Origin of the sequence: Marseilla massiliensis, from assembly GCF_016899955.1 — a bacterium.
GTDB lineage: Bacteria > Bacteroidota > Bacteroidia > Bacteroidales > Bacteroidaceae > Prevotella > Prevotella intestinigallinarum.
This window is the reverse complement of sequence record NZ_JACJJL010000002.1, coordinates 1-230,686: the sequence shown is the minus strand read 5'-3', so window position 1 is coordinate 230,686 and position 230,686 is coordinate 1. Positions and strand designations below refer to the sequence as shown.

Sequence of the window (230,686 nt, the reverse complement as noted above, 5' to 3'; positions counted from 1 at the left end):
CTGTTGCAATAGGTAAGTGGTTTACTCCGGGCATCGGATTGCGCACAAAGTTCAACGGCGTATGGGGCCGCACTGTTGCCAGCGACGATAAAGACCTGAACGCAAGCAAGTATTGGGTGCTCAACGAGCAGGTGCTCTTCAACCTGAGCAACATGATTTGCGGTTACAACGAGACCCGTGTGTGGAACTTCATCCCCTATCTGGGTGCAGGTTACGGCCGTAACATGAGCTACAACCGTTACGGAATGGACCTCAACCTCGGTATCCTCAACACCTTCCGCCTGAGCCGCAAGGTGGCCATCAACCTCGACTTGTCGTGGGCTTGGTTCGAGCCCGACTTCGACGGCATCACCGAAGACGGCCCGACAGCTACAGGATGGCCCAAGACACGCGACAACATGCTGAACGTGGAAGTGGGTATCACCTACAACCTGGGCAAGGCTAAGTGGGACAAGACTCCCGACGTGGAGGCTCTCAAGGCTCTCTCGCAGGGCCAGATCGACGCCCTCAACGCACAGCTGGCCGACGCTCAGTCTGAGAACGCCAAGCTGAAGGACATGCTGGCCAACCAGAAGCCCGCTGAGACAAAGGTGGTGAAGGAAGTGGTTGCAGCTCCCGTATCTGTGTTCTTCAACATCGGCAAGTCTAAGATTGCCTCTAAGAAGGATCTCCAGAACGTCAAGGACCTCGTTGAGGTTGCCAAGGCCAACAACTCTAAGATTGTGGTTACCGGATATGCTGACAGCAAGACCGGAAGCGCAAGCTGGAACAAGAAGCTGAGCCAGAAGCGTGCCGACACTGTTGCCGACGAGCTCGTCAACATGGGCGTAAGCCGCGACAACATCGAGGTTGTTGCTGCCGGTGGCGTCAACACGCTGTCTCCGGTTTCTTACAACCGTCGCGCCACTGTTGCAATAAAGTAATTACAAGGAATTTTTATTTACTGGGCCGGCTGGGCATCATGCCCCGCCGGCCCTCTTTTTTTGCTTTCGATGGCCCTGCTTTGCTCGAGGCGCCATTGTTTTTAGCTCGAATCGCCCCGCCGTTTTTGCTGTTGATGGCTTTTTGGCTGTGGCGTCATCGGTGTTTGACAGCCAGTTTCACGTTGCCCTTTGCGGGGGCTTTGGCGTTGTAGTGATGGCGGCGATGGGCCAGGATGATGAAAAAATGAAGGTAAGATTGAAAAAAAGCGCCTCAAAATTTGGCCATGACAAAAAATGTTTGTACCTTTGCAACCGCTTAAGACAAGCAACTCGGGCGCTTAGCTCAGCTGGTTTAGAGCATCTGCCTTACAAGCAGAGGGTCGGGGGTTCGAATCCCTCAGCGCCCACACGAGTGAGAGACATCAGCACGGCTGATGTCTCTTTTGCGTTTACGGGCTTTCGGGCGGCAGGTGGAAGCGTGGCGGCCGGTGGGTCTCGCTTGCATGAAAACTAACCCGGAGATTGCCGTATAATAGTTTCCGTTTGTATGATAAGTAGGCTCCGCTTGCCATGTCGGCGTGTGGCATGCCACGGCTCACCCGCAAATTGGGGTCAGTCCGAAAAGCCGGTTGCAATCCTTGCTCCTGTTTTCAGTACTATGCACACAATTTGGACAGTCTAAACAAGAAGAATGGAATGTCAGCTACTCCCCTGAACTGGCTTCTGAAAGCCTTTACTTGCCGCGGGCCATGGCTTAATGCAATGCGGCCGTGGCAACGCAAAGGTTGCCACGGCCGCGTTGTCAAAGCCCAGGCGGCGCTGTTCAGACCAGCGTTATGCCGTCGTCGGCAATCGTGATTAGCTTTCGGCGGTAGAGGTCGCCGACGGCCTTCTTAAACGTTTTCTTGCTCACCTTGAACGTGTCGGCTATCAGTTCGGCCGGGCTCTTGTCGCCGAGGTTGCAGTGGCCTCCGTTGTCGTGCAGGTAGTTGAGCAGCGTGTTGGCAAACTCCTCGGTCTGCTGGCGGCCGGTGGGCTGCAGCATCACGTCGATTTTCCCGTCGGGCCTCATGCAGCTGATGTAGCCCCTGAGTCGGTCTCCGGTGTGCAGCGGGCGGAACACCTGGTTCTCGTATACCAGTCCCGGGTAGCAGTTGTCTATTATCACCTTGAAGCCGAGGTCGGTTTTCTGCCACACAATCAGGTCGACGTCGTCGCCGGGCAGGTATGACGGCGGTTGCGGGGCGAAGTGTCGCTCCACCTTCGCGGTGGCCATGATGCGGTAGCTTTCCTCGTCGAGCTTTATGTACACAATGTAGTAGTTGTCTTTCACCATCCTCATCTTCTGCTCCTTGAACGGGCAGAATATGTCTTTCATGAGCCCCCAGTCGAGGAACGCGCCGTATTCGTTGACCCAGGCCACGCGCAGGTAGGCGAAGTCGCCCACCTTTGCCAGCGGGTGCTCGGTGGTTGCCACGGGGCGCTCCTCCTGGTCGAGGTAGATGAACACGGTGAGCTCGTCGCCCACCTTGCTTCCTTCCGGCACGTAGCGTGACGGCAACAGAATCTCTCCTTCGTCGCCTCCGTCCAGGTAAAGTCCGAAGTCTACTTTCTTCACAACCTTCAGTTGGTTGTAATCTCCCAGTCGTATTCCTTTCATTGTTCTGTGGTGTTAGTGTCGTCTGGGGTGCCTTGCTCCGCGCCGTTGTTGCCGTTGTCGCCGGCAAGCATCCCGTCGTTCATTTTTATTGTCCTGTCTGTAATGGAAGCCAGGTGCTCGTCGTGTGTGACGATGACGAAAGTCTGCCCGAACTTGTCGCGCAGGTCGAAGAAGAGCTGGTGCAGCTCGGCCTTGTTCTTGCTGTCGAGGCTTCCTGAAGGCTCGTCGGCCAGTATCACGTCGGGGTTGTTCATCAGAGCGCGTGCCACGGCCACCCTTTGCTTCTCGCCTCCCGAGAGTTCGGCCGGCTTGTGGCTTCCGCGGTCGGCCAGCCCCATGAAGTCGAGCAGCTCGGCTGCCCTGCGTTCGGCCTCCTTGGCTTGCGTGCCGGCGATGTATGCCGGTATCATGATGTTTTCCTTTGCCGTGAACTCAGGCAGCAGCTGGTGGAACTGGAAGACGAAGCCCACGTGGCGGTTGCGGAAGTCGGCCAGCTTGCTGCCGCCGAGCGTGGATGTGTCTATGCCGTCGATGGCCACAGAGCCGCTGTCGGGCCTGTCGAGCGTGCCTATTATCTGCAGCAGCGTGGTCTTGCCGGCTCCGCTGGGCCCTACTATGCTCACTATTTCGCCCTTGCCTATTTGCAAGTCGATGCCTTTGAGCACCTGCAGCGGGCCGAAACTCTTTGTTATGCCTTTTATGTCTATCATATATGGGGTTCTTGTTTTATGCGTTTTGTTTGTCCTTGCGCTTCATCTTGCGGTCAATCCATTCCCTCAGCGCGGCATAGGCGCTGCGGTCTTCGTGCTGTTGCGGCGCGGCGTAGGTCATCATGTTGGCAGCCTCGCCATACTGGTCGGGGAACACTATCATGAGGTTCTTGCCGTGGAAGTTGGCAGCCAGCTCGTCGGGCAGGTGTTCGAGTGCCGCCTTGTACGACACCGTCCCCTTCCTTGCCGTGACCACCACGAACAGGTGGTCGTCGTCTATCGACGAGGCCAGCTGCGGCAGCTCGTTCCAATGTCCCATCGGCGTGTATTGCGTCCTTATCCCCGGGTGCGTGTTCTGCAGGTATTCGCTGATGAGCGACATCGTTTGCTGGCGCCCGTGGAACTGCAGCCTGCACTCCAGGTTCGACGCAAGCCGGGCCAGCCGTTCGAGCCACCTGTAGAATCCCGGCTCAAATTCGGCCTTCGAGGGCACTGCCACCTCAATGCGCCTCAGCGTGTTGAGGGGCTGGAGGCACCTCACCAGTATTATTTGCCGGCTCAAGCCGCTATAGAGGCTCTGTGCCAGTTCGCCCAGGTACTTGTGCGGGCGGTTGCCGCCCGGATACATGCCCAGCACAATCTCCGAGGCGTTGAACTCCTTGAAGGCGTGCTTTATGCCGTTTGTAATGTTGGTTGCGATGCGCACCTGCGTCTGCACCCTCACGTCGGAGTAGGCCGCCACCTTGGTTATCCGTTCCATGAGCCGCCGTCCCTGCTCCTGGTTGGCCAGCCTGTTGGCGTCGTCGTAAACCACGTTGAGGGCCACGAGCCCCCTGTTTAGCTTGGTGTTGCGCATCATCACGGCCATCGAAACCAGGTTTTCGGCCGTGGCGGGGTCTCTCACCGGTATCATTATCTTCTCGTCGTCGCCCGTGTCTTCCTGCGGGGCGGTGGCGCGTGTCTCAAGCACCATGCGCTTGGCGGCGTTCTCGGTGGTGAACGAGCTGAACACGCATGTGACCAAAATCAGTATTATCGTGCCGTTGAGCACGTCGTCGTTGAGCACCCTCTGGCCGTCGGGCAGCAGCAAGTTGTAGCCCACCAGCACCGCGGCCAGTGTGGCCCCGGCCTGTGCGTTGCTAAGCCCGTAAATCATCTCGCGCTCTACGGCCCTCATGCCAAACAGCTTCTGCGTGGCCAGCGACGCCAGCCATTTGCTCGCCAGGGCCACCGCAATCATCACGGTGGCCACCTGTAGCGTGCCCAGCCCGCTTAATAGTATGTTGACGTTGACCATCATCCCCACGCCGATGAGGAAATACGGTATGAAGATGGCGTTGCCCACAAACTCGAGGTGGGTCATCAGCGGCGAGACGTTGGGCACATATTGGTTGAGCACCAGGCCCACGAGGAAGGCGCCGAGCAGCCCCTCCATGCCGATATACTCCATCATCCATGCGCCGAGGAACGTCATTGCGAGCACGAAGATGAACTGCGTTACGTTGTCTTCGTGGCGCCGGAAGAAGAAGCGGGCTATTCGGGGGAAGAAGAAGAATATCACGAAGAACACCACGGATATCTTTGCCAAGAGCAGAAACCAGAAGCCGCCGGTGATGTTGCCCTTGAACAGTCCGCCCACTACGGCCAGCACCAGCAGCGTCAGCGTGTCGGTGATGGCGGTGGCCCCCACGGCGATGGTCACGCTGCGCTGGTGCGACAGGCCGTAGCGCAGCACCGTGGGATAGGCTATCAGTGTGTGCGATGCATACATGCTGGCCAGCAGCACCGATGTGGCGAAGCCGTATTCCAGCAGCGTCACGTTTAGCCCGAACCCTATGGCCATGGGAATTATGAAGGCCATGATGCCGTGGGTGAACGTCCGTATGCGGTTTTTCCTGAAGTCGCCCATGTTCATTTCCAGGCCGGCCAGGAACATGATGTAGTACAGCCCGACATGCCCGAAGAGCTCCATCGAGCGGTCGTCGGCCAGTATGTTGAAGCCGTGGGGGCCTACGGCCACTCCAGCCAGCACCATGCCTACGATGTGCGGTATGCGCAACTTGCCCATCACGATGGGGGCGAACAGTATTATGCACAGCACAATGAAGAACGACATGGTCGGAGACGTTACCGGCAGATAACTGTTGATGTCGGGGATAGACATAGGTCGTGTTGGTATTCGTTAGCAATTAGGGCGCGGGCTTGCAGGCATCGTTGCGGGCCGGCTGTTTGCCCCGCGCCGCATATCTTCTGCAAAGGTGCAAAAAAAAAATCATAAATAAGTGGCATTTGGGCTAAAAGTTGTAATTTTGCAACCGAAATAGGTAATTTATCAAGGTGTAAAGACATGAAAGTAGCTATTGTAGGAGTAAGCGGAGCCGTAGGGCAGGAGTTCCTGCGCGTGCTCGCAGAGAGGGATTTCCCCGTTGACGACCTGCTGTTGTTCGGCTCGTCGCGCAGCGCGGGGAGCAAGTATACGTTCCGTGGCAAGGAGTATGAGGTGAGGCTTTTGCAGCACAACGACGACTTCAAGGGCGTCGACATAGCCTTCACCTCGGCCGGGGCAGGCACGTCAAAGGAGTTTGCCGCCGACATAACCAAATACGGGGCGGTGATGATAGACAACTCGAGCGCTTTCCGCATGGACGACGACGTGCCACTGGTGGTGCCCGAGTGCAACGCCGAAGACGCCCTCAACCGCCCCCGCGGCATCATTGCCAACCCCAACTGCACCACCATAATGATGGTTGTGGTGCTCCAGCCAATAGAGAGGCTGAGCCACATCCGCCGCATCCACATAGCCAGCTACCAGAGCGCAAGCGGGGCCGGGGCAGCCGCCATGGCCGAGCTGCAGCAGCAGTACCGCGAGATAATCGACGGCAAGCCCGTCACCGTGAGCAAGTTCCCCCACCAGCTGGCCTACAACGTCATTCCGCAGATAGACGTGTTCCAGCCCAACGGTTACACCAAGGAGGAGATGAAGATGTTCAACGAGACCCGCAAGATAATGCACAGCGACGTGCGTTGCTCGGCCATGTGCGTACGCGTGTCGTCGTTGCGCGCCCACTCCGAGTCGGTGTGGATAGAGACCGAGCGCCCCATCGAGGTCGACGAGGCACGCGCGGCCCTTGCCGCAGCCCCCGGCGTCACCGTCGAGGACGACCCCGCCAACCTCGTTTACCCCATGCCGCTCGACACGGCCGGCAAGGACGACGTCTACGTGGGCCGCATACGCAAGGACCTGGCCGACGACTGCGGCCTCACGCTATGGCTCTCGGGCGACCAGATACGCAAGGGCGCGGCACTCAACGCCGTGCAGATAGCCGAATACCTTGTCAAGGTGGGCAACGTGAAATAATAGGTCTTTTGATATATAAGAGCCGGCGGGAGTCAAGGGCTTAGCCACTGTCTTCCGCCGGTTTTTCTGTTTTATACAGCCGGGATGTCTTTTAGTTCATTGTATGTGTATACATACCGCCCGTATTTGAATAGGTGGAAGTTGCCTTGCAGGTCGCGCCAGTCGGCCCCGGTCAGTTCGCACCAGCAATACGGCCATTGAGGCATACAGGCTCAGCGTGCTGCCCATTGCCGACGGCTTGTGTTTGACGAGCAGCCCGGGGCTTTTTATCGGCACAAGGTATGTAAGCACGGTGGCCAGTGCAACCGACAGGGCACCAACCGCAGTGTACTTGTTGATTGTCATAGCCCCGGCGATACCGAGAACGGTAGGGAGCAGTATGAAGACAGAAGCATGTCTTTTGTTCATGATGGTGGATTTTGTGGTTGATAATGTTGTTTTCCCAGAAGGCAAACAGTCGTTACTGTACTGCCTTGCGCTCTGTGATGCCGACCGTAGGCATCGTTAGGGCAATCGATGATAATTTTAAACACTTCATAGGCATGTTGCTTTTGTTGTTGCAAATATAGCTAATGGCGGGCTTGTTGTCCTCAAAATATAGTTTGCAAAACAGCTTGCAATGCGTAAAGGGCGTTTTGCGGAGTTTGCAATACGGCTTGCAGACGCTCGCAACAATCTCACAATGAGTTTATTATGTCATCCCAATCAGAGGGCCGCCCTTTTTTGCCGAAAGCCCTCATGAATAGCTTTGAGCGCAGGGTGCTCACCCCCGATGTGCTCAGGTTGGCCATTGCGGCTATGTGCGACGGCTGTATTTTTATCTTGATGAGCAGGCAAATGCGATAGTCAAACTCGCTCATCTTGCACAGGCTGTACAGGTTTTCGTCGAAGCCGGGATAAATCCTGTTTACCGCTTGCGACAGTTCGGCCCACATCTCTTCGGTGATTTTCTTTTTTGCATTGGGGTTGTTTACCATCAGCATGATGCTTTTGTATATCTCTTCGCTGTGCATCAGGCTGTCTTTCATGCCGTTGCCTGCTTCATGCCCGGGTTCGGAAGCCTTGCCCGTTTTCCGGCGTCCGAGTTTCATACTTTGCAAATTGCGTTTCCGCCTGAGATATACCGAAAGGAAAGCCAACGCCAATGTTGCAACCGAACCAATGGTTGCGAGTATAGCCATTATGGCTCTTTGCTCCTTGTTCTTTTGTCGCAGCCTCCGAAACTCGCTTTCCCTGAAGCGGTATTCACGCAAGTTGCTTGTCTGTTTTATGGCTTCTGTCGTTGTTATTCCTTGTATCGAGTCAATCGCTTTTTTGTAATTGGTGAGGCATAGGGCGGCCTCTTTCTGGTTTTTTTGCGCCAGATAGTGTTCTGCCAATGCCTTGTAGGCATCCGCTTTGGTGTAAACCGTCCCGATGTCGGCCACCTCTTTGTAGAGCATGATGGCCGAGTCGGGCTTGCCGTTGGCCTCATACCACTTTGCGGCTAGGCCTGCTATGCTGCCCCGGTCCCAGCAGCTGTCTTCGCCGATAACCTTGTTCAGGCATTTGAAAGCCATTTCGTAATCTCCCTGTTGGCTGTAGAACCGCGCCAGTTGCCCCGTTACAGTGATTGCCATCGGCTTGTCGTGGCTTGCCTCGGCCAGCGCCAACGCCTTGTTGTAGCATGCCAGGGCACTGTCCGGCTTGCTCAAGTCGACATACATTCCGCCCATGTCCCTTAATGAAAATATCATGGATACCGTGTCGTTTGTCTTGCTGCTGCACCGATACGCCTTCTTGAACATCCCGAGGGCTTCGCTGTCCAGCCATTGACGGTCGAATATATATCCGAGCTGACTGTATGTCCTGCCGCGCAGGTTGAGGTCGGACTCGGCGGCGGCGTCGAGCGTCTTGAAAAAATATTCCATGGCCATGGGCGAGTCGTTGAGCGACATGTATGTCTTGCCTGCATAGTAGTAAGCCTCAGGAAGCCGGCTTCGCTCGCCCCTGGTCTCGTAGTATTCCACCAAGGCGCGGGCGGCGCTGTCGGATGTGAAGCGGCCGAATGAATATGCAATCTGCTTCTGCCGGATGAGCCGGTAGCGCATCCTCACGGCCTCGGGGGCCGAAGCTATGCCGTGCTCCAGCCCGTCGAGTATCACGGCGGCACTGTCCGGCTGTTTGCTCACTATGCTGTCGGCCCTGAGCAATGCCTCGGGGTAGACGGTGCCTTGCCTGTCTTGCATCAGCAGGAATGCCGCTATGGCCAGTGCGGCTATGGCGGGGGCGAGTATGTTTGTGCGTTGTATGTGCATGGTGGTTGTCGTTTTTCGTTGCCGTTGCCAACGGCGGGTGTGTTACAGCGGCCGTCGGGGCTATCTGCTCCTTATGCGGTCGAGCCATACAATGAGTGCAATCGTAGCGGCAATGATGGTGTAGAACACCTTGTCTGCCGTGTCACGGCTGTATTTCAGGCTGTATATGGCAATGCCCACGGCCACAAAGATGAGCGTCATGGGCAGGCTCGCCTCGTCGGCATAGGTGAGGTTGAGCCTCTTGTTGGCAAGGAGCGACATGCCAACTGCGAACAGAATTGCTGCGCACGCCATCGACGCAATGTTCGCAGCAGACATTTCCGTGCCGTTCCATACTATCACACTGCCAACGGCAGCAAACAGCATCAGGGCCTCCGAGGCCACAAACGGCTTGTCGACAGGGCTTGGCGTGCGTCGGCAGCGGGCCTCGTCCCTGAGGCAGAAAAACCGTACCACGTCGGCAGCGGGTATCAGGGCGGGCCACAGCAGCATCCGGGCGCCTTCCCATCCAGTGAGGCTCGGCGTGAGCACGATGCCCACGGCTATTAGCGCATCGGCCGCCAGCGTAAACTGGTAGTTGTCTTTCTCGGCCTGGCTCTTGCGCATCATGATGGCTGCCACGGCGCAAACGCACCACATTATAGATATGGCCGACGCCACTTCCTGCCAAAGGCCGGTGGCCAGAAACCTTGCGAACACAATGGCGTTGGCCACCGTTGCCGCGATAGGCAGATACCAAATCAATTGTCTTTTGTTCATGTCCGTTGGGTGTTGTTTGCGCATCGGCCCCGGCGGCATGGCGCGGCCTTGTGTCGGCATGGCCCGTTGCCGTGGGCGTTAGGCGGAATTGTTGATGTCCAAAAAATACGGTTTTATGCCCGTGCGTGCAAGAAAAACAGTTTGCAAAACAGCTTGCAGTTGCTTCCGGGCTTGTTTTATGGCCAGCCCGGACTGTTTTTTGCCGTTCCGGGCGTGGCCTGTGCCCATGTCTGAATGGCCCTGGGGGCGTTGGGGCAGGGGTGTAAATGCAATTGTTTCCGGTAAATTTATTGTCGTCAAGTGTGCTCAGTCGCGTTGATGTTTTTCAAATAGAGAAGAATGGAGTGGGGCGGGCCTCACTGCCGATGAGGCTTTGGTATGCTGCCCGAAAGGGCACACATGATGGTGGCAAAGATATAGAGGACACCTGACAGGTCAATTGTATCGGTTGGTTTCGAACAGCCGCTTAAGTTAATTATCCGTAAATAAGCACGGCTGCAAGCCTATATATTGATACATTTAGTATCTTTGTAGAAACAATGTGGCGGCATTCGGCCCCCTGTGCATGGCATGCCGGGGCGGAGGCAGGGCCACAGTGGGAGTGGACAGAAGTTTAACGTAAAAATTCAAGCAATCATGAACAGAGTGAAGGAAGCTGCGCTGCTGGCCATAGGACTGGTGGTGCTGGGGCTTTGCATAAAGTGGGGAATCGACGATTTTGCCAACAAAGACCGCACGGTGACGGTGAAGGGGCTGGCCGAGAAGGAGGTGGCGGCCGACAAGGTGACGTGGCCCATACAGACAAAGGAGCTGGGCGACGACCTGCCTTCGCTATACACAAAAATCAACGCCACCACCGACAAGGTGAAACGGTTTCTGAAGCAGAATGGAGTAAAGGACGAAGAGATAAGCGTCAACGCCCCCGAGGTGGTTGACCTGCAGGCAGAGCGGTATGGCAGCGACAACCACCGCTACCGCTACAACATCACGTCGACGGTCACGGTGACGTCGCACAACGTCAAGCTCGTGCGCGGCATCATAGCCCGCCAGGGCGAATTGCTCCGCCAGGGCGTGGCCGTGGTCGACGGCGGATACGGCAACGGTGTTACCTACGAGTATGTGTCGTTCCAGAAAATGAAGCCAGAGATGATGGAGGAGGCCATCAAGAACGCCGAGAAGACGGCTCAGCAGTTTGCCGACAACAGCAGCAGCGAGCTGGGCAAGATAATGTCGGCATCGCAAGGGCAGTTCTCCATCGACGACCGCGACGCCAACACCCCTTACATAAAGAATGTGCGCGGAGTGATTACAGTGACCTACTCGCTGAAGGACTGAGGCCCGCCCTTGGTTTTGCCAGGCAGGCGTTTCACGCCCAGCCGCCCGGAGTGGCTGTCGGGCCATGTCTGTCCATCCGCCAAGGGGCATAGCCCGCTATGCTCATCGGCAAACGTAAGCAACGGCCTCAAAAGCCATACCCCATCCGGCTGACCATGGGCAAAGGCCGTCTCAGGGCCTGTCAGCGCCTTGGGCGATGGGGCGCACGAAGCCCGAAGCCGGGGCGGCGCAGGCCTGCGCCGCCTGCCGCGGCTTGCGCCGGGGGCGCGGGGTGTGCGGCCGGGCGGCCCCAGACAAAGGGTAACAGCTAAGTAGGTGTTCATAATTAATTGCCATCAAATTGTGCGCTATTTCGGAGATGCATGCCAAAGTCCGAAGAGAGAACGTAGCGGGCTACGCGACCGAAGAGACTTTTGTATGCGGCCCGAAAGAGCACACAAGATGGTGGCAAAGATATAGAGGACACCTGCAAGGTCTATTGTATCGGTTAATTTTGAATAGCTACTTATAATATAATAATGTCATGAGAAAGATTCTTTCAATCCTTATGGTGGCCATGGTGCCATTGCTGTTTGCTGCCTGCGACGGCGGCGACGATTATTATGACCCGCCCGGGTGGCGCCCGGGTGGCGGGGGCAACGACGGGGCCCTCAACGAATATGAGAAAAACCTCGTGGGGAGCTACGTATCCGACGACGACCCCAGCAAGCCGTTCTACCTCGTGCTGCGCGACGACCGCACCGGCAGCTTCAAGTCGGTGAACAACGGGCAGACCACCGGCGACGATTTCACGTGGCGGGCCAACTCGAAGCGGCTCACCGTGGTCTACAAGTCGGACGGCAGCAAGGGCGAGATGGAATACTATTATGCCGACAACCACCTGTATGTAGACGGCATACCGCTCGTGGCCAACAACGGCCAGGCCCCCGACGACACCGACAACCCGCTCGTGGGGCAGTGGGAAGGCGCAATCAACGGGTACTACCAGGCCGTGCTTGGCCAGACCGGCGACAACTATGCCACCGTGTGCGAGTTTGCGTCAAACGGCGAAGGCACCCAGCTCGACTACAACATATACAGCCCGCGCGACAACTATGCTTACAGTCCGTTCACATGGACGCAGACCGGAGGGGTGATAGTGGTAAACTATGTGGCCGACGCCGACGGCAACTCGCTGCCCCGCGCCGTATTCAACAACTATGCGCTCACCGACACCCGTTTCACCGGGACGGTGCTTTACGGCACCCAGCAGTTTGGCTTTGCCTACACGGCCACGTCGGGATTCGACTGGACACCTTACATCAACGGCACCAGGGGCGCGCCCATGGCCGCCAAGACGCGCATGGCCGACTTGCGCAAAGCCCGGTCGGGCCCGGTGCGCAAGGGCTCGTTTGCCCGCTGACCGCCGTGGCGCGGCCGCGGCTTGCTTGAGCTGTCGCGCCCCCGCAAGCGCAATTGGGCAGGCTGTTGCCTTGCCGCCGGCATGCAGCGGGCGCGGTTGCCATCCATGCCGTGACAGGCATCGGCGGCTGGCTGCACATACACGTGGCTGCCAATGCATACGGCAAAGCTGTGAAACCCGATAAACACATGGGGCTATTTTAGGAGTACAGGAGTGCAGGAGTACAGGAGTACAGACAATAGTTTAGTGTATATTTAGTAGACGGTAGACAGGAGACAGGAGTGCAGGCAATAGTTTAGTGTATATTTAGGAGACGGTAGACAGGAGACAGGGGTGCAGGCAATAGTTTAGTGTATATTTAGTAGACGGTAGACAGGAGGCAGGAGTGCAAACAATATTTAGTGTATATTTAGGAGACGGTTGGCTGGAGACAGGAGTGCAGACAATAGTTTTGGAAACATTGGTGCCTTGGGAGCATGGCGAAAGTGTTGCAGGAAGATAGTCAAATGCTATTGTCTTAACTCCTTTACTTCCTAACTCCTTAACTACCAAAAAGCCTCCTGGATTAATTTAGTGAGCCAAAAGCGGCAACCATCCGTATTTCCGGGTGGTTGCCGCTTTCTTTGTGTGGTGTCGCCCTGGCCGTTCAGGCCATGGGGCGCGCCCCGGTCAGAGGCCAAAACCGTGCCGCTCGCCCGTTGCTGTGGGCGTGGCGGCAGTGGGCTTTATCCGTAAATTATCTTGCCGTTCTCGTCTTCGTAGGGTGCCAGGTCCTTGGCATACTGGTTCATGGCGCGCAGGCTCATGCCCATCGACGAGAAACCGCCGTCGTTATACAGGTTTTGCATGGTCACCTTGCGTGTGAAGTCAGAGAACATCATCACGCAATAGTTGGCGCAGTCTTCCGCCGTGGCATTGCCGAGCGGCGACATCTTGTTGGCAAAGTCCATCAGGTTGTCCATGTCCTTGATGCCCTTTCCGGCCGTGGTGGGCGTGGGCGACTGCGAGATGGTGTTTATGCGCACGTTCTTCTCGCGGCCGTAGATGTAGCCAAAGCTGCGGGCTATGCTCTCGAGCATGCTCTTGGCGTCGGCCATGTCGTTGTATCCGAAGAAAGTGCGCTGCGCAGCCACGTATGTCAGTGCCACCACCGAGCCGTATTCAGCTATGGCGTCCTGCTTCTTGGCCACCTGGAGCATCTTGTGGAATGATATTGCCGATATGTCGAGCGTCTTCTGCAGGTATCCGTAGTCCAGGTCGTCATACGTGCGGTGCTTGCGCACGTTGGGGCTCATGCCTATGGAGTGGAGCACGAAGTCAATCTTTCCGCCGAGCAGCTTCACCGACTCGCTGAACACCTTCTCCAGGTCTTCCACGCTGGTGGCGTCGGCAGCCACGATGGGGGCGTCCAGTTTCTCGCTCAGTTCGTTGAGCGTTCCCATGCGCAGGGCCATCGGGGTGTTGCTCAGAGTTATCCTTGCGCCTTCTTCCACGGCCCTTACAGCTACTTTCCATGCTATGGATTCTTCATTGAGCGCGCCGAAGATAATGCCGCGCTTGCCTTGCAATAAGTTGTGAGTCATTGTAGTTCCAAATTAAATGATGTTGTATTTGCGGCACAAAATTACAACAAATGTGCAACACTGGCAAATCTTTCGGGCAAAAGATGCATTGCGGGCGCGTGTGCGAGGCCATTTTGGGGCGGCTCTGGGGTATCGGGTGGTGTTGCCGTGGGCATCGCGTGGGCCGGTGGCCGGCGGGGCCGGAGGCGGGCTGGCGGCGGGTGGCTGTTGCGCCCTTCCGCCTGCCGCGCAACGCGTTGTGCCACAGCTGTTTTCCGCCCGCGTGTGGGGCGGACTTGCAAAACGGCCGCCGCTGGCGTGCCAGACGGGCCTTGCGGCAGCCTGAAACGGGGCCTGTTGCGTGGCCTTGCGGCGGGGTGGCCCCCTGGCGCCGCCGTGCGCCGCCAGGCCGGCGGCCATCCGGTGGGGCCGTGGCCACCGTGAGCAGGCGTTGCGGAGGCGCCGGAGCGTCGTTTTTGCAACTTTTTGCAGGCGGATGCAAATTTTTCCCGAAAAAGTTTTGGCGTTTCGGAAAAAGTGATTACCTTTGCACCCGCTTACAAGAAGCACGGGCGCTTAGCTCAGCTGGTTTAGAGCATCTGCCTTACAAGCAGAGGGTCGGGGGTTCGAATCCCTCAGCGCCCACAACGGAAGATTCTGCACCGCATCGCGGTTGGCAGAATCTTTTTTTGTGCCCCGGCAAATTTTATCGGTTGTTTTTCGGTTAAGTCGAATATAATGATTAACTTTGTGGCCTCAAAATATATACAAGGGTATAACACAATGGAATTAGACGCACTGACAGCTATATCGCCCATTGACGGCCGCTACCGCGGGAAGACGGAGCCGCTGGCCGCCTATTTCTCAGAATATGCGCTCATCCGCTACAGGGTGCGCGTCGAAATAGAATACTTCATCGCCCTGTGCGAGTTGCCGCTGCCCCAGCTGGCCACTTTCGACCACGGCCTTTTCGGCCGCCTGCGCGCCATCTATGCCGACTTCTCGGAGGCCGATGCGCGCCGCGTCAAGGAAATAGAGAAGGTGACAAACCACGATGTTAAGGCAGTGGAATACTTCATCAAGGAGCAGCTCGACAAGATTGGCGGGCTCGACGCCTACAAGGAGTTCATCCACTTCGGGCTCACCTCGCAAGACATCAACAACACCAGCGTGCCGCTGTCGGTAAAGGACGCCCTGGCCGACGTGTACTATCCGCTCGTCGAGGAGCTCATAGCCCAGTTGCGCCAATACGCCGATGAGTGGAAAGACGTGCCCATGCTGGCCAAGACCCACGGCCAGCCCGCCTCGCCCACAAGGCTTGGCAAGGAGATAATGGTGTTCGTCTACAGGCTCGAGCAGCAGCTGGCCTCGCTCAAGGCCGTGCCCCTGACGGCCAAGTTCGGCGGCGCCACTGGCAACTACAACGCCCACCACGTGGCCTATCCGCAGTACGACTGGAAGCAGTTTGGCGACAGCTTCGTGGCCGGTAAGCTCGGGCTGGCGCGCGAGCAGTACACCACCCAGATAAGCAACTACGACTGGCTCGGGGCCGTGTTCGATGCCATGAGGCGCATCAACACCATAGTCATCGACCTCGACCGCGACTTCTGGATGTACATCTCGATGGAGTATTTCAAGCAGAAGATAAAGGCCGGCGAGGTGGGGTCGAGCGCCATGCCGCACAAGGTCAACCCCATAGACTACGAGAACAGCGAGGGCAACCTCGGCGTGGCCAACGCCCTGTTGCAGTTCCTCGCCCGTAAGCTGCCCGTGAGCCGCCTGCAGCGCGACCTCACCGACTCCACTGTGCTGCGCAACGTCGGCGTGCCCATGGGGCATAGCGTCATCGCTTTCGAGAGCACACTGAAGGGATTGCGCAAGCTGATACTCAATGAGGCCAAGCTGAAAGAAGACCTCGACAACACGTGGGCTGTGGTGGCCGAGGCCATACAGACCGTGCTCAGGCGCGAGGCCTACCCCCATCCATACGAAGCCCTCAAGGCGCTGACACGCACCAATGCCGCCATCACCGAGGAGTCCATACACGACTTCATCGGCGGGCTGGACGTCAGCGACAGCGTCAAGGCCGAGCTCATGGCCATAACGCCATACAACTATACGGGCATCTGAACACACCGATCAGTGCGAAGGCCTCCGCACGGCGGCCGGCACAAGCATAGAGAGAATGAACAATGGCGGTTTACCCCGCCGCATGTAACCAACAACAAAGGCCGTGAGGCCGGGCTTAATAAACAATTTTATCATTATGGAATTAGAAAACGAGAAGAAACAGGAAGAGAAGTCTGCAGAGCAGAGTGCCGGAAGCCGTGAGGGCTATCAGGCGGCAGGGCAGTCGGGTGACTATCCCAAGTTCCGCGCGCCGGGGCGTTCCCCGCGTCCGCGCATCCATACGCAGCGCCCTTACAACCAGGAGCGCGGCGGCTACAGCAGCAAGAACAGCAATGACGAAGGCGGATTCCGCCCCGAGGGCTTCGGCGCCGGATTGCAGTCGAGCCCCGCAAGGCAGCAGTACCGTCCCCGTTATGGCAACAACGATAACAACAAAGGCTACCGCCCGCGCTACAACGCCGGCCAGGCCCAGGGCGAGGAAGGCTACCAGCAGCGCCCGTCATACGGCAACCGCGGAGGCTACCAGCAGGGTGGCGGCTACAACAACCGCCAGGGCGGTTACCAGCAGCGCGGCAACTACGGCGGAGGCAACCGCCAGGGTGGCTACCAGCAGCGCGGCAACTACGGAGGCAACCGCCCCGGAGGATACCAGCAGAACTACAACAACGAGGGCGAGGGCTACGGAAACTACCGCCAGGGCGGCTACCAGCAGCGCGGCGGATACAACGCCGGCGGCCGGCAGGGCTATGGCAACAACCGACAGGGGGGCTACCAGCAGCGTGGCGGCTACAACAACCGCCAGGGCGGCTTCCGCCAGCAAGGCGGGGGCTTCGCGCCGAACCCCAAAGCCGGTTTCAAGAAGCGCATCGACTATAAGGACGACAGCATCGACCCCAACGAGCCCATGCGACTCAACAAGTACCTGGCAAATGCAGGTGTGTGCAGCCGCCGCGAGGCCGACGAATTCATACAGGCAGGTGTAGTGACGGTAAATGGCGCCGTGGTGACCGAGCTGGGCACCAAGGTGCTGCGGTCGGACGAGGTGAAGTTCCACGACCAGCCGGTGTCGCTTGAGAAGAAGGTCTACGTGCTGCTCAACAAGCCCAAGGACTATGTTACCACAAGCGACGACCCGCAGCAGCGCAAGACCGTGATGGACCTTGTGAAGAACGCTTGCCCCGAGCGCATCTATCCCGTGGGCAGGCTCGACCGCAATACCACTGGCGTGCTGCTGCTCACCAACGACGGCGACATGGCCAGCAAGCTCACACACCCCAAGTTCCTCAAGAAGAAAATATATCATGTGCATCTTGACAAGAACGTCACGGCACACGACTTGCAGCAGATACGCGACGGAATCACGCTCGAAGACGGCGAGATAAAGGCCGACGACGTGCAGTATGCCGACCCCGTGGACAAGAAGCAGGTGGGCATCGAGATTCACAGCGGCAAGAACCGCATCGTGCGCCGCATATTCGAGAAGCTCGGCTACAGGGTTACCAAGCTCGACCGCGTGCAGTTTGCCGGGTTGACAAAGAAGGGCCTGCGCCGTGGCGACTGGCGTTACCTCACCGAGGAAGAGGTTGTGCGCCTGCGCATGGGATCTTATGAATAAACCAATTATCAGGAAGTTACAATGCAAAGCATAAAAAGAACAAAAGTCGTGGATGTGCTGTCGCGCACAGACTTCGGCTCTTTGGTTAACGTCAGAGGGTGGGTGCGCACCCACCGAAGCAGCAAGGCAGTAGACTTCATCGCCCTGAACGACGGTTCCACCATAAAGAACGTGCAGATTGTGGTAGACCCTGCAGCGTTCGACCAGGAGCTGTTGAAGCAGGTGACAACGGGCGCCTGCATCTCTGTCAACGGCGAGCTCGTAGAGAGCCAGGGCGCCGGCCAGGCTGTCGAGCTGCAGTGCCGCGAGATCGAGATCTACGGTCTCTGCGGCAGCGATTACCCCATGCAGAAGAAGGGGCAGAGCTTTGAGTACATGCGTCAGTATGCCCACTTGCGCCTGCGCACCAACACCTTCGGTGCCGTGATGCGCATACGCCACAACATGGCCATCGCCATACACAAGTATTTCCATGACCATGGCTTCTTCTATTTCCACACCCCGTTCATCACCGCGAGCGATTGCGAGGGGGCGGGCCAGATGTTCCAGGTCACGACGAAGAACCTGTACGACCTCAAGAAGGGCGAGGACGGCAAGATAACTTACGACGACGACTTCTTCGGCAAGCAGACTTCGCTCACGGTGAGCGGCCAGCTCGAGGGCGAGCTCGGCGCCACGGCGCTCGGGGCCATATATACCTTCGGCCCGACGTTCCGCGCCGAGAACTCCAACACGCCGCGCCACCTGGCCGAGTTCTGGATGATTGAGCCCGAGGTGGCCTTCATCGACCAGGACGACCTGATGGACCTCGAGGAGGATTTCATAAAGTATTGCGTGCGCTGGGCGCTCGACAACTGCAAGGACGACCTCGAGTTCCTCAACAAGATGATAGACAAGACGCTCATAGAGCGCCTCAACTCGGTGCTGGGCGACACGTTTGTGCGCCTGTCGTACACCGAGGGAATAAAGATTCTGGAAGAGGCTGTGGCCGCAGGCCATAAGTTTGAGTTCCCGGTGAGCTGGGGCATGGACCTGGCCAGCGAGCATGAGCGCTTCCTTGTGGAAGAACATTTCCGCAAGCCGGTGATAATGCACGGTTACCCGAAGGAGATAAAAGCCTTCTACATGAAGATAAACGAAGACGGGAAGACCGTGCAGGGCACCGACGTGCTGTTCCCGCAGATTGGCGAAATCATCGGCGGCAGTGTGCGCGAGGAGAACTACGACAAGCTGCTCGGCGAGATACAGAGCCGCAACATACCAATGAAGGACATGTGGTGGTATCTCGACACGCGCAAGTACGGGTCGTGCCCCCACGGCGGATTCGGCTTGGGCTTCGAGCGCCTCATTCTCTTCGTGACCGGCATGCAGAACATACGCGACGTCATACCGTTCCCGCGTACGCCGAAGTCGGCCGAGTTCTGACAGTTGGCCTGCGCCGCATCGTAGCCCCGCCGCCATGGCCACGGCCGACGGCATAGGGGCCATGCGGCTGCCGGCGGGTGCCTGTTGGAGGCTGGCGTCCGAGAGGCATGGAAAGCATGTCGTGGCAGGCGCCTTGGCGGCCGGCAGCCGGTTGCCGCACAGCCGCATTGGCGTGAAACGGCCTTTCCCGGGCAGCGGCATGCGCTGTGTCGGCTGCCAAGACGGGCCGTCCCGACGTGCAGGACGGTCCGTCTTTCAATCAGGCCCGCATTCAGCTGTTGTGCAATCCGGCCTGTAGCCCGGCCTTTATCGGCCGCCACGGGTCACCTTCCGGTGGCCTGCAAGTATTCGCGTTTCTTTATTTCATATTTCGCCCTGGCCTCCACATAGCTGTCGCAGCTTTGCCTGTAGATGGCCTGGGCGTCGAGCAGCTCGCTCATTGTGGCGGTGCCCGCCCTGTAGTAGTCTTGGTTTAGGCGCAGGTTCTCGTCTGCCTGCTCTATCGAGCTTCTTGCAATGCCTATCTGCCTGTAGGCCTCGTTGAGCTCGTCCCAGGCGCCCTGCATCCTTATCATCAGCAGCTGGCTCTGGTCGTTGAGCTGAATCTCAGAGTTGGCCACGGCCTTTTTCTGTTTCCTTATGTCGTGGCTGCCGGCCCACCAGTCAGACAGCGGCACGCTGACCGTGGCAAACCCCATCCAGAACGGCTTGTCGCGGTCGGTCAGGTTGTCGTACATATACCCACCGCCCACGGCCACCGTCGGCAGCCTCTTGCCTGTTGCCATCTTCCGCTCGAGCTTCGAGGCCGCCAGTTGTGCCTGCAGCAGTCCGTATTCGGGCGTGGCCGACAAGGCTGCTGCAGGGTCGGCGTAGAGAGCGTCGGGCGCCGCTGCCACCGTGTCGGTGGCGGCGTTGAAGGCCACGTCGATGCTGTCGGCCGGCGTCAGCCCGATGTATTGAGCCAGCAGTCGTTTCGACAGGGCCAGGTTGTTGGCCACGGTAAGCCTCGTGCTGGCCATCTCGTTGCGCCTGAGCCTCACCTGCAGCAAGTCGTTGCGGGTGCAAACACCGGCCCTTACCGATGCTTCGACGTCTTTGTCGAGGCGTTCCAGCTGCCTCTCTACGGTAGCGATGGTGCGCAGCTTCTCTTTCAGCACCGCCACTTGCCAGTAATAGCTCTCGGCCGTGAGCCTCACCTCGTTTTCGGCCTGGCGGTTCATGAGCCCGTATTTCTCGACGTTCACCTTGGCCAGCCTGTTGGCGTTGGCAATCTGTCCGCCGGCGAATACCGGCTGCGTGGCCGTCACCCCGCCCACGATGCCGTTTTTCATCATCGACATTCCCATGCCCGGTGCGATGTCGAGGCTTATCATTCCCTTGTCGGCCATGAAGCCCGCGCCCGATGCGTTTACCGTGGGGAAGTAGTGGGTGAGGGCCTCTTTGCGCCCCTCGCGCGCCATGTCCAGTTCGTTGGCGGCCCTTTTTGTGCGCGCATTGTTGCCCAGCGCCATTTCCACGCAACTCTCGGGCGTGAGCCTGTTTTGTGCCGCCATAGTGCCGGCCTGCCCCCACGCCGTTATCGTGGCGGCGGCCATGAGCAGTCTGTATGCAGTTTTCATTGTCATTACCATTAATGTTTATTGTTGTATAAAGATTGAGCCAATCCGCCGTGAGGCATCAGCCCCGGCGTCACATCGACTCCAGCTCAAGGGCTTTGGCGCGCCGTTTGGTAGAGCCGCGGAAGCAGATGTAGTATGCCACGGGCAGCACCGTGAGCAGCAACACCATGGTTATCAGTGTGCCGTAGCAAATCACGGTGCCCATTGGCATCCAAAGCCCGCTCTTGCCAAGTATCATCGGTATCACCCCCATCGACGCCGCGGCCGACGTCAGGAATATGGGTCGCATCCTGCGGCGTGCCGACTGGTAGATGGCATCGCGCACGTGCATGTGCTCTTTGGCCCTGAGCTCTTCGGCATAGTCGAACATTATGATGCCGTTGCGCACGATGATGCCCATCAGTGCCACGATGCCGAGGAAGCAAGTCACGCCGAAGTCGACGCCCTGGATGATCACACCGAGCGACGTTCCGAACAGGCACAGCAGCATAGAGGCAAACAGCAGCAGCGACGGGCCTACCTTCTTGAAGTGGGCTATGAGCACGAAGAGTATCACCACGGCCGCTATGCCCAGTCCGGCGAGTATGGGCGGAATCTTCTCGTTGGTGTCTTCCACGTCGCCTCCGGGTGCCACCGTGGTGCCGGCCGAGAGGTTCAGCGTGGGCAGCAGCTCGGTTATGCGCTGCATCTGCTCCATGCCGTTCTCGCCGCGGCGCAGGTCGGCCATCACCGTAATGGTGTACACGCCGTTGCGGCGCACCATCCGGCCCTCCTGCCACGCGGGCGTCACGGTGGCCACCTGCCTCAGCGGCACGTCGCCGAGCCCTCCGGCCACCGGTATGGGCTCGTTGCCCAGGTCGCGCGGCAGGGCGCTGTCGGCGTGTTCGCCCTTTATCACCACGTTCTGGTCGTAGTCGCCGTTCCACACCTTGGCCACCGGCAGTCCGTCGCCGTAGCGCAGTGCCAGCGTGGTCTCCACGGTGGTGTTGCTCACCCCGAGGCGTGCGGCCTCGTCTTCCTTCAGCTTCACCATTGCCGTGGGCAGCGGTTCGTCGTTGTCAGAGTGTGCCAGCGTCAGCTCGGGCATGGCGCGCATCATCGCCAGCAGCTTGCCGGCATCGGTGCGCAGCGAGTCCCAGTCGTTGCCGCTGAGCCTGAACTCCACCGGGTAGACGGCTTCGCTGTAGCTCAGCTGCTTGAACCTGACGAGCGCATCGGGGAAGGCCGCATGGCAGCGTGGCGTGTATTCGTCGAGCAGTTCGATGGTTTCGTCCACCCCCGTGGTGTTCACAATGAACTGGGCGTAGTTGGTTCCGCCTATCTGCGGGGCGTAGCTGTTTTGGAACCGTGGCGAAGAGCATCCCTTGAACGATGCCACCGACACCACGCGCGGGTCGCGTCGCAGTATGTGCTCCAGGCTGTCGGCCACCCTTGCCGTGCGTTCGATGGCCGCCCCCGACGGCAGGTATATCTCCACGGCAAACTGGTTGCGGTCGGCCGTGGGCATCATCTGCTGTGGCAATGTGTCTATGAGCATGATGCCGGCAACGGCGGTGGCCAGTCCGGCGGCCACCGTGGCCTTTGGCCAGCGGAAGCAGAAGCCTATGAGCCGGTTGTAGTGGCGCTGCAGCAGGTCGAGCACCGAGAACGACTTCTGCCCGTGCTGCATCGGCTTGCGTATGAACCAGAACTGCAAGAACGGTACGAGCAGCGTGGCAACCAGCAGCGACACGCCCAGCACGGCGGTGATGGCCCACGGGAAAGTGAGCAGGAAGTCGTGTATCATTCCCGTCGTTGTGAAGAGGAACGGGAAGAAAGTGATGCTTATGGCGAGCGTTGCCGAGAGTATGGACTTGAAGAAATGGGTGGTGCTCTCTATCGAGGCATGCCAGCGCGACATGCCCTCGCCAATCTTCTCGAGGTAGTTGTCGATGATGACGATAGAGTTGTCGACAATCATGCCGAGCGTCAGCACGAGCACGGCCAGCGTCACCGTGTTCAGCTCGAAGTTGAAACAGTAGAGCAGGCCCAGCGATATGAATATGGTGATGGGTATGGTCGAGGCGGCCACCAGCGCCACCCTTGGCGGCAGCAGCAGCATTACCACTATGACGACAGCCACGATGTCTATGGCCAGTTCGCGCAGGAAGGTGGCCACACTGTCGCTTACCACCCGGCTTTGGTCGGTGATGCGGTAGATGCCCACATCGGAAGGCAGCTCCGACCTGAACTCTTCGGTGGCCCTGTTGACGTCGTTGCCCATCTTGACAATGTCCTGCCCTTTCTTCATCTCTACCGACAGCAGCAGGCATTTCTTGCCGTTGTATGTTATGTAACTGTCGGCCTTGGGGTATTCCCTGGCCACCCTGGCCACGTCTTTCAGCCTTACTATGTTGCCCTTCGGGTCGGCGTAGACAACCATTTGCTCGACGTCGCGCACAGCGTTGAGCGACCGTGCCACGTAGACGGGCTGCACCTGCACGTCGGTCTGCAGCCGGCCGCCGCTCGTGGCAAAGCCCTTCTGCATCAGCTTGGCGGCGAGCATGCGGTCGGACAGGCCGTATTTCGTCAGCCTTGCGTTGTCTACATATACCGAAATCTGCTCTTTCTGCATGCCGCTGACCGTCATCCGCCCCACAGACGGGATTAGCCTGAGCCGGTCTTGCAGCCTATCCATGTATTCGTTGAGCTCGCGGTAGGTCTTGTCGTCGCTCTCCATGGCAATGAGCAGCGCCGAGGTGTCGCCGAAGTCGTCGAGCACCTGCAGGGCGAGCACGTTGTCGGGCAGCTGCGACTTGAACGTTGCCACTCCGTGCTTGAACTTGCTCCAGAAGGCGTCCTTGTCGTTTATGTCGTCGTTGAGCTGCACTTGGATGTACACTATGCCGTCGCGGCTCTGCGAGAAAGTCTTCTCTTTCTTCACCTCCTTGTAGCTGAAGATGTACTCTTCGAGGGGTTTGGCCACCTGCTCGGCCATCTCCCGGGCGCTGTTGCCGGGCGCCACGGCCACCACCATGCCCTGCCTTATGGTGAAGTCGGGGAATTCGTTCTTGCGCATCTGCGGCAGGCTGTAGATGCCGAAGGCCATGAGGCAGCACGTCAGCAATATTATGATCTGCCTGTAGTGCATGGCCCATTCAACGAAATTACGCTTTTTGTTTTCCATCATGTATTGCTTTTTGTCGTAGAGTGGTGCAGTTGTCAAATTGTCTTAACCTTTGTGCCGTTGCACACCTTCTGGCTTCCCTCGACGATGACGCGCTCGCCGGCTTTCAGCCCCGACGTCACCGTCACCCCGTCGCCCACGTATTCGCCGCAGTTGATGTCGCGCCGGGCAGCCTTGCCGTCGCTTACCACCCATACAAACGTTTTGTTGCGCTCGTCAATCTGCACTATTCCTGCCGGCACCACCGGGTAGCCCGTTGCGCCGCGGCTGCTTAGCGTAACGCTGACCACCATGCCCGGCAGCAGCCGGCTGTCGGCGTTGTCCACCTTGAGCCTCACGTCGTACGAGCGCGACAGGGCATTGGCGGTGACGCCTTTCTCGGTGACGGTGGCCCGGTAGCTCTTGCCTCCGAGGGCGGCCACGTCGATGCGGCCCTTGTCGCCGACATTTATCTGCCCTATTTCGGCCTCGGGCACCGACATGCGCACCTGCTGCCTGCCGGCCGACACGAGCCGGGCCACGGGCGTGCCGGGCATCACGTTCCGGCCCGCATCGGCCATCTTGGCGGCTATCACGCCGCCGAACGGGGCCGTGAGCCGGCAGTCGGCCAGCTGCTTGCGCGCTGCCTGTTCGGCAGCCCGGGCCTGCCTGAGGCTGCTCTGCGCCTCAACCCATTTCATTTCGGGCAGGCTGCCGCTGTCGTGCAGCTGCCTCATGCGCCCGAAGGCGTCGTCGGCCCGTGCCAGGGCGGCCAGGGCGGCCTCGTGGGTGCTGCGTGCCGTTGTGGCGTCGAGGGTGGCTATGAGCTGCCCCTTGGCCACCCTGTCGCCCATGTTCACCCTGATTGAGCTCACAGTGCCCATGGTGGCAAAGCTCAGGTCGGTGCCGTTGGCCTCTTCCACCGTGCCTTGGTATTCGTCGGGGGCATACCCCGTGGGGGCCGCCACGGCCATGGTCTTCACACATACCGGCCCGCCGGCTGCGCTCTCTCCTTGCCCGGCGTCGTTGCAGGCGCCCGCCAGCAGTGCTGCGGAGAGTAGCAATGGATAGCATTTCTTGTTCATATTTTTCATTGCGTTGGTTGGTTTGTTTGGGCTGCAAAAATGTGCCAATAGTGTGATATATGTCGCCGGGCTTGTTCCTCAATAGTGTTTAATTTTTCCATATCAGAGCAAATGAGGTAAAATTAGACACTAATATAGCATTGTAAAACACGGCTTTGTGGTAAAATATGACTTATTTTGCATCCGGATAGGAGAAGAAATAATGAACACAGACAAAGTTTCGGAAATGCTGAACAACAGGAAATTGAGCGAGAAGGCAGCCTATAGTGACGAGGGGGTGGCCCTGTTTGAGAGCACAGACAGGATGACCACCGTGAGGAACGTCAACATCGACGCCCTGCTGCTGAGCCTGTGCCAGAGTGGCCACGCCACACTGACCATCGATGGCGTTGAGCACGAAGTGTCGACATACGACTTGCTGGTGTGCCTGCCGGGCATGACCATATCGCGGAGCGAGACCAGCGGCGACATCTGCGGGTGCTGCATCTGCATGTCGAAGGACTATGTGCAGCAGCTGTCGCAGATGAACAGCGGCGACTTGTGGAACGCGATACTCTTTCTGAGCAAGAATCCGGTGCTGAGGCTCGAGCCGTCTGAGGCGCAGTCGTTCAAGATGTACTATGACATAATAAAGGCCAAGATAAACCGCCAAGACCGCCGTTACGGCAAGAAACTGGTTGAAACCCTGTTCCAGGCCTGCCTATACGATTTTTACGGGCTGCTCGAGCGTTTCCTCGACCCGCAGCAACGGCCGCGCCATTCGGCCGAGAAGGTGTTCCGCGACTTCATCGGCCTGCTGTCGTCTACATATCCTCGGCCGCGCAGTGTGGCCTTCTATGCCGACAAACTGTGCATCACGCCCAAGTATCTTTCGGCCGTATGCAAGCAGGTGAGCGGCATGACGGCCCTGAAACTGATAAGCAATTTCGTGTCGAACGACATACTTAGGCTGCTCAACGACACCGACAAGAGCATGAAGGAGATATGCAACGAGCTGGGCTTCCCCAACCCTTCGTTTTTCGGTACTTATGTGCGAAAGACGCTGGGCATGTCGCCCCGCCAGTACAGGGAGCGCCGCAAGTGACGTGGCGCCGGGCCCTCGGCATGCAATCTTGCCGTTCTTGATGGCCGGGCAGGGATGAAGGGGCGCCGGGCCACGCCGAACGGCCTGTACCGAGATGCCATACGGCCCGTCTTGCATTGCAAGACGGGCCGTATGGCGCAATGGTATCTGTGGTTGTCGCCCTCTGCTGCCTGCCGGCAGGTGGCAGCCGCCCCGGGGCCGCTTGGCTTGCCGGCCCGCATAGGGCGCAGTGGCCTGACTGCCGGCTGTGGCGCGAGGGCTGCGGCGTGCTGCGGCCCGGCCCTCCGGGTGTCGCCGGGTGTCAGTCGGCGCTGTCGCCCCCGCCGGTCACTATTTTCTTGATAAAGCGTGCCGGGTTGCCGCCAACCACAGTCATTGGCGGCACATCGTGCGTCACCACGCTGTTGGCCCCCACTATAGAGCCGTAGCCGATGGTCACCCCGGGCAGCACCGTTGCCCCGATGCCTATCCACACCTTGTCTTCAATGACGATGGGGCGGCCGTAGGTGGCGCTCCGGTTGGCCGGGTCGGAGTCGTGGTTGATGGTAATCAGGTTTACCTTTGGGGCTATGAACACGCCGTTGCCGAGCGTTATGCCACCGCGGTCGAAGAACGTGCAGCCCTGCTGAATCCAGCAGTTCTTGCCTATTCTGATGTTTTTGCCATAGTCGACATAGAATGGCGGGAGCAGCGTTACGCTTGGGTCTACCTCGCGCCCGGTGATGCGCGAGAGGTATGAGCGCACCTCGTCGGGCGTGTGGTAGCCCTCGTTCAGTTCGTATGCCGTCTTCATGGTGTCGAAAATGGCGCCGATTAGCCGGTCGTAGCCCGGTTCGAGGGGCGACACCATAGCCCCCGAGAGGTCTTTCTCGAAGATGTCTGTTGTTGTGTTTTCTTTCTCTGTTGCCATTGTCATGAGCCTTTTGTTTGTTTGCGCCGGCAAAATTAGCAATTTTGGCGCCTCCCGCCGGTAGACGCATTACTTGTGTTTGTATAGATATAACAGAATCGGTGGCGCCAGCCTGCGCCACCGTTCCCGTCCATGCCCGCCGTCGCCGCTGGCCGGGCCGGGCGTGGCGGCGTTGTTCAGTGTGTTGGGGTATTCATCTCGGTCAGTGTATTTTCAGTGTGCCTATATATCTTGTCACGCTCAGGTCGCTGTCGTCGTAAATGGGGCTCCGGCCCGTGTCGAGTAGCGATATGGCCTCCATCTCGACGTCGGAGAGCGTGAAGTCGAGTATGCTGATGTTCTCCTCCATGCGCTCCCGGCGCACGCTCTTGGGTATGACGGCTATTCCCCGCTGGTTGAGCCAGCGCAGCACTACCTGCGCCGTGGTCTTGCCGTGGTTGGTGGCAATGGCCTTCAGCTTCGGGTTGTTGAAGATGTCGCGCTGGCCTTCGGCGAATGGAGCCCACGCCTCGTGCTGTATTCCCTCGCCCTTGAGGAACTTGTTTGAAGCTTTCTGCTGGAAAAGCGGGTTTGTCTCAATCTGGTTGACGGCCGGTTTCACCTCGTTGTGCAAGAAGAGGTCTTGCAGCCTCTCGTCAGAGAAGCTCGTCACGCCGATGGCCCTTATGCGCCCCTCCTTGTATAGTCGCTCGGCTGCGCGCCACGCCGCATAGTAATTGCCGTATGGCTTGTGCAGCAGCCACAGGTCGAGATAGTCGGTCTGCAGACTGTCCATCGACGCGTCGAAGGCTCTCAGGGCGTCGTCATACTCGTAGTCTTGCACCCACAGCTTTGTGGTTACGAACAGCTGGCTGCGCGGCACGCCGCAACGGCGTATGGCGTTGCCCACTTCGCGCTCGTTGAAGTAAGAGGCTGCGGTGTCAATCATGCGGTAGCCCACCTCGATGGCGTCGGTTACGGCCTGTTCTGTTTGCTCACGTGGAATTTGGTAGACGCCGAAGCCTATGGCCGGCATAGTCACCCCGTTGTTCAGTCTTGTTTCTTTCATCGTCGGATGTATTTATGTTTTCATGGCAAAGTTACTGTGTTCAGGGCAAACGGGCGTTATGAAAAGCGGCTCGAAATTTTCACTTTTCGTGGTTTTGGCGTATCTTTGCAGCCTGCAGGCAGCGCTCGGCACCCGGGGGGCAAGCCCACATGGAGCCCGTTTGCGTTGCTTTTGCATAAAACATAAAGACAAAGTTGGAATGGGATTGGCAGAAGATGAGGAAATGGCCGGCATCGAGTTTGTAGACATTGCCGGCGGCTATGACCCCAGGCTGGGCCAAGGGCGGGTGCTGCACATGCTTTGCCTGGGCGGGGGCATGAGCTTTTCGTTTGGCGGGGTGGCCTATAACGTAGGTGCCGGCGACTATGTCATAATGCCCGACACGTCGTTTGCCTCGCCCATCAGCGCCTCGGCCGACTGCAATTGCATGGCCATGAGCCTGTCGGAGGCGTTTGTGGCCTCGATGGCCCTGCGCAGCAATTACGGCTTGGTGGGCCACCTGTCGCTGCTGCAGAATCCGGTCATGCGGCTTACCGAGGCGCAGTGCCGCACCTGTTGCGAGGTGATGGGTCTGCTGGCAGACAGGGTTGGGCGGCCCGGCCACCTGTTTCGCAAAGAGATGATGGGCCACCTGCTCATGGTGCACATACTCGACCTGTATGACATTCACGCCCGCAGCAACAGCCTTCAGCAGCCCATGGAGCGTGCGGCCTTGATTGTGCGCGACTTCATATCGATGCTTTACGATGGTGGCCCGACGGCCCGCAATGGCGTTGCCGCCTATGCCTCGCGCCTTTGCGTCACTCCCCACTACCTCACCGAGGTGTGCCGCAGTGTCAGTGGCAGGCCGGCCTCATACTGGATAGAGCGCTTTGCCATGCGCGAGGTGGTGATGCTGCTGGCCCGTCGCGACCTTACACTCACGTCGATAGCCGAGCGCCTGGGCTTCTTGTCGTTGTCTTATTTCAGCCGTTATGTGCGTTCACGCCTCGGCATCACCCCGTCGGAGTATCGCTCCGGGCGCTTTTAGCCTTGTGGCTCCCGGCGTGTGCCGCAATGCCACAGCCCCGGTTGGCGGCGGCATGCGGTTGGATGGCTTTGCCGCCCCGCCTGTGGCGCCCGCCCGGGCCGTTGCGGCCGTAGCGCCTTCCGTGCGCAATGGTGGCGTTTGGCGTGGCGGGCAGCAATCCTGTGTGTTCATCGGGTGGGCTTGGTTTGGGCGGCATCATAATACGCAATCAAGCCCCAAGTCATCGGAACCGAGACTTAGGGCTTGACAGGGTGCGCCTGATAGGACTCGAACCTACACGTCGCGAGACACCAGATCCTAAGTCTGGCGCGTCTACCAATTCCGCCACAAGCGCATTTTAGCGGTGCAAAGTTAAGAATAATTTGCTTAAATTGCAAATATATCCCGGCTTTTTTATTCTTTTAGCAGGTTGCGGGCGAATTCTATAATGGTGTCGATGCCTTTGTCGAAATCATCGTCAGTGATAGACACCTTATAGTCGGGGGCTATGCCAAACTCGGTTGTATGGCCCTCGGTGTCGTACATAGGGCAGGCCGAGAAGCGCACTGCCCACCCGTTGGGCAGCGAGTTGTTGAACGGCAGGCCGGCCCCGCCGCCGGTGCTGTCGCCCACTATTGTCACCGAAGGCATGCACGCCATGTATTTCACAAACTCGTTGGCGGCGCTGTAGACGCTCCTGTTGGTGAGCACACAAACCTTTTTCTGCCACCTCATGTTTGACGAAGGCTCAATCCATTGTTCCTCCTTCTCTGAAAAGTCGTTGTGGCCCGGCCCTGTCTTATGGCAGATATAGCCCACGTGCACAGCCTCGTTGGTGAAGCGCGCCGCCAGTTTCTCGGCGTTTGTCAGGTTGCCTCCGCCGTTGTTGCGTATGTCTATTATCAGGCCGTTGCACAGCATCAGCCTGTTGATTACTTCGTCAAGGTTGCCTTCGCCGATGGCGTCGCTGAAGCTTTCGTAGTATATGTAGCCGATGTTGTCGTCGAGAACGCGGTATGTTATGCCCGACGCTATCTGGTAGTCTGTGCCGAGGTAGCGCCGTTGCAGCGTGTCGCTGAAGTTCGAGGGATAGTCTTCTTTCCAGCTCCAATAGCGCGCGAAGTCTGCCGCCCGCGACAGGTTGACGTGGCCGTCGCGCAGTTCCGACAGCATGTCGGCCATGACCTCGAACAGTTGGTCGGACGTCATGTTGTCGCTGATGCGCACCCTGTACTTGGCGTATACATCGTCCCAGTCGAGCCCGTATTCCTGTTTCTTGTAGTCGAAGAAGCAATAGTGCTCGTCGATTATTTTCCACAGGGCCTCGAAGTTGCCCGTGGGCGAGTCGTCGAACTCCTCTTCGTCGACGCACGAAGTGACCGTTGCAGCCATGGCAACGGCAATGATGACGTATGATATGAAGCGCTTCATGGGCGGTAGCTTATTAGTTTGAACCGCTTGACGAAGCCAATCATGAAGCGGTGGGAATAGACATGCGACTTCAGGTTGTTGACATCGGCCTGCAGGTAGTCGCCCAGATATCCGAAGCGGAGCGTAGTCCGGCGCCCGATGTTGACGTCGGCCATGAGCTGCTGCCTCAGGCATGGGGCGCTGACGAGCGTTGTGGGCACCACGTTGTGGTCGTAGTTGCCGCGCGAGAACAGCTCGTAGTAAGACTGCCCGTAGTTGGGGCTGAACATGACGCCTATGAGTGGCAGCTGCGCTTCGTAGCGTATGGCCATGCGGCATTTGCCGATCGAAAACCTGTAGGCGGCCGCCGCCGACGGCATGACGTTGAGGTGGAGCCGCGCCTGGGCCGGGTTGTTGCCGTTGCCCGTATTGTATATGAAGCCTATGTTGGCGTCGACCATTCCCCCGGCCATCAGTGTGAGCCTGTCGGCTGCCAGTTGCCAGCAGTGGTATCGCCCCCAGTAGAAGTTGTAAGAGCCCTCCAGCTGGCGCGACTGTCGGCTTCGGTCGCGCGTTGTCGATATGTTGGCCTGGTGCTGCATGGCCGTCAGCCAGCGGCTGCCCGGGCGCTGCCGCTCCACCGTGGCCAGGAAAGTGAACCCCGGCCCGGCAAAATGCTCTTGCGACAGATAGGTGTCGAGCACCTTTGTCCGGCCCGCGCCAACCATGTATGCGGCCGTTGTTATCCGTGCTGATGCCGTCGAGTCTGCCTCCTGGGCGGCTGAGCACAGCGGCAGGGCGGCCATGGCGGCCATGGCCATTCTAAAGATCTTCATCGTTGAAGAGGCTAAGTTGTCCGTTTATCTCGTCGATTACCTGCTGTTGCGACTTGCCGGCGTCGGGGTCAAGGTTTTCCTGCTGTTCGTCGTCGGTGTCGTCGTCGTCTGGCTGTTCTTCTGGTTCGGGAAACCGGGTGGGTTCCAGTTCGGTTATGCTTTCCACGTTCCAGGTGGTGATGCGCTTGCCCTTGGCCTTGAATCCCTTGACGGCAATGAACTGTTCGGCGTCAATCTCCATAGGCGGGCGGGTGGCGTCGTTGCCTCCGAAGGTCACCTGCAGCCGCGGGAAGGCCACGTCTGTGAGCAGCACCTGGCGGCTGTTGGGGTTGTCGCCCAGGTAGTTCTGCTTCCGCTTGGTGGCTTCCATGTAGAAACGCTTGACGTATGGGTAGCCCTCGTTGTCGGCATCGTAGAGCACAGCCGTCCATACCTTGTGCGGGTCGAACTTCTCTATGCGTGCAATGTTGTCCTCATAGTGGTTGTTGGCGTCGAAGTTGGTGGCATAGAAGTCGCCCCCCTCGAGCACCACCAGTATCTGGTCGTCGTCGAGGAACTCGCCCAGCAGCCTTCCGTGGTCGTCATAGTTCAGCCGGTTTACGTCGGGGTCGTACCACACCTTGCGCCCTCCGAGCGTAGAGTGGCCGTGGCTCTTCAGCCCAATGCGGTGGATGGCTTTCTTCGTGAGCAGGTTGCCCTGTGCGGCGCGGCCCTTGATTGCAATCTTCGAGAAGTCGCGGTCGAAGAATATGTTGGTGCGCCGCTTCACCTCGGTTGGCTCGAGCGTTATCTTTATCACCTCGGCCTCGCCGTTGGGGTTGGCCGTGAAGTATACCACCTTTGAGCCCGGCGTGCCCTTGGTGAGGTCGTATTCGCGGTCGCGGGTCATGGCCGTCACGTTGAACCGCTTGATGTAGTAGGGGCCGTTGCGTCCGTCGCGGTATACCGTGTTGTATATGGTTCGCTTGTCGTTGCGCTTGAACACGCCCACGTGCAGTATGTTCTTGCCAACGAAAATCTTGTCGGCCACGCGCACAACCTTGTACTTGCCGTCTTTGTAGAACACGATTATGTCGTCGATGTCGGAGCAGTTGCACACAAACTCGTCTTTTTTCAGCCCCGTGCCGATGAAGCCTTCCTGCCGGTTGATGTACAGTTTCTCGTTTGCCTCGACCACCTTGGTGGCCTCGATGGTGTCGAAGTTGCGAATCTCCGTGAGCCTCGGGTGGTCTTTGCCATACTTTTCCTTGAGGAAGCGGAACCAGTTGGCCGTCACCTCGACCATGTTGGCCAGGTCGCGCTCTATCTGCTCTATCTCGGCCTTGAGGCGCGCCATGAGCTCGTCGGCCTTGTCTTTGTTGAACTTCAGTATGCGCTGCATCTTTATCTCGAGCAGGCGCAGTATGTCGTCGCGCGTCACCTCGCGCACCAGTTGCGGGTAGAAGGGCGTGAGCCGCTTGTCGATGTGCTCGCATACGGCGTCGACGTCGGGGGCCTCTTCAAACTTCTTGTCTTTGTAAATGCGCTCCTCGATGAATATCTTTTCGAGCGAACAGAAGTGCAGTTGCTCCAGCAGTTCGCCCCGTCGAATCTCCAGTTCGCGGCGCAGCAGGCCCATGGTGCGGTCTACCGAGCTGCGCAGCACGTCGCTCACGGTGAGGAACTGCGGCTTGTCGTCGGCAATGACACAGCAGTTGGGCGATATGCTCACCTCGCAGTCGGAGAAGGCATAGAGGGCGTCGAGCGTCTTGTCGGACGACACTCCCGGCGCGAGGTGAACCTGAATCTCTACCTCGGCGGCAGTGTTGTCGTCTACCTTGCGTGCCTTTATCTTTCCTTTCTCGATGGCCTTTAGTATAGAGTCGATGAGCGTGCTGGTGGTCTTGCCGTAGGGGATTTCGCGTATTACGAGCGTCTTGTTGTCGAGTTTCTCTATCTTTGCCCTCACCTTGAGCGTCCCGCCCCGCTGCCCGTCGTTGTATTTGCTCACGTCGATGCTGCCGCCCGTGGGGAAGTCGGGGTACAGGTTGAACTCCTCGCCGTGCAGGTAGCTCACGGCCGCGTCGCACAGCTCGTTGAAGTTGTGCGGCATTATCTTCGAGCTCAGGCCCACGGCAATGCCCTCTGCGCCCTGTGCCAGCAGCAGCGGAAACTTGACGGGCAGCGTTATCGGTTCGCGGTTGCGCCCGTCGTAGCTCAGCTGCCAGTCGGTGGTCTTGGGGTTGAACACCGTGTCGAGCGCGAATTTCGACAGCCTGGCCTCGATGTATCGTGGCGCGGCGGCCCGGTCGCCCGTCAGTATGTTGCCCCAGTTGCCCTGAGTGTCTACAAGCAAGTCTTTCTGTCCGAGCTGCACCAGGGCGTCGCCTATCGACGCGTCGCCGTGGGGGTGGAACTGCATGGTGTGGCCCACGATGTTGGCCACCTTGTTGTAGCGCCCGTCGTCCATTCGTTTCATCGAGTGCAGTATGCGCCGTTGCACGGGCTTCAGGCCGTCCTCGATGTGGGGGACGGCGCGCTCCAGTATAACGTACGAGGCATAGTCGAGAAACCAGTTCTGGTACATGCCGCTCAGGTGGTGCACCGCCGAGGCGTCAAACCTGTCTACGGGTTTGTAGTCGGAGTGCTTTGTGGGCTCTCCGTCGGTTTCGTTCTCGTCGTCGGTGTCGTCGGTGTGGTTGCAGGCCGCCGGCTTGGCGTCGGTCTCGTTGCTTGTGTTGTCAGTGCTGTTGGCGTTGGTTTCTTCGAGGGTGTCGTTGTCTTTTATTTCGTCGCTCATAAATTGTTGTTATCGCAAATTTGCCTCAAAGTTACTTATTTTTTCTGACTTCGGCAAGTTTTGCGCAGCAAAAGGTTTCGGCGGGCTTGTGCTCATGGCTTGCCGGCGGCTCTCGTGGTGGTTTTCGGGCCGCTGTTGCTGCCATTGCCTTATGCAAAGGCAAGGGTGGGCCGTTGCAGGCGGCCCGTGACCGGGAAGGTCATGAACCACGTCAGAGTCAATGCTCCCGAAGCCGCCAGCTGCATCCTTTTGTTTGGGTATGCGCCGCACCGGTTTGCAAGATGGCATGTATTGCGGGGTAAGGGGGGCCGTTCCATGTCTTGAGACGGCAGGTTTTGGAATGAAATGCGGCCCGTTGTGCAACCGGCTGAGTGCCAGGTTGTTGACCGGTGCCAACCTTGCGGCACGGCTCGGCATGAAAATGACTGCCGCTGCGGGTGGCTTTTGGGGAGGAAACAAAAATGGCCGCCCGGCAAGGGCGGCCATCCAAACATGAGTATCTGTTGAAAAATTAACCGATGCCAAGCCATTTTATTCGGACATCTTGTCTTTACCATCGCCTTGCGCGCTCTTCCGGGTTGTCTTCAAAGGCCTCGTCGGTAGCGTAGCAGGCTACGATACCTCTTCCGGCCTTACTAAGACATTCACCGAACTGCGCACAACCTGATGATAATTGATTATCAATAGCTACTTAACAAACAGAATTATTAAAATCATGAAGAGTCAATGGCGTTTCACGTATTTGCGGCCGTTGCTGATGTATATGCCGCCGGGCAGCTGGCCGCTGCTGCCACGCCGTTGGCCGCCGAGCGAATAGACGGGTCCGCCCGCGGCGGCGCCGGTTGTGATGGCGCTCATGGCTGCCGTGCCCTCGTCGGCGAAGTGGCCCTTCACGTACACCCGGTAGCCCTTGGCCTGCAGCTCAAACGTGTGGGTGGCGCCGAGGCTGACGGCCTTGCGGCCCGTGCCCCGGGCGATGGTCTCGCTGTCGAGCCACAGCCCGTATTCGCCGGCGGTGAGCCCGGATACGGTTGCGGCGGTGGCCGATGTGCCGAAGTTGAGCACCACCACGGCCTCGCTGTCGCCCTGCTTGCAGCTGTAGGCCAGCACCGATGTGTTGTTGTTCACCGTGAGCCAGCTGACGCTGTGGTTGTCGGCGGCGGCCTTGCCGTCGCGGAAGGCAGCCACCGAGTGTTTCAGGGCCGACAGCGTGCGTATGGTGTTGAGCATCTTGCTGTCGGTTTGCGCCCAGTCTATTTTTTCGTCGGTAAAGTAGTTTAGCGCCTGGTTGCCGCCCGTTTCCTGGCCGTTGTATACAAGGGGCATCCCCCAGACGGTGAAGTAGAGCACCGTGAGCGGGTAGCGGTTGTCGCCATACTTATGGGTGAGCGTCTTCTTCTTCTCGTTGTAGTTCTGGTCGTGGTTGGTAAGGTAGAGCATGCGCCCGAAGCCAATGCCGTCCTGGTGGGCCATCAGCGTGTTGGCAAAGGCCCTGGGGCGTGCGGCGGCGGTGCCGTTGCCGAAATTGGCCAGCTGGCTCTGGAACTGCCATGCGTAGTCGTAGTCGAAGCCGGCCGCCTTGAGGCGTGTGGCGTCGGCGGCAATGTCGGCCTCGCCAAGAAACGTGATGGCCTTGCCGGCCTTGCAGCCCTTTATCTCAGGTATGGCTTCCTGCCAATAGCTCACGGGAATCTCGCGGCTGCTGATGTAGTCGCACCGGTAGCCGTCGATGTCGGCCCGGTCTATCCAGAACTTCATGCATCCGGTCATGGCCTTGCGCAGTTCGCCGTTGCCGTAGTCCAGCTGATATACGTCGGCATAGTTGTTGGGATGCACAAAGCTGCCTCCCGACCTCTTGTAATACTCAGGGTGCTCGCCCACCCACCTCGCGTCGGTTGCCGTGTGGTTGGGCACCCAGTCGAGCCATACCTGCATGCCGAGGGCGTGGGCGGCCCCGACAAAGGCCTTCAGGTCGTCTATGGTGCCGTAGGCCGGGTTTACCTGTTGGAAATCGGTGGCGGCATAGGGGCTGTTGATGCCCCCGCCACGGGGGTAAATGGGCATTAGCCACACAATGTCGGCGCCTATGCGCTTCAACTCTTTGAGCCGGGCCTGTGCCGCGGCAAGGGTGCCTTCGGCGGTGAAGGCCCCCACGTTCATCTCATAGACCACATGCTGTCCGTCGGCGTGATGGCCGTTGTTGATGTCGTCCACATAGTCGGTTGCCATGGCGCGTGGCGCGGCCAGGCCCCAGCAGCACAGCAGCGCTGCAATCAGTCTTGACGTCTTTCCCATAGGTTCACTGTTTTTTAACGTATACCGCATATCCCTTGCCTTGCAGCCGTATGGCCGATTGGGGTGCCAGTTTGACGTCGGCCATGGCAGGCCCGCTGCCAATGGTGCGGCTGTCGAGCCACTGTTGGTAGATGCCCGCCTCGATGCCGCTTAGCTGCACGGCCGCCGGCTCCCTGCCAAGATTGAGCGCCACCACCACCGGGCCGCGCCTGTAGGCCAGCACCTGCGAGCCTGCAGTCTCGATGTATTCAACGGGCGCTGTTGCCGAAAGCGAGGCGAAGGTGTGGTGCAGTGCCACCAGCGTGCGCACGGTGTTGAGCATCTTGCGGTCTGCCAAGTGCCACTTCACCTTGGCGTCGGTAAAGTAGTTGAGTGTGTCGGGGTCGCCTATTTCCTGCCCCTGGTATATTAGCGGCATGCCATGGAAGGTGAACTCCAGCACGGTGAGCAGGTAGCGGTTGTCGCCGTAGAAGTCTTTTAGCGTGTTGCCTCCGTCGTTGTAGTTCTGGTCGTGGTTGGTAAGGTATACCATCCGCTTGTTCTTCACTTTGGCCGAGGCCGCCAAAAGCCTGTCGCAGATAGCCCGGAGCGAGTCGGCGTTGTCGCTGTCGTTGAACTTGCGGGCCAGTTCTCCCTGGAAATCCCATGCGTAGTCGTAGTCGAAGCCGCACGAGTCGATGCGTCTGTTCTCAGGGTTGGATATGTCGGTCTCGCCCAGAAACTCTATGGTCTTGCCGTGGCTGTTCAGCTCGGCAATGATGTCTTGCCAATACTTCACCGGTATGGTGGGGCTGCTGACGTAGTCGCATCTGAACCCGTCGACGTCGGCCACGCTTATCCATTGCCTCATGGCCGAGTTCATTGCCTCGACAAGGCCCTCGTCGTGGTAGTTCAGCTCGTAGACGTCGCCCCATCCGTGCGGGTGTATCATCCGCCCGTGGGCGTCTTTGGTGAAAAACTCAGGGTGTTCGGCCACCCATCGGTTCTCGACGGCCACATGGTTGGGCACCCAGTCGAGCCACACCTTCATGCCGCGCCTGTGGGCTTCGCCTACAAATCCCTTCAGGTCGTCTGCCGTGCCGTAGGCCGGATTAACCTTGGTAAAGTCCATCGAGGCGTAAGGGCTGTTCATCTTGTGGCCCCGCGGGTAGATGGGCATGAGCCAGAGTATGTCGGCCCCGAGCGTGTCGAGGCGGCCCAGCTGTCGCCCTGCCGCGGCGAAAGTGCCCTCGGGCGTGAATGCTCCGATGTTCATCTGGTAAATGACGCGGTTGTCTGGCGTCACCGGCTTGGTGTTGTCTATGTCAAATTGCTGTGCCCCCTGCCCGCATGCAGCAGCCAACAGCGCCGAGGCGAGCAGTGGAATGTAAAATGTCTTCATGCCGTTTTTATTTGTTGACGTATTTCTTGCCGTTGACAATGTATATGCCTTTGGCCCTGCCGCTGTCCCAAGGGCCGGCTTTGCGGCCGTTGAGGTAGTATGCGTGGCTGCCGTCGGCTGCCGGTTGGAGGCCTACGGCAGCGATGCCGGCCGGCGTAAGCTCTGTTACGCCCGAGGCGCTGACGCGCAGGTAGTAGTCGCGGTTGGCCGTTACGGTGAAATCGGCCACCTGCCTGCCATTGTTCCAATTGTTGAATATCAGGTTGTATGTGCCGCCGTCGGCATCAAGCAGGAACACCTTGTAAGCATCGCCGCCAATGGTCTTCTCGTCGACCCAGCCCTGGCCGGGCCATGCGCCAAACAGTTCGCCGTCACCCCAGGCATACAGCCCCAGGGCGTCGAAGCCCGTCTCGTCGATGACATAGATGTAATGCTTGGCCGTGGGTACGGCAGGCAGTTCGCCGCAGAGCCTGAAATTGTCGATGGCAAGGGCCATGGCGTTGTTGGCCGCGTCGCCGGAAGACACCGTGATGTTCCACGCTAGGAAGAAGTCGACGCCGGGCTGCATCCTTGCGTCCAGCTCGGCGCTTACCGGTATGGTCTCGCCAGGCACGTCGTCATATCCCCCGGTGGTGGCATCGGGGGCCAGCCTGGTGCAGAAGTCATTGCCGGCCGACGTCCAGTTGCGCCCATCTGTGGAGTGATACATCTGTACGGTGAAGCCTGCCGGGTTGCTTCCCATGCGGTATTTCTCAACATCATAGCTTATGTTAAGTTTCCCGATGTCCTTGCGTCCGCTGTTCATGAAGTGGGCGTAGATGTTTACGCAGCGTGTGCCGCCGGCGACGCCGGTCGAGATGCCGCCCACGGCGCGGTCGGCGCCATTGTCCGCCCCGAAGTTCCACGTGCCGTTCTTTGCGTTCGGTGGCAGGGCGGCGCCACCGGCATACATCGTGTTGTCGAGGGCTGCGGCATAGCTGCCCACGTTGCGCGGGGCCATTGTCTGCCTGTCAATGCGCCATGCCAGGGGGAGCCTGGCGCCGGCGTCGCTGCCCATGGCGTTGAAGTCTTCGGCCGCCGACAGGTGGTCGGCGTCCATCTCTATGGCAGGTAATACGGTGACCTCGGTCTCTGCGTGTGCCACTTTCACTGTGGCCACGGTGCTGAACAGGCTGTTTTGCGCGCTCACCTTGAATGTTCCTTCGGTCTTGTCGCTCCTGAACACATGGTCGTCGCCCAGTGTCCCGCCGCCGGTCAGGGTGTAGGCCAAATCGGCCGGAGCCTCCATCTCGTTGCCGTATTGGTCGCGTGCCACAGCCGTAAAGCGCACGGTGGCCGCTGTGTGGTCTACATAGTTGGTGAACTTCGCCAGGGCCTTGGCTGCATAGCTGCGCATCGAGGCCGCCTCGGCGTCGGTGACGGCGGCCGGGTGATAACTGATAGTGGCCGGGCTCTCGCCGAAGATGAGGCCATATTCCATGCATGCAGCCATATAGGTAGACTTGTCTGTGGGGTGCCGGTCGTCCTGGTACCACGATGCAATGCCTTCCGCTCCCTCGGCGTCGAACGCCTGTTGGTAGGCAAGGCCAACGGGGCAGATGGTGACACCCGTCTCGCGTGCCACGTCCTGGCAGTTGTCCAGGAGCGTGCTGTTGAAGTCGGTGAAGTTTGTCCAGTCGCCACTGTACGCCCAGTTCATGGGTACAATGACCACGGCATTGGGGTTGGGGCAATGCTCGCGTATGTATTCAACCCACTTCCTGACATTGTTGCGGAACGCCTCGGGGGCGGTTCTTGGCAGCGAGCTCTGCTCCTGGAGAATGATGTGCGACCATGCCTCGCTGCGTATTAGCATCTTGGCGCCGGGATTTCCGTCGGCGGCCAGCCCGTCGCCCTCGTCCCAATGTGTGCTCAGGGGCTTGCCAAGCAGTGTGTGCTTGGTCCAGTGGGCGTCCTTGCCCATGGCTCTGGCAATGTCGTTGAACATGAAGTCCTGGTCGTTGTAATGTATCAGGCTGTTGTTAAGCGACAGCACCTTGACCTTGGCGGGCAGTTGCGGCACGAGCGTTACGTCGGCAGGCAGCAATGCCACCGACTGCAATGCAGGCGGTTCGCCGGGTTTGCCTCCCTCCTTGCTTTCCAGCATGAGGGTCGCCCCGGTGTCGGCAATGGTCAGCAGTATGCGCTTGCAGTCGAAAATGTAGCCGCACGGTATGTTGTCGTCGGTGCCCGGCACCAGCGCATAGGGCCTGTCGGCCATGATGGCGCTGCCGTTGCTGCCGTAGTTGCAGAGCGAAGTCCATTTTGCATCGGCTATCTTGAAGTTGCCCGACAGTTCCTTGTCGTATATTGCATAAGTGCCATTGCCCTCGTCGCTGAACTCCCAAGCGCTGTCGGCCAGCCACCCGTTTACCTCGCCACGGAGGAAAATGCCCGACGCCACAAAGGGCGGGCGTGACGGGTCTTCGCCGTCGGGCTCGGGAAGGGGCTCGCCAAACGATGCTGTCAGGCTTACGTTGTCGAGTGCCAGGCCCATGGCCTTGTTGGGCGTGGTGCCCCTTGACACGGAGATATTCCATGCCAGGTAAATCGAACCGCCTGCAGCCACGGCCGTGTTCAGTTGCTTCCCGCCGACCGAAGCCGTGGCAATGGGCACGTCGGCAGCACCGAGCGTTTCGTCGTCCTTGGCAAAGTCGGTCTTGAAGTCGCTGCCGGCCTTCTTCCAGTTGCTGCCGTCGGCAGAGTAGTATAGCTGTACCGTAAAGCCGTTCTCATTGCCGCCTTTCCGGTATTTCTCTATGTCGTAGCTTATTGTCAGCTTGTTCAAGGGGATTGTACCGCCATTGACCAACCGGGTCATGACGTTGACGCAGCGGGTGCCGCCGTCTACTGTCGTTGACAGGCCGCCGACGGCACGGTCTGTTGGGGCGGCACTCGAGCCGAAGTTCCAAGTGCCGTTCTTTGCATTTCCCGGCAGGCCGGCGCTACCGGAGTACATCACTTCGGTGGCGGCAGCACTGTAGGGCCCCACCATTCGCGGCGCGCCCACCTGGCGCTCGATGCGCCAGCCGTCAGGCATGTTTAGGGTGGCGGCCGATGCCGTGGCATCCCACATGCCGTCAAAGTTCTCTGTCGCGGTGTTGTTGGCGGGTGTCAGGGTTATGCCGTCGCCTGCTTTTGCCTGGCATAGCAGGCAAAAGGCGGCGGCGAGCATAATGGATAGTTTCTTCATCGTTGTAAATCGGTTTGCAGGCTATGCACGGTCAAGGCTGGAATGTTGCCGGGTCTATTTCTGTGACGCCTGATGTGGTGATGTGCAGATAGATGTCGCGGTCGATGGTGAAGGCGAAGTCGGCAAGCTGGCTGTTTCCTGCGTTGCTGAATATCAGGTTCTCTGCCAGCCCCGCGTTGGCGGCACCCATGTCGAAATACTTGTAGGCAACTCCGTTGACGGTCTGCTTGCCGGTGGGCTCCATGCCGGGCCACCCGCTGTTCAGGTCGTTCACGTCGCCCCACATGTACAGCGTCAGGGCGTCCCAGCCTGTCTCGTCATACACAAACACGGCAAAGCCATCGTGCTTGACGCTTGGTTCCTGGCCAACTTCTTCAACGCCACTGGCTGTGATACGCAGATAGATGTCGCGGTCGATGGTGAAGGCGAAGTCGGGCAACTGTTGTCCGTTGCCGCCATTGTTGAATATCAGGTTCTCTGCCAGGCCCGTGTTTGCGGCGCCCATGTCGAAATACTTCCATTTGGTTCCGCCCTTCTCCAGTGTTCCTGTAGGCGTCATGCCGGGCCACCCGCCGTTCAAGTCGTTCACGTCGCCCCACATATACAGCGTCAGGGCGTTCCAACCAGTCTGGTCGTCCACGTAGACCACGTAGCCGTCGTGTTCGGGTTCGGGCTTTTCGCCATCGCTCCAATAGTAGCTCTCCCAGCGCTGTCCCCACACGTTGGTGAATGTCCCGACGCCCGGATTGTCTGTGTGCAGGGCCGCCTTGCCGCCGATGGTGTACTCCATTCCCTGTGAGGCGGAGTAGAAACGGAAGCCGTCGGCCAGCGTCTTTCCATCAGCAAAGCTCTTTGGGTCGAGGTAGATTCCCCACTTCACGTCACTCTGTGGTGCCTTGGTCAGCATATACTGTTCCTGGCCTATGGCTGCGCTGTCGCCGTTGAACGCCCCGATGATGTATATTTTGTCGTCGGCGGTGGTGCCGAAAGGCGCGATGAACTCCAGCAGTATGCGGTCGGCACGTGTTTCAAACTGCTGACGCTCATGTTCGAATACGATGTCCTCCTTGTCCGAACAGCTGCTCACAAGCCCCGTCAGGGCCAGCAGCGTCAGGGCCAGATGATATAGTCTTTTGTTCATAATGCTTAATTTTACAATGCTTCAATACTTATTTGTAGTTAGGATTCTGTATGAGGCCCGGGTTGACAGACAGGGCCGACTGCGGCAGCGGGTACCATTCGTACTTGCGGTCGCGCTTTGCCGGCAGGTTCACTCCGTCTTCGGTTGCGCGCCCCCAGAACCACCATGTGCCCTGGGTGAACTTGTCGAAGCGGCGCAGGTCGGTGCGTCGGCGGTTGCCTTCGCCCAAGTATTCCTTGCCCCACTCGGAGAGCATCCAGTCCATGTCGAAGCTGTCGAAGCCGGGTCCGGGGATGCTCAGTGCGGCAGCGCGGTCGCCGCTGCGGTAGTAACGCTGGCGAACAGCGTCAACGTATTTCTTTGCCTCGTCGCTGTTGCCTTTGCGCATCTCGCATTCGGCCACATTGTAGTAGGCCTCGGCCAGGCGGAACTGCACGTCGTCGATGCTCTTGAAGCCTCCCTTGTCGTCGTTGGGATATAGCGGATATTTCACCAGGCGCACGCCGGAGTTGGTCTCGCCCCAGCGTGGATTCATCACCACCTCGAGGTTGCGGCCTAAGTTCAAGAACGTACCAAGCTGGTCTACATATACCAGCGCCTGCCCGTCGCGGTCGGCGTCGGCAGTAAGTATGTTGCCTTTGCCGAAGTTGGCACGCATCTCTCCTTTGAGGAACATGCCCGGGCCGTGGGTCTTTGTGGCCGCATCGTACACATAGTTCTGCTTGCGTATGTCGCGGTCGTCGAACCGTTCGTAGGGTGCTCCCAGCTTGTCGTTGTAGGGAGCGTCGAGGAAGCAGCGTGCTCCTTTCGTTCCGCCCGTGGGCTGCACCGTGCCATAGTTGTCGTATGAAGGCACGAGGCATACGCAGTTCCAGGCGCCGATGCCGTCGTAGCTCTGCTCGAAGTAGTCGGCATATCCGTACCACATGCCTATCATGGTGCGGACGTTGCTAATGGCGTTGGCGGCACCTTGCCCGTCTTCTGCTGCCAGTGCGAATATCACCTCGGGGCTTTTTACATTGTCAATGCTGTAGAGGTTGCGGTAGTTGCTGTCGAGTCCGTAAGTGCCGTAAGTGCCGCTGATGATTTCTTTCGACAGGGCTTCGCACTCGTCGTAATGCTTTTCGCCGATGAACACCTCGGCGTTGAGCAGCAGGCGGGCCTTCAGCATGCGGTTCATGGCTTGGTTGGCACGGTTTACCGTGGTGTGGCTGCCGTCTTCCTTGGCCAGCGCGTCGACGGTCTCGTCGAGCTCACTGGCTATGAAGTTGTATATCTTCTTGCATGATGCGTCCCAGTCGGCGTCGGCCGTGCCCGGCACATCGCTGCCGGCAGAGACGTTCAGAGGCAGGGCACCTCCCCAAAGCTCGAACAGGCAATAGTAGTTCCAGGCGCGTATGGTACGAACCTCGGCCACATATTGGGCCAGTTTCTCGTTGCTCATGTTCAGGCTGGCCGCATTCAGGTTTTCCATGTCGCTGAGCAGCAGGTTAGCCAGGCCGACGGCAGTCCATGCCCCGGTCCAGGCATTGTTGATGATGGTCGACTCTGAAGTCCAGTTCTGCCAAGAGAGCACGGTCTTCATGGCTTCGTCCCAACCCCACAGGCCCCCATTCCATGAGCGCCAGGTAAGCTGGTCGGCCGGGTATTCGGACAGATGGAAGAAGTTTTCGCCTGCCAAGGTCGAAGATGTCTGGTAATAGATGGCAGCCACGGCCCCTTTCACACTGGCCTCATTTTGGTAGTATGCACCGGCATCGATGCGGTCGTACACTTTCTCGTCAAGGTCAGTGCAGGCATTTAGTCCTGCCATCAGGCAGGCAACACCGAATATATAATGTTTAAAGGTAATCATAATGATCTAATTCGTGGTTTTATATTTAATGATTAATGGAATCGCAGGGTCACGCCCAGGCTTACCTGTGTGGCCTGCGGGTAGGCCGAGTTGGTGTCAATGCCGGGAGTGATGCCTGTAGAGGTCACGATGGATGGGTCGTTGCCATCATAGCCAGTGATTGTGAACAGGTTTTTGGCAGTAAGGTAGACACGCAGGCTCTCTATTAGCTGTCGGTTCTTCGGCGTGAAGTTGTAGCCGAGAGTAACGTTGTCGAGCTTGAAGTAGCTGCCGTTCTCGAGGAAGTAGCTTGACACAACGCTGCCGCTCGACTTGATGTCGCTGTATTCGGTGTATGCCGTGCGTAGCACGTTGTCGGTGCCTGCACCCTGAAGGCCCATGCCATACTTGCGCATATTGAATATCTGGAAGCCGAGGGCAGAGCGGAACAGCATCGACAGGTCCCAGTTCTTGTACTTGAACGAGTTGCTCCATGAAAGGAAGTGCTTGGGCGCCCCGTTGCCAATGTTGCGCTTCCACGACGGGTCGGCCTGGGAGGCCGGCTGCGCCTTGCCTTCGTTGTCGTATACCATCAGCATGCCGTTCTTGTCGACGCCGGCGTGCTCGTAGCCATAAAACTGCCCAATCTTGCCACCTTCTTCTATTCGGAAGAAATATTCGCTCGAGCCGGGGCCGGGTTTCTGGTATAGGTCAAGGTAGGCCATCTGGTATACATCGCTCGACAGCTTGGTCAGCTTGGTTTCGCCCATGCTCCAGTTTACGCCCGTTGTCCACTTGAAGGCTGTCTTCGAGAGCACGTCGTATTCAAGGCTTGCCTCAATGCCGGTGTTCTTCGTTGTGCCCACGTTCACCAGTATGGTGTTGTAAATAAATGGTGGTTGCGGGGCGGTGTAGTTGTACAGGAGGTCTTGCGAACGGCGGTCGAAATACTCAACGCTACCGCGCAGCCTGCTGTCGAAGGCCACGAAGTCGACGCCAACGTTGAAGGCGGTCGATTTCTCCCACGCCAGGTCGGGGTTGGCGTTCAGAGATGGGGCGTAGCCTTTTATCCACTCATTGTCAATCAGGTAGACCCCGTATCCGCTGTAGGTCGACAGAGAGCGGTAGGCATCGAAGTCTGAGCGGCCTGTGACGCCATAGCTTATGCGTGGCTTGAGGCTCTGGAAGGTGGGCTTGATGCCCTCGGCAAACGGTGTGTTGGCGATTTCCCAGGCCAGCGATGCAGACGGGAAGCTGCCCCACTTCTTGTTCACGCCGAACTTGGTGCTGCCTTCGCGGCGCATAGATGCCGATGCATACAGCATGTCGTTGTAGTTGTAGTTAAGGCGCCCGAAGAAACCGATGAGCGTCGATTCCGACGAACCGCCCCAAAGGTTGGCCTTTCCCTCGCTCAGGTAGGTGCCGTTGCCTATGCCGTACCATCCCATGGAGTCATATACGAACCCCATGTTCTCGTTGCCGCTTTGCTCCCACTTTGACCGTTCCCACGAATAGCCGAGCACGGCCTTCAGCTGGTGCTTGTCTATCGTCAGCGTATAGTTCACCAACCACTCCAGTCGGTTGGTCCACCACTTCTGGTAGTTCACGTTTGCGCGGCCGGCATAGCCTTTCCAGAAGCTTTCGCTCGATGTCGACGGGGTGTAGAAGTTGCTCTTCAGGTCGTTGTACTGCAGTGCGTAACTCAGCGATGTGCTAAGGCTGTGTTGTGCCAGTTGCAGTATGTTCAGCTTCACGTCGCCATTGCCCAGCACATAGATGCGGTCGCCCTCTGAAACATTTTCGCGCAGGTCGTTCACCGGGTTGTGTATGTCCGTCGGTGAGTTCGGCTGGTAGTACGACCCGTCGGGGTTTTTCACGGGTATGGTCGGGTTCATCGTGAGGGCCGTGTCGAACAGCCCGTCGTTGCCCCAGTCCTCGTGCACCTTGCGCGCCGAGAGCGATGCGTTGAATTGCACACGGTTGTCAAGCACGCGCTGCTCGCCCACGAAGCGTGCGCCATATTCTTGCCTTCCGCTCACGATGTCGAGTCCGTTGGCTTTCTTGTAGTTCACGGAGAGGCCGAAATATCCGTTCTTCGTAGAGCTGTCGATAGACAGATACTGGTTGAGGCTGTAGCTTACCGGGCGCGTTATCTCGTCCCACCAGTCGGTGTCGGCGCCGTAATCCTGGCCTCGGCGCGAGCGGCGGAACTCCTCCGTCGTAAGTATGTCGGGCTTTGGCTTGGCAATGTTCAGGGCGATGTAGCTGTCGTAGGTCACGTTGGTCTCCCCCGGGGTGCCCGAGCCCTTCTTCGTTGTCACCAGAATAACGCCGTTGGCGCCGCGTGTTCCGTATATGGCGGCCGAGCCGGCATCCTTCAGCACGGTGATTGATTCAACGTCTTGGATGGAAATGTTGCGCAGGTCGCCGCCCGCAATGCCGTCGATTACAATCAGCGGGCCGTTGCCGGCAGTCAGCGATCCGGCGCCACGCACCTGTATGTTGGTCAGCGCGTTAGGGTTGGCGTCGGCCGTAGAGGCCACGTTCAGGCCCGTCACCTTGCCGGCTATGAGGGCCATGGGGTCGCTGGCGGCTCCCTGGTTGAACTGGTCTTTGGAAACCTGCACCACGGAGCTTGATATCTCTTTCTTGGCCAGCGAGCCGTAGCCCACCACTACTACCTCGTTCAGCTGGGCCACATCTTCCTTGAGCGTCACCTCCATCTTGTCGGCGGCCTTCACCTCCTGCGGGTTGTAGCCAACGTAAGAGATTACCAGCGTGGCACCGGCGTTGCACTTCAGTTGGAATTTTCCGGCCAGGTCGGTCACCGTGCCGTTCTGAGTTCCCTTGACCATGACACTGGCACCGATGATATCCTCACCGGCGTCGTCCTTCACATGCCCACTGATGGTGGACTGTGCCGAGACATCCAAGGCAATAAACACAGCTGCCAGAAGCATGGCAACCTTAAGGCGCAGGCCTCGTCTGGCTTGCGGACGCTTGGCCTTGCCTCTTGCAGAAATGCAAGAACATTCAAATGCTTTTTTCATTTTCTTGGGGTTTTAATGTTATTTTAGAGTTATTTAAACAATTGTTTCTCATTAAGCCAAGTTGATGCGCTGCCGCTTAAGGCCGTCATGCGGTGGTGTATGGCTATGCCGGCAGGCTGCCGTATTGGCAGGGGCCGTCTTGCATAGACGTGTCGTGGTATGCCAGATGTGCGTTGCCATCTGCCAAGGTTCGTCCGGCGGCACTGCCGTAAACCATGTCGGCCGTAGGGGCCGTGCGGCCTGCTTCATCTACGGTGTCACAGCCTATTGGCAACCGTTGGCCATGCCCGACAGCTTGAAGATGGCCGGCGTGAAGCATGGCGGTGACGGCGGGCTACTGCAGGCATCGCGACGGAGCGCCGCATGGATTGTCGGCAGCCACGCCGACGGATGCCGTCACGGACCCGCCGGGTGAACTAACCAAAGTGTCTTTTGCATGTACAGGTGCATAAAGACAACCACTAATAAATAATATAACTATTAACTTATGCATGATGAAACTTTTAGCTATTGATTTAAATTCGGCTGTAAAATTAGGTGAACTAATGCTACACGCCAAGCCGCTCAATGCAAAATCAAAGTCTCAAAATACGCAAATGATTGAAAATCAATGGGATTTGTCGCTTTCGACCGACTGAAAATCTAAACTCTTGCAAACCGTTTTTTGCCATTGTGCAGCCTTTTCTGCCATGCAACCAAGGGATGTTTGCCACAATACGGTGGTTTTTTGCCATACCAGTTCCGTGGCATTGGCAGGGTGTGCCGGTCATGGCTGTTGTGTCTTGCATGGAAGTTTGTCGGTTGAAGGGCCGTTGCCGGCCCGGTCTTGTTGCGGCGGGCGTTTTCGGCCATGCCGCTTTTTGTGGGTATGGCTGACCCGGCGCCACTGCGCGGCGGCAGTGGCGTCGGGCTGGGCAATGCTTGCATAGTGGCGGCCATGCTGTGGCTTGGCTCACTCGTTTGTTGTATTGGCCGGCAAAACGGCCGTTTTTGCATTGCCGTACGGCCCGTTTCGGGTTGCCAAACGGCAGGTGTTGCGGGCCGATGCCTCAGGCTTCTGCAAGTGGCTGGCTGCGAGGCTTTTGGCTGCGGTTGGGCCTATGCCCGGCGGCCGTGGATGCATCGGCCACGTTTGCTTGCAAAATTGGGGTGGCGGGCGGCTGTGGGCAGCAGGCATTGCATGGCGTTGCCGCCATCGAAAATATGTTGCGGTTTGCTTGCAGGTATGCAATAAAATTAGTATCTTTGCCATCATGACATACAATTGGGCGGCCTGACACAGGCCGGGGAAAATGATGAGTGAGGCAACCCGCAAGCGGTTGCAAGTGTATAACGCTAATATAAGATTAAAATTATGAACAGACTGTTTACTGCCATCATTGTGTTTGCTGCTGTGGCCGGGGCCGATGCAGCAGAGCGCACCATTGAACAGAAGCGCGCCGCCGCTGCGGCTGTGCTGGGTCTTGACGTGCAGCCAGCGCGCTCGGCTGCCGCCGGGTGTATAGAGCCGTTGTATGCGGCGCGCAACCTCACTGTGATGGGAGTGCGCGGCGGGGGCGGCTTTGCCGTAGTGGCCAACGACGACGGCTCGGCGGCCGTGCTCGGCTATTCGCGCGAGGGCTTTTCCGGCGCCATGCCCTGCGGGTTGCGGTGGTGGCTGGAGGCCACCGATGCGGCCTTGGAGCGTGGCGTGGTCGGCGACGTTGATGCCGATGGGCTGGTGCAGGGCGGGCGTGTGGCTCCCAAGGTGGGGCCCCTGCTCACGAGCAAGTGGGCCCAGGGAGAGCCGTTCAACGGCCTTTGCCCCGCGCTGGCGTCGGGCGGGCATTGCGTGGCGGGCTGCGTGCCGGTGGCCATGGCTCAGGTGATGCGTTACCACCGTTGGCCCGTCAGGGGCACCGGCACCCACGAGTACCTGTTGCGCACTATGCCCGATGGCTCGGAGAAATGGCTGTCGGCCGACTTCGGCAGCACCGTCTATGCATGGGACGATATGCTCGACAGCTATGCGCCGGGGGCCTTCTCGGAGGCACAGGCCGCGGCAGTGGCCGAGCTTGTATACCACTGCGGCGTTGGGGCCGAGGCCGGTTTCGGGGGCGAAGGCACGTCGGCCAACGTCACCGACGGGGGCTATGCCATGCTGACGTATCTGGGATACAACCCCGACATGGCCTACCTGGAACGCTCCGAACACGAGGAAGACTGGATGGAGATGCTGATCGGGGAGATTGATGCCGGCAGGCCGGTGATTTACGACGGGCGAAAGCTCAACGGCGGCGACTTCCTCACGGCCGACAGGCATGCCTTCGTGATCGACGGCTATGGCGACGACGGGCTCTTCCATGTCAACTGGGGCTGGGGCGGGATGGCCGACGGCATGTACCGCCTGGATTACCTCAAGCCCGACGAGGACGAGGGCTACAACTACGACCAATACATGTTGCTGGGCATTGCGCCGGCCGGCGTTGACGTGCCCCGGCGCTACCTGTTCAGCAACAGGCGCATCACCATAGGCATCAACGGCATATATGGTTTCCTGTATGGTGGCATCGCCCAAGTGGTTAACTGCTCGTGCCGCCCGCTTTACGGCCGGCTGAGCCTGGTGGCCGAAGGCAACGGGTGGTTTGGCGAGCTATTTTCTACCGACGTATCCGGCATCAGGCCTTTGGACTGGTTCCAACTTCGCAACGGCAAATTTGACCTGCCGGCCTCCATGCCCGACGGCGATTACCGCATATATGCCGCGTTCTACGACGAGCTGCACGGCGAGTGGGTGAGGGTGGACTATGCCCCGAACTCGACAGACGAGTATGTAGTGACCAAGGAAGGCACCACGTTCACCCGGTATGAGGGCATCTGCACGTCGGCGGGCAGCGCCGTTGCCGGCGGCATGGCGCCCGACGGCGAGGCGAGGGTCTACGACATGTCGGGGCGGCTGGTGATGAGCGCCCCGGCCGAGGGGCTCTCTGCCGACGACATACCAGGCCGCGGCACGTTCATAGTGAGCTGCGGCGGCACTGTGCGCAAGGTGGTAAAGCCGTGACTGCAGGCCCCGGCGCACAGCCCTCATGGCGGTGGCCGGGGCATGGGAGGCGGGCCGTAGGCACGCAGGCCGCGGGGCGTCGTGGGTTGGCAGTTGCCGCCTCTTAAGGCGGTGTTCAAAATCAAATGCCATCAAATTGTGCGCTATTTCGTAGATGCAAGCCAAAGTCAGAGGGGAGAGCGTGGCGGGCTACGCTACCGATGAGACTTTGGCATGCGGCCCGAAAGGGCACACCAGATGGTGGCAAAGATACAGTGGACACCTGCAAGGTCTATTGCAACGGTTAATATTGAACAGCTACTTATATATAATGTGTGTGAAAAAGTTTTGCGTTTCGCCCGAATTAGTTTATCTTTGCAGACTGAATGCGGTGCGAAGCGCACTTTTTGCGTGGCGCACAGGCGTGGCATGACAGAACTTAATTTAAGATTTAACTATACAAATGGCACAGGAAGACGTTTTCAAGAAAATCGTGTCGCACTGCAAGGAGTACGGTTTCGTGTTCCCCAGCAGCGACATCTACGACGGACTGGCTGCCGTATACGACTACGGCCAGAACGGCGTTGAGCTGAAGAACAACATCAAGGAATACTGGTGGAAGAGCATGGTGCTGCTACACGAGAACATCGTGGGCATCGACTCGGCCATATTCATGCACCCCACAATATGGAAGGCCAGCGGCCACGTGGACGCTTTCAACGACCCGCTCATCGACAACCGCGACTCGAAGAAGCGCTACCGCGCCGACAACCTCATCGAAGACCAGATTGCAAAGTATGACGAGAAGATAGACAAGGAGGTGGCCAAGGCACGCAAGCGTTTCGGCGACGCCTTCGACGAGAGCCAGTTCCGCCAGACCAACGCCCGCGTGATGGAGTACCAGCAGAAGCGCGACGCGCTGCACGAGCGCTACACGCGCGCCATGCAGGGCCCCGACCTGGCCGAGCTCAAGCAGATAATAATCGACGAGGAGATTGTAGACCCTATTTCGGGAACAAAGAACTGGACCGACGTGCGCCAGTTTAACCTCATGTTCTCGACCGAGATGGGTGCCTCGGCCGACGGTGCCATGAAGGTATACCTGCGCCCTGAGACGGCACAGGGCATCTTTGTCAACTATCTCAACGTGCAGAAGACGGGCCGCATGAAGGTGCCTTTCGGCATCGCGCAGATTGGCAAGGCCTTCCGCAACGAGATTGTTGCGCGCCAGTTCATATTCCGCATGCGTGAGTTTGAGCAGATGGAGATGCAGTTCTTCGTAAAGCCGGGCACCGAGCTCGACTGGTTTGCCAACTGGAAGCAGACGCGCATGAAGTGGCACCAGACACTGGGCTTCGGAGCAGAGAACTACCGTTTCCACGACCACGAGAAGCTGGCCCACTACGCCAACGCCGCCACCGACATCGAGTTCCGCATGCCGTTCGGGTTCAAGGAGGTAGAGGGAATACACAGCCGCACCAACTTCGACCTGTCGCAGCACGAGAAGTATTGCGGAAAGCAAATAAAATACTTCGACCCGCAGACCAACGAGAGCTACACCCCATACGTCATCGAGACGTCAATCGGCGTGGACCGCATGTTCCTCAGCGTGATGTGCCACTCTTACGAGGAAGAGAAGCTTGACAACGGCGAGACCCGCACCGTGCTCCACCTGCCCGCCGCGCTGGCCCCGGTGAAGCTGGCCGTGCTGCCGTTGGTGAAGAAAGACGGGCTGCCCGAGAAGGCCCGCGAGATAATCGACGCGCTGAAGTTCCACTTCAACTGCCAGTATGACGAGAAAGACACCATTGGCAAGCGTTACCGCAGGCAGGACGCAATAGGCACGCCATACTGTGTTACCGTCGACTACGACTCACTCAAGGACAACACCGTGACGCTGCGCCACCGCGACACCATGGCGCAGGAGAGAGTAAACATAGCAGACCTCAATGGCATCATCGAAGACAAGGTGAGCATTGCCAGCCTGCTCAAACAACTGCAGTGATGAAGAGACGAGGCTTTTACTTCCTTGCCGTGGCACTCTTCGCCGTGTTTGGCCTGGCCTCGTGCAGCGAAGAAGACGACACCGTGGAGGAGTTTCCCAACTGGCAGGCGCGCAACGACGCTTTCTTCAACAGCCTTACCGACTCGGTGATGAACCTGCTGGAGCTCAATCCGGCACGCACCGACTGGAAACGGATAAAGAGCTGGTCGAAGTCTGACAGCATAGAGGGTAGCAACTCAGACTATATCATCGTCAACGTGATTGAAGAGGGCGACGCCGCTTCGGCGACGCCGCTTTACACCGACACCGTGACGGTGCATTACCTTGGCCGCCTGCTGCCGTCGGTGTCCTATCCCTACGGCTATGTGTTCGACCAGTCGTACTATGGAAACTACTACGATGATGTGAGCAAGCCGTTGCAGATGGCCATCGGGAACTCCGGCGGAAACATGCTGGTGGATGGTTTTGCCACTGCCCTCCAGCACATGAGGCGGGGCGACCACTGGATGGTGTACATACCTTATCAGCTGGGTTACGGATCACAGTCGCAGACGGGGGTGCCGGCTTACAGCACCCTAATATTCGACTTGCGCCTGGTCGACTTCTGGTCGCCTGTGTTGCAGTAGGGTTGTAAGCCGCGTACAGCATTGCAAACAACAAGGGGAGGCTTGCCTGTGTGGCAAGCCTCCCCTTGTTGTTTCTGCCTTTTTGTGCCGCTGCCTGCGGCAGCCCGCAAACGGCCCCGGCCCCTGTCAGTGTCAGGCGCGGGCCAGCTGCTCGGCGCATTCCTGCACCATCTCGCTCAGGGTGGGGTGTATGTGGGTCATGGCGGCCAGCTCGGCGGCTGTCGTGTCGCGGCATATCAGGGCGCTCACCTCCTGCACCAGGTCGGCCGAATGTGCCCCATAGGCGTGGCATCCAATGATTTTGCCGCTCTCGTCGGCCAGCATCTTCACCATGCCTTCGGTCTCGCCCATGGCCAGGGCCTTGCCGTTGGAGCGGTAGTTGGCCTTTGCCGTGCGGCAGGCCGTGCCCAGCGCCTTGCAGGCGTCTTCGCTCAGGCCCACGCAGGCAGCCTCGGGATGGGTGAAAATGGCAGCCGGCATCACGTCGAGCCGTATCCCTTCGGTGCGGCCCAGTATGCTGTCGACCACCTTCAGGCCCTGCATGGTGGCGGCGTGGGCCAGCATCTGCCGGCCGTTGACGTCGCCTATGGCGTAAATGCCGGGCACGTTGGTGAGCAGGTTGTCGTCGGTGATTATGCCCTTCGGGCCGTATTCCACCCCGGCGGCCTCAAGGTTGAGCCCTGCTGTGGCCGGCGTGCGGCCCACGGCCATAAGCACGCAGTCGGTCTCGACGGTGGTTTGCTTGCCCTTGCGGTCGAATGTCACGGTGCCGTCGCCCACGGCCTGCACGGCCGACTGCATGAAGAAGGCCACGCCGCGCTTCTCTATGGCCTTGCGCAGTCGCTTGGCCACATCGCTGTCGAGGGCCGGCAGGCACTCTTTGAGAAACTCAACCACGGTGACCTCGCAACCGAAACTGTTGAGTATGCAGGCAAACTCCATGCCTATAACGCCGGCGCCCACTATGCAGACACGGCGCGGCAACTCGGTGGCGGCCAGCATACGGTCGGACGTCCATACCATCGAGGCGTCGTCGATGCCCTCTATCGGCAGCATCTTTGGCACCGAACCGGTGGCTATGATGATGTTGGGCGCTGTGTAGTCCTCGCCGCCTGCCGTCACGGTGTGGGCGTCCTTGAAGGCAGCCTCGCCCCTTACGAGCGTTATGCCCGGTGCCGACAGCAGCGTCTCAACGCCGCTGCGGAGCGTGCCTACCACGCCGTCCTTGCGCTCGGCGGCCTTTGCGAAGTCGAAACTGTAGTTGAGGCAGCCTAGCCCGAAGGCCTCGGCGTCGGCCATGATGTCCATTATCTCGGCGTTGCGGGCGTATGCCTTGGTGGGTATGCACCCCCTGTTGAGGCACGTGCCGCCCACTTCGGCCCGCTCGATGATTGCCACCTGCAGCCCGTTGCGTGCCGCGTGCTCTGCCGCCCGGTATCCTCCCGGGCCGCTTCCGATTATTATCAGGTCTGTGTTCATGTGTGTCCTGGGTTTTGATGGGGGTATCAGTCATCGTTGGCACCATAGGCATAGCCTGTTGCCTATGATGCCATTGATGTTTATTTGCTTTCTCCTTCGGCAGCCATCTGCCTGTAGGTTACCACCGGGTGCTTGGCCGCCAGAACGTCGTCAACACGCCCTATGGGTGTGTAGTGGGGCGCGCCCTTCACCGTCTCGGGCTCGGTGGCGGCCTCGCGGGCAATCCGCCGCATCACTTCGATGAACCCGTCGATGGTGTCTTTGCTCTCGTTCTCGGTGGGTTCTATCATTAGCGACTCGTGGAAAAGCAGCGGGAAGTATATCGTCGGGGCATGGTAGCCATAGTCGAGCAGCCGTTTTGCCACGTCCATGGTGGTCACTCCGGTCGACTTGTCCTTTAGTCCGTCGAACACAAACTCGTGCATGCATGTCGTGGCGATGGGCAGTTCGTAGACGTCTTTGAGCGACTCCTTGATGTAGTTGGCGTTGAGTGTGGCCAGCGGGCCCACCTCCTTGAGATGCTCCTTGCCCAGAGTCAGGATATAGGCGTATGCCCTCAGCAGCACGGCATAGTTGCCGTGGTATGGCCCTACGGATATTTCAGACTCGCCGGGTAGCAGCTCCTCCAGTCCGGCGCGCACCCCTACGGGGCCTGCACCGGGCCCGCCGCCTCCGTGGGGCGTCGAGAACGTCTTGTGCAGGTTGATGTGCATCACGTCGAAACCCATGTCGCCGGGGCGGCAAACGCCCAGCATCGGGTTGAGGTTGGCGCCGTCGTAATACATCAGGGCGCCGCAGCTGTGCACGAGCTCGGCTATCTCGGGTATCTCCTTCTCAAAGAGGCCGAGCGTGTTCGGGTTGGTCATCATCATGCCGGCCACCGTGTCGTCGAGCAGCGAGCGCAGGTCTTCAACGTCGACTATGCCCTCGGGCGTGCTCTTCACCTCAACCACATCGAGTCCGCAGACAGCCGCCGAGGCGGGGTTGGTGCCGTGTGCCGAGTCGGGCACAATCACCTTGGTGCGCTTGGTGTCGCCCCTGCGCTCGTGATAGCTTCGTATTATCATCAGCCCGGTGAGCTCTCCGTGTGCGCCGGCAAACGGGTTGAGCGTGAATTTGGCCAGTCCGGAAATCTCAGACAGTGCCCGTTGCAGTCCGTCGTACACCTCGAGGGCTCCCCGGCATGTCTCCGCCGGCTGCAGCGGGTGCAGGTTGGCGAAGCCGGGCATGGCCGCCACCTCTTCGTTGATGCACGGGTTGTATTTCATTGTGCAGCTGCCGAGCGGATAGAACCCGTTGTCCACTCCGAAGTTGTTTTCGCTATGGTTGGTATAATGGCGCACAACCGTGAGCTCGTCGCATTCGGGCAGCTCGGCGTCGTGGCTGCGGCGAATGTCGGCGGGCACCTCGTAGTTGCCAAACTTGTTGTGCGGCAGCGAATAGCCCCGTCGCCCTTCGTGTGAGAGCTCGAATATCAGGTTGCCATAAAGTTTGTTGTTCATAAGTCAGATGGTTTCGATGAGTTTGTCAATTTCTTCCTTAGTACGTTTCTCGGTGACGGCAAACATGATGGTGTCGGGTGCAACCTTCACTCCCCCAAGGATGCCATTGTCGATGAATCTCTTCTGTAGTTCGTCAACGTCGCCGGCATAGCGCACGCAGAACTCATTGAAGAACGGGCGGTCGAAGGCCGGTTTGAAGCGGCCTGTGGCCACGAGCCTGTCCATAAGGTAGTGGGCCCCGGCGTATGACAGCTCTGCGGCCTCTTTCAGCCCTTGCTTGCCCATTAGTGACATATAGATGGTGACGAAGAGTGCCATGAGGCTTTCGTTGGAGCAGATGTTCGACGTTGCCTTCTCGCGGCGTATGTGTTGCTCTCGCGCTTGCAGCGTGAGCACGAATGCGCGTTGGCCGCGCGAGTCTTTCGTCATGCCGACAATGCGTCCCGGCATCTTGCGCATGAGCTTCTCGCGGCAGCACATGTAGCCCACGTAAGGTCCTCCGAACGACATTGGCAGGCCCAGGCTCTGTCCGTCGCCCACGGCGATGTCGGCCCCCCATTCGCCCGGGGTGCGCAGCACGGCCAGGTCGGCGGCCACGCTGTTCATGATGAACAGTGCCTTGGCCGCGTGTGTTGCATCGGCGAATCCGGTGTAGTCTTCCACCACACCGAAGTAGTTGGGCTGCTGGACAAGTACGCCGGCCACTCCGCCGTCGGCCAGTTTGCTGTCGAGGTCGGCCTTGTCGGTGGCTCCGTCGGTGGCTTTCACCATCTCGATGTCTACGCCGTGGAAGTGGGCGTATGTGCGTATTACAGCCAGGATTTTGGGGTCTACGGTCTCAGACACGAGCACCTTGCGCGCTTTCTTTGCCGAGGCCACTGCCATGAGCACGGCTTCTGCCGTGGCGGTGCTGCCGTCGTACATCGACGCATTGGATATGTCCATGCCCGTGAGTTCGGCCATCATGGACTGGAACTCGAAGATATAGTGCAGCGTTCCCTGCGATATCTCTGCCTGGTATGGGGTGTATGACGTGAGGTATTCGGAGCGGCTGACAATCTGAGGTACTGCCGCGGGTGTGTAATGGTCGTATGCTCCTGCTCCGGCGAAGCACGTCAGCTGCTTGTTCTTGGCAGCCAGGCCGGCGAAGAACTGCCTTATCTCGAGTTCGCTCTTGGCTTCAGGCAGGTCGTAGTCTTTTTTCAGGCGCACCTGTTCGGGCACTTCGGCGTACAGTTCGTCGATAGACTTTATGCCGATGTGCTCAAGCATGCCCTTTATGTCGGCCTCTGTATGGGGGAAATACTTGTACATAGTTGAAGTTAAGGGTTGGGAATTAAGAATTAAGAAAAATACTCATGTTGTGGCAGCGGCTGCGTCTTACAGGTGAGGGCTTTGCTTTCCGTTGATGGTGTCATGCCGCCCCGGTTGTGGACGGGCCTTGTCTTCATTGGGGTTATTGCTCTTTTTGTTGCGTAAAGATATAGCAATTACGCAATAGCACCCTGCGTTCCCGTTGCCGAGACTATTTTTCTTAATTCTTAACTCTTGATTTTTAATTTATTTGTTGCACATTTCCTCGTATGCCTTGGCGTCCATGAGGCTTTCGAGTTCTGATGGGTCGGAGAGCTTAACCTTGATGATCCAGTTGGCAAAGGCGTCCTGGTTGATGAGCTCCGGGGTGTCTTCGAGAGCTGTGTTGACTTCGACCACTGTTCCGCTGACGGGGGCGTTGAGGTCGCTGGCTGCCTTCACGCTTTCTACGGCGCCGAACTCTTCGCCTGCGGTAATGTCGTCGTCTACTTCAGGCATGTCTACATATACTACATTGCCTAAGGCATTTTGTGCATAATCGGTTATGCCGATGTAGCCGTATTCGCCTTCAACCTTCACAAATTCGTGTGACTCTGAGTAGTAGAGTCCTTCAATAAATCTTGCCATATTAGTTGTTTTTTGTTATTTGTAGGATTGTTGTTGCTGGTTGTTATGGGAGCTCTGGGAGGTCTGGGAGTGCTGTGAGCACTGTGAGCTCTGGGAGGGTTAGGGCATGATGGGGTTACTTTTTGTAGTGCTTGTCGTAGAAGCGCTTCTTCACTACCGTCCCGGGGAAGGTCTTGCGGCGTATCTGTATCTCCACTTCGGTGCCCAGCTTGGCGTATCGTGAGTCGATGAGCGCCATGCAAACGCTCTTGTCGGTGGAGATGGTGTGGTAGCCGGTGGTTACCTCGCCAATCTTCTCGCCGTCTTTGAGCACTGCATATCCGTGGCGCGGTATGGCCTTGTCAGCCAGTTCTATGCCCACCACCTTGCGCTCAACGCCTTCAGCCTTTTGCCTTACAAGGGCTTCGCGGCCGATGAACTCGGGCTTGTCGAGCTTGCAGAACATGGACAGTCCGGCCATGACCGGCGAGATGTCGGCCGACAGCTCGTCGCCGTATAGCGGCAGGCCCACTTCGAAGCGCAGCGTGTCGCGGCATCCGAGTCCGCATGGTTTGCACCTGCCTCCGGTGGCCATGAGCTTGTCCCAGCAATCGCGTATGTAGTCGTGAGACCCGTATATCTCGAATCCGTCTTCGCCTGTGTAGCCTGTGCGGCTTATTATTACGTCGCCAAGCTGCTTGAAGGTGTAGAACGTGAGCTCGCTGCATGGCACCGACAGCACCTCCTCGACCACGCGCTCAGCCTCCGGGCCCTGCACGGCGAGCTGTGCGTAATGGTCAGACTTGTTCTGCAGGTCGATGTCGTAGCCATCGGCATTCTGCTGCATCCATGCCCAGTCTTTGTCGATGTTGGCTGCGTTGATTACGAGGAAGTATTCATCGTCGGCCATCTTGTATACGAGCAGGTCGTCTACGGTGCCCCCGTCTTCGTAGAGCATCATTCCGTATAGAATCTCGCCGGGCTTGATGGCGTTGACATCATTGGTGAAGATGTGGTTGACGTATCGGCTGGCATCCTTGCCTTTGACCGTCACTTCGCCCATGTGCGAGACGTCGAACACCCCGCATGCGTTTCGCACGGCTTGGTGCTCTTCTTCGATTGTGGTGTACTGGATGGGCATGTCGAAGCCTCCGAAGGGGCTGATGAGCGCCCCGAGGGCCTCATGCTTGTCGTAAAGACACGTACGTTTGTTTTCCATTGCCTTTATATGTTTTAGGTTTTGTTTGTCAGCAGTGATATCAGGGCTTCGGTCTGCATGCCTCTGATGGCAGCGGCCTCGCCCCCGGCGAGGGCCATTGTCAGTCGCGCGGGTGTGAGCTCGGCTCCGGCCAGGGCGTTCTCGAGCCTCTCGATGGGCACCTCGCCCGGCAGGAAGTCGCCCTTGAAGCACACGTTGCGTATGGTGTTGCCCCTGAGGTCGATGCGCGCCTCTACCGTGCCCACGCCTTCGATGCGCTGTTTGCGTGCCACTGTGTATGGCGGGTTCTTGCCGAATATGAACCCGGTGGACATGTATTCGGCCTCGATGGCCTCTATCGACCTGATGTCGGCCGGCGTGAGCGTCACGGAGCCGTCGCACAGTTGGCGCCTCAGGGCGTCTTTCAGTTGGCCCAGCGAGAGGTCGGTGTGGTCTTTGAGCAGCGTTATCCTGCTGCGCACGCTGCCCACTCCCTTGCTCTGCAGCTTGTCGGATGGCGGCGTGATGGCGCTTGTCATGTTGTCCATGTCGGTGTCATATAGCAGCGTTCCGTGCACTATGCTGTGCCCGTGCGTCTGGTAGAAAGCGCTGCCCGACACCTTGCCGCCGTCGACGAGTATGTCGTTGCGGCCGCTGGCGGTGGCATTTATGCCTATCCGTCTGAAAGCAAGGAGCAGGGTTGTGACATACTTGTTGTAGGTGAAGCCCACGGATTCGCCGCGTGTCACGTATGACATCATCACGTTGCCCATGTCGGCGTAGACGCATCCGCCACCGCTCTTGCGCCTGAACGTGCGTATGCCATGCCTGCGGCAGTAGTCGAGGTTGACCTCGGCTTCGGCCACCTGGTTGCGTCCGAATATCACGCTCGGTTCCACCTGCCACATGAAGAAGCAGTCGGCTGCATCAACGTGGTGTGCCACATATTCCTCCATGGATAGATAAAACGACACGTCTCTTTGTCCGTGGTCGGGCAGTTCAATGTATGTCATAGGCTTTTAGTGTTATGTTTGCCTTGTCCGCATACCCCTTGGCGGCTCAGCGTCGAGCGTGTTGCCTTGCGGCTTTGGGGGCGGCATCGTCATTGCAAATATATGAAATAAAACCGTTATGCCCAAAATTAAACCGAAGAAAATGGGCAATAAAAAATTAGTTTCGGCCAACTGTCATTGCTGTGCATGGTTTGCTGCCTTTCTGAAATAAATTAGTCGTGAAAAGTGTCAATTTGTTTTGCCGCCCGTTGCCGTACATGATGCGTTGAGTGGTGCGCCTTTAGGCCGTGGGCAGTGCGCCCCGGTGAGCCACCGGGCCACTGACGGCCGCAGGTCATCGTGCCTGCGGCGCCTGTCGCGGTGGCGGCAGTGTAGGGCCGCAGGGGTATGGAAGCCGTAAGTCCGCCCTGTCGCCGGATAATTCAGCGAGCCCCGCCCCGGTCATTGTTTTGTAATATTTTATGAAAAGGCGGCACCTCCCGTTCAACACCTTCAGGCCCAGCGGGTTGCGGCAGTGGCGCCAGTCTGTTGCCATACGGGCCGCATGGCAGAGCGAAACGGCCCGTCAGAGAAGGCCAAACGGCCCGTATGGCGATTCCATACGGGCCGTTTGGCAAGCAGGGTGGGGTGTTGTAAATAAACTTCATTGCCTTTTGGAGTCTGCTTCCATGTCGGCCCGGCTTTTCGACTTTGTCACGAGCCACACCCCTGAGAATACCAGCACCACCGCGGCGGCGTGGGCGGCGCGGAACACACCGAGCCCCGTGGCCACGCTGACCACCACGCTTACCACAGGTTGCAGGTAGTTGTAGATGCTCACCACGGTGGGGCGTAGCGTGCGTTGGCCCATCATCATTAGTATGTAGCACAGGAACGTGCCCACCACCACCACGTAGGCAGCCTCGGCCCAGGCCGACGGCGGTATGTGGCCGAGGCCAGTGCCGGCCACGCGCGGCAGCGTGAATGGCAGCACCACGGCCGTGGCGAAGGTAAACATCCACTTGTTGACGGTGAACACCGAGTAGCGTTGCACCAGCGGCCGGAACAGGGCCAGGTAGAGGGCGAACGAGAACTGGGCGAACAGGCAGAGCAGGTCGCCGCGTATGTCGCCCACCTTTGAGCTAGCCGCCGAGGCGCTGGTGAGAATCAGTATGAGCGCCCCGCTGAAGCCCATGAGCACCCCCAGGGCCTTCTTGCCGGTGACAGGCTCCTTGAGTATGAGCGCCGAGAGCACCATGGCGAATATCGGCGCCGAGGTGGTGACGATGCTGGCGTTGATGGGCGAGGTGATGCTGAGGCCTATGATGTAGCAGCACTGGTTGAACACCAGGCCCAGCATTCCCGCAAAGAACAGCCTGGCGAGGTCGCGGCCTGGCACGTGCTCGCGCTCCGTGAACATCGAGGCGAGCCAGAAAAGCACCGCCGCCCCGGCCACGCGGAACAGCACCAGCTCGATGCCGCTGATGCCGTGGGCCATGGCATCTTTGCCCACCGGGGCCATGAGCCCCCAGAAGACACAGGCCAGAAACATGCTCATGTGGGCCACCAAGGGTCGTTTGTTATCCATGATTTTGTTATTTAATTAAAAAATACGGGTGCAAAAGTACTCATTTTCACATAAAAAACCTTATATTTGCCGTTAAGATTTCAACGCAACAGCTTATGCAGAAGTATGCAGACTACATCGTCCAGATAGAGATTGAGTCGCTTTGGAGCGGCACAAGGCACATCGTATGGAACCTCGACCCGAAGGTAAACATACTCAGCGGCATCAACGGGGTGGGCAAGAGCACCATACTCAACAAGGTGGTGAAGGGCCTGGCCCAGGGCGGCGAGTTTCCGAGCCACATGCTGCGGGGCGTTCGCATCAAGGTGATGCCGGAAGACGCGCGCTGGATCAGATACGACGTGATACGCAGCTTCGACCGCCCGCTGATGAGCGGCGACCTGGTCAGCAAGATTGTCGACGCCTCGGTGACCACCGAGCTCGACTGGCAGCTCTACCAGCTCCAGCGCAAGTATCTCGACTATCAGGTGAACATAGGCAACCGCATCATCCAGACGCTGAGCAGCGGGGCGCCCGACGCCGCCCAGAAAGCACAGGAGATATCGAGGCCCAAGAACAAGTTCCAGGACATGATGGACAGCCTTTTCGCCGAGACGGGCAAGAGGCTGATACGCACAAAGAACGAGATAATGTTCTCGCAGATAGGCGAGGAGCTGACGCCATACCAGCTGTCGAGCGGCGAAAAGCAGATGCTGGCCATACTGCTCACGGTGCTCATAGAAGACAACCAGCACTACGTGCTCTTCATGGACGAGCCCGAGGTGAGCCTGCACGTAGACTGGCAGCAGCGCCTCATCGACCTCATCGTCGACCTGAACCCCAATGTGCAGATAGTGCTCACTACCCATTCGCCGGCCGTAATCATGAACGGCTGGATGGACAAGGTGACCGAGGTGAGCGACATCACCACCTGACAGCGCAAGGCAATGGCCCCGGCAGGCGGGGCATGGCGCTTGCCGCAGGCTCCGGGGCAGCCGTGGCGGCACGAGAACGACGGTTACACAAAAAGCAGAATCATGGGCAAGAGGCTAAGGGAAAACATCACTTCACGCTACGTCGAGGCAGCCAACAGCCTCACGTCGAAGAAGGCCAGGCGAAAGATTGTGGCCTATGTGGAGAGCTATGACGACATATTGTTTTGGCGGACGGTGCTCGACCGCTTTGAGGACGAGACGCGCTTCTTCGAGGTAATGCTGCCGTCGCGCGGCACGCTCAAGCGCGGCAAGAAGTCGGTGCTGATGAATTTCATCAGCGAGAACGTAGGGCGCGACATGATAGCCTGCGTCGACGCCGACTACGACTACCTGTTGCAGGGCATCACACCCACGTCGGCCAAGATACTGAACAGCCCGTACGTGTTCCACACATACGTTTATGCTATAGAGAACTACCAGTGTTACGCCGCCGGATTGCACAATGTGTGCGTCATGGTGACGCTCAACGACCATGCCATTTTCGACTTCGAGGAGTACATGAGGCAGTATTCGCTGGCATGCTACCCGCTGTTCGTGTGGTCGGTGTGGATGTACCGCACCGGCAACTACAACGACTTCTCGCTCACAGACTTCTGCAAGGTCATCGACCCGGGGGGCTTCAACGTGTTCCATCCGCAGTCGTCGATAGACCACCTGCGTGGCAAGGTGATGCGCAAAGTGCACTATCTGCAGAGCCGCTACCCCAAGGCCAAGGCCTCTTACCGCCGGCTGCAGCAAGAGATGGAGCAGCTTGGGGTGACCCCCGAGACCACATATCTATACATACAGGGGCATCACATCTTCGACACCGTGGTGGTGCCGATACTCAACAAGGTTTGCAACAAGCTGCGCATGGAGCGCGAGAACGAGATAAACCGCACATCGGTGCACCGCACACAGATGCGCAATGAGATATCGTGCTACGAAAACAGCATCGAGAACATAGGCTCGATGCTGAAGAAAAGCGTGGGCTATATGGCCAGCCCGCAGTTCAGGCGACTGCAGGCCGACGTAGAGCGGTATCTCGACTCGTGCGACCAAAGGCGGCAAAAGCCCGGCGAGGGGCCTGGGGCAGAAGGCTCTCAGGCAATGTAAGTCTCAAGGAACTTCACCTTGCCGCTGACGCCCACAATGCCCGTGGTGGCCGGCAGAAGCAGCGTATGGCCGGCGCTCAGCGTGGCCGACGTGCCGTCGTCGCAGGTAAGCGTGCCCTCGCCGCATACCCCTATCAGTATCACGAAGCTGTCAAGTTCGGAGTAGTCGAGCGTCATAGGCTCGTCAAGGTCGTAGAGCGCCGTGCGGAAGTAAGGGCAGTCTACCAGCTCGGCCGGTTCGTTCTTTACTCGGTCATATTCCGTGCGGTAGCTTTCCTGCACCTGGTAGTCAATGGCGTCGGCGGCTTCGGCGGTGTGCAGCTCGCGGAAATTGCCGTCCTTGTCCTTCCGCTTGAAGTCGTATATCCTGTAAGTCACGTCGCTCGTCTGCTGTATCTCGGTCAGGAAGCACCCTGCACCGATGCTGTGGATGCGCCCCGAGGGTATGTAGAAGCAGTCGCCTTCCTTCACATTGTACCTGCTTATGGCGTCGCATATTGTGCCGTTGGCCACAAGCGCCTTGTATTCGTCGGGCGTTATGCTTCTCTTCAGGCCCACCATCAAGGTGGCCGACGGCTCAGAGTCCATCACATACCACATCTCGGTCTTGCCCCTTTTGCGCCCGTGGCGCATGGCGGTGGCGTCGTCCGGGTGTACCTGTACCGACAGGTCGCCGGCAGCATCGATAAACTTGATGAGCAGCGGAAACTCGTCGCCGTAGCGCAAGTAGTTGTCACGGCCCAGCAGCCTGTCTCGCAGCGTTGCCACAAGCTCGTTGGTTGTCAGCCCGTCGTAGGGCCCGCCGTCTACCACGGTCTCTTGTCCCTTGACGCCGGAAATCTCCCAGCTCTCACCCACTTGGTCCATGTTGCATTCCAGCCTCTTGAAGGGGACAATCCGTTCTCCCCCCCAAATGGTTTGCTTTAGTAGCGGTTTGAATTTAAAAATGTTTGCCATGATTGTATGATATAGGTTGCATCAGTTCTCTTTCCAGAAACTGTGCGTGAACAAAACTAGTACTGTCATAATCTCAAGGCGGCCTATCAGCATCAGAAGCGAGCAAAGCCACTTCACGCCTTCGGGCAAAGAGCTCCACGACATGGTGGGCCCTATGGTGTTGCCAAGCGCCGGGCCCACGTTGCTCAGGCTGCTCAGTGCAATGGTAATGGCGTTGGTGTCGTCGACGCCGGCCAATATGATGACGGTGGCGGCAAGCAGGCATATCAGTATATACGTCACGAAGAACGCCAGGAGCGACGGCACGTGGTTCATCTGTATGTTCTGCCTGTTTATCTTTATGGGCAGCACGGCGTTCGGGTGGAGTATCTGCTTGAACTCGTTGCGTATTATTTTCAGTATCATCACGCCGCGTATGCACTTGAAGCCGCCGCTGGTCGAACCGGCGCACGAGCCTATGAACATGCAGAAACCGAGCACGACCCATGTGAAATGCGGCCATTGGCCGGCATCGTCGGTAAACATCCCGGTGGTGGTGATGAAGGTCACGACCTGGAACAGGGCATGCCTTACGGCGTCGCTCGCCCCGTATCCGCTGCGGCTGACGAGGAAGTAGGAAATGAGCGCGGTGGCTATGGCTATCACGACGCAGTATAGCTTGAACTCGGAGTTGGTCAGCAGCTTTGCGAACTGCCTCTTGAAGAGCACCACGTAAATCAGTGTGAAGTTCATGCCGGCCAGAAATTGGAATACGGTGGCTATGTACTCGATTGACGGCGAGTTGAAGTGGGCCAGGCTGTCGTTGTATGTTGCGAAGCCGCCAGTGCCGGCTATCGACATCGAGAAGCACACGCTGTCGAACAGCCCCATGCCCGCCACGTGGAAAAACAGCACGCAGCTGGCCGTGATGGCTAAGTATACGGTCCATATCCACTTTGCGTCGGTGCTCAGCCGCGGGTGCATCTTGGTCTTTATCGGGCCTGTCGACTCGGCGGCAAACACCTTGATGCTTCCTCCGACCACCGACGGCAGTATGGCGATGGTGAAGAACACTATGCCCAAGCCGCCTATCCAGTGGGTCAGCGACCGCCAGAACAGTATGGTGTGCGGCAGGCACTCAACATCGTCGATGATGGTTGCGCCTGTCGTGGTGAATCCCGACATGGTCTCGAAATAGGCGTCTGTGACACTGGGCACGTAGCCGCTGATGAGCAGCGGCAGCATCCCGAATGCGCAGAACACCACCCAGATGAGTGCCACCACGAGGTATGCCTCGCGCCTGTTGAGCTCGTTTCCGGCGTTGCGGCCGAGGTGTTTGAATATCAGTCCGCTGCATATTGTGAGCATCATCGATATCAAGAACGCCATAGCGTCGTCTTCGCGGTAGCACAAAGCCATGACGAGGCACGACAGCATCATGCCTCCTTCGAGGAAGAGCAGCTGCCCGATGATCTTTGATACGATGTCGAACCTTACCATATAGAGGCCGCTTTGAAGAATTTTTCCATCTTGTTCATCTTTTGCTCGTGGCAGAATATCATCACCGTGTCGCCGGCTTCGATTTGCGAGTTGCCGTTGACGAGCATGCCGACGTCATTGCGCACCAGTCCGCCTATGGCCACCCCGAACGGCAGCCCGAGGCTTTTCACTGGTTTCTTTGTCACGGGCGAGCCCTCCTCGGCGGTAAACTCAGCCACGTCTGCGTCTACCATCATGAGCGAGCGCAGGTTGCTCACCTTGGCGTCGAGCATCATCTGGTATATGTGGCTGGCTGCTATGGTCTTCTTGTTGATGATTGTTCCGATGTCAAGTTCTTCGGCCATGTCCACGTAGTCGAGGTTTTCCACCATGGCGATGGTCTTCCTCACCCCGAGCCTTTTGGCCGTGAGGCATGCCAGGATGTTGGTTTCGGCATTGCTTGTCAGGGCTACGAAGGCCTGTGTGTGCTTTATCCCTTCCTCCATGAGCAGGCTTATGTTGCGCCCGTCGCCGTGGATTACCATGGTGTCGGTGTCGCTGAGCAGCTCGTTGAGTTGCTCGCATCGGTGCTCGTCGGTCTCGATTATCTTTATGTCAAGGTATTTGGGGGCAGTCAGTGCCGCCCTGACGGAAGTCTTGCCTCCCCCCATTATTATTACGTTTTTGACGTCGGCATATTGCTCCTTGCCCACTATCTTCCTGATATACGGTATGTATTCCTTGGTAGTCATGAAGTAGGCGAGGTCGTTCAGCCTGAGCTCGTCGTTTCCTCCCGGTATTATTGTCTCGCCTTCGCGCTTCACCGCCACGATGTGGTAGGGGTCGTCGGGGCCGCACAGTTCCCTCAGCGGCCTGTTAAGTATCTCGCATGTGGCCCTGAGCTTTATGCCGAGCATGACCAGCGCCCCCCCATGCACGTCCCATCTCTGCCTTACCCAGCTCATCTTGAGGCCGTTGTTGATGTCGATGGCGGCCAGCACCTCGGGGTAGATGAGCGAGTCTATGCCGATGTTCCGGAAGAAAGAGCCCATCTTCGGCGACAGGTATTCATAGTTGTCTATGCGTGCCACCGTCTTCTTGGCGCCTATGGCGTGAGCCATGATGCACGACGTCATGTTGCGGCTCTCGTCGGGGGTGACGGCCACGAATATGTCTGCGTCTTCGGCCCCGGCCTCCTTCAGGGTCTTGATGCTTGTGGGCGACCCTTCCATAGTCATTATGTCGTACTCGCTGTCGAGGCCTTCCAGCCTCTCGGCGTCTTCGTCCACGAGCGTGCAGTCTTCGTGGTCGCGCGACATGAGCCGTGCCAAGTGAGTTCCCACGGCTCCGGCTCCGGCAATGATTATTTTCATTTTGTTTGTCTTAGTGGTGTTTCGTAATCGTCTGCTTGGCGGTCATTGCGCCTTGCTGTAGCCGCATATCCCGGTTATGGCCTTCTTTATGCCGTCTTTGTCGATGCCCGTTATGTGCATCAGCTGCGGCACGGTGCCGTGTTCCACGAACGAGTCGGGCAGCCCGAGCCTCACGATGCGGGGTGCAAGGCCGTTGTCGGCCATCCACTCGAGCACAGCCGTGCCCATGCCTCCGGCCCTTATTCCGTCTTCGACAGTGACTATGCGGCTGAACCGCCGGCCCACCTCGGCCAGCAGTTGCCCGTCGAGCGGCTTGAGGAAGCGCACGTCGTAGTGGGCCACGGTGAGCCCCGGGTGTTCCTGTTCGGCCTCGGCTATGGCCTTGGCAGCCTCGTTGCCTATGTGCCCTATGGTCAGCACGGCCACGTCGTCGCCGTCTTTCAGCTTCCGGCCCGTGCCCACCTCAATCTCCGTGAGCTGGCAGTGCCAGTCGGGCAGCACCCCCCGGCCGCGCGGGTAGCGTATCACGAACGGCCCCTTGCCGGGCAGTTGGGCCGTGTACATGAGCCTGCGCAGCTCATGCTCGTCCATCGGCGCGGCAATGGTAAGGTTGGGCACGGGGCGCAGCGCGGCCATGTCGAACGCCCCGTGGTGCGTCGGGCCGTCTTCGCCGACCAAGCCCGCCCTGTCGAGGCAGAGCACCACGGGCAGCCCCAGTATGGCTACGTCGTGTATGATGTTGTCGTATGCCCGTTGGGCAAAGGCACTGTAGATGTTGCAGAACGGCTGCAGCCCCTCTTTGGCCATGCCCGCCGAGAAGGTCACGGCGTGGCCCTCGGCTATGCCCACGTCGAACACGCGGCCCGGCATCGACTTCATCATGATGTTCATCGAGCAGCCTGTGGGCATGGCCGGCGTCACCCCGACTATGTTCGGGTTGGCCTCGGCCAGCTCGAGCAGCGTGTTTCCGAACACGTCCTGGTATTTGGCCGGCAGACCTTTCTCGTCGTCGCACAGGCGTTCGCCCGTGCCCACGTCGAACTTTCCGGGGGCGTGCCACACCGTGGCCGCCTTTTCTGCCGGTTTGTAGCCTTTGCCCTTGGTGGTGTGCAGGTGCAGCAGCTTGGGCCCTTTCATGTCTTTGAGCTGTCGCAGTATGCGCACCAGCTCCATCACGTTGTGCCCGTCGAAGGGGCCGAAGTACCTTATGTCGAGCCCCTCGAATATGTTTTGCTGGTGGCTGAAGGCCGACTTGAGCGCGTTGCCCAGCCTTATCAGCCCCTTGCGGCGGTCGTCTTCCAGGTAGCCTTTGGAGCGCAGCCATTTCGACAGCTTGAACCTCAGGGCGTTGTATGTCTCGTTTGTGTTCAGCCCTATCAGGTATTGCTTCATCCCCCCCACGCTCCTGTCGATGCTCATGTTGTTGTCGTTGAGTATTATCAGGATGTCGTTGGGGGTCGCCGATACGTTGTTGAGCCCTTCGAAGGCCAGCCCTCCGCTCATGGCCCCGTCGCCTATCACGGCCACCACCTTGCGTTCGGCAGCCTTGCCATTGCCGCCCGTGGCCCCTTGCTCGGCGGCGATTTTCTCCAGCCGCTTCTCGGCCACGGCCATGCCCAGCGCTGCCGATATGGAGTTGCTGGCGTGGCCGCAAACGAAGGTGTCGTAGGGGCTCTCCTTTGGCGAGGGGAACGGCATGATGCCGTGCAGCTTGCGGTTGGTGCAGAACGCCTCTTTGCGCCCTGTCAGTATCTTGTGGCCGTAGGCCTGGTGGCCCACGTCCCATACTATTCTGTCTTCGGGGGTGTTGTAAACATAGTGCAGTGCCACGGTAAGCTCTACTGCTCCGAGGCTCGAGGCGAGGTGGCCGGGATTTACGGACAGCTCGTCGAGTATGTCTTTCCGCAGTTCGTCACAGACCTCAGGCAGCCGGTCGGCCGGCAGCTTGCGCAGGTCTTCGGGGTACTGAATGTGGCTCAAAAGGCCTAAGTCATCGTGTCTCACTATTAGTAATGATATAGAATAAGCCATGCAAAGATACACTATTATTTCGATAAAATGACTTTTGTTAGCAATAAAATGCGTATCTTTGCGATGAATCAAATACAATTATACATATATGAGATATGCCATCATTGGTACAGGGGCCATAGGCGGGTTCTATGGCGGGAGGCTGGCAAGGGCCGGCTTCGACGTGCATTTCCTTCTGCACAGTGATTTTGAGTATGTTCGGGATAACGGTCTGAGGGTAGATTCTTACGACGGTTCGTTTGTCATAAGCCATCCGCAGGCTTATGCCTCGGTTGCCGGCATGCCCCCTTGCGACGTGGTCATCGTGGCCCTGAAGACCACGGCCAACGGCGGTTTGCCCGCCATGCTCGCGCCGCTGCTCACTGAGCGCACGCTCGTGTTGCTGATACAAAACGGCGTCGGCGTTGAGGCCGATGTCGAGGCGGCACTGCCCGGGGTGCAGCTGGCGGCCGGACTGGCTTATATATGCACCACTAAGGTGGGCCCGGGGCACATAGAGCACACGAGCAACGGCAAGCTGAGCGTGGCCAACTACTCGTGCCGTGACCAGGGCCTGATAGACGGGTTGCTGGCCGACCTTGGCGCGGCGGGCATACGGGCGGCGGCCGTCGACTATGCCAAGGCGCGGTGGATGAAAGCCATGTGGAACATGCCGTTCAACGGCCCGTGCTCGGTGCTCGGCCAGACCACCGACCGCATGTTGGCCTCGCCCTCCGGCGAGCGGCTCGTGAGGGCGTTGCTGGCCGAGGTAATAGGCGCAGCCCGCGCCTGCGGGGCTGTGGGAATAGACGAGAGCGTGGGCGAGCGCATGATTGAGATGACGCGCAACATGCCGCCTTACTCGCCCAGCATGAAGGTTGACTGCGACCTGGGCAGGCCCATGGAGATAGAGTATCTTTACACCAAGCCCATAGCCATGGCGCGTGAAGCCGGCTATGCCATGCCCCACATGGAGATGGTCGAGATGCAGCTGCGCGCCATCGAGGAGCTGCGCGCTGTCGGCCCGGCCGTGGGGCAGTAGCGCGCGTGGCGCCGCTGGCGGCGCTTTCGTGGCCATGGCCTTTGTAACATTATTTCAGCATCGTGCCCTTCCCTCGCACAGCCTGTTGGCGGGCGTGTTGCGGGGGCGGTGCGGCTGTAGCGCCAAACGGGCCGTTTCGCATTGCGATTCGGCCCGTTTTGCTGTCTGGTTTGGCCCGTCTCGGGGCGCAATGCGGGCCATGTGGCTCGGCAGGGCTGCGTTTGTAATAAAGTTTTATGGCCGTCTGCCCCTTTTTCGGGGCTTGGACAGCGTAGCCGGGGCGGCCGATGATGGTTTTTATGTGGAAATTTTTAATAATCAGGCTGCGTTTTTAACCGATACAGATTGCCGTTTTACATATTTTCATTACGATTTGCAATCGTTAAGAAAACGGCGGCCGGCTCGGTGTACCCACGGGCTGGGCGCGTGGCCGTTTCTTGCAGGCTGAAGGAAAGTGATATGTATTTTACAAATCAGAAAATGATAAATTTATGAAGAAAATCAAATTTTTTGCGATGGTGTTCATGGCTTTGTCGGTGCAATCGGCATTGGTGTCGTGTGGTGATGACAACCCTTCGGGTGACGGCGGGATAGAGCAGGGAGGCCAGACGGGTGGCGGCTCCGGCGACGAGGGAGGCCAGTCGGCCCCGGGACTGTCGACCGTGGAGCAGAAGCAGAGGCTGGAGCAGGCCGCCAACGAACTGATGGGCCTTGTCGATGCGGCCGACTTCTCGAGTGTGGCTGACCTCATTGACTATGTTGCCGAAAACTCGTCGGACGGCAGCGAGGTAGACAGCTGGTTTGACCACTGCGCAGGCTTGTGCGAGGTGTCGGCCACCGACGACCTTGTGAAGAATGTTTACAAGGCGTCAAACTTCTACGGTCAGTTTGAGCTGCGCAACGGCAGGTGGACGCAGACGGCCAGCAACGTGCAGTATCTGGAGTTCCGCTTCACCGACGGCAGCGGCGCTCCGTGCAGCCTGAGGCTCGACTGCTCGGGGGCGGAGACGCCTGTTCACCACGAATCGTTCGACGATGAAGAGTGGGACTACAATTACAGTTCCGACGGATATTATTCGGTCATGACGCGCATAGAGAACACATTTGTGGTGCCCGAGCGCATAGATGTGACCCTCACCCAGGGCGGGGCCACGCTCGCCACGGCATCGCTGGGCTCAGACATCAGCTTAAGCAGCGGCAGTGGCGACTTCGACTACAAGCGCGACCGTGTCGAGCTGTCGCTGGCCGTTGCCGTGGGGGCCTATGGCGTTGCCGTCGACAGGGTGGCATTCAACGCCGGGCGCACGGCAGCCTTCTCGCAGAAGCTCACCAAGGACGGCCGTGAGCTCGTGACACTGGCAATGGAAGCCGACGGCGACCTGACCGACGACGACAACCTGACGGGCCGGCTCACGTCGCTCGACTTCAACATACTCGACAAGGTATGGCTGAAAGGCAGCATCAGCAGCATCGACAGGTTTGCCCGATACCTTGAGTCTGCCGGCGCCAACAGCCGCGACGAGGCTGCCTACAAGGCCGACCTCGAGAGGGCCAACGGCCTGATGGAGCTCGGCCTTTACTTTGCCGGAGTGGACGGCCCGAGCGCAAGCATGCGGCTGTATCCGTTTTCCGACAGGGGTTATTATGGCGAAGAGTGGTACTTCGAGCCGGTGTTGGTGTTCCCCGACGGTTCTTCGTATTCAACCATGCAGTCGTATTTCGCCGACGGTTTCTTTGAGAGCGTGATTGAGAGCTTCAAGAAGCTGGGCGATGATTTCGTGAGAGTGTTTGACCAGGAGGCCGGCGCATGATGGTTGCATCTCGTCGCAGGCCTGTAGCTTCCGGCCGCCGTGGGCGCCGCCGGTGCCGCCGCCGCTGAATGGTGGGGCAGGTGGTTGCCATGGCCATGGCCTGCATGGCCGCCGCCGCAGGGCATGAGGCGGCGGCCGACAGTGTGGACACGCTATCCCGCGAGTTGCGCCAGGTTAGCGTGACGGGCCGCAGGGTGGCTTCGCAGCTGGCGTCGGACAGGGGCGTGAGCGTGGTGGGCATGGGCCTCATGCGCAGCATGCCGCGCATACTGGGCAACGCCGACCCGCTGCACTACGCCCAGATGCTGCCCGGCATACAGACTGGCGGCGAGTATGATGCCGGACTGCACATACAGGGCAGCGACAACTCGCACAACATGTTGGCCATCGACGGTGTGCCGATATACAACGCCGCCCATCTGCTGGGCTTCTTCTCGGTGTTCAACGCCACCCATTTCTCGTCGATGCGCATAGGCAAGTCGGCCACTGCGGCGGCCCCCAACCGTATGGGCGGCATGGTAGACATGCAGGCGGGGCGCGACAGGCCGCCCGGGCCCACGGGCGACGTGGCCGTGGGGCCCATGTCGTCGCAGGCAACGGTGAGCCTGCCTGCCGGGCGCTGCTCATGGCTCACGCTGTCGGCCAGGGCGGCATACTTCAACCTGCTTTACTCGCGGTGGCTCGAGGTAGACGGCGAGGAGCTTGGATATTTCTTCCACGATTACAACCTTACCTACACCTACGCCCCCGACAGCCGCAACAGGCTGTGGGCCGAGGTGTATTACGGTGGCGACGATGCCTCGTACGGCGACGGCGGCTACGGCATGGACACCTCGCTCGGCTGGGCCAACTTCATGGCTGCGCTCCACTGGGACCACTCGTCGGGCGCCACCGGCATAGGGCAGTGTGTTTACTACACACGCTACGGCAGCCGTTTGGGCCTGAGCCAGCCGTCGGTTGGCCTGAGTCTCGAGTCGCGCATAGCCACCGCCGGCTACAAGGCCGAGGCCCGCTTCGGGCAGGCTTCGGCCGGCATAGACGCCGCATGGCACGACGTGAGCCCCCAGGAGCCGCGCGCCGACGGGGCAACAGCCGGGAGGGTGGCGGGCCAGGGGCGCCAGCGGGCGGCAGAGGTGGCCCTGTGGGGCGGGTGGAACTGCAGGCTGGGCCGCTGTCTCGAACTGGATGCCGGGCTGCGTGCCACGCTCTATTCGGCCGGCGGCAAGGCCCGCTTTGCAGCCGACCCTACGGCCTCGCTGTCATGGCGCGTGTCGCCCGGGGCAAGGGTTTCGCTGAGCGGCAGCGTAAGGCATCAGTACCTGCTGCGCACGGGCTTTTCAGACGTGGGGCTGCCAACCGAGTTCTGGTTTGCCTCGGACTACGGGCAAAGTCCGCAGTATGGCATCGGCGCCTCGCTCGCCGCCGAGGTTTACCTGGGGCGGAGGGCATGGCGCATAGAGGCCGAGGCATATTGCAAGCGGCTATGCCACCAGGTTGAGTATGGCGGCAATGTGCTTGACTTTGTTTTCGACGATTATTCGCTCAACGATGTGCTCATTGCCGGCGACGGCCACAACGTGGGGCTCAACCTGCTTGTAGAGCGGCGTAAGGGGCGGCTGACGGGCTGGGTGGCCTACTCGTTCGGGCTGGCCCGGCGGCGCTTCGGCCGCGCAGGCGCGACAGGGTGGTGCCCCGCGGCCCACGAGCGACCCCACGAGCTCAACGCTGTGGCCACCTTCAAGGCGGGGCGGCGGTAGAGCTTCGGGGCGGCCATGGTGGTGGCCTCGGGCACGCCCTACACGCGCGTGGAGCGGTTTTATATGCTGGGCAACCACGTGCTGTCCGACTATGGGCCACACAATGGCGAGCGGTTGCCCCCGTATGTGCGCCTCGACCTGTCGGCAAGCTACGACTTCAGCGTGGGCCGGGGCCGGCGCAGCGGCATCAACCTGTCGCTCTACAACGTGACCGCCCACGACAATGTGTTGTTCTACAGGCTCAAGGTCAACGAGGTGGAGTATGCATACCGCCCCTTTGCCTTTGCCCTGAGGCTGATGCCATCGGTCAATTATTATTTCAGTTTCTGACATTATGATATCATCCAGGTTGTTGAGGGCAGTGCCGGCCCTTGCTGTTGCCCTTGCCTTTGCGGCGTGTGAGCGTGGGTTTGGCGACGCGGCAGAGCCGCAGCTTGTGGTAGAAGGGTGGATAGACAGCGGTGGGTTTCCGGTTGTGATGCTGTCGCGGACGGTGCCCATAACCGACGAATACCGCCCCACCTCCGAACTTGCCGACTACGTTGAGCGGTGGGCGAGGGTGGCCGTGGCCGACGGGCAGCGCGAGGTGGTGCTCGTGGGAAGGCACGACGCCGACTGCTTCTCGCCTTATGTCTACACCACCTCCGACTTGCGCGGCGAGCCGGGGCATACATACCGGCTTACCGTAGACTGCACTGACGGCACCCATGCCGAAGCCACGGCCACCATCCCCGAGCCTGCGCCCATCGACTCGTTTGCCGTAGAGCCCGTGGCCCACGCCGACTCGCTGCGCCAGGTGTACGCCTTTGTGGGCGGCAGGCGCGACAGTTGCTTCTACAAGCTGTTCACCCACGTCTTTGGCAAGCCCTATGGATATATGTCGTCTTACCTCGGCATTGCCGAGGGGCGCATGCTTCCCGCCGACGGCAAGATGCCCGTTAACCCCGGTCGGCTTAACATTGACTCTGATTTCACGCCATGTTTCGAGGCCGGCGACACGGTAATGGTAAAGCTGGCGAGCATCACCGAAGAGGCTTACCGATTCTGGCGCGACTTTGAAGACATGACCACGCTGTCGCGCAACCCGCTTTTCCCTGTTTCCAACAACTTGCACTCAAACATCGACGGCGGCCTTGGCTATTGGTTTGGCTACGGGGCCTGCTTTGCAACGCTGACGGTTGGGCCTTGACGTTGGCCTGGCCCGGCGGATGCCAGCATGGCCCTGGGCGGCCGTCGGTTGCCCATGGCCGCAATAGGCCATCAGGGGCCAAAGCGTTTTTGCGGCATTGCCGGCATCCTGTAGGCCGCCTTGTCTTGGCACGCCCGCCATGCCCAAGGCCGTGGCGCAGGCCATGCAGCCCGGCAATGTCGCAAAAACGTTTTGGCCTCTAATGGCATGTTTGGGTTGAAAATGGTTGTAAAAAGGTTGCAAGGTTGGTCATAATGTCATAAAAACAGCATCTTTCGTGGAAAAAATGTTTGGCCGCTCAATAACGGCAATGGCTTTTCGTGGATTTTATAGATACACCAATCTTAATGTGAATTATGGCATCTATAAAACTTAAATTCAGGCCGTCGGCCTGCAAGGGAAAGGAAGGCACTTTGTTCTTTCAGTTGATTCAAGGACGCACAGTGCGCCGCATGAGAAGCAAGTTTAGAATCTTTAATGAGGAGTGGGACTCGGCCGCCGGCCAGATTGTGCTGCCGCAGCATCCATCGCCGCAGGCAGACAGGCTTTCGCTCATCAGGTCTAATGTCGAGCTGGAGTTGAGGGTGCTTGAAGACATCGTGGCCGACCTCGACCTCGATGGCGATGCCTGGGACGCCGACGAGGCCGTGGAACGGTTTATGATGAGCAGGCGCATTGACGGGAGCGTGTTCCACTTCATGGAAAACCAGATTCAGCGTAAGCTGAAGCTGGGACGGCTGCGCTCTGCCGAGACGTATCAGACCACCCTGAACAGCTTCATGGGCTTTCGCAAGGGCGTCGACCTTACATTCAGCATGATAGACTCGGCTATGATGCAACTCTACGAGGCTGCCATGCGCTCGAGGGGCCTGTCGCGCAACACCACATCTTTTTATATGCGAATAATGCGCACTAACTACAGGATGGCGGTAGAAGAGGGCCTCACCGACGACAAGCGCCCTTTCAGGCATGTGTATTGCGGCATCGACAAGACGGTGAAGCGGAGCATCACTTTTGCCGACATCAAGCGGATAAAAGACCTTGACCTGTCGCAACGGCCGGTGATGGCCTTTGCACGCGACATGTTTATATTCAGCTTCTGCACGCGTGGCATGTCGTTTGTTGACATGGCTTACCTCAGGAAGGCCGACCTGAAAAACGGTTATCTCACCTACAGGCGAAAGAAGACCGGCCAGTTGCTTACCATAGAGTGGACGAGGCAGATGCAGGAGGTGATGGACAAGTGCTCTACATGCGCCACGCAGTATCTCTTGCCAATCATCGTGCGCGAAGACGGAAGCGAGCGCAGGCAGTACCAGAACATGATGCTCAAGGTGAACAGAAACCTTAAGAAGGTGGCTGCAATGGCCGGGCTGAGCGTGCCGCTCACACTGTATTACAGCCGGCACAGCTGGGCTACGATAGCCCGATACAACGCTGTGCCGCTGTCGGTAATAAGCGAGGGGCTGGGCCACGACTCTGAGGCAACCACACAGATATATCTTGACTCGATACAGTCGTGCGAGGTTGACAAGGCCAACAGAAAGATTCTGAGGAATCTTTAGCTGGCAACTGCCTGCTTGGGCATGCCGGTGGCCCTGCCGTTGCATCCATGTGGCCATGCAAGGCTATTGATAAGTAGGTGTTCAAAATTAGTTGCCATCAAATTGTGCGCTATGTAGGAGATGCATGCCACAGTCCGAAGAGAGAGCGTAGCGGGCTACGCGACCGATGAGACTTTGGTATGCGGCCCGAAAGAGCACACAAGATGGTGGCAAAGATATAGAGGACACCTGCAAGGTCTATTGTATCGGTTAATTTTGAACAGCTACTTATAGGTGGTGCATCATTGGCAAGTGGTGTGGCACTTGGATGGCTGTTGACTTTGGGGGCGGTTGCCACCGCTATTAGGCATTGGGCATTGGGGCGGTCGTGGTAGGCCGCTTCCGATGCCGCCTTGCGCTGCCCCATGCACACGGCACACAGCGTTTGCCCTGGCGGGCAACTTTGCTCAGCAGTGCTTACGGCGATGGTACACAATGATATGTCGGTTTTGAGTAATAAATACTAATATGATAATCTCCTGTTATGAGATGGTCAATTTAAATAAACTTGCTTTATTATAAGTATTTGTCGTTTAATTCTTAATTATTATCGGTCAACATCTGCGAGTTTCTCAGTGTTTCATGTTGTCAAAAAATCTTGTAATCATCGCAAATAAATCGTATTTTATGGCCATTAGAAGAACAAATTTTGTATCTTTGCAGCAGAAATAGACCATCTCATAACAGGAGATTATCTCATAACAGGAGAGTGTCGCCCGATACGATTAGATGAGTTATTTTTGCTCGGAAAATACGGCGGGCATTGTGGAAAATGACTAGTGAAAGATGAAAAGTTTCGCGAATAAAATCTATAACTGCTTGTTTTTCAGTGCATTAAGAAAACTTGCAGGATTGGAAACTTTGTATCATAGCGAGTAATACTAACAGAACTATATGTCTGGCATTGCAAACCAAGAGTACGACCTCTCGTGTGTTCCGTATAATGATGGGCCGAGGTGGTATGTGATGCGCGACCTTACACGAACCAACGCAAAGATGCCTGCCTATAAAATGCTGGAGGGCATGGTGTCGAAGGTGTTTACGCCTATGACGTGGAAAGTTGTTAAGGTTAAGGGCAAAGGTAAGCGTGTGCAGGTGCCTTTTATGCACGACCTGCTATTTGTCTACGACCGAAGGAAAAACATCGACCCAATAGTAGAACGCATCGGCACTTTCCAATATAGATATTTGCGGGGAACATACCGTGTGCCAATGACAGTGCGTGAGGCAGACATGAACAGGTTCATGCAAGCCGTGGAAATGTCAGACGACCCAAAATATTATTCGCCCAACGAAATAACGCCCGCAATGGTTGGACGTAGCGTCCGCATCATCGGCGGACCACTCGACGGATACGAAGGCCGGCTGCAGAAACTGCAAGGCTCACGCACAAAGCGCCTCCTGGTAGAATTGCCAGGCCTTATCACGGCCGCCGTGGAAGTGTGCCCCGAATATATAGAATTGGTGTGAATTACATGATTTAGAAGATGACATCTCGCTCTGAAAATACCAAGCGCATAGCTAAAAACACCTTGATGTTGTATGCTCGAATGCTGTTCAGCATGTTGGTATCATTATATACTTCACGGGTTATATTAAATGCATTAGGCGTAGAAGACTATGGTATATATAATGTCGTTGGTGGTTTCGTGGCCATGTTTTCACTGATTTCGAACTCTTTATCTTCTTCTGTCAGCCGTTTTCTTACTTTTGAATTAGGCCGTGGTGATAAATTGAGACTAAAAGAGACATTTTCAACTTCGATGCTTGTACACATAACTCTGGCATTAATAGTTTTCATATTGGCAGAGTCTTTAGGGGTGTGGTTCCTAAATTCTTATATGACAATTCCATCAAATCGGTTATATGCTGCTAATTGGGTTTTTCAGGCGTCAGTAATATCCTTTATGTTTGGATTGACTTGTGTGCCATATAATGCGTCAATTGCGTCGCATGAGCATATGAGTGCATTCGCATATATCGGTATGTTGGATGTGATTTTTAGATTGCTTATTGTGTTGTTTATAGCATATGTTCCATTTGAATTTGATAAATTAATTACTTACTCCCTATTGCTATTGGGGGTAAGTTTGTTGTTACAGTGCATTTATTTATGGTATTGCCGTAAGAATTTTGATGAGTGTAGATTTAGATTATATTTCAATAAAGAATGTTGGAAGGAAATGAGTGCTTTTGCAGGATGGAATTTCATTGGTTGCACAGCTGGATTACTAAAAGATCAAGGAGTCAACATTTTACTAAACATATTTTTGGGCCCGGTGGTGAATGCCGCTCGTGGTATCGCTTTATCAGTCAATACAGCAGTTAATGGTTTCGCTGGTAATTTTATGGCTGCTGTCAATCCACAGATAACAAAGTCTTATGCGGCGGGAGATCGGGATTACATGTTTTCGTTGGTGGAAAGAGGTTCACGTTTCTCATTTTATATAATGTTTATCTTGGCCTTGCCGATATTGTTTGAAACGGAGTTTATCTTGACTTTGTGGTTAAAACAATATCCAGAACACACAGTTAATTTTGTACGGTTGGTATTGATTTTGTCATTATGTGATATATTGTCAAATACATTGATAACACTTCAGAATTCGACTGGGAAAATACGCAATTATCAATTGGCTGTGGGAGGTATGCTAATGATGAACTTTCCATTATCATACGTATGTTTAAAGGCAGGTCTTCCTCCTGAGTCCGTTTGGATGATAAGTATTTTTGTATCAATATGTTGTTTATTGTTACGCTTGTTCTTTTTACGTAAAATGGTGAAATTGTCTATACATGAATTTTTTAAGAATGTGTGTCTGAATGTAATAAAAGTCGCTCTTTTGTCTGCAATCGTATCTTTCGTGATGATGACATTCCTTGTGTGTACGGGATGGAAACATTTTTTATTGACGAGTGCGGTATGTATAGTAAGTAGCATGATTTCTGTTTACATGATAGGTTGCTCCAAGAATGAGAGAGCATTTATTAAAGCAAGAATATTCAATTTTAGATAAAGCAAACCTCAATTGTATTGGAATGCATAGCAATATAGAGAAAAGAACAGCAACTATCACATGGATTACTTATCATAATTTCGGAACTTATCTTCAAGCTTATGCTCTGCAAAAGGTAATTCTTTATTTGGGATATGAAAACCATATTATATCAGACAGACGTATTGTCGATTCTCAATGTGAGGCAAATTCATTTAGGAACTTTATAGCAAAGGTTTATCATTTTTTTGGCGGCAATCGTCAGATGGTTAAAGGGCGAAAAAGAGAGAAAGCTAGTTATGACAAATTTGTTAGGCAATATTTGTATATAGATGATAGCTGGTTAAATTATTCAGATTTGGACAATAAATATGATATTTATATATGTGGTAGTGATCAAATATGGACGCCTAACTTTAGAAAAATAGAAGAGTTCTATTTTGGGGGATTTACGAGTAAGAAAAAAATCGCATATGCGCCAAGTATTGGACAAAAATATTGCTCCCAAGAATATGTGATGCAAGTTAAGCCTTTACTGGAACAATTTAAATATCTGTCTATTAGAGAAATAACTGGTCAAAAATTATTAACTGCTTTTCTTGATAAGCCAATAAGACTCGCTGTTGATCCTACCTTATTACTTCCTTCTTGTGAATGGCTTACTTTGGCAGAAGCATCAATGAAAGATATAAGGCCCTATGTGTTATGCTATTTTCTGACATATAATGAATTATACATGGATTTAGTGACTAAATTTGCACAGATGATTCAAATGCCAGTTAAAATTTTTATTACAGATAAGCGTTTTATTGAGCATGCTGATATATCTTTATTTTCTGGACCCATTGAATTTCTGCAAGAAGTAAAAAATGCAAGCTATTTTTTTACGGATTCTTACCATGGAAGTATATTTGCTGTTATTTTTGAAAAACGTTTTTGGACATTTAAGCGTTTTAAAGATGGCGAAAGGAATAATCAAAATTCTCGTATAGAAGATTTTTTTCGTATTTTAGGTTTGTCTGATTATTTTGTCGATAATATAGATTTAAGGGAAATAATAAATATTCCTCCTATAAATTATGATAAAGTTAAGCAGGTGATCCAAGTTGAACGAATGCGCTCAATGGACTATTTGAAATATTCATTGAAATATTGAAATAAAATAGGATGCAAACTGTTTGTCCAATAGAGTTGTGTACAGGATGTATGGCTTGTTTAAATTGTTGTACACATAATGCAATACATATCTTTTCAGATGTGTGTGGATTTAGATATCCGTATGTTGTAGCTGATTTGTGTGTAAATTGCAAATTGTGTGAACAGGTCTGCCCCGTTAATCACCAGCAAGAAAAAAGACCTCCAAAATTTTGTTATGCTGTTACAATTAGAGGAAAAGATATATTAACTTGTGCCTCTGGTGGAGCAGCGACAGCATTATCAACATTTGTTTTGGAGAAGGGAGGTATCGTATATGGATGCTCTGGAAGAAATATGTTACATATAAGCCATATACGGATTGCTGACATTCGTGATTTGCCTTTGTTGAAAGGCTCAAAATATGTTCAAAGTGAAATTGGCTTAATTTATAGGAAGGTAAAAGAAGATTTAAAGCAGAATATATTAGTATTGTTTATAGGTACTCCTTGTCAAATTGCAGGGTTAAAGGGCTTCTTAAAAAAAGATTATCATACTTTGATAACGGCTGATATTGTGTGCCATGGAGTGCCTTCACAAAGATTGCTGAATGATAATATTCAATATTATCAAAATAAACATAATAACAGAGTAGAGCTTAATAATATACGTTTTAGAATAATAAATGATAATACAGATACAAAATCTCTTAAAATTGACTATGGGTTCTATTTTAGTTTAAAGGATTCCTCTTTGTCAAAGAATGTTGATGATGAACATTCATATGATCCTTATGTTTGGGGGTTTCTTAAAGGATTGTTTCTAAGGAGAAGTTGTTATGTATGTTCTTATGCTTGTCCTTCGCGTGTAGGTGACTTTACTTTTGCCGATTTTTGGGGAATTGGTGATGATACCATTTTAGAGATTAATAATGGTGTGTCTTTGGTCTTGTTAAATACTGAAAAGGCACAATTATTTTTCAATGAAATTAAACCCAAAATTAACTTTGAAAGAAGGTTGGTAAAAGAGGCTATCATGGGTAATGGAAGATTACAAGCCCCTACGTATTGTCATAAAAGATATCATTTGTTTCGTATGCTATATCCGAAGTGTGGTTTAAGATTTTCTGTAAAAGTTTGTTTGATAAGAGATTTTGTGAAAGACAAGATTAAAAAATCATTGAAATAATAAAGGTATTATATTTTTCAATGTTTATTGTATGATAATATTTTTTTTATTATATGAAAGAATTAAAGGATGGGTTATCTGGACTTATGCGTATTAAAAATGAAGCATCATTTATAGAGGGATGTATAACTTCTTGTATTGATGCTTTAGATGAATTAATTATTGTATACAATGATTGTACCGATCATACTCCAGCGATTGTTGAACAAATGTGTAAACAATATCCTAATAAGATAAAAGCGTTTGCATATGACTATAATATTTTGTCACATAATCTTTCTAAAGAGGATTTTGACGTTGCTATCAATCTTCCAGAAGATTCTCCACGTTTACATTCTACCCAATGTAATTTTGCATTGTCTAAAGCAAATTATAAGTATGCAGTTAAAATAGATGTAGATCAATTATATTTTGTGGATGAATTAAAAGAATGGAGAAACGTTTGTAGTTCAGAAACTCAGATAGTATGGCATTTCTCATTTATATTGGGGTGGTTATTTATGATGTATTTTTCAGTATACAGGAGGCTTTCTGCATTATTAAAGAAACCATGTTTGTGGATGCTTCCTGATAAGCTTTTCTATCTTTTAACGCCCCATTATATAGATTATGCAAAATGGAGATTAAAAAAAGGAACTTCGGCTATCGCTTTATCTGGGTTTAATGTTTTTAAAGATGATAAGTGGTATATTCCATTTGATGGGGTTAATATTCATCCTCCTTATAATGGTGAAGGAGATACTCTTATTTTCAGAATTTCTGAGAAGACACGTTTCTTTAGGCAGGTGAACTTTTCTTCACAAACTGTTACTGAATATTTCTATAATCCTTATAAAGTCATGTTTGCTGGGCCTATTTGGTTTCATTTACATGCTAATAGAGAATGCTGTTGGAAAAAAGTGAAAAAAGTGAAAGATGAGTTTCCCGGTTTGTTTGTGCCAGTTGAAAACTTTCCATTGATGACATATCGAGAAGTACATCATAAAATAGACAAGAAATCTCATACATTATTTCAGAGGACACTGTTTGTTTTTGTGCATAAAATAGGAATAAATAAAATTATAAACCATTTGTATTTGTTACGATAAAAGTTTATATGGTTGATTTCATTTTGCGCGAAGATACGTACAAATTAATAGCTAGTGATTATTGGCGCTATACAGGGAGAAATGTATCGTTGTTTAGAATGTTTCGTGCTACATTATTTAATCATTGTTTTGCGTATACTTTTTGGTTGAGAATAGCAGCAAATGAAAAAGGTATCATTGCTAAAATAGCTAGAAATATATTGTATAAATTATCGCGACAATATGGACTACAGATACCAATAGAAACATCTATCGGTTATGGTTTGTATATAGGACATGGGATTGGGATAGTCGTGAATCCAACTGCAAAAATTGGCAATAATTGTAATTTAAGTCAATTTACGACGATAGGTGCAAATGAAGGAAAAGCGGCCGTTATTGGTGATAATGTTTATATTGGCCCATCTGTTTGTTTAGTTGAAAATGTAATAATTGGAGATAATGTAACAATTGGAGCTGGTGCTGTTGTTGTAAAAGATGTTCCTGATGACGCTACTGTAGCAGGAGTGCCGGCCAAAATAATATCTTATAAATCTCCTGGAAGATATATAAATAGGAGATGGCAAAAATAATAGAATGATTATGATTCCTAAAATTATTCATTATTGTTGGTTTGGTATGAAACCACTTCCTCATTCAGCCATAAAATGTATAGATTCATGGAAAAGATTTCTTCCTGATTATGAGATAAAGGAATGGAATGAGAGTAATTTTGATGTCAACATTATTCCTTATACAAGAGAGGCTTACAAGGCAAAAAGATACGCGTTTGTGAGTGACTATGCTCGGTTTTGGATTTTGTATCATTATGGAGGATTATATTTTGACACAGATGTAGAAATAATAAGGTCTCTGAATGATATAATTTCAAGAGGCCCTTTTATGGGATGTGAAACTATAGTGCGGGAAGATATACCTTTATATGTTAATCCTGGTTTTGGTTTGGGTTGTGAAATTGGAAATCCTATTTTGTCTGATTTATTATCTAAGTATGCAAGTTTAAATTTTATTCTGACAGATGGAAAGCATAATTTAAAAACTATAGTGCAATATACATCAGAATATCTTATTGCAAATGGATTGAAAAAGAAAGATGAAATTCAATATATAGAAAAGGGAAATATGTATATATATCCAAAGGATTATTTTAATCCGTATGATTGTGAATTGGATAAAATTATTATAACAGACAATACAAGGACAATTCATTATTTTGCCGCAAGTTGGAAAAACCCTAAAGAGCGTTTTATGGAATTTGTTGATAAACATTTTGGAGGTAGAACGGTTCTTTTTATTCATAATGTGAAACGATTATTCCTAGGTTAGAACACCTTTGGGTTATGCACCTCTATTCTCATTTGTGCAATATGCTGATAAGACTATTAAAAGATTTAAAACTTTACCTTTAAAGAACGATGATAAAGTATAAATGAATATTGAATAGTAATCGAAAAAGATGCATATTGTTGGTTATGATTATTCTTATTCGAATTAAAGGAAGGGTTTTGTTTAACTAAGAAAAAATTATGCTGCATTTTGGTGAGTATGAACGTTACAAGCAAATGTATAGTCTACGAGTGAACCGAATTATTTAATTGGGCAATTTATGTGACGTATTAAAAATATCATCAAGTAATTTATCATCTTATTTCTCCTTTATTATATGTATGACAATTATAAAGTTGTTGTAAATACAGCTGCCGGTCGTCGGCGTTACATGCAATATCTGATACCTTATATCGTGTCTTCAGAAATTGTTGACAGATATGACATTTGGATAAACACGCATGATGTGGCGGATATTGAGTTTTTCAATCAGGTGGCGGCTAAGTTTCCTGTGGTAAATCTCGTTTGGCAGCCTGACGGGGTTGTTAATGGCAATGCGAGTATTAATGCTTTTTACAAGAGTTGCGTAGAACCGGAAACAATCTATTTCAAACTTGACGATGATATTGTTTGGATGGAGCCAGGCTTGATAGAGAAGATGGTAAGTTTCAGGGTTGACAATCCACAGTATTTCGTAGTGTCGCCATTGGTGATAAATAATTCGCTGTCAACTTATTTGCTGCAGGTTGAGAATAAGATACGGCTTGACAAATATTACCAAGCTTCATCTTCACACCCGGTTCTGTGGAAAAGTGGTTATTTTGCAAAAGAACTTCACCAGTGGTTTATCGAAAGATATCTTAATACAGGCAAGTGGAACACGCTGCACATTGGGAAGAAAGAGATGGGCATGACCCGTTTCTCGATAAACGCAATATTGTGGTTTGGTGATGAGATGAGAAAATTCGACGGCGTGGTGCCCGGTGACGATGAAGAGTTTATGTCGTGCATATATCCAACGAAGCATGGTATGTCTAATGCTTGGAATGGAGATGCCATCGTGGCACACTTCGCGTTTTTCACACAGCGTGAGCAACTTGACAAGTGGCATATACTTGAACGTTATGGCGAGGTGTGTTGTAAGAATTTCTCAAACTCTGACAAAATGCGAGGATATTATGATGCTGTGCAGGATGCTATGACTTATGTAAGACGCAACGAGGCGGAGTTGACGCAGCGTAAGTCGCCTTATCGTTCTGTACCGGCAAAAATCACATGGCGCTGCCGGATAAAGGAATATCTGCCGGAGGCTGTGCGTGAGTTGCTGCTTATAAGATACGACTTGAAACGTCAAGGTGGTTTTATTGTAGAATAAGTTGGTAATATTATATGGACAAGATTCTAACGGTTGTCATACCTACCTACAATATGGAGCGGTACTTGAGGTATTGTCTTGACTCTCTGTGTGTCGGCCGTGGTAGTGATGTTTTGGAAGTGCTTGTCATAAATGATGGAAGTACAGATTCCTCTTCAGCCATTGCCCATGAATATGAGCAGAAGTCTCCAGGCATATTCCGAGTAATTGACAAGGAGAACGGCAACTACGGATCGTGCGTCAACCGTGGACTGACCGAAACCAAGGGCAAGTATATAAAGATTCTCGATGCCGATGACAGCATTGATACGGAAAATTTTGAGCACTTTATAGATTTCCTTTGCACTACAGATGCCGATTTGGTTCTCTCTGATTTTGCTGTGGTCGGCGTTGACCGTAATGTGAGGAAAGTTATAAAATACGGCCTTGGGGCTGGAACTATATTCGATATGTGCAAGGTGTGTGGTTCTCATTCTTTTGTGAATATGCAGATGCACGCTGTCACATATAAACGTGATAATCTGTTGCAACTGGGGTATAGGCAGACAGAAGGTATTTCATATACGGATCAGCAATGGATATTCATTCCTATGGTAGCGGTCAAAACCGTTGCGCATTTCGATGGGGTTATATATAAATATCTTGTTGGGAGGGCCGGACAGACGATGAATCCAGAAGTTAAGATGCGTAATGTTACTCACACTCTAAAATGTGCTTTGGATATGTCTGCAGAATACCAGCGCCACTATGATAATGTACGTGGAACGGCTTTACAGAAGTATCTTGATGCCAGGATTATACCATTCATTAAAGAGGGGTATGTTTCCTCGTTGGCAAATTACAATCATGACATCAAGAAGATGCTTGCTGACATTGATTGTTTACTGAAGGAACGAAGTCCTTATGTATATAACTTGATAGGTAGTAAAGATGTTAGTTCGTTTCATGGATTTGAATATATTAATTATTGGAGGCGACACAAGAACATCAATAGTATGCTGATGCGGATTATCTGTCGAATTTATTTGAAAATGCTTGCGTCTAAACTTAAGGCAAGGGAGCAAGACCCCATGTATGTTCCGGTGTCATTTTAAATTATCTGAATTGTGGTAAAGGTTTCTGTAATAGTTCCAATATATAAGGTGGAGAGGTTTATCACTAAATGTGTCGATTCATTAATGTCGCAAACTCTTAAGGATGTAGAGTTCATCTTTGTTGACGATGCTTCTCCAGACCGTAGTATTGAGTTGCTGAATAAATGTATTCGTAAATATCCTAATCGAGTTGACAGCATAAAGATTGTTTCTCATGAGAAGAACAAGGGCTTGCCCTCTGCCCGTAACACAGGGTTGGCATTAGCAACCGGTGATTATATCTTTCATTGCGACAGCGATGACTTCGTTGATTCGGATATGTTGGAAACTCTCTACGATACGGCGCAGAAAGAAAAAGCAGATATTGTTTGGTGTGACTGGTTCTTATCTTTTGAACACACTGAACGCTATATGAAACAGCCATCTTATACAACATCGACGGAAGCCTTGAAAGCCATGTTGGGTGGTGTGATGAAATTCAATGTCTGGAATAAATTAGTTAGACGTGGACTTTATACAGATAATCATATTTGCTTTCCCGAAGGATATGCAATGGGCGAGGATATGACAATGATACTTCTGTTTGCCGTAGCGGCAAATGTTGTATATGTTCCTATGGCATTTTATCATTATGTGAAGTTGAATTCAGAGGCTTACTCACAGAATTTTTCCTTGCATCATTTGGACTCAGTGAAGCATAATATACACATAGTAGAGACGTTTCTGCAGGAACATTTTGGCAATGATTTAGATCTGGAAATCGCTTGTATGAAGTTAGAGGCTAAGTTTCCTTTTCTAATGAGCAATGATAAGTATATGTATAAGCTTTGGGTGGAGACATATCCTGAGGCCAATATTTATATCATGCGGAATCATTATATATCAAACAGGCGCCGACTGGTTCAATGGTGTGCATATAAGCATTGGTGGCTTATGGTGCGTTTGCATAATTGGATTGTATGTAAGGTCGTCTACGGCTTAATTTATAGATAAAAGTTGATGAAAGCGTTTCTTGTTCCGATAGTTTTGATAGCTACAAGCTTCTTTTACTTCCCATTTTATTTTACATTCCTTCCTACCGTCAATACTAAGATGATGATGGCGGCTTTAGGATTAGTAGTGCTCTTGGTGAAATTAGGTCGAGATGGACATGGCTATGTTAGTAAGGATTTTTTTATGCTTTCACTTTATGCTGTGGGAGTCTCACTTGCAAGTCTGTTGGCAATGACTCTTAATGATACCAATGATGGAGCGTATCTTTCATATATCGTGACAATGTGGGTATGGGTTGGAGCGGCTTACTTTGTTGTAAATCTAATCAAGGCTGTCCATGGAAAAGTTAATGTAGAGCTTGTCTGTTTCTATATGATAGCTGTAGGGGCATTGCAATGTATTTTGGCAATGTCAATGGACAGATTTCCACCGCTGAAAAGTTTTGTAGATAGTTTTCTTGCTGGCCGCGGATTTATGGGAAAGTTTGAAGGACGTCTATATGGTATAGGTTGTGCTCTTGATGTTGCCGGTGGACGTTTTGCTGTGTTGCTTATTATGATTGCATTCTTGTTGCCAAATGTAATGAAACGGAAGAACAGTACTTTATACGTCGTGTTCTTATTGTCTGCTTTCTGTATTATAGCTATTATTGGTAATATGATTGGGCGGACGGCTTCAGTAGGGATGCTAATGGCGTTGGCGTATATTCTGTTTGTTTTGTTTACAAAAAATAATATTATATCGGGAGAATATAAGCGCCGACTTTCTTATTGGGTTTTTGGAACCATTGCAGTTGCTGTTGTCGTATCTGTATTTTTATATAATTTTGATAGTCAATGGAATAATTATTTCCGTTTTGGCTTTGAGGGCTTCTTTAGTCTAGTGGAGAAAGGGCGTTGGGAGGTTCAGTCTAATGAAATGTTAAAGCAGGGGCTTATCTTTCCTGATAATCTTTGGACTTGGATTGTTGGGGATGGATATATGGGAGCAATGGCAGAGGATCCTTATTATATAGGCAATCTGTTTTATGGCTTTTATATGGGAACGGATGCAGGCTATTCTCGCTTTTTATTTTATTTTGGCATAATTGGGATGGTGGCGTTTTTGGCTTTCATGTTTAATGTGTGTAGGGTCTGCATGAAACGTTCTACTATCTACAGATATATGTTTGTAGCAATGTTGCTGCTAAATCTGATAATATGGGTAAAGGTTTCTACCGACATATTTTTGGCTTTCGCTCCATTCTTATGTATAAGTATGGAAGAAGATACAGATGATATTGAGCAGATTGTCTCAAAAGTAAAGATTTGTTGAATTATGGAATTTAATCCAATGGTAACAATCATTGTTCCTGTATATAATAGCGAGCAATATTTGCCAATTTGTGTTGAAAGTATTTTAAAACAAACATTTAAAGACTTTGAATTACTCTTAGTTGATGACGGGAGTACTGACCGTTCAGGAGATTTGTGTGAAACTTATGCTAAACAAGATAACCGCATACGAACCTATCATAAAAAGAATGGCGGGGTGAGTTCTGCCCGAAATTTGGGAATAAGAGAGTCCGCTGGTAAATGGCTTCTCTTTGTGGATTGTGATGATTGGTTAGATAAGATGGTCCTTGAAAACTATTTCTTATTGGAACCGCATTTAGAAACGTTGTATATTCAGCAAGCTTACAGATATAATAATGGAGCGATTGCATATTGGCCTATAAGATTTAATAATGATGAAATCATTTTGGATGATGTTTCTGATTATGAGATCTTGAATGTTATTTTGTATTATGGAACACCTTGGGGAAAGTTGTATAGTGCAGAAATAATAAGGAAGAATAATTTGCTTTTTGATGAGAGGTTGGAATTGCATGAAGACCATTGTTTTTATTTTGAATATGTTAAGTTTATAAAGTCTGTTGTTATTATAGCTGACACCGGTTACTATTATAGGTTAAATTGCGGAACATCTCTATCAAGTAAACGAGTTCCTTGGCAGAATTTATTGCTGGCTTATAATAAATTGCGCAAAGAATTGCTGCTGATTTCTAAGCTCTTTCATCTTGATGAGATGAAATTAAAACTAATATATAGTTTTGTCTTCTATATAAAGATTAGGGCGTTAAAGGCCGTGTTTTATGATAAGAATGAGAAACGTGATAGGATTAAATTGTTAAAGGAGATTTCTACACGGGAAGTTGAATGCTATTATCATCCTATTTCACGAAGTGCAAAACTTTTTAAGTCTATCCTTCTTATGGATTCAACATTTTTAAAGTATTGTTTGCTTTCGTGTTTTAGTGCAAAATTAAGATGATATGATACCTAAAGTTATACATTTCTGTTGGTTGTCGGGTGACAAATATCCGAGTAAGATTCGGTATTGTATTAATTCATGGAAAGAAAAGCTTCCTGATTATGAAATACGGTTATGGGATTTGTCTCGGTTTGATATAGATTCTTCGGTATGGTGTAAAGAAGCATTCGAGATGAAGAAGTATGCTTTTGCGGCCGACTATATCCGTTGCTATGCATTGTACAAGGAGGGAGGAATTTATTTAGATTCTGATGTAGAATTGTTGAGGTCTTTTGATGATTTGCTACATCTGCCATATTTCATTGGTGAGGAGCAAGGTGGAAATATAGAACCTGCAATAATTGGTTGTGAAAAAGGATGGGATTTCTTGGAAAGAATGTTATCATATTATGAGAATCGCCATTTTGTTGTAAATGGTAATATGGATATGCAAACATTGCCAGCGATTATGTCACAGGAGATCAACAGACATTATGAATATAAAAAAGTTCGGACCCCTAAAGAATTTGAGGTTGACAGTGATAAGTTCTGTGTCTTGCCAGCTGAATATTTCTCTCCCAAATATCCCAATGGCTTTAAGTGTCCAATAACTTCAAATACATATTGTGTTCATCATTTTGCAGCCTCATGGTATCCCGTTGATAAAAAAGCATTTCGTCTGATTCGCAAATTGTTCGGCTATAAGACAGCGCACTTAATGTCGGTGTTGATAAAAGGACGAAAATAAGCTTTATTTAAGTTATGTATCAGCTGTAAAATATGATTATAGTAAATATGGCTTGCGGTTTAGCCAATCGTATGTTTCAGTATAGTTATTATCTATATCTAAAGAAACTTGGGTATGATGTTTATGTTGATTTCTATACGGCGGTACGGCTAAAGCATGAAAATGTGTCATGGCAGAAGGTCTTTCCCAATGCTCCTGTCCGCCAGGCATCATCATGGGATGTGTTCAGAAGCGGTGGCGGTTCGAGTCTGCTTTCAAGGATAAGGCGGCGTTATTTGCCAAAAACTTGTTGTATGATGTATATGCCATCTGCTTTTGATGCCTTGTTACCCAATAGAGACAAACGTTTGATGTATGTTAACGGTGTATTTCAGAATGCACAGATGGTTGACAGTGTAAAGAATGATGTCTATGATGCTTTTACGTTTATTCCGTTCACGGATGATTATAATTTGTCGTTGATGGAAGAAATCGGTTCTTGCCAGTCTGTTGCCATTCATGTTCGTAAGGGCAATGATTATATGTCAAGAACATATTATGTTAATACCTGTCCTGTAGAATACTATCGCAAAGCGGTTGACTTGATGTGCGCAAAGCTTAAGTCTCCACGGTTTTATGTGTTTACGGACAATCCCGAGTGGGTCAGGCATAACTTTTCATTCTTTGATTATAAACTGGTGGACAATAACCCGTCATTTGGTTACGGCAGTCATTTTGATATGCAGCTGATGAGCCTTTGTCGGCATAATATCATAAGTAATAGTACTTATAGTTGGTGGGGAGCCTTTCTGAATCGCTCTAATGATAAGATTGTCATTGCACCCGAAGAGTGGTTCAGGCCGGGCAGTTGTGAAGAGTATAAGTCTGGTCGCGTAGTATGCGAGGGTTGGCTTGCCCTATAATATAATAATAGATGTTGCAATAAGGCATCGATTATTGAATGTGCGGACAGAAAGACCTTAGCTGGTGTGAACTGATTTTTATTTGGCTTTATTATCGATGAGACTCATTTACTGCACCCATTCTCTTTGTAATCCCGGTGGGATGGAGCGGGTTCTTGTTAACAAAGTTACATACCTTGTGGAGAAATTGCATTGGGATGTTTCCATCGTGACTACAGACCAGAAGGGGCGCCCGTCGTTTTATCCGTTGCCTGCAGGTGTTCGTGTCACAGACTTGGGAATAAATTATTCTGATGACAATGTGAAGAGTGTGACAGGTAAGATATTGGGGTATCTTCAGAAACGGCGCAGGCACAAGCGCCTGTTGACTTCATTGCTTGAGAGAGAAAAACCAGATATTGTAGTTTCACTATACCCTTCCGAATCTTCGTTCATACCAGACATCAAGGATGGTAGCAAAAAAGTATTGGAATTGCATTTCTGTAAATACTTCCGTTTGCAATATGGACGTAAGGGGCTGCTTGGGGTGATAGATAAGTGGCGTACGCATCAAGATGAGCGGATTGTTCGTAAGTTTGATAAGTTTGTTGTATTGACAAATGAAGATAAGGAATATTGGGGAAATCTTCATAATATAGAGGTAATACCGAATGCAGCGATGAATATTGGGGGGCATTTTTCTGATGTCACTAACCATCGGGTTATCGCAGTAGGGCGTTTAGACTACCAAAAAGGGTTTGACCGCCTAATACAAGCATGGGAATATATAAATAAGAGTGGACTGTATTCCGATTGGTGTCTTGATATTTTTGGGCAGGGTGAATGGAAAGAGATGCTGCAAGAGATGGTTCAGGCTAAGAACTTGTCAGTATCTGTGCACCTAAATTCTCCTGTGAAGACCATCGGAGAGGAATATGTCAATAGTTCATTGTTGGTAATGAGCTCTAATTATGAAGGTTTCCCTATGGTAATGATAGAGTCTATGGCCATAGGTCTTCCAGTTGTAGCATTCGATTTCAAATGCGGCCCGCGTGACATCATATCCGATGGTGAGAATGGTTTGTTGGTGTCCAATGGTGACATTCCCGGTTTGGCAGGGGCGATGATGAAGCTCATGGGCGATTACGAATTGCGTCGTCGGATGTCGGGTAAGGCCCGTCAGGTTGTTGATACCTATTCGGAAAAGGCTGTCATGGACAAATGGGTTCGGCTGTTTACTTCCTTAGCTGTCAAATGAGAAAGTTGCTTCAGATAAATCCCGTGTTGCGTGTTTCCACGTCTACCGGTAGGATCATGCAGGAGATTGGGGAACTTGCCATTCGCAACGGTTGGCATAGTTACATAGCCTATAGCAGGGGGCGTGATGGAATAAAGCCGTGTCATTCAGAGCTAATTCCTGTCGGCAACAAGCTGAGTGTCTTTGGTCATGGCTTGGCCACGCGTCTGTTCGACCGCCATGGCATGGCTTCCCGGCTGTCAACGATGCAGTTTATTCATCGTTTGGAATCTATCAGGCCAGATATAATACATATACACAACATACACGGATATTTTCTTGATTACCGTTTGCTGTTCAAGTATTTGTCGCGTTGTTCCGTCCCTGTCGTCTGGACAGTCCACGACTGTTGGCTTTATACCGGCCATTGTTACTATTATTCATATATAGGATGTGACAAGTGGCAGACGGGATGCGGCCATTGCCCACAGCGCGGTGAGTTTCCGCGGAGTTTATGGGTTGACCGTTCCAGGCGTAATTATGAAGATAAGCGCAGAGCTTTCACTTCGATTCCTCGCGACAGGTTGACCATCGTGCCGGTTTCAGACTGGATAAGGGATGAGATGCGCAAGTCGTTCTTCCGCGATTATGATTTCCGCGTAATACACAACGGCATAAACACAGATGTCTTTGATATATCAGACCCTTCCGACGTAAGGATTCGATACAACTTGTCTGATAAACATATAATACTGGGTGTGGCCAGCATTTGGAGCCGTGAGAAGGGGCTTGACGATTTTGTCAGCCTTGCTGGTATGTTGCATGACGACGAGGTTGTTGTGCTTGTTGGCATTAAGCCCGATGAACAGCGCTTGCTTCCGGACAATGTCATCGGTATTGCCCGCACAGAAAATGTCAGCCAGTTGGCTCAGTTATATTCTGCTGCCGATGTGTTTGTCAATCCCACATGGCAAGACAATTATCCTACGGTAAATATGGAAGCCATATCATGTGGCACCCCCGTTGTTACATATCGAACAGGTGGCAGCGTTGAGGCTGTCACCGATGAAACAGGGCTTGTTGTCGAAAAAGGAGATGTGAGTTCCTTGCTTGGTGCTGTGCGCCTGGCCATTATGCGAGGCAAGTCGTATTACAGCCATTTGTGCCGGGTTTATGCTCTTGCCCATTTTAAGAAAGAAGAACGCTATGCCGACTATCTTTCGCTTTATGATGAGCTTTTGAGTCGTTAGGGCATATTTCGATTGCGTTCTATCCATCTTGCATGTCATTATTCCGTGTTATCCTATGTCAACGGGGGCAACATTTGTTTCGGGGCGTCAACGTGCATTGTTGCTCCGGCGCCATGCATTGCATTGCAAGTATGAGAAGGCGGTTAAATTGTATGCCGACACAGACATGTCTGTGAAGGACATCGCAATCGAGTGTGGGCATACCGCAGGTGCTTTGGGAAATTACCTTCGTCGTTATTGGCGTGAGTTAGTGCTGCACCGTCACGGTATAACCGTTGAAGATAAAGATTTGTTGTCATTTAAAATAATAGAGGCGGGAGGTATGTCGGCGTCAGCCAGGATAAAGTATGGCTCAGCCGTCGAAGCATGTCGCTCACTTGATTACATAGAGTTGAACATGTCACAGGTGGCGCGCAAGTTCTCGCTTGATGCCACTGCTTTGGCCAATTTCATGCGGGTGCACTTTCCCGACGTGTTGTCGTGGCGAGAGCAGTTGCGTCGCAGTTTCGGCTTTTGCAATGGTGTTCATCGGGGCGTCAGGCCCGAAAGCCTTGATCAATATGCAGAGGCCGTAAGGCTTTACCGAACAACCGACATGACGCAGGCTGAGATTGCCAGCAAGTGTCGTGTGTCTTTGGGTGGACTTAATCAGCATTTGCGCTTTTACTGCAATGACGTGCTTTGCCGTAAGCGGCAGAGCCGTAAGATTGCCAAGGAAAATGATAAAAAACGTTTTGGTGAGAATGCCGGCAATGGCCGTAAGCATGCTCCGGCACCGTCCACGGTGCATAAGTATGCCGGGGCCTTGGCACTCTACCTTGATACAGATATGACAATTAACGAAGTTGTTGCCCGTACGGGCGTTTCTGCCGGCGGCTTTCGCTTTTATCTGCGCAGGTGGCACGGTGGTGGTCGTAGCACTGTCGCGACGTCCTGTTCGTTGCGTGCGGCGGCCAAGTATGCAGCTGCTATTGACAGTTTGCGTTGCAGGCCTAGGCCTGTTGCTCAGGTTGCAGCCGATTTTGGACTGAATCCAGATGTGTTCCGTTGCTATTTGCGGGCCCATGAGCCGGAGCTGGCTTCTCGCCATGGGCGTATGCGCACGGCCAAGGGTCGGTTGGTCTCTTCGGCCAGTCGTGAAAAGTATGCCGAGGCTTTGCGCCTTTATTCCACCACGGCCGAGAGCCTGCGTTCCATTGCTTCGCGTCTCGGCTTGGTTTACAACAGTGTTGGCGGGTATATCCGCCGCAATCATCCCGAGGCAGTTGCCCTTCATGCATCACGGGTGGCTGCCAATGCAAATGCTTGATGATAAATCTCACCTTATTCATGGATACACAAAAACTAAAAGTACTACAGTTGGGCAAGTTCTACCCTGTCTTGGGCGGGGTAGAGAAAGTCGCCTATGATCTTATGGTCGGGCTGTCTGAGCGTCATGTGCAGTGCGATATGCTTTGTGCTGCCGTCGATGGCAAAGGGCGTGAGATAGTTGTCAATGACTATGCTCACCTGATATGCTGTCACACCTGGGCTAAGGCTTGTGCCACCATGATTTCACCTTCTATGGTTTCAACGCTCCGTAACATTTGTCGGCGCTATGACATCATCCACGTCCATCACCCAGACCCCATGGCCAGCATGGCTTTGTTCTTGTCCGGTTATCGTGGGCGTGTCATTCTGCATTGGCATAGTGACATCCAGAAGCAGCGGCTGCTCCTCAATTTCTACCGTCCGCTGCAACAGTGGCTTTTGCGCCGGGCCGACAAGGTTGTGGGCACCACCCCTGTATATCTGGCCGAGTCTCCTTGCCTGGGCCACGTGCAAGACAAGGCTGTGTGCATGCCTATTGGTGTTGAGCCGATGCATCCGAGGCCCGAGGCCGTCGATGCCATCCGTCGCCGTTATGCCGGCAAGAAAATTGTTTTCTCTCTTGGCCGTCTTGTTGCTTATAAAGGTTACAGCCACCTCATTTCTGCAGCCAAGTATCTTGGCGACGATTTTGTTGTGCTTATAGGTGGTTCCGGTGCTTTGCGCGAGACGTTGCAGCGTGAGATTGTCGAGCAAGGCTTGCAGGGGCGAGTCGAGTTGCTGGGGCGTGTCTCCGATGCCGATTTGCCGGGGTATTATGGGGCTTGCGATGTTTTCTGCCTCAGCAGTGTGCAGAAGACAGAGGCGTTTGGCATTGTGCAGATAGAAGCCATGTCGTGCGGCAAGCCTGTCGTGGCTACACAGATACCTCAGTCGGGGGTTGCTTGGGTCAATGCCAACGGTGTGTCGGGGCTCAACGTGCCACCGGCCGACGCAGCAAAGTTGGCCGAGGCCATAAAGTCCATCACTGCCGATGCCGATGCTTACAGGCGTTATTCTGCGGGGGCGTTGGAGCGTTATCGCAATCTTTTCACGAAGGAACGGATGATCGAAAAATGTTTAAGCATATATGAAAATGGATAATGAAAAGGACATCGTCTTTTCAAAGACATTGCAAATGGGAATGATAAATGAAGGTTCTGAAAACAATGGTGTCATGTCGCCTGCGGCAAAGGCTCTGAAGCGCGGGTTCGACATACTGTGCAGTGCGTTGGGGCTTGTTGTCACCTCACCATTGTTTCTTGTTGTTTGTTGGTTCATACGGCGCGAGGACGGAGGCCCGGCCATATTCCGTCAGGAGCGCATCGGTTACGGAGGGCGTCCGTTCATGCTTTACAAGTTCCGCTCAATGACAGTCATGTCTGAGGCTGATGGCCGTCCGGCCCTTTGCCAGAAAAACGACAAGCGACTCACGCATATAGGCCGTTTCTTGCGTGAACACCATCTTGACGAGCTCCCACAGCTGTGGAATGTGCTCAGGGGCGACATGAGCTTTGTCGGCCCCAGGCCCGAGCGCAAGTATTTTGTAGACAAGATCATGGCCGAAAATTCCGACTATGCCTTGCTCTACCAGTTGCGGCCCGGACTGTTCTCTCCTGCAACATTATATAATGGTTACACTGACACCATGGAGAAGATGCTCGAGCGTCTGCGTATGGATCTGGAGTATCTGCGCGACCGCTCGTTGTGGCTCGATTTGAAGATTATCTACCTTACGGTGATGTCAATACTTACTGGAAAGAAGTTCTGATGGCTTACCGTATCAAGAGTCCGGTGGAGAGGCGGATGAGTGTTATGTGTCAACGGCAGGGCTGCCTGCCACAGATGCGTGGCGTTGCTTACGGCCATGATGTGGTGGGGCCCGTACTTGTGAGGCTCCTGTCTCCTTACTCCTGGAATATGATTTCAAACAAGATAAAACCCAAAGCCAACCTGCGTTTGCGCAAGGTAGGCAAGCAATACATGATAGTGGAATCCTGTGCTGACAATGTCAACATGAGCAATGTCTTCAGTCTCAACAAGACTGCGGCCAGGCTCTGGGAACGCATTGAGCAGGCTGATGTCACTACAGCAGAGCTGGTCGATTGGCTCTGTTCCGTCTACGACGTCGACGCCGTCACTGCTTATCGTGACGTTGAGCGTCAGTTGTCCGAGTGGCGGTCGTTCGGGCTGTTGGAATGACAGCTTTGTGCCGCCGTCTGCTTAGTGCATCGTGGTTTCCGTCGTGTTTACTCTTTTGGCTGCACCCATGCAGTGCAGTCTGTATGCAATACACAGTTATTTCAGATGATTATAAATCGATCGGCAGGCGCTGTTTCGGCGTCATCCTGTTGCATGGCCGTGCAAGGTGCTGCCTCTGTCGAGGCCCAATGCGCAGAACGCATGGCTTTGCTTGTGCTGTTGCGTTCAGGCTTGTGGGAGCGCGAGCCCGACGATTTGGGCTGTTTCCCGCTTTCTGACGAGTCGTGGGGGCGGCTGTATCGATTGGCGCGCCAGCAAACTGTGACAGGTGTCGTGTTTCGTGGCTTGCAGCATTTGCCCGACGAGCTGCTGCCTCCCGGGCCTTTGCTTCTGCGATGGGCTGCCGAGGTCGATGCCATTGAGCGCCGCAACAGGGCCGTCGATGCAGCTGTGGCAGAGCTTTGCTCCAAGTTCCGGGCCAATGGCCTCGAGCCGGTTTTGCAGAAGGGGCAGGGGGTTGCCCTTTGCTATGCCGACCCGGCTTTGCGCGAGTCTGGCGACATTGATTTTTGTTTCGCGGGCAGTCGGTCGTTTGCCGCCGCGGCCGCTTGCGTCAGACAGATGGGCATCGAGGCCTCAAGCCATGCCGACGGCAGCCTGCACTACCGCTGGCGTGGGGTTGACGTCGAGCACCACAACCGGCTTCTCGACTTGCACAATCCGTTGCTCAGGGGCTACGCCGAGTCGCTCGTCGACCGTTGGGGCTACAGTAGCGTCGGGTTGCATTCCGTGCCCGGCTCTGATGTCAGCATACCGTCTCGCCGTCTTTGCTTGCTGTTGCTCAACTTGCATATCCTCAAGCATGTCGTTGGCCGCGGCATAGGCCTACGCCAGTTGTGCGATATGGCCCGTGCGTGCCATGTGTTCCACGGTGGCGACAGCTCGGCCGAGATGGAGCAGGTTGCCGGGCGGTTGGGTATTGGTCGGTGGAGCGCCCTCTTGCACTCGTTTCTTGTCGATTGCCTGGGGCTTTCGCCGTCGTGCCTGCCGTATTCAGCCAGGGCTGGCAGTGCGGCTTCCTTGTCGGCCATAGTGTGGGCGGGTGGCAATTTCGGCCATTATTCCCCTACGGGGCGTATGTCGTCAGGTTCGCCTGTTGTTGCCCGCAAGTTTCTTACAGCCCGTTCTTTTTTGTGCAATATGCGTTTTTCACTCTGTTATGCTCCAAAGGAAGCGTTATGGATTATGGCAGAACTAATGAAAGGTCAGTTCCGATGATGTCCGAACATTGTTATTCTGTTGGTGGCTTTGTCCTTTCGGTCAGTCTGCCTTCTGCTGTCAGTCCCGACATCCTTCTGCCATCATTTCGTCCTTTCAAGGCCGGTGGCAGCCATGATGGCGTTGAGTTGTTGCGTTTTGCAGCCCGTCCGCTATCGTCCATGCCCGAGGTCGACGTCGTGCGCCTGCTCGACGACAGTGACAACGACATGGGCCATATCCGCCTTTACAGTGTGGGCGGCGGCTATCTTGTCGAACTGTGCTCAGCTTTCGGGGGTGCCTGCCACCGCATGTTGGCCTCACCTGATTTCAGCCGCGTGTGTGCCTATGTGCGTTGGGAGGATGCAGGTGTGGGCCTTGTCGTGTCATCGTTTGTCCGCATAGCCTATTCACAGGCCGTCTTGGGCCACGGTGCCGTGTCGCTTCATGCAGCGGCAGTGTGCCATGCCGGCCGTGCCTATCTTTTCATGGGGCGTAGCGGCACGGGCAAGAGCACCCATGCGTCGCTCTGGCTTAAGCACATAGCCGGTGCCGAACTGCTCAACGACGACAACCCTACTGTGCGCATCGTTGGTGGCGAGGCCGTGGCTTACGGCACGCCGTGGAGTGGCAAGACGCCGTGCTACAGGCAGCTGGCTTTCCCTATCGATGGCATAGTGCGCCTTGTCCAGGCTCCGTCAAACCGTTTCAAGCTGCTCGAAGACATCGATGCTTTCATAGCCATTTACCCCGGCTGCTCGGTCATTGCCGAAGACATGGCCTTGTGCAACGGGCTCTACGACACTCTTGTTAGTCTTGCCGGGCTTGTCCGTGTGGGCACGCTTGAGTGCCTGCCCGACCGCGAAGCGGCGTTGCTCTGCCACGACAGCCTGGCGGCGCGCCCTTCTGTTTGAAGGCTCTGTGCCACGCATAAGTAGGTGTTCAAAATTAATTGCCATCAAATTGTGCGCTATTTCGGAGATGCATGCAAAAGTCCGAAGAGGGAGCGTAGCGGGCTACGCGACCGATGAGACTTTGGCATGCGGCCCGAAAGAGCGCACAAGATGGTGGCAAAGACATAGAGGACACCTGCAAGGTCTATTGTATCGGTTAATTTTGAGCAGCTACTTACATATAATTATAAATGCATCATAAACAATCTTTTTTAGAACCATTATCATCCGATTAACAAAAACAAATGAACAAGAAACTTTTGTTGGCAAGCCTGCTTGCCGTGTTGCTCTTTTCATCGTGCTCGCGTAAGAGTTACGTCTACCTGCAGGACATGAAAGGGGGTACGGGCTATCCGTATGAATCAAACTATGAGGCTGTGGTGCATCGCGACGACCGCCTTAGCATCACTGTCAGCAGCAAGAATCCTGAACTGGCCATACCGTTCAACATCTATGGGGGAACGTTCCGTGTTGGCGAGGATGGCAATGTGTCTGCCAGTTCAACAACACATGTCAATGAAAAGGGCTACCGTGTCGATGTAGAGGGCAACATTGATTTTCCGATACTCGGCAAGTTGCACGTTGAGGGCCTGAAGGTGAGCGAGGTCGTCAATCTCATAAAGAGGAAAATCATCGAGGGCAGTTACATGAACGACCCGATAGTGGCTGTCGAGTTCCTTAACTTCAAGTATACCGTGCTTGGCGCAGTGGGGCACAACGGCACTTTCTCTGTCGATGGCGACCGCATCACGTTGCTCGAAGCCATAGCCAATGCCGGCGACCTTACTGCCAAGGCCCGTACAGACCGTGTCACCGTCATCCGCGAGATGAACGGCGAGCGGCGCATGTACATCAATGACATCACGAGCAAGGATGTGTTCGACTCGCCTGCGTTCTATTTGCAGCAGAACGACATAGTCTACGTTGAGCCGAAGTACAAGAAGAAAGACAACGAAGACCGTGGCTGGCAGATTGGTACCACATTGCTCTCGGCTATCACAGCCGTATGCTCCATTCTTTGGGCCATCAAGTGAGTTTCGTTTACAGTTGCTGCCAGCATCCGGGGCGCGCCTTTTTTGCGGCATTCGGTTGCCGTCGTGGGGGCGTTGCTTCTCTTTTGCCTCATGGCAGTGAGACATAGTTAAATATAAAAATGCAAACAAACAATTCAAACAACAAGTCAGAGCAGGGCATCAATATCGTCGACTTGCTCTTGTACTTCGCTTCAAAGTGGAAGTGGTTCTTGCTTTCGGTGATTGTCTGCGGAGGTTTCGCATGGTATAAGTATGCCTGTGCGCCATTTGTTTATTTCCGTTCGGCTACCGTCATCATCAAGGATCCGTCTAACAAGGCTTCAACGGCCGGACTCGACCGTTACGACAACTTCATCAACAAGGTCAATGTGGCCAACGAGGTGCTGCAGTTCCGTTCAAAGCAACTCATGGCCGAGGTGGTGAAGCGTGTGCGTGCCGATGTCAGCTATCAGGTGAAGGACGGCTTGCGCCACAACGAGCTTTACAAGCAGTCGCCGGTGCAGGTGAGCTTCACCGACGCCACCGACGCACAGTATGCTGCCCTCACTGTCACGCCGCGCGACAAGCAGACCGTGGTCGTGACCGACATCACCGGGGCCGACGAGTCGGCCAGCTACACCGTCAAGCTCGGCCAGGCCGTGACGCTGGGCAAGTCGATGCGCGTAACCATAACCCCGACCAATTATTATGGCTCGTCGTGGATGGGTACGCCCGTGCGTGTACAGAAGCTGCCGCTTGAGTCGGTGGTGGCCCGCTATAAGGGGGCTTTGGGCATACGGCAGGAAGAAGACGAATCGTCTATCCTGACGCTTGCCCTGAAAGACAATTCGCCAACGAGGGCCGAAGATGTGCTCAACATGCTCATCACCGTATATAACGAGGAGGCCATCAAGGACAAGAACCAGGTGGCTGTCAATACTGCCAACTTCATCAACGAGCGACTCATCATCATCGGCAATGAGCTCGGCAGCGTGGAGTCCGACCTCGAGTCGTTCAAGCAGCGCAACCAGATTCTCGACATCTCTTCGACGGCAAATATGTATATGGGCGAGTCGCAGAAGTACAATGCCGGCGCCCTTGAGCTGGAGACTCAGTTGAGGCTGGCCAATTTCATAAAAGACTATCTTGTAGACCCGAAGAAGGAAACCGAACTGATACCGGCCAATACCGGCATCGGCGACGCAGCCATCGAGAGCCAGATAAGCAACTATAACGCTGCAAAGCTCAAGCGCGACCGCCTTATAGGCGACAGCAGCGACAAGAACCCTGTGGTTGAAGAGCTCAACAACTCGCTGCAGGCAATGAAGCAGAACATCATCCGGGCTGTAGACAACATGATTGTCAGCCTCAACGTCAAGCGCAACGATGCACGCAACCGCGAGATGAGGGCTCGCAGCCGGGTGACGTCAATGCCTACCAAGGAGCGCCAGATGCTGTCCATCGAGCGCCAGCAGAAGATAAAGGAGGCGCTCTACCTCTTCCTGCTCAACCGTCGTGAGGAAAACGCCCTGTCGCAGGCCATGGCCGACAACAATGCCCGAGTTATCGACAGTGCCGACGGCCCCGACTCGCCTGTGTCGCCTCAGCGCAACCGCATCATCTTGCTTGGCTTGGCTGTTGGCGTGGCCGTGCCTGCTGTGGCATTGTTGTGCATCATGTTCATGGACACCCGTGTGCGTAGCCGCCGCGACATCGTCAAGGCTGTCAGCGTGCCGTTCCTCGGCGAGATTCCACTCGACAAGGAGCTTGCCCGCCAAAGGGCCAGTCAGCCCGATCCCGACGGAATGGTGGCCGAAGCCTTCCGCATATTGCGCACCAACATGACGTTCATGGGGCATCACGATGTGCCGATGAAGGTGGTCACCTTCACTTCGTTCAACGAGGGAGCCGGAAAGACCTTCGTTTCATTCAACCTGGCCGTGAGCCTTGTCAGGGCGCAAAAGAGGGTTGTGCTTGTCGACCTCGACATACGAAAGGGCACGCTCAGCCGTCACCTTGGGGCTGCAAAGGATGGTGTTACCAATTATCTGGCATCGCCTTCTGTGTCGCCTGAGGCAATCATCCAGCATGGCGATGCCGGTTTCGATGTCATATCGGCCGGCCACATAGCTCCAAACCCTGCCGAACTGCTCATGGACAGCAGGCTCGACGAGCTTTTCGATTACCTGCGCCAGCACTACGACTTCATCATTGCCGACAATGTGCCGGTGGGGGTTATCGCCGATGCTGCCATCGCAAACCGCATAGCCGACCTTACCATCTTCGTGGTGCGTGCCGGCAGGCTTGACCGCAGGCAGTTGCCCGACATCGAGACGCTCTATGAGCAGAAGAAGCTGAAGAACATGGCCCTCATACTCAACGGCGTGGCACCCGGACACCACGGCTACGGCTATGGTTACGGCTATGGCTACGGTTATGGCTACGGCTACGGGCATAAGCATAAGCATGGAAAGAAATTGAAGAAATAAAATATTGACATCATGATTGGCCAACAGTGTTTGGCAGATAGTTTTTAGTGTATGTGCACTTAATGGATGCCGTAAACTAATAAGTCTCTCAATACTGCATCAGCAACAGCAAATATCAACTATAGTTAAATAAAAAACTTTATCGCGATGAAAGAAGAAAAGAAAGAAAAGTATGAGTCTCCTCGCACAGAGAAGACGCAAGTAAACCTGGAAAGTGGGTTTATGACTGCCTCGATTTTCGAGGACGTGAACAACCAAGACGACGGCGTTAGCATCGAAGGCCATGAAGTTGGCAATACCGGTGATTATACAACAATTGGTTGGGATTTTCAAGATGAACAAATTAATACCACAAACAGTTTTAATTGAGGAAACATTATGAAAAAACTAATGTATTCTTTATTTGCAACCGCTCTTGTAGTCTTGAGCGGTTGTCAAGACGATGTCGTAGAGCAAAAGCCGTCTACACCCGCGCAAGTCGGCGATGAAATATCGTTCGGCTCTTCACTGCGTGATGTGCAGACTCGTACTATCTACGACGACGAGCCTACACAGGCCGAAGACGGCAGTTATTATTACCGTGTAAGATGGGAAGAAGGCGACCAGATAGCAATATACTGCCCCCAGGCTTCCAACGGCACATTGGTAAACTACTCGGTTTCTCCCGATGCAAACGATCCAACCCGTTCAAGCCGCGTGACAAAGGTAAATACCGATAAACCGGGGCTGCAGTGGGGCGAATCTGATGTACATCGCTTCTATGGATTCTATCCGGCAAACCGTGTTACGGGAACTGAAAACGGCCTCATCAACGGGCATGTGCCTACAGAGCAGAGGCCTGAAGGATGGAATGAGGTAACAAACAACAACGGTGGAACAAACTTCTATGGAAAAACCAACACAGACAATGCTTATATGTGGGCCTATGGTGAGTTTACCAAGAGCACCATGGGTAACCAAGATGTTCCGCTTACGTTTCATCCGTGGATGACAGTCTTGCAGATTAAGATTCCCGGCCCGACAAGTGGCACGATGAAGATTTCAAACGTAAACATAATTGCCAAAGAGGGAACTCAGACTGCAATAGCCGGCGATTTCGTCTGTGATATGACACCTGTGGAAGAAAATGGTGCTACTGGTGTTCCTGTTTATAGATCCACAACAGAGGGACAAGTGACAAACACCATATCAATCTCTGGTTGGAACAGTGATGTTCAAGACTTTGTTGAGCTTGACAGCCCCAACGATACAATGATTGTGCGTGCTTATCTGCTTCCTATCGACGATTCGCCTACAGCGCGCAATCTGCAAATCGCTGTCCAGACAATGAATGGTGCTCCGCTTACAAGAACCCTGGGGTACAGCAATACAGATGATGATAACTCAATCCAGCCGCATAAGGTAAACACTGTAATACTGCCGAATTTGACTGCAACAAACCGGACAAACTATTGGATGAGTTCGCTTGACAGAAATATTTATCTTTCTGAGCTGTCCATCCCCGGCAGTAAGTTCTCTTATCTTACGTCTACTAATGCAGGTGACAATGCCGCATTCCAAGGTGAGGGTATTGAACAGCAGTTCCTTGACGGAGTACGTGGATTCATTGTTCAGGTTGGTGCAAATGCTACGTATAATGCAACTCTAACTGGTGGTGGTTTTTTCCCGAGTTATGATTACACTTATACAGATGCAACACTGCCAATTTTCTGTGGAGGTGGAGATGATTTGTCTGATGCGATAACCCATATTGCAAACGCACTGGAAACAGCAGAAACGTCTTTGAACCAAGGAGGTCAAGACCGAAATCTGGAATGTGCGGTTGTGATGATTACTTACGCTGGTAATGATGCTGTGTCGGCAGGCTTCACAGGTAGTGGTTCTTTTCATAGTATAAGGGATGTCGGTGGAGCAGAACATGTATGGATGGACGCTATCGCCAATGAGCTGAAACAGCTTGGAGAAGATGACGCTAAAAGAATTTATACAGGAGAAATCACTGCCAATACCACGCTTGACGATGTTAAAGGCAAGATAATCCTGAAGGTTAATACAAACAGCGATGCACAAAACGGGTACATTGCGGCTAATGACGATGTGCCTGCATTGTTCTCCCGTTGGAATGGAGCAACAAATACTGTTCCTTTGCGTTGGGGGTCTCCAAACACAAATTCAACACGTACACCGCTTAACTGGATGTATCAGGAGGCCACACACGTTGGAACTGGCACAGAAATTACGCCTGCCAACAAGTATGCTTATGCGATAGACATATTTACCAACAGCGTAGGCATGTATGAGCAAAATGACGCCCATGATACATGGTTCATGAACGACTGTGGAGGTACATTCCACGGGAATGTGTCAGGTACTAACGGTTATGACAGAGATTATGGTAATGGCGATACTAATGACGAGGCACCGATTGCCTTTGCGAGCTGGTTCAATCCGCAGATTACAAGATACCTGCAGGAGCGCGACGCAAACGCTTCGCTTGGCCTTGTGTTCTTCAACTTTGCCGATAAGCAGCAGAACTCCGGTCGGAAATATGGCACCGACAATCTGATACAGTCCATCATCGACAACAACTTCAAGTTCAACCTGCGTAAAGAGGGCAGCAGCACCGACACCAACAACTCTTCTTTGAGCAACTCCGGCTCAGGTTATGGTAATGGTGGCGCCCTTATAAAATAATGCCACATCTCTCTCGTTTGCTCGGTATGGTTGCGCCATTGCTGTGGTGCGGCTGTACCGGGCAATGCCTTTAGCTTGCGTGCCGTCCTTTGCGGCATGTGGGCTCAGGCTGTTTGTGGCCAATGACTATCTAACCCAAAAACATAAAGCTTATAAGATAAAATGAAACGAAACTTAATACTCTGCTGTGCCGGTGCGCTTTTGCTGTGCGTTACGGCTTGCTCTGATACCGAAGGGTTGGGGCAATCACAGTTGCAACAGCAATCGCGCTTTACGCTGACCGCACATGCCGACAGCTATACGTCTCTGCCCGAGACGCGCACTGTTGTCGGTGGTGCCGACGCCGACGGTTCATTGGAGATGTTGTGGTCGCCTGGTGACAGTATCGGTGTGTTCAGCGCGTCGGGTAGCGACGACGTCCCATATGTCAATTCGGCTGCCGAGGCTTCGGCCACAGCCGTGTTCACCGGCAGCATGGATGCCGGCAGCATACCGGCCTATGCCTACTACCCGTACTCGGCCCAAGTGACCTCCACCGATGCCATTCCCGTCGAGATACCCACCAACCAGAGCTATTCCGGGCCACAGTCTGTGGCTCAGTATGACGTCAAGGCTGCCACGGTAACCGCTGACGGGGCCGATGGCTACCAGTTGCATTTCCGCAACATGGCGGCGCTCGTGCGTTTCGACATCAGCCTCACCGACGACTATGGCTCATTGGCATCCGACGAGCGGCTGTGGTGCGTAGAGATAGAGACCGGCGACAATGTCACGGGCAGCTACACCTACGACCTTGGCAACATTGACGGCGGGCTTGTGCCTGCCGAGGGCGGTGGCCAGAGCAAGCTCATCAACCTTGCTTTTGCCAATACGCCATCGCTCAGCAATGAGATAACCGCTTATGCCGTGGTGGCTCCCGGCCGGCAAGACGGCACAACATGGAGGGTGCGTTTCATTACCGATAAGCACACTGTTGAGTTCACCACCCAGGCCTTGTGCGACTTTGAGGCCGGCAAGTTTTATACCATGCCCCTCAACGGCACAATACTGGTCAACAACGTGGGTTCGATGGATGTGGCCGAGACCGAGGAGACGGCCAACTGCTACATAGTGACAGAGCCGGGTGAATACAGTTTCCCGGCCACAGTCATAGGCAACGGACAGAAGGGCATCATACCCGGTGCGGGCTTCCATACCGAGACGGCTTACATCAGTCCGAAGTCGGCAGGCCTCGTATGGTCTGAAGCCCAGGATTTCGTTTCAAACGTCAGGCTTGAAGACGGTAGGGTGCACTACACCGTAGGCAGCGCATACAGCAACAATGCCGTGATTGCCGTCTACAGCGAGCCCGACTGCCAGGGCGAGATACTGTGGAGCTGGCATATATGGGGCACCATCGGCCAGCCAGAGGATGAGGAGTATACCAACCAGGCCGGTGCCAAATTCATGGTGCTTGACCGTGAGATAGGGGCGGTTCGCGTTGCCCAGTATGGCTGTTTGTATCAGTGGGGGCGCAAAGACCCGTTTCCCAACAATGTCGTGACCCGTTACTGGAATGGCAGTGAGCTCGTGAAATTCAACACCAATTTCGGTTGGTCGCACGTAAAGATAGACAATGCAACCATTGCCGACGCCATACACCACCCGATGGAGCTGATTGCCGGCAACGCCACTTCTCAGTACAATTGGCTCGGCGAAGACAACTACTACCTGTGGGGCGATGCCGGGCGCGAACTGCCCGACAGCTTGTATGAGGCATCGGCCGGTGCGGGCTGGAACCAGCAAAAGACCATCTACGACCCGTCGCCGGTGGGCTATCGCGTGGCCAACATCTTCACGTTCAGCGGCTTTACCAAGTGTGCCAGCGGCACCAACGCCGACATAGAGAAGGGCAAGCTTTCTTACATCAACTACGTCAAGGCACAGGAGGGCACCGACAAGTGGTATTTCAAGAAAAACGCCGACGACACCGAGGGCGTTCAATACCAGGACATCAGGGCCCGCGACGGCCGTGAGGGCTACCAGAAGAAAAACGCCGGCTACGGCGGCTACTGGTGGGCGGCCGAGGCCTATGCCGGGGCAGACAGGGCCTACGCCTGCTATCTGAAGACTGACCAGTATGTTCAGGGCGCCGACCGTTACAACGAGATACAGACCTACGGCAGGGGCTATCTGTTGCGCGACGCTTACGCTGTGCGCTGCGTGCGCGAATAAGACTGATAAGTAGGTGTTTAAAATTAATTGCCATCAAATTGCGCGCTGTTTCCGGGATGCATGCCAAAGTCTGAAGCGAGAGCGTAGCGGGCTACGCCACCGATGATACATTGGTATGCGGCACGAAAGAGCACACAAGATGTTGGCAAAGATATGGAGGACACCTGCAAGGGCAATTGTATCTGTTGATTTTGGACAGCTACTTAAATATATTTATAAACCAAATTTAAGCATATATGATTCGGAAAACATTGATTGCGGCTTTAGCTTTGGCTGCCGCAGGGCCGGTTTGCGCGCAAGACGCCCAGGCGGCTCAGGGTGCTGACGCCACAGAGTCTGTGGAGTACAGCAGTGACAAATACAAGGTGGAGACCAACCGGTTTTGGAGCAACTGGTTTGTCAGCGTTGGCGGTGGTGCGCAGGTGTACTTCGGCAACCACGACAAGCAGGCCGACTTCGGCGACCGCCTGAGCGGGGCGCTCGACGTGGCTGTGGGTAAGTGGTTTACTCCGGGCATCGGTGTGCGCTTCATGTACAGCGGACTGACCGTAAAGGGCGCAACGCAGAAGGGGGCCCTGGCCCACAGCACCGGCGAGGACGTGCCGGGCAAGGGTGGCAACGGCTACTGGCTCGAGAAGCAGAAGTTCAACTACTTCAACTTCCACTTCGACGCCCTGTTCAACCTGTCAAACCTGCTCTGCGGATACAACGAGAAGAGGGTCTACAACCTGAGCGCCTACGGCGGCCTTGGTGTGATGAAGGTGTCGGAGGAGCCTTCGGCAACCGACATATCGGCACACTTCGGCTTGCTCAACTCGTTCCGCCTGAGTTCGGCCCTCGACCTCAACCTCGACCTGCGCGGAACGATGGTCAACGACGAGTTTGACGGTGAGCCCGGCGGCCGCGGCGGCGAGGGCATGTTTACGGCCACCATCGGCCTGACCTACAAGTTCAAGCCGCGTGGCTGGGATCGCAGCAAGACTGTCACCCGCCTTGTTTACAACAACGACGAAATCAACGCAATGCGTGAGAAGCTCAACCTGATGAGCGAGGAGAACGCCCGCCTGAAGGAGGCCTTGGCCCGTGGCGGACAGGAGCGCGAGAAGATTGTGGCTGCTGCCAACCTCGTGATATTCGAGATAGGCAAGTCGAAGCTCAGCAACCTGTCGCGTGCTAACCTTGGCTTGCTCGCCGAAGTGATCAAGCAGGGCGATCCCAACGCTGTCTACACCGTTACCGGCTACGCCGACAAGGGCACCGGCTCGAAGGGTCTCAACGAGCGCTTGAGCAAGAAGCGTGCAGAGGCTGTGTTCGACTGCCTTGTCAATGAGTATGGCGTCAACAAGTCGCAGCTTAAGATTGACTATAAGGGCGGCGTCGACAACATGTTCTACGACGACCCGCGCCTGAGCCGTGCCGTTATCACGAGGAGCAACTAATCGGATTTCTAATTATACTTAATGGTTTTGACCACAGCCCGGTTCGCGACGGATAGGGCTGTGCAGCTAAGCCATTCCTATGTGCAGCCCCCTTTCTGCCTAAGCGTAGGTGGAAAGGGGGCTTTTGTTTTTTGCAATTATTTATAAGAAGGTGCTCTAAATTAATTGCCATCAGATTGTGTTTGCATGCTACCCCGAAAGAGCGCACAAGATGTTGGCAAAGATATATATATTCCCCCTGCAAGGCCAATTGCATCGGTTAATTTTGAACAGCTACTTAATACAGGCATGTGGCCGTGAAACGCCACTGCCGGCTTAACTTGAATGTAGGTATGGATGATGTGAATGAGGGTTTTCCGGCCGGTGGCGACGCTTCCGGTTGCGGCAGCCTGGTGCTCGACAACGACGAGTTTTTCGGCCAGGTGTCGTCTTTGCTGGCTGCCGGCCAGCGTGTCACGCTGCGTGCCCAGGGCAACAGCATGTTTCCGTTTATTGCCGGTGGGCGCGACAGTGTGGTGCTGCAGGGTGCCCGTGGCGCGGCCGTGGGCGACATTGTGCTCGCCCGTGTGCCAGGCTTGGGCTATGTGGTTCACCGTGTTTACCGGGTTGGTGGCGGATGGCTGTTGCTCATGGGCGACGGCAACCTGCATCGTACCGAGCGTTGCCGCGCGTGCGACGTGGTAGGCTGTGTGGTCAGGATAGTGCGTGGCCGCAGGGTGGTCGACTGCAGCTCGCCGGCCGAACGCATGCTGGCGGCTTGCTGGCGGGTGCTTCTGCCCGTGCGCCGTTATTTGCTCTGGGTGGCGCGGCGGTGCGCCGCCATGGCCGGAAACTGACTCGGCCTTCAGCCCTCCGGCCGCAGCCCCCTTGCGGCTTGCGGCCAAGGAAAATGCAATCCCGGGCTCTTCACCACTGTGGTGAGGAGTCCGGGATTGTCTGTATGTGCCCCGGCAGGCAGTTGTTTGCGCCGGGTTACACGAGGTGGGCGATGTGCTCTTCGCGGTCGCCGGGCAGCATGTCGACCACGGGTATCTCGATCATAGTGTAGCATCCGGGCTGCAGGCGCATCGACGCGCGGGCCACGTTGACCAGCACCTGGGCGGTCAGGGCGGGGTTGTTTATGCTCATCGAGAACTCGAAGCGCTGGTTCTGCGTCTTTCCGCTGACGCCCTTGCGCGTCATGTGCACGCCGTGGCCCATGTCGCGCACCTCGTCAACCGACGGCACTGCAAAGACATGGGTCTCGTCGCTGGCGAAGTAGGGGTCGGCCTTGATGGCCTTGGTCACCTCGTCGAGGCTGGCCCCGTCTTCCAATTCAACGTACACCATGCGGCGGTGTATGCCCTCGCCCAGGGGGATGGTCATCGACAGGGCGTTTTTCACGCCGGCCTTAGAGCGCACGCACACGCTGTGGCCCATCGACATGCCGGGGCCGAAGTTGGTGTACGACAGCCCTTTGGGGGCAAGGCTCTGCAGCAGCGCGCGCACTATCGAGTCGGAGCCCGGGTCCCATCCGGCGGCAATCACCGACACGCGGCCGTGCTCGCGGCATATCGGCATCATGTCAGAGCGGTACTGGCTTATCTGCTGGTGTATGTCGAAGCTGTCGACAGTGTTGATGCCCAGCGGCACAATCTGGCGGGCGTACTCCTCGCAACTGCGCGTGGGGGTGGCCAGGATGGCCACGTCGACGTCTTTGAGCTCCCTTATGTCTTTCACCACTTCGTAGGCAGACAGCTCCTGCGGCTTGCCTTCGGCGCCGTGGCGGCGCACTATGCCTGCTATCTCGAAGTCGGGTGCGGCCTCGAGGGCCTGCACTGTGTAGTGTCCGATGTTGCCGTAACCCACTACGGCTGCTCTTATCTCCTTCATCTTTTTATGGTGTTAAAAAGTTAAACTTGTTCGTTTCCGATTGCAAAAGTAGTCTTTTTGAATGAGAAGCGTGACAGATGGGCACTTAAAATAAGTAAAAAGTTGCACACTGCAATAATCGCTCATGTTTTGCCGCCGGGATACAATAAATCGTAAGCAAACGGCGTTTATAAAGGTGTATATACACAAACAGCAACAAAGCAAAAAGTATGATAGAATACATTAAGGGTGAGCTTGCGGAGCTGACACCCGCGCTGGCCACCGTCGAGGCGTGCGGCGTGGGCTACGGGCTCAACATCTCGCTCAACACATACACGGCCATACAGGGCAGGAAAGAGGTAAAGCTATATGTATATGAGGCCATACGCGAAGACGCATACGCTCTGTATGGCTTTGCCACCAGGAAGGAGCGCGAGCTCTTCGAGCTGTTGATAAGCGTGTCGGGCGTGGGCACCAACACGGCGCGCATGGTGCTCTCGTCGATGACCCCGGCCGAGCTCTGCGACAGCATATCCACCGGCAACGAGCGGTTGATAAAGAGTGTCAAGGGCATTGGGCTGAAAACGGCGCAGCGCATCATCGTAGACCTGCGCGACAAGATTGTGGCCCTGGGCATCACGGGCGAGATACCTGTGGGCGGCTCCGTCTCGGCGCCTGTCGACAACCGCGTGAAGGACGAGGCCGTGAGCGCGCTCACCATGCTCGGCTTTGCGCCCGCCCCGTCGCAAAAGGTGGTGGTGCAGATACTCCAGGAGCGCCCCGATGCCCCTGTCGAAGAGGTGGTGAAGCTGGCCCTGAAGCAGATAAAGTGACCGTTGGCGCAAAGCCGTTTCGACTCCGTGGCCGCGCGGCCCAAGCCATTGTGCCACAGTGGATTGGCGCAGAGGCCACTTTGGGGTGCCAAACGGGCCGTTCCGGGCGGTGAAACGGGCCGTATGGAGGTGTGAAACGGGCCGTATGGCACGGCGGGCCGCCGCGTGAGTCATTGTGCCGTCCGCTTTGCCAACATGATTTCCCGCCCCGGCCGGAGGCCTGCCGCAGACGGCGGGCCTGCCGCGGACAACAACAACAGTAACAGACCGATGAAGAGAACGCTCTATATACTCATATCGCTGCTCAGCGTGTGTGCGCTGGCCATGCCGCCGCAAGACGACAAGACCGCCGCCAAGCGGCCTGCGCCCAAGGCGCAGCCAAAGCTCGTGGCCGACGACGAGCCCATACCCGACTCGCTGCTCCACCCGCGCTGGAAGATAAAGAAGACGGCACCCGTGGTGGTGGAAGACCTCGACTCGTCGGCCATCGACCTCAAGATGCCCGACAACATCAGGCAGCAGGTGGAGTATGACGACTCGCTCGACATGTATCTCATAGGCTCGAAGATTGGCGACACTTACCTCAACGCGCCGGTGCTCATGACGCCCGAGGAATACAGGAAGTGGAGCGAGAGGCGCTCTATGCAGGAGTTCTTCAGGCGCAAAGACGCCGAGAACGTGGCGGCAAAGGGCAAGGAGAAATTCTCGTTCACCGACATGAAGTTCGACCTCGGGCCCGCCGAGAAGATATTCGGCCCCGGAGGGGTGCGCATAAAGACCCAGGGTACGGCCGAGCTGAAGCTGGGCATGACGATGAAAAACATCGACAACCCGTCGCTGCCGATAAGGAACAGGAAGACGAAGTCGTTTGACTTCGACGAGAAGATAAACCTCAACGTCAACGGAAAGGTGGGCGACAAGGTCAACATGAACCTAAACTACAACACCGACGCCACCTTCGACTTTGACACCAAGAACATCAAGCTGCGCTACGAAGGCAAGGAAGACGAGATTATAAAGCTCGTCGAGGCAGGCAACGTGACGTTCCCCTCGAACTCGTCGCTGATAAAAGGGGCCAGCTCGCTGTTCGGAGTGCGCACCGACATGCAGTTCGGCAAGCTGAAACTGCAAACGGTCATATCGCAGAAAAACTCGACCACGAAGAGCGTCTCGTCGCGTGGCGGAACGCAGACCACACCGTTTGAGCTCGACGTGGCCGACTATGAGGAGAACCGCCACTTCTTTCTCTCTCACTACTTCCGCGAGCGCTACGACCAGGCCATGTCGTCGCTGCCAAACGTGATGACCGGCATCAACATAACGCGCGTGGAGGTGTGGGTGACCAACAAGACCGGCACGACCAGCAACACTCGAAACATCATAGCATTCACCGACCTCGGCGAGGGCCGCCACACGTCTAACCCGATATGGGGAGGCACGGGCGACGTGCCGCCGCAAAACTCGGCCAACACCGAATACTCGGCCATGACCACGCAGTATTCTGCCGCACGCGACATCGACCAGGCCAACTCCGTGCTCGACGCCATAAGCGGGTTTACGGGCGGTGTCGACTATGAGAAGGTGCAGAGCGCCCGGCTGCTCACCTCGTCGGAATACACACTCAACGCGGCGCTGGGCTACATATCGCTCCGTACGTCGCTCCAGTCGGACCAGGTGCTGGCCGTTGCCTATGAGTATACGCTGGGGGGAGTGACCTATCAGGTAGGTGAGTTTGCCTCGGACAACACCAACACCAACGAGGCCATATTCGTAAAGTCGCTCAAAAACACTAGCAACACGCCGGAAATGGGCAACTGGCGGCTGATGATGAAAAACGTATACTACCTCGCCTCGACAGTTGAGAAGACTAAATTCCGCCTCGACGTGAAGTACCAGAGCGACACTACGGGCGTCTACCTGTCGTATATCCCCGAGCAGCAGGTAAAAGACAACATCATCATCAGGGTGCTCGGGGCCGACCGGCTCGACAACAACAACAAGCCGCACGCCAACGGCTACTTCGACTACGTGGAGGGATACACCGTCAGCAACGGGCGGGTGTTCTTCCCAAAGGCCGAACCGTTTGGCTCATACCTCTACAACTACCTTGTCAGCGCAGGCGTCCCGGCCGACAGGGCGGAGCACTACGCATTCACAGAGCTGTACGACCAGACCAAGACCTCGGCCAAGCAGATAGCCGAGAAAAACAAATACATACTCACAGGACAGTACAAGGGCACATCGGCCAACGTCATCTCGCTCGGGGCTTACAACGTTCCGCAGGGCTCGGTGGTCGTCACCGCCGGCGGGGTGGTGCTCACCGAGGGCACAGACTATAGCGTAGACTACTCGGCGGGCGAGGTGACGATACTCAACCAGAGCATCATCGACGCCGGCACGGCCGTCAACGTGAGCCTGGAGAGCAACACCGACTACGGCATGCTGCGCAAGACCATGTTCGGACTCAACTGGGAGTACGACTTCACAAAGGACTTCTTCATCGGCGGTACGTTCCAGAGGCTGCACGAACAGCCACTGACGTCGAAGGTGACCATGGGCTCCGAACCGCTCAACAACATCCTCTGGGGACTCAACATCAACTGGAAGAAAGAGAGCCAGTGGCTCACCAACGTGCTCGACAAGCTGCCATTCCTTCACCTTACGCAGCCTTCGCAGATATCGTTCACGGGTGAGTTCGCACAGCTCATTGCCGGACAGGCCGGCGGAACGCAAGACGACGCATCGTATATCGACGACTTCGAGAACACCAAAAACGGCATCGACGTGTCCGACCCGAAGTCGTGGTTCATCTCAAGCACGCCGTCGCTCTTCCCCGAACACGACGACCGGACAGGGCTGACCAGCGGCTTCAACAGGGCACGTATGGCGTGGTACAACATCGACCCGCTCTTCACATACGAGAGCAGCACCCTGACGCCCGACCATATCAAGAGCGACCTCAACCAGCTTTCAAACCACTACGTGCGCGAAGTGTTCGTGAGCGAGCTCTATCCAAACCGCGACCAAAGCTCATACAACGGCGCCACGTCGACGCTCGACGTGCTCAACATGGCTTACTATCCCACCGAACGGGGCCCCTACAACTTCAGCACAAGCCTCAACCCCGACGGTTCGCTGCAGAACCCCGAGGGAAAGTGGGGAGGCATGATGCGAAAACTTGACACCAACGACTTCGAGACGGCCAACATAGAGTATATCGAGTTCTGGCTGCTCGACCCGTTCATATATACAAGGACGGCAGGCGACGCTGCCGACTATGGCGGCGACCTGTACATAAACCTGGGCGAAGTGAGCGAGGACATACTGCACGACGGCAAGAAGTTCTACGAGAGCGGCATGCCGGTGGACGGCACCAGCAGCTTCACGACAACGCAATGGGGAAAGGTGCCGGTGCAGGCCACGCAGACTTACGCCTTTGCCACCACCTCGGGGGCGCGAGCCATGCAGGACGTGGGCTTCAACGGGCTCACCGACGACGAGGAGCGCACGTTTGAATCTTACACGGAATTCAACAACTTCGTGCAGACTTTGGCCAACGACAGCATCCGCAACGCATGGACGCAAGACCCCGCCAACGACAACTACCACTACTTCAGGGGCTCGGACTTCGATGCACAGCAGACGTCGATACTCGACAGATACAAGCGCATTAACAACCCCCAGGGCAACTCGCCCGACAACGACGGCAACAACGAAAGCTACGACACGTCGTACAAGACGGGGCCCGACGTGGAAGACATCAACCAGGACTACACCCTCAACGAGTATGAGCGATACTACCAGTACAAGGTGAGCATACGGCCGGAAGACCTCAACGAAAACAACATCGGGCACAACTACCTGGCCGATGTGCGCGAGGTGGCCCCCACGCTGCGCAACGGCAACAAGGAGACCGTGCACTGGTATAAGTTCCGAATACCCCTAAACTCTGAGGATGCCGAGCGCATCGGCTCCATAAGCGACTTCACTTCGATACGCTTCATGCGCATGTTCCTCACCAACTTCAAGCACCCCGTGGTGCTGAGGTTCGGCAGCCTCGACCTCGTCAGGGGCGAGTGGCGCACGTATGAGCAGACGCTCGACAACAGCGCGAGCAGCAGCGGAACATTGGAGACGAGCGCCGTCAACATAGAGGAACACAACGACAAGCAGCCCGTCAACTACGTGTTGCCTCCGGGCATCAGCCGAGTGAGCGACCCGTCGCAGCCGCAGCTCGTCGAGAACAACGAGCAGGCGCTCAACATGACGGTCAACAACCTGTCGAAAAACGAGTCGAAGGCTGTTTACAAGAACACCAACCTCGACCTCCGACAGTACAAGAGACTGCAGCTGTTCGTCCACGCCAACGCCCTGGCACAGAACACCACAAACCTTCAGAACGACCAGTTGGCTGTGTTCATACGCCTTGGCAGCGACTACAAGAACAACTATTACGAGTATGAGATACCGCTCAAGCTCACTGCGCCAGGGCAGTATGACAAGTATTCTACCACCGACTGTGCCCTCGTATGGCCCGCCGACAACATGCTCGACATTGACATGAGCGTGTTCACCGCCCTGAAGAAGGCCCGCAACCAGGCCCGTGCAGTGGGCGGGGCGTCGTACACGACGGTCTACTCCGAGTACGACAGCGACAAGCCCAACAACAAGGTGAGCATCATGGGCAACCCCTCGCTGGGCGAAGTGAAGACGATGATGATTGGTGTGCGCAACATTTCCGGTTCGGTTAAGTCGGGAGAGGTGTGGGTCAACGAGCTCCGCCTGCTCGAATTCAACAACAAAGGCGGCTGGGCGGCATCGGGAGCGCTCAACATGCAGCTCTCCGACTTCGGCACGGTAAACCTTACCGGCAAGATGATGACCGACGGGTTTGGCGGCCTCGAGGAAGGCATTGCGGCGCGGTCGACCGACGATTACAAGACTTACAGCTTCACGGCAAACCTCGAGTTGGGCAAGTTCTTCCCCGACAAGGCCAATGTGACCATACCGTTCTATTACTCTGTCACCAAGGAAGAGACGCGCCCGAAGTACAACCCGCTCGACACCGACATGACGCTTGACGACGCCCTCGAGTCGGCGGCCAACGAGCAGGAGCGCGACTCCATCGAGTCGATAGCCGTGACGAAGACAACCAACACCAACCTTTCGTTCTCAAACATGCGCGTTGGCATAAAGACCAAGCGCCACCCCATGCCTTACGACCCGGCCAACTTCTCGTTCAGCTACAGCCATTCGCACCGGTATACGTCGGGAGAGACCACCGTCTACGAGAAGGAAGACGAGTGGAGCGGGTCGATGAACTACAGCTATACGCCCGTGTACAAGTCGTTTGAGCCGTTCAAGAAACTCAAGGGAAAGAGCAAGTGGCTCAACTTCCCGAAGGCGATAGCGTTCAACTACCTGCCGCAAAACATCGCGTTCAACACTGACATCACCCGCAACTACTATGAGTTGCAGGAGCGCGACATGGAGAGCGTGGGCGGTTCGCAGCTCCCTCTCAACTTCAGTTCGCAGTTCCTGTGGAACCGTGACTTCTCATTGCGGTGGGACCTGACAAAGAACCTGCACATGAACTTCCAGTCGGCTACACACGCCGAGATAGAAGAGCCATACACACCGGTGAACAAAGACCTCTATCCCGACCAGTACAAGGTGTGGAAAGACTCTGTGAAGCAGAGCCTGAAGAACCTCGGGACGCCGCTCGACTATCAGCAGACGTTCACCGCCTCATACCAGTTGCCGCTCAACAAGCTGCCCATATTCGACTGGCTCAACGCCGACGCCAGCTATACGGCAAACTACTCGTGGGTGAGGGGCACCGAGCTCGACGACGGAACGTCGCTCGGCAACACCATTACCAACAACCGAAACCTCAACGTCAACTCCACGTTTAACATGGAGACGCTCTACAACCATGTGCCTTTCCTCAAGAAGGCAAACGACGAGGTGGGCAAGGTCAAGCCTAAGGTGCGCCGCCCGGCAGCCAAGCCGAGGCCCAAGAGCGTTTCGCAGGCGGCCAAGGGCAAGGACAGTCTGCTCGTGCAGACACCTGCCGACAAGAAGCAGGCCATGCAGTTGCCGCGCAACAAGAACACCTACCAGCGCGAGATAACGCTCAAGCCCGACACCACCGTCACCGTGGCCCACGGCAAGAAGAGCCGCCGCCTGCGCGTGACCGCCCGCACCAAGGACGGCCATCCGTACAAGCTGAAGTACAAGGTGATAGACGACAACAAGATACTCATACGCAATCTTGACACCGTTCAGATAAAGCTGAGCATCACCCCCAAGGAACCGCTCGACAAGCAGTGGTGGTATAAGCCGGCCCAGTATGCCGCGCGCTTCATGATGATGGTGCGCAGCGTGGGCATATCATACCGCAACCAGTACTCCATGTCGCTGCCGGGATTCCTGCCCAACGTGGGCGACATGCTCGGGCAGCGCACGGGCGGCGTCATGTCGCCGGGCCTCGACTTCGCTTTCGGCTTTGTCGGCGACAGCTATTTGCAGAAGGCTTACGACAACAACTGGCTGCTGTGCAACGACAGTGTGGCCACCCCGGCCACCACCAACAGCAGCGAGGACTTGCAGATAAGGCTCACGCTCGAGCCCATACCCGACCTGAAGATAGACCTCAACGCCAGCCGCACGGTCAACACTTCGCGCAGCATACAATACATGTACGACGGCATGCCAACCACGCAGAGCGGTTCGTTCAACATGACAACCATAAGCCTGAAGGGCGCCTTCGAGGGTATGGGCGACGCGAGCAACGGATATGCGTCGAAGACCTTTGAGCGGTTCTGCGCCTCAATCGACGGTTTCCGCGACAGGGTGCAGGCGCGCTATGCCAACACGAGGTATCCCAACGGCACTTACGACGCCAATGGCATCAACCTGAGCGGCTCGCCCTACAACCCCGAACTGGGCGAGGTCAACAGGTACAGCGCCGACGTGCTCATACCGGCATTCCTGTCTGCCTACACCTCGGGGGCCGGCTCGTCGCTCGACATATTCCCGACACTCAAGCGGCTGCTGCCCAACTGGACACTGAAGTACAGTGGACTGAGCAAGCTGCCGTGGCTGCGCGACCACTTCAAGAGCGTAAACATCAACCACTCATACAAGAGTGTGTATGCCGTGGGCAGCTATGCCACCTACAGCACTTACCGTGAGTACATGGACGGACTGGGCTTCATCACCGACGCCACCACGGGCAACCCGGTGCCGAACAGCATGTACAACGTGAGCACGGTGAGCATCAACGAGGCCTTCTCGCCGCTGCTCGGCGTCGACCTTACGCTCAACAACAACCTGACGTGCAAGGTTGAGTACCGCACCACGCGCGTGATAAGCCTTAGCATGACCAGCATACAGATCAACGAGGCGCTTAGCAAAGACTGGGTGATAGGCATGGGATACAAGATTAGCAACTTCAACCTGTTTGGAAGCGGGGCGTCGCGCAAAATCAAGAAGACGCAGCGTGGCAACAAGAAAGCCACCGACACGAAGCAGGCTACGTCGACGGCCGGACGCACATCGGGCGTAAACCACGACCTCAACCTGCGGCTCGACATATCGTTCCGCAAGCAGGCCGCCATAACGCGCGACATTGCTACGGTTACGAGCGCCGCCAGCAGCGGCAACTCTGCCTTCAAGCTGTCGTTCTCGGCCGACTATACGCTTTCGCGACTGCTCACCCTGAGCGCTTATTACGACCGCCAGACCAACACGCCGTTGCTGGCCAGCAGCAGCTATCCTACCACTACGCAAGACTTCGGGCTGAGCCTTAAGTTCTCGCTCACGCGCTGACCGTGGGGCCTGACAACGGTCTCGGACTAATGCCGGGGCACATCTGCATTCGATACAGATGTGCCCCGGCTTTGTTTGCGGCCGTGGCCCGTTGCACAGCCACTGCTGCCGCTGCTGCAGTGGCAGTGGCTGCGGCTGCGCCAAGGGGGTGCGTTGCAGGCTGCTGCAGGCCGAAGCCGGCAGCAGGCACGACTGCCGGTGTGTCGTGGTTTTTCATATGCCGCCATGCGTTCTTGGCCGCGTGGCTATGTGCCTGTGCCACAGGTGGTTGGCCGCGGCCGTCGTTTTGCCTTGCAAAACGGGCTGTTTGGCGCGCCAATATGGGCCGTTCGGCGTTGCTATATGGGCCGTTTCGGCCGGCCGAAGTGCCTCCGCCATCTTGCCGGCAGGGGTGTGTCGCCGATTTTTACCGCGTCTTTGGCCCAGCGCTTCAGTGGCCATGGCGTTGCGGGTTGTTTTGGGTGAAGTGTTGGCATCTATTTGGTTGTGGTGGATAAATTGTTTGCTTTGGGATGAAAAGTTGCTGCCATGGGGCGCCATCGAGGTTATAATGATGAGGCAGGGGATGCTTTTGCGAACCAAAAGTCAATTTTTACACTGTGCCGTTGGCATAATAATGTATCTTTGCCCACGATAAATGGAACCTAAAACTTAGCAAAATGAGCAGAAAACTACTGACATTTGTCGTGCTTCTCCTCGTCGGCCTTGCAGGCCGCAGTGTCGAGGCAGAGGCCGCAGCTCCTGTAGACGTGCCGATGGCCGACGGGAGCTATGTAGATTGGAATGATGCCACTGAGCTCACCAACTGCACTGTCGAGAACGACGGGGCAAACGTTGGGAGCACCGGCAGTGGCACTGTTGTCAAATTCGATGTGCGCAACACGGTAGAGCAAGACTACATACTGTCGTTTGCCACCGGCGCCAAGGATGAGGCCACGCTGCGCCTCACGCTGGCCGGCGACGGCGGCACGGTGCTCGACACCGACGTTACCGTGACCGACACCGAGTCGTGGGACCTCACCGACGAGCACCGTTACCTGCTTTCATCGCTGCCCGCGGGCAGCTATACGCTCACTTTCGCCGTAACGGAGGCCACCGGCAACTACGCTGGCAACTGGGGGCGGCTGTCGTTCGCGGCCGCTTCGGGCTACGACCGCGTGCCAGGCGCAATAACACTTGCCGGCGGCACATACACCGGGGGCATGCGGGTGGAGTCGGCCGGCAACGTGGGCTACATCAGGAATGGCGCCGCCGCCTCTTACGGTTTCATCTGCACGCAGGCCGGGGCCTACAGTCTCACGATGGACATGGCGCGGTATGACGGCGGCACCATGCTGGTGACGGTGGCCGATGCATCTACGGGAGCGACGGAGGCAAGCACGTCGTTCGCCATCGACGAGAGCGTGTCAGCGTCGTATGCCGAACAGTCGATAGTGCTGCCGGGCTACATCTCTGAAGGCCTGAAGACCCTCACGCTGGCTTTCTCGTCAGAGTCCGACGGGTATATATGCAACTACCAGAACGTTGGCTTCAACCACCTGGCGTCGCTCATGGCCTCGGTCACCGGCGTGACCATAGCTGGGCAGACGGTGGTCGGTGGCGATTCCACCGACTGGCTGTGCAACCTACCGACGGATTACGCCGGTGAAGAGGTTACGTTCGGGGTTGAGTCGCAGAACTGCACGCTCTCTGTGACAGCCGCCGACGAGGCCGGCAACCCCGTTGCCGTCACAGCCTTGGCCGACGGCAACTATTCTGTGCCTGTGCCCCAGGCCAACACCGCCGTGGTGGTGGCCATGAGGGTGGAGCCCGTCGAGGGCGCCGCCGCCTTGCAGGAGGAATATACTCTGCGCCTGTTCCGCCTCGGCGACATGCTGATGACAGCCATCACGGTTGACGGCGAGGAACTGCCGGCCGAGACGCTCGACGCTCTCAACGCCGACGCACACGAGGCTGTGTTTGGCGGAAATGTCTATACGGCCTTGCCAAGGGTCGAGGCCCGCTTCATCGATGGCACCGTGGCCGAGGGCATTGGCGTGCTTATGGGCACATCGGCCACGTATACCGTGACCGTGGCCGATGGCGATGCCACACGCGAATATGTGCTGACGGTCGAGGGAGTGCATATATATAATATGTCGGAAAACGACGAGACGGTGCAGCTGAAGTACACTTCGGAGGGCAAGAGCGGCGACGGCACATGGACAAACGGACTTTACACGCTCACCACCGAGAGCCTGGACGGATGGAACAACAGCAGCTTTAAGTTCAACTCTGAGGTCAACACGTGGAGCGTGCCTGCCGATGTGGTTGTAAAGCAGGTGGTGTTCAAGGACTTCAACGCCAACTACAACGCCGGCGAACTGGCATCGCTCACTGCCGGCGACGCCGTGGTGTACATACCGACCAAGCACGACTACGACGAGCCCGATGCCACGATGTACGACCTCGTGGTTAACCTTGAGGGCCACAAGGCCGGAGCCCCCATCACGTTTACGCTGCAGGGAGGCGGCCAGCCCGTGGCTTGGTTTGAGCTGACTGTCGAGAAGCAGGCTGTGACAACGCCGCCGGTGCCCACGGCAACAAGCGTGACGCCTACCGACAACAAGAACCACTGCGTGGTGACGGTGGCTTTCGACCGCGAGATGCAGGCCACCGAAGCTACCATAGGAGGGCAGACCGTGACGGCCGAGGGTGGCTCGTCGACGCTTTACTTCCCCGTGTGGGACTTGCAGTACGACACCGACTACACCTTTACAATAGCCGCAGGGGCCGCCCGCGACACCTACGGCAATGCCAACGACGAGCCTGTTGTCATACCCGTCAGCGTGGGCAGCAAGGCTGTTGCAGCCAAAGCCGCCTACGACTATGTGGTTTCCACGGCTGCCGAATTCTCTGAGGCGGTGGCTGCCGTCAACGCTGCCAACACTTCGGCCGACGCCCCCCGCAAGACGATATTCATAAAGAACGGCGACTACGACTTCGGTTCGGCCGAGCAACGGCTCACGGCCTACAATGTGTCGCTGGTGGGCGAGAGCCGCGACGGCGTCGTGTTGCACGGCCTGCGCGACGGCATTAGCAACCCGGTGCTTAACCTTCGCGACCGCACGGGCTTCTATCTGCAAGACCTCACCGTGCGCAATGATTACGACTATGGGGCGTCTGAGCTCAAGGGGGTGGCCGTGGCTGTCTATGGCGGCAACAAGACGGCAATGCGCAATGTGCGCATGCTCAGCAACCAAGACACTCAGGTGACCGGCGAGAGGGCTTATTTCGAAGACTGCGAGATACACGGCACCGTCGACTTTATATGCGGCGGAGGGTCTAACTACTACTATAACACCGACTTGGTGCTTGAGAACCGCGGCGGCAACTGCATTGCGGCGCCTTCCACCGGGGCCGGGCTCGACTTCGGCTATGTGTTCGACAGTTGCACCATAAGCTGCGTAGAGGGTAGCGAGGCAGTGGTAGACGGCACTTACTCTCTGGGCCGCCCGTGGCAGAACGAGCCGCGCATTGCCTACATCAACACCACCATGGAGGTGTTGCCGCAGGCGGCCGGATGGGCCTCGATGGCCGAATTGCCCACCCATTTCTTCGAGTATGGCTCCATCGACGGCGATGGTGAGCCCGTAGACCTGTCGGGACGCACCAACTCTCCGTCGAGTACGAATGCCTACAACCCTGTGCTCACTGCCGAGGAAGCCGCCGCCTACACGCTGCGCAACGTGCTCGGAGGCACCGACAGCTGGCTCCCGACCGAAGAGACTGCCGTGAGCCAGGCCCCTGTGGTGGCCATAGAGGGCAGCACCCTGCGTTGGGCCGCCCTCGACGACGCACGTTGCTACGTGGTCTTCCGCGACGGACAGTACCTCGACAACACCACCGCAACGTCTTATGAGCTGCCCGGCGAGGGAACCTACACCGTGCGTTCGGCCAACGCCAACGGCGGCCTGGGCGGTGAGTCGGCACCGGTGCGCTATGCCACGGAGGTGGCCGTGGGCGCTTCCGGCTGGGCTGCGGCATGCCTGAGCTATGATGCCGAAGTGCCCGAGGGGGCCAAGGCGTATGTCATCTCGTCTGTCAGGGCCGACGAGGCCGTGCTCACCGAGGTTGCCGGCATACCGGCCGGCGAGGGCTTCATCATCCATGCGGCCGAGGGGTCTTACACGTTCGGCAGGTCGGCTGCGGCCCCCGAGCCTGCAAGCAACCTGCTCGTGGGCACGTTGAGTCCCGTGGATGTGGCTCCGGCCAGCGTCTATGTGCTGGGCCATGACGAGGCTTCCGGCGCCCCGTCGATGCGGCTCAACACTGCCACGGCCATCGAAGCCGGCAGCGCTTACATGCCCATGCCCGACGGCGAGGCCAAGGATGCCTACCGCCTTGTGCTCGATGGGGCTTCTGCCATAACGTCGGTTGAAGGCGGCGATGCCCATTCCGGCCCGGCATACAATCTCGGCGGCCAGCGTGTGGGCAACATGCAGAAGGGCGGCATCTACATCGTTGGCGGCAAGAAGGTGATGAAGCGTTGAGCCACAGTGCTCGCCAGGCATGCCACAAGGCCGCGGGCCGGGCTGCCTGCGCCCTTGTAAGGCAACAGAAAAAGGGCGCAACCCCTGCAGGGGGTGCGCCCTTTGGTGTGTCTTGGCGGACGGTGTGGCGGCTTGCGGCCTATGCCATCCTGGCAGCCCATTGGCCAGCTGCAAACGCCATGAAGCCCAGCATGAGGCTTGCCGCAATGTAGGCGGCCATGCCGGTGAGGTTGTCTGCACGCATCATCGAGGTGTTCTCGCTGATGAATGTAGAGAATGTGGTGAAGCCGCCGCAGAACCCCGTGGTGAGGAAAGCCCTGGCCTGGGGCGGCAGCATGCCGCCGGCGGCGGGCAGCCCGGCCACGAACCCGATGGCGAAACAGCCCAGAGAGTTGACCGCCAGCGTGCCTAACGGCAGGCCCATGGCGGCCGGAACCGACGCCCGGGCCACCGCCGCTGCTACATGGCTGTCGACATAGCGCGACACCAGCATGCGCAGTCCGCCGCCCACAAAGCTGCCGGCACCGACGATGAGAAAGTCTTTCAGCATTGCTGTCTTGGCTCCGTCGGGGTTATTTCTTGTCGTAGGCATGCACCGGATAGTCGATGGTGTAGTGCAGTCCGCGGCACTCTTTGCGCTCAAGGGCCCATCGGGTGATGAGGTAACCCACGTTGATCATGTTGCGGAGCTCGCAGATGTCGCGGCTTGCCTTGACGCGCTTGAACAGCCGTTCGGTCTCCTCGTACAGCATGTCGAGCCTGTCCCACGCGCGGTGCAGGCGCAGGTCGGAGCGCACTATGCCCACATAGTTGCTCATTATCTGCCCCACCTCCTTGACGCTTTGCGTTATGAGCACCTTCTCTTCGTTGGTCATGGTGCCCTCATCGTTCCATTCGGGCACCCTGTCGTTGAAGTCGTACTCGTCGACATGGGCCAGCGAGTGCCTGGCGGCGGCGTCGGCATATACCACCGCCTCTATGAGCGAGTTGCTGGCCAGCCTGTTTCCGCCGTGCAGGCCGGTGCAAGAGCACTCGCCGATGGCGTAGAGCCGCTCGATGCTCGACTCTCCGTTGAGGTCGACCTTGATGCCTCCGCACATGTAGTGGGCCGCAGGGCGCACCGGTATGTAGTCGGTGGTGATGTCGATGCCTATCGTTTTGCACTTGGCATATATGTTGGGGAAGTGGCGCTTGGTCTCCTCGGGGTCTTTGTGTGTCACGTCGAGGTAGACATGGTCGATGCCGTGAATCTTCATTTCCTTGTCTATCGCCCTTGCAACGATGTCGCGCGGCGCCAGCGACAGGCGCTTGTCGTATTTCTCCATGAACGAGCTGCCGTCGGGCAGGCGCAGCACTCCGCCGTAGCCCCGCATGGCCTCGGTGATGAGGAAGGCGGGATGGGTTTCGCCCGGGTGGTAGAGCGCTGTGGGATGGAACTGCACAAACTCCATGTCGGCCACCGTTCCCTTGGCCCGGTATACCATTGCCTCGCCGTCGCCGGTGGCAATCACGGGGTTGGTTGTGGCCTGGTAGACGGCTCCGCAGCCCCCGGTGCACATCAGGGTCACCTTGCTCAGGTAGGTGTCAACCTTCTGTGTGTCGGGGTTTAGCACGTAGGCGCCGTAGCATTGTATGTGTGGCGAGCGGCGTGTCACCCTCACGCCGAGGTGGTGCTGGGTTATTATTTCCACCGCAAAGTGGTTTTCCTTTATCTCAATGTCGGGGTTGCTGCGCACGGCAGCCATCAGTCCGCGCTGTATTTCGGCCCCGGTGTCATCGGCATGGTGAAGAATCCTGAACTCCGAGTGGCCCCCTTCGCGGTGCAGGTCGTACTCGCCGTCGGCCTTCTTGTCGAAGTTCACCCCCCAACTAACCAGCTCCCTGATTTGTGCCGGGGCGTTTCTTACCACTTGCTCCACAGCGCGGCGGTCGCTGATATAGTCGCCGGCGATGATGGTGTCCTCTATGTGCTTATCGAAATTGTCGACTTCCAAGTTGGTCACCGAGGCCACTCCGCCTTGTGCAAACGAGGTGTTGGCCTCTTCGAGCGTGGTCTTGCATATCATGCAGATCTTGCCCTTGTGCGCCCTTGCTATCTTTAGGGCGTAGCTCATACCGGCGACTCCTGCGCCGATAATCAGAAAATCGTACTTAAAAACCATATCGCTTGTATGTTTATATGGCTGCAAATGTACATAAAAAAACTGATTCCGAGAAACATGTCGGCGTACTATTAGGTTGCGCGGCCACAATTTTTTGAGGGCATTGCGGGCTGAGCGGCCGTCTTGCCGGGCTGCGGGGCCACTACGCCATGCGTCAGGCACGCTCACGTGGTGTAAATATTGTTTGCAGAAATAAAGGGTTGCGCCATCTTGCAAAATAGGATTTGCAGGCCGGCGCAAGGCCGGAAATATGCCGGCAGGGGCCATCCTGCCTTGCCATTCGGGCCGTTTTGCATGGCAGAATGGGCCGTTTTGCATGGCAGAATGGGCCGTTTGGCATGGCAGAATGGGCCGTTTGGCATAATGATTCGGCCTGTTTGGCGGGGCTGGAATTGGTGGTTTTGCATGGCGGTTTGGCCGTGTTGTCGCATTGCGATGCCGTGTCGTGGCCACCATACAGCCTGGTTGCGCCGCCAACGGGCTCTGTGTCAGGGTGTTGGGCGTTGCTGCGCGAGAGTGGCTTATTTACGCCCGTGGGCGCCCTCATGGCCGCACAGGCCGCTCTCATGATGCTTGTTGTAAAATAAAATCATCCCGGGGCAAAGGCTGCGCCACCGTTGGCGCCGTTGGTCGGGCCATGCTCCGTGGGGCAAAAGTGTCGATTGGCTGCCCACATCCTTTGCCGTTAGGCTGATTTTTATTAATTTTGCAGAGACAGAACAAATAAAAACGCATGATACCATTACTGAGGCGCTTTGCCTCCATTTTGCTTCTTGCCCTTGTGCCGGCCTGTCTGCATGCCCAAGACAGCGTCCACGGTGACGACGGCGGGGAGGATTCGCTCGGCGTGGCCTTGGCCGATACCACCGCCGCCGACAGCATTGAAGCCTTGGGCGAGCCGGCGTGGCCGGACAATGTGGCCGGGCGGATAGACCGTTTGCTCGGCAATGAGCTCTTCAATCGCTCGCAGGTGGCCCTGATGGTCTACGACCTTACGGCCGACAGCGCCATCTACTGCCACAACGAACGCCAGTTGCTGCGCCCGGCGTCGACGATGAAGGTGGTCACGGCGATTGCCGCCATCGACCGCCTGGGCGGTTCTTTCCAGTTTAAGACCACGCTCAGCTACACCGGCGCAATAGAAGACGGGGTGCTCAACGGCGACGTCTATCTCGTGGGTGGCTTCGACCCGCGGTTCAATTCAGACGACATGGGCTCGTTTGTCGACGGCATCAGGCGCATGGGCATCGACACCATACGCGGCAGGATTGTTGCCGACAAGAGCATGAAAGACGCCGACATGCTGGGCGAGGGGTGGTGCTGGGATGACGACAACCCGGTGCTGTCGCCGTTGCTCATATCGCGGCGCGACGTGTTTGTGAAGCGATTCGTTGACAGGCTGCGCGACGAGGGCGTGGTGGTCGAGGCCGACACCGTGGCCGGGCGACAGCCGGGAGGGGCCTACGAGGTGGGAACGCGCACCCATACCATCGACCAGGTGCTGATGCCGATGATGAAAGAGAGCGACAACCTGTGCGCCGAGGCTCTGTTCTACCAGCTCGGGGCGTCGACCGGGGCGCACCCCGCAACGGCGCGTGACGCCCGCACGGTGGTGAGGAGGCTTGTCGAGAAGGTGGGCCTGAGGCCCTCGGACTACCGCATTGCCGACGGCAGCGGACTGTCGCTGTATAATTATGTCACCGCCGAGCTCGAGGTCATGCTGCTGCGCTACGCCTATCAGAACACCAATATATATATGCACCTGTTGCCGTCGCTGCCCGTTGCCGGCGAAGACGGAACGCTCAGGAGGCGCATGAGGGGCACGTTTACATCGGGCAACGTCAAGGCGAAGACCGGCTCGGTGACTGCCATCAGCTCGCTTGCCGGCTACTGCACGGCGGCCAACGGCCATGTGCTGTGCTTTGCCATCATCAACCAGGGCATTAGGCGGGGCTCCGAGGGGCGTGCGTTTCAAGACAGGGTGTGCGAAGCCCTCTGCCGGCCGTAGCCGCCGTGGCTGAGTGGCCCCGCTGCCTACTGGCACGCCTTTGGGCGCAATTAACAACAAACAACTTAGGTAGATGAAAGATTTTGTCAACACCATAGAGCTGTGGCTCGGCCACATAGGGGTGGGCCCGGGCATGGCCGACGTAATAACCACGGTTGTGATGATACTGCTCACGGCGCTCATGGCGTGGGCGGCATACCTCGTATGCCACAAGGTGGTGGTGCCGCTCGTGGTGAAGTTCGCCTCGCGCACGGTCATAGAGTGGGACGACCTGCTCTTCAACCCCCATTCGCTGCGCGCCGCATGCCGCATAGTGCCGGCGGTGGTGGTGTGGATGCTGCTGCCCGCCGTGTTCTGGCGCACGCCGTTGGTGCAAGACATCATGGCGCGGGCAACGGCCATATACATCACTGTCATGTCGATGTTGCTGGGCATCTCGCTCGTCGACGCATTCAAGCGGTATGAATACAAGCGCCACGCCGCGCTGCAGCAGTACTACCACACGTTCTGCGGAGTGCTTAAGATTCTCATCATTTTCCTTGCCGTGATAGTCATGGTGGCCATCGCCATCAACCGAAACCCGCTCACGCTCATTGCCGGCCTGGGCGCCACGTCGGCCGTGCTGATGCTCGTTTTCAAGGACACCATATCGGGCCTGGTGGCGGGGATACGCCTTACGAGCAACGACATGCTTCATCGCGGCGACTGGATTACCGTGCCCAAGGCCGACATCAACGGCATTGTGGAGGACATTACGCTTACAACGGTCAAGGTGCGCAACTTTGACAACACCATACTTACCATCACTCCACAGACGCTTGTCGACGATTCGTTCCAGAATTGGATAGGCATGAGGCAGGGCGACGGGCGCAGGGTGAAGCGCCTTGTTTACTTCGACTTCAGGTGCATACGCCCTGTAGACGACGGCATGCGCCGGCTGCTGGTCGACAAATACGGCTTCGATGAGCGTGAGATGCAGCCGGGGGTGGTCAACATGACGCTCTTCCGCCGTTACGTTGAGCGCTATCTCGCATCGCGCGACGACGTGAATACCGCGATGCTCTTCATGGTGAGGCAGCTCGAGGCCACCAACACGGGGCTGCCGCTCGAGTTTTACTTCTTCCTCAAGCAGAAAGAATGGAAGCCTTACGAGCACCATCTGGCCGCGATAATGGAATATGTTTATTCCATAATACCCGATTTCGGGCTGCGTGTCTACCAGCGTTATTCAGACGGGGCGCGGCCCTGACGCTGCGGCAGGCGCCGTCAGGGCGCTGTAGGGGCGGGGTGGCCGATGGCCGCGAATGATGTTATGACAGTCGTGGCTGAAGCTATGCCGGGGTGGCGTGAGGTAGCTGGCGCGGCCTTATGCGGCCATGTTTATTATACCCTTACGGGTGTAATAGAAAGCAAAACCAAATAAATTATACCCAAAAAGGTATAATATTGATGATTTATATGTATCTTTGTACCCAAACGGGTATAATAGAATGGTTAATGTTATAGCAGATTTTGTTAAAGAAATGCGCCGCCAGTTCGGGCTTACCCAGGTAGACCTGGCCGACAAGTCGGGCGTGGGCCTGCGCTTTGTGCGCGAGCTTGAGCAAGGCAAACAGACGCTGAGGCTCGACAAGGTGAACCAGGTGCTGGGGCTGTTCGGGCGGCAGGTGGGCCCCGTCGACATTGTCCAACATCAACAGTGATAGCCCATGAAGAGAGCGAAGGTGTATGTGCATGACCGCCTTGCGGGGTGGCTGGCCGAAGACGAGAGCGGTTTCACGTTTGAATATGACCGCGACTATCTTGCGGCAGACGGCGCCGAGGCCGTGAGCCTGACGTTGCCGCTTCGCCGCGAGCCCTACAAGGCCACGGTGCTGTTCCCGTTTTTCGACGGGCTGATACCCGAGGGGTGGCTGCTCGGCATTGCAGAGAGAAGCTGGAAGATAAACCGCCTTGACCGCATGTCGCTGCTCTTGGCATGTTGCAAAGACTGCATTGGGGCGGTGAGTGTGGTTCCAGAAATGACGGAGGAATGCTGATGGGCAAGTGTCTGTATTGTTACAAGGAACTGAAAGAGGGCCAGGTAGACTTTCATCCGGCCTGCGCCCGCAAGTTTTTTGGCGTTGCCACGGCACCGAAGCTGCCATACGTGCGTTCGCAACTGGGCGACCTGGCCAAGCGGGTTGTGCGCAGCCAGACCACGCTCACCGGCGTACAGGCCAAGCTCTCGCTCGACCTCAGCCGCGGCGGGCGCGACGAGCCCGACCGGTTTACCATCGTCGGGTTGTGGGGGCGGTTCATCCTGAAGCCGCAGACAAGCGCCTACAGGGCCTTGCCCGAGCTGGAGGACGTGACCATGCACCTGGCCGAGGCAGCCAAGATAAGCGTGGTGCCACATTCGCTGATACGCTTTGCCGACGGCGAACTGTGCTACATAACGCGGCGGATAGACCGTACGAAGGATGGAGAAAAGGTGGCCATGGAAGACATGTGCCAGTTGTCGGAGCGCCTCACGGAGTATAAGTACAAGGGATCTTACGAGCAAATAGCCAAGATAATACGCCGGTTCTCGGCTACTCCGCAGCTCGATGTGGTCAACTTCTGGGAGGTTGTGGTGTTCTCTTGGATAACAGGCAATGCCGACATGCACCTAAAAAACTTCTCGCTTTACAACAACGCAGGCCTCGGATATACGCTGACGCCAGCCTACGACATGCTGTCGACGGCGTTGGCCATGCCCGAAGACAACGAGGAACTGGCCCTGACGCTCAACGGAAAGAAGAACAGGTTGCGCAAGGCCGATTTCCATAAGGCCATAACGGCATCGGGGGTTGACGAGAAGGTGATAGAGAACTTGTCGCGGAAGTTCGGCCGCGTGCTGCCCAAGTGGTTTGAGCTGATAGACCGCTCGTTCCTGCCCGACGACCTGCGGCGCAGTTACAAGAACCTGATATTGCGCCGCATGGTGTTGTTGCGGTAGGGTTGCTGGGCGCCGGCCGGCCGCTGTGGCCCGGTGAATGACAGGTTTGGCTGCCCGGCCCGGCCGTGTTCCGCCCGCTGCAGTAAATAAACTACCCTCAAAGGTTGCCTTGGGCATGCCTTTGAGGGTGGTTTTTCGTGCTTGTTGTCATTCCTTGCAGCACCGGCATTGCTCTGCGGTGGGCATGCCGGTCTTGAAGTACACGAGGTCTTCCTCGATGAAGTTTTTCACGTATGCCGTCTTTCCGATAACCTCTTCTTCGGCATGGCGCACATATACGTGGGCACTCTTGAGGAACAGCTCGGGAGCCCTGCTGGCATCGTCGATGATGAGCAGCGCCATGAGAATGTCGCCGGTCATGTCGTAAAGGCGGCGGGCAAGGAAGTCGTGCACCTCTTGGCTGCCTGCCTCCTTGACGTAGTTGACGGCTTGCTCGTACATCTCAATGAGCTTGCCTACGCGAATCTGCAGCGGCCTCATGTCCTCGGAGACCTCGCTTTCAATCATTTCCTTCATTATGCCAAGGTAAGTGCCGTTGGTGATGTAGCGTATTGCGGCTACGACCTGCAGCTGCGTGGTGCCTTCGTATATTGAGAATATGCGGGCGTCGCGGTACAGGCGCTGGCTCTTGTACTCCATTATGAAGCCCGAGCCGCCGTGTATCTGTATGGCGTCGTAGGCGTTCTGGTTGGCATATTCGGAGTTCATGCCCTTGGCTATCGGGGTGAAGGCGTCGGCAAGGCGCGCATATTTCTTTTGCTCCTGGCGCTCCTCGGGCGTCAGCTTGCGCTCGCGGGCTATGTCGTCGAGAGCCTTGTACAGGTCGACATAGCGTGCCGTCTGGTACAGTATAGAGCGTCCGGCGTCGAGCTTGGCCTTCATTCGCGACAGCATGTCGTAGACGGCGGGGAAGTCGATGATGGCCGTGTCAAACTGGCGGCGCTCCTTTGCGTAGGCCAGGCCTTCGCTGTAGGCGGCCTGCGACACGCCCACCGACTGTGCGGCTATGCCGAGCCGGGCCCCGTTCATAAGCGCCATGACATACTTTATGAGCCCCATGCGCGTGCTTCCGCACAGTTCGGCCTTGGCGTTCTTGTACGTAAGCTCGCACGTGGGCGACCCGTGGATGCCCAGTTTGTGCTCTATGTGGCGCACGTTGACGCCGCCCTGGCGCTTGTCATAGATGAACATCGACAGTCCGCGGCCGTCTCGTGTGCCTTCTTCAGAGCGTGCCAGCACGAGGTGGATGTCGGAGTCGCCGTTGGTGATGAACCTCTTGACGCCGTTAAGCAGCCAGCAGCCGTCCTTCTCTGAGTAGGTTGCCTTGAGCATAACGCGCTGGAGGTCGCTTCCCGCGTCTGGTTCGGTAAGGTCCATCGACATGGTCTCGCCTGCGCAAACGCGCGGAATGTACTTCTGCCGCTGCTCTTCGCTGCCGAATTCGTACAGAGTCTCGATGCAGTCTTGCAGGCTCCAGATGTTCTGGAAGCCCGCATCGGCCGACGCCACCATCTCCGATGCCATCGAGTAGGGCGTTACGGGCAGGTTGAGGCCGCCATAGCGGCGCGGCATGCTTACGCCCCAAAGCCCTGCCTTGCGCGTGGCGTCGAGGTTCTCGTATGTCTTCGAGGCGTAAATCATGCGCCCGTTCTCGAGGTGCGGGCCCTCTTCGTCAACGCTTTCAGAGTTGGGCTCAATGATGTTTGCGGCTACGTCGCCCGTTATCTCGAGCATTTTCTCGTAGTTCTCCATTGCGTCGTCGAAGTCGACGGGAGCGTCTTCATACTTGTCTTTGTCTGCAAAGTCGCGCTCCTTGAGCTCGACTATGCGTTTCATCAGCGGGTGATGAAGGTGGAACTTCAGTTCCGGCTGGTCTGTATAGTAATTGGCCATTGGTGTTGCTTTATGTTTGTTAGTGCTTTAAGCGGGGCATGCCGGCCTGTTGCGGCGGCCGCCTTGTGCCCTGCCGAGCTTGTTACTTGCTGTTTTGTTTGTAGTATTTGATGAGCTTTGGCACCACTTCTTCGACAGTGCCGGTTATCACATAGTCGGCAATCCTGTTGATGGGAGCGTCCGGGTCGCTGTTTATGGATATGATGATTCCCGAGTCCTGCATGCCGGCTATGTGCTGTATCTGTCCCGAGATGCCGCATGCGATGTACACCTTGGGGTGTACCGTTACGCCTGTCTGTCCTATCTGCCTGTCGTGGTCGGCCCATCCTGCGTCGACGGCGGCACGGCTTGCGCCCACCTCTCCGTGCAGTTCCTTTGCCAGTTTGAACAGCGTGTCGAAGCCTTCCTTGCTTCCCACGCCATAGCCACCGGCCACAACGATGGGCGAACCCTTAAGGTTGTGCTTGGCAGCTTCCACATGTCGGTCGAGCACCTTGACCACGAAAGCCTCCTTTGACACATATTTCGTAACGTCGGGGTAAGTCACTTCGCCCTTGGCCTGGCCTTCGTAGAGTGCTTTCTGCATCACTCCGCTGCGCACGGTAGCCATTTGCGGGCGGTGGTCAGGGTTGACGATGGTGGCCACGATGTTGCCTCCGAAGGCAGGGCGGATTTGGTACAGCAGCCCGTCGTAGTGCTTTCCGCTCTTCTTGTCGTCGTATGTTCCTATCTCAAGTTGCGTGCAGTCGGCTGTCAGTCCGCTGGTAAGCGACGACGACACGCGCGGCCCGAGGTCGCGCCCGATGACAGTTGCGCCCATGAGGCATATCTGCGGCTTTTCCTCTTTGAACAGGTTTACGAGGATGTCCGTGTGGGGTGCCGATGTATAAGGGAACAAACCATCGCCGTCAAAGACAAAGAGCTTGTCCACGCCATAGGGGAGTATCTGGCTCTCAACCTTGTCCTTGATGCCTGTTCCGCATACTACCGCATGCAGTTCCACGCCCAGTTCGTTGGCCAGTTTGCGGCCCTTGGTGAGCAGTTCCTGCGAAACCTCCTTCACCTCGGTGCCTTCTATCTCTACATATACGAATACGTTGTCCATAAATTTGGTGTTAAGTATTGAATGCCCTGCACTGTCCGGCCCTGTTGCCGGGTGGCCTTTCCCTTTTGCCAGCGTCAATCCGGCAAGCCCCTGGCTTGGCTTTCATGGCCTTGTTGCGGGCGGTTCAAAATCAATGAAACATTGTTTATCCTATTATTTTCTCGCTAAGCAGTTCCTTGACCATGCCTTCTATGTTGGCGTCGGCAGCAGAGAGCCTCTTGCATTCCTTTGCCTGGAACACGATGTTCTGCACCGCCTTCACCTTCGTCGGCGAGCCGCTGAGCCCGCACTGCTGCGGGTCGCCGTCGACGTCGGCCACCGACCATTGGTTGAGAGTGAGGTAAGGCCTCTCTTCATACAGTTCGGCGTAAGGCATGCCGGGCGTGCGTTCCATCGGCGCCGTGGCGTGTTTGTATTTCATCACCAGCTTTGCGTTGCAGGGTCGGCATGGCGCTGCGCTGCCGTTGACGGTGATGACAATGGGCATTGGCGCCTCCACGGTCTCTACGCCACCGTCGATGTGCCGCCTTATGGTGAGCTTGCCGTCTTCGCATTTCAGTATTTCCTCGGCGTAAGTCACCTGGCTCAGCCCCAGTTTCTCGGCCACTTGCGGGCCCACTTGTGCCGTGTCGCCGTCGATGGCCTGCCGTCCTCCGATTACAATGTCGACCCCTCCTATTTTCTTTATCGCAGTGGCCAGTGCATAAGAAGTGGCCAGCGTGTCAGCCCCGGCAAAGAGACGGTCGGTAAGCAACCATCCGGTGTCGGCACCGCGGTACAGTCCTTGCCTTATTATTTCGGCTGCCCTTGGCGGCCCCATGGTCAGTATGCCCACCGTAGAGCCAGGGTTTTGCTCTTTCAGGCGCAGGGCCTGCTCCAATGCGTTGAGGTCTTCGGGGTTGAATATTGCCGGCAGTGCAGCGCGGTTTACCGTGCCTTCTGCTGTCATGGCGTCCTTCCCCACGTTTCTGGTGTCAGGGACTTGCTTGGCAAGTACAACGATTTTCAAGTTCATATTTATTAGATAGTTATTGTGAATCTTGTGTGATTAGTATAGGCTGTCGGCATGAACAAGACAGTCAACGGCAAAGGTAATTCTTTTTTGGCGTTGAGCCAAAGAAATGGATATTAAAAAGTTTGAACGTTGTTTCAAAAGCATTGTGGCGCCATGGTTTGCTGTTGGCGTGGCGGCAGTGTCAGTCTTTGAAATCGATGTAGCTTTGCACCCACTCTGCCCTGTGCATTTCGGATTCTGGCAAAGGGTTTGACACAGACAGGCCAATGAGCCTGATGGGGTGGTTGGCCGAGTATTCCACCTCGCCGAGCAGCCTTTTTGCAGCCGGCAAGATGTCGTCTTTAGTCTGCAGGAGCTTGTTGGTGGTTATGCTGCGGGTAATCTGCGAGAAGTCGGAGTACTTTATTTTCAGGGTCAGCGTGCGCCCTTCAAACTTGTCGTTCTCTATCCTCCTTGCCAGTTCGAGCACCGTATGGTACAACTCTATAATCACTGTCGACCGGGTGCTGATGTCGCTTTCGAGCGTGTGTTCGCATCCTACTGACTTGCGTACGTATTCCGTTTCCACCTGCCGAGTGTCTATTCCGCGGGCGAAGTCATAATACGTGCGCCCCATTTTGCCGAACACTTCGGTGAGGTGTCGCAGGGAGCATTTCCTCAGGTCGGCCCCGGTGAAAATGCCAATGTAGTGCATGCGTTCGGCGGTGCGCGGTCCCACGCCCCAGAATTGCTCAACCTTGAGCGATGAAATGAATTCGAGCGCGCATTCCTTCGGTATTACCGTCATGCCGTCGGGCTTGTTGAGGTCGGATGCTATCTTCGCGAGAAACTTGTTGTAAGACACTCCCGCCGACGCCGTGAGGTGCAGTTCGTCGCGTATGCGCGTCCTTATTTCCTGCGCGATGCCGGCAGCCGAGTCGATGCCGCGTTTGTTTTCGGTGACGTCGAGAAAGGCCTCGTCTATCGACAACGGCTCAATCTTGTCGGTATATTCGCGGAAAATGCCCCTCACCTGGCCGGAGACGGCCCTGTACACCTCGTATCTGCCAGGCACGATGACCAGTTGCGGGCACAGGCGCTTGGCCCGTGCCATTGGCATAGCCGAGCGAACGCCATACCGGCGGGCCTCGTAGCTGGCTGTAGACACCACACTGCGGGGGCCGTCGTGGCCCACGGCGATGGGTTGTCCGCGCAGCTCGGGATTGTCGCGTTGCTCAACAGATGCAAAGAAGGCATCCATGTCGATATGTATGATTTTTCGTTCTGTAGTCATTGTTCGGTGCAGACGGTGAACACGTAGCCACGTGCGGTGTTTACGGTTGTGGCAAACCTGGCGGAAGTGTTGACGAGCACGCTTTTCAAATCGCGCCGGATGCCTTCGCCGGTGAGCTTGAGCAGGCTCTCTTTCATTGTCCACAGCCGTGCGAAAACGATGTCGGGCGACGGCGAGGATTCCACCTGCTCGACCTCGGCCTCGCTCAAGACGCGTCGCGCCAGTTGCGGGTTGTATGGCCTGATGCTTTCGATGTCGGCCCCTACGGGCACGCCGGCGATGGCGCACAGGGCTGCCTTGGGGCAGTGGCTTAGGTTGAAGTGTATGTCGGGGTGGCCTTTCAGGTATGGCTTGCCCCCCGGGAAGAGGGCAAGCTCGGGTGGGGCTTCGAGGCCATAGCCAGCCTTGAGGCCTTGCCACAAAAGCATGTAGGCTGCTGCGTTGAGCTTGCGGTCTATCTCATGGCGGTAGCGCAATGCCTGCTCGCGCCGCCATTGCGGAAGCTGCTGCAGGGCAGCTGCCAGGTCGAGAGAGGTGATGTCGTCGTTGAGGTATATCATGATGGGAGGGCTGGGAGGACTGGGAGCTCTGGGAGGGCTGGGGTGATGGGAGGTCTGGGAGGTCTGGGAGTTTTGGGAGCTCTGGGAGAGCTGGGGTGATGGGAGCTCTGGGAGGCTGGGAGAGCCCCGCAATTTGTCACCCAAGGCGCAGGGGCGTCATGGCTCCTGCGCTTCCTTGGCTTCCTGGCTTTCCTGTGGTGAGGCCGGCAGGGCCTCGCGCGGTTGCGGAATCTTGCGGTTGGGGTTTTCCTTTGCCCCCAGTTCCACCAGCTCGCGCCCCTTTTTCACCACGCTTTGGTTGCCGCTGATGAGCTTGTTGTCGGCAAAATCGTAGGCTTTGCGGGCCCTTTCAATCACGTCGCCGAGGTCGCTGAACCGCTTGGCGAAGTCGCCCAGGCGGTCGAGCAGCTGCTCTGCCAGTCCGAACACCTTCTTTTGGTTCTCTGCTTGCTGGTTTTGCACCCAAGCCACGTGTATTATGTGCAGTATGCCGAGCAGGTTTTGCTCGCCCGTGATGAACACTTTCTTCTCGAAGGCGTCGCGCCACAGCGTGGGGTCGTTGGCCAGGGCCAGTTGCAACGACGACTCGAACGGCACGAACATTATCACGAAGTCCACAGCCTCTCGCGGCGCCTTGATGTATCGGCTGTAGTCTTTTCGTGCGAGTTCGGTGGCGTGCTGCCTCACGCTCTTGATGTGTTCCTGGAGGAATCTCTCCTTTTCCTCCGGGCTTTCGGCGTTGACATAGCGCTCGTAGGCCACCAGCGAGACCTTAGAGTCGATGATTGCGTCCTGCCCCTGCGGGTAGTGCAGAATCACGTCGGGCTGCATCTCGCGGCCGGTGTCGTCGTTTTTCAGCGTGCGCCCGTTTTCGTCGCGCAGCCTCGCCTGCACCTCGTAGTGTATGCCTTCGGTAAGCCCCTGCGAGGCGAGCAGGTCGCCCAGTATTATCTCGCCCATGTTGCCGGCGGCCTTGTTGTCGCGCCTGAGCACGTTGGCCAGGCTCTCGGCCTTTTCGCCTATGGCCTTGTTGCTCTCCATCATCAGCCGCATCTGCTCGCGGAACGATGCCGAGTTGCGCTCCGAGTCCTTCATGCTTTCGCCTATGGCGCGCCTCATCTCGCCTATGGCGTCTTTCAGCGGCTGTGTGATGTGGCCTATGCTTTCGGCGTTTTGCGCCTTCAGCTTGTCGGCGTTCATCTCGAGCATTTGCCTGGCCACGTTGGTCATCTGTTCCCTTGCCGTGCGCAGTTGCTCGGCAAACCGGCGCTCTTGCATGTCGGCCGTCTCGGCGGCCTGCTTCTTGAGCAGTTCTATCTCGCGCGACTGCGCCTCGGCTTTCGCCCCGAGCGTGCGGCATTCGGCCTCGGCCTCGGCCAGCCTGGCCGTACACCTGCCATGCTGTTCGTTGGTCATCCTCAGTTCGGTGGCCAGCTTTTCGGCCTCGACGTTGAGCCTCCCGTTGTCTTTCCTTGCCGCAGCCAGGCTCCGGGCCATGGCCCATGTGGCCACTCCGGCGCCAATGACCGCGCCAACCAGAATATAGATTACTATCATTGTGAAATGTTGTTATGTTGTCTTGTGGCAGCCATGCCGCAGGCCTCTTGTGGCCGCGGCGGTGCCGGTGATGGCAGCAAGCCATCTGCAAAGGTACAAATTTTGGCCGACACTGCAAGCGCTGTACGGCTGATAAACGCCTCCAGCCGTCTGTCCGGGGCCGAAGCTCCGGTGGCAGGATGCTGTGTCGGCGCAGCCCGCGGGCGAGGCCCGATGCCATGTAAAATGTTTACAAAGGCCGTGCCCGGCCGGCGTTGTTGCGGTTGTTGGTTGCGAAATAGGCCGTATGGCATTGCGAAACAGGCCGTTCGGGCCGATGGTACGGGCCGTTTCGGGCTGCAATCGGGGCTATCTTGCAACCCACAGTGGGCCAGGCTGTTGCGCCGCAGGGCCGGGGCGTGAATATATCTTTACATAAAATGCTGTGCCGCCGTGCGCCGCTCATTGCGCATCGGCGTTCTGGGTGGCGGGCCAGTTTACGAGCATCAGTTTCTCGGTGGCCCGTGTAAAGGCTGTGTATAGCCAATGGAGGTAGGCCGGGGTGAGCATGTCGTCGGTCATGTATCCCTGGTCTACGTATACGTGAGCCCACTGCCCGCCTTGCGCCTTGTGGCAAGTCACGGCATAGGCGTGCTTCACCTGCAGCGCGTTGAAATACGGGTCTTGCTTGAGTTTCCTTATCCTGTCGGCCTTGAGCGGCACGTCGGCGTAGTCGTCCATCACGGCGTTGAACAGCTGTTCGTTTTGTTCCCTTGTCAGCGCGGGCGCCTCAGAGGCCAGTGTGTCGAGCAGCGTGGTGGCCGTAAGCTCGTAGTCGTCGTAGTCGGGCAGCGAAAAGGTGACGTCGGCAAAGCGGAACCCGTAGAGCTCACGGCAGCGGCGCACCCTCCTTACCACCGCCCTGTCGCCGTTGGCAAGGAACGCCGGCACCGCCTCGGCGTCGTCTCCGCCATCGTCGCTGTCCTTTCCGCCCGCCGCCTCGGTGCCTGCTGCGGCGGCTTCGGCCCTGCGCTCATTCTCGGTCCAGTGGTAGTTGTTCTTCACCACCATCACCATGTCGCCCGTGGTGAGTTCCTCTTCGCGCCCGAGCACCATGGCCCTGATGCCCCGGTTGTATACCACCGCCCGCTTGTTGCTCCGCGTTATCACGATGGTCTCGTCGGTGCCCGCCCGGCTGTAGCTCGACGCCAGCGCCTCGATCAGCTCGTCGCCGTTGACTATGCATATGTCGGCAAACCCCTTGAAAGCAATCATGGGCAGCCCCGTCAGCTCGTCGTGCGTAATCATCCGCCGGATGACAGTGGCGTTGAACAGTATCCCCGAGCCGTTGCCTTGGCGCATCACCTCGTCGAGCTCGGCCTCGAACACCGTCAGTCCGTAGCCCTCCATCACCCCGGCCGACAGTGCCGGGCTTTCGGCCTCGCCCACCGGCGGCAGCTGTGCGCGGTCGCCGATGAGCATCAGGCGGCAGTTGCGCCCGCTGTAGACGTATTCCACGAGGTCGTCGAGCAGGCAACCGCTGCCGAAGGCCGCCTCGCCGGCGCTGCTGTTTGCAATCATCGACGCCTCGTCGACCACGAACAGGGTGTCGGAGTGCAGGTTGTTGTTCAGGCTGAACCCGCCCATGTCGGCCCTGAGGGCCTTCTGCCGGTATATCCTGCGGTGTATGGTGTAGGCCCTGTGGCCGGCGTTCAGTGCAAACACCTTGGCCGCCCGGCCCGTAGGTGCCAGCAGCACCATGCGCCACCGCAGCGCCGCCAGCGACCTGACAATGGCCGAGGCCAGCGTGGTCTTGCCCGTTCCGGCCGAGCCGCGCATAAGCATGGCCGCCATGTCTGAGCGTGCGGTCATGAACGAAGCGAACGTGGCTATGGCCTTCCGCTGGTCGGCAGTGGGGGCAAAGCCCAGTTCGCGGGTAACCATGTCGGTTAGTGCGTCTGTCATCATGTCGTGTTGCGTTAGTCAGAAACAAAGATACGGAAAATGCGCGAAATAAAGATTAAAACATCAAAAAAATAAACAACTCATGCCGTCGGGGCTTGCCAGGTTCACAAGAAACGCCTATCTTTGTGAAAATATAACAATATTAAATACATAAGGTTATGTCGGTGAGGCATGTATTGGCGTCTATCGGCTTGATGGTGAGCCTTGGGGCAGCAGCGCAAAGAGAATGCGTCGTTGTCGACATGGAGACGGGTGTCCCCCTCAGCGGGGTGGTCGTCACAGTCGACACGGCTCTCATAAGCCAGTACCGCAGCAACTACCGCGGTGAATTCACCGTACCGGCCGAGGCCGACAGCATAGTGCTCGGGCGGCAGGGTTACCTTGCGCGTCATTTGCTTTGCAGCGAACTGACCGACACGGTGGCCCTGATGCGCACGTTCAATGCCCTCAGGGAGGTGGTCATCTATGGCAGCATGCCACAGGTGAGCGCCGGCATAAGCAACATGCTGGGCAAGCTCAAGGAAGAGAACAAGTACATGCCGAGGCAAACCCCGGTGGTTTCGTTCGACTTCTTCTCCATCTTCACCGCAAAGAAACGCAAGCGAACGGAAAAGCGAATAAAGGCTTTAGAGAATTACTGATATGGCATCTGGAAACAAGAAAACCAACATATTGCTGTCTGTTGTGGCATTGTTGTTGCTGTTGGTATGTGTGAGGAGCATAGTCGTTCCTGTCGGCTTCGACAAAGAAAGGCGCCAGCGCGAGTCGCTGGTAAGGCAGCGCCTCGTGGCCATACGCGACGCCCAGTTAAGGTATATGCGCGAGCGCGGCCGCTTCTGCGGTTCGCTCGACACGCTCGTGGCGGCCGGTTACATGGCCGACACGGTGGCAGTGATACCCTTCGGCGGCGGCAAGCGCTTCAGCATAGAGGCCGGCACTGCGGTCACCAAGGCCGGCAACAGGCAGCCAACCGTTGAGTGCGGCGCGCTCTACGAAGACTTCCTGTCGGGCCTCGACGCCGCCAGCGTGGCCGACGTGGTGGCCAAGGCCAAGGCTAAAGGGCAATACCCGGGCATCAGGTTCGGCGACAGAAGCAAGCCCGGGAGCACCGCCGGAAGTTGGGAATAGGCCCAGTCACGATTATATATAAATCATTAACCAATATAAAAATGAACGTAAAGAAACATTTAGGATGGATTATCGCAGGGGCGGTCGTAGTGATTCTCCTGCTTTGGTGTGTGACAGGATATAACGGCCTCGTGTCGATGGACGAGCAGGTGGCCGGTAAGTGGGCCAACGTTGAGACCCAATACCAGCGCCGGGCCGACCTCATCCCAAACCTCGTGAACACGGTCAAGGGTTACGCCACGCACGAGCAAGAGACGCTCGAGGGCGTGATCGAGGCGCGGAGCAAGGCCACCCAGATAAAGGTAGACGCCTCGGAGCTCACCCCCGAGAGGCTGGCGCAGTTCCAGAGGGCGCAGGGCGAGCTGACGGCGGCGCTGGGCAAGCTGCTCGCCATACGTGAGCAGTACCCCGACCTGAAGGCAAACCAGAACTTCCTTGAGCTGCAGTCGCAGCTCGAAGGCACCGAGAACCGCATCACGGTGGCACGCAAAGACTTCAACGATGCGGCCAAGGCATACAACGTGGCCATACGCCGCTTCCCCAAAAACATACTTGCCGGCCTGTTCGGATTCGACAAGAAGTCGTACTTCGAGGCCGAGAGCGGGGCAGAGAAGGCACCCGAGGTGAAATTCTGACCATAGGCGATGAGACGACTCACGCTGTTTTTCATATTGGCATTCGCCATCGTCGCGGCTGCCTGGGCACAGGAACCAGGCAGGGCTTACACCGTCGAGACAGTGCCCAACGTGCACGTGCATGACGCAAGGCGCTACGTTGCCGACCCGGCGGGGCTCATGTCGGCCGCTGCACGCGACACCATCGACGCCATGTTCGGCCGCCTCGAGGCGTCGACAGGCATCGAGGTGGCTGTGGTGGTGCTGCCGTCAATAGGCGGTCAGGCACCCTTCGACTTTGCGCAAAGCCTTTTCAGGCACTGGGGCATAGGCAAGGGCGACAGCAACAACGGCCTGCTGATACTCTATGTAGCCGACCAGCGTAGCATAAGGATGCACACAGGCTACGGCATAGAAGGCTTCCTTACCGACGCCAAGTGCAAGCGCATACAGTCGCAACTGATGGTGCCGGCATTCAGGCGCGGCGACATCAACGGCGGAATGGTGGCCGGTGCAAAGGCCGTTTGCGCCGTGCTCGACGGCACCATGCAGCCAGATGGTCGGCAGGACAATGGCTCCGACATCGCGGCACTGGTAATGTTGCTTGGCATAGTGGTATTCGTGCTATACATGTCGGGGGTGTTCGGACAGCGCAAGAAGCGTTGCCCGTACTGTGGCAAGCGCGCGCTCAACATCATGTCGCGCGACCGTTACAGGGCCATTAACGGCCACCTGATGCGCAAGGATGTCTACGTCTGCGGGAAATGCGGGCGCATCAAGGTCGACGAAACCGACGAGGGCGATGGCGACGACCGCGGCGGCGGACTGCACTCTTTCCTCACCGGCATGCTGCTCGGCTCGTTGTTGAACGGCGGACGGGGCGGCAGCGGAGGCGTGGGCGGAGGCTTCAGCGGCGGCAGCTTTGGCGGAGGCGACTCCGGCGGAGGCGGTTCGGAGTCGAATTGGTGATCATGCAACAGAGAGGCGGGCCGTGTCCTGCCTCTCTTTGCGTTGTAGACGGCAATATGCCAAAAACACAATCGTTAGTTTCTTCCTCTCGTTTTTTTGTGCTACCTTTGCACAAAAGAAGACCCAACAGACAATGGATACATCCCAAAACACCAACTTACAAAGTGGCGGAAGGCGGCTCACAATACGCGTCAGCCGCCATTCGCTTTCGTTTTCGGCATTGAAGACGGGGCCGGAGGGAAGCGGAGTTACATTCGAGCCCTACACCGTGAGGAGCGGAATATCCATGGCGGCCAACCTGCGCGAGGCATTCAAAACCGCCGAGCTGCCATCGATGGATTTCAAGAGGGCCATGCTCATGGTCGATTCGCCCGTGCTCATGGTGCCTGTCGACATGTTCTGCGAGCCAGACGCCGACACTCTCTACCGCCACTCGTTCCCGAAGCAGAATGCCGACAGGGTGATGTTCAACGTCTTGCCCGAGCTCAACGCCGTGGCACTCTTCTCGGTCAACAAGGACCTTAAGCTCGTTGTCGACGACCATTTTGCCGACGTGAGGGTGAATTGTGCCATGACTCCCGTGTGGAAATACCTGCACCAGCGCAGCTTCATAGGCACGCGCAGCAAGCTGTACGGCTATTTCCACGACAAGAAACTGGAGGTGTTCAGCTTCGCCCAGAACCGTTTCAAGTACTGCAACGCCTTTGATGCGGGCCACGCACACGACGCTCTGTACTTCCTTCTCTACGTCTGGAAGCAGCTGGCGCTGAAGCCCGAGCACGACGAGATGCACATCGTGGGCGACATTCCCGACCGGGAGTGGATATTGGAAGAGCTCAGGAAGTTTCTGTTGAGGGCCTATGTGATAAACCCTGTGGGCGACTTCAACCGTTCGCCGGCAACGCTCGTCAAGGGCATGCCATACGATTTGGTAGCTTACTATGTGAAAGGCAGATGACAATATGAGGATTATAACAGGATTGTACAAGGGGCGCCGTTTTGACATACCACGCTCGTTCAAGGCCAGGCCGACCACCGATTTCGCCAAGGAGAACATATTCAACGTGCTCGCGGGGCACATAGACCTGGAAGGGAAGCAGGCCCTCGACCTCTTCTCGGGCACGGGCAGCATCACGCTCGAGCTTCTGTCCAGGGGCTGTGACCGCGTGGTCAGCGTCGAGATAGACCGCGACCACCACGCCTTCATCAAGCAGTGCCTGGCCAAGATAGGGGCCGTCAACTGCCTGCCGCTGCGCGCCGACGCGCTGAGGTTTGTCAAGTCGTGCCGCCAGAAGTTCGACTTCATCTTCGCCGACCCGCCTTATGCGCTCGGTGAACTGGCCGCCATACCGGGCATGGTCTTCGCTTCGGGCATACTGTCTGAGGGCGGTGTGTTCGTGCTTGAGCACGGGGCGAAGAACGATTTCAGCTCCGATGCCCACTTCATCGAGCGCCGTGAGTACGGCAGTGTTAACTTTTCGATATTCAAGGGCTGACGTTTGCCAGCCTTTTTTTGTATGCGCCCCACAGCCCTTGGCGCCCCGCCGTGCCATGGCTGCGGCCCTGGGACAGCCCATTGCGCCTGCCCTTGGGGCGTAGCCCGGCTCACAGCACGGGCGAGAGCAGCCTGATCAGGCTCTCCCAAAGGCGCGCCATGAAGTTTGGCTGCTTGCCTTGTGCGGTGTCGTTGAACAGCACCGACCGTTCTTGGTCGGCCAGGAAGACCTGCTTGAAGCGCATGGCCGTCTCTTCGTCGTAGAAAAACGCGTTGCCCTCAAAGTTGTTTTCAAAGCTTCGGAAGTCTACGTTTGTCGACCCGCATGTGGCGAGCGAGTCGTCGCACACGAGCAGTTTGCTGTGCATGAACCCCGCAGTGTACATGTAAATCTTCACTCCCGCCTCGACCATGTTGCGCAGATACGACCGCCCCGCCCACTCTACAAACCTGCTGTCGCTGTGCCTCGGGACGATGATGCGTATGTCGATGCCTCCCACCGAGGCCGTCTTCATGGCGAAGAGCACGGGCTCCGTGGGCAGGAAGTAGGGCGTCTCGATGTATATGTAGCGCCGTGCGCCGAGGATTATTCGCACATATCCCTGCATGATGTCGGGGTAGGGGGCTATCGGGCTGCTTGTAACTATCTGCGCGATGCAGGCCGATGCCACGCTGCCATCGGGCTGTGGATAGTATTTCCGGCTTGATATGAGCGTGCGGTCAACGAAATACCAGTCGACCAGGAAAGCCCGTTGCAGCCCGTAGAGCGCCCCGCCGGTGATGCGCACCATCGTGTCTCGCCATGCCTGGGTGCCCGTTCCCTTCACATAGCGCAGCGCTATGTTCATGCCGCCGATGAATCCCGTGCGCCCGTCGATGACCACAATCTTGCGGTGGTTGCGGTAGTTCACCTTGCCGGTGAACGTTGGGAACCTTACGGGGAGGAACGGCCTGACGTCCACGCCGCCTTCGCGCATGCGCTCGAAGAACCGGTGGCTCACGTTCCAGCAGCCCACATCGTCGTATATCACCCTTACCTCGACGCCGCGGCGCGAACTGTCTATGAGGGCGTCGGCAACGAGATTGCCAAGCGCGTCGTCTGCAAATATGTACATGTCGATGTGTATGTGGTGGCGCGCCTGGCCTATGGCGTGCAACAGTTCGAGGAAGAACGAGTGCCCGTCGGTGTAGATGTCGGCCTTGGTGTTGTTGAAAGGCATGGCCATGTTCTGGTTTACAAACAGGTCGATCGTCTGCCTGTAGGCCTCGGGCAGGTGCAGGTCGTGCTGCTCGGCGAACTCCAGCATCGACCGTTTGGTGAGCTGGTCCATGCTGCGTTGGCTCATCATGCGCTCCTTGCGAGTGTTTATGCCGAAGAAGACGTAGAGCAATATGCCCACAACAGGCACGAAGAAGATGACCAACGCCCATGCCATGGTCTTGGCCGGCTGGCGGTTGTCCATCAGCACGTGGACGATTGCCACGGCTGCTATTATCTCATTGATGATTACACCTGTGAGGTAGAGTCCGTGCATTGGCTGTATGTTAATAGCCCCTCCGGGGCGCGTTGCGGGGTGGCGTCTGTGCGGTTGCTTGCCGCCGGGCGCATGGCTTTGCAATGGCGGCGGCGTTGCCCCGGCACATACCGTAGCGCAAATATCACCAAAATTTTCGACATGGGCAAGCGTTGCGGCCGAAAAGTGACAGGTATGGCGGCAAAATGGCCCCGTTCACTGTGAGGGTCAGTGCTCGGGGGCCTTGATGTGGGGCTGTGCCGTGGACGTTGCAGCCCACGGTGCTGCCGTGGCCATTACCAGCCGGGGTTCTGCGTGAGGTTAGGGTTCTTCTGTATTTCAGACTGGGGGATGGGGAACAGGTACATCTTGTCGTCCCATGTGCGGCTCACCGTGTTGCGTTCGTAGCTGATGGTGCTGTCGGAATTGAGCGTGAGCTTCATCTCGTCGACCGACGTGAAGTGCTCGTCGGCCTCCTTCCAGCGGCGCACGTCCCAGAAGCGGTGGCCCTCGAAGGCCAGCTCAACCATGCGTTCGGTCTTGTAAACGTCCCAGAACTCGTCGTTGGTCATGCCCGGCCGCACCTCGCTGAGGCTTTTCAGTCCGGCCCTCAGGCGCGTCTTGTCGAGTGCATCGGCCGCGCTCATGGTCAGTTCGCCGTCGGTGGCATACGGGCTGCCCAGGTATTTGAACACAGCCTCGGCGTAGTTGAGGTAGAACTCACCGAGCCTGAACGTCACCCATGTGTGGTTGTCGGCCTCGTAAGAGCTGTTCGACGACAGGTCGATGGCCGAGTGGCACAGCTTCTTGACGTAATAGCCCGTCGGCGTGCCCCCTGTGAGCGGCTCGGCGTTTATCCCCCCGTAGTAGGTTTGCAGCGGGGTGGTGTTGGAGCTGGGCCAGTTTTCGTCGCCGTTCTTGGCCACCGTGACATAGAAGCGCGGGTCGCGGTCGTCGTAATATGGCTTGTCGGGGTCGTAGTCGGCCAGGTCTTTCGGCCTGAGTCCGGCGCTGTCGCCGCTGACAAACTCGTAGGCGTCGACCAGTGTCTGCGTAGGGCAGTTGCCCCCGTTGCCGCCTTCAATGCCTACGGGGTAGTTGTATGACTCAAACGTGCTCGACACGCCTTCGCTGCCAGAGCCGTAGACACGCCTTCCGAATATTATCTCGCACATGATGTTGGCGTTGCTGTAGTTGTCGGTTGCCCACAGCGACTCATAGTCGTCGGCCAGCCTCTTGCCCCGTTCGGTGCATTCGTCGATGAGCTGCTTGGTATACAGGGCTGCGTTGTACCACCGCGTGGCGTCGTCATCGGGGTTGAACAGCGGGCTGGCCCAGTAGAGTGCGGCCCTGGCCTTGAGCGCGAGCACGGCCAGCCTGTCGGCCCTGCCCGTCTCGTTGGCTCCCATGTCCATGGCCCCAAGGTCTGAGTAGTCGGCTATTATGGAGTCTTTTATTGCGTCGCATTCGCTTATGATGAAGCTGAAGATGCTGTCGCTCGACTCCCTGGGCAGCGCGTTGGTGATGTCGTAGCTCTGGGTATGGGTGACCAGAGGCACCCCGCCGTACTGCCTTGCCAGCACAAAGTAGAAGTATGCGCGCATGAACCGCGCCTCCCATTCATAGTTGTTGTAGCGGTAGAGCTGCTTCTCGTAGTCGCTGTTGAGCGCGAGGTCGTCGAACGTGAGCCCCGTGAACTCGTCGATGTAGACGTTGCATGCGGCTATGCCCTCGTACATGTCGTTCCACAGTGTTTCCTTTGCGTTGGTTGCACTCCATGCCCCGTTGTAGAAGTCTTCGATGGCGTTGCCTTGCAGGGCGTATTCGGCCTCGTCGCTGGCCGAGCCGAGCACGGCGCCCGAATAGTATTGTCCGTAGTCGTAGTCGACGTGGTTGTAGATGTCGGTCATGAATCCTCCCACGTCTTCAAACGTGGCGGTGATCTGCTCCTTGTCCTTCACTACATATTCATGGTAGTCCATCCGGTCGGAGCATGCAGCCATGGCCAGCGCCATCGTGGCGCAAATGGCCGTTTGCAATGTCCTTGTCATTGTTTTTGTTGTCATGTGTTATGTATGTGTGGTTGGTGCCTTCGGCAGTTTGGCTTGGCGCCGTTGCGTGCCTGCACGCATGGTGAATAATGGTTGTAAGCGTGGTCCGCCTGCACCGCCCGGGGCCCAGTGCTTTGCCTGGGGGGCTTTTGGCCTCGCAAAACGGGCCGTTTCAAGTGCTCAAACGGCCTGTTTCGCATCGCAATATGGCCCGTTTTGCAACTCGCTGGCTGACAGACGGTTGCCCTTCGGGTGTGTTGGTGCCATGCGTTTTGCCGAGACCGCGTCGTCTGTACTGTGCGCCCGGCGGCGGCACAGGCGGCTTATGGTCAGAACGTCACGGCCAGCCCGGCGGCTATGCTGCGCGTCAGCGGGTCGGTGGCGCCATACGATTCAGGGTCGGACACGGCCATGTGGTCGATGCTGAAGAGGTCGGTGCCGCGCAGGTAGAGCTTGGCCTCGCTAATGAACCGCGACGCGTCGAGCAGCTTTCGCGGCAGGTTGTAGTACACTTCCAGCGTGCGCAGCTTGAGGAACGAACGGTCTTCGAGCCATATCGTGTTGGTCTGGTAGTTGTTGGCGTTGCTCTGCGAGCTCAGGCGCGGGTACTTTGCTTCTTTGTTGTCGGCCGTCCAGCGGTTTTCGTAGGCGTATTGCGATATGGTGGTGTTGTCTACCAGGCCCCAGTACATGCTCTTGGTGTTGAGCACTGCCGAGTATCTGCCGGTGCCTTGCAGCAGCGCGTAGAATCCCAGCCCGCGCCACTCGGCTCCGAGCTTCAGCGAGAAGTATAGCTCGGGGGCGTCGTCGCTGTAGCCTATGGCCACCTCGTCGTTAGAGTCTATCTGCCCGTCGCCGTTGACATCCTCATACTTTATGTCGCCCGGTTTCACGGTGCTGAACGTCTGTGTGGGGCTGTTGGCTATGTCTTCCTCGTCCTCGAAGAAGCCAATGGCCTTCAGGCCGTATATCTGCCCGACCGAGTGGCCCGTTTGTACAAGGTTGTCGTAGAGGCGGGGCTCTTCCAGCTGCTCCACTATCTTGTTGCGGTTCAGGCTCACGCTTGCCCCGGCGGTGAGCGTCACCGCGCCCACCTTGCGGCTGAAGTCGGCCCCGGCCTCGAATCCCCAGCTGTCAACGATGCCCGCGTTTTCGTAGGGGGCGTCCTGGCCAATCAACGCTGTGTACTTGCCGTCGGCTTCTACCCAGATGTCCGTACGTCGCTGGTAGTAGGCGTCGAACGTCAGGTTGAGGCACCCGAACAGCGATGCGTCGAGGCCCACGTTGTACTTGTAGGCTTTCTCGTGGCCCGGGTTCTCGGTGGCGAGTCGGTCGAGGTAGGTGCGCCCGAACTCCGAAGTCCACGAGCTTGTGAACGGGTAGGTGCCTCCGGTGGTCACATACTGCTGCGTGTAATACGTCCAGACGTCGTCGCCGGGCAGGTAGTCGGCGTTGATAATGCCGAACGAAGCGCGCAGCTTAAGCAGGTTCAGCCATTTGGCCTTGGCCATGAAGTTCTCCTTAGAGATGACCCATGCGGCCGAGACAGTGGGCGAAAACGACCACTTGGTGCCCGGGGCGAGGCGGCTGGAGCCCGACCCTACGAGGGCAAGGTCGGCAAAGTAGCGTCCCTTGTAGCCGTAGTGGGTGTACCACGACACGTTCTGGCGGTAGACGGTTGTGTTGAGTCCTGTCTCGTCTTCGTATTCGTAGTCCCATTTGAGCTGCGAGTATACAGAGTGGTTGCCGAAGGTGTTGGCATAGTTTAGGCCTGCGTCGAAGTGGAAGCGGGCCGCGTATGCATTGGTCTCGGCCGACGTTCCCATCTCCGAGGCGGCCGTCACCTTGTATTCGGCGGACACCGTGGGCTCGCCGTCAACCCACTGGCCCGGCGTCAGGCTGCCGTAGTCGTAGGTCTTGCTGTGGTCTTCGTAGACGTTGGAGCTGTTGTCGTAGCCCACGCGCACGCTGGCCTTGAGCCCCTTGAGCAGCCCCGAGAGGTCTTGCGAGAGCGTGATGTCGGATGTGAGGCTGCGCGAGTGGTTCTTCACGTAGGCCGCCCCCGCCGACTGGGCCACGGGGTTGAGCGTGCCGCTCCAGGTCGAGGTGCCGCCCCAGAGGCCGCTCTCGGTCTTGATGGGGAAGGCTGCCGCCGGCACGGAGTAGACCAAGTCCCACAGGTCGGCCGACGGCCCGCTGGTTTCGTCGAGCACCCCCTGCAGGTTGACCTTCATCTTTGTGGTGCGCGTTATGTCGGCGTCGAGGTTGACGCGGATGCTCCCCTTGGTGTACTTGTCTTGCGTAGAGTAGCCCGAGTTGGCGTCGGCGTTGGCCACAAACCCCTTGTTCGTGGTAAGGTTGATGTAGGTGAAGTAGCGGAACGCCTTGCCTCCGCCGCTGAACTCCATGTTGTATTTGTTGGCCACGCCGTGGTTGCGGAAGGTCTCGTTCACCCAGTCGACGTTGGGGTAGAGGTATGGGTACTGGCCCGAGCGGAACGCGTTGATCTCGTCGGTGGTGTATTTGGCCGATAGGCCGTCGTTGGACCGTGCCTCGTTGACGGCTTCGGCGTATGTCGCCGCGTCTACGAATTGAGGCTTCTTCATCATGAACTGCCACTCATGGTCGTAGCTGAACTTCACCGTCTTGGTGTTGTACTTGCCCCGCTTCGTGGTCACCAGTATGGCTCCGTTGGCCGCTTTGTAGCCGTAGAGTGCCACCGCGGCCGCGTCTTTCAGTATCAGCACCGACTCCACCTCGCCGGGTGTGATGTCGCTTATGCTCCGTTCAATGCCGTCGACGAGCACCAGCGGCGTGCTGGTAGAGAGCGACTGCAGGCCACGCACATAGAAAGTTGGGTCTGTGTCGCTGTATGAGCCCGAGTTCTGCAGGCTCACCAGGCCAGTGCCCTGGCCGAGAATGGAGTTGGCTATGTTGCGCGAGCTGCGCCTGTCGGTGGTGGCCGAGGTTATCACCGAGACGGCGGCTGTCGACTCTTCGAGCGGTATGGTCACGTCGGCGCCCACATCTATGGGCGTTGCGGCGAACGACTCGGCAGCCGACTTCAGCCCGGTGCTGTCACTCTGTGCCGCTGCCGGCATGGCGGCGCAGGCCATTATGGCTGCCGCCATTATTTTGTTTGCTTTCATTGTTTGCATGTTTGTTGGGTTTGTTTGTTGTCAATGGTGTGGCAGTGTTACCACCCCGGGTTCTGCACGAGGCCGTAGCCTTTGTTTATCTCAGTCTGTGGGAAGGGGAAGAGATACCACTTCGGGTCGAAGCCGTTGGTCCATGCGAGCCTTACGGGCTGCGTGAGCTCAAAGCGCTCATAGTCGAAGTGCGTTGGCTCATAGAACCCGCTGGCCGTCGGGTCGTCGCTGTCGGTCTTCTTGTCGCCGTCGGTCCACTTTGTCTCCGAGCGTTCCCACTCGCCCGTCTCTTCGTTTTTCACCAGGCGGTATATGCGCAGTCCGTGCAGCCTCTTCGAGAAGATGTCGGCCCGCTTGTAGCGTATGAGGTCGAAGTAGCGCTCGTTTTCAAATCCCAGCTCGCAGGCCCTCTCTCTCAGTATTTCCTCCATGAGGCTGTCTTTGTCGGTGGTCAGCGGCTTGTCGGGGTTGCACTCCACGAGCCCTTTCAGCCCCACGCGCGCCCTGACCTTGTCTACGTATTCTATGGCACGGGTGAAGTCGTTGTCGGCTTGCAGCAGAGCTTCGGCGTAAGTGAGGTATAGGTCGGACATGCGCAGCACGTCCCACTGTGGCGCCTGGCGGTCGTAGCACGACCCTACGTAGTATTTGTTGTTGGCATATCCCGTGGCAAACACGCCGGTCTCGGTCTTGGGCTGGTTGAGGGCTGTCGTTCCGCCCACCCACGACTCGAATATGTCGCCGCTGCACTTGCCCGACGACCATTCGGTGACCTGCGGCACGCCGTTGATGCGCACCGTCTCATAGAGGCGCGGGTCGCGGGTGAGCACACGGTTCTGCAGGTCTTGCAGCCCCTCGACGGTGTCTCCCTTGACAAACATCTGGTCGAGGAGCCCTGCCAGGCTGTCTTTTTCCCAGTCGAACGGCGTGCCGTCGCTCCACGGAAACATCTCCATGTATTCCTGTGTGGGCGTGTAGGCATAGCGTTCGTTGTCGCCCATGAGCGTATAGGCGGAGTATTTGCTGTCGTGTGTGCTCGTGCTCACCCTCACGGAGTGTATCACTTCGGTACTGGCCTGGTTGACGTAGCCGTAGCGGAAGGCGTAGCGGTAGTCGGCTGTGGTCGTCCCGGCCGGCTCTGTCATCTTGTAGTATTCGTTGGCGGCAAGGGCGTCGAAGAACTCGTCGCACGCCTCACGGCACTGTGTCCACAGGTCTTGGTTGTAGCCCCCGTACCAAACGAGGTGCTGTTGCTCTGCCTCGGTGGTGCCGCCGTAGTAAGGCTGGTCGCTGTTGAACAGTGGCGAGGCGGCAAACTGCAGTATCTTGCACTTCAGGGCCATGGCCCCGGCGCGGGTCCAGCGGCCGGTCTCGGTCTGCGCCTCGGTGCTGGTGTAGGCCCATGGCAGCACGGCGGCAGCCTCGTCGAGCAGTCCGGTCATGAAAGTCACGGTGCTGTCCACCGTGGCCCGGGGCATCCAGTAGCTCTCGTCGAGGCCGGTGAATGAGCTTTTCACTATTGGCAGCCCGCCGTAGAACTTGAAGAGGTTGAAGTAGGCCGACGCTATGAGGCATTTGGCCTCGCCGCTGAAGACGGCCTTGTCGTCGTCGCTCATGTCGGGCACGGAGCCTACGTTCTCAAGGAACAGGTAGGCTGCGCGCACCAGTTCCCAGACGTTCTCGGTGTCGAAGCCGTAGATGCTGCCGTCGGAGCTGGCGGTGAACGTCTCGGTGTAGTAGCTCTGGTATATCGACGAGCTGGGGAAGTGGAGGTGGTATATGTCGGTCAGCGCGTCGAACTTGCCCTGCCAGTAGCTGGCCGACAGTGGCGCCGACGAGCTGCTGCGGTAGGGTATGCCGTAGTATTGCAGCGAGTAGACCCCCGTGAGGAACTGTCCGGCATACTCTGCCTTGCTGAACACGGAGTCCTTCGTTGTCGAGTTGCTCGGAGCCTTGTCGAGGAAGTCGTTGCCGAAGGCTATGTTGTCAGTGCATGATGCCGTCGTTAAAACCATGGCAATGGCTGCCACGGCTTTGGCCAATGCTTTGACCAGTTTCGTGTTTAGTGTCATGTCAGTTGTTGTTTAAGTGATTCTGCCGAGGCATTGGTGAGCCTCGTGCGTAATGATTTTTTGCTTGTTGCGGGCCGCCCCGTCGTGGCTTGCCATTCCGCTGTGCCACAGCGGGTTGCGCCCGGGTTGCGCATGGCGTTGCAATATGGCCCGTTCTGTATGCCCGGACGGGCTGTTCCGCCATGCCGTTCGGCCCGTTTCGTGGTGCTGTATGGCCCATTTCGCGGTGCGGCCAGGCTGGTGTAAGTTTTTTTTGCCGCCGTGGCTGTGCCGCCCGCCCGTGGCTTCGGCGTGGGCGTGGCCCGCAGGCTGCTGTCAGAAGGCCATCTTGAGCGACAGCGTGTAGGTGCGCTGCAGCGGGTATGACGGCGAGTTGCTGGCCCTTGCCTCGGGGTCGCCCCAGATGTAAGGGGTGAATGTCAGCAGGTTGTAGCCGCTCAGCGAGAGCTGGAACTGGCTCATGCCTATGGCCTTCATGAATGGGAAGTGGAAGTCGTAGGCCAGTACGAGCGACTTGAGCCTGAGGTATTTTGAGTCTTTTTCATACAGTGTGGAGGTGGCGTAGTTCTGGTTTGCGTTCTCCCATGTGGCCCGCGGGTACTCTGCATCCTGCGAAGGGTTCTCCACAGTCCACGTGTTTTCCACGTGATATTTTAGCAGTCCGCCCTCGGTGTTGCCCGAAGCGTTGAGGAATGGCTGCCTGAACACGTCGGATATCTGCCTGCTCACGTTCCAGGCGGCAGTCCATTGCATGGACAGGCTGAGGTCTTTCCACTTGAAACCGAGGTTCAGTCCGGCCACATACTCGGGGTCGTCGGTGTACCCGTAGTCGCGGCTCATGTCGTTTTCGTCTATTTTCCCGTTGCCGTCGAGGTCGACATAGATGGCGTCGCCGGGCTGCAGCTTGTCGTTGGAGACTATCTGGGTGGGGAACTCCTGCCCGAACTCGGCCTCATAGTCTTCTTCGCAGCCTTCGTAATAGTACTTCCAGAACAGGTATTGGCTCCTCGAGCCTATGCGGTGGCCCTTTTCATACTGGTACTCGTTGTTCATCGGGGATTCCTTCTTCTCCTTTATCTCGTTCTGGTTGTACGACAGGTTGATGCCGGCCCAGTAGCGGAAGTCCTTGTTTATGTCGTTCTGCCACTTCATGGACAGCTCCCATCCCCAGCTGTCGACCACGCCCTGGTTGGTGTATGGCACCGTGAAGCCTATCAGCGACGGGGCGCTCTCGTCGGTGAGCAATATGTCGGTGCGGTGCTCGAGGTAGTAGTCGAACGAGGTGCGCAGGCGGTTGTCGAGCACGTTGATGTCTATGCCGTAGTCTTGCTTGAAGGCTTTCTCCCACGTAACCTCGGCGTTGTTCTTCGACGACTCGTAGGCGCCCTTGTGCACCGTGCTGTTTTCTATTCCGAAGGCATAGCCGCGGTAGTCGCGCGAGAAGGTGCCTTCGCTGTTCACGGCGTACGGGTCGGAGAGGTACATGAATCGCGAGCCGCCCACCTTGTCGTTGCCCACGAGGCCCCACGAGGCCCTCAGCTTGAGGAAGCTCACGGCCTTTGAGAGCGGCTTGAAGAACTTTTCTTCGCTTATCACCCATCCCACCGAGCCTGCCGGGAATGTTCCGAAGCGGTTTTCGGGCGCGAAGTTCTCGGAGCCGTTGTAGCCCACGTTGAACTCGGCGAGGTATTTGTCGGCATAGTCGTAGGTGAGTCGTCCCACGAGGCCCACATACCCGCGCGCCAGGTCGGGGTATTCGGTGCTTGAGTAGTAGTATTCTTTGCTCTGGTTGAACAGCAGCAGGCCCGTGACGGAGTGCTTGCCGAAGTCGCGGGCGTAGTTGAGCGACGCCTCGACGTACCAGTCGCGGTCTTTGTCGGTGTCGGTCGGGTAGCTCACGGACTCGTCGCTGCCCGACTTCTTGTAGGCTATGGTGCCGTCGTCTTGCTTCACCGGGGTGTATGTGGCCACGCTTGCCGACCCGTTTTTGTACACGTCGTATGCGCTGTTGTACGACCCTTTCAGCTTGAGCGACAGGCCGCGGGTTATGAAGTCGAGCTTCTGGTCGACTATGAGGTCCATGTTGAGCTTGTTCACCTGGGTGTTCATGAAGCCCGACCCGTAGTAGGTCATGCCCGACCCGCCCGTGAACGGCAGCTGCACGTCGTCGTAGTCGGTGGCCGTGTACACCAGCTTGCCGTCAACTATGCCCGGGCTCGAGAACGGGGTTGCCTGGTACATGGCCTTTATCATGCCCGACGCGCCCTGCCCTGTTTACAGCTTGTGGGCGTTGCTGACGTTGCCCGCGATGTTAATCGACACCGTGGTGGTCTTTGTCACGTCGACGTCGAGGTTGGCACGGTAGTTGAACCTGTTGTAGCTGTAGCTGTTGTTGTAGTCTTGGTTGAACTGCTTGAACAGTCCGCCTTGCGTGAACGCCCCCGCAGAGATGAAGTAACGCACGTTTTCTCCGCCTCCGCTTATGTTCACGTTGTGCTGTGTCTGCAGTGTGGCGTCTTTCATGATGTAGTCGGCCCAGTTGGTGCTCGGGAAGCGTATGGGGTCGCTTCCGTCTTTGAACTTCTGTATCACTTCGTCAGAGAACATGGGCTCGCCGCCGTCGTTGGCGCGCATCTGGTTGTAGAACATGGCGTACTCATAGCTCGAGGCCTGCTCAACCATCTTTGTCGGCGTCAGTATGCTGTAAGAAGTAGAGCCGCTCACGCGCGTCTTCCCGCTCTGGCCGCGCTTTGTGGTTATCAGTATTACGCCGTTGGCTCCCCTCACGCCGAACACGGCCGTGGCCGAAGCGTCTTTCAGCACGGTGATGCTCTCGATGTCGTTGTAGTCGATGTCGCTCATCGAGCGCTCAACGCCGTCAACCTGCGCCAGCGGCTCGGAGTCGGTCCATGTGCCCTGGCCGCGCACGAACACGCTCGCGGCGTCGCTCCCCGGCTCGCCCGAGTATTGCACGGTGGTCACTCCTGTGAGCTGGCCGGCCAGCACATTGTTGATTGAACTTACCGGGGTGCGCACCAAGTCCTCACCCTTGATGCTGGAGATGGCGCCGGTCACAGTCACTTTCTTTTGCGTTCCGTAGGCCACTACTTCAACCCCTTGAAGCTCGTTGGCGTTTTCCTTCAGCGTGACAACCATCCCCGGGCGCGCCTCTACGGTCATGGTGGCATAGCCGACATAGGATATTCGCAGTATGGTGCCGGGCCTGACGTTCAGCGAGAACTTCCCGTTGATGTCCGTGACGGTGCCGATGGTGGCGCCACTGCCGTCGACAACGATGCTCGCGCCGATGATGGCTTCGCCGCTTTCATCGGTCACAGTGCCGCCGACAGTGGCGTTTTGTGGCCTGTTTTGGGCTGCCGCGCGTGTTGGCGGCAGCCCAATCGGGGCAGAGAGGCACAGCAGCATTGATGCTGTCAGTGCCAACTTTGTTTTAAATCCCTCATGCATAGTAGTAATGGTTTTGTAATTATATTTAATAATGTTAGCCACTTTGGCCCGTCATGCTTTGCGGCACACGGGCTTGGCGTGTGGTTTTTGTGTTGTTTCAGATTGCCATCGCGGGTGGCATGGCTGCCTGCTGCGGTTGCTGCCGCCGTCACGGAGGCTTGCAGCGGATGGCTTTTCTGTGTTTTGATTAGTTATAATTTTGCCCAAAATTACTAAAGATTGAAACACCGTAAAAGGTTATCTATTAAAGTTTTAATGTTTAACGGTGTTTTCGTTAACGCATTTCACGGGGCCATTTGTTGGCTTTCGGGATTTAACATACGGGATGGTGTATGCTGTTTGCGGTGTGTCGGCTTTTTTACGAAGTTTGTGCCGTGGTGTGCCGGCTTTGCCTTTTGCTGGCGGCATGGCTGTGTATAAACGAACGCTCGAATGTTACGGCGTGTTAATCAAATCCGTCTTAAATTAAGGAAATGTAGGCTTGATTTTGCTTTTTCTTTCGTTTTGTCAATTAAAACAGGTTGTTTGGTGTCTCTGTGCAGTCGGCATGTTGCTGCGGGCGGGTTGGTCTTTCATTGTTTTGGGGCAGGTTTTCCATTGTTGCCGGGTAAGCCGGGCAATGCAGGTGACCCTTGTTGTTGGGGCTGGTTGGGCCTGTTTCAGGTTCATTTTAACCTTGGTTGGCCATTGTGCGCACATACAAAAGAGCCCGCAAGTCCATTTTCGGATCATTGCGGGCTCTGTGTTGGTGGCCTGCCGGGCCGTCGGCGCCAAGCCTTGCGGCCCATGCAGGCGTCACTTTATGCCTGTAAGCTTGTGCGTCTGCAGCGACAGCCGCCATCGCGGGTGGCTCAGTATGTAGTCGATGCAGGCCTCTGTGATGCGGCGGTTGCGCTCGTCGGCGGGCCCGCCCCCCATGTCGCAGGGTTGCAGATAGTAATAGTCGGCCTCTATCCCGAAGTCGGTCACGGGCGTGCGCCCGTCGAACAGGCACTTCAGTTCGTTGCAGCGCCTTACCACCGGGCGCGCCGCCTCGCCCAGAAACGGTTGCTTTGGCGAAATGGTGAGCCAGTCGATGCCGTCCGGTGCAGGCCTTGTGCCGTTGCTCTCCATGGCAATCTCGAAGCCCGCCTCGTGCAACCTGGCGGTCAGGGCGGCATCGGCCTGCAGCGTGGGCTCGCCTCCTGTGAGCACCACGAAGCGTGCGTCGTATGCCGAGACGGCTTCCACAATGTCGCTGTCGCTCATCTCGCGGCCTGTGGCGAAGTCGGTGTCGCAAAACGGGCAGCGCAGGTTGCATCCGGCGAATCGCACAAACACCGCGGCTCGCCCGGTGTTGTAGCCCTCGCCCTGCAGCGAGTTGAATATCTCGTTAATCCTCTTCATCCCTGACGTATGTGGCAGTGTTGCCCTCACTCTCTTGCACAATGGCCTTGTAACAGTTTGGCACTTGCTCCACGCACCATCGCGCCATGTTCTCTGCCGTGGGGTTGAAAGGCAGCAGTTCGTTGAGGTTGCCATGGTCAAGATAGTCGTGTATCCTCGCCTTGATGTGCGTAAAGTCGCACACCATGCCGTTTTCGTCGAGCTCTTTTGCCCGGCAGAAGATGGTGACAATCCAGTTGTGGCCGTGCAGCCTCGAGCATTTGCTCTCGTAGTTGAGCCTGAGTTGGTGGCTCGCAGATATCTCCAGTCTTTTTTCTATGTAATACATGATTGCTTTGTAATGTTGGTTGTGAATAGTTGACAAGGCACTACGGCCACTTAGCGGCGGGCTGGTCATACCACGAGGTCGCTGCCTATGCGGCGTGCCAGCACGTCGCGCAGTTGCTGGGCCTCCTTGTATTCCTCCATCAGTTGCCTTATGCGGTCCATGTCGGAGCCCGCCGTGCGCATCTGTGCCTGTATGTCTTTGAGGTGTTTCTTTACAATGTTCATCCTTAGGTCGAGCACCAGGTGGGTCACGCGCTGGCGCAGGTTGTCGGCCGTATGCTTCATTTCGAGGCTCCGGCTCAGCCTGTAGGGGCTCAGCGCGAGCTGTCCGGCCAGTGCGCTTATGTCGATGTCGGGGTGGTGGAGAAAGTAGTTCTCGGCCCTGAACCCTTCTTCCGTGCTGTGTTCCACGGCTTCTGCGAGTATGCGGTTGTAGAGTTCGTCGGTGAATTTGAGCCCGTCTTGCGCGAGATCGTAGTCGATGTATTGCGCGACAGACAGGTTGACGGTCTGCCCGTCGTCTGTTTCGAGCCCTTCGAATATTATCTCGTCGCCGTGGCGGAGCACCTCTTGTATTATCATCCTTTCCACCTGCCGTGTCTGTTCGTCGTCGGTATGCAGTCCGATGGGGGCGTTTCCTGTTGTTGCCTCAGCCGCGTCGCGCGCCATCCTGCGCTCTTCTCGTTCGGCCTCCTTGGCCTTTTCCTCGCGTTCGCCGCTGATGAAGCGGTTCATTGTGGCTATCAGCGTGCGCTCGCTCATCTGCAGTCTCACGGAGCACTCGTGCAGGTAAGTGTCGCGGGTTATCTGGTCGGGAATCACGGAAACGCTCTTCACAATGCTGCTTATGGCCTCCGAGCGTTTCACCGGGTCTGTCACGCCGTTGAGCATCAGCTTGGTCTTGAACTCAATGAAGTCGGTCTGGTGGTCGTCGATGTACGCCCTGAACTCCTCGGCGGTGTGCTTTCGCGAGAAGCTGTCGGGGTCGTCGCCGTCGGGCAGTATCAGCACCTTGATGTTCATCCCCTCAGACAGCAGCATGTCGGTGCCCCTCATGGCCGCGTGTATGCCTGCCTCGTCGCCGTCGTAGAGCAGCACTATGTTTGGCGTGAAGCGCCTGAGCAGCCTTATCTGGTGCAGGCTGAGGGCCGTGCCCGAGTTGGCCACCACGTTCTCTATGCCGCACTGGTGCATCGAGATGACGTCGGTGTAGCCCTCGACCATGAACACCCGGTCTTCTTTGACTATCGATTTCTTGGCCTGGTAGATGCCGTAGAGCTCGTGGTCCTTGTGGTATATCTCCGAGTCGGAGGAGTTGACATACTTCTGCTGCACGCCTTTGGTGCGCGAGTCGAGCAGCCGTCCGCCGAAGGCCACCACCTTGCCGCTCACGTTAATCCACGGGAATATCACGCGCCCGGCGTACCGGTCGACCAGCTCGCCGTTGTCTTTGCGGTAGCACAGGCCTGTCTTCACGAGGAACTCCTCCTTGTATCCCTTGGCCTTGGCGGCCGTTGAGAGGGCGTCGCGTCGCGGCAGCGCGTAGCCAAGCTGGAACTTGCTGATGATGTCGTCGCGGAAGCCGCGGCTTCTGAAGTACTGTTTGCCTATGGCGCGTCCGTCGGGGTCGTTGGCCATCACGCTCTGGAAGTATTCCAGCGCCCACTCGTTGACGATGAACATGCTCTCGCGTTCGCCGGCCTCGCGCTTCTCTTCGTCGCTCAGTTCCCGCTCTTTTATCTCTATGTTGTATTTCCTTGCGAGCCAGCGCAGGGCTTCGGGGTAGGTTATCTGTTCGTGCTCCATGAGGAAGTGCACGGCGTTGCCTCCCTTGCCGCAGGCAAAGCACTTGCACACCCCTTTGGTTGGCGATACGTAGAACGACGGGGTCTTGTCGTCGTGGAAGGGGCACAGCCCCACGTAATTTACCCCTCGCTTGCGCAGCGTCACGAATTCAGACACCACGTCTACTATTTCCGTGGCGTCGAGAATGCGTTCTACGGTGGCTCTGTCTATCATTGAAGTGATGAGGTTTCGATGTCTTGGCCTTGTGGCTCGGGTGCCGTGGGCCGGTTGTGATTTATGGTTGTCTTGTCATTGCGGGTGGGTTTCGGGGGGGCATTGCCACCGTCGCGTCGCGGCCTTCTTGTGCCTCCGTGCCCGGCTGTGCCTTTTGCGGCTTAGGCCGTGGCGGTGCCAATGGCTCAGTGGCCCGTAGGGTCACTGCGGCGATGGTGGCAATGCAATGTCCCAAACCCCGTTTGGCGGGTTATTTCAAGTAATCCGCCAGCGGGCTCTTTATGTCGCGCAGCCCCTTTGCCACGCTCTTGGCGTTGGTCTGTGCGCCGAGCAGCGACGTGTGGGTGTGGTCGTGGTTGTAGTACTCCATGGCCTTCTCCTTGCTGCCGCATTTCTTGTCGAGGTAGTCGGCGGTGATGTTGTGTACGTCTACAAACTCTACGCCGGTCTCCTTGGCCACTTCGCGGTACCATTTGCCGTAGGTGTCGTTGCGGCGCTCAATCTTTCCGCCGGGCCATTCGTTGCGCGGTGTGAGCGAGAGGAGTATGGGTGTGGCTCCCTTTTCGCGCACGTCTTGGATGAATTTCTTCAGGTACCACCCGAAGGTATATACCACTTCATACATGCCCGAGTCTTTCATGCGGTACACATGGCTTGAGTCGGCGGTGCCGGGTATGACGCCCCGCATCTTCTTGTCGTCGATGGGGCCTATGTCATTGTGGCCGAACTGAATGAGGACAAAGTCGCCCGGCTGCAGCGAATTGTACACTTGGTCCCACCGCCCCTCGTTGAGGTAGGTGCGGGTTGAGCGTCCGGCCTTGGCGCAATTGGCGCATGTGACCTTCGTCGAGTCGAACACGGTGTATGCCTGCGACCCCCATCCCCACATGCCGTCGGGGTCTTTGTCGGTATTCTTGACCGTCGAGTCGCCCGTGATGAACACCACCGGCTTGCCCTTCTCGCGTTTCACGGCAACGGTGGGCAGCTCGACGTTGTGCATCATGGCCTGCAGCGGAGCCAGGGCGGGGTCGGTGCTTGCCGCAATGCCCTCGGCTGCGGAGCGGGCGTTCATCTCGGCGCCGAACTTACTGGTGTGTATGTGGTCTTTGTAGAAATGGTAGCTCTCCTTCCAGCGGCCGTACTTGTCGAGCTTGGCGGCCGATATCTCGTTGAGGTCTACGTAGGGCACGCTTTGCTCGCGGCTTATCTGCTCGAGCCATTGGCTCTGTTGCTTGCGCACAATCTTGCCGTCCTTGCCGTAGGCGTCGCGCGGGGTGAGCGACATGAGCACGGGGTTGGCCCCTGCCTTGCGGCACTCTTCGATGTACTTGCGCATGTAGCCGCCGTAGGTATATACGGTATCCTTGGCGCCGGTCTCCTTTATCGTCACAATGATCGAGTCGTTGCCGGTGCCGGGCAGCACGGCGCGGGCCCGTCCGCTGTCGTATGGGCCGTTGTCGTTGTGGCCCAGCGAGATGATCACCCAGTCGCCCGGGCGCAACGCCTTGCGTATGTCGGGCCACAGCTGCTTGTAGAATGTGCGTGTGCTCATGCCTCCGAGGGCCTGGTTCTCAACGCTTATCTTCGTCGGGTCAAAGTAGTCGCTGATGAAAAAGCCCCATCCCCACTGCCCGTTGTTGCCGTTGCCGAGAGTGCCGTTGCGCATGGTTGAGTCGCCGATGAAGAAGGCCACGGGCTTGCCTTTCTTGCGTGTGGTGCCCGGCGCGGGGCGTGACATCAGGGCTTTGGCTATACTGTCGGGGGTGTTGTCTACTACTTTGTTCACATCCTCAACCGGCTTTGGTACTTGTCCGAAAGCCATTGGCGCCGACACGCACAGTGCGGCGATAGCTGAAATCAGTTTTTTCATTTGTCTTGTTTTTGGTTGCATGGCGCGGCAGGCCGCTCCTTTGCCTCAGTTTGTTTTTGACTTCTGCAAAGTTACATCAAATCGCAGACAACACAAAACAAACGGTTTTGTTTTTTAACCCAAATCCCCCTTTTGACCGCCTTGGGCTTGTTTTATCGCCGCCATCATGCTTCCCAACCGCTTCCATGCCCTTGCCGGCATCTTGTCCGCCGCCGTGCCTCGTCGTAGCCCGCTACGCCTTCGCCACGCTCGCCGTCCAAGCTGCGGGGCAATGGCGCAGAATCGCTTTGGTCTCAAAAGTGTGATTCGGGTTTAACCCAAATCCCCCTTTTGACCGCCTTGGGCTTGTTTTATCGCCGCCATCATGCTTCCCAACCGCTTCCGTGCCCTTGCCTGCATCTTGTCCGCCGCCGTGTCTCGGCGTAGCCCGCTACGCCTTCGCCACGCTCGCCGTCCAAGCTGCGGGGCAATGGCGCAGAATCGCTTTGGTCTCAAAAGTGTGATTCGGGTTTAACCCAAACCCCCCTTTTGACCGCCTTGGGCTTGTTTTATCGCCGCCATCATGCTTCCCAACCGCTTCCGTGCCCTTGCCGGCATCTTGTCCGCCGCCGTGCCTCGTCGTAGCCCGCTACGCCTTCGCCACGCTCGCCGTCCAACCTGCGGGGCAACTGGCTCGTTTTGCCGGAGCGGTGCCTCCGCTGTTTGGCGTTCATTTTTCCAGAAAATGAATGCGGCCATGGCTGTTTGGGCTAACGCGCTGGTTTGCAGTGGGTTGCGATATGGGCCTTTCGGGCTTGCAAAACGTGCCGTTTGGGGTTGCAAAACGGCCCATGTTGCAGAGCGAAAAGTGCCGTATTGCTGTTTGGGGTGGGGCGGTAGGCATGCGGGCGCCATGCCGTCGGTCATTGGGCAGCGGGCGCAACCCCGTTGTGCGTTGCTTTTTCGGTCCGACCATCTATGGCGGGCGGATGCGCCGAGGCTTGGCCTGCGCCATTTGCCGGGGGGTGGCGTGCTGCGTGTCGTCTGTGTTAAAATAGCATAATATCAGGCAATTACCCTGCGAAACAGTTTGTCTTGTCGGGAAATATCAGTAGATTTGCGATGTTGCGAAATGCCTGCATACAGACCGGTGGCATTGTTCCGGCATGTGGTGCTGAGGCAACGGCCGCCATCAATCCCACTGGTGGCGGCGACGGCACTCTGCCAGTGGGGCACGGCAGCCCCCGGACGGCAGCCTTTTGACGGTGTGGGCAGTATGGTGAACCTAAAGCGTGAGGTTATGAAAAAATCATTGTTTACGGTAGCAATAGCCCTGGCCGCCTGTTGTTTGCAGGCTTTTGGGACAGGCGACACAAGTGTAAGGCAGTTTAAACTGGCCAACGGCATGACCGTATGGCTGAGCGAAGACCATTCGCAACCAAAGGTGCTGGGAGCCGTGGTGGTCAAGACCGGAGCCAACCAATGCCCCAATACGGGCATAGCCCACTATTTCGAGCACCTTATGTTTAAGGGTACCGACAAGATAGGCACCACGGATTATGAGGCCGAGAAACAGTGGCTCGACTCCATAGCGGCCAAGTACGACCTGCTGGCCAAAACCACCGACGCCGGCGTGCGGCGCGGTTTGCAGGCCGACATCAACCGGCTGAGCCACAAGGCGGCCGAATACGTGATACCAAACGAGTTCAACAACCTGATATCTTACTTCGGAGGGTCGGGGCTCAACGCCGCCACGTCTTACGATTTCACTATTTTTTACAATACGTTCGCCCCCGAGTTTGTGGGCCAGTGGGCCGAACTGTGCAGCGAGCGAATGATAAATCCCGTGTTCAGGATGTTCCAGAGCGAGCTCGAGACAGTGTACGAGGAGAAGAACATGGTGGCCGACAACCTGCTGGCGCCGGCCATGGAGCACCTGTTGGGGGCTGTGCTCGAAGGCGGTCCTTACGTGCATCCTGTCATTGGCAGCACCGAGAGCCTGAAGAACCCGAGCCTTAACGAGATGCGGGAGTTTTTCGGCAAGTATTACGTCGCGGGCAACATGGGCCTGATAATGTGCGGCGACATCTGCGCCGACACACTGATGCCGCTGCTCGAGCGGTCGTTCGGGCGCATCAGGCCGGGCTGCGCCCCGCCATCAGCGCCCTTTGCGCTCAAGCCGTTTGACGGTACGCGCACCGTGGGGATAAAGCTCCCGATACCCCTTGTCAAGGTCACGGCATTGGCATACCACACCCCGACCGAGGAAGATTCCGACTACGTGGCGTTGGACATGGCCTCGCAGATACTGTCCAACGGCAGCGGTTCGGGGCTGCTCGACTCGCTTGCTGACACCAAGGCCATCATGGCCGGCTATGCGGTTCCGGCGGCTTTCAAGGATGCGGGCTTCACCTTGGTAGGCGCCGTGCCCAAGATTCCGTTCGGTTCGAAGAAGAAGGCCGAGCGGCTTTGCTACGAAATGATAGGCAGGGTGAAGCGCGGCGAGTTTCCCGACACCATGCTCGATGCCCTGAAACTGGCCGAAGAACTCGATTTCAAGCTGAGCACCGAGACCATAGACGGGCGCGCCTTGCTCATGCTCGACGCTTTCGGGTATGGCGCCGCGTCGTGGGACGATTATGTTGGGCGGCAGTCGAGAGTGGCGCAACTCACCAAGGCCGATGTGATGGCGGCCGCCAACAAATACTTCGACGGCAATTACATGCGACTGGTCAAGAAGTTTGGCACCTATCAGAAGGACAGGCTGTCGCAGCCCGGCTACAAGCCCGTGATCCCGCGCAATGTAGATGCACGCTCGGATTACGCCCAGTGGCTCGTTGGCGGGCATCCGGGGAAGGTAAGCCCGAGGTTTGTCAACTTCGACAGCTATGCCCGCCGCATGAGCCTTGCGCCCCTGGCAACACTCTATGCGGTAAGGAACGACGTCAACGATGTGTTCAGCATCGACTTCGTGTTTGCCAAAGGCACGCTCGACGACCCCTTGGCAAGCAGCGTGGCCGACTACATGGGCGACCTCGGCACCGACTCGCTGTCGCGCCTCGGGCTGTCGGCGGCGTTGGCACGGCTCGGCAGCCGCCTTTCGTTTGGCAGCGACCACAACTCGTTCACCATTTCGCTGATGGGCCTCGACCGCAATTTCGAGCCCACCATGAGGCTTTTCGCCCATTTCGTCAGGCGCGTCAAGGCCGACAAAGACAAGATGGCCGAGCTGGTCACTGGCGCAAAGCTCAGCGCAGGCACCTTTGCCGAAGACTATTCGGACATAGTGCGTGCCGTAGTGGAAAAGATTGCCTATGGCGACAAGTCGTCTTACCTGAACGCCGTGACGGCCGGCCAGTTGAAGCGTATCGGGGCCGACGGGATGGTGAAGTGGTTTAAAGACTTGTTGCACACTGAGTGCATGGTACTCTATTGTGGTTCGATGGCTGCCGACAGCGTTGCCCTTGCCGTGCGCAACAGCATCGACGTCGACGCAATCAACGTGCCCTGCCGTTTCATCAACAGGCCCCTGAAGGCATACGACAGGCCGATGGTGTTTGTCTACAATGCCCCTGGCGCCCGGCAGGCCAATGTGGGCACCTACACAGTGCTGCCCCCGTCGCCCACCGTGCCCCGTCGTGTGACAGAGCAATTGTGGGCCGAATATTTCGGCGGAAGCATGTCGTCGGTGTTGTTCCAGGAAATGCGCGAGTTCCGTTCGCTGGCATATTCCTCTTACGGGTGGCTTACATTGCCGTTGATGGCCAAATTTGGCGACGCCCCGACGGCTTACCATACCATCACGGGCACGCAGGCCGACAAGGTGCTCACGGCCGTGGCCACCGTCGACAGCCTGTTTGACAACATGCCGCTGCGCCTCAGCGGCTTCGAGACGGCGCGCCGAAACTTGCTCAACTCTATAAACAATGAATATCCGTCGATGCGCGACGTCGGTGAATACATCGCTTGGCGACGGCTGTATGGATATGATTCCGATCCCGAAAGGCAGCGCGTGCCGTTGATTGAGAAAGCCGTGGCATCCGATGTCGAAGGCTTTTATTCCGATGTGGTAAGGCCGGCCGTGCGTGTTTACCTTGTTGTAGGCAACATCGGCAAGGCCGAGATGAAGGCTCTCGAGAAATACGGCGAGGTGGTGGAACTGCGCAAAGGCGACATTAGCAGCATGTTTTCACGAAAGAAATAGGCTGTGGGCACGGCAAAGAAAAGGGGAGCCCCGACATGCAATGCGCATGTCGGGACTCCCGCTATTTGTAGTTGGCAGCAGGCTGCAATGGCCTACAGGTTGGCCAGTTCCACCACCTTGTCGATGGCGGCGCTAAGCCCGTCGGGGTTCTTGCCGCCCGCCGTGGCATAGTGAGGCTGGCCTCCGCCACCGCCTTGAATCAGCTTTGCGGCCTCGCGAACCATCTGGCCGGCATTCAGCCCGTGGTCTTTCACCATGTCGTCGCTGAGCATCACGCTTATCATTGGCTTGCCGCCGCCGTCTGTGCCGATGGCGCAAAGCAGGTTTTCGGGCACAGCCTGGCGTATCTTGAACACGAGATCCTTGGCCCGGGCAGGGTCGATGGGCATCACGGCCGTGATAACCTTGACGCCGTTTATGGTGCGCGCCTTCTCCACAAGGCTGTCCTTGGCACGCTCCACGGCCTGGGCCTCGAAGCTTTCTATCTCTTTCCTCATCGTGTCGTGCTCCTCGATGTACTTGCCAATCACGCCTTTCAGGTCTTTGGCGTTGTTGAACAGCGAGCGGATGGCCTTCAGGGTGTCCTCTATGCCGTAGAGCAACTCTTCGCACTCACGGCCGGTCTTGGCCTCGATGCGGCGCACACCGGCTGCCACAGAGCTCTCGCTGATTATCTTGAACATGCCTATGCGGCCTGTAGAATGGGCGTGGATGCCGCCGCAGAACTCGCAGCTGGGGCCGAAACGCACCACGCGCACCTTGTCGCCGTACTTCTCTCCGAACAGGGCCACGGCCCCCATCTCCTTAGCTTCGGCCAAAGGCATGTCGCGGTGCTCGTCGAGCGGCAGGTCCTGGCGTATCATCTCGTTGACGATACGCTCCGTTTGGCGGAGCTCTTCGTCCGTAACCTTCTGGAAATGCGAGAAGTCGAAGCGCAGTGTGTCGGCGCTTACATACGAGCCTTTCTGCTCGACGTGCTCGCCGAGCACCTGTTTCAGCGCGTAGTCAAGCAGGTGGGTGGCTGTGTGGTTGGCAGCGCTGGCAGCCCGCTTGTCGGTGTCTACGCATGCCATGAAGTCGGCTTCGGGGTGCTTGGGCAGCTCTTTCACTATGTGTATGCTCTGGTTGTTCTCGCGCTTGGTGTCTGTTATGTCCACCGTCTCATACTCGCTGACAAGCACACCGGTGTCGCCTACCTGTCCTCCCATTTCCCCGTAGAAGGGCGTGAAGTCAAGCACGAGCTCATAGTATGTGCTCTTTTTCTGGGTCACACGGCGGTAGCGGAGTATGTGGCACTCGTGTTCAGAGTAGTCGTAGCCCACAAACTGCTGCTCACCTTGGCGCAGTTCAGTCCAGTCGGAGCTTTCCACCTGGGCGGCGTTGCGGGCGCGTGCCTTTTGCTTTTGCATCTCTTCGTCAAACTGGCGCTCGTCTACGGTGTAGCCGTTCTCGCGGCATATCAGCTCGGTAAGGTCGAGGGGGAAGCCGTAAGTGTCGAAAAGGCGGAACGCCTGGGCCCCGTCGAGCTGCTTGAGGCCGTGGGCTTTGAGCTCGTCCATGGCTCCGTTGAGCAGGTTGATGCCCTTGTCGAGTGTGCGAAGGAACGAGTCTTCCTCTTCTTTCATTACCCTGCCGATGAGCTCACGCTGTGCTTCGAGTTCGGGATAGGCCTTCCCCATCTCGAAGATGAATACTGGCAGGAGCTTGTACATGAATGCTTCTTTCTGCCCGAGGAACGTATATGCGTAGCGCACGGCGCGGCGGAGGATGCGGCGAATCACGTAGCCGGCCTTGGCATTGCCCGGCAACTGCCCGTCGGCGATGGAGAATGCCACGGCGCGAAGGTGGTCGGCGACAACCCGCATGGCCACGTCGGTCTGCTCGTCGCGCCCGTATTCCTTGCCGGAGAGCCGCGCAATCTCGCGGATTATGGGCTGGAAGATGTCCGTGTCGTAGTTGGAGTGCTTGCCTTGGAGGGCGCGCACAAGCCGCTCAAAGCCCATACCGGTGTCTATGACGTTCATTGCCAGCTTCTCAAGCGAGCCGTCTGCGCGGCGGTTATACTGCATGAAGACAAGGTTCCATATCTCGATGACCTGCGGGTCGTCCTTGTTCACCAGTTCGCGGCCGGGCACCTTGGCCTTCTCTTCGGGCGTGCGTGAGTCGAGGTGTATCTCGGAGCAGGGGCCGCAGGGGCCTGTGTCGCCCATCTCCCAGAAGTTGTCGTGCTTGTTGCCGTTGATGATGTGGTCTGTCGGCACGTGCTTCGCCCAGTATGAAGCCGCTTCGTCGTCGCGGCCGAGCCCCTCGTCTTCCGAGCCTTCGAACACCGTAACGTAAAGGTCTTTGGGGTCGAGGTGGAGCACATCCACCAGATATTCCCATGCCATGTCTATGGCTCCCTCCTTGAAGTAGTCGCCGAAGCTCCAGTTGCCGAGCATCTCGAACATTGTGTGATGGTAGGTGTCGTGGCCCACCTCTTCCAGGTCGTTGTGCTTGCCGCTCACGCGCAGGCACTTCTGAGAGTCGGCCCGGCGCCGCGGTTCCGGGTCGCGTGTGCCGAGAATGATGTCTTTCCACTGGTTCATACCGGCGTTGGTGAACATCAGTGTCGGGTCGTCCTTTATCACCATCGGGGCCGACGGCACGATGGCGTGCCCTTTCGACTCAAAGAAATTCTTGAATGAGTCGCGGATTTCGTTTGCAGTCATCATATATTTCAATTGATATTATAATTTCCCTTAAAAGTGTTGCAAAGATACTTTCTTTTCCGTACATTTGCAAATGTTTTATTCCCTGATTGACAAAAACATGTGATTTTATGGCACTCAACCTCGACAAGAACCTCAAGCTCTATTACTCCATCAGCGAGGTGGCCCGGATGTTTGGGCTGAACGAGAGCACCCTGCGATATTGGGAGCAGGAGTTTCCATACCTGAAGCCCAAGACCAAGGGGCCCGGCAAGGTGCGCCAGTACTCTGAGAAAGACATCGAGCAGATACGGCTCATACACAACCTTGTCAAAGTGCGCGGCTTCAAGCTTGCCGCTGCGAAGAAGATCATCAGCAGCAATCGCACGGGGGCCGACCGCACGGCAGGGTTGCTGGAATGCCTCATGGGCATAAAGGATGAGCTTATGGCCATGAAAAAGCAGCTTGACATGCTGGAGTGATAACAGTAAAACGGCGGCGCAGAAGGGCATTTACCCCCTGCGCCGCCTCGCGTTTCATCCTGTCTTGGCTTTGTTGCAGGAGCTTCGCGTTAACAGATTGTCAGGTTATGAAGGTTGTTGTTGCGTCTGTTGTGTTTGTGGCCCAGTCTTGCCTGGCCTTCATTTTGCGGTTGTTGTGTCTCAGGTATAAAGCGCATATCAGCAGAGAAAACAGTGTTGAGATGGGCGGTGCATATCCCATGAGCAGTAGGGACGACGGGTTGATGTGGCTGAACAGGTATGACAGCGGTATTCGCACCATGAAAGTGGCCGCCATGCTGTGCAGCATGGGGAACCAAGAGTTGCCCTGCCCGCTGAAATGCGAGTTGATGCAGAACACGAAGCAAACCAATATGCAGTCTAGGCTATACCCCCGCAGGTAGTCGGCTCCCATGTTTACCACGGCAATGTCGGTGGTGAAGATGGTCGTGAGCGTCTCCGGCAGCACCTGGGAGTAGGCGCACACCGACACGCCGAACACCAGTGACATGGCTATGCCAGCCTTGAGGCAGCCCGTCATGCGCCCTGTCAGTCCGGCACCATAGTTCTGTGCCGTCATCGTAGCTACCGCCGATGCCATTGCCGTGGGCGGTAGCATGGCGAAGACCACTATCTTTTCCAATACGCCGAGCGCTGCCGATGCCACCACTCCCATCTGGTTTACGATGACAGTGATGAGCAGGAACGACACGTTTACGAGCGCATCCTGCAGCGCTATGGGCGCTCCGAGTTTCAGTATGCGCCCCGACAGCCGGCGGTTGAACCGTATGTCGTTGCGCGAGAAGTCGAAGTGGAAGCCGCGCTTGCGCAGGAAAGCCAGGGCGGCGACGAAGATCACGCCCTGCGAGAACACCGTGGCTATGGCTGCCCCGGCGGCTCTCATGCCGAAGGCCCCCACGAGCAGGAAGTCGAAAGCGATGTTGATGACACAGGCTATGCCCACGAAATAGAGCGGCGAGCGCGAGTCGCCCAATCCGCGCAGCACTCCGCACACCACGTTGTAGCCCATTATGAACGGTATTCCCGCCGAGCATATCAGTATGTAGTGGCGTGTGTCGGCCATGGCTTCGGCCGGGGTGTGCATCAGTTCGGCTATATGGCCGTGCAGCGCTACCATGATGGCGGCGAGGATGACGCCTGCCAGAGTGAAGAAGCAGGCCGAAGTGCCGATGGTCGAGGCTGCCTCGCGGTCGTTGCGCCCTCCCGTGGCAATGGCAATGAGTATGGTAGTGCCTGTGGTAAGGCCCAGTATGATGCCAGTTATGGTCTGCGTCACCTGGCTGCCTATGGCCACCCCGGCCACGCTTGCCGCGTCGTCATATTGCCCGACAACAAAGAGGTCGGCCCCGCCGTACAGGGCCTGCAGCAAGTTGGCTAGCAGGAAAGGCAGTGCAAACTGCAGCAGAACCTTAGGCACGCTGCCTTGTGTAAGGTCGAGTTCTTTCATTTCTTGTCTGTGAGGCTTATCAGTTGCATTATCATGCTTACCGTTTCATCAAGCCCTATCGAGCTGTCTATGCTTAGGTGGTAGTTGGCCGCCCGCCCCCACGCAGTCCTGGCATAGTGCCAGTGGTAGGCCGCTCGGTTTTTGTCGGCGGTGGTTGTGGCCTCGTGGGCCTTTTCCAGGTTGCACCCCATGCGCCCCGCCACACGGTTCACCCGCAGTTCCAGCGGCGAGTGGATGAAGATGTTGAGGCACTCGTGATGGTCGCGCAACACGTAGTCGGCGCATCGTCCGACGATGACACACGGCCCCTGGCCTGCCAGCTTGCGTATGACGTCGCTTTGGGCGAAGAAGACCCTGTCGGCAACAGGCCTGCCGCAGTTGAGCAGGTAGGCCCGGTAGTCGAACGCGCCGGGGCACTTTTCTTCCTTATCGTCTACGACATTGGCCGACAGGCCGGCCTCGGCTGCGGCCATCTCCACCATCTTCCTGTCATAAAGCGGTATGCCCAGCCTCTTGGCGAGCATCATGCCTGTCGCCAGTCCGCCCGAACCGTATTCGCGGCTAATGGTTATTGTCTTGTTCATCGTCATCTTTTTTTACGGCCTTGTGGCCATGGTCTTTTTGCGGTGCAAAGTTAGTGGTTTGCTGCCGGAGGCCGAGCGCCCTTCCTGCCGAAGTGTATAAAAACGCTGCCGAAGCGTGGGTTTTGCGCCATTGAGCCCAATGTTGGTGAGGTGAGACGCTTCGGAAGCATTTTTTTACGTTTGGGGCTGCCGGGCCATTGGCGTCTCACAATTATTTGCTTACTTTGCAGTCGTAAAACCGCGTGCGCCCCGTGTTGGCGGCATTGCGGCATAAAGCAACGTATATGGGATTTTGGTTGGACACTAAGAAGAGCCGCCTTGTGCTCTCGCTCATCACTTACGCGCTCTATATGCTGCTCTACATTGTGACCGACGAGCAGGCGCGCGAGTTTTATTTCGGCGGTTATCCGCTGTGGGGCTACGTGGTCGACGCGGCCACCACGTTCGTATGCATATTCCTTTTCGTGCAGCTTTCCATATTCTACAGCAAGGGAATATAGCGCCGATTCATGTCGTTTGCCCACCCGTACCGCAGCCTGCTGGTATATTCGCTGGCGTTGTTCATCATGAACACGCTGACGGCCTACCTCCTGTCGCTGCTCACGGGCTACATGTTCAACCTCGACGGGCTGCCTTTCCTGCAGGTGCAGCACCTCTACGTCTACAGCATACTGGCCACGTTCATATCAAACGTGTATGTCAACGCCCATTACCTGTATTCATACATGGAGGCTGAGGCGGCCAAGCGCAGGCTTGAGACAGAGGCCATGCAGACCAAGCTCAATGCGCTCAAGCAGCAGGTAGACCAGCATTTCATGTTCAACAACTTCAGCATACTGACGGAGCTGATAATGGAAGACAGCCGACTGGCGGTGAAATTCCTTGGAAAGCTCTCGAAGGTTTACCGCTACATAATACAGAACTACGACCGCGACACGGTGCCCCTGGCCGACGAGCTGGCTTTTCTCGACTCGTATCTCTACCTTATGTACATGCGCTATGGCGACAGCATAGTGGTGAGCATAGGGCCGGAGGTGCGCGACGCCGACGGCAGCATACCGCCGGCAAGCCTGCAGATTGTGGTGGAGAACGCCTTGAAGCACAACCGCTTTTCAAGGGAAAGCCCGCTCATGATTGCCGTTTCTGTGGCCGACGGGTGCCTGGTGGTGCGCAATGCCTTGCAGCCGCTGGCTTCGGCCCCGGTGTCGACGGGCATAGGGCAGCGCAACATAGCCGAGCGATATGCGCTGATAGGTGGCCGCAGGCCGTCGGTAGAGAGCACTGAGTTTGTATATACAGTCAGGCTGCCCATCATCAGCGGCCTGGATAACGACAGGGAGATATGAACATACTTATTTTGGAAGACGAGAGGCGCAACTACAACCACTTGCGCCGGATGATTGAGGCCATGGACCGCACGTTCAGGACCATAGGCCCTGCAGCGAGCATACAGGAGGCCGTGGAATACATGAGGCACGGCGAAGTGGCCGACATCATACTGGCCGACATAAGGCTGTCCGACGGGCTGAGCTTCGAGGCGTTCAACCGTGAGCCGCCTTCGGTGCCGGTCATCTTCACCACCGCCTACGATGAGTATGCCATCAAGGCTTTCAAGTATAACGCCATCGACTATCTGCTCAAGCCCGTCGATGCCGACGAGCTGGAGGCTGCCATACGGCGGGCGCGGCAGATGGTGGCGCGCCCGGTAGAGGGCGACCCCGGGCAGCTGTTCAGGCAGCTGGGGCAGGGGGGCTACCGGTACAGCGAGAGGTTTCTGCTGCCGTGGCGCGACGGCTACAGACAGGTGTTGGTGCGCGACGTCAACCATGTGTTCTCCGAGAACAAGGTGTCGCGACTGCGCCTGAACGATGGCACGCAGCACCCGGTTGCGCTGTCGATGGACGCGCTCGAGGCCTAGCTCGACCCCGAACGGTTCTTCCGTGCCAACAGGCAGTATATCATACGTGCCGACAGCGTGGCATACATTGGCAACTACTTCAATTCAAAGCTCGTGCTTCACCTTGTGGGGTGGCCCGACGACAGGGTGGTGGTGAGCCGCGAGAAGGCGCCGGCTTTCAAGGCCTGGATGGACAGGTAGGCGTTTGGAAGGTTGGAAGGTGGAGATATAAAATGGTAAAGGCGTTGAATGGCAATGAGGTGGAGGGGGAGGCATTGAAATGGTTTGGGGGGTTGGGATGGTGTGTTAATGATTGCAAAAAGAGTTAAATGCCGGCAGGTAAAGCCCTTCCATATCCGTGTCTTTGCGCTATGTTGGCCGCCGGGAGCCAAATATCGCCAAAATGGATGTGCAATCGTAACCGGCTGTAGGATAGCGCCATAAGAATGGTGCGGATGGCATTGTGCAATAGTCTGCGCCGTGATATTGGGCAGAAAATGCCCGAAAACAGCATTTTTTCTGCAAAAATGGCTTGCAAAACATGTCGTTTTGCCATCAGAAACGGCACATATTGCACGGCCGAACGGCCTGTTTTGCTGCCCGAAACAGTATTCGTTGCGGTTTTGCATGGCAAGTTTACCTGTGGCTTATGCCTTTCCGTGCGTTGCAATTTCTATTTCACCGAAAAATGAAATGTTAATTTTTAGGGTGAATTTGTGGGCGTATGTGGCCTCCACTTCCCCCGCCCTCCACCGTGGGTAGGGGGCTTCTGGGCCGTGTGGCCGATGGGCTTTTCGCATTGTGTCGTTGGTTTCTTTGCGGCAAAGTCGTAATGTTATGTTTTTGATGGATGTATTTTGAATCGTAAATACATTGGTTTTTACTTGTGTGCCGTTATGTTTTGTGCGGCAAAGACGTAATGTCCTTCTTTTTGCAGGATGTATTCCAAACCGTAAATTCATAGATTATACATTGTTTGATGTTGGTTTCATTGCGGCAAAGTCGGTAAGTGCTTCCTTTGGGGTGGCGTATCTTGTTTCCTTAAGTCGGAAACCTCGCCGGCAGGTGGAGGTCGGTTTGTGTTCCCATTTCCTTTTTGGCAACGCTTCGGATGTCGTTTTTTACGGTTCGGTTGGGCGCCTGTTCCTTGTCAGGTGGAATATGCCGAACTTTGCATCGGCAAACAAATGTTCGTTGATATGAATAAGAAAAGATTAAGACTCGTCTTTCTGTGCGGTGCGGCCTTGCTGATCGTGTCGTGCCGTGAGGGTGCGCCCACCACGGCGCAGCAGGCCTATCCCGTGGCCAAGGTGGCGTGTGAGAGCGTGGAGACCACAGCCGATTACCCCGCAACAATCCGCGGGCGGCAGGATGTTCAGATTTATCCGCAGGTTGAAGGCAAGCTGACGGCCAGACCGGGTCGGTGAGCCTGAGGGCCGTATTCCCCAATCCCACGGGGCTGCTGCACAGCGGCGGCGCAGGCAACGTGGTTGTGACGCAGCGCACCGACGGGGCGCTGACCATACCGCAGGGCGCCACCTTTGAGCTGCAAGACAAGGTGTTTGTCTACCGTGTGGTGGACGGCAGGGCCAAGTCGACACGCATCGAGGTGACGCCGCTCAACGACCGGAAGAAGTATATCGTGCGCAGCGGCCTGAAACAGGGCGAGACCATCGTCACCGAAGGCGCCGGCATGCTTCAAGACGGAATGCCCATTACAACAAGAAAATACCCCGAGGAGTAAGTATGAAGATAAAGACTTTCATTGAGCGCCCCGTGCTCTCGATTGTCATCTCGGTGGCAATCATTCTTGTCGGGGTCATCGCTCTTTTCACATTGCCCATAGAACAGTTTCCAAGCATTGCCCCGCCAACGGTCGAGGTGACCACGAGCTATCCCGGGGGCAGCGTCGACGAGCTGTACAACGTGGGCCGGAAGTTTATTGCCGAACTGCAGAAGCGACCCGAGATAGGCTCGGCTTACACCACGTTCAACGTAAACTTCCCGCAGTTCCTTGTCGAGGTGGACGCCGCCAAGTGCCAGCGCGCCGGAACAACTGCCGACGCCGTGCTCGCCACCCTGGCCGGATATTACAGCGGGCAGTACGTTTCAAACTTCAACCGCTTCAACAAACTCTACCGCGTAATATACAATCGTCGCCCGAATACCGTATAACGCCCGAGTCGCTCGACAAGGTATACACCCGCGTGGGCGACGGGAAGATGGCTCCGCTGAGCCAGTTCGTGACGCTGACCAAGGTCTACGGGCCCGAGTCGCTGGGCCGCTTCAACCTCTACAGCGCCATGGGCATCAACGGAGAGGCCGCCCAAGGCTACAGCTCGGGCGACGCAATAAAGGCCATCCGGGAGACGGCGGCATCGGTGTTGCCGCGCGGCTACGGCTTCGAGTTCTCGGGCCTGAGCCGTGAGGAGAGCCAGACAACCAACAACACGGCCATCATCTTCATTGTCTGCACGGTGTTTGTATACCTCATCCTGTGCGGACTCTACGAGAGCTTCTTCGTGCCTTTCGCCGTCATACTGTCTGTGCCGTTCGGCCTTATGGGCAGTTTCCTGTTCGCAAAGCTGATGGGGCTGGAGAACAACATATACCTCCAGACGGGCCTGATCATGCTCATCGGACTGCTGTCGAAGACGGCCATCCTGCTGACGGAGTATGCCGCCGACCGCCGAAGGGCTGGCATGACGCTCGTGCAGGCAGCCCTCGCCGCTGCCAAGGTGCGCCTCAGGCCCATCCTCATGACCATCCTTGCCATGATATTCGGCCTGTTGCCACTCATGTTCGCCAGCGGTGCGGGCGCCAACGGCAACTCGTCGCTCGGCTCGGGCGTCATCGGCGGGATGATATTCGGCACACTTGCCATACTGTTCTTTGTGCCGGTGTTCTTCGTTCTGTTCCAGTTCACACAGGAAAAGGTGCGCCCCGTGGAGTTCTTGCCGTATCCCGACTGGGAGATTCGGAGTGAGATGGAATCGATAGACAAACGGAAAAAGGATAAGAAATGAGACGTATATTGACATTGTTCGGCGCAGCCCTGTTGATGGCGGGCTGCTCGGTGTACAGGCCTTACGTGCGTCCGGCGGTGCAGGCCGACGGACTCTACGGCCCCGGAGTGGCCCAGGGCGACACAGCCTCGATAGCCACGCTGCACTGGTCGGAGCTGTTCACCGACCCAGACCTGCAGGCCTTGATTCGCATCGGGCTCGAAAACAACACCGACCTGGCCGTTGCCCGACTGCGGGTTGAGCAGGCCGAGGCCACGCTCATGGCCTCGCGGCTGGCCTACCTGCCGTCGGCCACGCTCTCGCCGCAGGGCCAGCTGAGCAGCTTCGACGGCTCCAAGCCGGCCAAGACTTACAACATTGGGGCGTCGGCCGAGTGGGAGCTCGACATATTCGGGCGCCTCACAAACTCCAAGCGCAGGGCCAAGGCGGCGCTGTTGCAGAGCGATGCCTACTGCCAGGCGGTGCAGACGCAGGTCGTTTCGGCCATAGCCAACGCCTATTACAACCTGCTCTTGATGGACACCCAGCTCGACATAAACCGCCGTACGGCAGCGGTGTGGGAGGATACCTGCGCACATACGAGGCGCGGATGCGCGTTGGCGAGGCCAACGGGGCTGCCGTGGCGCAGGCGCGGGCCAGCAAACTGGCTGTCGACGCGGCCATACTGACGCTCAGGAAGCAGGTGAGGGCGCAGGAAAACGCGCTCTCTACGCTCATCGGGCAGATGCCGCAGGCCATAAGGCGGGGCACACTGGCTGCCCAGCACTTCCCCGACAGCCTGTTGGTAGGCGTGCCGCTGCAGCTCTTGGCGCGTCGGCCCGACATCAAGCAGGCCGAGATGGCGCTCGCCCAAGCCCACTATGCCACCGGCGAGGCGCGCTCGGCGTTCTATCCGCGCATAACCCTCAGCGGCCGGGCGGGCTGGACCAACACCGACGGCAGCGCCATAATAAACCCAGGCAACTGGCTGCTCAGTGCCTTGGCCGGGCTTACACAGCCCCTGTTCAACCGCGGACAGAACATTGCCAACCTTCGCATTGCCAAGTCGCAGCGGCAGGAAGCCCTGCTGCAGTTCCGCCAAAGCCTGCTCAAGGCGGGCGCCGAGGTGAACGACGCGCTGTCGCAATGGCAGACGGCGAGGGCCCGCATAGGCGTTACCGGCGAGCAGATTGCCAGTCTGGAAGAGGCGGTGAAGAGCACCGCAAGCCTCATGGAGAGCAGCACTGGCGCCTCTTACATCGAGGTGCTAACGGCCCGCCGCGACCTGCTGGCAGCCGAATTGGCCCAGGTGCAAGACCGTTTCGACGAGATACAGGGCGTCATCAGCCTTTACCATGCCCTCGGTGGGGGCGGTGAATAGCCGAATCGGGCCGCCTAAAGTTGAAGGCGGCCCGATTGAAACGTGGCTTCCGGCCATGCCACGGCGCAGAGGCAGCAAGTCACCTCACGGCAAACGGCTTGGCTTTGTAGGCCTTGCCGTCGCCTGCCATGCCAACTGCCATGTAGACGCCGGGCGCGAGTCGGGCCTCGATGGTGGCCGAAGCGCTGCTCACGGTGGCCGTGGCCACGGTCATGCCGGCCATGTTGACAATGCGCACGTCGGCCTTCTGGCCTGCTGCCAGCGGCATGCTTACAGTCAGGATGCCGTTGCCCGAGCTGCGCACGCAGAACTCTCCGGCTTCAGGGCGGTTGTCGCTGATGCCGTCGGGCACATGGACGTAGGGCGTGTACAGGCATACCAGTTCGGAAGGCTGCACGCCGAAGAGCGTAGTTCCGAGCGGAATGACCGTTGCCGAGGCCGGGTCGACCTCATAGAGCTCGCCTTGCGACATCTCGCCGGTGTGCGCCCAGAACAGCCGTCCGGTGTTATGGTCGAAGGCCATCGACTGCAAATAGGCCACGTCGGCAATGCCTGTGCTGCCCACTGTGGCCGTGGCGGCTGTCGACTTGTCGACTGTGCAGAGCTCGCCGCCGTCGGTCAACGCGTAAAGCCGGCCGTCGGTGCTGCAGGCCAGGGCGTGGAGATTGGCTCCGGTTGGGCCGATGGGCGTTGCCGTTCCGTTGCCGAGGTCAATCGTTACGAGCTCGCTCCCGTTGCCAGACGTGCGTATGCCATACATGGTAGAGGTTGAATAGTCGTAAGCCATGTCTTGCATGAAGTCGTCGGTTGGCACAGCCGTCACCGGCGCCCAGGTGGCAGTGTCGAGCACAACAAACTGCCTTGGCTCGGAATACCATGTAGACGTGTATGCGTAGACCTTGCCGTTGAGGTGCTCGCCGGCGTTGATGAGCGCGTCGCCGGGCGTCAATTCCTTTATGAACTCGGCCTGCTCGGGTATGTTGGAGTGCAGTCTCATTATGCCTGCGTTGCCGTAGGCATCCCAGCGGTAGGCCCTGAGGCCCACGTCTTTGTAGTTTGGCAGTGTGAATGAAGCCGTGTCGTTGGCCGTAGCCTCGTCGCCGTCGATGTCTGTGTAGGCTTCAAACAGGTAGAGACCGAGGCGGCCCACGTCGGCCGTTCCGATGGCAATGTCGGCCGTGTCGCCCTTGTTGAGGTTTACGGCAAACGTCTTTCCTGTCGGTTCAGAGCCGTTGACACTGAAGAATACGGGCACCTCGGTGAGCGGTTTCTCGCCGTAGTTTACCACGCGCACGGTCACCTCGACAGCTTGTTGCGGGTCTTTCTGCTTTACGGGAGAGGCAAACGAGGTCACGCCGGCGTCGATGTTTACTGCCCTTGCCACCGTGTCAGACAGTGCGCCGGCTGCTTCGGTGCCACCGCCGTAGACAGCTTTCACCGTATATATATACTTGCCCGAAGTCAGTTGGCCCCAGTCTGCATCGGTGAGTGTGAGCTCCTGCAGCGGCTCGGCGTTGAGCCTGACGGGCGTTGAGCCAGCGGTGGCCTCGGCCCGGTAGACGTTGTAGGTGCAGGCCGGTGCCCCGGTGTCGGCCGCCACGGGCAGTTCGGTGCCCGGTATGCCGCAGTATGCCGATATGTTCCAGGCATAGTAGCCATTGTACAGGTATGTTTCGTCGCTCCATTTCAGGTTGTTCTTGCCTTCAATGTCAGAGCCGTAGCCTGCCACGCCTATGGCATCGCTTGGCGCCCCCTTGCAGCTTATGCCCACAAGATAGTCGGTTCCGGGCTTGATTTCAACCCCGGGAGCGTCGAAGTCTACCGTCACCCAGGCCCCGTCGGGGCTTATCTCCGAGGCAGGAATCTCTTTCGAGGCCAGCACCACGTTGTTGTCGCGGTTGCCTTTCCATATAGTGGCAGTGTAAGAACCCTCGCTTGCCTTGATGAAAGCCCTAAGGCGCAGGAAGCTCTGGCCCACCATCATGGAGTCTTCCGTGTCGGCGGCGGTGAAGGCATGGGCCACGTTGTAGTTGGCGGTGTAGTAGTCGCCGCTCGTGTCGTCGTTGGTGTCAGAGTCGCCCCAGCGTGTCCACATGGTGCGGCCCGTGCGGCTGGCCGGGTCTTTCCACTCGATGGTGGCCCGGGTGCCGTCGGGCGATACTGCCGCCGTCACGCCATAGGCGCTTATCAGCGAGCGGGCCAGCGTCACGGTGCCCAGGTCTACGTCGGCATCGGGGGTGATGTTGCTGCTCACAATGTCGTAGAGCGGCTGCTCGATGCTCACCGTGTAGGCTTCGCCGGCATATATGCCTTCGAGCCTGAACGAGCCGTCGGCGGCAGTGGTTGCGGCATTGCTTGAATAGCCCTCGGCCTTTATGCTTGCCCCCGCTATGGGCTTGCCGGTGTCGCCGGCCACCACCTTGCCCGTGACGGCCACTGTTGGCATGGGCTCTATGGCGAAGTCGGCCGTCTGCTCGCCGCCGTCCTGCACCTCGACACTGCCCTCAAAGGGCAGGTATCCGGTGGCGGTGATGCTCACGCCCTGCGTTCCCGACGGCACGATGTAGAAGCTGTACGAACCGTCGTCGGCCGTGGTTGAGCTCAGGCCATAGGCCGGAATGTCTACCGATGCCCCTGCCACAGGCTTGCCCGTGGCCTTGTCGGTCACCGTGCCCCGGAGCGTGGCCACGCCGTCGGCCTCGACCACGAAGCGCGTCATGAGCATGTCGCTGTACAGGCTGCCGTCGGTGGGCGCCAGCCGCGTGGCGTCGATGGCATCGTATGATGAAAGGCTGCGCGTGCGGCCGGGCCTGTCGGGTGTGGGCTCGATGAAGAACCGGCTGAAATACCCGCCCGTTCCCTGGGCGAAGTCCATCTGGATGAACACCAGCAGGTTGCGCCCGGTGTACTCAAACGGAGCCGACAGCTCGAACGGAATGTCGTTTTCGCCGTTGGGGAACGTCACCGTGCCGTCGAATACGGGCGTCATCTCGCTCGTAGGCACCCATCCCTCGTCGAGAGTCTGCATGTCGGTCTCGGCCATCCATATCCTGATGGGCTTGTCGAGCGAGTTGGGGCTGAAGCTGTTTTTGAGCACGATGTGCTTTATTGTGCCCTTGGCAAACATGAGGTCGGAGGGGTAGAAGAGCGCCTCGTAGGCTCCGTGGCGCGAGCCGAAGTCGAAGGGCAGGTAAGGGTTGGCGTAGTCGAGCGTGGCCCCTGTGCCCGCCGTAATGTCTTTCAGGTCGCTGCCATAGCTTATCACAGAGTTTGATGCCGTCGGCTTTCCGGCTCCCGTGGCGTTGGCCGGCGTCACCGTGTAAGAGCGCAGCACGCCCGGCGCAGCCTCGGCATCGGTGTATTGCGTCTCGCTGATGCCTTCGGCTATTGTTTCCGTGCCCCCTGGTGTTGTCCGGCCGACGGTGTATGTGATGTTGGCGGGGTTGATGTAGCCGTTGTTCTGCCCCTCGGCGGGCGCTGTCCATGTGATGTGTACCTGTCCGCCAGAGGCTGTGGCCCTCACCTCTTCGACGGCCGCCGGCAGGTCTTCGCCCACGTATGCGCTGCGCGAGACAGCCTCCGACTGGCCTTCGGCCGTGCGTGCCACCACCGAATAGGTGTGCGTTCCGTTGCCCACGGTGTTGTCGGTGTACGACGATTCGGCTCCGGGCGCCATCCCTTCAGACAGCGCCGTGAGCAGAAGCCCGTCGCGGTAGATGCCGATGGCGAGCCCGTCGGCCAGCGGGGCCCCCGTGCCGTCGTACAGAGGGTTGGTCCAGGCTATGGTGGCGCTGAGCTTTCCTTCGCTGCCGGGCGTCACGCTGAGCCCGCTCACGGGCCTCGGCCCTTTCTGGTTGCCCACCTGCACGTCGTCGATGCCGAGGGCATAGCTGCCCGAGCCGCGGTGGACGAAGGCTATGTAGATGCTCTTGCCGGCATAGTTGCCGAGCGAACGGCTCATCGACTGCATGGTGGGATAGTCGTCGTAGCCGTTGTCGACCACCTCGCTGACGAGCTCGGTGGTGAAGTCTTCCGGCCTGTTGCCAGTCTCGGAGATGCGCACCTCCATCAGCTCGGGGCTGTCGAGGTCTTGTGCGCAGTACTTGAACGAGAGCATGAATGTCTCGTTGGTTACGTCGATGCGTGGCGTTATGAGGTAGTTTTCCTGTTCGCCATAGCTCACTGTGGGGTTGGATGGGTCGACGGTATATGAGATGGCTGTCTGCTGGCCGCTTGTGGTGGCGTCGCTTCTCGTGGCCAGTTGCCAGCAGTGGCCGTCGCCATCCTTGTCGGCAACGGTCCATCCTGCCGGTGGAAAGGCGCTGCCTTCAAAACCCTCGTTGACTGAATAAGACTGTCCGTGTGCGGCGATGCTTGCAATAAAAAGCGCAAGCAGCGTGGCGAAGGACATGGCCCGATGGTGGTAATCCTTGCTCATGATACAATCGTTCGGGGCTCGCTCGTTGGACATAAATCCCGCATTTTGTGTCGGAACCCCCTTTGAGGCAAAATGCCGGAGATAAAAGAGGACTTGTGTTAGATATTACAAAAATAGGCATTTTGCCTGTATGTATGTCCTGTTTGTCTGTTAAAAACGATTAAATGCCCTGATGTCTCAGTCTGTGCGCGTTACCATTGCGGTGTGCGGGCAGCCTTGCATGCATGCGCCGGCGGCGGTAGCGTGTGCTTATGCTCGGCAGGCGCGTAACCGGTTGGCCCACAGTCTGTTTGCGATATGGGCCGTTTTGCGCTGCAAAACGGCCCTTTTGAGGTTGCCGAACGTGCCGTTTTGCAGTGTGAAACGGCACGTATTGGAGGGTGCAAAAAAGTTTGCCGAATTGGGCTTTGGTGATGTGCGCAGTTGCCATGCAATGGCTTCATGGCGTAAAATAATGCAAACCGCCCCGCCTAATCCTTAACGAGTGGATGGGGCGGGGCGGCTGATAGTGTATGCTGAAAGACTTTTGGGCTTGAGGATAGCGTAGGCAAAGGCGGCGAAAGCCACCGTGGGCTGCACGGCTACGGGCTTTGGTAGGGCCATTCGGCCATTATTCCGGCCTTTGTCGACCGTTTCCCTTGTTTACTTCTTTGCTGCTTCGGGGGTCCAAGTGTCGTCGATGGTGAAGACGGCCTGCATGGTAATGCCCTCGGCTTCCTTCTTGCTCAGGCGGCGGCTCCAGGCAGCCCGGCTGTCGGTGTTGGCCCCGGGGCCCGAGTTGTTGTACTCAAGGTAGCGGGCGGTTTGCTCGCGCTGCTTCTCCCAGTGGTGCCAGCCTTCGGGGCGAATGTGTGCGCCCATCTCGCAGTTCATGAACAGCGTGTAGCCATAGTCGCGCCAGGGACGGCCAAGGTATACCTTGGTGACACCCTCGTCGGCGGTCAGCCGGCAGTGGTTGAACACGTAGCCGTACTTCACATCCTTTGGTGTCGAGGCGGCAGTGATGTATGAATTGCGCCGGCTGTGTATGTCGCAGTTTTCAAACCATGCCGTCGACGGGCCGAAGATGAAGTCGGTGGTGCCCTCAATCAGGCAGTCTTTGAAGAACAGCCGCGTGCCGCCGTTGCCCGTGTAGATGGTGTCTTGGTTGCCCAGCAGGCGGCAGTTGACAAACGTCAGCCTGTCGCCCTCGGTGTGCAGCGCCACGGCCTGGCCTATCTGCGCGGCGTTGTTTTCTATGGTTATGTTCTTGAATGTTATGCCGCTGCCCTGCACCCTTACGGTAAACGTGCGGAAGGTGCCCATCGGCTTGCCCGTTTCAGGCATGCGTATGTTGGCGTGGTCGTCGTAGGTGATGATGGTCTCGTCGCGGTCTTCGCCCACAATCTCGATGTTGGTGAGCCACTGGGGCACGGTGAGCTTCTCTTTGTAAAGGCCGCGCTTTACGTAGATTACCTTGGTGTAGTCCATGAACGCTCGGCACACCTCGACGGCCTCGCCTATGGTGCGGAACTCGCCGGTGCCGTCGCGGGCCACTACTATGGTGTCGGTGTTGTCATACTTGTTGGCGGCCGCTGCCCCGGCCATGACGGCCAGCGCGGCAATGAGCATAGTTAGTCTTCTTATCATGATTGTTTTTTTATGGTTGTCGGTTGTCGGCAGGCCGGCATGCCTGCGGCGCGGGTGCCCGTCCGGGCGGCAGGGGCATCACATTATCTGGCTCACCTCCTGCACGCCGGGCACCTTCTTGAGGCTTCCGATGATGGAGCGCACGTCGTCGCGGTCGTGGACATACAGCTCTATTGTTCCCTCGAATATCCCCTCGTTGCAGCTGAAGGCCACCTTGTGGATGTTGATGCTCATCTGCTCGGATATTACCCGCGTCACCTCGTTGAGCATCCCCATGCGGTCGATGCCCTCAAGCCGTATGGTGGCGTCGAAGTATAGCTTCTTGTGCATGTCCCATTTGGCGTCGAGGATGCGGTTGCCGTAGCTGGCCTTGAGCTTTGCGGCCACGGGGCAGGCCCGCTTGTGAATCTCTATCTGCTTCTTGTTGTCGATGAACCCGAGTATGTCGTCGCCCGGTATGGGGTGGCAGCAGAACGTGAACTTGTACTGGCTTATGTTCTCGTCGGTTATGATGATGGGCTTCTTGCGGTTGAACGATTCAGACACGACAAAGAGCTCGGGCTGCTTGCCCTCGTCTTTCTTGGCCTTGCCTCCGCCTATGAATGGCACAAACTTGCGCCATCCGCCCGTTGACTTCTCGCGTTTCTTGCCTTTCAGCTCGTCGATGTCTTTCTCGCCGAGTATTATCATCTTCTCGCCGATGGCCTGCAGCAGGTCTTCACGCTTGTCCATGTTGTGCAGCGCGGCAAGCTTGTCGACGGCGGCGTTGGTGTGCTCCATGCCGTTTTTCTTGAGGAACTCGCCGAGGGTGTCTTCGCCGAGCTTCTGTATCTCGCGGCTCTCGCGGCGCAGTATGGCCTGTATCTTGGCCTTGGCCTTGGCCGTCGACACAAAGTTTATCCACGACGGTTGCACGTGTTGCGACTTCGAGGTGAGTATTTCAACCTGGTCGCCGCTCTCGAGCTTGTGGCTGAGCGGCACGAGCTTGTGGTTGACCTTGGCCCCGATGCAGTGGCTGCCGAGGAAGGTGTGGATTGAAAACGCGAAGTCGAGTGCGGTACATCCGGCCGGCATCGTCTTTATCTCGCCTTTGGGGGTGAAGACGAATATCTCCGACGCAAAGAGGTTGAGCTTTATTGCGTCGAGGAAATCCATGGCGTCGGGCTGCGGGTCGTCGAGTATCTCTTTGATGGTGTGCAGCCAGTCGTTGAGCTCGCCGTCGTCTTCGTTGATCTCTCCGTTCTCGCCTTCCTTGTATTTCCAGTGGGCGGCGAATCCCTGCTCGGCAATCTCGTCCATCCTGTCCGACCGTATCTGCACCTCAATCCAGCGTCCCTGGTGCGACATCAGCGTGACGTGGAGCGCCTGGTAGCCGTTGGCCTTTGGGTGGTTGAGCCAGTCGCGCAGCCTGTCGGGGTGCGACTTGTATATCCTGCTGATGGCAACATAGATGTTGAAGCATTCGTTTATCTCGTTCTCGCGCTCTTTCGGAGTGAATATTATGCGCACGGCGAGTATGTCGTAAATCTCGTCGAACGTCACATGCTTGTTCTGCATCTTGCACCATATTGAGTATGGGCTCTTCACGCGCTCCTTGATTGCATATCTTATGCCCATCTTGTCGAGCGCTTCGCGTATGGGGGCGGTGAACTCGTCGAACAGCGTGTGGCGCGATGCCTGGGTCGATGCGAGCTTCTGTTCTATCGATGCGTATTCGTCGGGGTGCTCATAGCGGAAGCTCAGGTCTTCGAGCTCGGTCTTTATCTTGTTGAGCCCGAGCCTGTTGGCAAGCGGCGCATAGATGTATAGAGTCTCCCCGGCAATCTTGTATTGCTTGTTGGCCGGCTGGCTGGCCAGTGTGCGCATGTTGTGCAGGCGGTCGCAAATCTTTATCAGTATCACGCGTATGTCGTCGCTCATCGTGAGCAGCAGCTTCTTGAAGTTCTCGGCCTGGGCCGATGCCCTGTCGCCGAATATGCCCCCGCTTATCTTTGTCAGCCCGTCGACGATGTTGGCAATCTTCGGGCCGAATATGTTTTCAATGTCCTCGGTGGTGTAGTCGGTGTCTTCGACAACGTCGTGGAGCAGCGCCGCACAGATGCTCGTCGAACCTAGTCCCACCTCTTCGCACGCTATCTGGGCCACGGCAATGGGATGCATGATGTATGGTTCGCCCGACAGCCGGCGCACGCCTTTGTGTGCCTGTCGCGCAAAGTTGAATGCCTTGGTGATGATGTCCACCTTCTTGCGGTGGCGCGACTGTATGTACGTATCCAGCAAATGTTGGAACGCATCGTTTATCATCTTGTCGTCGGCGGCTTCCCTGGTCTTTAGTTCTTGGTCGTTTGTCATGTCCTTAGCGTGTTAATGGTTGTGGATTAAAGGCGGCATCTCCTGCCGGCAACGTCTGTTGCTGGGCAGGAGATGCCTTCGGTTATCTTACCCTGAGCTTCTTGCCGGCGCGTATCGACGTGCCTTTCAGGCCGTTGAGCCTTTTGAGCCGGCTGACGGTGGTGCCGTGTTTCTCTGCCAGCTCCGACAGCGTCTGTCCGCTCCTTATCGTGACGTAGCGCGCTCTCGTGCGGCTTTTGCGGCGTGTGGCCGAACGTTTGCTCGATGTGGTTGAGGCTGCCTGCTTGTTGACCTCGACCTCGGTGCGCTTGGCCATGAGCTCTTCGCTCTTGTAGTTGTATATCGAGTCTTCGTTGTCGATGAACTTGCCTACCTCTGTTTGCGGTAGCCTCAGGCACGAAAGCTCTGTCGCCCCGGGTATGACATCGCGCCGGTAAGCCGGGTTGAGGGCCCTTAGCTCGTCGATGCTCACACCGCACACGGCCGCAATCTGTTCGAGATGGACATTCTTGCTGAGCATCAGTGTGTCGGTCTTTGCCGGCAGCCTGGTCTTCATCGGGCAGATGTTGTGGTCGCAGTAGTATGTCATGATGTAGTTGGCGGCTATGAACGCAGGCACATAACCGCGCGTCTCCTTGGGCAGGTATGGGTATATCTTCCAGTAGTCGCGCTCGCCGTTGGAGCGGCGGATGGCCTTGTTGACCTGCTCCGGCCCGCAGTTGTAGGCAGCAATGACCAGTGTCCAGTCGCCGAACACCTTGTACAGGTCGCTCAGGTATTGCGCGGCGGCGTACGACGACTTTATGGGGTCGCGGCGTTCGTCAACGAGAGAGTTGACGTTAAGGCCGTATCTCTTTCCCGTCGGGAGCATGAACTGCCACAGGCCGGTGGCTCCCGCGCGCGATACGGCCGTGGGATTGAGTGCCGACTCTATCACGGGCATGTAGCGGAGCTCAAGCGGAAGCTCGTAGGCTTCGAGCGCCTCTTCGAATATCGGCATGTAGAAGTTTGAGGCACCGAGCATGTAGCTCACCGAGTGGCGGAGCCTCCCGCTGTATCGGTCGATGAATTTCTGTACCACATCGTTGTAAGGCATCTCGATGATTGAGGGTATTCGGCTCAGCCGGTCGATGTACACCTCTTTCTCGAACACGGGGTTTATGTCCTTCATCTGGCAGTCCTCGTCTTCGTCGAGGTATGTCTTTGCCATGTAAAGGTTCATCAGACTGTCCAGCTCGTAGCCCATAGCTTCAGGGAACTCTATCACTTCTTGGTTGCCATTGCTGTCGGTTACGCTTATTTCATTGTCGTCGTTGCTGCCTTGTGCCTGTGCCATGCTGTTGCCGGCAAACAGCAATGCGACTGTGAAAAGTAGGGTTTTCTTGTTCATTTATATTAATAATGTATAGCATTATGCCGTGGGGCAGCTTTCGCGGCGCTGCTTCCGGCCTTAGAATCTCAGTTTGCACTGCACGCCGAACGAAGACGCTTCGAGCACCTTGTTTGACGCGCTGTTGTTTATCACCGCCGGCTCTACCTTCAGGCTCAGGTCTTTCGATATGTCAAACTCAGACAGTTCGGCGTCGACGTAGGCGTCTATCACAGACAGGGCATACACTCCGAGCATGCAGAAGAAGCTCAAGTCGCGCCACCGGCGGTATTTGTCCTTGCGGTTTTTGAATATCTGCTTGTATCTCTCCTCGTTGGAGCTGTCTATGTGTTGGCCCAGATGCAGAAACTGGTTGTAGCTCTGCGTGGTCGGGTCGCTGTCCATGATGTCGAGGTAAGCCTGCGAGTAGTCTTTGTACATCATGTTGTTCCAGTTCATGGCATAGAGGCATCCCATGAATCCCCCGTATATTATTGGCAGCTTCCAGTACTTTCGGTTGTATATCTGGCCGCCTCCGGGGATTACCAGGGCAAGCCACAGTGCCCGTTGGGGATTGGGCCGCCATGTGGCCCAGTCGCGCTTTGCAGGGGCGTTGACCAGCGCTTCTGCCGGCAACTCGCCCCCGATTGCCATTCTCGTGTCGTTGGCAAGGGTGGTGTCTCCCGCCGCCAGTGCCTTCTCGATGCTTTGGGCTATGGAGTCTGTCGTGGCCTTGGCTTGGCTTATCCGTATGGATATAGAGTCGCTGTATACGGCAACGGAGTCGGTGGCGCCGCGGGCTTTGGCCACGGAGTCTGCCGTAGCTGTTGCCTCGGCAGTTGCCACCGGTGCCACTGCTTGTGCAACCACAGGCTGCGCTTGTGCTGCCATTATCATGCAAATGGCTGCGATGCGCATAGCGGATATCATGATTGTCCGTCTCAACTTCAGGCCTGGTTATCTGTTTTCAGATTGTCGAGAGCGTTCATAATGCGCTCAAGGTCTTCTTCGTTGGCAAACTGTATGCTTATCTTGCCCTTGCCCTTGGGTGAGCATGTCATCTGTACCTTGGTGTGGAAGAAGTCGGACAGCCGGCTTTTGAGCACCTCGAACTCCTCGGGCAGAGTGTTTCTTGCAGAGATTTTTTTCTTTGCCAGTTGCACGTCGTCGCCGTTCTTGAGCATTTGCACCATTTCTTCGACCTTGCGCACAGAGTATCCGTTCTTTTGGATTTCCTTGAAAAGCTTTATCTGTATGCTCGGGCTGTCGAGCGCGAGCAGCGCCCGTGCGTGGCCCATGTCAATCTCCTTGTTCTTCAGGGCCATCTGCACTTGGGCCGGAAGCTTGAGCAGGCGCATGTAGTTGGTTACCGCAGCACGGCTTTTGCCCACTCGTTCGGATATGCGCTCTTGCGTCATTCCGGTGGTCTCGGCCAAGTGTTCGTATGCCAAAGCAATCTCTATGGCGTTGAGGTCCTCACGCTGTATGTTCTCTATGAGGGCCATTTCCATCACGTTCTCGTCCTCTACGGTGCGTATGTAGGCCGGGATGGTGCGCATGCCGGCCAGCTGCGACGCTCTCCATCGCCTTTCGCCGGCAATGATCTGGTAGCGGTCGTCGGCCACCTTGCGCAGCGTTATAGGCTGGATTATTCCGATTTCGCGTATGCTGGCAGCCAGTTCCTGCAGCGCCTCTTCGTCGAATTCGCGCCGTGGCTGGTTGGGATTGGGCTCAATGTGGCTCAGTTCAATCTCACTCAGGTTTGATGAGCCTTGCGTGCTCACGCTGCCCGTGTCGATCAGAGCATCGAGCCCGCGGCCGTTGCCAATGTCGTCGAGCCCGCGCCCGAGGACGTTCCTGTCGTATTTCTTGTGTACTGCCATCGTTATTGATGCTCTTCGTCTTTGCTGTTCTTGTTGATTATTTCCTTTGCCAGTGCCAGGTGGTTCTTGCTGCCGGTAGAGTCTGCGTCGTAGAGTATCACCGGCAGGCCGTGGCTCGGGCTCTCGCTCAGTTTCACGTTGCGCTGTATCACGGTCTTGAACACCAGTTCCTGGAAGTGGCGTTTCACCTCGTCGTATATCTGGTTGGCCAGCCTGAGCCTCGAGTCGTACATTGTCAGCAGGAAGCCTTCTATCTCGAGCCTTGTGTTCAGCTTGTTCTTTATGATTTTGATGGTGTTGAGCAGCTTGCTGATTCCTTCGAGGGCGAAGTACTCACACTGCACCGGTATGATGACAGAGTCGGCTGCCGTGAGCGAGTTGACGGTTATAAGGCCCAGCGAGGGGCTGCAGTCGATGAGTATGTAGTCGTAGTCGCTGCGTATGGGGTCGAGCAGATTCTTGAGCACTTTCTCGCGGTTGGCGAGGTTGAGCATTTCAATTTCTGCGCCCACAAGGTCGATATGGCTGGGTATTATGTCCAGCCCGTCGATGTCGGTCGTGTATATCGCGTCGCGTACGTCGGCATGGTCTATTATGCATTCATATAGCGAGCAATCCACTTGCTTAATGTCTACGCCCAAGCCGCTGGAAGCGTTGGCCTGCGGGTCGGCGTCGACAACTAAGACGTTCTTTTCGAGTGTGGCGAGCGAAGCCGCCAGATTGATGGTAGTGGTGGTCTTGCCCACACCGCCTTTTTGGTTTGCTAATGCGATTATCTTTCCCATTTTCGAAATTCTGTCAAACCGTAGTATGCTTGCGTATTTGGTTTGCAAAGTTACATATTTTATGCGAGAAAAAGCCATTAATGAACCTTTTTTCGTATTTTTGCATCCGAATTAAGAGGATATTTATGGAAAATAAGAAACCTTTAATACTAATTTCCAACGATGACGGTTACCACGCCAAGGGTCTTCGCTCGCTCATCGACATGGTGGGTGGTTTCGGCGACCTGCTGGTATGTGCCCCAGAAGCGGCCCGAAGCGGCTTTTCGTGTGCTTTCTCTGCCACCACCCCTTTGCGGCTCAAGCTGCGCCGCAAGTGGGAGGGTGTGGAGGTGTGGTCGTGCAACGGCACCCCTGTCGACTGCGTGAAGCTGGCTTTGAGCGAGCTTTGCGGCGACAGGAGGCCCGACTTGGTGATTGGTGGCATCAACCACGGCGACAACGCCTCTGTCAACTCGCATTACTCAGGCACTATGGGCGTCACCATGGAGGGGTGCATGAAGTATATCCCGTCTGTGGCTTTTTCTATTTGCGACCATAGCGACGATGCCGACTTCAGACCACTTGAACCATTTGTAAAAATGATTACAAAGAAATTGCTTGACGAAGGACTTCCCAAGGGCGTGTGCCTGAATGTGAATTTCCCTGTTGTAGAGCGTTTCTCGGGAGTCAAGGTGTGCCGAATGGCAAGGGGAACATGGGGAAATGAGGTTGTTCGCTGCCATCATCCCAGGGATTACGACTATTTTTGGATGGTTGGTGAGTATACTAACGACGAACCGGAGGCAACAGACACCGACAACTGGGCGCTGACCCACGGATACGTGGCCATAACGCCTACCACGGTGGATGTGACCGATTACGAAATGTTAAGACAAATGCAAAGCTGGGATTTCGAATGAAATACTATATCATAGCGGGCGAGGCAAGTGGCGACCTGCATGCTTCCAAACTGATGGAGGCGTTGCAGCGCGAGGATGCCGAGGCCAGTTTCAGGTTTTTCGGCGGCGACCTGATGGCGGCTGTAGGCGGCACCCGGGTGCGCCACTACCGCGAACTGGCTTACATGGGGTTTGTTCCTGTGCTGCTGCACTTGCCGACCATACTTGCCAATATGCGCTCGTGCAAGCGTGACATAGCCGGGTGGGGCCCCGATGCGGTGATTCTTGTCGACTATCCGGGCTTCAACCTCGGCATTGCCAAGTATGTGAGGGCAGAGCTGGGATTGCCTGTCTATTATTATATTTCGCCGAAAATATGGGCTTGGAAGGAGTATCGCATCAAGAACATAAAGCGCGATGTGACGGAGATGTTCTGCATACTGCCCTTCGAGACCGATTTCTATGAGGGCCGCCATCACTATCCCGTGCATTATGTGGGCAACCCTACGGCCGACGAGGTGGCCTCGTTCAAGGCGGCCTACGACGGCAGCTTTGCCGACTACGGGCGGCCTGTGATTGCCTTGCTGGCCGGTTCGCGCAGGCAGGAGATTAAAGACAACTTGCCGGCAATGATAGAAGCCGTGAAGGCTTTTCCCGCTTACCAGCCAGTGTTGGCCGGTGCCCCGGGCATTGAGCCGGCCTATTATGAGCCGTTTGTGGCGGGCACGGGTGTTGAGGTGGTGCGTGGCATGACCTATCCGCTGCTAGCCCATGCTTCGGCGGCGCTCGTCACCAGTGGCACGGCCACGCTCGAGACAGCGCTCTTCGGCGTTCCGCAGGTGGTGTGCTACGAGACCCCGATACCGAAAGTCATATCTTTCTTGCGCCGCCATATACTTAAGGTGAGGTACATCTCGCTTGTCAACCTCATTGCCGGCTGCGAAGTGGTGCCGGAGTTGGTGGCCGACACCTTCTCGGTTGGCAACATACGTGCCGAGCTGGGCAAGATTCTGCCCGGCGGAAGTGGCCGCCAGGCCATGCTCGACGGCTATGCCGAGGTGGGCAGGAGGCTGGGCAAGGCAGGCGCCCCCGACAATGCCGCGCGCATCATGGTGGGCTTGCTTAAGGGCAGGGGGCGTGGGTAGCCGTCTTGCTTAGGGCATCGGCTCATGCCGCGTTTGCGGCTGCCGGTGGCTCTTTGCGCCAATGTGGTGTTTCGGATCATGCAATACACTTTGGCCCAACCGGCATTTGCCGGTTGGGCCAAAGTGTATTTGTGTGTATGATTGTGGCTTTAGAACAGTGTGAGGGTGTAGAGGTATATCACTGCGGCGGGCAGGGCGAGCAGCGACGAGTCGAACCTGTCGAGCATGCCTCCGTGGCCCGGCAGTATCTTGCCGCTGTCCTTGATGCCAAGCGTGCGCTTGAACAGGCTTTCAACCAAGTCGCCCCATGTGCCGAACACGGTCACCGTGAGCCCCAGGCCCACCCATTGCAGCGCGCTGAGCTGCAGTTCGTTGAAGCCGTAGAGCTCGGTGACATGCCATATCAGCAAGGCTGCGGCGGCCACAAACACGGCTCCGCCGATGCTTCCCTCCCAGCTCTTGCCCGGGCTGATGCGCGGAAACAGCTTGTGGCGGCCAAGCAGCGAGCCGCAGCAATAGGCCCCGGTGTCGTTGATCCACAGGAAGACGAATACGCTCAGCGGTATGGTCGACACATATTCAGTGCCCACTGGCGTGGCCCGGAAAGCCAGCACGCCGAGCATCGAGAAGGGCAGGGCGATGTAGAGCTGGCTCATCATGGTGTGTGCCCATGTGCTGATGGGGTCGGGGTTCTTGGCGTAGAGCTCGGCCACGAACAGGTAGATGATGGTTATCAGGTAGGGAATGAACACGGCCGACGGCGTCAGCTCGCTGCAGAAGCCTATCATGGCCAGGAAGAAATATACCCCGGCCACGGTGCATATCATGCGGTTGGTGTCTACGCCGTCGCGCTGGTTGACCAGCCCCGTGAACTCCCACACGGTCAGCCCCGTCACCAGGGCGAACAGCAGGGCCATGGCCGTGGGGTCGATGAAGCTCACCACTATGGCGGCCACAAAGAATATCCCCGTTATTGTCCTTACTATGAAGTTGCTCATTTGCTTTCGTTTTTGTCTTCTTTCTCTGCTGTGGCACCATCGTTTGCGCCCTCGCCCGGCTTCTGTGCGTCGGTCTCGTCGGCGTCGCCCTGTGTGTCGGTGGACGGTTCGCCGAGTGTCTTGCCCTGTGCCTCGAGCTCCTTGGCGCGGTGTTCGGCCATGGCTTCGGCCTCGGCCCGCTGCTGTGCCTCGAGCAGTTCTTCGGCTCGGCTGGCCCATGGGCGCTTGCCGAATATCTTTTCAACGTCTTCGGCGAATATAACCTCGCGCTCCATGAGCAGCCGGGCAAGGCTTGCGTGGCCTTCCTTGTGCTCGGTCAGTATCTGCTTGGCGCGCTCATACTGCCCGTTAATCATCTTCAGCACCTCGTCGTCCATCACTTTCGCCGTGGTCTCTGAGTAAGGCCGCTGGAAGTTGTATTCCGAATTGTTGTAGAAGCAAACGTTTGGCAGCTTGTCGCTCATGCCCGCATAGGCAATCATTCCGTAGGCGCTCTTGGTCACCCGCTCCAGGTCGTTCATCGCTCCGGTGGATATGTGGCCCGTGAACAACTCTTCGGCGGCGCGTCCGCCGAGCGTGGCGCACATCTCGTCGAGCATTTCCTCCTTGGTCGTGATGGCCCGCTCTTCGGGCAGGTACCATGCGGCGCCGAGCGCGCGTCCGCGCGGCACGATGCTCACCTTGACCAGCGGGTTGGCGTGTTCGGTAAACCACGACACGGTGGCATGGCCGGCCTCGTGGATGGCAATGGTCTCCTTTTCCTTGTCGGTCATTATCTTTGTCTTCTTCTCGAGGCCGCCGATGATGCGGTCAACGGCGTCGAGGAAGTCTTGCTTGCCCACGGCGTGGCTGTTGTGGCGCGCGGCTATCAGCGCGGCCTCGTTGCACACGTTGGCAATGTCGGCCCCCGAGAAGCCCGGGGTCTGGCGTGCCAGGAAGTCGATGTCTACGGTGTCGTCGGTCTTCACCGGGCGCAGGTGCACCTTGAACACTGCCTTGCGCTCGTTGAGGTCGGGCAGGTCTACATGTATCTGGCGGTCGAAGCGGCCGGCGCGGAGCAGCGCTGAGTCGAGCATGTCGGCCCTGTTGGTGGCGGCGAGTATGATTACGCCGCTGTTGGTGCCGAAGCCGTCCATCTCGGTGAGCAGGGCGTTGAGCGTGTTTTCGCGCTCGTCGTTGCCACCCATGGCCGGGTTTTTGCTGCGGGCGCGGCCCACGGCGTCAATCTCGTCGATGAAGATGATGCACGGCGATTTCTCCTTGGCCTGGCGGAACAGGTCGCGCACGCGGCTGGCGCCCACGCCGACGAACATCTCGACGAAGTCGGAGCCGCTCATGGAGAAGAACGGGACGCCGGCCTCTCCGGCCACTGCCTTGGCCAGGAGCGTCTTGCCTGTGCCCGGAGGGCCTACCAGCAAAGCTCCCTTCGGAATCTTTCCGCCCAGCTCGGTGTATTTCTTCGGGTTCTTCAGGAAGTCGACAATCTCCTGCACCTCCTGCTTTGCGCCGGCTTGGCCGGCCACGTCTTTGAACGTGACGCTTATCTCGCCGCCCTTTTCGTACATCTTTGCCTTGCTCTTGCCTACGTTGAACACACCTCCGGCGCCCGACCCTCCGGCACCGCCGCTCATCCGCCGCATGAAGTAAATCCAGATGGCGATGAAGAATATGAACGGCAGCAGTTGCAGGAGTATGGTGAACAGCTCGTTGTCTTTTTGGTTCTCGTAGCTGTAGTCGCCGCTGAACTTCTTCAGGTCGCGGGCTTGGTTGATGAATTCCTCAACCTGGTCGACCGACCCGAACTCAACGGTGACGGCGGGGTCTTTGCCTGTCTGCTGCACCCCTTTGCCGAAAACGTCGCGTATGTGCTCGGGCTTCACGTACATCAGCAGCGTGTTCTTCTCTTTGTTTACCACTATCTTCGATGCGTAGCCCTTCATCACCATCGCCTTGAATTGCGAGTATGACGTTTCGGTCTGCACGCTCGACTTCTGGCCTCCGCCCGAGAACCACATCAGGAGCAGGGCCACGATGACCATGCCGTATATCCAGTTCATGTTGAACTTGGGCATGTTCATCTTCGGGTTATTCTGTTTGTTGTCCATGTTGTCTTTCATTCTTCGTTTGGAATCTTTGTCAGGATGGCGTCTTCCCACAGGTTTTCCAGGTTGTAGTACTGGCGGGTGTCGGGCAGGAATATATGCACGAGCACGTCGCTGTAGTCCATCGCCACCCACTGGGCGTTGTTCAGCCCCACCACCTTGGTAGGCTTCTCGCCTGCCTCAGTGCTCACCACGTCGCCTATCGATTCGGTTATTGCCTCCACCTGAGATGGCGATGAGCCTTGGCATATCACGAAGTATCGGCAGATGGCGCCTTCGATGCTGCTGAGGTCGGCTATTACTATGTCTTTTCCTTTTTTCTCTTGTATTCCCTTGGTGATGGTTTGGACTAATTGCTTTGTTTGTTCCATTAATATTTATAAAAGTGATTATAATATCATCTCATGCAAACATGATGCCAACATGACGCTCCGCGCTTGCTTCTGCCATGCCTGCGCTTCGTGCACCATTAGGCGCCGGCGTGGCGGCTATGGCGTTTGGCATGGCCTGTTTGGCGGTTTTGGCTGTCTGTCAGGCGGATGTCAATCCTTTGCAAAGGTAATGTAAATACGTAAAAGCGCAAAATAAATTGGGAAATATTAAGCATTTGCCCCTGTCTTTATGCGCATTCTGTCAGATGGTTAAATTGGTGTATGCCACAGGCCGCCGGGCCATTGTGGCACTGGTTGGGCTGCGTGGGTGTGAAACCAAAACCGCTCAAAGGCCTGACCGGTGTTTGTTCCGATATTTTTATTGTGCTTCCATGGCGCTTCGGTCATGTTGGCTGTGCCTCGGCAGCTGCATTTTCTCTGCTTGGCCTGGTGGGCGTTGGCCACCGGCGGCGGCCTGACTGTATGGCAACAGGGCTTGTTTGGCTGTGGCTTTTGCTGGCGGTTGGCGTCAATGTCTCTGTGCTCCGGCCGCGGTTGGCGGCTGGATGGGCTAACCGATTGGCTGGCAGGGGGTTGCGGCGTTAGGTTTGCTGCCTTCTGAGACGTGCCGTTTCTGGCTGCAAAACGGCACGTTTCGCATGTCGATACGTGCCGTTTTGGAGTGCCGAACGGCCGGTATGCGGCGTCGGCAGTGGGATGGCGGCTTGTGGTTGTAAGTTTTTTTGCGGGCGCAATGGTGCCTGCCTTCCGTTGGCATTGGTTGCGCCTTGCCTTTTTCACATGGCGTCGGCCTTGCCATGAGTGTCGCCGGCGCCCATTGCCCGGGTGGCGCCCGGTGGGCTTTTGTTGCATAGGGCGCAATTGGGCCGCAATTGCGGCATGGGGAGGATGCCGTTTTCGGGGTAAGTGTTGGCAACGGCTATGCCGCTTGGCGGCAACCCTCGCCATCTGGTTGGAGCCCGGGGCCATCCGTTTGCGGTGAGCGCCATGGCATTGGCCATGTGGCACGACGGCCTCACGGCAATAGCCTTGTGTTGACAACCGTGGCGGCCGGTGCCTGTTTGCGCCCCCTTGGCGCGGCGTGCCTTTATGTGTTGCGGGCGCCGAATCTGCGGGTGGGGTGTTTTGGAAAATGGCTATGCGGGTTTGGCGGAGTCATTGGGGCTGTTGCTTCGGCAGGTAATGCCATGGTGGCTGTGCCTGTATGCCTTGTCGTTTAGGTTGCGGCGGCAGTGAATGTAGTCCGTATGCAAATGCCGTCGGCGCGGCTTGGGCGGTCGGTATGCTGCGATGTGCCATGGCGGCGCGGCTTGTCCGGCTATTTGCTCAGTGGTGGTTGGCCGCCTGTGTCATGGTTGTCGGCTTGGTTTGTTGTGTTACGTTCCGCCCCATGTTGGCAGGATGGCGTAACGGCGTGAGGCATATAAACGAAAAAGAGGCTTCGTTTGGAAGCCTCTTTGTTGGGATACTCGGACTCGAACCAAGAATGACAGGACCAGAATCTGTAGTGTTACCATTACACCATATCCCAATGTTTGCATCGGATTTGTTTCCTGATTGCGAGTGCAAAGGTAGCGCATTTTTCTGAAACCGCAAAACTTTTGGGGTCTTTTTTTTGCCAAAACGCGATTTTTTTTGCTTTCTCTTGGTTTTTGTGGCCTGTTTAACCGATTTTCGGCCTCGGCGAAGTCATTTTCGGCTTTTGTCGGTTGTTGTTTCCGCTTCGCTATTTGTTGAGTAGAGTGGGGCGGTGGCGTGCTTCCGACTTCATTTTTGTGGTTGTTTGGGCTTGTGTGTTTCAGTTGGCGCGTTGCGCCGATGGTGTTGCCGTAGGTGTCGATACGGCGCCGAAGGCATGGTGATGTGAAGATGTGCAAGTGGTTGCCGGGTGTGATTGTTGTGGCCTTTGGCTTAGGCTTGTCGGGCTGCGGCGGACTGCGCTTCTGGCAATGTCACAGTCTGGAGATGCAGGCGATTGGATGGCATGGTGCAGGTTTCAGTGCTGGCTTTGCTCTGCGTGACGGCCGATTATTGTAGCGGAGAGCCTTGGTATGTCCCGTTGCCGCTTGCGGATAGAAAAAGCCCGCACGGCCGTTGGGCCGTGCGGGCTTTATGGTTTGCTTGCCGTAAGGCGGTGTGTTTACTTGTTCTCGGCGTCGATGGCCTTGATTTTCTCGCGCAGCAGGTTCATGTCGTCCTTGAGCTTCTGCACCTTGCGGTTCATCTCGTCAATCAGGCTGTTGCCCTTCTTGCTCGAAGCGTTGAGGAAGCCAAGGTTGTTTTCGTAAGTCTGCACCTCGCTCTTGAGCGTCTCATATTGCCTCATGAGGCGTGCGCGCTCGTTGTCGAGTGCGCTTTCACCTTGCTCGGCCACGCTCTTAAGCTTGTTTTTGAAGTTGTTGAGGCGTCGCTGCGCCACGCTGATGTTGAGCTCTTTGTATAGCTTGTCTATTGCTGCGTGGTACTCGTCGTACACCTTGTCTTTCTCCTTATAGGGCACGTGGCCTATAGAGTTGTATTCCTCAACCAGTTTCTGCACCATCTCCTGCACGTTGCCTTCGGTCTCGGCGTTGATGGCCTTTAGTTTTTCAATCACGGCGCGCTTCTTGTCGAGGTTGGCGTGCTCTTCGCTTCTCTGCCCGGAATTGGCGGCGTTGCGTGCCTCGAAGAAGTGGTTGCAAGCCCCGAGGAACTCAGCCCACAGCTGGTCGCCGGTTTTCTTGGGCACCATTCCTATCTTTTTCCATTCCTTCTGCAGCGCTATGAGCTTGTCGGATGTAGAGCGCCATTCTGTGCTGTCTTGCAGAGCCTTGGCCTTTTCCACCAAGGCGCGTTTCTTCTCGGCGTTGGCTTTGAATGTTTCCTTGAGCGTCTTGAAGTATTCGGCCTTGCGTCCGAAGAAATCGTCGCATGCAGCCCTGAAGCGTTCGAATATCTTGACGTTCATCTTCTGTGGTGCAAATCCGATGGTCTTCCATTCAGCCTGTATCTCGATGATGGCCTTGGTGTGCTTCTCCCAGTCGCTTGCGCCCTTGTTTTCTTCGGCGGCTATGGCCTCCACCTTTTCGCAGAGGGCGGTCTTGCGTGCCAGGTTGTCTTCCTCCTTGGCCCTCAGCTGCTCGAAGTGTTGCTGGTGGCGCTTGTTGATTACGGTTGATGCGGCCTTGAAGCGCGCCCATATCTCTTCGCGCAGTTCCTTGGCCACGGGGCCGGTCTCGCGGTATTCCTGGTGCAGTTTCTGCAGTTGGTGGAAGGCGCTTATCACGTCCGGCTCCTCTGCCAGCTTTTCGGCAGCCTCACACAGGCGCAGCTTTATTTCCTGGTTTTTCTTGAAATCGTATTCGCGGGCTTCGCTGTTGAGCTTCAGCATGTCGTAGAATTGCTCAACGTATAGTTGGTAGTTGCGCCACAGTTCGTTGGCTTTGGCGGCAGGCACATTCTTTATCTCTTTCCATTCCTGCTGCAGCGCCTTGAATTCCTGGTATGATTTGTTGGCCTCCTCGGGCGAGGTGACCATGGCTTTTATCTTTTCTATTATGTCGAGTTTCTTCTTTAGGTTGGCTTCTTTCTCCTCTTCCTGCTCTTTGAATATTTTCGCACGCTTTTCCTTTATTATGCCCATTTCAGCCTTGAAGGCCTCTTCGTCTTCGTCGGGTGCGATTTGGTAGCTTTCAGGGTCGCCGCCGGCATCGATGTAACTTTTCAGGTTGGCTTCGCGCTCGGCAATGTGGAGCTTGTAGAACACGGTCTTGAGATAGTCCACTTCGTCTTTTGCAGGTGCTTCCTCGTTGTGAGCTATCTCCCTGACGCGGTCGAGGACTTCCTTCTTCGTGGCATAGTGCTTCTTGTATTCCGGTTCGGCTGCAGCCTCGGCCTCGGTTTCTTCGGTTGCCACTTGCGGAGTCTCACCCTCGGTTGCTGGCTCTGCGGCCGTGACGGGGGTTGATTCCACTTTGTTCATTTCTTCCTGATTGCCCATTTCGAGGGTCTTTTCTTGAGAGTCCATCATTCAAACTTTTTAGTCCGTGATTGTTTTAATGCCACTATCATTGTGCCTTGTGTGAATGTTGCTTTCAGAGTGTTGAATTGTTCTTTATGGCGCTTTGCACAGCACAATTTAGGCGCAAACTTACAGAAAAATATTGTAAACTCCTAATTTTCAGTCTATTTTTTAAAGCTTTTAAGTCTAAATAAGTCTCTTGTGGCGGAAAACCCACCAGAAAACGCCGGAAATGCAAGCTGATATGACGAGTGCTATGGCAAATCCGTATTTGCTGTCTTCCATGCCGTTGACGAGGTTCATGCCGAACAGGCTGGCTATGAGCGTGGGGAACATGAGTATTATCGACACCGATGTGAGCGTACGCATGACGGTGTTCATGTTGTTGTTGATGATGCTCGAGTAGGTGTCCATGGTCGACTCAAGGATGTTTGAATAGATGTTGGTGGTCTCTCGGGCCTGCGTCATCTCGATGTTCACATCCTCGATGAGGTCGGCGTCAAGCTCGTCTATCTGGAGCTTGAACTTCAGTTTCGACAGCAGCGTCTCGTTGCCGCGTATCGACGTGATGAAGTAGGTGAGCGAGTCTTGCAGCCGGCTGAGCCCGATGAGCGACTCGTTGTTCACTTCGCGGTCGAGGTTGCGCTTGGCTTTCTCTATGAGGCTGTTTATCTGCTTGAGCCGTTTGAGGTACCACACGGCCGAAGAGAGGAACAGGCGGAATATCATGTCTACGTAGTCGGTGAAGCCTTCGCCCCGCTTCTGCTGGTAGCTGACGAAGTCTATCATCATGTTTGTCTCGTAATAGCACACCGTTATGGTGACGTCGCGCTTGTGGATGATGCCGAGCGGAACCGTGGTGTAGGGCGTGCGCGAGCGTATCTCCTTGACGTACGGTATGCGGAGGATAATGAGCATCCATCCGTCGTCGTACTCGTAGCGGGCACGCTCGTCGGTATCGCTGATGTCAGAGATAAAGTAATCGGGTATCTTGAACTGCTCTTCCAGCATCTGCTGGTCTTCTTCTGTGGGACAAGTAACTTGTATCCAACAATTGGGCTGCCACTCGTCGATGGCTGTGAGCCCTCCAACCGTGTTCCAGTAAGTTCTCATTTTGCTAATCCTCCATAATGATTTCAGGTCAAGGATTAGCTTCATCGAGCGAACCCTCGGCACCTACAAGTTAAAGTTTTCCGCGTGATAATCGTCCATGATTTTGTTTGCTGTTGTTTTTTGCGGTGCAAAGGTACTCATTTTCTTTTTAACTTCCAGCATTTATTTCAACTTTATTTAAGTGCCGACATGCATATTTTTGCTATTGAAACATCTGTTACGGCCTGTTGGCGCCGCTTTACCGCCTACGCCTTGCCGCCGTTGCCGATGAGGCTGGACACAAGAGCCACCAGCTCTTCCGGTTTGTCGCAGCTCACCACGTATTTTCGCCGGGTGGTCGTCAACATCACCGTGTTGCGGTGGTCGCCCACGTATGCGAAGTACTTGCCCTTTCCACCGGTGAACCAACCGGTGAATCCGAACACTCCGCCGACGCCGAACAGGCGTAGGTCGGTTGCCATGCCGCCATATCTTTCAATCGAGATGATGTCGCGGATGGGCAGCGCTTTCTTTCCTATCCGCCGGATGATGGTGAGCGAATGGCTGTCTGCGACAATCTTCTTTGGCGAATAGTAGTAGCTAAGGAACATGGAAACCAGCACTGCGACGAATGTCACAGTGGTTGCGGTCGTTGCGGCCAAGCCAATGCCGTCATACATGCTGATGCCGTAGGTGATGCCGAACACTGTAAAAATTATGGCAAAACATACTGCGGTCATAACTTTTACAGTCTTGTTCATGGTAACATTGAATGTGGTGGTCATGTAGTTTTGTGTTGAGGTTAGTGTCGGTCGGTCAGAAGGAAGCTGCCGGCACAACTTGCCGTATGGGCCGTGTTGTGCCGGCAGGCATTCCATATTGTGATCATATCATTTCGTGGTGGCGTGCCTTATTTGGCCGGGATGTCCTCAAGTGTCTTCTTGAGCAGGTCCCAGAATGGTGCCATTGTGGGTATGTAGCAGCGCTCGCCGGTGGTGTGGGGAGAGCGGAGCGTCGGGCCGAGCGATACGACATCGAGGTGAGGATACTTGCCGAGGATGACGCTGCACTCCAGTCCGGCGTGGTCAACCTTCTCTTCTGCCTCCTCGCCAAAGAGCTCGCGGTATTCGCGTTCGAGCAGCTTCAGAATCTCGCTGTTGGTGTTCGGGTCCCAGCCGGTGTAGCCGCCGCTCATCGTAACCTTCATTCCGGCCATGTTGAAGCAGCTCTGCAGGGTGTTGGCAAGGTATTCCTTCATGCTCTCGCTCGACGAGCGTGCAAGTATCTTTACGGCCGCATTGCCTTCTGTAATGTCTATTATGGCAAGGTTCGACGACGTCTCGACCACGGCGGGTATTGCCGGTATCATGCGCAGCACGCCGTTGTGGCAGGCGTAGATGGCGTCGAGCAGGTTGTCTTGTATGTCCTCCGGCACTTCCTTCTTGGGCGTCTCGGTTTCTTCGGCGGTGAATATTATGCCGCTCTCAATGCCTGCATACTCGTGCTCGAAGGTCTCCTTGTAGTCGGCTGCGAGCTCTTTTGCGGCCTCGATGTTCTCTTTGGGCAGCGTCAGCACTACCTCGCACTCAAACGGTATGGCGTTGCGCATGTTGCCGCCGTGCCACGATGCCAGGCGTGCCTCGCATCCGGTGATGGCGTCGCGTACGTAACGGGCCATCAGCTTGTTGGCGTTGGCGCGGCCTTCGTGTATCTCCAATCCCGAGTGCCCGCCTTTCAGGCCCTTCAGCGTCACCTTTATGGCTGCGTCGTCAGGGTCGGTGTCGGCCTCTTTGTATTCCAGTGTGGCTGTTATGTCGAGTCCTCCGGCGCTGCCGATGACAAACTTTCCCCAAGTCTCAGAGTCGAGGTTGAGCAGTATGTCGCCGTTGAGTTCGCCCTCGGGCAGGTCGTTGGCACCGTACATGCCGGTTTCCTCGTCGGCCGTTATCAGTGCCTCCACCGGTCCGTGCTTCAGTTCCTTGGCTTCCATTACGGCCATGATGGCTGCCACGCCGATGCCGTTGTCAGAGCCGAGCGTGGTTCCGCGTGCCTTCACCCAGTCGCCGTCGATGTATGTCTCAATGGGATCCGTCTCGAAGTTGTGCGTGCTTTCCTTCGACTTCTGGGGCACCATGTCCATGTGCGCCTGCAGTATCACGCCTTTGCACCCCTCCTTTCCCGGGGTTGCGGGCTTGCGCATCACAATGTTTCCGGCCGTGTCCTTAAAGGCTTCGACGCCAACCTTTGCGGCGAAGTCGAGCAGGAAGTTCTGTACTTTCTCAAGATGTCCTGACGGACGCGGCACCTGTGTCAGCGCGTCAAAGTTGCGCCAGATGCACTCGGGCTTTAGGTTTTTTATCTCACTCATAGTCTATGGTTTTATTAGGGTGGGCTTCGGGGCTCGCTTCTGCCTGCCGGCATTGGCCTCGCCCGTGGCTTTCCCTTGTTGTGTCATTGTTTTATGCCGGCCCGCTGATGGCTCATGCTGCCGGCGCGATGGCTTCCGGCGCATTGCGCCTTTTGGTGAATGCCAGTGCCGCCCAGCCCCATACGCCGAGCAATATCACGAGCATTGTCTGCACGGAGTGCACTATTAGCACGAAAAACAGAGCCTGCTCGTCGGCCACTCCGTAGAGTATCAGCATTGTCTTCACGGCAAAGTGCCACGGGCCGGCGCCGTTGGGGGTAGGCACTATCACTGCTATGCTGCCCACTACAAACGTCACCAATGCGCAGGAAACGCCGAGATGGGCCGTGAAGTCGAAGCAGAAGAACGTCAGGTAGTAGTGGAGGAAGTAGCTGGCCCATATCCCGATGGTGAACAGCAGGAACATCGGCGTGTTCTTGACCCCCCTCAGTGACACCACACCCTGCCATATTCCGCTCAGCGTGGCCTTCACCTTATTATATACAGACAGCTTCTTCAGCAGTAGGTGTATTAGCAGCAACGCGGCGATGGCGCACACTGCGGTCACTGCATAGCCCGCCGGCGAGAACCGTTCGAGCAGCGAGTCCATGCTTGTCCCGGTCTTGTTGAAGAACGTGTTGAACACCCTCATCTGGCACAACAGCATCACCCCGGTGACTATGAGCACCAAAAGAGAGTCTATGGCCCGTTCCGTCACTACAGTGCCCAATGCCTTCGGAAACGACACCCCGTCGTATCTCTTCAGCACTCCGCAGCGTGTAAACTCGCCTATTCGCGGCACCAGGAGGCTTGCGGCGTATGAGATGAATATCGAATATATGCTCACCGACCGCCTCGGATGTTCGCCGACAGGCTCCAGTGTCTGCCTCCATCGCCAGCCGCGCAGCATTTGCGCCAGTATGCCGAAGGGAAACGAGAGCGCCATCCACGTCCAGTCCATTTCGTGGAGCAACACGTCTTTCATGCTCTTGAAGTCGAAGCCACGGTACATCCAGTATAATATGGCTCCGCCCAACGCCAGCGGCATTATTATCTTGACGCAAGTGTTTGCTATCTTTCTTGCTTCCATATCAATATGCAAATATACATTATTTCGTGCGTAACGCAAAATAATTCGGTTAGTTTTCTTGTCCCTGGCAGGGCATAATTTGCGTTTGTCGGTGTTGTTTGTGGCTTTGTGGTGATTATGCGGCCGTGTGGGCGATTGCTGCGACGGCCCGGATTGCGGGCTGTGTCATGCTTGCCGGTGGCTCAAACCACGCGGTTTCGCCAACTGGCAGGCATGCCTGGCTTATGTCGGCATGTGGCATCTTCGTGCCGAAGGGGGCCGTCCGGCCAATTGCCGGCTTGCATGTCTCACGATTGGGGCGGCTCGTTTCGGCGTAGGATTTTGCTGTTTGTTGGCGCACACAACATTGATTTGTGTCAAATATATGTGCTTTTGGCGCATTTAGTGCCTTTGCTTTAGGCGTCATTTCGGCCGGAAGGCGTACCTTTGCACCAGAAAACAAGTATTAGGATAACAACAAAAAGTAAGTAGAAGATTATGGAAATGATTGGAATTGTAGCATTGTGCGTAGTTGTGCCGGTTCTTACGGCCGGTTTGTTTTTGGCATCTGTTGAGCTTCTCAAGGCCAACTTCTAATTGAAAGGAGGTCAAGGCGATGATTATGTTTGTAATGATGGCAGTCTATGTGGTAGTGTTGCTGGCGGCTGTAGCGCTTGGCATAATGATAGGAATCAAGACCGCCGGCAACCATTGACGCCACTCTTGTTGTGTCAGACAATTAGTTTTGTTTTATGATAAAGAATCCGGGCCACAATTGCATGGTGCAATTTCGGCCCGGATTTGTTTTTGTTCAGTCGGTCAGCCGTCAGTCGGTGACGTCTTCATCGGCCACGGCATCCTGCCAGTTGTCCCATTCAGGTATGTCGGCATCGTAGCCCTCATATCCGAAGTTCTGCCATATTTGCCCGTTTTTGTTGGCGGTTATGGCGTCGTTTGGTATCGGCCAGAACACGTTTCTCTTGTCCATCGTGTACTTGAGTGTCGCCGGTCCGCTCACAATGCCGTTGCCGGTGTGGTTGTAGAGCGAGTAGTGATAGATGCGTTGGTAGAAGTAGCTTCCGCCGTCGGCGTCTGTTCCCTGTTGCTTGTCCCATGTCTTTGCGTCGTAGGTGTTGCCCCATTCGTCGGGTGTCTTGCTTAGTGCCAGGTCGTATGAGATGCGTGTCAGTTCCACATTGCGGAACTCTTCGAGATAGAGTTCGCGCGCCCTTTCGTTTGCAATGTCTCCAATGTTCACGGCGTTGTACAGTTGTGAGCAGTGTGCGCGCCTGCGGATGGTGTTCACGTCTTCTGTCGCCCCGTCGGTGTTGCCTTGGTACAGCCTTGCCTCGGCGCGCAGCAGGTAAGTCTCTGCCAGGCGGAACAGATACCAGTTGGCGTTGCTTCCCTTTGTCGCCCCGTTGAATTGCGTGGCTGCAAGGTTGTTTTCGGCCGACACGTCCTTGATGTATATCTTGTAGAGCGGGAAGTCGAACCAGTTGCGTATTGTGTCTGTTGTCAGGCACTTGCCGTTGTCGTCGTACAGCCGGAGGTGCTCGCCATAGTGTTTCGAGTCGGGGTTGTTATACTTGATGTCGGTCATTCTCACCCAGTTGCCTATGTTATGGTTGTGTCGGTAGTCGACGGTGTCTTCCTCGCCGTTGACAACCCACATGCCGTGTTGCGCAAACTGCGTTGGCCGTATGGTGGCTATGCCGCGTCCGAAAGCACGCAGTGCGTCGAGCGACTCATTGTATTTGGAGTTTGTGCGCGAGTAGTTCATCACAGCCTGCTTGCCGTCGGGCGCCTTCAGCCGGCTGTCGTTCCACGACGGGCCGAGCACCCTCATTGTGAGGAAGTCTACGTGGCTTTGGTCAGTACAGTTGGGCATGCCCAGTATTGTTTCCCTGTTTGCCTGCGATATTTTGTTTTCCGGCCTGTGCAAGTCCCATATCACGTTGCGTTCAATGCCCCATGTCTCAGGGTTGAGGCTGTTGGCTGCCGACGCTTCGCCGAAGGGTTCGGTCATCAGCGCCAGTCCCGACATGTTGATGAGCGTGTCGCATTGCGCCTCGGCCTTCTTCCATTCGCCTATGCTCAGGTACAGTTTTGCCAGCAGGTGGCGGCAAGCCTCTTTGTTTACCATGCCGTAGTAGTCCATGTCCTTTTGCGAGGGAACCCACTGCACGGCCTTTTCCATGTCGCCGGCGCACATGCGCAGTATGGCGTCGCGTCGGGTTGAGCGGTAGTTTTGCTTAGGCACGGATATTATTTTCGTCACGAGCGGTATGTCGCCCCATTGCCAGCAAAGGAAGTAATACCTGATGGCACGGTGGAAATAGGCCCTGCCTTTGTATTCGTTTCGTTTTTCCTGGCTCAGTCCCTTCACGTCGTCGATATACGTAATGATGGTGTTGGCATACTTGACGCCGGTGTATCCCTGGTTCCAGAAGAACGAGATGCTGTTGGCGTCGCCGTCCTGCATGCCCCCGGTTGGCGTCAGTTTGTGTGCGATGTCGTCGTAGATGCCCGAGCCGGCGTCGGTCTTGCTGTACAGTGCAAGGTCGGAGAACATGTATTCCGTGGTCAGCGGGAAGTTGATGTTTTTGTTGCTGTAATGCGTGTAATAGTTTCTCAGGTGCTTGTCGCACATGGCCATTGTCGCCTCCAGTCCGCTCTCGGTGTTGAAAGTGTTCTCCGGCGAGAACATAGACAGCGGGTCGGGCTCGAGGAAGTCTTGGCATCCGGTGAATGTTGCCGCAGCCATCAATGCGGCCAATCCGCATGCCGCGTTAGCAATATGTCTGATAGTATTCATTATTGTTGTCTTGTTGGTTATATTGTTGTTGTTTGTGTAGAGGCTTGTTGCCTTGCCTTCTCCTACATGCTGACGTTAAGTCCGAAGGTGTAAGTGCGTGTTGCGAGCCCTCCTGTTTCCGGGTCGCCGTATTCCCAGTCGGGAGCCCACGTGCCAAGGTTCCTGATGTTGAAATACACCTTCAGCGTGTTTATTCCAGCGTTTTTTACCCATTGCGCCGGTAGCGTGTATGCCACCGACAGGTTGTCAAACCTGATGAACGACCTGTTGTACACCTTTTGCGCGCCGGTGGCTCCTGTCGGGCCGCTCGATTCGAGGCGTGCGTAATCGTTTGTTGGGTTTTCCGGCGTCCAGTAAGGCTTCACCCACACGTTGCAGTTTTTGGTTACCATGCTGCCGCCGTTGTCGTTGTTGAGGTACCAGCCCGACAGACTCTTGTGCCCGAGCATTGAGTACATGCTGAACGATACGCTGATGTTCTTCATTATGGTGAACTCGTTGCGCATGTTCCAGCGCACCTTGGGCGTGGTCTGTCCTTGGAACACCTTGTCGTCATCGTTGTAGACGATGGCTTTGAGTGAGCCGTCGGCGTTGTATTCGTCGTTGTCAGGGTTGTTCCACACCTTTGGGTCGCCGGGCCTTTGGCCGTATTTCTTTGCCTCCTCATATTCGTCGGCCTGCCATATCCCGGTCACCTTGTAGTCCCAGATGGCCCCGATGGGCTTCCCTATGAACCACTTGTTGGTCTTGTCGTCGTTTTCTTTACTCTCGATGACGTTGCCCTTGGCATCGGTCACGTCCTGATAGTCATAGTACAGGTGCTTGATGGTATTCTTGTTCCATGCCAGTCCGAAAGATGTCCGCCACTCAAAGTTCTTCGTCTTCATGTTTGTCGAGTTGACGGTAATCTCTATTCCGTCGTTGTTCACCTGCCCGAGGTTGGTCGTTATCTCTCCGAATCCGCTGAAGTCGGGCAGCCGCTGCTTCATTATCATGTCTTGCGTCTCCATGTGATACCAGTCTATGGAGCCGGTGATGCGGTTGTCCAGGAACCCGAAGTCAATGCCGGCGTTGAAGGCCGAGGTCTTCTCCCATCTCAGCCGCGGGTTGGCCATTCGGTTGATGCTGAGGTATTTCACGTCTACCGTGCCTCCTCCGGTCTTTATGTAGCCCATTGTTCCGCCCGTGCCCGAGCCCAGGTCGGCCAGTGCCACGTACGGGTCGGCCAGTGCCCTGTTGCCGTTTTTGCCCCACGACACCCTCAGTTTGCCGGTGCTCATGATGTTGCCCCATTTCCAGAATTTCTCGTTGACAAAGTTCCATGCCAGCGCCACCGACGGGAACGTGGCATAGGGGTTGTTTGCTCCGAAGGCGCAGTAGCCGTCGCGCCTTACCGATGCCGTCACCATGTACCGCTCGTCGTAGCTGTAGAACAGCCTGGCCAGCAGGGCGTTGGCCGTTTGGTGCGAGTCGTTGGTGCTTATTTTCGAGTTTGTCATGGTGGCATTCTGCGTGTTGTGGAATCCAAGAGCGTCGGTAGGCAGTATGTTGCGGGCCTCGATGCGGTCGTTCCAGTATCGGCGTTCCTCTGCCTCGTGCACGAGCGTCAGTATGAAGTGGTGCTTTTGCTTGAGCTGATAGTCCCATGTTATGGTGTTGTTCAGCGACCAGTCGAAGTTTTTGCTCCATTCGCGGTCCACTCCCCGTCCTGTCGGGTCGGTGTCGGGCCGTTCGGCCGAGGTGAAGTATCGGTTGTAGAAGTATTGAAATCGTGGCGCGATGTTGAACTGATACGTTATCCCGAAGGGCAGCGTCACCTTGGCGTTGGCTATGGTGTTGATGACCTGGTAGCCCTTTTCGAGGTCGATGTACTGCTGTTCGAAGTCGTAGTTATATCCTCCGAAGTCGGCTTTGTTCATGGGATACTGGGCCAGTTGCCCGTCTTCGGTTCGGTAGTTTGAGTAGGGCGAGTTGCGCAACTGGTTGTTGTCCCAGTAGTTGGTGCCCAGCCCCACGGGCTGGCTCTCGTCAGACCGGTCTTGGAAGTTTACGTTGGCCCCTATCTCCAGCCAGTCGGTCACCTTGTCCTGCAGCTTCATGTTTACTCTTATGGCGCGGTAGTCGTCGCCCCTTATCACCCCTTGGTTTTTCAGTAGTCCGCCCGACAGGTAGTAGTTCATGCGGTCGCTGCCGCCCGATATGCTCGCGTTGTAGTCTTGGTTGATGCCGGTGCGGAACGTGTGGTCGTACCAGTCGGTTGTGTGTCCGGCCAGATAGTTGTCCAAAACGTTGTCGCGCAGCCCCAGGCGCTTGGCGTATATCGACCTGTCGCTTTCTCCCTCCTCGTTGTTAGAGTAGCCGGCCCACGTGTTGCGGTCTATGCCGTAGCGTGCGGCCGCGTTGGCCGGTGTGTCGTAGTAGCCCGGTTGCGCCACGAGATTGCCGTTTTTGTCGGTGGCTTTGTAAGCCCCGTACTTGCCGTCGGCCCCCATGCCGTAAGTGCCGGCCTTATACCAGTCTTCGCGGTAGCGCATGTAGTCGTCAGGGCCGTAAACGTCGAACGTGTAGTTGCTTTTGGTGTTTATGCCCAGGTTGGCCGTCACGTTTATCGTGGGCTTGCCTGTCTTGCCCTTCTTCGTGGTTATGATGATGACGCCGTTGGCCGCTTTCGCTCCGTATATGGCTGCCGACGACGCGTCTTTCAGCACGTCTATCTGTCCGATGTCGTCGGGGTTGATTTCCGACAGCTCACCGTAGAACGGCATTCCGTCGAGCACTATGAACGGTTCGTTGTGGCCGTTGTCGGTATACACCGACCGTTGGCCGCGTATCTGCATCGAGCCGCCACCCTTGGCCGAGGCGTTATATCCCACGTTGACGCCCGGGGTGCCTCGCAGGATGTCCTGTACGGTTGTGGGGTTTTCATCGGCCAGCTTCTCGGGCCTTATCTGCGTGACGCTTCCCGTAAGGTCTTTCTTTCGCATGGTGCCGTAGCCCACTACTACAACGTCGTTGAGCTTTGTCGCTGCCGAGTGCAGCGTGACAGCCATGTTGCCGGTGGTGGCCTTTACGCTTGCAGTGTTGTAGCCTATGTACGACACCTCTATCACTGCCCCGGTTGCAGTCCTTTTCAGTTCAAACCTGCCGTTGATGTCGGTGATGGCGCCTGTCGAAGTGCCCTTCACCCTCACGGTGGCCCCGATGATGGGTTCACCCTCTTCGTTTACAACGACGCCTTTGATGGTCGAGGCCTCACGTTGCACCGACTGTTGCGGCCCTGCGGCCATTGCATGTTGGGTTGTGCCGGTGGCCGTGGCGGCCATGGTCAGCAGCAGCAGCGCCCATGGCTGTCTCATGATGCTTTTCTTTTTCATGTGGTTGTTATTGGTATAAAATGGTGGGTTGGTATCCGTGCAAACATGGCGGCTATGGCTTTGGCGGCATAGCGTGGTCTGCCCGGACGTTTGGTTTTAGGTAAGTTGTCTTTTGTTTTGTAATTTAGGTTAATTACTGTGTGTCGTTGCTTTTTAGGTTTTTTGCCCCGTTGCCTGTCCATCGGCTGATTGCCCACAGGCGGGCCGGGGCCGGTTTTTGCCATCCATTGGCGCTCAGAGTCTCATGGCCCGGTGTTGCAGCGTTGCTCCGGCAGGCATTCCCGGTGTTGCAAAGATGTTTTTTTCATTGTCGTTTATAGTTTATTGGTCGCTGCAAATGTATGTAAAAATATCTGGAAAGATGTGTATCTTGCCGAGAATGATAGTCGAAAATACACTATATCGGGCGTTTCGGTTAATCATTGCGCCAAACCGGCCACGTTCGGTTTGGCAAAACGGGTGCAGCTACCATATTTTTTGTTGGCTCCGGCGTGCAACATGGCCTTGGCAGCCGGTGCCCGGCAATGGTTGCCATGCCCGCTGTGCCATGCCCGGAGCCGGTTTTTAGCCGTGGGTGGCCGCGCTGGCGTGCCGTCAGGCAGACCGCCGCTGTGTTGCCATTTTTGTCAAATCGTTTCATTATTTCGCCCGGCAGCGCAACCGCCTGGCTGTCAGAGGGTTGCGGTTTGGACCGTTTTGAATGGCAAAACGGCGCGTTTTGCAGCCCCAAACGGGCGCTTTTGCGGCCTCGTTAGGGCCGTATGGCCGGTGCGCCATGGCATGGCGTGGGCCGCATCCCGGCGTTGTAACTATTTTGTTCCTTGTTTCCGTAAGGCCGCCGGCTGGCTTGCGGTGATATAGTGCAATGCTTCACAGGCGCTTGGCTCCAGGCTTCCACGCCTTGTCGGGTTGCGCCACAGGCCGAGGCAGAGGGATAAAGTCACGGCAATGAGGTTGCAGCTTTGCGGGCCCCGGCGCCCTGCAGGTGCCTATGGCCGTGGCGACTGTGCTCTAAGGCCAGCGTGAATATCAGTAAAAATGGTTGGCGTTTCGGTAATGGCGATATTCGGTTTACAGCCGAAAACAAGTATCTTTGCATTTAGAAAACAGAGCGCGGGCAGTGCAGAGCGGCCCGGCGGGCTGCCCATAGCCTTGCGCCGGATTGGTGGAACACCGGTGCCGGCCTTCGGGCAGGCACCACAATAAAGCATATCGGATATGGTTAAAGCAATTGGATTTATCGCGGCGGCCATGATGCTCGCCGTATCGTGCACCGCACGGCAGGGCGGCCCACGGCCGGCCGGGCAGACGGCCGGACAGACGTCCGGCGGCAACAAGGTTCTTGTGGCCTATTTCTCTTGTACGGGAACTACCGAAACAGCGGCCAAGGCAGTGGCCGAGGCCACCGGCGGAACCCTCTATCGCATTCGGCCGGCAAAGGAATACACCGCTGCCGACCTCGATTGGCGCGACAAGTCGAGCCGCTGCTCGGTCGAGATGGCCGACCCGGCGTCGAGGCCGGCGCTGGCCGACAGCAGCGCCGCTGTCGGGCGGTATGATGTTGTCTTCCTCGGCTATCCCGTGTGGTGGAACCAGTGCCCGCGCATAGTATACACCTTCATGGAGGCCTACGACTTCGACGGCAAGCGCGTGGTGCCATTTGCCACCTCGGGGGGCAGCACCATAGCCAACAGCGTGGGCGAACTGAAGCGGCTGTATGGCCAAGGCATCACCTGGGGCGACGGCCGTTTGCTCAACTCGGGGGCCGACGACGCGCGCAAGTGGGCCGCGGCGGTGGTGGCAGGCGGCAATCAGTGACGAAGCATTAAGAAACCAACAAACACTTGTCTATGAGCAACATTCTTATTATCAAGACCAGTCCGCGCACAGGGGGCAACTCCGACGCGCTGGCCGATGAGTTTGCCCGCGGCGCCGCCGAGGCAGGGCACAATGTCGAGACGGTGAGCCTGGCCCGCAAGGCCATAGGCTTTTGCCGCGGCTGCCTGGCCTGCCAGGACACCCACCGCTGCGTGATGCGCGACGACGCCGACGCCATCGGGCAGCAGATTCACGACGCCGACGTGGTGGTGTGGGCCACGCCGGTTTACTATTACAGCGTGAGCGGCCAGATGAAGACCATGATCGACCGTTCCAACCCGGTTTACGGCACCGACTACAAGTTTCGTGACGTTTATTTGCTGGCCTCTGCCGCCGAAGACGAACCGACCACGGCCGATGGCGCCGTTACGGCGCTGAAAGGCTGGGTGGCATGTTTCGAGCGGTCAAGGCTGGCCGGCGTGGTGTTTGCCGGCGGCGTCAACGAGCGTGGCGACATAGCCGGCCACCCCTCGCTGGCAAAGGCCTACGAGGCCGGTAGGTCCGTAGGGCGTTGACACACAGGCCTGCCGGGCCTTGCCGGGTAGGGCCGCCGCCGCGGCCCTACCCCTGTTTTTTCCACCCAAACCGTTGCCGGAAAAGAATAAAATGAGTAATTTTGCATCCCCGCCACGAATGGTGGCGCATGCCGGCTGCGGGCAGCACGGCCCTCGGGGCGCCGGTGGCGGCATGCATGAGGGGTAAACTTCATAACGAAAAGAGAAAAAGGCAACTCGATGTTTGGAAAGAACAAGGGCGACGAACTGTTGTCGTACATCCGTGAGGGGCGCACCATGACGCGCGGCGAGAAGCTGCGACTGATAGCCCAACTTAGCGTTCCGTCAATACTTTCACAGATGTCGGCCATCGTGATGTTCTTCATTGACGCATCGATGGTGGGCAGTCTGGGCGCGCGCCAGTCGGCATCCATAGGCTTGGTAGAGTCGTCCACGTGGCTGTTCAGCGGCTTGCTGGCAGCGGCCTCGATGGGATTCTCGGTGCAGGTGGCCCACGCCATCGGCGCCAACGACTTCGAGCGGGCGCGCCGCATATTGCGCCAGGGGCTTGTGTGCGCCCTCGTCTTCAGCACCATGCTCATGCTGCTGGGCATCGCCATCCACGCCCATCTGCCCTATTGGCTGGGCGGCGGCAGCGACATTGCCCACGACTCGTCGATGTATTTCCTGATTTTCTCGCTGGCACTGCCTTTCTATCAGTTGCAGAACCTGTCGGGAAGCATGCTCAAGTGCAGCGGCAACATGAAGGTGCCCAGCGTGCTCAACATACTGATGTGCCTGCTCGACGTGGGCTTCAACTACATTTTCATATTCAAGGTAGGGCTCGGTGTGGCCGGCGCAGCCCTCGGCACGCTGTGCGCCATCTTCGTTTCGGCCATGCTGATGGCCTACTCGCTGCTTTTCCGCTCGCCCCACCTGGCCTTGCGCCACAGGCCCGGCTCGTTTCGGCCAACGGCCGACTGCGTGGGCACGGCGCTCAGGATAGGCGCCCCCATGGGCCTGCAGCAGATACTGATGGGCGGGGCCCAGATAGTGAGCACGGCCATCGTGGCCCCGCTGGGCAACATCTCGATAGCCGCCAACACCTTTGCCATAACCGTCGAGAGCTTGTGCTACATGCCCGGATACGGCATTGCCGACGCCGCCACCACGCTTGTGGGCCAGGGCATAGGGGCCGGTCAGCGGGCGCTTACGCGCAGCTTCGCACGCCTTTCGGTGGCCATGGGCATGGTTGTCATGACGTTCATGGCCGTGCTGATGTATGTTTTCGCGCCAAACCTCATGTCGGTGATGACGCCGGTCGAGGCCATACGCGAGCTCAGTGTGGCGGCGCTGCGCATCGAGGCGTTTGCCGAACCGATGTTTGCGGCCGCCATCGTGTGCTATGGTGTGTTCATCGGGGCCGGCGATACGCTCAAACCGGCTGTCATGAACCTTCTCAGCATGTGGGGCGTGCGCCTGACGCTGGCGGCGGCACTGGCACCTCACTACGGCCTGAGGGGCGTTTGGACGGCCATGGCCGTAGAACTGACGTTCAGGGGGGCCATCTTCTTGCTGCGCCTTTTCAGGGGAGGATGGCAGAATTCGATTACAAAACAATCATGACATGAAGCATTTGGCTATTTCTTTCATCATGGCCTTCGCCTTGGCCGGCGCGCTGCAGGCGGCAGCACGCAAGGCGGTCGTTGTGCAGACCACGCTCGGCGACATACGCATTGAGCTGTACGACGAGACGCCGGCGCATCGTGACAATTTCCTGAAACTGGCGCGCAGCCATTTCTACGACAGTGTGCTGTTCCACCGTGTGGTGCGAAACTTCGTGGTGCAGGCCGGCGACCCCGGCAGCAAGAGGGCCGAACCGGGCCAGATGCTGGGCGGCGGCACGCTCGACTACAGGATTCCGGCCGAGATACGGTTGCCCCGGCTGTACCACAAAAGGGGGGCCGTGGCCATGGCTCGCGAGGCCGACGAGGCTAACCCCGGGCGCGAGTCGGATGCCTGCCAGTTTTATATCGTATGGGGCAAGCGCCATTCCACGGCCGTCGTCGACGAGCAGCGCCAGCGCCTTGACACGCTGGGCGGCGGGGCTACAATGACCGACGAGATGGCTTCAACATACCGCAAGGTGGGAGGCCTGCCGCAGCTCGACGGCCTGTATACCGTGTTCGGCGAGGTCACCGAAGGCCTCGACGTAGTTGAACGAATGCTCGAGGCCGACACCGACGACTACGACCGACCGCTGGACGACATACGCATCATTGCCGTCAGGGTGGAAGAGTGAGCGGCTGACGCCTCAGCCGGCTTCCGCCGGCAATGTCAACCAATGTTTGTTTGCCTATGGACAATGACCGTGAGCGACAGAAGCGGAGCCGCATCATGGCTTCAATACACAGTCGGGACACCAGGCCCGAACTGATTGTGCGCCGCTATCTCTTTGCCAGGGGATTCCGTTTCAGGCTGGCCCACCCCAGATTGCCCGGCCGGCCCGACATCGTGCTGCGCAAATACCGCACGGCAATATTTGTCAACGGGTGCTTCTGGCACGGCCACGACTGCAAGGCTTTTCACCTGCCCAAGACCAACACCGACTTCTGGAGGCGCAAGATAGACCGCAACCGCAGGCGTGACGTCGACGTGCAAAGGCGGCTGGCTGAGATGGGATGGCACTGCCTGACAGTGTGGGAGTGCGAACTGGCCGGGGAGAAACGCAATCAGACGCTGCTTTCGCTGGAGTTTACGCTCAACCATATTTACCTTGAAGACCGCAAAATGCGCTACAGCCTTCCCGACGACACGCCGCAGATGGCGGCCGAACAGTGCCCCGCCCAATCTTTCGACACCGGCAGACGCAGCGCCGGCGATGACCCGCCGGCACAGGCAGGGGCCGAAAAGCCGTGACCGGGGGGCACAGGGTGTGGGGCTGCCTTTATTGCCTTTGTAGCCGACATGCCAGCCGTTGACGGGCCATTGCAGCCCCGCAGGCCGGTGGGCACAGTCATTCTGCAGCCTTGTTTCTGTAATCAGAGGGCGACATACCGCAGTGTTTCTTGAAATAACGGCCAAAGACCGACTGGTCGGGAAAGTGCATCTTATATGCAATCTCCTTTATTGTAAGTTTTGTGAAGCGCAGGCTGTGCTTGGCTTTCAGTATGGTTAGCGTTTCAATCCATTGCATGGCAGTGCGGTCGGAATGCGACTTGATGACCGACGAGAGGTAGTTTGGCGACAGGCTTTGCTCGTTGGCATAGTATGACACGGCGCGTTCGCGCTCGCAGTTGCGGAACACCGACATGAAAAAACGGTTGAATATGCGCTCCTCGCAGTCTTGTGGCTGCTCTTCGACAGGGGCACAGTTGAAGTAAATGTCAAGCACTTCGAGGCAGAAAGCCTGCAACAGTGACTGTACGACCATGCCCCGAAGGCGGGCCGAGCGGGGACTGCACGACTCCCGGGCAAGCGCAGTGCGGTTGCCGATGGTGTTGAACAGCTCTTCGATGCGTGCCACCTGGGCATCGCCAAGCCTCACGCACGGATGTGAACGTATGTGCAGCCGGTCGGCAATGTGTATGTCTGAAAGCGCCGGCTGTATGGCGTCGAGCCCGCCTTCCATCAGGCATCCGCCAATGTCGGGGCTGTGTTGCACTATCCTGATAAACGTGTATGGGGTGTATATGCACATCATTCCCGCCTCGACATGAAAGCTCTTGTTGTTGAGCAACAGGTCGGCGCTGCCGCGGCGGCACAGAAAAAAGCCGCACTTGTTTTCTGAAACGGTGGCATAATTGGCCAATAGCTGGTCGATGTCGAGCATCCGGTAAAACTCATTTTCCATGTCGTTGGTTGCTGATTACGATGCAAATTAACCGAATTTTTGCCAATATTCCAATACCAATACAGCTGTTTTTAATGCCCATTCGTTGAAATTGCACAGTCTTCCGCTTGTTTTGCACTTTTCAGAGAGGCCGTTTCCCGCTATCTTTGCACCCAAACAATCGAAGCTACTGATATGAATATGAGACTAATGTTTGTGCTGCTGGCGGCTCTGCCGTCGGCGCTCTGCGCCCAAGGGGGCGTGATGTCATTGAAAGAATGCATCGAGACAGGCATACGAAACAACCTCACGCTCGCTGAAAGTCGCATCGACATGGAGAAGAGCCGTACGGCATTGACCCAGAGCCGTTCGCGTTTGTTGCCGGTGATTGCGGCCGATTTCATGCTGACAGACTATTTCATGAAACCTGCCAACGTGACCTCGGGCACGCTGCTGGGCAATGATTTCCCCGACGAACCCACGTGGCAGAAAATACAAAGCATGCAGTATGCAGTGGCGGCGGGCGTGAAGGTGAGCGTGCCGCTGTACAGCCAGACCATCCTGGCGGCAAGCAAAGTGGCGCAAACGCTGGTTAACCTAAGCAGCCTGGGGTATGAAAAGGCGGTTGAAGACCTCACGGTGCAAATCGGAAACGTATATTACCTGGCTCAGGCGTCGCAGCTGCAGCAAAGGCTTCTTGACGAGAACATAAGCCGGATGAAGGAACTCTATGCCATAACGGAGGAAATGTTCAAAGGCGGGGTGGTGATGGAAACAGACCTGTCGAGGGTGAAGATAAACATGGAAAGCCTCACGGCGCAGCGCGACAGGTATGCCACGCTTTACGAACAGCAACTTAATCTGTTGCGCTTCCTGCTCGACCTGCCGCCCGAGACTTCGGTCGGAGTCGTTGAAATGGCGGCCGATGTGCCGGCGGCCTATATCGGGGTGAGAAGCGAAATGCTGCCCGAACTGAGGCTGATTGCCGCAAAGGGCGAGCTGGCAGAGCGGCAGGCAAAGGCTGTCAGGGCCGGTTATGTGCCTTCGGTGATGCTCGGCGGGCAGCTGGGGGCTGTCGGGTATCAGGAAAAACTCCGCCATTTCTTCCACACAGACGGCGAAACCCACAACTGGTTCGGCAACACTTACCTGGCCTTGACCGTACACATACCGATATTCGACGGCAATGACAAGCGGCTCAGAAGGCGGCAATACGAGTATGACCGGCATCAGGCCATGGTGGAATACGAGCAGAAACGCAAGCAGATGGACAAAGACTACGGCGACGCCCTGCTACAGCTGCGCCACAACATCGAGGTTTTCAACACGCAACAGAAGAGCTACAGGCAGGCTGTCAGCGTATATGAGGTGACCGGAGAGAAGTATAAGGAGGGCGTGGCATCCATGCCCGAGCTGCTGCAAGACGAGATGAGGCTGCGCAACGCGCAGTCGGCCTGCGTGCAGGCGCATTGCATGTGCGACATGGCCAGGCTCGAGCTGCTCAAGCTGTCGGGCGCCCTTGATGAGCTGACGCGCTGATGTGATGTTGACGTGAAACGCAAGTAAAAACATAATACGTGGTATATGGAAACAAATGATAAGTCTGTTGAACAGGTCGGAACAAGTGTTTCGATGCCCCGGAGAGTTGCCGCAATAGTGGCGCTGGCCTTTGTTGCATTGGGGATATGGGAGGTGGCAGCCCTATTTATCGGCCACAGGAAAAGCGTAACTACCGACGATGCCCAGGTGGAGCAATACATCTCGCCGGTCAACATCCGTGTGCCGGGTTACATAAAGAAGGTGAGTTTCACTGAGCATGAGTATGTGCATAAAGGCGATACCATACTTATGATTGAGGATGACGAGTACCGTATCAGGCTGAAACAGGCTGAGGCAGCGCTGATTGATGCCCGGAGCGGGCGCAAGGTGGTCGATAACACGAAGCAAACCGCGTCGGATGCCGCGTCGGTATACGACGCTTCGATAGCCGAGGCGCAGTTGCAGGTAGCCCAGCTTGAGAAGGATTGCCGCCGATACGGCAAGTTGCTCGAAAAGAAAGCGGCTACGCAGATAGTCGTCGAGCAGTATCAGACACAGCTGGAAATGGCCCGTGCGCGTGTCGTTGCCCTCATGCAGCAGCGCGACGCTGCCCTCTCGTCGGTGTCGGAGGTAGGCCAACGGCAGGTAAACGCCGACGCGGCGATAATGCGTGCAGAGGCCGACGTAGAGCTGGCGCGGCTCAACCTGTCGTACACCGTGGTGACTGCACCGTGCGACGGCTACCTGGGGAGGCGGTCGATTGAGGAAGGACAGTTTGTAAATGCGGGCCAGACGCTCACCACAATAATGCCCGACAGCCACAAGTGGGTGGTTGCCAACTACAAGGAGACGCAGATTGAGCGGCTTGTGGTGGGGCAGGAGGTGACCGTTACGGTCGATGCCTTCGCCGGGGAGACGTTCAAAGGCAGGATGGAGGCCATAAGTTCGGCAACCGGCTCGAAATATTCGATGGTGCCAACCGACAACTCTGCCGGCAATTTCGTGAAGATACAGCAGCGTGTGCCTGTGCGCATCTCGCTCACAGACATTACCGACGAAGACAACGCACGCCTCGTGGCAGGCATGATGTGCGTGGTGAAAGCAGACCTTTAGACCGCATGCCGTATGACAGAGAGCTTTCCTTTCCACAGCTGGATGCCCAAGCCGGCAGGCGTGGCGGTGTTGCTTACACTGTTCGTGCCGTTGTTTTTCTCGGGCGGAACCTACCTGAGCAACATCAACGAGATGGCCGGCAGCATGGGCGTACTGACCGAAAAGTTCCAGTTTCTGAGCCTTTGTGCGAGCATAGGCATGTCGATGGTGTTTCCGTTTATGGTGCCCTATCTGCGTGGCCGCAACGTCAAGGCTGTCTACATAGGCGGCTATGCCGTGCTGGCTTTGCTCAATGTGGTGTGCGCCGTGAGCCGCAACCTGCCGCTATTGGCGTTGTGCAGCTTTCTCATTGGCTTTGTCCGGGTGGCCCTGGTGCTCAATACCACGTTTGTGATAGCGCCGTATATGCTTGGCATAAACACGCTTGACATGTTCTTGCACGACCCGCCCACCGCCTCGGAGGCATACCGTGGCGAGCATGCCCGGACGGTGCTGATGCCCGTGCTCTACTGTTGCATACTGTGCATAGTGCAGTTTAGCAACTTCGTCTCGGCATGGGTGGCTTATGAGTTTAGCTGGGAATACACTTATTGGCTTGTCGTCGGCATGATGCTGGCGGCCATCCTGCTGGTCATGCTGACGTTTTGCAAGGCTCCGTCTCAGGGTTGCCGACTGTCGTCAAGCCGCCTTCCCGATGCCGTTTTGCTGGTCGTTGCCATGGGGGCGTTGTGCTACATGCTTGTGTTCGGCAAGACACTCGACTGGTTTGACAGCCGTTCGATGCGCGTGGCACTGGCAGTGGCGGCTGTCGGCGGCGGGCTTTACCTGTGGCTTGCGGCACATACGGCGGAGCGCCCCCTGCTCGAGGCGGGTCTGTTCGGCCATCGTTACACGTGGTACGGCATCGGCATCTTTGTGCTGCTGATGCTCGTCAACAGCAGCACGCTGTTTGTTACCACCTACCTGAAGCTGTCTACCTGCGCGGGAAACCTTGACAGTGCCCGTGTGTCGTGCTGGGCGATGCCGGGCTGCGTGGCCGGCATGGCGTTGTCTCTGGTGTGTGTGCGTTGCCGTATTCACTTCCGTTATATTTACGCCATGGGCTTTGCCCTGATGCTCGGAGCCAACCTTTACATGTTCTTCCATTACCAGACGATGGGCGACTACGGCCACACCATACCGCCAACGCTGCTGCACTATTCGGGCATGCTGGTGCTCTACTCGGTCACGTGCGCCTTTGCCATGAAGCGGTTGCCCGCGCGCTATTTCGCCACGTGGCTCTTCTTGATGGTTGCTGTGCGCAATGTCGTGGCCCCGGCCATAGGCACTTCGGTCTACGCCAACTGGCTGCAGGAGTGCCAAAGGCACTACGCGACACGCCTGGCTTACGACTACAGCGCCGACAGGCAGCAGGCGGCAGCACGCTTTGCAGCTGTCGAGGCCGGTGGCAAGAGGCTGGGCCGTGATGCCGTCGAGGCTGCCCAAGCGGCGTCGGCGGCCGTGCTCGGGCCGGTGGCCAAGCAGGCCACCCTCGTGGCAATGAAAGACATAACGGGCTCTACGGTATGGATATGCGCAGGCGGCGCCCTGCTTTGCATGCTGCTGCCTTACCATCGGGGCGAGCGCACATAGGTGTATGCGCTGCAAGGCCGTTGCGAATGAAAGTTAAAATAGTTGTTGACAATAAAACAAACAGGCATGGACAAGAAAAAGATTGGCAGGGATGCCGGCACGGTATGGAACGTGCTGAGTGACAAACGGTGCTCTTGGGAAGAGCTGGTGGGCAAGACCGGGCTTGGGCCGCTGGAGCTTGCGTGTGCCATAGGGTGGCTTGCGCGTGAGGACAAGGTGACCATAAGCCCCGAACGAGGCATATTGTATTTCGAGGTATACCACGAACACTACTACTGACGCCGCTCACCCGGCACTTTGAACGGCGCGGCAGGCATGGCCCCGGCGGTGGATTGAATGGATGGAAATATGGATGGCCGGAGGCCGGCGGCCTGTCGCGCTTATTATATAAATAATGTGTAATGAGGCATGAAAGTTAAAAACAGGGGCTTTTGTTTTGTTTTTTATCCAACTTCAGCTACCTTTGCATCCATCATGAAGCAAGTAAAACCAAAGAAGAACCTCGGCCAGCACTTCCTGACCGACCTCGACATAGCACGGCGCATAGCCGACACTGTAGACTCGTGCCCCGACATCCCGGTGCTGGAAGTGGGCCCGGGAATGGGTGTGCTCACCCAGTATCTGATGGAAAAGCCCCGCGAAGTGAAGGTGGTGGAGATCGACTCCGAATCCGTTGCCTACCTGCACGAGCGTTTCCCGCGCCTGAAAGAGAACGTGATAGCCGACGATTTCCTGCGCATGGACCTAAGCCTGGTGTTTGGCGGGCGCCAGTTTGTGCTCACGGGCAACTATCCATACGACATATCATCGCAGATTTTCTTCAAGATGCTCGACAATAAAGACCTCATACCGTGCTGCACCGGCATGATACAGCGAGAGGTTGCGCAGCGCATGGCTTCGGCCCCGGGCACCAAGGCCTACGGAATACTCAGCGTGCTCACGCAGGCATGGTACGACGTTGAGTATTTGTTTACCGTCGACGAGGGCGTGTTCAACCCGCCGCCAAAGGTAAAGAGTGCCGTGATACGCATGACCCGCAACGGGGTTACCGACCTCGGGTGCGACGAGGCTTTGTTCCGCAGGGTGGTAAAGACGGTGTTCAACCAGCGGCGGAAGATGCTGCGGGGCAGCCTGAAGCCACTGTTCGGAGGCAAGGCCGTGGCCGAGGGGTTTTTCGACGGCGAGCTCATGACCATGCGCCCCGAGCAACTCAGCGTGGCCCGCTTTGTGGAGCTGACCAACATGGTGGCCGGGCAGATAGGCGGGGATTGGGCCGCCGAAAAGCGGTAAAAACCGTTGTGTGCGGACACATTTAGTTGATTTAGGTCAAAAACAAGCCCCTTTTATGTTTTAAAACATATTTATTGCATTGCCGTTTCGGCAAAACGTAGTAACTTTGCAACGTCAAAAGGAAAAAAGATAATTAGTCGAAGGTAATTAGATTCTAGGGTAACAGAATAGGTAAAGATTGGTACTTAAGATTTCAGGACAGACTCAATAGGTAACGAAAGGTATTGGCTAAGGTAAAGATTATCAGGGTAACAATTGATAATGTGAGGAAGGTAGAAAGGTTGTTAGACCAGATGTAAAACCCTGTTTGCAGCGAAAGCTGCAACAGGTATGAGGATGGGAGAGCTTGAAAGCCCCTTTCTCATTTGAAAAAGAAGTATGGATTTTAGGGTTATATATTTTTAGTGGACGGCATCGATGTGAATCGGTAGCCGTCCATTTTTGTTGTTGCAGGCAATGGCCACGGCGTGGTGGCTTGCCTGCCGGCGCTTTGTTGGCAAACTGTCGGCCGGGGCTCAGCTTGCCGGTGATGCCGTAGCGGTGTGGGGGCATGGCCACGCGACGGTGGCCATGCTTTGTGGTTGAGCCCCGGTTGGTCTTCATATTCCGAAGTGATTCAGTTGTGTTGCCGTGCAGTCTGGCTGGCGCCTTTGCCGGTGGAGCAGCGGGCTGCGCCAAGGCAAGGTGGCCGGCAAGATGCCTGCAGCGGTACGAAAGCGCACGGCAGGCCGCGAATGGCGACAGGAGCACATCGCCGGTGGCATGGCGGCCGGTAGGGGGCGAATTGCCTGTCTGGGCGTTTCGTAGCAAAAAACACAGTTGTGTGCGAACACAAAAGACCTGTGTTCGCGCACAAAACGTTGATTTATATCAAAAGAAATGGCCAGTTTTGAAATATGCGGCCATATTTTGAACAACGTAACGGCAATAGTTGTAACTTTGCATCGTGAAAAGGATGATGATGAATAGAGATTCGATGATAGAGACAAAAAAGTTAAGTAATGATATAGTCAGGTAAAAAGGTTGTTTGACAAACGTCAGGATAAAAGGCAGAAAGGTTAGTATTGAAAGGATGACACGAATGTAGGTATCGTCATTATAAAGGTAAAACAAAAGATTGAGAGGATAACATACGAAAGTGATCGTAATGACGTCGTGAGACGGTTGGTACTTAAGGTTTAGTTAATAGGTATTGCATTGAAAGGCAGACTGTTGCCATTTCACGGTGAATATGGGCAGTCGCTCTGACGAAAAGGTGGCGGACACCGTAAAGGCTTGCTCCGTGCCTTTGTTTAGAAAGAAGTTTTTAGTTATTGATATCGTTATCTTGCAGTTCCGGGGGCGTGAGCCTTAGGGCTGCTTTTTTTGTATGTGCATGGCTCCTCAGTCCGCTGTCGGGCCCGGTGAAGGGGTGCCGTCGGCGGTAGCATGGCCCCGGGCATGAAAGCCACCGGGGCTAATGTGGTTGCGCATGTTCTGCGTTTGTCAACCGGCTCATTGCCAGCGGGTTGGCGATATGGGCCGTTTCGGCCGGCAAAACGACCTCTTTCATGACTTGAAACGGGCCTTTTTGCAATGCCAAACGGCCTTTGGCATAATTTAAGATGCATAAGGCTTTGCGGGGTATTGGCTGTGGGGCCGCCCGGTTGGGGCATTCACGTGGCAGCAAGCCATTTCCTGTATTGGCTCGGCGTGCACCCGGCAACCTTCTTGAACACCCTGTTGAAGTGCTGTGAGTATTGAAACCCCAGCTCGTCGGCAATCTGGTTGACGGCCTTGCCGGTGTCGGCCAGCATGGTCTTTGCCGTGTCGATGGTTTTGCCTTGAATGTATTCCTGCGGGTTTCTGCCCGTTTCCTTCTTTATCAGGTCGCCGAAGTAGTTGGGCGACAGAAACACCTTGTCGGCAAAATACCTCACAGTGGGCAGTCCGTTTAACCTCGACTTGCCGCTCTGGAAGTAGTCGTCGAGCAGCGCCTCAAACCTCGTCAGGATGTCCCTGTTGCTTTTCTCGCGTGTGGCAAACTGCCTGTTGTAGAACCTCAGGCAATAGTCGAGCAGCAGTTGTATGTTTCTTGCAATGAGCCTCTTGCTCATCTTGTCTGCCGGGCGCAGCAGTTCTGTTTTTATGTTTGCCAGACAGTCGAGCATGATGCCCTTTTCGTCGGCCGACAGATGCAGCGCCTCTGTCGAGTTGTAAGATAAAAACGAGTAGTTCTTTATTTCCCGTCCGAGCGATGTCCCCTTTATCAAGTCGGGGTGGAACACAATGCCGCGTGCTGTCGGCCTCATGCTTTCCTGCATCTCGGTCTCCGAAACCTGCCCCGGCGAGAAGCTCGTTATCGTGCCTTCCCTGTAGTCGTAGGTTTGCCGGCCATAGCGGATGTCGCCGCATTTGGTCTCTTTGAGAAACAGCGCATATATCCCGTAGTTCACGGTAAAGTGGGTCGGGTGTTTCGTTGCGGTGGCCAGGTCGATTACGTTTACCAGCGGGTGAAGCGTCTCAAGGCCGAACAGCCTGTCGTAATCGTCCACCGTATCCAGTCGTATTGGTTTTTCTGCCATGTTTTTGTCTTCGTTTGTTAGCCTGTCACAAAAGTAAGGCTTTTCCGGCCAACCCGTATCGGCGGCACTGCATAATCAGTAAATGCGTTACAAAGCTCTGTAAATATGTTTCCGGCTTTCGGCCGCGTGATTATTACTTTTGCAAAAAAATGAAGCGATGGATTACATAGGAAGAATCAACCGCAGGGGCTTCATCAAGAGTTCCGTGCTTACGGGAGGCGCCCTGATGGCGCGATCGGTCATGCCGGCCGGGGCCGTGGCCCTGATGCAGGGTCAGGGCAGCAAGGCGGCCGGTGCCGCCACGGGCGACGGTATGCTCAAGGGCGTCTGCGACATACACCTGCATTGCCGGCCCGACTCTCGCGAGCGCTCGGCAGATGAGTTTGGCTTCATGCAAGACGCTGTGCGTGCCGGTTACCGTGCCGTCATGTTCAAGTCAAACGATTTCAGCTGCCACGACCGGGCCTACATCATCAGGCAAGCCCTGCCGGGGGCCCAGTGCTTCGGGAGTGTGTGCATGAACAGGGTGCATGGCGACAAGGTCAACGTGTTTGCGGCCCAGAAGGCGGTGCAGACCAGCGGCGGCCTGTGCCGGTGCATCTGGATGCCCACGCTCGATGCCGCTTACCACTGCCGGTGTGAAGGCAGGGCAACGGGCGGCATTGCCGTGGTCGACGACAGCGGCAGGGTGCTGCCCGAGGTGGTGCGTGTGATGGAGATATGTGCCGAGGCCGGCATCATCTTTGCCACAGGCCACGCCTCGCCGCAAGAGAGCATAGCCCTTGCGCGCAAGGCGCGTGAGGTCGGTGTGGGCAAGTTTGTTGTCACCCACGCCAACTCACACTACTGGACCATGACGCCCGACCAGATAAAGCAGTGCATAGACCTCGGCGCTTACATAGAGTTTTGCTATCTGCCCTGCCTGTGGGGCGAGGGCACCGGGATGCCGCAATACCGGCGCCAGGGCATCGCAGAGTTTGCCGCATTTGTTGGCATCGACCCGTCAAGGAGCTTCGTCTCTACCGACTTGGGCCAGGCGGTCATGCCCCACCCGGTGGAGGGCATGCGCGATTGCATTTCCAGGCTGCAGGGCGCAGGCGTAGCCATCGGCGACATCGACAGGCTGGTGCGCCGCAACCCGGCGTGGCTGCTGGGACTTGACAAACAGGAATAAACCAAAACTATGGACAGAAGGAGTTTTATAAAGAGCGGGCTGATTGCCGCGGCTGTGGGCGCCACGGCAGGGCCGGAGGCCATTGCCCGCGAGGCCGGAAGGCAGGCCGCCCGCGAACAGAGGGCGAAAGGCATACTTAACTACAACCCAAACATGCAGTACCGCCCCATGGGACGGACGGGCGTCAGCGTGTCGGCGCTCGGGTTCGGCATGCTGCGCCTGCCCATGAAAGGCGGGCATGTAGACTTTGAGCAGACCACGCCCATGGTTCGGCGCGCCATCGAGGGCGGCGTCAACTACATAGACACCGGCCGGGTGTACCTTGGGGGCGAGAGCGAGCAGGCCGTGGGCAAGGCTCTTGCCGGCGGATGGCGCGACAGGGTCTACGTGACGTCGAAGATGCCGTGGTGGGAGATGCAGAGCGCCGACGACTTCGAGAAGTTCTTCGACCAGTCGCGCCGTGCCATCGGCACTGATGTGATAGACTTCTATCACATCCACATGATAATGCACTGTGGTTGGAACGACTATGTGCTGCCATACAGGCTTATAGAGAAGATGGAGAGACTGAAGGCACAGGGCAAGATCAGGTTTATGGGTTTCTCGTTTCATGACAGCTTGCAGTTGTTCAAGCGGGTGGTTGAGTATACCCCCGCATGGGATTTCTGCCTCATCCAACACAATTATCTTGACTATGAGTATGAAGCCGGTGTGCTCGGCCCGAAATATGCCGCGGCCAACGGCATGGGGCTGGCCGTGATGAAGCCCGTGCGCACGGGCTTCCTGGCCCACCTGCCGCAAGGCATGAAAGACGCGCTTGCCTCTACCTGTGTGAGCAAGCCCGACACGGAGTGGGCGCTCGACTATCTGTGGGACATGCCCGAGGTCAGTGTAGCCGTAAGCGGCATGGGGGCGATGGCCGATGTGGAGGCGAACCTCGGATATGCCGCAAAGGCAAGGCCAAACATGCTGAGCCACGCCGAGCGCGAGGCCTTGGGAGCTGCTGTCTATGCCTACCGCCACGCCCCGGGCCATATTGACTGCACCGGGTGTTACCAGTGCATACCCTGTCCGGCGAACGTTGCCATAGGCTACATCTTCGCCTATGTGTATAATAACTATCTGTTGCACGGCAACATGGAGCGCGCCATGGCCGACTACACCGTGTCTATGTCGCCGGTGCAGCGTGGCGACCCGGCCTCTTCGTGCACTGGCTGTGGCGTGTGCATGGCCAAGTGCCCGCAGCATCTTGACATTCCCGGGCTTCTGGCTAAAGTGAAGCAGACCATGGGTAAGTAGCTTTGGGGTTTCATCCCGGCCCCATGGCCCGAGGCTATTCCATGCTGTTGACGTGCAGGCTTGTTGTCGCCATAGTCGAAGACTTGGCTGGCTGCGGCGGCCCAAAGGCGCAATCAGGCAGCCGTCGGGAGTTTGGAAGCCTTTGGGCGGCATGGTGTAAATGCGGATAAGAATATTCAGCGGTGTGATGGCCGCGTTATGCATATTGCCGGCAAATTGCCTTCTTCATCATTTGATGTCATACTTGTTGTGCGGGAATCCCGCAGAAGTGGTCGGAAAACCATGCTTGCGGAAATAAACAGATGGCCCTCTTGGCTGTTGCCATGGAAACTATTATCTTTGCATGGTTAGTGTAAGTGTATCTATGAATGGGCAGAAGGTTAAGATGATAGGCATAATCCGCCATCGCCTCTCGACCGACGGTGATGGCGTTACCACACTCGCGGCTTTCCATGGCTGCCCTCTGCGTTGCCGCCATTGCCTCAATCCGCAGTCGCTTGGCGGTGGCGACGGTTTCAGGGAATACACGCCCGACGAGCTGTATGCCGAGACCAGCATAGACAACTTATACTTTCTGGCCACGCACGGGGGCGTTACATTCGGCGGGGGCGAGCCATGCCTTTACCCAAAGTTCATCTGCGACTTCCGCAAACTGTGCGGCCCTGCGTGGCGCATCAACATAGAGACTTCGCTCAATGTGCCTGGCGAATGGGTGAAGACTCTCATTCCGGTGGTAGACACGTTCATAATAGACATAAAGGACATGAATCCCGGCATATACCAGAGCTACACCGGGCAAGCCAACGACCTTGTGGCAGCCAACCTCCGCTTGATAGTCGGAGCCGGGCGGCAGGGCGACTGCATCGTCCGCATACCGCTTATTCCAGGCTACAACAATGATGCTGACCGTGCGGCAAGCCGCTCTGCACTTGAAGAGCTTGGGTTCAGCCGGTTCGATTTGTTCACATATAAAATAAAAAGCAATGACCATGGCACGGGGAAAACAAACATGCAGGATACTGAAAGAGATTCGTCGGCAGATAGCTGAGGCCAACGATATTGTGTTCGCAACGTCGGAATGCCGCTACAAAGGCGACTGCCTTGGCACTTGCCCCAAGTGCGAGGCCGAGGTGCGCTACCTTGAGCGGCAGTTGCGCGCCCGCTCCCTTGCCGGAAAGGCGGTGGCAGTGGCCGGCATATCGGCCGGACTGGTGCTCATGGCAGGCTGTGGAGGCTCGTCGGCGCCACCGCCCGACAAAGAGCTGCAAGGGGATACTGTGGCCCTGCAAGAGAAGGTTGAAGTGCCGTCAGTAAGTGGTGATGTGTCAGACATTGTTGGCACAGAGGATGAATCCGCCGTAGAAGGAATGTTACTGGTTGCCCCTCGTAAACCGTGTGCGGCTGGCGGCGACGGTCGGGCGGATGATTCGGAGGTTATGCGAACAGTGGGCGAAGTGCCGGGTTATGATGTGCCGCCTTATGAAGTGACCGACGGCTCTGATACAATATATTCCGTTGTGGAAGAAATGCCGGAGTTCCCGGGAGGCTCTGAGGCATTGCATAAGTTTATCTTAGACAACCTGAGATACCCGGAAGGGCTGGCTGAAAACTGCATCCAAGGCCGGGTCATTGTTGACTTCTGTGTAGATACGCATGGGCGTGTGCGCGACCCGAAGATAAAGAGAAGCCTGCATCCGGCGTTAGACAAAGAAGCAATAAGGGTGGTAGGGCTCTTGCCGGATTTCAAGCCCGGCAGGCATAACGGCAGAAAAGCAAATGTAAGGCTAAGCCTACCGATAATATTCAGATTGGAATAATGACCATGGCACGGGGAAAACAAACATGCAAGATACTGAAAGAGATTCGTCGGCAGATAGCTGTGGCCAACGATATCGAGTTTGCAACGTCGGAATGCCGCTACAAAGGCGACTGCCTTGGCACTTGCCCCAAGTGCGAGGCCGAGGTGCGCTACCTTGAGC

At 56.4% G+C, this 230,686-nt stretch carries 159 protein-coding genes, 4 tRNA genes and 5 pseudogenes (1 of these 168 cut by a window edge); 92 read left to right on the top strand and 76 right to left on the bottom strand.

Annotated elements, in window-relative coordinates; all coding sequences use genetic code 11:
- Positions 1-923, top strand: the 3' portion of a protein-coding gene (locus tag H6B30_RS02115; RefSeq protein WP_205107407.1) for an OmpA family protein. It extends 232 nt beyond the left edge of the window; 923 of the gene's 1,155 nt are visible here — the last part of the coding sequence; its start codon lies beyond the left edge, outside the window; the stop codon is at positions 921-923.
- A 332-nt stretch (positions 924-1,255) separates the two neighbouring features.
- Positions 1,256-1,330, top strand: a tRNA-Val gene (locus H6B30_RS02110).
- A 416-nt stretch (positions 1,331-1,746) separates the two neighbouring features.
- On the opposite strand, the gene H6B30_RS02105 is transcribed toward H6B30_RS02110, so the two are convergent.
- The 3 genes from H6B30_RS02105 to H6B30_RS02095 are packed head-to-tail and all read right to left on the bottom strand — an operon-like array spanning position 1,747 to position 5,457.
- Positions 1,747-2,583: a CvfB family protein gene (locus H6B30_RS02105; RefSeq protein ID WP_205107405.1), complete on the bottom strand. Its 837-nt coding sequence runs from the start codon at positions 2,581-2,583 to the stop codon at positions 1,747-1,749.
- Positions 2,580-3,293: an ABC transporter ATP-binding protein gene (locus tag H6B30_RS02100; RefSeq protein ID WP_205107404.1), complete on the bottom strand. Its 714-nt coding sequence runs from the start codon at positions 3,291-3,293 to the stop codon at positions 2,580-2,582. The genes H6B30_RS02105 and H6B30_RS02100 overlap by 4 nt, the downstream gene beginning before the upstream one ends.
- A 16-nt stretch (positions 3,294-3,309) precedes the next feature.
- Positions 3,310-5,457 (bottom strand): cation:proton antiporter, encoded by a 2,148-nt coding sequence (locus tag H6B30_RS02095; RefSeq protein WP_205107402.1) that lies wholly within the window; start codon positions 5,455-5,457, stop codon positions 3,310-3,312.
- 183 nt (positions 5,458-5,640) lie between these two features.
- Between H6B30_RS02095 and H6B30_RS02090 the strand changes: the two genes are divergently transcribed.
- Positions 5,641-6,651 carry an aspartate-semialdehyde dehydrogenase gene (locus H6B30_RS02090; RefSeq protein ID WP_205107400.1) on the top strand — a complete coding sequence of 337 codons (1,011 nt, stop codon included), beginning with the start codon at positions 5,641-5,643 and terminating at the stop codon, positions 6,649-6,651.
- Positions 6,652-6,747: 96 nt separating this feature from the next.
- On the opposite strand, the gene H6B30_RS02085 is transcribed toward H6B30_RS02090, so the two are convergent.
- The 3 genes from H6B30_RS02085 to H6B30_RS02075 all read right to left on the bottom strand — a co-directional run bounded on the left by H6B30_RS02085 (position 6,748) and on the right by H6B30_RS02075 (position 9,707).
- Positions 6,748-7,059: a hypothetical protein gene (locus H6B30_RS02085; protein ID WP_205107399.1), complete on the bottom strand. Its 312-nt coding sequence runs from the start codon at positions 7,057-7,059 to the stop codon at positions 6,748-6,750.
- Positions 7,060-7,328: 269 nt separating this feature from the next.
- Positions 7,329-8,948: a tetratricopeptide repeat protein gene (locus H6B30_RS02080; protein WP_205107397.1), complete on the bottom strand. Its 1,620-nt coding sequence runs from the start codon at positions 8,946-8,948 to the stop codon at positions 7,329-7,331.
- Between the two features lie 60 nt (positions 8,949-9,008).
- Positions 9,009-9,707 (bottom strand): hypothetical protein, encoded by a 699-nt coding sequence (locus tag H6B30_RS02075; RefSeq protein ID WP_205107395.1) that lies wholly within the window; start codon positions 9,705-9,707, stop codon positions 9,009-9,011.
- Between the two features lie 636 nt (positions 9,708-10,343).
- On the opposite strand from H6B30_RS02075, the gene H6B30_RS02070 reads away from it, so the two are divergent.
- A complete protein-coding gene (locus H6B30_RS02070; protein ID WP_205107393.1) occupies positions 10,344-11,042 on the top strand; it encodes an SIMPL domain-containing protein in 699 nt (232 codons plus the stop codon).
- A gap of 523 nt (positions 11,043-11,565) precedes the next feature.
- A complete protein-coding gene (locus tag H6B30_RS02065; RefSeq protein WP_205107391.1) occupies positions 11,566-12,444 on the top strand; it encodes a hypothetical protein in 879 nt (292 codons plus the stop codon).
- Positions 12,445-13,169: 725 nt separating this feature from the next.
- On the opposite strand, the gene H6B30_RS02060 is transcribed toward H6B30_RS02065, so the two are convergent.
- Positions 13,170-14,027, bottom strand: a complete 858-nt coding sequence (locus tag H6B30_RS02060; RefSeq protein WP_205107389.1) for an enoyl-ACP reductase FabI — start codon at positions 14,025-14,027, stop codon at positions 13,170-13,172.
- Positions 14,028-14,576: 549 nt separating this feature from the next.
- Between H6B30_RS02060 and H6B30_RS02055 the strand changes: the two genes are divergently transcribed.
- From H6B30_RS02055 to asnS, 4 genes are all read left to right on the top strand, one after another.
- A tRNA-Val gene (locus H6B30_RS02055) sits at positions 14,577-14,651 on the top strand.
- 138 nt (positions 14,652-14,789) lie between these two features.
- Complete coding sequence (gene purB / locus H6B30_RS02050; protein ID WP_205107387.1) at positions 14,790-16,136, top strand: adenylosuccinate lyase; 1,347 nt, start codon at positions 14,790-14,792, stop codon at positions 16,134-16,136.
- 136 nt (positions 16,137-16,272) lie between these two features.
- Complete coding sequence (locus H6B30_RS02045; RefSeq protein ID WP_205107385.1) at positions 16,273-17,751, top strand: pseudouridine synthase; 1,479 nt, start codon at positions 16,273-16,275, stop codon at positions 17,749-17,751.
- Between the two features lie 21 nt (positions 17,752-17,772).
- Positions 17,773-19,176 (top strand): asparagine--tRNA ligase, encoded by a 1,404-nt coding sequence (gene asnS / locus H6B30_RS02040; protein WP_205107383.1) that lies wholly within the window; start codon positions 17,773-17,775, stop codon positions 19,174-19,176.
- A gap of 323 nt (positions 19,177-19,499) precedes the next feature.
- On the opposite strand, the gene H6B30_RS02035 is transcribed toward asnS, so the two are convergent.
- The 3 genes from H6B30_RS02035 to H6B30_RS02025 all read right to left on the bottom strand — a co-directional run bounded on the left by H6B30_RS02035 (position 19,500) and on the right by H6B30_RS02025 (position 25,034).
- On the bottom strand, positions 19,500-20,801 hold the full coding sequence (locus tag H6B30_RS02035) for a TolC family protein (protein ID WP_239483442.1): 1,302 nt from the start codon (positions 20,799-20,801) through the stop codon (positions 19,500-19,502).
- Between the two features lie 64 nt (positions 20,802-20,865).
- The gene (locus tag H6B30_RS02030; RefSeq protein ID WP_205107493.1) at positions 20,866-23,961 is read right to left on the bottom strand and encodes an efflux RND transporter permease subunit; all 3,096 of its coding nucleotides are present in this window, start codon (positions 23,959-23,961) and stop codon (positions 20,866-20,868) included.
- Between the two features lie 35 nt (positions 23,962-23,996).
- A complete protein-coding gene (locus H6B30_RS02025; RefSeq protein WP_205107381.1) occupies positions 23,997-25,034 on the bottom strand; it encodes an efflux RND transporter periplasmic adaptor subunit in 1,038 nt (345 codons plus the stop codon).
- 193 nt (positions 25,035-25,227) lie between these two features.
- Between H6B30_RS02025 and H6B30_RS02020 the strand changes: the two genes are divergently transcribed.
- The gene (locus H6B30_RS02020) at positions 25,228-26,109 is read left to right on the top strand and encodes a helix-turn-helix domain-containing protein (RefSeq protein ID WP_205107379.1); all 882 of its coding nucleotides are present in this window, start codon (positions 25,228-25,230) and stop codon (positions 26,107-26,109) included.
- Between the two features lie 301 nt (positions 26,110-26,410).
- On the opposite strand, the gene H6B30_RS02015 is transcribed toward H6B30_RS02020, so the two are convergent.
- Complete coding sequence (locus H6B30_RS02015) at positions 26,411-27,025, bottom strand: sugar O-acetyltransferase (protein WP_239483441.1); 615 nt, start codon at positions 27,023-27,025, stop codon at positions 26,411-26,413.
- A gap of 196 nt (positions 27,026-27,221) precedes the next feature.
- Entirely contained in the window at positions 27,222-28,067 is an 846-nt protein-coding gene (locus H6B30_RS02010) for an aldo/keto reductase (RefSeq protein WP_205107377.1), read from the bottom strand.
- 199 nt (positions 28,068-28,266) lie between these two features.
- Here H6B30_RS02010 and H6B30_RS02005 point away from each other — a divergent pair, with 199 nt between their 5' ends.
- On the top strand, positions 28,267-29,097 hold the full coding sequence (locus H6B30_RS02005; protein ID WP_205107376.1) for a helix-turn-helix transcriptional regulator: 831 nt from the start codon (positions 28,267-28,269) through the stop codon (positions 29,095-29,097).
- A gap of 252 nt (positions 29,098-29,349) precedes the next feature.
- Here H6B30_RS02005 and H6B30_RS02000 read toward each other — a convergent pair.
- The 10 genes from H6B30_RS02000 to H6B30_RS01955 form a co-directional block, all read right to left on the bottom strand.
- A tRNA-Leu gene (locus tag H6B30_RS02000) sits at positions 29,350-29,431 on the bottom strand.
- Positions 29,432-29,490: 59 nt separating this feature from the next.
- On the bottom strand, positions 29,491-30,507 hold the full coding sequence (locus H6B30_RS01995; RefSeq protein WP_205107374.1) for a S41 family peptidase: 1,017 nt from the start codon (positions 30,505-30,507) through the stop codon (positions 29,491-29,493).
- Positions 30,504-31,322, bottom strand: coding sequence for a DUF3316 domain-containing protein (locus tag H6B30_RS01990; RefSeq protein ID WP_239483440.1), 819 nt, complete (start codon positions 31,320-31,322; stop codon positions 30,504-30,506). The genes H6B30_RS01995 and H6B30_RS01990 overlap by 4 nt, the downstream gene beginning before the upstream one ends.
- Positions 31,309-34,101, bottom strand: a complete 2,793-nt coding sequence (locus H6B30_RS01985) for a DNA gyrase/topoisomerase IV subunit A (protein ID WP_205107372.1) — start codon at positions 34,099-34,101, stop codon at positions 31,309-31,311. Before H6B30_RS01985 ends, H6B30_RS01990 begins: the two co-directional genes overlap by 14 nt.
- 723 nt (positions 34,102-34,824) lie before the next feature.
- Positions 34,825-36,396: an alpha-amylase family glycosyl hydrolase gene (locus tag H6B30_RS01980; RefSeq protein ID WP_205107371.1), complete on the bottom strand. Its 1,572-nt coding sequence runs from the start codon at positions 36,394-36,396 to the stop codon at positions 34,825-34,827.
- 4 nt (positions 36,397-36,400) lie between these two features.
- On the bottom strand, positions 36,401-37,777 hold the full coding sequence (locus tag H6B30_RS01975) for an alpha-amylase family glycosyl hydrolase (RefSeq protein WP_205107369.1): 1,377 nt from the start codon (positions 37,775-37,777) through the stop codon (positions 36,401-36,403).
- Positions 37,778-37,784: 7 nt separating this feature from the next.
- On the bottom strand, positions 37,785-41,009 hold the full coding sequence (locus H6B30_RS01970; protein WP_205107367.1) for a DUF4886 domain-containing protein: 3,225 nt from the start codon (positions 41,007-41,009) through the stop codon (positions 37,785-37,787).
- 31 nt (positions 41,010-41,040) lie between these two features.
- Complete coding sequence (locus H6B30_RS01965; RefSeq protein WP_205107365.1) at positions 41,041-42,150, bottom strand: starch-binding protein; 1,110 nt, start codon at positions 42,148-42,150, stop codon at positions 41,041-41,043.
- Between the two features lie 28 nt (positions 42,151-42,178).
- Positions 42,179-44,005: a RagB/SusD family nutrient uptake outer membrane protein gene (locus tag H6B30_RS01960; protein ID WP_205107364.1), complete on the bottom strand. Its 1,827-nt coding sequence runs from the start codon at positions 44,003-44,005 to the stop codon at positions 42,179-42,181.
- Between the two features lie 32 nt (positions 44,006-44,037).
- Positions 44,038-47,034 carry a SusC/RagA family TonB-linked outer membrane protein gene (locus tag H6B30_RS01955; RefSeq protein WP_239483439.1) on the bottom strand — a complete coding sequence of 999 codons (2,997 nt, stop codon included), beginning with the start codon at positions 47,032-47,034 and terminating at the stop codon, positions 44,038-44,040.
- 491 nt (positions 47,035-47,525) lie between these two features.
- Here H6B30_RS01955 and H6B30_RS01950 point away from each other — a divergent pair, with 491 nt between their 5' ends.
- From H6B30_RS01950 to bamJ, 4 genes are all read left to right on the top strand, one after another.
- A complete protein-coding gene (locus H6B30_RS01950) occupies positions 47,526-47,672 on the top strand; it encodes a hypothetical protein (RefSeq protein ID WP_205107362.1) in 147 nt (48 codons plus the stop codon).
- Between the two features lie 716 nt (positions 47,673-48,388).
- On the top strand, positions 48,389-50,077 hold the full coding sequence (locus H6B30_RS01945; RefSeq protein WP_205107361.1) for a C10 family peptidase: 1,689 nt from the start codon (positions 48,389-48,391) through the stop codon (positions 50,075-50,077).
- A gap of 442 nt (positions 50,078-50,519) precedes the next feature.
- Positions 50,520-52,061, top strand: a complete 1,542-nt coding sequence (locus tag H6B30_RS01940; RefSeq protein ID WP_205107359.1) for a glycine--tRNA ligase — start codon at positions 50,520-50,522, stop codon at positions 52,059-52,061.
- The gene (bamJ, locus tag H6B30_RS01935) at positions 52,061-52,687 is read left to right on the top strand and encodes a BamJ family beta-barrel-assembly machinery protein (protein WP_205107357.1); all 627 of its coding nucleotides are present in this window, start codon (positions 52,061-52,063) and stop codon (positions 52,685-52,687) included. The genes H6B30_RS01940 and bamJ overlap by 1 nt, the downstream gene beginning before the upstream one ends.
- 132 nt (positions 52,688-52,819) lie before the next feature.
- On the opposite strand, the gene lpdA is transcribed toward bamJ, so the two are convergent.
- From lpdA to H6B30_RS01900, 7 genes are all read right to left on the bottom strand, one after another.
- Positions 52,820-54,166 (bottom strand): dihydrolipoyl dehydrogenase, encoded by a 1,347-nt coding sequence (gene lpdA, locus H6B30_RS01930; RefSeq protein ID WP_205107356.1) that lies wholly within the window; start codon positions 54,164-54,166, stop codon positions 52,820-52,822.
- A gap of 80 nt (positions 54,167-54,246) precedes the next feature.
- Positions 54,247-55,668 (bottom strand): aminomethyl-transferring glycine dehydrogenase subunit GcvPB, encoded by a 1,422-nt coding sequence (gene gcvPB, locus H6B30_RS01925; protein ID WP_205107354.1) that lies wholly within the window; start codon positions 55,666-55,668, stop codon positions 54,247-54,249.
- 3 nt (positions 55,669-55,671) lie between these two features.
- Positions 55,672-56,982: an aminomethyl-transferring glycine dehydrogenase subunit GcvPA gene (gene gcvPA, locus H6B30_RS01920; RefSeq protein WP_205107353.1), complete on the bottom strand. Its 1,311-nt coding sequence runs from the start codon at positions 56,980-56,982 to the stop codon at positions 55,672-55,674.
- Positions 56,983-57,228: 246 nt separating this feature from the next.
- The gene (gcvH, locus tag H6B30_RS01915) at positions 57,229-57,609 is read right to left on the bottom strand and encodes a glycine cleavage system protein GcvH (RefSeq protein ID WP_205107351.1); all 381 of its coding nucleotides are present in this window, start codon (positions 57,607-57,609) and stop codon (positions 57,229-57,231) included.
- Positions 57,610-57,724: 115 nt separating this feature from the next.
- On the bottom strand, positions 57,725-58,807 hold the full coding sequence (gene gcvT, locus H6B30_RS01910; protein ID WP_205107349.1) for a glycine cleavage system aminomethyltransferase GcvT: 1,083 nt from the start codon (positions 58,805-58,807) through the stop codon (positions 57,725-57,727).
- A gap of 14 nt (positions 58,808-58,821) precedes the next feature.
- Positions 58,822-59,799 (bottom strand): lipoate--protein ligase, encoded by a 978-nt coding sequence (gene lplA, locus H6B30_RS01905; protein ID WP_205107348.1) that lies wholly within the window; start codon positions 59,797-59,799, stop codon positions 58,822-58,824.
- Between the two features lie 643 nt (positions 59,800-60,442).
- Positions 60,443-61,366 carry a DMT family transporter gene (locus tag H6B30_RS01900; protein WP_205107346.1) on the bottom strand — a complete coding sequence of 308 codons (924 nt, stop codon included), beginning with the start codon at positions 61,364-61,366 and terminating at the stop codon, positions 60,443-60,445.
- A 95-nt stretch (positions 61,367-61,461) separates the two neighbouring features.
- Here H6B30_RS01900 and H6B30_RS01895 point away from each other — a divergent pair, with 95 nt between their 5' ends.
- Positions 61,462-62,280, top strand: a complete 819-nt coding sequence (locus H6B30_RS01895; protein ID WP_205107344.1) for an AAA family ATPase — start codon at positions 61,462-61,464, stop codon at positions 62,278-62,280.
- A 102-nt stretch (positions 62,281-62,382) separates the two neighbouring features.
- Positions 62,383-63,435, top strand: coding sequence for a DUF4435 domain-containing protein (locus H6B30_RS01890; protein WP_205107342.1), 1,053 nt, complete (start codon positions 62,383-62,385; stop codon positions 63,433-63,435).
- Here the strand turns inward: H6B30_RS01890 and H6B30_RS01885 are convergent.
- The 4 genes from H6B30_RS01885 to dxs are packed head-to-tail and all read right to left on the bottom strand — an operon-like array spanning position 63,423 to position 69,253.
- On the bottom strand, positions 63,423-64,391 hold the full coding sequence (locus H6B30_RS01885) for a type I phosphomannose isomerase catalytic subunit (protein WP_205107341.1): 969 nt from the start codon (positions 64,389-64,391) through the stop codon (positions 63,423-63,425). The genes H6B30_RS01890 and H6B30_RS01885 overlap by 13 nt on opposite strands.
- Positions 64,392-64,412: 21 nt before the next feature.
- Positions 64,413-65,870, bottom strand: coding sequence for a TrkH family potassium uptake protein (locus tag H6B30_RS01880; protein ID WP_205107338.1), 1,458 nt, complete (start codon positions 65,868-65,870; stop codon positions 64,413-64,415).
- Positions 65,864-67,222 (bottom strand): Trk system potassium transporter TrkA, encoded by a 1,359-nt coding sequence (trkA, locus tag H6B30_RS01875; protein WP_205107337.1) that lies wholly within the window; start codon positions 67,220-67,222, stop codon positions 65,864-65,866. Before trkA ends, H6B30_RS01880 begins: the two co-directional genes overlap by 7 nt.
- A 42-nt stretch (positions 67,223-67,264) precedes the next feature.
- Complete coding sequence (gene dxs / locus H6B30_RS01870; protein WP_205107335.1) at positions 67,265-69,253, bottom strand: 1-deoxy-D-xylulose-5-phosphate synthase; 1,989 nt, start codon at positions 69,251-69,253, stop codon at positions 67,265-67,267.
- Between the two features lie 88 nt (positions 69,254-69,341).
- Between dxs and H6B30_RS01865 the strand changes: the two genes are divergently transcribed.
- The 35 genes from H6B30_RS01865 to H6B30_RS01695 all read left to right on the top strand — a co-directional run bounded on the left by H6B30_RS01865 (position 69,342) and on the right by H6B30_RS01695 (position 110,681).
- A complete protein-coding gene (locus H6B30_RS01865) occupies positions 69,342-70,274 on the top strand; it encodes a 2-dehydropantoate 2-reductase (protein WP_205107334.1) in 933 nt (310 codons plus the stop codon).
- Positions 70,275-70,765: 491 nt separating this feature from the next.
- Positions 70,766-72,085: a hypothetical protein gene (locus H6B30_RS01860; protein WP_205107332.1), complete on the top strand. Its 1,320-nt coding sequence runs from the start codon at positions 70,766-70,768 to the stop codon at positions 72,083-72,085.
- An 80-nt stretch (positions 72,086-72,165) separates the two neighbouring features.
- The gene (locus H6B30_RS01855) at positions 72,166-73,842 is read left to right on the top strand and encodes a TonB-dependent receptor plug domain-containing protein (RefSeq protein WP_205107330.1); all 1,677 of its coding nucleotides are present in this window, start codon (positions 72,166-72,168) and stop codon (positions 73,840-73,842) included.
- Positions 73,843-73,857: 15 nt separating this feature from the next.
- Entirely contained in the window at positions 73,858-74,172 is a 315-nt protein-coding gene (locus H6B30_RS01850; RefSeq protein ID WP_205107329.1) for a TonB-dependent receptor, read from the top strand.
- Between the two features lie 4 nt (positions 74,173-74,176).
- A complete protein-coding gene (locus H6B30_RS01845; protein WP_205107327.1) occupies positions 74,177-75,031 on the top strand; it encodes a DUF4249 domain-containing protein in 855 nt (284 codons plus the stop codon).
- Between the two features lie 356 nt (positions 75,032-75,387).
- Entirely contained in the window at positions 75,388-76,596 is a 1,209-nt protein-coding gene (locus H6B30_RS01840) for a tyrosine-type recombinase/integrase (protein WP_205107325.1), read from the top strand.
- A 1,005-nt stretch (positions 76,597-77,601) separates the two neighbouring features.
- Positions 77,602-78,105 (top strand): UpxY family transcription antiterminator, encoded by a 504-nt coding sequence (locus H6B30_RS01835; RefSeq protein WP_239483446.1) that lies wholly within the window; start codon positions 77,602-77,604, stop codon positions 78,103-78,105.
- Between the two features lie 17 nt (positions 78,106-78,122).
- The gene (locus H6B30_RS01830) at positions 78,123-79,652 is read left to right on the top strand and encodes an MATE family efflux transporter (protein ID WP_205107322.1); all 1,530 of its coding nucleotides are present in this window, start codon (positions 78,123-78,125) and stop codon (positions 79,650-79,652) included.
- Positions 79,609-80,787 carry a polysaccharide pyruvyl transferase family protein gene (locus H6B30_RS01825; RefSeq protein ID WP_205107320.1) on the top strand — a complete coding sequence of 393 codons (1,179 nt, stop codon included), beginning with the start codon at positions 79,609-79,611 and terminating at the stop codon, positions 80,785-80,787. Before H6B30_RS01830 ends, H6B30_RS01825 begins: the two co-directional genes overlap by 44 nt.
- Positions 80,788-80,798: 11 nt before the next feature.
- A complete protein-coding gene (locus H6B30_RS01820; protein ID WP_205107318.1) occupies positions 80,799-81,953 on the top strand; it encodes a Coenzyme F420 hydrogenase/dehydrogenase, beta subunit C-terminal domain in 1,155 nt (384 codons plus the stop codon).
- A 53-nt stretch (positions 81,954-82,006) separates the two neighbouring features.
- Entirely contained in the window at positions 82,007-83,041 is a 1,035-nt protein-coding gene (locus H6B30_RS01815) for a glycosyltransferase (protein WP_205107317.1), read from the top strand.
- An 8-nt stretch (positions 83,042-83,049) separates the two neighbouring features.
- Complete coding sequence (locus tag H6B30_RS01810; protein WP_205107315.1) at positions 83,050-83,613, top strand: serine acetyltransferase; 564 nt, start codon at positions 83,050-83,052, stop codon at positions 83,611-83,613.
- 10 nt (positions 83,614-83,623) lie between these two features.
- The gene (locus H6B30_RS01805; protein WP_239483438.1) at positions 83,624-84,367 is read left to right on the top strand and encodes a glycosyltransferase family 32 protein; all 744 of its coding nucleotides are present in this window, start codon (positions 83,624-83,626) and stop codon (positions 84,365-84,367) included.
- A 337-nt stretch (positions 84,368-84,704) separates the two neighbouring features.
- On the top strand, positions 84,705-85,742 hold the full coding sequence (locus H6B30_RS01800) for a hypothetical protein (RefSeq protein WP_205107311.1): 1,038 nt from the start codon (positions 84,705-84,707) through the stop codon (positions 85,740-85,742).
- A 14-nt stretch (positions 85,743-85,756) separates the two neighbouring features.
- Positions 85,757-86,836, top strand: a complete 1,080-nt coding sequence (locus tag H6B30_RS01795; protein ID WP_205107309.1) for a glycosyltransferase family 2 protein — start codon at positions 85,757-85,759, stop codon at positions 86,834-86,836.
- A gap of 12 nt (positions 86,837-86,848) precedes the next feature.
- Positions 86,849-87,829, top strand: a complete 981-nt coding sequence (locus H6B30_RS01790; RefSeq protein ID WP_338088927.1) for a glycosyltransferase family 2 protein — start codon at positions 86,849-86,851, stop codon at positions 87,827-87,829.
- Between the two features lie 6 nt (positions 87,830-87,835).
- The gene (locus H6B30_RS01785) at positions 87,836-89,143 is read left to right on the top strand and encodes a hypothetical protein (RefSeq protein ID WP_205107306.1); all 1,308 of its coding nucleotides are present in this window, start codon (positions 87,836-87,838) and stop codon (positions 89,141-89,143) included.
- Positions 89,144-89,146: 3 nt separating this feature from the next.
- Entirely contained in the window at positions 89,147-90,142 is a 996-nt protein-coding gene (locus H6B30_RS01780; protein WP_205107304.1) for a glycosyltransferase family 2 protein, read from the top strand.
- Between the two features lies 1 nt (position 90,143).
- Positions 90,144-90,869 (top strand): glycosyltransferase family 32 protein, encoded by a 726-nt coding sequence (locus tag H6B30_RS01775; RefSeq protein ID WP_205107302.1) that lies wholly within the window; start codon positions 90,144-90,146, stop codon positions 90,867-90,869.
- 32 nt (positions 90,870-90,901) lie between these two features.
- Positions 90,902-91,771, top strand: a complete 870-nt coding sequence (locus H6B30_RS01770) for an alpha-1,2-fucosyltransferase (RefSeq protein ID WP_205107301.1) — start codon at positions 90,902-90,904, stop codon at positions 91,769-91,771.
- Between the two features lie 97 nt (positions 91,772-91,868).
- Positions 91,869-93,008: a glycosyltransferase family 4 protein gene (locus H6B30_RS01765; protein ID WP_205107299.1), complete on the top strand. Its 1,140-nt coding sequence runs from the start codon at positions 91,869-91,871 to the stop codon at positions 93,006-93,008.
- Entirely contained in the window at positions 93,005-94,237 is a 1,233-nt protein-coding gene (locus tag H6B30_RS01760; protein WP_205107297.1) for a glycosyltransferase, read from the top strand. The genes H6B30_RS01765 and H6B30_RS01760 overlap by 4 nt, the downstream gene beginning before the upstream one ends.
- A 166-nt stretch (positions 94,238-94,403) precedes the next feature.
- Positions 94,404-95,546, top strand: a complete 1,143-nt coding sequence (locus H6B30_RS01755) for a hypothetical protein (RefSeq protein WP_239483437.1) — start codon at positions 94,404-94,406, stop codon at positions 95,544-95,546.
- A 20-nt stretch (positions 95,547-95,566) separates the two neighbouring features.
- Positions 95,567-96,688, top strand: coding sequence for a glycosyltransferase (locus tag H6B30_RS01750; RefSeq protein WP_205107295.1), 1,122 nt, complete (start codon positions 95,567-95,569; stop codon positions 96,686-96,688).
- Positions 96,689-96,722: 34 nt separating this feature from the next.
- Positions 96,723-97,355: a sugar transferase gene (locus tag H6B30_RS01745; RefSeq protein WP_205107482.1), complete on the top strand. Its 633-nt coding sequence runs from the start codon at positions 96,723-96,725 to the stop codon at positions 97,353-97,355.
- 149 nt (positions 97,356-97,504) lie between these two features.
- A complete protein-coding gene (locus tag H6B30_RS01740) occupies positions 97,505-97,786 on the top strand; it encodes a PqqD family protein (RefSeq protein ID WP_205107294.1) in 282 nt (93 codons plus the stop codon).
- Between the two features lie 105 nt (positions 97,787-97,891).
- Entirely contained in the window at positions 97,892-99,064 is a 1,173-nt protein-coding gene (locus H6B30_RS01735) for a nucleotidyltransferase family protein (RefSeq protein ID WP_239483436.1), read from the top strand.
- A complete protein-coding gene (locus H6B30_RS01730) occupies positions 99,061-99,957 on the top strand; it encodes a phosphoenolpyruvate carboxykinase (protein WP_205107292.1) in 897 nt (298 codons plus the stop codon). Before H6B30_RS01735 ends, H6B30_RS01730 begins: the two co-directional genes overlap by 4 nt.
- 284 nt (positions 99,958-100,241) lie before the next feature.
- On the top strand, positions 100,242-101,030 hold the full coding sequence (locus H6B30_RS01725) for a polysaccharide biosynthesis/export family protein (protein ID WP_205107290.1): 789 nt from the start codon (positions 100,242-100,244) through the stop codon (positions 101,028-101,030).
- 119 nt (positions 101,031-101,149) lie between these two features.
- Positions 101,150-103,498: a GumC family protein gene (locus H6B30_RS01720; RefSeq protein WP_205107289.1), complete on the top strand. Its 2,349-nt coding sequence runs from the start codon at positions 101,150-101,152 to the stop codon at positions 103,496-103,498.
- A 147-nt stretch (positions 103,499-103,645) separates the two neighbouring features.
- Complete coding sequence (locus H6B30_RS01715; protein WP_205107287.1) at positions 103,646-103,867, top strand: hypothetical protein; 222 nt, start codon at positions 103,646-103,648, stop codon at positions 103,865-103,867.
- A gap of 9 nt (positions 103,868-103,876) precedes the next feature.
- Positions 103,877-106,192: a fimbrillin family protein gene (locus H6B30_RS01710; protein ID WP_205107286.1), complete on the top strand. Its 2,316-nt coding sequence runs from the start codon at positions 103,877-103,879 to the stop codon at positions 106,190-106,192.
- 162 nt (positions 106,193-106,354) lie between these two features.
- Positions 106,355-108,406 carry a fimbrillin family protein gene (locus tag H6B30_RS01705; protein WP_205107284.1) on the top strand — a complete coding sequence of 684 codons (2,052 nt, stop codon included), beginning with the start codon at positions 106,355-106,357 and terminating at the stop codon, positions 108,404-108,406.
- Positions 108,407-108,642: 236 nt separating this feature from the next.
- Positions 108,643-109,845 (top strand): OmpA family protein, encoded by a 1,203-nt coding sequence (locus H6B30_RS01700; RefSeq protein WP_205107283.1) that lies wholly within the window; start codon positions 108,643-108,645, stop codon positions 109,843-109,845.
- A gap of 332 nt (positions 109,846-110,177) precedes the next feature.
- A complete protein-coding gene (locus H6B30_RS01695; protein ID WP_205107281.1) occupies positions 110,178-110,681 on the top strand; it encodes a S24/S26 family peptidase in 504 nt (167 codons plus the stop codon).
- A gap of 136 nt (positions 110,682-110,817) precedes the next feature.
- Here the strand turns inward: H6B30_RS01695 and H6B30_RS01690 are convergent, their stop codons facing one another.
- Positions 110,818-111,717 carry a diaminopimelate dehydrogenase gene (locus H6B30_RS01690; protein ID WP_205107279.1) on the bottom strand — a complete coding sequence of 300 codons (900 nt, stop codon included), beginning with the start codon at positions 111,715-111,717 and terminating at the stop codon, positions 110,818-110,820.
- Between the two features lie 209 nt (positions 111,718-111,926).
- Between H6B30_RS01690 and ruvA the strand changes: the two genes are divergently transcribed.
- From ruvA to H6B30_RS01675, 3 genes are all read left to right on the top strand, one after another.
- On the top strand, positions 111,927-112,529 hold the full coding sequence (ruvA, locus tag H6B30_RS01685; protein WP_205107277.1) for a Holliday junction branch migration protein RuvA: 603 nt from the start codon (positions 111,927-111,929) through the stop codon (positions 112,527-112,529).
- A 270-nt stretch (positions 112,530-112,799) separates the two neighbouring features.
- Complete coding sequence (sov, locus tag H6B30_RS01680; protein WP_205107276.1) at positions 112,800-120,362, top strand: T9SS outer membrane translocon Sov/SprA; 7,563 nt, start codon at positions 112,800-112,802, stop codon at positions 120,360-120,362.
- 659 nt (positions 120,363-121,021) lie between these two features.
- On the top strand, positions 121,022-124,894 hold the full coding sequence (locus tag H6B30_RS01675) for a pectinesterase family protein (protein ID WP_205107274.1): 3,873 nt from the start codon (positions 121,022-121,024) through the stop codon (positions 124,892-124,894).
- Between the two features lie 139 nt (positions 124,895-125,033).
- On the opposite strand, the gene H6B30_RS01670 is transcribed toward H6B30_RS01675, so the two are convergent.
- Positions 125,034-125,444 (bottom strand): fluoride efflux transporter FluC, encoded by a 411-nt coding sequence (locus H6B30_RS01670; RefSeq protein ID WP_205107479.1) that lies wholly within the window; start codon positions 125,442-125,444, stop codon positions 125,034-125,036.
- Positions 125,445-125,466: 22 nt separating this feature from the next.
- Positions 125,467-127,056: an L-aspartate oxidase gene (nadB, locus tag H6B30_RS01665; protein ID WP_205107272.1), complete on the bottom strand. Its 1,590-nt coding sequence runs from the start codon at positions 127,054-127,056 to the stop codon at positions 125,467-125,469.
- Between the two features lie 733 nt (positions 127,057-127,789).
- On the opposite strand from nadB, the gene dacB reads away from it, so the two are divergent.
- The 5 genes from dacB to H6B30_RS01640 all read left to right on the top strand — a co-directional run bounded on the left by dacB (position 127,790) and on the right by H6B30_RS01640 (position 132,044).
- Positions 127,790-129,064 carry a D-alanyl-D-alanine carboxypeptidase/D-alanyl-D-alanine endopeptidase gene (gene dacB / locus H6B30_RS01660; protein ID WP_205107270.1) on the top strand — a complete coding sequence of 425 codons (1,275 nt, stop codon included), beginning with the start codon at positions 127,790-127,792 and terminating at the stop codon, positions 129,062-129,064.
- Positions 129,065-129,137: 73 nt separating this feature from the next.
- The gene (locus H6B30_RS01655; protein ID WP_205107268.1) at positions 129,138-130,313 is read left to right on the top strand and encodes a mechanosensitive ion channel family protein; all 1,176 of its coding nucleotides are present in this window, start codon (positions 129,138-129,140) and stop codon (positions 130,311-130,313) included.
- Between the two features lie 241 nt (positions 130,314-130,554).
- Positions 130,555-130,767, top strand: a complete 213-nt coding sequence (locus tag H6B30_RS01650; RefSeq protein WP_205107266.1) for a helix-turn-helix transcriptional regulator — start codon at positions 130,555-130,557, stop codon at positions 130,765-130,767.
- Positions 130,768-130,773: 6 nt separating this feature from the next.
- Entirely contained in the window at positions 130,774-131,103 is a 330-nt protein-coding gene (locus H6B30_RS01645; protein WP_205107265.1) for a HipA N-terminal domain-containing protein, read from the top strand.
- The gene (locus tag H6B30_RS01640) at positions 131,103-132,044 is read left to right on the top strand and encodes a HipA domain-containing protein (protein WP_205107477.1); all 942 of its coding nucleotides are present in this window, start codon (positions 131,103-131,105) and stop codon (positions 132,042-132,044) included. Before H6B30_RS01645 ends, H6B30_RS01640 begins: the two co-directional genes overlap by 1 nt.
- Positions 132,045-132,191: 147 nt before the next feature.
- Here H6B30_RS01640 and H6B30_RS01635 read toward each other — a convergent pair whose 3' ends face one another.
- The 7 genes from H6B30_RS01635 to H6B30_RS01605 all read right to left on the bottom strand — a co-directional run bounded on the left by H6B30_RS01635 (position 132,192) and on the right by H6B30_RS01605 (position 141,394).
- Complete coding sequence (locus tag H6B30_RS01635) at positions 132,192-133,937, bottom strand: acyl-CoA dehydrogenase family protein (RefSeq protein WP_205107263.1); 1,746 nt, start codon at positions 133,935-133,937, stop codon at positions 132,192-132,194.
- Positions 133,938-134,019: 82 nt separating this feature from the next.
- Positions 134,020-135,042 (bottom strand): electron transfer flavoprotein subunit alpha/FixB family protein, encoded by a 1,023-nt coding sequence (locus H6B30_RS01630; protein ID WP_205107261.1) that lies wholly within the window; start codon positions 135,040-135,042, stop codon positions 134,020-134,022.
- 145 nt (positions 135,043-135,187) lie between these two features.
- Positions 135,188-136,057, bottom strand: a complete 870-nt coding sequence (locus H6B30_RS01625; protein ID WP_205107259.1) for an electron transfer flavoprotein subunit beta/FixA family protein — start codon at positions 136,055-136,057, stop codon at positions 135,188-135,190.
- Positions 136,058-136,238: 181 nt separating this feature from the next.
- Complete coding sequence (gene dinB, locus H6B30_RS01620; RefSeq protein WP_205107257.1) at positions 136,239-137,330, bottom strand: DNA polymerase IV; 1,092 nt, start codon at positions 137,328-137,330, stop codon at positions 136,239-136,241.
- Positions 137,327-137,890, bottom strand: coding sequence for a 4'-phosphopantetheinyl transferase family protein (locus H6B30_RS01615; RefSeq protein WP_205107256.1), 564 nt, complete (start codon positions 137,888-137,890; stop codon positions 137,327-137,329). The genes dinB and H6B30_RS01615 overlap by 4 nt, the downstream gene beginning before the upstream one ends.
- A 156-nt stretch (positions 137,891-138,046) precedes the next feature.
- Positions 138,047-139,447 carry a DNA recombination protein RmuC gene (locus H6B30_RS01610; RefSeq protein ID WP_205107254.1) on the bottom strand — a complete coding sequence of 467 codons (1,401 nt, stop codon included), beginning with the start codon at positions 139,445-139,447 and terminating at the stop codon, positions 138,047-138,049.
- 441 nt (positions 139,448-139,888) lie between these two features.
- Positions 139,889-141,394 (bottom strand): ATP-dependent DNA helicase, encoded by a 1,506-nt coding sequence (locus H6B30_RS01605; RefSeq protein WP_205107252.1) that lies wholly within the window; start codon positions 141,392-141,394, stop codon positions 139,889-139,891.
- 155 nt (positions 141,395-141,549) lie between these two features.
- Here H6B30_RS01605 and H6B30_RS01600 point away from each other — a divergent pair, with 155 nt between their 5' ends.
- From H6B30_RS01600 to H6B30_RS01575, 6 genes are all read left to right on the top strand, one after another.
- Positions 141,550-142,032 carry a hypothetical protein gene (locus H6B30_RS01600; protein WP_205107251.1) on the top strand — a complete coding sequence of 161 codons (483 nt, stop codon included), beginning with the start codon at positions 141,550-141,552 and terminating at the stop codon, positions 142,030-142,032.
- Position 142,033: 1 nt separating this feature from the next.
- On the top strand, positions 142,034-142,519 hold the full coding sequence (locus H6B30_RS01595; RefSeq protein ID WP_205107249.1) for a hypothetical protein: 486 nt from the start codon (positions 142,034-142,036) through the stop codon (positions 142,517-142,519).
- A gap of 41 nt (positions 142,520-142,560) precedes the next feature.
- Positions 142,561-143,154: a LemA family protein gene (locus H6B30_RS01590; protein WP_205107248.1), complete on the top strand. Its 594-nt coding sequence runs from the start codon at positions 142,561-142,563 to the stop codon at positions 143,152-143,154.
- A gap of 9 nt (positions 143,155-143,163) precedes the next feature.
- Positions 143,164-144,102, top strand: coding sequence for a TPM domain-containing protein (locus tag H6B30_RS01585; RefSeq protein ID WP_205107246.1), 939 nt, complete (start codon positions 143,164-143,166; stop codon positions 144,100-144,102).
- Between the two features lie 133 nt (positions 144,103-144,235).
- Entirely contained in the window at positions 144,236-145,060 is an 825-nt protein-coding gene (locus H6B30_RS01580; RefSeq protein ID WP_205107244.1) for a DUF3822 family protein, read from the top strand.
- A 4-nt stretch (positions 145,061-145,064) separates the two neighbouring features.
- The gene (locus H6B30_RS01575; RefSeq protein ID WP_205107242.1) at positions 145,065-145,598 is read left to right on the top strand and encodes an RsmD family RNA methyltransferase; all 534 of its coding nucleotides are present in this window, start codon (positions 145,065-145,067) and stop codon (positions 145,596-145,598) included.
- Between the two features lie 109 nt (positions 145,599-145,707).
- Here the strand turns inward: H6B30_RS01575 and cls are convergent, their stop codons facing one another.
- From cls to H6B30_RS01530, 9 genes and pseudogenes are all read right to left on the bottom strand, one after another.
- Positions 145,708-147,132, bottom strand: a complete 1,425-nt coding sequence (gene cls / locus H6B30_RS01570) for a cardiolipin synthase (protein ID WP_205107240.1) — start codon at positions 147,130-147,132, stop codon at positions 145,708-145,710.
- A 275-nt stretch (positions 147,133-147,407) separates the two neighbouring features.
- The gene (locus H6B30_RS01565; RefSeq protein WP_239483435.1) at positions 147,408-149,162 is read right to left on the bottom strand and encodes a RagB/SusD family nutrient uptake outer membrane protein; all 1,755 of its coding nucleotides are present in this window, start codon (positions 149,160-149,162) and stop codon (positions 147,408-147,410) included.
- A 329-nt stretch (positions 149,163-149,491) separates the two neighbouring features.
- Positions 149,492-152,311 (bottom strand): SusC/RagA family TonB-linked outer membrane protein, encoded by a 2,820-nt coding sequence (locus H6B30_RS01560; protein WP_205107238.1) that lies wholly within the window; start codon positions 152,309-152,311, stop codon positions 149,492-149,494.
- 47 nt (positions 152,312-152,358) lie between these two features.
- On the bottom strand, positions 152,359-154,383 hold the full coding sequence (locus H6B30_RS01555) for a RagB/SusD family nutrient uptake outer membrane protein (protein WP_205107236.1): 2,025 nt from the start codon (positions 154,381-154,383) through the stop codon (positions 152,359-152,361).
- Positions 154,384-154,698: 315 nt separating this feature from the next.
- Positions 154,699-157,851 (bottom strand): annotated as a pseudogene (locus H6B30_RS01550) (SusC/RagA family TonB-linked outer membrane protein).
- A gap of 795 nt (positions 157,852-158,646) precedes the next feature.
- On the bottom strand, positions 158,647-159,237 hold the full coding sequence (locus tag H6B30_RS01545) for a 7-carboxy-7-deazaguanine synthase QueE (protein WP_205107234.1): 591 nt from the start codon (positions 159,235-159,237) through the stop codon (positions 158,647-158,649).
- Positions 159,224-159,565, bottom strand: a complete 342-nt coding sequence (queD, locus tag H6B30_RS01540) for a 6-carboxytetrahydropterin synthase QueD (RefSeq protein ID WP_205107232.1) — start codon at positions 159,563-159,565, stop codon at positions 159,224-159,226. Before queD ends, H6B30_RS01545 begins: the two co-directional genes overlap by 14 nt.
- Before the next feature lie 65 nt (positions 159,566-159,630).
- A complete protein-coding gene (gene dnaG / locus H6B30_RS01535; RefSeq protein WP_205107230.1) occupies positions 159,631-161,583 on the bottom strand; it encodes a DNA primase in 1,953 nt (650 codons plus the stop codon).
- A gap of 250 nt (positions 161,584-161,833) precedes the next feature.
- Entirely contained in the window at positions 161,834-163,453 is a 1,620-nt protein-coding gene (locus H6B30_RS01530; RefSeq protein ID WP_205107228.1) for a rhamnogalacturonan acetylesterase, read from the bottom strand.
- 1,279 nt (positions 163,454-164,732) lie between these two features.
- Here H6B30_RS01530 and H6B30_RS01525 point away from each other — a divergent pair.
- Positions 164,733-167,636 carry a M16 family metallopeptidase gene (locus H6B30_RS01525; RefSeq protein ID WP_205107226.1) on the top strand — a complete coding sequence of 968 codons (2,904 nt, stop codon included), beginning with the start codon at positions 164,733-164,735 and terminating at the stop codon, positions 167,634-167,636.
- Between the two features lie 92 nt (positions 167,637-167,728).
- Here H6B30_RS01525 and alaS read toward each other — a convergent pair whose 3' ends face one another.
- Positions 167,729-170,350, bottom strand: coding sequence for an alanine--tRNA ligase (gene alaS, locus H6B30_RS01520; protein WP_205107224.1), 2,622 nt, complete (start codon positions 170,348-170,350; stop codon positions 167,729-167,731).
- A 107-nt stretch (positions 170,351-170,457) separates the two neighbouring features.
- On the opposite strand from alaS, the gene H6B30_RS01515 reads away from it, so the two are divergent.
- Positions 170,458-170,808, top strand: a complete 351-nt coding sequence (locus H6B30_RS01515) for a MerR family transcriptional regulator (RefSeq protein ID WP_205107222.1) — start codon at positions 170,458-170,460, stop codon at positions 170,806-170,808.
- A 100-nt stretch (positions 170,809-170,908) separates the two neighbouring features.
- Here H6B30_RS01515 and H6B30_RS01510 read toward each other — a convergent pair whose 3' ends face one another.
- Both H6B30_RS01510 and H6B30_RS01505 read right to left on the bottom strand, forming a co-directional pair.
- A complete protein-coding gene (locus H6B30_RS01510) occupies positions 170,909-172,294 on the bottom strand; it encodes an MATE family efflux transporter (RefSeq protein ID WP_205107220.1) in 1,386 nt (461 codons plus the stop codon).
- The gene (locus H6B30_RS01505) at positions 172,291-172,878 is read right to left on the bottom strand and encodes a cytidylate kinase-like family protein (RefSeq protein ID WP_205107219.1); all 588 of its coding nucleotides are present in this window, start codon (positions 172,876-172,878) and stop codon (positions 172,291-172,293) included. The genes H6B30_RS01510 and H6B30_RS01505 overlap by 4 nt, the downstream gene beginning before the upstream one ends.
- 284 nt (positions 172,879-173,162) lie before the next feature.
- Here H6B30_RS01505 and H6B30_RS01500 point away from each other — a divergent pair, with 284 nt between their 5' ends.
- The 3 genes and pseudogenes from H6B30_RS01500 to H6B30_RS01490 all read left to right on the top strand — a co-directional run bounded on the left by H6B30_RS01500 (position 173,163) and on the right by H6B30_RS01490 (position 174,976).
- The gene (locus H6B30_RS01500; protein WP_205107217.1) at positions 173,163-173,378 is read left to right on the top strand and encodes a hypothetical protein; all 216 of its coding nucleotides are present in this window, start codon (positions 173,163-173,165) and stop codon (positions 173,376-173,378) included.
- 9 nt (positions 173,379-173,387) lie between these two features.
- The gene (locus H6B30_RS01495) at positions 173,388-174,224 is read left to right on the top strand and encodes a sensor histidine kinase (RefSeq protein WP_205107215.1); all 837 of its coding nucleotides are present in this window, start codon (positions 173,388-173,390) and stop codon (positions 174,222-174,224) included.
- Positions 174,221-174,976: pseudogene (locus tag H6B30_RS01490) on the top strand (LytR/AlgR family response regulator transcription factor). Before H6B30_RS01495 ends, H6B30_RS01490 begins: the two are co-directional and overlap by 4 nt.
- 446 nt (positions 174,977-175,422) lie before the next feature.
- Here H6B30_RS01490 and H6B30_RS01485 read toward each other — a convergent pair.
- Positions 175,423-175,737 carry a hypothetical protein gene (locus H6B30_RS01485; RefSeq protein ID WP_205107213.1) on the bottom strand — a complete coding sequence of 105 codons (315 nt, stop codon included), beginning with the start codon at positions 175,735-175,737 and terminating at the stop codon, positions 175,423-175,425.
- 237 nt (positions 175,738-175,974) lie between these two features.
- Here H6B30_RS01485 and H6B30_RS01480 point away from each other — a divergent pair, with 237 nt between their 5' ends.
- The 4 genes and pseudogenes from H6B30_RS01480 (at position 175,975) to H6B30_RS01460 (ending at position 179,161) form a co-directional block, all read left to right on the top strand.
- Complete coding sequence (locus H6B30_RS01480) at positions 175,975-176,202, top strand: hypothetical protein (RefSeq protein WP_205107211.1); 228 nt, start codon at positions 175,975-175,977, stop codon at positions 176,200-176,202.
- Positions 176,199-176,519, top strand: a complete 321-nt coding sequence (locus tag H6B30_RS01475) for an efflux RND transporter periplasmic adaptor subunit (RefSeq protein ID WP_205107209.1) — start codon at positions 176,199-176,201, stop codon at positions 176,517-176,519. Before H6B30_RS01480 ends, H6B30_RS01475 begins: the two co-directional genes overlap by 4 nt.
- A 2-nt stretch (positions 176,520-176,521) precedes the next feature.
- Positions 176,522-177,801: pseudogene (locus H6B30_RS01465) on the top strand (efflux RND transporter permease subunit); the annotation flags it as partial.
- A pseudogene (locus H6B30_RS01460) lies at positions 177,798-179,161 on the top strand (TolC family protein). The pseudogenes H6B30_RS01465 and H6B30_RS01460, both read left to right, overlap by 4 nt.
- A 79-nt stretch (positions 179,162-179,240) precedes the next feature.
- Here H6B30_RS01460 and H6B30_RS01455 read toward each other — a convergent pair.
- From H6B30_RS01455 to H6B30_RS01425, 7 genes are all read right to left on the bottom strand, one after another.
- Positions 179,241-183,632, bottom strand: coding sequence for a choice-of-anchor J domain-containing protein (locus tag H6B30_RS01455; protein ID WP_205107207.1), 4,392 nt, complete (start codon positions 183,630-183,632; stop codon positions 179,241-179,243).
- Between the two features lie 609 nt (positions 183,633-184,241).
- Entirely contained in the window at positions 184,242-185,186 is a 945-nt protein-coding gene (locus H6B30_RS01450) for a pectinesterase family protein (RefSeq protein WP_239483445.1), read from the bottom strand.
- A 120-nt stretch (positions 185,187-185,306) separates the two neighbouring features.
- Positions 185,307-187,580 (bottom strand): RelA/SpoT family protein, encoded by a 2,274-nt coding sequence (locus H6B30_RS01445; protein WP_205107203.1) that lies wholly within the window; start codon positions 187,578-187,580, stop codon positions 185,307-185,309.
- Positions 187,581-187,662: 82 nt separating this feature from the next.
- Positions 187,663-188,970, bottom strand: coding sequence for a lytic transglycosylase domain-containing protein (locus H6B30_RS01440; protein WP_205107201.1), 1,308 nt, complete (start codon positions 188,968-188,970; stop codon positions 187,663-187,665).
- A gap of 60 nt (positions 188,971-189,030) precedes the next feature.
- Positions 189,031-189,894 (bottom strand): DUF5683 domain-containing protein, encoded by an 864-nt coding sequence (locus H6B30_RS01435; RefSeq protein WP_239483434.1) that lies wholly within the window; start codon positions 189,892-189,894, stop codon positions 189,031-189,033.
- Between the two features lie 2 nt (positions 189,895-189,896).
- A complete protein-coding gene (locus H6B30_RS01430; protein WP_205107199.1) occupies positions 189,897-190,832 on the bottom strand; it encodes a ParB/RepB/Spo0J family partition protein in 936 nt (311 codons plus the stop codon).
- Positions 190,833-190,834: 2 nt separating this feature from the next.
- On the bottom strand, positions 190,835-191,617 hold the full coding sequence (locus tag H6B30_RS01425; protein ID WP_205107197.1) for a ParA family protein: 783 nt from the start codon (positions 191,615-191,617) through the stop codon (positions 190,835-190,837).
- A gap of 125 nt (positions 191,618-191,742) precedes the next feature.
- On the opposite strand from H6B30_RS01425, the gene surE reads away from it, so the two are divergent.
- The gene (gene surE, locus H6B30_RS01420; protein ID WP_205107195.1) at positions 191,743-192,516 is read left to right on the top strand and encodes a 5'/3'-nucleotidase SurE; all 774 of its coding nucleotides are present in this window, start codon (positions 191,743-191,745) and stop codon (positions 192,514-192,516) included.
- Positions 192,513-193,640 carry a lipid-A-disaccharide synthase gene (locus H6B30_RS01415; protein WP_205107193.1) on the top strand — a complete coding sequence of 376 codons (1,128 nt, stop codon included), beginning with the start codon at positions 192,513-192,515 and terminating at the stop codon, positions 193,638-193,640. Before surE ends, H6B30_RS01415 begins: the two co-directional genes overlap by 4 nt.
- Positions 193,641-193,789: 149 nt before the next feature.
- Here H6B30_RS01415 and H6B30_RS01410 read toward each other — a convergent pair whose 3' ends face one another.
- From H6B30_RS01410 to H6B30_RS01360, 11 genes are all read right to left on the bottom strand, one after another.
- A complete protein-coding gene (locus H6B30_RS01410) occupies positions 193,790-194,638 on the bottom strand; it encodes a phosphatidate cytidylyltransferase (RefSeq protein ID WP_205107191.1) in 849 nt (282 codons plus the stop codon).
- Positions 194,635-196,743 (bottom strand): ATP-dependent zinc metalloprotease FtsH, encoded by a 2,109-nt coding sequence (gene ftsH / locus H6B30_RS01405; protein WP_205107471.1) that lies wholly within the window; start codon positions 196,741-196,743, stop codon positions 194,635-194,637. Before ftsH ends, H6B30_RS01410 begins: the two co-directional genes overlap by 4 nt.
- Positions 196,744-196,751: 8 nt before the next feature.
- Positions 196,752-197,111, bottom strand: a complete 360-nt coding sequence (gene rsfS / locus H6B30_RS01400) for a ribosome silencing factor (protein WP_205107189.1) — start codon at positions 197,109-197,111, stop codon at positions 196,752-196,754.
- Positions 197,112-198,592: 1,481 nt separating this feature from the next.
- Positions 198,593-198,663 (bottom strand) — tRNA-Gln (locus H6B30_RS01395).
- Positions 198,664-199,272: 609 nt separating this feature from the next.
- Positions 199,273-201,141, bottom strand: a complete 1,869-nt coding sequence (locus H6B30_RS01390; RefSeq protein ID WP_205107187.1) for a DUF349 domain-containing protein — start codon at positions 201,139-201,141, stop codon at positions 199,273-199,275.
- A 177-nt stretch (positions 201,142-201,318) separates the two neighbouring features.
- Entirely contained in the window at positions 201,319-202,245 is a 927-nt protein-coding gene (locus tag H6B30_RS01385; protein ID WP_205107469.1) for a magnesium transporter CorA family protein, read from the bottom strand.
- A gap of 245 nt (positions 202,246-202,490) precedes the next feature.
- On the bottom strand, positions 202,491-202,985 hold the full coding sequence (locus H6B30_RS01380) for a PH domain-containing protein (protein ID WP_205107185.1): 495 nt from the start codon (positions 202,983-202,985) through the stop codon (positions 202,491-202,493).
- 149 nt (positions 202,986-203,134) lie between these two features.
- Positions 203,135-204,592, bottom strand: a complete 1,458-nt coding sequence (locus tag H6B30_RS01375) for an aminoacyl-histidine dipeptidase (RefSeq protein ID WP_205107183.1) — start codon at positions 204,590-204,592, stop codon at positions 203,135-203,137.
- A gap of 112 nt (positions 204,593-204,704) precedes the next feature.
- Entirely contained in the window at positions 204,705-205,721 is a 1,017-nt protein-coding gene (locus H6B30_RS01370; RefSeq protein WP_205107181.1) for a lysylphosphatidylglycerol synthase transmembrane domain-containing protein, read from the bottom strand.
- Positions 205,722-206,526: 805 nt separating this feature from the next.
- Positions 206,527-208,518, bottom strand: coding sequence for a RagB/SusD family nutrient uptake outer membrane protein (locus tag H6B30_RS01365; protein ID WP_205107179.1), 1,992 nt, complete (start codon positions 208,516-208,518; stop codon positions 206,527-206,529).
- 62 nt (positions 208,519-208,580) lie between these two features.
- The gene (locus tag H6B30_RS01360) at positions 208,581-211,892 is read right to left on the bottom strand and encodes a SusC/RagA family TonB-linked outer membrane protein (RefSeq protein WP_205107177.1); all 3,312 of its coding nucleotides are present in this window, start codon (positions 211,890-211,892) and stop codon (positions 208,581-208,583) included.
- 1,218 nt (positions 211,893-213,110) lie between these two features.
- Between H6B30_RS01360 and H6B30_RS01355 the strand changes: the two genes are divergently transcribed.
- The 5 genes from H6B30_RS01355 (at position 213,111) to H6B30_RS01335 (ending at position 217,183) form a co-directional block, all read left to right on the top strand.
- Entirely contained in the window at positions 213,111-213,710 is a 600-nt protein-coding gene (locus tag H6B30_RS01355) for a flavodoxin (protein ID WP_239483433.1), read from the top strand.
- A gap of 32 nt (positions 213,711-213,742) precedes the next feature.
- The gene (locus H6B30_RS01350; protein ID WP_205107175.1) at positions 213,743-214,285 is read left to right on the top strand and encodes a flavodoxin family protein; all 543 of its coding nucleotides are present in this window, start codon (positions 213,743-213,745) and stop codon (positions 214,283-214,285) included.
- Positions 214,286-214,504: 219 nt separating this feature from the next.
- Positions 214,505-215,890, top strand: a complete 1,386-nt coding sequence (locus tag H6B30_RS01345; RefSeq protein WP_205107173.1) for an MATE family efflux transporter — start codon at positions 214,505-214,507, stop codon at positions 215,888-215,890.
- A gap of 1 nt (position 215,891) precedes the next feature.
- Positions 215,892-216,566, top strand: a complete 675-nt coding sequence (locus tag H6B30_RS01340) for a peptidylprolyl isomerase (protein WP_205107171.1) — start codon at positions 215,892-215,894, stop codon at positions 216,564-216,566.
- Positions 216,567-216,622: 56 nt separating this feature from the next.
- Positions 216,623-217,183, top strand: a complete 561-nt coding sequence (locus tag H6B30_RS01335) for a very short patch repair endonuclease (protein WP_205107169.1) — start codon at positions 216,623-216,625, stop codon at positions 217,181-217,183.
- Between the two features lie 97 nt (positions 217,184-217,280).
- On the opposite strand, the gene H6B30_RS01330 is transcribed toward H6B30_RS01335, so the two are convergent.
- Positions 217,281-218,117 (bottom strand): helix-turn-helix domain-containing protein, encoded by an 837-nt coding sequence (locus H6B30_RS01330; protein ID WP_205107167.1) that lies wholly within the window; start codon positions 218,115-218,117, stop codon positions 217,281-217,283.
- A gap of 174 nt (positions 218,118-218,291) precedes the next feature.
- On the opposite strand from H6B30_RS01330, the gene H6B30_RS01325 reads away from it, so the two are divergent.
- The 5 genes from H6B30_RS01325 (at position 218,292) to rsmA (ending at position 223,670) form a co-directional block, all read left to right on the top strand.
- Positions 218,292-219,635, top strand: coding sequence for a TolC family protein (locus H6B30_RS01325; RefSeq protein WP_205107165.1), 1,344 nt, complete (start codon positions 218,292-218,294; stop codon positions 219,633-219,635).
- A gap of 45 nt (positions 219,636-219,680) precedes the next feature.
- Entirely contained in the window at positions 219,681-220,748 is a 1,068-nt protein-coding gene (locus tag H6B30_RS01320; protein WP_205107163.1) for an HlyD family secretion protein, read from the top strand.
- Between the two features lie 12 nt (positions 220,749-220,760).
- Positions 220,761-222,380 (top strand): efflux MFS transporter permease, encoded by a 1,620-nt coding sequence (locus H6B30_RS01315; protein WP_205107161.1) that lies wholly within the window; start codon positions 220,761-220,763, stop codon positions 222,378-222,380.
- Between the two features lie 66 nt (positions 222,381-222,446).
- Positions 222,447-222,659 carry a winged helix-turn-helix domain-containing protein gene (locus H6B30_RS01310; RefSeq protein ID WP_205107159.1) on the top strand — a complete coding sequence of 71 codons (213 nt, stop codon included), beginning with the start codon at positions 222,447-222,449 and terminating at the stop codon, positions 222,657-222,659.
- 195 nt (positions 222,660-222,854) lie between these two features.
- Complete coding sequence (rsmA, locus tag H6B30_RS01305) at positions 222,855-223,670, top strand: 16S rRNA (adenine(1518)-N(6)/adenine(1519)-N(6))-dimethyltransferase RsmA (RefSeq protein WP_205107157.1); 816 nt, start codon at positions 222,855-222,857, stop codon at positions 223,668-223,670.
- A gap of 1,655 nt (positions 223,671-225,325) precedes the next feature.
- Here the strand turns inward: rsmA and H6B30_RS01300 are convergent.
- Positions 225,326-226,234 carry a helix-turn-helix domain-containing protein gene (locus tag H6B30_RS01300; protein WP_205107155.1) on the bottom strand — a complete coding sequence of 303 codons (909 nt, stop codon included), beginning with the start codon at positions 226,232-226,234 and terminating at the stop codon, positions 225,326-225,328.
- A gap of 157 nt (positions 226,235-226,391) precedes the next feature.
- Between H6B30_RS01300 and H6B30_RS01295 the strand changes: the two genes are divergently transcribed.
- The 5 genes and pseudogenes from H6B30_RS01295 to H6B30_RS16250 form a co-directional block, all read left to right on the top strand.
- Positions 226,392-227,408, top strand: a complete 1,017-nt coding sequence (locus tag H6B30_RS01295) for a DUF6282 family protein (RefSeq protein WP_205107154.1) — start codon at positions 226,392-226,394, stop codon at positions 227,406-227,408.
- Between the two features lie 9 nt (positions 227,409-227,417).
- Positions 227,418-228,707, top strand: coding sequence for an aldo/keto reductase (locus tag H6B30_RS01290; RefSeq protein WP_205107153.1), 1,290 nt, complete (start codon positions 227,418-227,420; stop codon positions 228,705-228,707).
- A gap of 343 nt (positions 228,708-229,050) precedes the next feature.
- Complete coding sequence (locus H6B30_RS01285; protein WP_239483432.1) at positions 229,051-229,755, top strand: radical SAM protein; 705 nt, start codon at positions 229,051-229,053, stop codon at positions 229,753-229,755.
- Positions 229,697-230,524 (top strand): energy transducer TonB, encoded by an 828-nt coding sequence (locus tag H6B30_RS01280; RefSeq protein WP_205107151.1) that lies wholly within the window; start codon positions 229,697-229,699, stop codon positions 230,522-230,524. Before H6B30_RS01285 ends, H6B30_RS01280 begins: the two co-directional genes overlap by 59 nt.
- 5 nt (positions 230,525-230,529) lie before the next feature.
- Positions 230,530-230,686, top strand: a pseudogene (locus H6B30_RS16250) (energy transducer TonB); the annotation flags it as partial.

What these genes read in the sequence shown, in the direction of transcription:
- H6B30_RS02015 (WP_239483441.1), bottom strand. Translation starts at nt 27,025, where the DNA reads ATGACAATGGCAACAGAGAAAGAAAACACAACAACAGACATCTTCGAG.
- H6B30_RS01410 (WP_205107191.1), bottom strand. Translation starts at nt 194,638, where the DNA reads ATGAGCAACTTCATAGTAAGGACAATAACGGGGATATTCTTTGTGGCC.
- H6B30_RS01440 (WP_205107201.1), bottom strand. Translation starts at nt 188,970, where the DNA reads ATGAACAAGAAAACCCTACTTTTCACAGTCGCATTGCTGTTTGCCGGC.
- gcvT (WP_205107349.1), bottom strand. Translation starts at nt 58,807, where the DNA reads ATGGAAAACAAACGTACGTGTCTTTACGACAAGCATGAGGCCCTCGGG.
- H6B30_RS02025 (WP_205107381.1), bottom strand. Translation starts at nt 25,034, where the DNA reads ATGAAAAATATGAACAAGAAATGCTATCCATTGCTACTCTCCGCAGCA.
- H6B30_RS01350 (WP_205107175.1), top strand. Translation starts at nt 213,743, where the DNA reads ATGAGCAACATTCTTATTATCAAGACCAGTCCGCGCACAGGGGGCAAC.
- H6B30_RS01310 (WP_205107159.1), top strand. Translation starts at nt 222,447, where the DNA reads ATGGACAAGAAAAAGATTGGCAGGGATGCCGGCACGGTATGGAACGTG.
- gcvPB (WP_205107354.1), bottom strand. Translation starts at nt 55,668, where the DNA reads ATGAACAACAAACTTTATGGCAACCTGATATTCGAGCTCTCACACGAA.
- H6B30_RS01885 (WP_205107341.1), bottom strand. Translation starts at nt 64,391, where the DNA reads ATGGCAAACATTTTTAAATTCAAACCGCTACTAAAGCAAACCATTTGG.
- H6B30_RS01640 (WP_205107477.1), top strand. Translation starts at nt 131,103, where the DNA reads ATGGGCAAGTGTCTGTATTGTTACAAGGAACTGAAAGAGGGCCAGGTA.
- H6B30_RS01775 (WP_205107302.1), top strand. Translation starts at nt 90,144, where the DNA reads ATGATACCTAAAGTTATACATTTCTGTTGGTTGTCGGGTGACAAATAT.
- H6B30_RS01585 (WP_205107246.1), top strand. Translation starts at nt 143,164, where the DNA reads ATGAGACGACTCACGCTGTTTTTCATATTGGCATTCGCCATCGTCGCG.
- H6B30_RS01290 (WP_205107153.1), top strand. Translation starts at nt 227,418, where the DNA reads ATGGACAGAAGGAGTTTTATAAAGAGCGGGCTGATTGCCGCGGCTGTG.
- H6B30_RS01950 (WP_205107362.1), top strand. Translation starts at nt 47,526, where the DNA reads ATGATGAAACTTTTAGCTATTGATTTAAATTCGGCTGTAAAATTAGGT.
- H6B30_RS01295 (WP_205107154.1), top strand. Translation starts at nt 226,392, where the DNA reads ATGGATTACATAGGAAGAATCAACCGCAGGGGCTTCATCAAGAGTTCC.
- dacB (WP_205107270.1), top strand. Translation starts at nt 127,790, where the DNA reads ATGATACCATTACTGAGGCGCTTTGCCTCCATTTTGCTTCTTGCCCTT.
- H6B30_RS02090 (WP_205107400.1), top strand. Translation starts at nt 5,641, where the DNA reads ATGAAAGTAGCTATTGTAGGAGTAAGCGGAGCCGTAGGGCAGGAGTTC.
- H6B30_RS01430 (WP_205107199.1), bottom strand. Translation starts at nt 190,832, where the DNA reads ATGGCAGTACACAAGAAATACGACAGGAACGTCCTCGGGCGCGGGCTC.
- sov (WP_205107276.1), top strand. Translation starts at nt 112,800, where the DNA reads ATGAAGAGAACGCTCTATATACTCATATCGCTGCTCAGCGTGTGTGCG.
- H6B30_RS01555 (WP_205107236.1), bottom strand. Translation starts at nt 154,383, where the DNA reads ATGACACTAAACACGAAACTGGTCAAAGCATTGGCCAAAGCCGTGGCA.
- H6B30_RS01735 (WP_239483436.1), top strand. Translation starts at nt 97,892, where the DNA reads ATGATTATAAATCGATCGGCAGGCGCTGTTTCGGCGTCATCCTGTTGC.
- H6B30_RS01615 (WP_205107256.1), bottom strand. Translation starts at nt 137,890, where the DNA reads ATGATATACCTCAACGACGACATCACCTCTCTCGACCTGGCAGCTGCC.
- H6B30_RS01945 (WP_205107361.1), top strand. Translation starts at nt 48,389, where the DNA reads ATGAACAGACTGTTTACTGCCATCATTGTGTTTGCTGCTGTGGCCGGG.
- H6B30_RS01335 (WP_205107169.1), top strand. Translation starts at nt 216,623, where the DNA reads ATGGACAATGACCGTGAGCGACAGAAGCGGAGCCGCATCATGGCTTCA.
- H6B30_RS01445 (WP_205107203.1), bottom strand. Translation starts at nt 187,580, where the DNA reads ATGACAAACGACCAAGAACTAAAGACCAGGGAAGCCGCCGACGACAAG.
- H6B30_RS01990 (WP_239483440.1), bottom strand. Translation starts at nt 31,322, where the DNA reads ATGAAGATCTTTAGAATGGCCATGGCCGCCATGGCCGCCCTGCCGCTG.
- gcvH (WP_205107351.1), bottom strand. Translation starts at nt 57,609, where the DNA reads ATGGCAAGATTTATTGAAGGACTCTACTACTCAGAGTCACACGAATTT.
- H6B30_RS01655 (WP_205107268.1), top strand. Translation starts at nt 129,138, where the DNA reads ATGAAAGATTTTGTCAACACCATAGAGCTGTGGCTCGGCCACATAGGG.
- H6B30_RS01900 (WP_205107346.1), bottom strand. Translation starts at nt 61,366, where the DNA reads ATGGATAACAAACGACCCTTGGTGGCCCACATGAGCATGTTTCTGGCC.
- H6B30_RS01510 (WP_205107220.1), bottom strand. Translation starts at nt 172,294, where the DNA reads ATGAAAGAACTCGACCTTACACAAGGCAGCGTGCCTAAGGTTCTGCTG.
- H6B30_RS01730 (WP_205107292.1), top strand. Translation starts at nt 99,061, where the DNA reads ATGATGTCCGAACATTGTTATTCTGTTGGTGGCTTTGTCCTTTCGGTC.
- H6B30_RS01985 (WP_205107372.1), bottom strand. Translation starts at nt 34,101, where the DNA reads ATGAGCGACGAAATAAAAGACAACGACACCCTCGAAGAAACCAACGCC.
- H6B30_RS02045 (WP_205107385.1), top strand. Translation starts at nt 16,273, where the DNA reads ATGGAATTAGAAAACGAGAAGAAACAGGAAGAGAAGTCTGCAGAGCAG.
- H6B30_RS02030 (WP_205107493.1), bottom strand. Translation starts at nt 23,961, where the DNA reads ATGGAAAACAAAAAGCGTAATTTCGTTGAATGGGCCATGCACTACAGG.
- dinB (WP_205107257.1), bottom strand. Translation starts at nt 137,330, where the DNA reads ATGACTACAGAACGAAAAATCATACATATCGACATGGATGCCTTCTTT.
- H6B30_RS02020 (WP_205107379.1), top strand. Translation starts at nt 25,228, where the DNA reads ATGAACACAGACAAAGTTTCGGAAATGCTGAACAACAGGAAATTGAGC.
- H6B30_RS01815 (WP_205107317.1), top strand. Translation starts at nt 82,007, where the DNA reads ATGAAAGAATTAAAGGATGGGTTATCTGGACTTATGCGTATTAAAAAT.
- H6B30_RS01315 (WP_205107161.1), top strand. Translation starts at nt 220,761, where the DNA reads ATGACAGAGAGCTTTCCTTTCCACAGCTGGATGCCCAAGCCGGCAGGC.
- H6B30_RS01590 (WP_205107248.1), top strand. Translation starts at nt 142,561, where the DNA reads ATGAACGTAAAGAAACATTTAGGATGGATTATCGCAGGGGCGGTCGTA.
- surE (WP_205107195.1), top strand. Translation starts at nt 191,743, where the DNA reads ATGGAAAATAAGAAACCTTTAATACTAATTTCCAACGATGACGGTTAC.
- H6B30_RS02035 (WP_239483442.1), bottom strand. Translation starts at nt 20,801, where the DNA reads ATGACAATGAAAACTGCATACAGACTGCTCATGGCCGCCGCCACGATA.
- H6B30_RS01525 (WP_205107226.1), top strand. Translation starts at nt 164,733, where the DNA reads ATGAAAAAATCATTGTTTACGGTAGCAATAGCCCTGGCCGCCTGTTGT.
- H6B30_RS01840 (WP_205107325.1), top strand. Translation starts at nt 75,388, where the DNA reads ATGGCATCTATAAAACTTAAATTCAGGCCGTCGGCCTGCAAGGGAAAG.
- H6B30_RS01750 (WP_205107295.1), top strand. Translation starts at nt 95,567, where the DNA reads ATGGATACACAAAAACTAAAAGTACTACAGTTGGGCAAGTTCTACCCT.
- H6B30_RS01715 (WP_205107287.1), top strand. Translation starts at nt 103,646, where the DNA reads ATGAAAGAAGAAAAGAAAGAAAAGTATGAGTCTCCTCGCACAGAGAAG.
- H6B30_RS01575 (WP_205107242.1), top strand. Translation starts at nt 145,065, where the DNA reads ATGAGGATTATAACAGGATTGTACAAGGGGCGCCGTTTTGACATACCA.
- H6B30_RS01415 (WP_205107193.1), top strand. Translation starts at nt 192,513, where the DNA reads ATGAAATACTATATCATAGCGGGCGAGGCAAGTGGCGACCTGCATGCT.
- H6B30_RS01780 (WP_205107304.1), top strand. Translation starts at nt 89,147, where the DNA reads ATGGAATTTAATCCAATGGTAACAATCATTGTTCCTGTATATAATAGC.
- alaS (WP_205107224.1), bottom strand. Translation starts at nt 170,350, where the DNA reads ATGATGACTGCAAACGAAATCCGCGACTCATTCAAGAATTTCTTTGAG.
- H6B30_RS01635 (WP_205107263.1), bottom strand. Translation starts at nt 133,937, where the DNA reads ATGGCCAATTACTATACAGACCAGCCGGAACTGAAGTTCCACCTTCAT.
- nadB (WP_205107272.1), bottom strand. Translation starts at nt 127,056, where the DNA reads ATGGTTTTTAAGTACGATTTTCTGATTATCGGCGCAGGAGTCGCCGGT.
- H6B30_RS01850 (WP_205107329.1), top strand. Translation starts at nt 73,858, where the DNA reads ATGGTGGTGGCCTCGGGCACGCCCTACACGCGCGTGGAGCGGTTTTAT.
- H6B30_RS01755 (WP_239483437.1), top strand. Translation starts at nt 94,404, where the DNA reads ATGTCTGTGAAGGACATCGCAATCGAGTGTGGGCATACCGCAGGTGCT.
- H6B30_RS01835 (WP_239483446.1), top strand. Translation starts at nt 77,602, where the DNA reads ATGCGCGACCTTACACGAACCAACGCAAAGATGCCTGCCTATAAAATG.
- rsfS (WP_205107189.1), bottom strand. Translation starts at nt 197,111, where the DNA reads ATGGAACAAACAAAGCAATTAGTCCAAACCATCACCAAGGGAATACAA.
- H6B30_RS01280 (WP_205107151.1), top strand. Translation starts at nt 229,697, where the DNA reads ATGGCACGGGGAAAACAAACATGCAGGATACTGAAAGAGATTCGTCGG.
- H6B30_RS01695 (WP_205107281.1), top strand. Translation starts at nt 110,178, where the DNA reads ATGGATGATGTGAATGAGGGTTTTCCGGCCGGTGGCGACGCTTCCGGT.
- H6B30_RS01955 (WP_239483439.1), bottom strand. Translation starts at nt 47,034, where the DNA reads ATGAAAAAAGCATTTGAATGTTCTTGCATTTCTGCAAGAGGCAAGGCC.
- H6B30_RS01980 (WP_205107371.1), bottom strand. Translation starts at nt 36,396, where the DNA reads ATGGGAAAGACGTCAAGACTGATTGCAGCGCTGCTGTGCTGCTGGGGC.
- H6B30_RS01760 (WP_205107297.1), top strand. Translation starts at nt 93,005, where the DNA reads ATGAGAAAGTTGCTTCAGATAAATCCCGTGTTGCGTGTTTCCACGTCT.
- H6B30_RS02060 (WP_205107389.1), bottom strand. Translation starts at nt 14,027, where the DNA reads ATGACTCACAACTTATTGCAAGGCAAGCGCGGCATTATCTTCGGCGCG.
- H6B30_RS01500 (WP_205107217.1), top strand. Translation starts at nt 173,163, where the DNA reads ATGGGATTTTGGTTGGACACTAAGAAGAGCCGCCTTGTGCTCTCGCTC.
- dxs (WP_205107335.1), bottom strand. Translation starts at nt 69,253, where the DNA reads ATGGCTTATTCTATATCATTACTAATAGTGAGACACGATGACTTAGGC.
- rsmA (WP_205107157.1), top strand. Translation starts at nt 222,855, where the DNA reads ATGAAGCAAGTAAAACCAAAGAAGAACCTCGGCCAGCACTTCCTGACC.
- H6B30_RS01670 (WP_205107479.1), bottom strand. Translation starts at nt 125,444, where the DNA reads ATGCTGAAAGACTTTCTCATCGTCGGTGCCGGCAGCTTTGTGGGCGGC.
- H6B30_RS01865 (WP_205107334.1), top strand. Translation starts at nt 69,342, where the DNA reads ATGAGATATGCCATCATTGGTACAGGGGCCATAGGCGGGTTCTATGGC.
- H6B30_RS01385 (WP_205107469.1), bottom strand. Translation starts at nt 202,245, where the DNA reads ATGAGAACTTACTGGAACACGGTTGGAGGGCTCACAGCCATCGACGAG.
- H6B30_RS01610 (WP_205107254.1), bottom strand. Translation starts at nt 139,447, where the DNA reads ATGATAGTAATCTATATTCTGGTTGGCGCGGTCATTGGCGCCGGAGTG.
- H6B30_RS01380 (WP_205107185.1), bottom strand. Translation starts at nt 202,985, where the DNA reads ATGAACAAGACTGTAAAAGTTATGACCGCAGTATGTTTTGCCATAATT.
- ruvA (WP_205107277.1), top strand. Translation starts at nt 111,927, where the DNA reads ATGATAGAATACATTAAGGGTGAGCTTGCGGAGCTGACACCCGCGCTG.
- H6B30_RS01565 (WP_239483435.1), bottom strand. Translation starts at nt 149,162, where the DNA reads ATGACAAGGACATTGCAAACGGCCATTTGCGCCACGATGGCGCTGGCC.
- H6B30_RS01940 (WP_205107359.1), top strand. Translation starts at nt 50,520, where the DNA reads ATGGCACAGGAAGACGTTTTCAAGAAAATCGTGTCGCACTGCAAGGAG.
- H6B30_RS01740 (WP_205107294.1), top strand. Translation starts at nt 97,505, where the DNA reads ATGATTTCAAACAAGATAAAACCCAAAGCCAACCTGCGTTTGCGCAAG.
- H6B30_RS01355 (WP_239483433.1), top strand. Translation starts at nt 213,111, where the DNA reads ATGGTTAAAGCAATTGGATTTATCGCGGCGGCCATGATGCTCGCCGTA.
- H6B30_RS01895 (WP_205107344.1), top strand. Translation starts at nt 61,462, where the DNA reads ATGCAGAAGTATGCAGACTACATCGTCCAGATAGAGATTGAGTCGCTT.
- H6B30_RS02105 (WP_205107405.1), bottom strand. Translation starts at nt 2,583, where the DNA reads ATGAAAGGAATACGACTGGGAGATTACAACCAACTGAAGGTTGTGAAG.
- H6B30_RS02075 (WP_205107395.1), bottom strand. Translation starts at nt 9,707, where the DNA reads ATGAACAAAAGACAATTGATTTGGTATCTGCCTATCGCGGCAACGGTG.
- H6B30_RS01330 (WP_205107167.1), bottom strand. Translation starts at nt 218,117, where the DNA reads ATGGAAAATGAGTTTTACCGGATGCTCGACATCGACCAGCTATTGGCC.
- H6B30_RS02070 (WP_205107393.1), top strand. Translation starts at nt 10,344, where the DNA reads ATGAACAGAGTGAAGGAAGCTGCGCTGCTGGCCATAGGACTGGTGGTG.
- H6B30_RS01795 (WP_205107309.1), top strand. Translation starts at nt 85,757, where the DNA reads ATGGACAAGATTCTAACGGTTGTCATACCTACCTACAATATGGAGCGG.
- H6B30_RS01595 (WP_205107249.1), top strand. Translation starts at nt 142,034, where the DNA reads ATGGCATCTGGAAACAAGAAAACCAACATATTGCTGTCTGTTGTGGCA.
- H6B30_RS02100 (WP_205107404.1), bottom strand. Translation starts at nt 3,293, where the DNA reads ATGATAGACATAAAAGGCATAACAAAGAGTTTCGGCCCGCTGCAGGTG.
- H6B30_RS01810 (WP_205107315.1), top strand. Translation starts at nt 83,050, where the DNA reads ATGGTTGATTTCATTTTGCGCGAAGATACGTACAAATTAATAGCTAGT.
- H6B30_RS01800 (WP_205107311.1), top strand. Translation starts at nt 84,705, where the DNA reads ATGTATGACAATTATAAAGTTGTTGTAAATACAGCTGCCGGTCGTCGG.
- H6B30_RS01725 (WP_205107290.1), top strand. Translation starts at nt 100,242, where the DNA reads ATGAACAAGAAACTTTTGTTGGCAAGCCTGCTTGCCGTGTTGCTCTTT.
- H6B30_RS01880 (WP_205107338.1), bottom strand. Translation starts at nt 65,870, where the DNA reads ATGGTAAGGTTCGACATCGTATCAAAGATCATCGGGCAGCTGCTCTTC.
- H6B30_RS01375 (WP_205107183.1), bottom strand. Translation starts at nt 204,592, where the DNA reads ATGAGTGAGATAAAAAACCTAAAGCCCGAGTGCATCTGGCGCAACTTT.
- H6B30_RS01370 (WP_205107181.1), bottom strand. Translation starts at nt 205,721, where the DNA reads ATGGAAGCAAGAAAGATAGCAAACACTTGCGTCAAGATAATAATGCCG.
- H6B30_RS02005 (WP_205107376.1), top strand. Translation starts at nt 28,267, where the DNA reads ATGGGATTGGCAGAAGATGAGGAAATGGCCGGCATCGAGTTTGTAGAC.
- H6B30_RS01700 (WP_205107283.1), top strand. Translation starts at nt 108,643, where the DNA reads ATGATTCGGAAAACATTGATTGCGGCTTTAGCTTTGGCTGCCGCAGGG.
- dnaG (WP_205107230.1), bottom strand. Translation starts at nt 161,583, where the DNA reads ATGATAGACAGAGCCACCGTAGAACGCATTCTCGACGCCACGGAAATA.
- purB (WP_205107387.1), top strand. Translation starts at nt 14,790, where the DNA reads ATGGAATTAGACGCACTGACAGCTATATCGCCCATTGACGGCCGCTAC.
- H6B30_RS01860 (WP_205107332.1), top strand. Translation starts at nt 70,766, where the DNA reads ATGAAGAAAATCAAATTTTTTGCGATGGTGTTCATGGCTTTGTCGGTG.
- H6B30_RS01360 (WP_205107177.1), bottom strand. Translation starts at nt 211,892, where the DNA reads ATGAAAAAGAAAAGCATCATGAGACAGCCATGGGCGCTGCTGCTGCTG.
- asnS (WP_205107383.1), top strand. Translation starts at nt 17,773, where the DNA reads ATGCAAAGCATAAAAAGAACAAAAGTCGTGGATGTGCTGTCGCGCACA.
- H6B30_RS01390 (WP_205107187.1), bottom strand. Translation starts at nt 201,141, where the DNA reads ATGATGGACTCTCAAGAAAAGACCCTCGAAATGGGCAATCAGGAAGAA.
- ftsH (WP_205107471.1), bottom strand. Translation starts at nt 196,743, where the DNA reads ATGGACAACAAACAGAATAACCCGAAGATGAACATGCCCAAGTTCAAC.
- H6B30_RS01605 (WP_205107252.1), bottom strand. Translation starts at nt 141,394, where the DNA reads ATGATGACAGACGCACTAACCGACATGGTTACCCGCGAACTGGGCTTT.
- H6B30_RS01340 (WP_205107171.1), top strand. Translation starts at nt 215,892, where the DNA reads ATGAAGCATTTGGCTATTTCTTTCATCATGGCCTTCGCCTTGGCCGGC.
- H6B30_RS01480 (WP_205107211.1), top strand. Translation starts at nt 175,975, where the DNA reads ATGAATAAGAAAAGATTAAGACTCGTCTTTCTGTGCGGTGCGGCCTTG.
- H6B30_RS01600 (WP_205107251.1), top strand. Translation starts at nt 141,550, where the DNA reads ATGTCGGTGAGGCATGTATTGGCGTCTATCGGCTTGATGGTGAGCCTT.
- H6B30_RS01425 (WP_205107197.1), bottom strand. Translation starts at nt 191,617, where the DNA reads ATGGGAAAGATAATCGCATTAGCAAACCAAAAAGGCGGTGTGGGCAAG.
- H6B30_RS01450 (WP_239483445.1), bottom strand. Translation starts at nt 185,186, where the DNA reads ATGGCCGGGGCAGCGGCCGCCAACAAGTATGACAACACCGACACCATA.
- H6B30_RS01965 (WP_205107365.1), bottom strand. Translation starts at nt 42,150, where the DNA reads ATGAACAAAAGACTATATCATCTGGCCCTGACGCTGCTGGCCCTGACG.
- H6B30_RS01820 (WP_205107318.1), top strand. Translation starts at nt 80,799, where the DNA reads ATGCAAACTGTTTGTCCAATAGAGTTGTGTACAGGATGTATGGCTTGT.
- queD (WP_205107232.1), bottom strand. Translation starts at nt 159,565, where the DNA reads ATGTATTACATAGAAAAAAGACTGGAGATATCTGCGAGCCACCAACTC.
- H6B30_RS02085 (WP_205107399.1), bottom strand. Translation starts at nt 7,059, where the DNA reads ATGAACAAAAGACATGCTTCTGTCTTCATACTGCTCCCTACCGTTCTC.
- cls (WP_205107240.1), bottom strand. Translation starts at nt 147,132, where the DNA reads ATGCACGGACTCTACCTCACAGGTGTAATCATCAATGAGATAATAGCA.
- H6B30_RS01720 (WP_205107289.1), top strand. Translation starts at nt 101,150, where the DNA reads ATGCAAACAAACAATTCAAACAACAAGTCAGAGCAGGGCATCAATATC.
- H6B30_RS01560 (WP_205107238.1), bottom strand. Translation starts at nt 152,311, where the DNA reads ATGAAAGCAAACAAAATAATGGCGGCAGCCATAATGGCCTGCGCCGCC.
- H6B30_RS01845 (WP_205107327.1), top strand. Translation starts at nt 74,177, where the DNA reads ATGATATCATCCAGGTTGTTGAGGGCAGTGCCGGCCCTTGCTGTTGCC.
- H6B30_RS01455 (WP_205107207.1), bottom strand. Translation starts at nt 183,632, where the DNA reads ATGTCCAACGAGCGAGCCCCGAACGATTGTATCATGAGCAAGGATTAC.
- gcvPA (WP_205107353.1), bottom strand. Translation starts at nt 56,982, where the DNA reads ATGTACAAGTATTTCCCCCATACAGAGGCCGACATAAAGGGCATGCTT.
- H6B30_RS01285 (WP_239483432.1), top strand. Translation starts at nt 229,051, where the DNA reads ATGGTTAGTGTAAGTGTATCTATGAATGGGCAGAAGGTTAAGATGATA.
- H6B30_RS01690 (WP_205107279.1), bottom strand. Translation starts at nt 111,717, where the DNA reads ATGAAGGAGATAAGAGCAGCCGTAGTGGGTTACGGCAACATCGGACAC.
- lpdA (WP_205107356.1), bottom strand. Translation starts at nt 54,166, where the DNA reads ATGAACACAGACCTGATAATAATCGGAAGCGGCCCGGGAGGATACCGG.
- H6B30_RS01630 (WP_205107261.1), bottom strand. Translation starts at nt 135,042, where the DNA reads ATGGACAACGTATTCGTATATGTAGAGATAGAAGGCACCGAGGTGAAG.
- H6B30_RS01580 (WP_205107244.1), top strand. Translation starts at nt 144,236, where the DNA reads ATGGATACATCCCAAAACACCAACTTACAAAGTGGCGGAAGGCGGCTC.
- H6B30_RS02080 (WP_205107397.1), bottom strand. Translation starts at nt 8,948, where the DNA reads ATGCACATACAACGCACAAACATACTCGCCCCCGCCATAGCCGCACTG.
- bamJ (WP_205107357.1), top strand. Translation starts at nt 52,061, where the DNA reads ATGAAGAGACGAGGCTTTTACTTCCTTGCCGTGGCACTCTTCGCCGTG.
- H6B30_RS01830 (WP_205107322.1), top strand. Translation starts at nt 78,123, where the DNA reads ATGACATCTCGCTCTGAAAATACCAAGCGCATAGCTAAAAACACCTTG.
- H6B30_RS01505 (WP_205107219.1), bottom strand. Translation starts at nt 172,878, where the DNA reads ATGAACAAGACAATAACCATTAGCCGCGAATACGGTTCGGGCGGACTG.
- H6B30_RS01545 (WP_205107234.1), bottom strand. Translation starts at nt 159,237, where the DNA reads ATGAAGAGGATTAACGAGATATTCAACTCGCTGCAGGGCGAGGGCTAC.
- H6B30_RS01785 (WP_205107306.1), top strand. Translation starts at nt 87,836, where the DNA reads ATGAAAGCGTTTCTTGTTCCGATAGTTTTGATAGCTACAAGCTTCTTT.
- H6B30_RS01995 (WP_205107374.1), bottom strand. Translation starts at nt 30,507, where the DNA reads ATGAAGCGCTTCATATCATACGTCATCATTGCCGTTGCCATGGCTGCA.
- H6B30_RS01970 (WP_205107367.1), bottom strand. Translation starts at nt 41,009, where the DNA reads ATGAAGAAACTATCCATTATGCTCGCCGCCGCCTTTTGCCTGCTATGC.
- H6B30_RS02065 (WP_205107391.1), top strand. Translation starts at nt 11,566, where the DNA reads ATGAGAAAGATTCTTTCAATCCTTATGGTGGCCATGGTGCCATTGCTG.
- H6B30_RS01770 (WP_205107301.1), top strand. Translation starts at nt 90,902, where the DNA reads ATGATTATAGTAAATATGGCTTGCGGTTTAGCCAATCGTATGTTTCAG.
- H6B30_RS01300 (WP_205107155.1), bottom strand. Translation starts at nt 226,234, where the DNA reads ATGGCAGAAAAACCAATACGACTGGATACGGTGGACGATTACGACAGG.
- H6B30_RS01325 (WP_205107165.1), top strand. Translation starts at nt 218,292, where the DNA reads ATGAATATGAGACTAATGTTTGTGCTGCTGGCGGCTCTGCCGTCGGCG.
- H6B30_RS01645 (WP_205107265.1), top strand. Translation starts at nt 130,774, where the DNA reads ATGAAGAGAGCGAAGGTGTATGTGCATGACCGCCTTGCGGGGTGGCTG.
- lplA (WP_205107348.1), bottom strand. Translation starts at nt 59,799, where the DNA reads ATGACATACATTGAACTGCCCGACCACGGACAAAGAGACGTGTCGTTT.
- H6B30_RS01745 (WP_205107482.1), top strand. Translation starts at nt 96,723, where the DNA reads ATGGGAATGATAAATGAAGGTTCTGAAAACAATGGTGTCATGTCGCCT.
- H6B30_RS01805 (WP_239483438.1), top strand. Translation starts at nt 83,624, where the DNA reads ATGATTCCTAAAATTATTCATTATTGTTGGTTTGGTATGAAACCACTT.
- H6B30_RS02010 (WP_205107377.1), bottom strand. Translation starts at nt 28,067, where the DNA reads ATGAAAGAAACAAGACTGAACAACGGGGTGACTATGCCGGCCATAGGC.
- H6B30_RS01675 (WP_205107274.1), top strand. Translation starts at nt 121,022, where the DNA reads ATGAGCAGAAAACTACTGACATTTGTCGTGCTTCTCCTCGTCGGCCTT.
- H6B30_RS01365 (WP_205107179.1), bottom strand. Translation starts at nt 208,518, where the DNA reads ATGAATACTATCAGACATATTGCTAACGCGGCATGCGGATTGGCCGCA.
- H6B30_RS01960 (WP_205107364.1), bottom strand. Translation starts at nt 44,005, where the DNA reads ATGATTACCTTTAAACATTATATATTCGGTGTTGCCTGCCTGATGGCA.
- H6B30_RS01975 (WP_205107369.1), bottom strand. Translation starts at nt 37,777, where the DNA reads ATGAAGACATTTTACATTCCACTGCTCGCCTCGGCGCTGTTGGCTGCT.
- H6B30_RS02095 (WP_205107402.1), bottom strand. Translation starts at nt 5,457, where the DNA reads ATGTCTATCCCCGACATCAACAGTTATCTGCCGGTAACGTCTCCGACC.
- H6B30_RS01825 (WP_205107320.1), top strand. Translation starts at nt 79,609, where the DNA reads ATGAGAGAGCATTTATTAAAGCAAGAATATTCAATTTTAGATAAAGCA.
- H6B30_RS01345 (WP_205107173.1), top strand. Translation starts at nt 214,505, where the DNA reads ATGTTTGGAAAGAACAAGGGCGACGAACTGTTGTCGTACATCCGTGAG.
- H6B30_RS01320 (WP_205107163.1), top strand. Translation starts at nt 219,681, where the DNA reads ATGGAAACAAATGATAAGTCTGTTGAACAGGTCGGAACAAGTGTTTCG.
- H6B30_RS01515 (WP_205107222.1), top strand. Translation starts at nt 170,458, where the DNA reads ATGGCACTCAACCTCGACAAGAACCTCAAGCTCTATTACTCCATCAGC.
- H6B30_RS01890 (WP_205107342.1), top strand. Translation starts at nt 62,383, where the DNA reads ATGGGCAAGAGGCTAAGGGAAAACATCACTTCACGCTACGTCGAGGCA.
- H6B30_RS01625 (WP_205107259.1), bottom strand. Translation starts at nt 136,057, where the DNA reads ATGAACTTGAAAATCGTTGTACTTGCCAAGCAAGTCCCTGACACCAGA.
- H6B30_RS01485 (WP_205107213.1), bottom strand. Translation starts at nt 175,737, where the DNA reads ATGAATTTACGGTTTGGAATACATCCTGCAAAAAGAAGGACATTACGT.
- H6B30_RS01495 (WP_205107215.1), top strand. Translation starts at nt 173,388, where the DNA reads ATGTCGTTTGCCCACCCGTACCGCAGCCTGCTGGTATATTCGCTGGCG.
- H6B30_RS01710 (WP_205107286.1), top strand. Translation starts at nt 103,877, where the DNA reads ATGAAAAAACTAATGTATTCTTTATTTGCAACCGCTCTTGTAGTCTTG.
- trkA (WP_205107337.1), bottom strand. Translation starts at nt 67,222, where the DNA reads ATGAAAATAATCATTGCCGGAGCCGGAGCCGTGGGAACTCACTTGGCA.
- H6B30_RS01765 (WP_205107299.1), top strand. Translation starts at nt 91,869, where the DNA reads ATGAGACTCATTTACTGCACCCATTCTCTTTGTAATCCCGGTGGGATG.
- H6B30_RS01650 (WP_205107266.1), top strand. Translation starts at nt 130,555, where the DNA reads ATGGTTAATGTTATAGCAGATTTTGTTAAAGAAATGCGCCGCCAGTTC.
- H6B30_RS01530 (WP_205107228.1), bottom strand. Translation starts at nt 163,453, where the DNA reads ATGAAAAAACTGATTTCAGCTATCGCCGCACTGTGCGTGTCGGCGCCA.
- H6B30_RS01705 (WP_205107284.1), top strand. Translation starts at nt 106,355, where the DNA reads ATGAAACGAAACTTAATACTCTGCTGTGCCGGTGCGCTTTTGCTGTGC.